Below are 230,686 nucleotides of genomic sequence, written 5' to 3' on the forward strand. Positions count from 1 at the left end.
GGCAGGCGCCGTGGTTGTGCGGCATCCGTACAACATGGGGCAGGGTGCTGCCCTAAAAACCGGGATTGACTATGCACTTCGCGACCCGCAGATGCGCTGCGTGGTGACTTTTGACGCCGACGGACAGCACCGCTTAGAAGATGCTGAGGCAATGGTGGCACGAGTGGAGAACGAGGATGTCGATGTGATTGTCGGCTCCCGCTTCTTGGACGGTAGGACCAAGCCCGGCCTGCTTAAACGCATGGTGCTCAAAGCAGCGGTTGTGTATACGAATATGACCACCGGGGTGAAGCTGACGGATGCTCACAATGGTTTGAGAGCGCTATCCCGCCATGCGTGTGAGGTAATCGTCATCGAGCAAAACCGGATGGCTCACGCCTCTGAGATCGTGGCGGAATTTGGACGACGCAAGCTTCGGGTTAAAGAGCAGCCGGTGCACATTCTGTACACCGACTACTCGCGTGCGAAGGGGCAGTCACTGCTGAACTCGGTCAACATTTTGATCGACCTGATCATTAGGTGATCTAAGGCTTTTCCTTAGCTGCCGCGGTGCCATCTCCGATTGCTGCGAAAAACTTTTTGACCTCGGCGTCATTTACCTTGATTGCTACGCCCGAGTTCTTCGTGCGGTACGCCGGGTTTTCAATCGGCATTGTCAGCACGCGGTTATTGGATGATGCGTTGCGGAAGGCGAGCCCAGCCTGACCGAGCCCAAGTAAACCGGTTCCCGGGTCCGTCGTCAGCGAGTCGGTTCCAGCGCGCACCAGTGCCAGCTGCGAGAAGGGGTTTAGCACAGTCCCAGGGCTAACTACCCGCTTCATTAAAGACCCTACGAATTGCTGCTGACGTTTTTGCCGACCGAGGTCAGCCGTCGGGTCGAAATAGCGGGCGCGGACGAATGCCAGCGCCTGTTCCCCTCCGACATCGTGGCAGCCGCTGACCCAGTTCAAACCAGATTTAGGGTCGTTGACATTGCGATCTAAACAGAGATTGACCGTTCCCACAGCGTCAACGATGTTGCGAACCCCATCGAAGCCCACCTGCACATAGTGGTCCACGGTCAGACCGGTGAGGTTCTCGACGGTTTGCACCAGCAGCTTGGGTCCCCCGAAGGCGAACGCGGCATTGAGCTTGTACATTCCCTTGCCCGGGATATTGACCAGGGTGTCGCGAGGAAGCGATACCAAATACGACTTCCCGTTCGGGGCCTTATGTAAAAGCATCATGGTGTCGGCACGTTGGCCGCGGGTTCCGTCCTGCGGGACAGCATCCTCATTGGCCCGCGAGTCAGAGCCTGCGATCAGCCAGGTGGTTCCGCCGGTGTCGGGGGCGCCCGACAGCGCCTCAACATGGTGCATCCGGCCATTTGCCCAAAGGAAGAGCCCTGCGAACCAGCCCACGGTTACAACCAGCCACAGGATAATCAGGGTCCGAGCTAGGCGTGCCCAGCGCGGGAGCCGAAATCGGCGGCCTGGACCGTGCTGACGCCGGTCGCTAGGCATCGAATTGTCGACCCCGGACGGTGAGCTATTAAAGGCATGATCGGTGGAGTGGTGAGCAGGCGGGGCATAAGTAGATTCATAGCGTCTGCGTTCGCCTGCGGGCAGCGCACGGGTTGGGGTACGGGCAGGGGCTGGACCTGGAGGGTTGGAGCGAGAGCGACGAGTCCCGGGCTGGGGGACACGTGGAACTGGGCGGGCTGCACCACCGGGGCGTGCGCGCGAGGTCGAGGAGGGCCCTGGTTTCCGCGGGTCGTAGCCTGACACATCCACCGCCTTTTCTTATCGTCTGAGGTTCAGTCGACGGGTTGATTTCTTCCTAGTCCGAGTTCGTTAAGCGTTGCAGAGGCAAATCTACCCGGAGCTGTTATCTGGAACTGTCATACAGCTCTCATCTTGAGCGAATCAACGCATCGATAATTTTAGTGTCAACCATGTTTAGGCAGGTTTGAATACGCCGCCACTGAGGATCGCGCCCTCCTGGCCGCACCGCAAAAACGCCGGCGAAACGGGGTAAGCAGGGGATAAGTCAAGGGCGTGCGGCGGGAAAGGCGTGAGGTGGCGCATGTCCGCCCTAAGGTGGGGTTAAGGGTCTCATATGCGAATGGCTGCAGTGAGATGAGGAGACTTTGGGGAGGTTTCTTCGACACCCGGTGAGATCCCATAGCTCGTGGCGCAAATGCGCAGGGATAGCCTGGTTCTGCTTTGTAGACTGACACCATCGCAAGCAGCTACCGTGCTCGCGCTTTAGTTCACATTGATGGTTCCGCCCGAAGGAGCTTTATGCCCACGCGTCTTCGTCCCTCATCCAGGGTCCTCGTTGTCGGCGGAGCGGGTTTCATTGGTTCGCACTTACCCGCTGCCCTCCATGCGCTGGGTATCACGATGGGCGTCTATGACCTGCATCCGGTGAGATACCCGGTCCCCGACGGAATTGAGATTAAAGAACACCGCGGCGACATTCGAGACGTCGAGGCCCTCACAGAGGCAATGCGCGGCTACGACGCCGTGCTGAACCTAGCTGCTGCACACCACGACTTTGGAATCACCGAGGCCACGTTCGAGTCGGTCAACGTGGGAGGCGCACGCAGCATCTGCCAGGCGATGGAGCGCAACGGCATCCAGAATCTATGTTTCTACTCGTCTGTCGCCGTCTATGGCGAACACCAGGGAGAAGAGGGTTTCCCCGAGGTTCCCGACGAGAACACCCCGCCGCGTCCGACCAATACCTATGGCCGCACCAAGCTTGCCGCCGAAGATATTTACCGCCGCTGGCAAGCAGGTGATGGCGAGCAGCGGCGCCTACTCATCGTGCGCCCGGCTGTTGTGTTCGGACCGCGTAACGTAGCCAACGTTTTCCGCCTGATTGATCAGATCGCGCGCCGCCGCTTCTATCCGGTCGGCCCCGGATCCAACATTAAATCCATGGCATACGTGGAGAACATTGTTGCCGCGATTTTGACCCTGTGGTCGCGGCCCAGCGAACTGCCGATGGATCGGGAAATCTACAACTACGCCGATAAACCCGACCTCACCAGCGCGCAGGTCATCGCAATTATCCACGAAGCCTTGGGGCGACGAGCACCGAGTCACCCGCTGCCGTTGGCACCGGTCATGGCAGCGGCTAAACCCTTCGATCTGCTTGCGGGCGTCACCGGACGAGACCTGCCCATTACCTCAGCGCGAGTGCGCAAGCTCAGCGACGCGCGAACCCAGTTCGCTGCGGACCGGGTGCATTCGGTCTTCACCGCTCCGCGCACACTCGCCGAAGGCCTCGCCGAGATGGTGCGCTGGTACCGCGACACCCCCGTGTCTGAGCGTCCCCTGCCGCACCGGCCACCCGAACATGTGGTGCGCTTTGGACAGCAGGAAGGGCTGCCCGCTCCACGGGTAGTAGCAGTGGTTGTCAGCTACAACCGAGAGCAGCTGCTGCGCGAATGCCTCGATGCGCTCGCCGCACAGACCCGACCCGTCGACGCGGTAGTGGTGGTCGATAACGCCTCCACCGATGGTTCCGGTCAGGTTGCCGACAATCACCGGGTCGTCACCGAGGTGGTGCATCTGACCCGCAACGTCGGAGGTGCAGGCGGATTCGCTGCGGGCATTGCGCGAGCCATGCTGGCCCATCGCCCGGATTGGGTTTGGATCATGGACGACGACACCATCGCACGCCCCGAAGCCTTGGAAGCCCTTCTACGGGCCGCCTCGGGTCCGCAAGAGCAACCCGCCGTGCTCTCCTCCACCGCGGTGTGGACTGACGGGCGCGAACATCCGATGAACACCTCTCGTCAACGGCTCGGAGCCAATGACGACGAACTCGCTGCTGCCCAGGATGCCGGATGCCGTGCCATTCGCACTGCCTCCTTCGTGTCCGCCATGATCGATGCTCGTCACATCGCCCACGCGGGCCTACCCGAGGCCGACTACTTCATTTGGAGTGACGATTTCGAGTACACAGGCCGTATCCTGCGCAAGGGCCGAGGCCTGCGGGTGCCGGACAGCATCGTCGAACACCGCACCCGAGCCTTTGACTCCGCCCGCTCCGACCCGGGTGATCGGTTCTACTACGAGGTGCGCAATAAGATCTGGGCACTGCTTCGATCCGGGTCGTTTAGCTGGTGGGAAGCCGTTTTATACGGCGGTCGAACGGCTCTGTCCTGGGGCGGTGTGATAGTTCGCACCCGCGGTAAACGCCTGGGTGCCGGCCTGCGGGGCCTGCGGCACGCCGTGGGCTCTAAGCCTCGTCCCTCGGCAGCTGTGCTCGCCTCGGATCCCGCCAGCGCGGCCGATATTCGAGCGATGGAAGCGGTGAGACGTCCATGACGACACCGGAGCATGCCGGCTCTGGCCGAGCCAAGGGCAGTCATCGTAGCTCCGCTCACGGAGATGTCACCGTGCTCATGGCCGTGTGGAAGGGGGACCGTCCGGAGCTTTTAGCTCAGGCGTTGCGCTCGGCAGGGCCTGAGCAGACTCTTCCGCCCCGGGAGATCCTGGTGATGGTGGACGGTCCGCTCACTGCTGAGTTGGACGCTGTGCTGGACCAGGCCTCGCGCCAGGCACAAGACCACGGCGAGGTGCCGGTGCGCATTATTCGCTGTGCTGAACACCGGGGACTGGCCGACACTCTTGCCGACGGCGTCCGACAGGCTCGCACCGAGCTCATTGCCCGGGCTGACGCCGACGACATCAACGCGCCCGACCGTCTGGCACGGCAAGTACCGTTCCTCATTGACAATGACGTGGATATCCTCGGCAGCGCCATGCGGGAAATTGGGGCGGATGGATCTCCGGTAGCTGGAGCACCGGTGCGCACCCGTCCGATAGACCAAGCCGAGATCCGCCGTTACGCACGCACCCACAACCCGTTCCAGCATCCGACGGTGCTGATGCGTCGCCGCGTGGTGCTGAACGCAGGTAACTACCACCGAATGCCCTATCTGGAAGACTGGTGGCTGTGGATCCGGATGCTCATGATTGGTGCCCGGGCTGCAAATCTCAACGAACCGTTGGTGTCCTATCGCGTAGACGCTGGCCTGTATGCCCGGCGAGGTGGTCTGGAACTTGTGAAAAGCGATATCCGATTGCACCGCCTTTTGGTAACGACCGGTTTCACCCCGTGGCCGCTAGCGCTGCGGAACTTGGCGGTGCGGATCGCCTACCGTGTGGTTCCCAATCGGCTGCGGTCGCGGATGCACCGGCTGTTGGTGAATCGAGTGTGATGTATGACCCGCCTGCAGACTTTGGCAATACGTCCTTCACAAGGCCTGCACGGTGCTTAGGTTACTGTGAAGGGCGTTCTTATGAGAACCGTTCGTAGATGGCCGGGACGGAGATGCCGGCACAGTGGAAGAGGTAGACAACGTGAGCACTCCTGACCTCCTGATTGTCGGATCGGGATTCTTCGGACTAACCATTGCCGAGCGAGCAGCGCGAGAACACGGCCTGAAGGTGACCGTGATTGACCGCCGCGACCATATCGGCGGCAACGCATATTCCGAACCGGATCCTGAAACCGGTATCGAAGTACATCGCTACGGTGCGCACCTGTTCCACACCTCCAATGAGCGGGTATGGGAGTACGTCAATCGATTCACCACGTTCACCAACTATGTACATAAGGTGTATACCGTCCATAAAGGCGTGGTGTATCCGATGCCGATCAACCTCGGCACCATCAACCAGTTCTTCCAGACCGCATACTCACCGGGCGAAGCGAAGGCGCTGATCGCTGAACAGGCTGGCGAACTTGCAGGCCAGGATCCGGAAAACCTCAACGACAAAGGTATTTCCCTGATCGGGCGTCCGCTGTATGAAGCCTTCATCAAGCATTACACGGGTAAGCAGTGGCAAACCGATCCCAAAGATCTACCCGCCTCAATCATCTCCCGGCTCCCGGTTCGCTACACCTACGACAACCGCTACTTCAACGACACCTACGAAGGGTTGCCCACCGACGGGTACACCGCGTGGATTGAGCGGATGGCAGACCACCCAAATATTGAGGTGAAACTGTCCACCGACTTCTTTGATGCTTCACAGCCGCTCAATAAAGAAGCAGTGACCGGACAGGTCCCCGTGATCTACACCGGTCCAATCGACCGCTACTTCGATTACCAAGCGGGCGATCTCAAATGGCGCACGATCGACTTTGAAACCGAACATCTTGATGTCGGTGACTTCCAGGGGACGTCGGTGATGAACTACGCCGACGAAGATACCCCCTACACCCGGATCATCGAACCGCGCCATTTCCACCCGGAACGGGATTACGTGAAGGATCGCACCGTCATCATGCGCGAGTTCTCGCGCTTCGCGGACAAGGGCGATGAACCGTACTACCCGATTGCATCGGCCAGCGACCGCGCCATGCTGGAGACATACCGGCAACTCGCTGCCGACGCACCGCTCACACTGTTCGGTGGGCGGTTGGGTACTTACAAGTACCTCGACATGCACATGGCGATCGCTTCGGCGCTCACCATGGCCGATAACGACCTGCCCGCGCTCGTGCGTGGCCGTACCACAGGGGCAAACTAATGAGTGCCAAGACCCAGAAAAACAGCAATGCTAAAGACGAGCCGCTCGCCATTGAGCACGGCGAGGATCGTCGGGTTTTGCAACGCCTCATTTTCCCGACTGAAACCGCGCCCGACATTATCCCGCTGTATATCGAACGCGGTCAGGCCCGGAACACGTCGGCTGGAGGCTCCTTTGGCCTCGGTTCCGGCAAAGAGCGCGGCACCCAGACTGATATTCGCCAGTTCGTGAACAGTCAGCCCATGCTCGATGCCTCCGAGCTCGTGGCGCGCCACAGCGTTCGGGTTCCCTCCGGTGAGATGCGTTCGTTCGGCACCTACTTCAACGCGTTCCCGGCGAGCTACTGGCGCCGCTGGACACCCGTGCGGGAAGTACGCTTGACCATCTCCACCAAGGGGACCGGCCAGATCATCGTGTACCGCTCGAACGCCCGTGGCAGCATGCAGCGGCACGATCTGCGACGGGTCAGCGGAAACACGGTCACCGTGTTCGACCTTCCGCTGGCGGCTTTCGGAGACGGCGGCTGGTACTGGTTCGATATTCACGGCGGCACCAGCGAAATTACCGTGCTCGAAGCGGACTGGAGCACCGATGCGAGCCTCGCCCGCACTCGCGGCACCATTTCAATCTCGATGACCACGATGAACAAGGTGTCGTACTGTCTCGACAATATTCGTGCGATCTCGGAAGATCCCGCGGTGCGCGAAGTGCTGGACACCATGTATGTCATCGATCAAGGCTCTGACCGCCTACGCGATCACGCTGAGGACCTGGCGCCGCTGGCCAAAGAGATGGGTGATCAGCTCACCATCATCGAACAGGGAAACATCGGTGGCTCCGGCGGGTTCTCCCGCGGCATGTATGAAACCACCAAAGCGGGCCGTTCAACGTACGTGGTCAACAGCGACGACGACATCGTCATCGAGCCCGAATCGCTTCTTCGCTTAGTAACCTTCGCGGACTACGCGACCACCCCGACCCTGGTCGGGGCACACATGTTCGACTTGAACAACCGGTCGGTTCTGCATACCTTCGGCGAAATCGTCGATCCGTGGCGCATTCAGCCCGCTCTGCCCCACGACGACATGGTGCTCGGCCACGACTTCTCCGAGTCGGGGCTGCGCTCAACGCCCTGGCTGCATCGCCGAGTCGATGTGGACTACAACGGCTGGTGGATGTGCCTCATTCCGGTCGAGGCGATTCGCAAGATCGGTTTATCGCTGCCGGTCTTCATTAAATGGGACGACGCCGAATACGGTCTGCGCGCGCGCAACGCCGGATTCCCCACGGTGAGCCTGCCCGGCGCCGGTGTTTGGCACATTAGCTGGACTGATAAGGACGACCTGGTCGGTTGGCAGGCCTACTTCCACGAGCGCAACCGGATCATCACCGCGCTGCTGCACTCGCCCTACGATCACGGCGGACGAGTGGTCAAAGAGTCGCAGTTCATGGACATCAAACACATCCTGTCCATGCAGTACTACACCCAGAAGGGTCGTTTAATGGCCCAGCGGGATGTGCTGGATGGCCCCGACGCGCTGCACGGCAACATCGGAACTAAACTGCCGGAAATCCGCGCATTGGCCGCATCATTCTCTGATGCGCACGGTGGCAAAGACGTGACGGACTTTCCGCCTACTAAGGTGGATAAGCCTCCGCACAAGGGACGACCGTTCTCCCAGCCATGGCGTCCGCTCGTTCCGCTGTGGACCCTGAAGACCCTCGCCCGCCAGTTCGCGGTGAAGCCTAAGCCAGGGAGCGACAAGAACCCGCAGGCAGTTATCGCCCACCAGGATGCTCGCTGGTGGCGGCTCGCGCACTACGACAGCGCACTGGTCTCCAATGCGGAGGGCACCCAGGTGTCCTGGTATCGCCGCGACCCCGAGACCTCCCGCGAAATGCTGGTCGATGCCGTTAAAGTCCACGCCGAACTGTTCCGCCGCTGGTCACAGCTGCGCGATGACTACCGTGAGGCAGCCGGACGGATCTGTTCACTCGAGGCCTGGGAAAAGACCTTCGAGGCGGCGACGCCGAAGAGCACGGAGGGCTCGGCCCGGTGAGTATTGCGGTCCCAAGCCGGGTTGAGCGCGCCGAAGGGTGGCGCTCACCCGGCCAGGATTCCGGATGGTTAAACCCATTCGTCAATCGGTTCCTGCTGCACCTTTTGGTGAAGAAAGAACTGCGGGTGCGCTACCGCGGCAGCATGCTCGGTATGGCGTGGAGCTACGTCAAACCCGCCGTCCAGTTCATCGTGTTCTACATAGCCCTGGGCGTGTTCTTGGAACTCAACAAGGGCGTACACAACTATGCGGTGTACCTGTTTTCCGGCATCGTGGTGATTAACCTTTTCGGTGAAACCCTCGGGAACTGCACGCGGTCCATCACGGGAAATGATTCCTTGGTCCGGAAGATCTATCTGCCGACGGAACTTTTTCCTTACTCGTCGATGATCGTGGCGCTTATCCACTTCATTCCGCAGCTTCTGGTGCTGGCGGTGGGTGCGCTGCTCGTCGGCTGGAGCCCCGGCCTCATGCAGCTCGGGGCGATTGCGCTGGGTTTAATCATCCTGATCATGCTGACGCTCGGACTCGGTATGCTCACAGCCGCTTTAAATGCGGCTTTCCGCGATATTGAAAACTTCGTGGACATGATCGTGATGGTGCTGACCTGGACGTCCCCGATCATGTACCAGATTACGAAGGTGCGCCACGCGGTGGGTGACGGAGTCCTATACCTGCTTTACTCGCTCAACCCCCTCACCATTGTGGTCGAGCTTTTCCACTACGGTTTTTGGCAGCACACCGATGGTGTGCAGCTCGATGCGGGGCAGGCAGCGGTCTACAACCAGATTCATGGATTGTGGTGGGCGGGCCTATTGATTGCGCTCGCAGTGTTCGTGATCGGCAACTTCGTGTTCGAGCGCTCGAAGCGCTCGTTCGCGCAAACGCTGTGAGAGAGGCGAGATGAGTACGCAGCAACCCGAGGTGGCCGGGGGCACGGATGCGCGGAACGCGACCAGTCACGACATGATCCGGATTGAAAACGTCACGAAGCGTTTCGTTCTAAACCATAATCATTCGCTCAAAGAACTCGCCTTTGCCGCGTTGCAGCGAAAGAAATTGTCCGACTCCTTCACGGCCCTGTCGGGAATTGATCTGAGAGTGGGGGCCGGGGAAACCGTCGGCCTGATCGGCTGGAATGGTTCGGGTAAGTCAACACTGCTGAAAACGATTTCAGGTGTTCTGTTCCCGGACGAGGGCCGAGTTTTGGTGCGAGGCCGAGTCGCCGGCCTGATCGAAGTGGGTGCTGGCTTTCACCCGGATCTTTCTGGCCGTGAGAACGTCTACCTTAACGGGGCGATTCTCGGTATGGACCGGGAAAGCATCGATGCCTGTTTCGATGACATCGTGGCATTCAGTGAAATTGAAGAGTTCATCGATAACGACGTGAAGTACTACAGCTCCGGTATGTTCTTGCGTCTCGCCTTTTCGGTCGCTGTCCACACCAACCCGGATATCTTCCTCGTCGACGAAATTCTGTCGGTCGGGGACGAGCCGTTCCAGCGCAAATGTCTTGACCGGATTCACTCGCTTCAGGAGGCAGGCCGCACCATGGTCGTGGTCTCCCACGAGCTCGACATGCTCGAAAAGCTGTGTAGCCGAATCGTGTACCTGAAGCAAGGCAAGATCGAGTACGACGGCGCTCCCGCCGAGGCGATCTCGCGCCTGCGTGCTGCCTAGCGCTAACTCGCTGAGGTACCCGTTTACCAGACGTGAGGCGTCCGATCGCTTCTAGCTGGGGGTATCCGTGAATGAACCGACTGGCCGAGAGTAACCATGGCTGCGCTGGATAGCTCAGGTCACCTGGCTTAAGAGCTGAGCTTAGGTAGCTGTTCATCCGCTCTCTGCCGCGCAGTGAGTCCTCTCGGAGAGGCCACCACGCAGGAGCCGCTGAGCCAGGTGCGAAGCGCATCGGCGATACTCGGTTGCTGGGGGGATGACTGGGATACCGCATCGAAGATGTGACCCTGCCATAAAAGCGGCTGGTTGGGTTCTGCTTGACGCAGGCCCGGCGATAATCCGTCTGACGCTGACGCTGACGCTGACGCTGACGCTGACGCTGACGCTGACGGGGCCGGTCCCACCCAATCCGATGGCGCGTCAAGAAGATCATCCGGCATAGCGCGCACCTCGCTAATCCAGTCGTGAACCAGCGGTGGGAGCGGGCCAGGCCACGCCGGGGTGAGGCCTACCGTCTGCACGGCTATTACCTCAGCGTCGGTGAGCGCTGATGCGGGCAGTGCCATGACTTCGTCCGGACGGTCGGTGGCAATAGCCCCCACAACGATGTCCTGCCACATCTCCTCAGCCGCTAGTTCACTGAGTAAACGCTGGTTATTCAGCGAATCGAGGTTGGCCTCAGCGAAGCTGCTGCCAGGAGTCTTACGGGCTGTATCAGCGAAGCCGCTGGCATGGGGCTCGCCGCAGGGGGCGTGGCGAGTCCTGTCTTCCGGTGCGGTGTGGCTGCCAAAACGGTTGCCCGGACCCGGTAGGACGGTAATGCCGCGCAGCCAGGCTGCGATGGCCAGCACGGTCGTCTTCCAATGAGCGCCCAGGTCGAGCACAAGGGCATCTCCCGGGTTGAGAAACATCTCTTGCTGGAAATGGTTAGCGGTTTTGCTGACCCAGTTCACTAGAACGTGCCCGGACAGTTCCACCCGTTCATCGCTGCCATCAGGGGTTCCGTACCATATGAGCGCGGGTCGGGAACCGCGCTCTCGCCAGGCCCGCATGAGATCGGCGCCGGTGTTAGATGCGCTGGTAAGGGGCTCATAGGTGAACATCGGCAGACTCTCTACTGGCGGTGGGCGGGTATGGCGGAGAACGTCCGCGAATATGGGTTGCGGTCGTGCTGTGGGCGAGCGTTATGAATATCGAGGTCGCCCACGCTCGATAGGGGAATCCTCATGAGTGTGGACCACGGTTACGAGTATGGGCGACGGCCAAAGTATTAAGCGTTTGAATAGCTAGTCCTGAAATAACTGGAAACAACTAGCCGCCGCGGTCACGCGCCTGGGCCGCCTCAGGACGAGGATACGGGGTCGGGCCGTTGGAGTTCGACGTGAGGTGGCAGATTCTCGGCACGCAATGCGACCCGAAGTCGTTCAGCGAGGGCGCCCATCTCCAGCAGAAGAGCCACGCCAGCAGAGGTACCGGGATCGATGCTGGACGGGGGAGTGAGTGCGATGCGTGAACCATGAAGCTCAACCTCGATACCGGTGCCGGTGACGAATCGAGTTGTCTCCGGGGGATACTCGGCTGAGCCGATGGCGATGTTGATGGCGCGCCGACGCCGTACATCGTCTGGTTCAGGATCGACACTGGCAGGTTCGACGCAGGCTAAATCGATGCCCAGCGCCACCCAGACCGATTCCAGACTTGCATACGGGAACCAGTCTGTGCCGTCCGTGCGATTAAGAAGCCGGGCAGAATGCTCCTGACCATCGACCAAATGGGCCAGTCCGCGCACAATCACCACGGGGACCCCGTTGGACTTGGTGCGGGCCAGGTCGCAGGCGGCACAGATTTCGTCGGCGACCGCTCGAACGGTCACGTTCAGTTGGCGACCCGTTCTATCAGGCGTCCCCCTCAGGTCTTCGAGGACGGTTAATCCGCTGGCGCCGAGTGCAATGTCGGCGACCCCGAACCGCCACGGTCGGGACACCGTATCGGTGAGAAGCACGCCCATGCGGACCCCAGTGGACTTTTCAAGCGCGGCTCGGATGGTGTGTGCATGAGCATCGGCGTTGTCGGGCAGGATCACAATCTGTCCTTCGGGCGCATTCGATGCATCGATTCCCGCCGCAGCCATCACTGGTCCGGCCTGAGAGCGCACGACGGTGGTGACTTTCGTTCCGCCAATCCGTCGGGCCACGATACTGTCCGTAGCGTGCGCGAGGACATCGGTATAGGAGTGCCGGCTCGCGGTCAGCCCCAATGATTTCGAGACAATTTTGGTGCTGATACACAAAATATCGCCATTCCTTATCGCTAGAGGAGAGCGATGCGGTGCGTGACCTATCGGTGGGGGTGCCAGGTGGGCGGTTAACAGGTCGGCTAGATCTGTTCCGGCTGTGATCTCCGGCAGATTCGGAATGGGGAGCGCGGTGATGCCCTGTGGGATTGCAGGTTGGTGGCCTGGCTGTCCGGGCGAGTTCAATAACGGATCATGTAACGGTGGGATGAGCGGTGGCGATGGCTGGACCTGTGACGGCGGTTTGGGTGCCGGTTTGGGTGATGACGTCGTCATAGTGTGTCCTAACCATGAGGTGGAAGGTGCGGTGCGCGGGCGAAGCTGACCGCGCAGTGCGTGGATCGTGGACTTGAGTCATTGGCCTTAAAGTGCCGATAGTCTAGGTGTCAGGGTCCGCTGATCGGTGAATATTCCATCTGCGAGCGGAATCGCTTGACGGGATCGACTTACACGGGTGTAATTAAAGGTAATCCAGCTTTGCATTATTGGGGCATGGACCTCAGGGTGCGAGAACGCTCGGGAGGCACGCTCTGCCGGGCAACCTCGTACCGAACCCGCCGAGGTTTTGTTCCATCATGTGATCCGCACTACCATCGTGGATCATCAGATCGACCTCATGATCCGTTGTCGGTATGAAACCTGCAAGACCGGTCTGGACTCCTTGACCGTCGGAAGGAAACTGCCATTATGTCCGAGAGTAGACGAGAGCACACCGTAGTCGAGCTGTCCCTGGTGGATCTCGGGTCCTTCGTCGACCTCGAAGAAGACGGTGGCGAGATGTCGTGGCAGGAACGTGCTCTGTGCGCCCAAACCGACCCCGAAGCGTTTTTCCCTGAAAAGGGCGGATCCACTCGGGAGGCGAAAAAAGTCTGTGTGTCCTGCGAAGTGCGTGCAGAATGCCTGGAATACGCCCTTGCGCATGATGAACGGTTCGGTATCTGGGGTGGCCTATCCGAACGCGAACGCCGCAAACTCAAGCGCCGGGCTGTCTGAGCCCGGCTGATCGTGACTGCTACGCATATAACTGCTCTCCTGCTTCTGACTGGTTCGGCCGAAACCGGTCCGGCCTCGCTCACCCTGCAGGCTTTGTCCAAGCAGACCCACCCCATAGATCACGTCGATGCGATTGTGTGCGGCGCACCCAGCGCTGACCTGCGGGAACTGCTCGATGCTATGCGTCAGGGTGGTTTGAACATCACAGATCGCACCGTCTCGAGCACGCTATCGCTCGGGGGCATACTCCGCAGACACATGGCAGGAACCGGGTCAGGGGGATCTGCGGATACGGACTCAGATCACCGGCTGGATGGCGCCTCAGATCGCCCGACGGACTTGGCATCGGACAGCGAAGCTGATCCACAGACCGAACAGTTCCTGTGGATCCTTGACGACCAAGCAGCTCCGGCCCCAGATTGTCTTGAGCACCTGGTTGCCGCTGTGCGCACTCACGACGACGTGGCAGTGCTGGGCTGCAAACAGCTCCTTCCTCTCGGAGATATGCGAGGACCGGAACATTCGGACGGTGTGAGCATGAATCACACCGCCGTAACTTCGCAAGACGAGCTGTCCGATAAACCGGATTATGACTCCCCAGAGTCCGACCAGAAAACACCGATTCGTGACGCATCGTCTGCCCGTCATCTCGTCGAGGTAGGTTTCACGGTGACGCCCGGTGGCCGCCGGGTGACAGGCATTGACCCCGGGGAGATCGACCAGGGGCAAGCAGACTGGCGCAGTGACGTGCTGGCCGTGAACCCCCAAGGTCTCTTACTGCGCACACCCATTGCGGCCCGACTCGGTGGAATTGACCCCGCGTTCGATGCCCAGTGGGGGGTTGCAGACCTTTGCCGCCGGGTATGGCGCGCCGGATACAGAGTCCAGGTCATCCCCAAAGCACGGGTGATCGCCGGGGGAAGTCCGCGCGAAGCATCATGGCGTGTATATCGGCGTGGCCAAGTACTCGCGCAACTCACCCGGTTCCCACTCATCGTCGCCCTGGGGATTTTGCTGCTGCTGCCGTTTGTCACCGTGGTGCGGCTAGTCTCAGCCATCGTTGTGCACACACCGGGACGACTCATCCAAGACCCAGCCGCGATAGCCGGAGTGTATCGGCGCGCACCAGGCGTTTTGCTGAGATCCCAGCGCACCCGCACCAGGCGTCCAGTTCCTCGCAAAAACCTGCGCCACCTCTACGTGTCATTCTCAAGGGCCTTGCGCGACCGTTGCGACGATGCGGTTGCGGGCATGGTGCCCACCGACGCAGCCCGACGTCCCGACATCACCGTGGGTATCGGAGGCAGCATCCACGACCGCAGCGGCGCTGGCTACGGAAGCCACGCGGTGATAGGTCTAGTACTCACAGCGGTGAGCGCACTCGGGGCGGGTTTCCTGTTGCATCCGCTATTGCGCTCAGGGCATTTCAGCGGACCAGGTCTGATCGCTTGGCCGGAAGACCCAACGGCCAGCTGGCAGGCAGGGACCTCGTCGTGGATACCGGCGGCGCTCGGTCACAGGGGCCCCGCCGATCCTCTCCTCCGGCTGATCTCGCACCTGCCCGTCTCCGGCGAGGTCGCCATGACGGTGCTATTCGTCGGGGCAATTCCTCTGTCGGCGCTCACCGCATGGTGGGCGTTCGGGTTGCTGACCAGGTCGGCACCGGTTCGACTAGTGCTGGCACTCGGCTGGGCGCTCGCCCCACCGTTACTCGGAGCTTTGCGAGACGGCAGCTGGCCCCTTCTGCTCGTGCAGATTGCACTGCCGCTGGTGTTGCTGGGAATCGGTCGCGCGATTGGAATTGGAGGGCCGACCCGTCCCCCGCTTGCGGCCGCAGCAGCCGGGGCAGGCTTGGCTTTATTGCCGGTCGCAGCGGTGTCTCCTGCCGCCGGCGTACTCGTTGTGTGCGCCCTGATACCGATCGCATGCTTCGTCCCGGGGCGCAGAATGCGCTTACTGTGGACGGCGATCCCCACGCTGGCGCTGCTCGCGCCCATCGCACCGTATGCACTGCGCGACCCGCGGATCCTGCTGGCAACCTCAGGGGTGCCGTCCCAAAATCTCCACGGCGGCGTGTGGGATCTTCTCGCGGGCTGGCCGCACGGACCGCTGAATGCGGACTCGTTAGAGCGTATTTTTGGTCCTGCGGCAGCTGTGATTTCACCGTGGCTTGTGCTGTTCATGCTCGCTCCGTGGGTGCTGCTTGCCGCAATAGCCATCTTCTTACCATCCCGGGCGGGCACACTAGCCCGACTGTGCGTGCTCGGCGCTGGCATTGCGATGGCCCTCGCGGTGTTATCGCGCCATACCGCGGTCGCAATTATCGATGGCGCCACCCGCACCGGTGATGGCGCTGTGCCCGTGGCATGCGCGGTTCTTGCTCTTCTCGCCGCCGCCGCATGCGCCCTGGACACTTTAGCGGCCCCTGGCCCCCGTCGATCGCGTGTCGTATGGCGGCGTATCGCAGCCGTGGTCATGACCGTGAACCTCGTGACCGTTATCGCCCTCACATTCATGTGTCTGCCGCCCCAGCTCGGTATCCAGCGCACCGGCGGCCTCACGGCCCAAGCCGCAGAATCAGCGACACACCCGAGCAGTGACACGGCTCAACCCGAATCTGCAGCACCGGATTATCTTCCGGCTGCGGCAGCTGATCAAGGCCTCAGTTCTCGCCAGGCACGTACCTTAGTCTTCACGTCGGGTTCCGATAATCGCTTTCACGCCCGGTTGATCCGGGGCGACGGTAAGGATTTGACGCGCAGTTCGGTCATCGCTGAAGCTCGCGGGATCATCGGCTCCCGGCTTGACGTGTCGCCAATGCCTCTCGACGCCGCTGATAACGCTCTGGGGCACGCCGCGGCGACGTTACTCTCTGACGGACACGACCCGACCCGAGCGTTGCAGACCCTCGCGGTCGCGTACGTTTACGTTCCCGGTCACGCCGACGACCAGGCCGGAGCACGCTTGCGGGCGCTGCTGGATAGCTCCGATGTCCTCGAACAGGTCACCCGCACCGAGCAGGGATCACTATGGCGAGTGCTCGCCCCGTCTTCCCGCGCCATGCTGATCGCAGGCTCGCCCGACAGCATGGACTCCCTACAAGGCCGACCGCTGTCAATCACGGCACTTCCATCGGAAATTATCCGGGTGAGGACGCATGTCGATGCTGCTGAACATCCCCGCACTCTCGTGCTGTCCGAACGCCATGACGGGCAGTGGCAAGCCTGGCTAGGCGGAGTTGAGCTCGTACCTGCGGTGGTGGACGGCTGGGCCGAAGGCTTTGCGATTCCCGCTGGTGCCTCCGGTGAACTCATCGTCGATCACAGCGGCCAAGTTCCGATGTGGATTCTGGGATGGGTGCAGGACGCAATCTGGCTGCTGGCCATTTTGGCAGCTCTGCCATGGCGCCGTCGCTCTGTGCGGTTGCGGGAACTAGCCGTGGCAGCGCGGCACAGTCAGGCTCACGGCAACACGCCCCAGCCTGACACGGAGTCGGAGACGGAAAGTCGTGAAGAACCCGACAAGCCGGTTATTCGCGACGCAGATCAATTAGGAGACGGCCCACGATCTTCGTCGGGGACCGACCAATTGGCCCAGTCAGGCGAGGTAGAACCGGCCCGCCCTGGCGCCCCCGATCAGCACCGAGCGGAGGACTCATGAGCCGACGATCCCGCGGGCGCACACCCGACCGTACACATTTCAGCCGCTCGGACCGACCATTTCTCCGGGTTCTCGCAGCACTTGGTAGCACCCTGCCTTTGATTGCCGTGGGCGCCTACGCGGTCCATGCCCCACAGGCGCCCTCGCGACCGGTTACCCAGCACATCACCAGCATCGCGGCAGGCCCGACAACCCTCAGCTGCCCCGGACCACTTGTCATGCCAGACCCCGGCGCTGCAGGCAACAACACCGACGACCAATTTGCTCTTACCCCTCCCTCGAACTCCTCAACCGTGCGCGCCGTGGCGATTGACGGCCAGTCCCCGCTGCTCTTCGGGCAAACCCTCGGGGCCACAACCACAGGGGATATCGCCCCCAAACCGCCGCAGCTGCGTCTGACCGGGGATGCAGCAGCACCCAAGGACGCTGTGAAAAGCGCGGCTCCACTCGCAATTGCACTGGGAACCCTCGCCACATCCGCTGCGCAGCCCGGAGCTGAACTGCGAGCCGGCGGAACCACCGGTATGGTCGCCGACACGGTGCAAAGCACGATCACGCCGACGGGCGATTTTCGTTCGGCCACACTTGCCCGGTGCGCCCCGGCCCGGACTGATGCGACGTTCGCCGGATTGAGCACCGCCAACGGCAAAGCCTCACTGTTAGTTTTGACGAACCCGTCGTCCCGGCCAGCAACAGTCACGATGACCGCCTGGGGGGAGCGGGGACCGGTCGTGTTGCCACAGTCATCCCACGTGGTGGTCCCCGCCCGCAGCACCCAGAACGTGTTGCTTGACGCGCTTGTGCCCAACGCACAGTCCCTCACCGTGCGGATGTCGACGAACGGCATACCGGTAAACGCCCATGTTCAGATCACTGGACGGAATGGGCTGACACCGCAGGGCGCCGTTCACATGACCGCTGACGCCGTGGCAGCTAGCGATAGCGTCCTGGCTGGAATCCAGGTGACAGCCGGGGCTCCTGCGCCGCGCCTGTCGGTCACGAACTCATCGGCGTCCCCAGCGCATGTCACCTGGCAAGTGCAAGGTAGCTCAGGTGATGTCCCCGCAGGCGCAGGGCGCATTGATGTACCCGCGGGAACGGTGTCCAATGTCGAGCTGCGGGGCCTTACACCCGGTTCCTACGCGCTGGCACTATCGTCTGAAACGCCGGTGGCGGGGGTTGTTACCGTGGACGAGGTCGGCACGTCACCAGATGGCCCCGGCCAGCAGGCACCCCAAGATTTTGCCGTGGTCACGCCCGCTGCGGGAATTACTGATGCGGCTGCGCTGGCCGTTCCGGTAGATGCGTCGGGAGATTCGATCGTGTTGACCAGTGATCAAGCCGGAGGGGTGAGTCTCATCCCAGTCGCAGCCGACGGCACCGCAGGCACCCCGTCAACCGTTGAGGTTGGACGGAATACAGCGCTCGCTGTGCCACTGAGTCAGCTCAGCGTGAAAGGCTCTGGTCCGGCTGCGGTGATTCTTCGTCCGGATGTTCCCGGGGCGGTCCATGCAGCTCTCGTGCATCGGCCCAACACGCCGCACGGCCCGTTGCTGTCCGTCTTGCCGTATGATGCCGCGACCACCGGCCAGCACGATGCGCCTCCCCAGATTGTGGTGGAACGCTAAACGTCCCAGGCCTGTGGATCAATCTCCTCAGGGGGACGCGAAAGCATCGCTCCGATTTGCTCACTGAGCACCTGTCTAATCAGCAGACTGAGCTCTGACGGGTCGGCGCACCTGGTAACAATCGGTCGACGATACATCACAATCCGCGGTGGATGGAGTCGGTCTGACGGGAAATAGCGACCGAGCGGGACCACATTGTCTTCCCAGGGTGCCGGATCCGACGGCGGAGCATCCTCGACTGTGACCTGCAGGTAACGCAATTTGTGGCCGAACCGTTGGATTGCGATATGCGCGGCTGCCGTCACGTCATCCTCAAATATCTCCCGCCGGGTGCGATGACCGGGAAGATGCATGGGCACCACGCTGCCTCTAAACCCGCGGCCGTGCCGGTCCCGGCGGCGTGGAGTTGAGCGAGGACTGGGGACGGGATGACTCGATGAACTCGCAGCGGACACACCCTCACTCTAATCTCGTCTTCTTCTAGGCACTTGCCGGGGGTTTGTCGTGGACAGGTCCAGGTTGGACCGGACAGGGCAGATCCGGAGTGAAAAGACCGGGGGCTGTAGTTGGGAACTAACCTGCTTGCGCAACGTGTTGGAGCATTGACTGTGCTAGACGTGGCGCGGTCGACATATCCCTTTCGTGGTGGCGTCGCCTCTGGTGCATCCAGCGCCGATACAGTGGACCCGTGGCTCTTCGTGAATGCTCCCGGACCGCATGCGGCAAAGCTGCGGTGAGTACCCTCACCTACGTGTACGCCGATTCGACGGCGGTTTTGGGACCTCTCTCCCGGCAAACAGAACCTCACAGTTACGATCTGTGCCGCGATCACGCTGAGCGTTTAACCGTGCCCAGGGGTTGGCGCATTATCCGGGTTCCGGTGACTGAACGGCCCGGGGATGAGATATCGGCGCTGGCCGACGTCGTGCGCGAAGATCCATCCCCCAAGCAACGGATTGCGGGAACACACGAGACTCCCGCTGGACAGACTCCTGGCTCCCGACACCTGCGTATCGTAAGGACAACCGATGACAGTTAGTGACCGCATGCGTGAGCACGGCACCGCCCACACTTCCCGCGCCGTTGATCTAAGCGCTCTGGTCAAGGCTTATGACGTGCGCGGACATGCGCAGGCTCAGTTCACAGCTGAGGTTGCTGAAGCGTTCGGCGCAGCTTGCGTCGATGAACTGCGAGCCGAGCGGTCCGAGCACGACGCTGATCAGGTGCTGAGCTTGCTGGTTGGACACGATATGAGAGTGTCCTCGCCGACGCTGTCGGATGCTTTTGCCCGAGGTGCCGCGCGGCGCGGCGCCCAGGTCATTGAGATTGGCCTGTGCTCTACCGATCAGCTGTACTGCGCCTCCGGGCGAAAGCAGCTTCCCGGTGTCATGTTTACAGCCAGCCATAATCCGGCCCCGGATAATGGCATGAAAATGTGTCGGGCGGGGGTCCGTCCTATCGGCCGAGATACCGGGTTGGCTGCGATGCGGGATCGCGCCGAGGACTATCTGCGCACCGGTGTGATCGACCAGAGGGGGGAGGGGAGCCGTCTGCGTGAGGATACCTTGAGTGACTATGTGGACACTGTCTGTGCGCTGGTACCCATTGAGGGGCGCCGTCCGGTGCGCGTGGTGGTTGATGCCGCGAACGCTATGGCGGGTCTGACCGTACCGGCGGTAGCTGAGCGTCTGCCGTTCCTGACCGTGATTCCGCTGTATTTCGATCTCGATGGCACGTTCCCCAACCATGAAGCCAATCCTCTAGATCCGAAAAACCTTGTGGATTTGCAGGCGGCAGTGCGAGAGCACGGTGCAGATCTTGGATTAGCGTTCGACGGCGATGCTGACCGCTGTTTCATCGTTGATGAACAGGGTAATGCTGTGTCGGCGTCGGCGATTACCGCATTGATTGCGACGCGTGAAATTGAACGCGCGCGTGAACAGGGCGAGGATGCTCCCGCTGTGGTTGCGAATCTGGTGTCGTCCCGTCATGTCAGTGAAGCGATCCATGCGGCAGGTGGACGGCATGTGCGCAGCCGGGTCGGGCATTCGCTGATTAAAGCTCTGATGGCGCAGAACAATGCGGTGTTCGGTGGCGAACATTCGGCGCACTACTATTTCCGGGATTTTTACTTTGCTGATTCTGGGATGCTGGCTGCGTTGCATGTGCTCGCGGCTTTGGTGGAAACAGACGGCCCGGTCTCGCAGCTACTGGCGGAGCATTCTCCGTATGTGGCGAGCGGTGAACTGAATTCGCGGGTTGCGGATGTTCATCGTGCGACCGAGGCGGTGCGCAGGGCATTTGCATCGGTTAACGGCGTTGAGTTTGACGACCTGGATGGTATGACTGTCACTCGCTGGGACGATGAGAATCCGCGCGATGACGACTGGTGGTTTTCTCTGCGTGCATCGAATACGGAACCATTGCTGCGACTAAACGTTGAGGCCCGTAATGAGCGAGTGCGCGATGAAATCCGGGATCAGGTTTTAGACATCGTCCGCGCCTGAGGAGTGTTCGCCATTCCGGTTGAACCGGTTGAACCGCTCCGTTTACGTGCGCGGGGCAGCCGGGGTGGACCTGTGATGTGGGCTAGATGGATTGATAAACGGCAGGTTTCCGAGTCGTTTATTGATCTCATCTAGGCGTTCTGAACGCTTGTGTAGCCGGAGGATGTCGCGCCGAGTGCGTTCGGCAAGGAGGGCGGTTAAAAACAGTTCCGGGTTTGTTCCGGGCGGTGGCGGCGGTGCGACATAGGGTAGGGCCTGCTGCACGAGGTCTCGCCCTAACCGCCGTCGGGATTCCGGGTGAATTTTAGCGGCCCGGGGAAGGAAACCTCGGATCTCATGAACGAGCGGATCGGGTAGATGGCCGAGATCGGCGGTCGCGGCCCACACCTGGAGCGAGGCGGGCACGGTGAGCGGATTGGCACGCCGGATCGCCATGCGTTCTTGAATCACGTAGGTGCCGGCCAGCATGTCGCCAAGACGGCGTGAGCGTCGGTCAATCATCGAGGTGACTAATGCAATGGCACCGGTGGTGATCCACAATTCGCCGACGCCTGCAATGGACCTGAGGATGCTCTGGCGCAGTTGGACCGGCCCACCATCGTCGCGCACCACGCGGGTGCCTAGGGCTAAACGGCCCAGTGAGCGGCCTGAGAACACCTGTTCGCAGATGACGGGGTACCCGACGAACGCCAAGACGCTCACGATGACCGCAAGCGCTGCTCGAGCCGCCTCGTTCAGTTGGTCCGCGGTGAAGAAACTAATGCCAAAAACGGCACCGAACAGGAAACACAAGATGACCAGTGCATCAATCAGGAAGGAGAGGATACGCACGCCGAAAGGAGCTGGTCTCAGTGACAGTGCAACGCCTTCACCGAGCACCACTCGGTCGCGATGCCCGGTGCTGTGATTGCTGTTCATGCGATATATCCTCGCGCGCGGTTCCTGCCTGAGATCACCTCCTTTCGTCTAAGGCTGAATCAGGGCTGGCGTCGTAGCCTAAACCTGTGGATCTCGACGCCTTTATCACCGTGAACGGACACACTTGGGCACGCTTAGACCGTCTAAGCCGTCGCCGCAGCCTTCGCGCCGACGAGATTGATGAATTCGTGGTCGCGTATGAGCGCACCGCAACGCATTTGTCTGTGATCCGTTCGACTGAGCCTGATACAGACCTGGTCGCGCACCTTTCAGTGATTTTGAGCCGGGCTAGGCATCGCCTGGTCGGAACCAGGACCACGACTTGGTCGGCGATTGTGCGCTTTTTCTGGGAAGACTTTCCGGCGGCTCTGTGGAGATGCCGCTGGTGGACTCTCTGGGCTGCAATTTTTACGATTGGTGTCGCACTCGCCATGGCTTTGTGGTTCGGCTTTTCTCAAGAGGTGCGGGACACGGTTTTGAGTATGGAGGACCAGCAGAAGTTGGTTCACCATGAGTTTGTTGACTATTACTTTAAATCTGATTCCGCGTCATTCAGTGCCCAGGTGTGGACGAATAATGCCTGGCTCGTGGCGCAATGCGTTGTGCTTGGCATCACCGGATTTATGCCGTTGTATTTTCTGTTCATGAACGCCCTCAATCTGGGGATGGTGGCCGGGACGATGGCTGCTTACGGCGGGCTCGGAACATTCTTCATCTACATTCTCCCCCACGGCATGCTGGAGCTTACCTGCGTGTTTGTCGGTGCTGGGGCGGGGTTTTCGCTTTTTATGGCTTGGGTGCGTCCGGGCCCGCTACCTCGTTCCTGGGCTCTAGCATCGGCCGCGCGCTCGCTGGTGACGGTCAGCATGGGCATGGTGGTGGTCCTGTTTATTTCAGGACTGGTCGAGGGGTTTGTGACACCGTCATCTCTGCCTGCTGCGGTTCGGATCGGAATTGGCGCGGTGGTGTGGATAGCTTTCCTGGTGTACGCCTACGGTCGAGGCCGTCAAGTAGCAGCCCGTGGCATTACCGGGGATCTTGACGAGGAGAAAGTGGGAGACCGGGTGGCGATCTCTAGCTAGTCTTCTATATCTGTATAGATCTATACCTATACAGATCTATACAGATGATGGCGCCTTGCCTTATGCAGATTCAGGCTGTGTAATGGCAAACAGTTTTGTTACGTTCCTTTGCTGTGCGTTCGCCTTACTACCAGGAGACTTATTACAGTTTCCCTTGAGCTTTTAACGCGATATAGAGATCGGCTACATAGCAGGGTAGATCGTCCGGGGACTTATCGGCTACCAGGCATCCACGCCGCATCAGCATTTCACCCATAACCTCGCGCGCATGCAGCCCAATCTCTGCTGAAGCCGCCCGATATACCTGATCAATATCATCTCGGTGCGTTGATAGTTCGTCGAGGACGGGATCTTTCGCGGAGGCAACGATGACAGGATGGTGGGCCACAATGCGGTCGGTTACCGCTAATACTCCATTTTCTGCGGCGGCAACGTCGAGGCCGGTGAGTAGAACGACCAAAGTTCCGGGCCGAGTGCGGCGTTCTACCTCTCGGGCAACTAAATCCCAGTTAGTTTCGACCAAGGCGGGCTGCACCGAAGCCGTGGCATGAACCATGTCAGAGAGCACTGTTGAGGGGGATGAGCCGCTCACGCTCAGATGGGTAATCCGGTCCACTCCGATTAAATCCACCCGGTCACCAGCTTGGATTGCCAGCGCGGTCAGCAGGAGGGCGGCATCGAGCAGAGCATCGAAACGCGGGACGTCTCCGATGCGCACAGCGGATGTGCGGGAGGTGTCCACCACGATCAGGATCCGACGGTCGCGTTCTGGACGCCACGTCCTGACAACCACATGCCTGCGGCGAGCAGTAGCCCGCCAGTCGATGGACCGTACGTCGTCGCCGTCCACAAAGTCTCTTAGAGAATCAAACTCCGTACCCTGACCGCGCGTATGAACGGCAGATAAGCCCTCAATTTCCCGCAGTCGCCGCAGTCGAGATGGCAGGTGTCGCCGGGAGGCAAAGGGATGAAGCGCAATGAGCGTTCCAGGGACGGTGAGCTTTCCAGTGCGCCGGGTGAGACCAAGGGGGCCGCGTATCCATACACCGATCGCATGCGATGAGTGCATTCCACGCCTCGTCGGGGTGAACTCCTGGGACACCGCACGGCGTTCACGGGCGGGAATTGTCAGTGCGGCTCGGTGAGGGTTGATTCCGGCGGTGGGGTTCCAGGCATCCCTCAGCAGCAGGTGCAGGGTTCGGCCCGTGGGGTTCGTGATGAGGAGCTGGCCGTGAATGGTGTTGCCAAGGCTCACTTGAGAGGGGAGCTGACGGGTTACGGCGAGTCGTCGTGTTCGGGGAGTGGCGAGCACATCCGCGAGCAGCAAGATGGCACACCCCACCGTGCAGATCACCAATGTGACCCAGCTCTGCCACAGCACGATGGGAATGAATCCGCAGACCGCCAGAAGGATGCCGCGCAGTGTAGGAACCATGAGATATCAGCGAGGAACGGGAACGGTGGCCAGCGTCGAGGCCAGCACCGAATCGACGCTCACACTTTCTAGTTGGGCTTCGGTGGTGAGCTTCACGCGGTGTCCTAGGGTCGCCGGGGCGAGCGCTTTGACATCGTCCGGGGTAACAAAATCGCGTCCGGTTAAGTACGCCCAGGCGCGGGACGTACGCATCAATGCGATGGCGCCGCGCGGGGATACACCCATGGACAAACTCGGTGAGGTGCGGGTCGCGCGGCAAAGATCCACGATGTATTCCAGGACAGGACGCTCGATTTTCACCGTGAGGACGTCTTCTTGGGCCTGCCGCAAGGACTCTGGGTTGGCCACCATGGTGAGACCGGCTGAGGCGAGGTCGCGCGTATCGAACCCGTCGGCGTGACGTTGGAGGACGCTCACTTCATCTTGCCGTTCGGGCAGGGGAAGCACTGCTTTGAGCAGGAAACGGTCTAGTTGTGCCTCGGGCAGGGCATAGGTGCCGTCGAACTCAATCGGGTTTTGGGTAGCGACCACCATGAAGGGGTCCGGGAGCAACCGCGCTCGACCGTCGACGGTAACCTGGCGTTCTTCCATGGCCTCCAGCAGCGCCGACTGGGTTTTCGGAGGTGTCCGGTTGATCTCATCTGCAAGAAGCAGATTGGTGAAAACAGGGCCTTCTCTAAAGACGAGATCGGACGTGGAGGCGTCGTAGACCAGTGATCCGGTGACGTCACCCGGCATCATGTCGGGGGTGAATTGAACCCGGCGCATTTCGATGTCGAGGGATGCTGCGAGCGCTCGGACCAGCAGGGTTTTGGCCACTCCTGGGACACCTTCGAGCAGGACGTGTCCGCGGCACAGCATCCCGACCACCAAGCTGGTTACGGCGGAGTCTTGGCCGACCACTGCCTTATGGATTTCGCCGCTAACGGCAGCCAATTTTTCGCGAACGCTGGTTGCCTGAGCTTCGGCTGGTGACGACTGGTTCGCCGGATGCGCGACAGGAGGGTTTTGGTCGGTCATCGAGGGATCTCCTTCTCGAGTTGTGAGAGGTCTCGTGCGAGGTTGATGAGCTCGCTGTCAGTGGTGACCGGCGAGTGTTCCAGTAACTTTTTGAGTTCGTGCTGGCTGCGATTGGTGCGCTGAGCCAGGGCAGTGGTGAGCGGACCGAGCCCGTCCGCTGGGGAGACGTTAAGGAGTCGGGCCAGGCGCCGGGAGGTTCCCGAGCGTAGGGCATCGGCTGCCCTGGTCCGTGCCCGGGCATGACGCATAAGGTTTGCCCTTCCTAGGGTCACTTCCTGGGCGCGCACCGTCACCGGTAACGGTTCAATGACCACGGGGCCAAGGCGACGACCGACCATCACCAGGGTCAGGATGAGGGGGATGAGCAGCCAGTCCAAAGCGGAGAGCAGCCAGGGCGGCAGGTGGTCTAATAGGTCGCCCTTATCCTCACTGGTCATCGGATCGGTGGGGCTTGGAAGATACCAGGTGACGTGAGATGTCTGGCTCAGGAGGTTCAGCGTGAAGGCCGCGTTATCGGACCGGGCGATGGAATCGTTGCGGAACATTGAGGTCGAGCCGACGGCTATCACACGATCCTGTTGCGCCACGATGAAGCCTTCTGAGGATTTAAAGCAGCCCTTGGCGCCCGCACCCACCTGGTAGGTCCGCTCGGGGGGCTCACCTTGGCGGCCGTCTGATCCTCTGATGAAGAGCCGACGCGCACCGTAGGAGGGACCGTCTGTGCAGTGGGCGGCAACGGTCGCCGCATGGTCGAGTCCACCCTTTTGGCGAATACTCGGAGCGAGGACATCCAGCACATTTTCGGCCGGATGGAGCAGCACGATGCGCCCAGGATGCCGGGGATCATTTGGAGCCTTCAGCGCTGAGGCAAGTGCATCGACTTGGGCTGGGTTCAAGGTTGCGGTTTGGGTGATGAGCACGGTTTCACCTCGTCGCACAGCCGAGGCGGCCTCACTGGTCGTGCGCTGGGTTGTCACCGTGATCCCTTCGCGGTCGAGGACTTTGACCACCGCGCGGGACCCATTGGGCTCAGGGGAGGACGGTTCCATCAACCCCCGGAGGTAGTCATCCCGTAACACAACAACCACCACGAGAATAGCGACAACCGCGATGATGAACGCGAGCAGACGGCGGTCGGTGCGATTCACGCCGCGACCCCGTTCCACTGCGGTGAGGTTTGGCGCACGTAGTCCGCCAGCAAAATCACATCGTCGGCAGCGCGGGAACTAACTCCCCAACGGGAGTATGCTGCGCGGTCAAAGTCGTGGGCAGCTCGCACCAGCCGGCTGCGTAAATCAGGAAAAGCGGGAGCGGCTTTGCGCGCGGCTTCCAACGCCGTCATACCATCTGTGACATCCAATATCGTGCGTTCGTCTAGGTCTTTGACGAGAGCGCGGACACCTAACAGCACGGCCTCTCGATTATGACCCTCTGCCTGGGCACTTCGGGCAGCCTGCAGAAGTTCATCTGCGCTGCGGACGGAAGCGATGCTGGCCGCAGTAGCTGAGTGGGTCGCGTGGTTGCGATGCAAAAGGCCGGTGGTGCGTATGACCATCAGGGCGCTAACCGCTAACGCTCCGATGACGAATATGAGAAGAGCGATGCCTAGGCTCCGCCCTATTCCGCTGCCGTCAGAAATAGCGTTAAACCAGGAGACAATCATTTCCCATAGCTCTCGTAGCAGGGAGCGGGAACGTGAATACTCTGGCCGAGATAGTTCGTCGAGCAAGAGCCATCGTGCGTGGTCTGGATCCACGGTGAGCTGTAGCGGGGGAGGGATCATACTTGCTGCCCCCGTGCCGCGCGAACTTCACGCAGCAGCTCAATATCATAGGCGTTTTGACGCATGCGAGCGTCGTAATAAAGCACCGTGAGAGCAGCCGCGTTGAAAGGTTGAATAAGTGTGTAAATCGCCACTGAACTCAGCGTCCCGATCACTATGGATACATTCGTCGCGGCGGCCATACCTTCACCGTGGGTTGTGAGCACAATAACCGCAGATATCAGGCCAGATAGAATGCTGGGAACGAACGAGAGAATCTCCTGCAGGAGACCCATCAGGAGAGCAATCAGAATCGAAATACCAAGAATGCGCCAAATTCGGTTGCCTGAGGTGAGAGCGAATGAACGCCGAATAGCCTGCCAGGGGCCTAGCCCTTCGGTTGCCAAGGAAGGCAACGCGAGCACGGTACGAGTGCCGAGGAATATCGAGAGTAAAATAGCTACAAGCATTCCAATGACGGCAGATAACACCCCCAAAACGCTGAATCCCGCCCCCAATAACATGGGGAGAAATCCGATCATGATGACTATGGTGAAGGGCACGCCGACAATGAGGCCAATCAAAATCCCGGTGGCGAGTGCGTGCCAAGCGTGACGCTTAAAGATCTGCCAGAACTCGCGGACACTCGGGGGTTGCTTCACTAACGTCTCTTTTACAAAACCTGAGATGGCAGCTGAGAGCATGATTGTCACGAGCCCGTAAGCCGTTGCGCTGATGAGAGTCGTGATGACGAAGATAAGGATGCCGCCGCCGTCGATATCGTTAGCGGAGGTGGGTGATCCTTCAAATGAGCCTGTGAAGATCCCGCCAAAGGCGGAGAAATACTCGTTCCCTCCGAACAGCATCAGCGGCAAAAGAACGAGCTGAGCAATACCTAGGACTAGCGCACTCATTCCAAAGAGTGCTTTGGGGCGCACCCTGACGGTGCGAAATGCGGCCCCGAGAATTTCGCCTAATGAAAGAGGCCGGATTGGGAAGAGTTCGTCCGGAGAGACGAGTTCGCGCTGCAGCGCCTGGTACTGACTGGCACTAGGGCCGTACCCGGAACCGTAGGGAGGCTGCTGGCCGCCAGGAACGGCGAAACTCGAAGGACCTGAAGCATTGGGAGGGTAAGCACCGTGAGGTGCATCGGGAGCTGGTGGAGTTGGTGGAACCGGTTCTGATCCGCTCGCGGGCTTGGCCGGGTCAGGGCTTCCGCCGGGGACATGCCAAGGAGATGGATTGGTCATGGTTAGCCCTCCAACGACGCTCGATAGTGCTGACAAGTTCCACGCTACGGGCCGAGTGCCGTCATCAGGATCCGACGAACGTCGATGCTCGAGATCGAACAGTTTGTGGGTGGATCGGCTCTTTGGGGCCGCGCAATGATCGGTTATCCGATGGGATCGGCCTGAAGACTCCCTCGTGGCGGTGGCACAATGGGCCTATGACCACCCCTGCAGGCCCCCGAATCCTTGCCGTGGATGATGACCTTGCGATTGCTGAGATGGTCGGAATTGTGCTTCGCGGTAAGGGATTTGACGTGACCACATGCTCCGACGGGGCGCAAGCTTTGGAAGTTTTCGACCAGGTGCGCCCCGATGTCGTGCTCTTGGATCTGATGCTCCCAGGTATGGATGGCATTGAAGTGTGCCGACGCCTGCGCGATGAGTCGGGGGTTCCGATTATCATGCTCACGGCCCGCTCTGACACCGCCGATATCGTGGAAGGTTTGGAGGCCGGGGCGGATGACTATCTCACGAAGCCATTTGAACCGGATGAGCTGGTGGCTCGAATCCGTGCCCGGGTGCGGCGCACAGATATCCCGAGCACGGAACGTTTGGTGATTGGCGACCTCGAGATTGATGTGGATGGTCATGTCGTGCGCCGGGGTCAAACTCAGATCGCCTTGACCCCGCTGGAATTCGATTTGCTGGTGCAGCTGGCGCGCAAACCCTGGCAGGTGTTTACGCGGGAAGTGCTGCTCCAAGAGGTGTGGGGGTATCGCCACGCCGCCGATACCCGACTGGTGAACGTGCATGTGCAGCGTTTGCGGGCCAAGATCGAACACGATCCGGAAAATCCGTCGATCGTCGTGACCGTGCGCGGGGTTGGTTATCGCGCCGGATCCGACTGACTCGCCGCGAGACTATCGCGTGTACCGTTTCGGTAGGTTCTTGCGCCGTGTGATCGCTCCGCGGTCGTGGTCCCTGACCGTGCGGGTGGTGGTAGTGACCGTGGTTCTTGCCACGGTCGGGGTTTTGACAGTGGGGTTGTATTTATCGTCGGTGATTGCGGACGGTGTTTTTGAACAGCGCAGCAGCCGGATTTTGGCAGAGGCTCAGGACACTCGCCGAGGTTTGATGGGGGCTATGGATGCCGCCCGCAACGGAACCACAATTCAGCAGCAGGACACCGCAACACGGTTTGTTCAGTCGTTACGCACATTCGATGAGGGGGCGCAGCGTCAGGCCGCCTTGGTGCCGGCGGACCCGGAGAGTTCATTGTCTATGGTGACCACTGACCGCACGATGCTGTCATCGGTTTCTCCGGAGCTTCATCGCAAGGTGGCCAGCGGTGACGGCGTGTATTGGCAGAGTGTGGCATTGGCTGACGATGGCCGCACGGTTCCCGGGATTATTGTCGGAACCCGGGTGACGGTGCCTGGTGCGGGATCCTACGACCTATATTTGCGCTATTCGCTCAGCAACGAGCAAAACACCCTGGAGTTTGTGCAGCACACCCTGATTGGGGCGGGGGCTGCGCTGCTGGTGCTCCTAGCGGGAATTGCCGTGGTTGTCGCCCGAATGGTCACTAACCCGCTGCGCAGAGCGGCGGCAGCGGCGGAGCGTTTAGCGCAGGGTGACCTCAGCTCGCGCATGGAGGTGTCGGGTGCGGACGAACTGGGGAGGGTTGGCACCTCGTTTAACCATATGGCGGCGTCGCTGCAGGAAAAGGTGGAGGGCTTAGCTGAACTGTCCAGGCTTCAGCACAGGTTTGTGTCGGATGTGTCCCATGAGCTGCGCACCCCGCTGACCACTATCCGCATGGCCGCAGCGGTGCTCGACGATGTGAAGTCCAGTTTTCCGCCCGATGTGCGGCGCACCAGCGAGTTAATGACGACCCAGGTGCGACGGTTCGATTCGTTGCTGGCTGACCTCCTGGAGATTTCGCGGTTCGACGCGGGGGCCGCCGTGCTGGATGCCCGCAGCGAAGATCTAGGCGAGGTGGTCGACCTTGCGGTTCTTGACGCTAGCCCAATCGCGCGTGAGCGAGGCACCCGCCTAGAGGTGCGGTGCCTGGCTGATGATGTCACGGCGGTTGTTGATGCCCGGAGGATTGGGAGGATCTTCCGTAACCTCATCACTAATGCGATTGAGCACGGGGCAGGTAAGCCCGTTCTCATTGAAATAGGGGCGGACGCTCAAGCGGTTGCCGTGGTGGTTCAAGATTTCGGCCAGGGGCTCACCCCGGAAGCGGCGGAACGGGTCTTTGACCGGTTTTGGCGTGCCGACCCCTCCCGGGCGAGAACGCTCGGCGGGACCGGCCTGGGTTTAGCAATTTCTCTGGAAGACGCTCACCTGCACGCTGGCTGGTTACAGGCGTGGGGCCAGGAAGGTTTGGGAGCGGTCTTTCGGCTCACGCTGCCACGGCGCCCCGGCACCACGCTCGCTTCATCACCATTGCCGCTGCATCGCGATCTCAACATGGAGACGTGGATCAGTGCTGCGACTGGGTCGTTGGGCCCTGCGCGTGCGCATTGTGACTCGTGCGCATCCTCCGGCGATAGGGCGCGTCTGCCTGGTCCTGCAGATTTGCCAGCGGACTTGGCTGGTTCTGATTCTCACCTAGCTGCTGAGGGCACCGGAGCAGCTAAACCTGCGGAATGCAACGACTACATAGATCAATCTGGGGTGATGGATAACGACCGTGCTCCCGGTCAGGTGAACCTGGGGGACCGGACCGGCACGGTGACGGATGAGGACGAGGCCTTGGGTGTCCAGCCTGAGCACGATGAGCATAGGGAAGCGGAAGGTCGCCATGAGTAGGAGGCGTAAGGGCTACGGCGATCAGAGTTTCGCATCTCGGCGCGTTCACGAGTCCAACTGGCCGGTGCTCGGGCGCCGAGCCGTGTTAGGGGCAGCTGGAATTCTCGGTCTTTCTGCCTGTGCTCGAATCCCGACCTCGTCGGGGGTGTCATCGGCGGCGGCATCGCGGACGAATATTGACGTGCCGTATGTGCGACCGCGTCCGCCAGCGCCGGATGCTGGGCCGGCCGAGATCGTCTCGGGGTTCGTCCTTGCTGGGGTTGGGGAAGAAGACGATTGGGCGGTGGCGCGCCAGTATCTCACTGCCGAAGACGCCACTCGGTGGGATCCGACCGCCGGGGTGTCGGTGTACGGCGGGGGTCAAGAAATCACGGTGAATCAGGGGAGCGGTGATACCTGGCGTGCGAGTTTCCAGCTGAAGGGAAAAACTGACGCCCAGGGCCGGTTGCGCCGGACCGCGTTTCCGATTGCGACTGATGTGACGTTTACTTTGCGCAAGGTGTCGGGGCAATGGCGTATTGCATCTCCACCGCATGGCATTTTTCTTTCTGATGTTGCATTCCAGATTTTGTATCGTCCGGTGACGTTGTATTTCTTATCGGAAGCTGATCGCTATTTGGTTCCAGATATGCGCTGGTTTACGCCGAATCAAACGGGTACGGGCATTGTTCAGGCTTTGGCTGCTGGTCCCGCACATTATCTCGCCCCGGCTGTGTATAGCGCTGTGCCCAGTTCGATCAGCATCGGCTCGGGAAGCGTGCGTATTCAAGAGGACGGCACTGTGCAGCTGAGCTTGCCGGCCAGTGTGCAGAACCTGGCCTGGGATGCGAGGCAGCTTATGATTGCGCAGGTCACCGCGTCGTATCAGAGCATGAGTGTGGTGAGCAGGGTGCGTTTAGTGTCCCAGGGGGTGGTATTGAATCCTGACGGCAGCGGAGCTTCGCTGAGCAAAGCTTTGCCCGGGCATCGGGCTATCGCCGCCGGAGCGGAGGGTGGTGTGGTGTCGCTGTCGGATACTGACCCGGGTGGTAAGGCGACGTCGCTAGTGCCGGCTTTGGCCCGGGAGCGAGTGCTCAGCCCAGTTTTAGCGCCTAAAGAATCTCTGGTGGCCGCTCTCACGCCGCAGCGCGACACCGTGATCATTGCTTCCACTGATGGCAGCACTCGCAGGCGAAATGCGGCGATTGGTGCGCAGCTGGTGGCTCCTCAGCTGGATCCGCAGGGATATGCGTGGACGACACCGGCGATGACCTCCGGTGCTTTGCTGGCACTTGGCGCCCGCGTGGGCCGTGCCGATGCGAAAGTTGATGCACCGTGGCTGGCAGGACGTACCGTGGTTCAACTGTCCATGGCCTCTGATGGGGTGCGCTTGCTGGTGGTCTCGATCGAGGAGGCCACGACGCATGTTGAGCGCACGGCGGTGGTGCGGAATGCTGCGGGCGAGCCGATTGCGCTGAGTGACCCTGACCCGGTTCCGGTGCCGCTCGCGGGTGTGAATTCGGCGTCGTGGTATTCCGAGACCGGGATCGTCATTTTTGGAACTGCGCAGACGGACGGGACTCGAACGGTGGTGGCTATTGAGGATGATGGGACCCGTCGGCAGTTTGCTAGTCCGCCGCCGCAGACCGCTACCGTGGTGGGCTCGAGCGTGGCCGATATCGTGTATGCGGGTACGTCTGACGGCGATATTTTCCGCGGTTCTAACACCGGATGGGTGAAGTTAGATGTGAAAGCGAGTGACCCGGCGTTTTGCTAATGCGAGGTCGCATTGGACGTGCCGGTTGTCCCCCGTCTTGCCCGTGCAGACTTGTCCACAGCATCTTGGAGAGCGTGGCTTTGATACCCGAAGCGCGATGTCCTTGAGAGGTGAACACTGGGGAAGCACAAATGCGAGCTGCTGGGGACGGCCGCGCGGTCGCTGGTGTAAAGGCGGTAACAGCCGCGGTGCTGCGAACAGCGGCAGCGGTCAGTGACCTCGTGATCCCGATGGAGTGTCCATGCGGGACGCCGGGCCGGGTGGTATGTGATCGGTGCCGGGATGTTATCTGGGCGGGTGCCTATCGCATCGATGGGCGTTTAGAGGCGCTGCAGATCCCACAGCGCATTGACGTTCCACGCGACGAAGTTGATTATGGTCCGTTACTACCTGTCTATGCGCTTGGAAACCATGAGCCCCCGCTACGCGATCTAGTGCTCGCGGTCAAAAATGGCGGACTCGTAGCGATCCTGCCGGAACTCACCGCGGCGCTCTATCCCGCTGTGCTCGACTTAGCAGGTTCTAGCACGCGGAGGGAGGCACAGGATGGCGGCCTAGAGCGTGAACTCGCCGTTGTCCCAATACCGTCCAGACGCTCGCGCGTTATTGCTCGAGGCGAGGACCATGTTGCGCTCATGGCGCGGCAGCTGGCAAAGGCTGTCGCTCTGCATGGCGAAGGCATGGTTCAGACCCGGATGCAGATGAAGCGACTGCTCGGGATTGGGGGCCGCGGGCAGCGCGGACTTGGGGGTGCACAACGCAGAGCGCAACGCGTGGGCATGATGGCTTACCGTCAGCCGTTCTGGGCCAAAGTCAGGTGCCGCGAGCATCCCCGGCGCACCTGTGCCCGAGCGGCTCAGGGACGTAGAGCGATTCATCGTCGCAGAAGGTCCGTAAGAGAAAGCGGGGAGGACAAACGCGCGGACATCATCCTGGTCGACGATGTTGTGACCACCGGTGCAACCCTGAAAGAAGCGCACAGAGTGCTGACCGCACACGGGCATCGGATCCTTGGCGCTGTATGCCTGAGCGCCGCTCCGGCCCCGATCACCGCCATTGACCCCCCATTGGTGCTCGAATGAACGCTATCCGCGATTAACGCCTCATCGACAGGTAAAGCACCATCGACGATTAATGATTTATCGATAACTAATGATTCATCGACGATTGATGCCTCATCGACGTGTGAGGCTCGATCGATACGTAAGGCCTCACTGAAATGTGAAGCCAGGTAACGACGCGGAAGCCAAACGCCAACGGATGAAAACTCATGGAGTCAGAACACGAATTCCACGTGCTGGGCGAGGTGTCATGAGATCCCTAGGAATCGGGGGCATACTGGATGTCCAACGATCTTCCCGCGGTGATACCGGCAGGGAGTGTCCCGACGATGTGCAAGGGGGTGATGGTTAACCCGTTCCACCCTCGGATGCCGCGCCGCGGCGTCTTCGTCAACGATCGGAGGATTCCCCCATGGAGATCACCGTAGTCGGACGCCATATGTCCGTCCCTGACCGCTTCCGTCGCCATCTCGAGGAGAAGCTGGAAAAAGTCGCCCAGCTTGCCCCGCGTGCGATCCGGGTCGATGTCGAGATATCCCATGAGAACAACCCACGGCAGAGCGGACTCGCAGACCGGGTCGAGCTCACCGTGCACGATGCAGGCTCGGTCATTCGCTCCGAAGCCCGCGCTGATGACCTATATGCCGCTCTCGATGTCGCCTATGGACGCCTTCTGGAAAGGCTGCGCCGCGCACGTGACCGCCGCAAAGACCGCAGGCGCGGGCGCGAATCGTCCCATGAGCCAGCTGAAACACTGCGGACCATGGCAGCCACGGAGGCTGGACACAGCGTTGATCACAAGGAGGTAGAGGCCGGCAAAGACGCCGAAGAACCCAGCAGCCCCGTGGTGATTCGCGAAAAGCGCCACAAAGCGGCCCCCATGACGATCGACGAAGCGCTATACGAGATGGAACTCGTGGGCCACGACTTCTACCTGTTTGTGGATGCCACGTCTCGATGCCCCAAGGTGGTCTACCGCCGCAAGGGCTGGAACTACGGTGTGATCGAACTAGAGGTCAGCGAACGCTGACCACCTCGAACACTTGAGCTGTGATCTAGGCGGCATCCCATCTACTCTGATGGGGTGCCGCCTCTAATATCATCTTCCCTCTCATCAACATCCAGCGTTGAGCGGATGAGCTGGCGGGATGCACGTCGAGTAGTGCTGCGCTCACTGGGGTTTGGACGACGCCGTCCGCTGGAACCATTAGGACCCGCAGCCTCCCGCAATGCGCTTGCCCGCACTGTGCAGAGACTGCATCTTTTGCAAATAGATTCCATCCAGGTGTTTGCGCGGGCTCACCATCTACCGGTGTATTCGCGCTACGGCGGATGGGACGTGAAAAGTCTTGACCGCGCTGCCCGGCCTGGTCCCGGTCATATCCTGACCGAAGCGATGGCTCACGAAGCCTGCTATGTCACCCACGAGGTTTACGACTTACTGGCCAGTCGCAGGGCACGAGTTGCTGACACTGATTGGTCGCAAGTGCGCCAAGCAGCTGAACAGGGTGTGCTGCTCGACGATATTCTCGCGCTGATTCGTGAACGGGGCCCCATGACGGCGCCCGCGGTCAGCAAAGCGTTCGGATCAATCCGGTCGGAATCGGGATGGGGCTGGTCCCGCACCTCGGTGCAGTGGGCGGTGGAATACCTATTCCGTTCGGGACGCCTGGGGTGCGTAGGCCGCACCGCTCAGTTCGAGCGTCTATTCGAGCCGGTCGAAAGAGCATTTCCTCAACACCTGCTGAACACGTGGAAACAACCAGATGCGGAGTACAAGGCACGAGATGCTCATCAGCTTGTGGATAAGGCGGCCCGAGCGCTCGGCGTGGCAAGCACCGCGAGTTTGGCCGATTACTTTCGGCTACCGCGCACCGAGACTGCCGAGATTGTTGAGGACCTGCGGGCATGCGGGATAGTGCGCCCGGTTGACGTGCTGACTCCTCATGGTCCACTGCGAATGTGGCGCCATGCCCAGGCACCTGGCTCCTCGCCGGTGCGGGGATCCACACTCGTCAGTCCCTTCGATCCGCTCGTGTTTCATCGACCCCGGCTGCGTGAATTATTTGATGTCGAGTATCGAATCGAAATCTACACCCCGGCTCATAAGCGACAATACGGCTACTATGCGTTGCCGTTCTTAGTCGATGACGTGATCTGTGCGCGGGTTGACCTCAAAGCAGATCGGCGCCAGGGCGTGTTGCGGGTGCTGGGAGCCCATCGGGAACCATTGCCGCAGTTATCGCGCACCCGTGGCGGGGTACCGTCATCGCAGCAGATCATCCGCGAACTGGCCGATGAGCTCCAACGCGCGGCACGGTGGCAGGGCTTAGAACGGATCGACGTGACGACCTCGGGCCCACTAGCCGGGAACCTCGCCCAGGATCTAGCGCGTGTCCTTGCATGAGGGTAGAGATGCGCCGTTAAGTCGCAGGGCCTAGTGGGTCCGCCCGGTCCGCCGGGTCAGCATTTTTCGGTGATGAATATCCAGAATGCTGCTGATGGGGGTCGCGCCGATTAGACTGAACAGGCCCGCCCTTGGGCTGACCTGAGGGACGGGCGGGTTATGACTGGATCGTACCCGAAAGACCCTTTAACACATCACCGGAAACGGGGAACAGTAGTGGCGAACCTCTTCGACAAGATCCTGCGCGCTGGCGAGGGCCGGGAACGGCGAAAGCTTGAAGCTATTGCGCAGAAGGTGGCAGCCGTTGAGGACGGTTTTGAAGCGCTCAGCAACGCCGAACTGCGCGAAGAAACCGACAAGTTCAAAGAGCGGTTGGCTCAGGGGGAAACCCTCGACGATGTGATGGTCGAGGCGTTCGCTGCTGTGCGCGAGGCGGCGCGCCGCACACTCGGCCAGCGTCACTTTGACGTCCAGATCATGGGTGGTGCGGCACTGCACCGTGGCCGGATCGCTGAAATGAAGACCGGTGAAGGTAAGACTTTGGTGGCAACCCTCGCTGCCTACCTCAACGCGCTCGCCGGTAAGGGCGTGCACGTGGTGACCGTCAATGACTACCTCGCCTCTTATCAGAGCGAGTTGATGGGCCGTGTATACCGCGCGTTGGGCATGACCACCGGCTGCATCACAGCGGGATTGACTCCCGATGAGCGGCGGGAAGAATATGCCGCTGACATCACCTATGGCACCAATAACGAGTTCGGCTTCGACTACCTGCGCGACAATATGGCGCTGTCTGCTTCGGATCGAGTCCAGCGCGGGCACTTCTTCGCCGTGGTCGACGAGGTGGACTCAATTCTGATCGACGAAGCGCGGACCCCGCTGATTATCTCGGGCCCCGCCTCGGGTGACGCCAACAAATGGTATGCCGAGTTCGCCAAGGTCGCTAAGGTGCTGCGCCGGGAACGCGACTACGAAGTGGACGAAAAGAAGCGTACCGTCGGGGTTTTGGAATCTGGTATCGACAAGGTGGAAGATTACCTGGGGATCGATAACCTGTATGAATCGTTAAATACTCCGCTGGTCGGTTTCTTAAATAACGCCATTAAAGCCAAAGAGCTGTTCAAGCGCGATAAAGACTATGTGGTGCTCAACGGTGAAGTGTTGATTGTGGACGAGCACACTGGCCGTATTCTGGCTGGTCGCCGCTACAACGAAGGCATGCACCAGGCAATTGAGGCCAAAGAGAACGTCAAGATCAAGGCCGAGAATCAGACGCTCGCGACGATCACGCTCCAGAACTACTTCAAGCTGTATGGCAAGCTCTCCGGAATGACCGGTACCGCCGAAACCGAGGCGGCTGAGTTCATGAACACCTATAAGCTCGGTGTGGTTCCGATTCCCACGAACCGCCCGATGATCCGTGAGGATAAACCGGATAAAGTTTTCCGGACGGAAAAAGCAAAGTTTGATGCGGTGGTGGAAGATATCGTGGCCCGCCACGACGTCGGCCAGCCAGTGTTGGTTGGTACCACCAGCGTGGAAAAGAGCGAGTACCTCTCGACGCTGCTGAAGGCCAAGGGGGTTCCGCATGAGGTTTTGAACGCGAAGAACCACGCCCGCGAAGCCGCGATCGTGTCGATGGCAGGCGCAAAGGGTGCCGTGACGGTGGCCACCAATATGGCCGGGCGTGGAACCGACATTATGCTCGGCGGCAACGTCGAATTCATGGCTCATAAGGCGCTCGCTGACCGCGGTCTGTCGGCCGAGGAGGACCCAGAAGCGTACGAGGCAGCTTGGTCGGATGCCCTTGAAGAAGCTAAGAATTCGGTGGCTGAGCAGTATGACGAGGTCGTCGATCTGGGCGGGCTGTATGTTTTGGGCACCGAACGTCATGAGTCGCGGCGTATCGACAACCAGCTGCGTGGACGCTCCGGACGTCAGGGTGACCCGGGTGAGTCCCGTTTCTACCTGTCGCTGCAAGATGATTTGATGCGGCTGTTCAACTCGGGTGCGGCGGAAACTTTGTTGGCGCGCGGCGGAGTCGACGAGTCGATCCCGCTCACCGGGAAGATGGTCTCCGGGGCTATCCAGCGGGCGCAGGGAGCCATCGAGTCGCGGAACTTCGAGATCCGCAAGAACGTGGTGAAGTATGACGACGTGCTCACGAAGCAACGCAAGAAGATTTACGCCGAGCGCGCCCGGGTGCTGGAAGGTGAAGACCTCAAGCACCAGGTCGACCACTTCATTGAGGAAGTGATCGGTGGCTACGTGGATGCCGCAACTGTGCGGACCTCACCGGAAGACATCGATTACGACGAGCTGTGGGGTGCGCTGCGTGCGGCGTTCCCGGTCAGCATTACTCCCGACGATGTGATCGAGGATGCCGGTGGTAATAAAGCCCAGGTTGATCCCGCGCGGTTGAAGGAAGAGGTTCTGGCGGATGCTCGCCTCGCTTATGCGCGCCGCGAGGAGGAGCTGGGTGAGGACGCTTTGCGTCAGCTAGAGCGGCGAGTTCTGCTGAGTGTGATCGACCGTCGGTGGCGCGAACACCTGTATGAAATGGACTACCTCAAAGAGGGCATCGGACTGAGGGCTATGGCCCAGCGCGATCCGCTGGTGGAGTATGAGCGTGAGGGCCACCTCATGTTCAACGAAATGGTGGCCGGAGTTAAAGAGGATGCCGTCGGCTACCTCTTTAATCTGGAAGTTCAGGTGCGACCGGCAACTTCCATGGTTCCCACTGCCGTGGCGGATTTGGTGGGCCAGGTAGGTGCCGACTCGGATGGTGGCGAACTGCCGGAGTCCTCAGATGATCAAGACGCGGACGTTACGCAGGCTAGCACCCGCGGTGAGGACGTTAACCCGGCAGGTGTGGGCGCCGCCGCAGATACCCCGGCTCCGCGTCTGATTGCTAAGGGGCTGGACGATGGACCGTCGGCGGCTCAGTTGCAGTATTCGGCACCGAGCCTTGATGGTGATGGGCAGGACGACGAGGCTGGGCTTTCTCGTGCGGAGCGTCGGCGCCGGATGCGGCAGCGTCGTAAAAAGGGAAACTGAGCGACAGATAGCTCGGCGGTAACTGCCGTGCTGTAGAGCGGTCGCGAGCAGAACGACAAATCCAGGGCTGTGCGGGATGAGGTTATATCCCATACGGCCCCGGATCTGTTTATGCCCACATCGTGTGCCCTATATATGTGATACATAATTTACATACAGCTATGGCCGATATGTAGATATACGTGATGTGTAGCCATGCCTCACCTATAGCTATGGTTTACGTGCGGCCATACCTTATGTGTTGCTACACCTCATGTGCGTGGCTGTGCTGCGCAGATGCTCAGGTGGTGGTGATGTGCTCACGGTGTAGCGGCGTGATCACGGTATGGCGATACGCTCACGGTGAGGTGATGCCTTGTCGCGCCGCCTAGCCCAGTTCGAGGACAACAACCCTCCAGTGTCCCCGGCGCTTTTCAAAGCGCATCGCGACAAAGCGAGACCGTCCGACCTCGTGAATCACCGCGCTGGCCTCGACAACGTTCGCCGTGATCATGCAGGTGCGAATTCCTGAGACGGTGATGGCTGCTGTGCGCCCGGGATGGTCATTGCCTCGCAGCCGGCGAGCTAATGCGGCTCGCATCTTGAGGCCTTCAATAATGTCTGGGAGAACATGCTGGCTGATTGCGGTGGGGGAACGGTAACCTCGTGCAATTTCGACAGCGCAGCGCGCGATAGGTCCCACCAACTGGGCGACCTGTGCTGTTTCTACTGCTGTTGCGTGGGATCCATAAGGAGATTCTCCTCGATGGTGGGAGTGACTGTGCACCCTGGATCGGGTCCGTGCATGGGTGGCGCAGGGGTCTGAGGGAAGTCTGCGAGGATGCGTTCCTGGATCGGCCGGTGGAAAGCCTATGACGGTCATGAGGAGGCTCCTTCCGTTATCTCTGTCCAGGGGTGCAGGCTCATAACGGTGGTGATGCCTGCTCTTTGCTGCACAGGTGTCGAGCTGGGCCCTCGGCTCCTCGTGCCCGGTTGACCAGGTGGTGTATACATGGCGTTCCTTCCCCCTGACTGGCTGCAATGCCGTCAAAATTTGGGCGGCCACGGTCGGTGCAATCGTGCGCGTCAACGGTGAAAGCGCCATGTGGTCGCCGTTGCCATGTGCGACATCCCCTGCTTCCTCATCTCTCCTTGAGATGTCTTTTGATGCCGCAATGGCTAACTGTGGGCGACATAGTACACAATCAAGAGAAATGCTCCCTGTGAGATGTGTCCAAGATATTGATTTGACCGCGATATTCCGCTAATAGAGGTAAAGCCTGGAAAATGAATCGGTGTCAGCGTTATCTAGTCGCCGTAAGTGTGGGAAATCGTCGGTGTCGCCATCTGTGGATGGACCGTCAGCGTGGGAGCATAGATCTGGCGCAATTTCAGGTGATGATGTACGCGCCGCGGGCACCCTGAGAGAGGCCACGCGAGCGCCCGAGGAGGAACACTGTGCGATGCTATGTAGCTTTGCCTGCCACCGATGACAATCTGCCGACCGGACAGGCTTGGGTGCTGCCCGATCACCATGACGTGTATGCGCTGACCGCCGCTAGGCGCGCAGAACAGCCTAACGCAGATCGGGACGACCTCGAATATGATGTGCAGCTTGATGCAGTGCATGCCGCTGTCACCCGGGCTGATCGGGCGAGGATCGTGCTGGTGACGGTAGACCTGAAGAGCTCCGCGATTCTCCATGAGCCGGGAAGGGGTGAGGCCGGTGCGGGCCTAGACAACGCTGTTGTTCAGTGTCGCGCCGGCACCGTTGGTCGGATTCTCAGCCTGCACGTCACAGAGCTAGGGGCACGCGCCATTGATCAGGATGACGTCGAGCCTGCGCTGCTGTGGTTTGATGCGACGGAGTTAGATGAGGCGCTTCAATACGCTCGGTCTGTGCCCGCAAGCTCAGAATGAAGTCGTGCACAATATGGCTGATATATAGAAAAAGTTGGCACTAAACGCGACTGATGTAGAGCGAAATGGCGCGATTCAAAACATGTCTGAGATGAAGAGAGTTAGCGCGAAATAGGTTTAATGAAGAACAGCCCCTATCCGCCGGCGAGCCTTTTAATGACGGACAAAATTTTATACGGGTTCGCTCTCCCGTCTACATAATTTGCATCTCTGGGTGAGGTGTGCGGCGCCATAAAAACCTATGATCAGGGTTATATGGTGGTCCTGGTCCTGGTCCTGGTCCTGCGGTGTGAATGCCTAGTTGTGCGCCCTAGTTTCTCGCACCTGGTCGTCCCCGCACACCCCACCCAGCGTCACGATGCTGGTGCTTAGCGCTCTGCTAAATAGCGAGCTGCTGCCTGCTCTTCCGCGCGCAGTAGATTAGCAATACGAGGTGCCATCGCTTTTTCCAAACGGGCGCCGAGCAGCGGGATTTTGACATTCACGTCACCGTCAATATCAATGCGCGAGGAATCGCCCTCAGGGCGGACGCTCACCCCGGCCTCAACCCGAACCGGCATCCCGCTGACCTCCAGCACCAGTGTGCCGTGGCGAGAACCGTCACCCTCCGGGGCGTTCCAGGTTTGAGTTTCCGTCGTATCCAGACCAGATCCTGCGAAGGCGCGGGCCTTTTCCGGGAGGACCGAGGCGTCGATCTTGCGGCGAGCGGTCACCGTGAAGTGGCCATCGGGGGTGCCGGTAACCGACGTGTCGGTTTCTGGAGCGTGCATCGCCTGCCCGCGCATCGTTTGATAAGCAGGGTCGGCGTACATTGCCGCAACGGTGTCCGGCCCTGCGGGCAGGATCATGCTCTCAGTGATCTTCATAGTGTGTCCTTTCGGCGGCCAATGCCGTGATGGGAGAGTTGGTCGGCGACCACTCTAGGGGACAGATCTGGGGCCTCGCGTCCGACGAGGGACTACGTTCCCATTATTGTGGGAGCATGTCGCCGACTTTCAGCAGATATCTGGTCGATCACGGGCACCGGCAGGAGGAATCAGCAGAGTGGCTGCAACTGCTCGTCGGAGACTGGCAGCTCGTAGCCGATCTTCTGCGCGCCGATTTGGTTCTGTGGGTCGAACACGAAGGGACGTTGACTGCGGCCGCGCACTGCCGTCCCGCTGATGGCAGCACCGTGTATTACGAAGATCCAGTCGGAATGGAACTTGAGGCCGAGTTCTGGCAGCCCCTCGCGGATACTCTCGCAACTGGGCGACTGGATATGACCCCGATCCCCGTTGAGCGTGAGGATCGTCACGCTGAGTGTGTTCTGGTGCCGGTTCACCGCGACGGCAGCATCGAAGCGGTGTTGGCGGTTGAACGGGTAGCAAGAGCTGCCGGGGTTGACCGGACGCTGAACGAAGAGCGGATGAGCGCTCTCGGGGAGCGGCTTTTGAAGATGATCCACGAAGGTCGTTTCCCGATTGTGGGCGCACCCATTCCGCCCCGACGGGGTGCTCCCCGGGTCGGCGACGGAGTGATCGAACTGGACGAACAAGGTGTTGTGCAGTGGGCGTCCCCGAACGCGCTCTCGGCCTTTCACCGGTTCGGGGTCGACGGGGAGATGATCGGCGAAACCCTCGCTGAGCATTCGACTCGGGTTATTCAAAGCCGGATACCGGTCGATGAGTCGTTGCCGCTGGTGCTCTCGGGGCGGGCAGCGTGGCGCAGCGATATGCAGGCGCGGGGCGGCACCTTGTCGCTGCGAGCGATTCCACTTGTGTCGGGGGGACGACGCGACGGCGCAATTGTCTTGGTGCGGGATGTTACCGAACTGCGTCGGCGAGAGCGTGAGCTGATCACTAAAGACGCGACCATCCGCGAAGTGCACCACCGGGTGAAAAACAATCTGCAAACGGTGGCGGCGCTGCTTCGTTTGCAGTCTCGGCGTATCCGCAACCCTGAGGCGCGGGAGGCTTTAGGAGAGGCGATGCGCCGGGTCTCGACAATTGCGTTGGTGCATGAGGCGCTGTTGCAGGGAACGGAAGAGACCGTGTTCTTCGACGACGTTATCGACAGGTGCATGACTCTTGCGGTCGATGTGGCCTCAGCCAGTGTGCGGCACAGCGATTCAGAGCCGTTATCGGATGGAATCGGTCAAGTGACAGTGCGTACCGAACGATTCGGTAAAGTTGGGCTAGTGCGTGCGGAGGAAGCGACTCCGCTGGCGCTGGTGGTTACCGAACTGGCGACCAATGCGGTGGAGCATGGCCTTGCCCAGACCGGAGGTACGCTGAGTGTGCGGGCCGAGCGCACAGGATCTCATTTAGTGCTTTCGATTGAGGATGACGGGACTGGAATCGGATCGCGTAAACCGGAAGGTTTAGGCACCAACATCGCCCGCACGCTTGTCTCCGGTGAATTAGGCGGCACGCTGACCTGGGCTGATAGGCCGGAAGGTGGAACGCAAGCAAAAATTGACGTCTACTTGGATCCGCTGCCGCTGTCTTAGAGAGCGCTTCGGCTGGTTTGTGAGCAGCATCACTGCGATCAGTGCCACCCCGATCAGTGTCACCGCGAGTAGCGTCAATGTGCGCAGCGTCGACGGGATGAGCGAAAGCCTCGACCGTAACCGAATTCGTATCCGGTAGAACCAGCATGCGGCAGAACGGGTATCGGCTGTGCGGCGATCCTGAGATGCAATGAGTGAATATGGCAAGGCCCCGTCCGAGTGGGCGGGGCCTTGGCCTGTGATCTGCTGGACAGTCGAGAATGTCGCGGTGTCCGGTTGCGGATACGACGTGTTAGGAAGCGCGGCGAGCGCGCGCGGTGCGGCGCTTCAAAGAGCGACGCTCGTCCTCAGAAAGACCGCCCCACACGCCTGAGTCTTGCCCCGATTCCAGAGCCCACTTCAGGCACATATTCATGACGTCGCACCGTTGGCAGACCATCTTGGCCTCCTGGATCTGCGTTATCGCAGGTCCGGTATTGCCGATCGGGAAGAACAATTCGGGATCTTCCGTCAGGCATGCAGCCCGATGCCGCCAGTCCATCGTCACTCTCACTTTCCTGGTCGTTGTGCGTGTGCCACAGGGGTACGCACAACGCTGCACCGCCATTGCGACGGTCTTGTCTCGCGTCGATTAAGGTGCGCTGATATACGCCCGTACATCAAGCTTTTCGTACATCGAACATCCGCACATCGACGCACCGTGCATATATCTTCCCGTGCAGGGGATGATCCGAACAAGACCCCTACGCCCGTCCGTGCGTGGTTCTTCCCACACGCCTGGACGCTTGCATATCGCTGCGGCGGCCTTTTGGAGAGAGTTTCGCCCACGCGGTCACGAGTGCTTAGCAGCTGTCGAGGAGGCGAGGTGTATCTCTGGGTACAGTGTAGGAATGCCTGACTCTCAGCCGGCTGCCCGTCCGTCGTCCTCCCTCGTTCGTCGTGCGCGTCTGTCTGCTCTTTTACTGTCCATCGAAACCTTGGCCCTGGTGGTCGTGGCGATCAGAGCTTTTGTTACAGCGATCAGCGCGGTGGGGGCTGATGCCGCTGTCGCTAAATTGGACGGTGCTCTGGGGGTCACCGTCGTGGTTTTCGCCGTGCTGCTCGGAGCTGCGGTTCGCTCTGTCTATGCGTTAGGGCGCTTTGGAGTCTCCTACGGTGTGACCTGGCAGATTTTTCAGATTATTGGCGGGGTGACGCTCATAGCAGGTGGTCAGGTACTGCTCGGCGGTGCTGCCGTGGTGCTCGCGGTGCTCACGGCCGCCGCACTGATGGCGACGGCCGTGGGTCGATCACAGCTGGAACTGCCTTAGGCGTAAGGAGCTAGCTGCTGAGCCTTAGGCCCCGGAACTATCCCCAGGTGGCAGAGAGTCCATGCGCGAGGTTTCCGTGTGCCCGGTACTTATTATGCTCAGTCGCCGCCGGCGAGGGCAGCGGCAGGCGCGGTGCGCGCTGCGCGGCGCCCGGGGAGCACGGACGCGAGTAACCCAGCACCCACTGCCGCGGCGATCATCAAGAGAATTCGCCACCAAGGGATCGTTATGAGCACGCCAAAGGAGCTGCTCAGCAGAATGTTGATGCCGATGATGCCGTATGCAATGCCCAAACCGACTCCTAGCAGAGCACCGCTGATGGCGAGGATGAATCCCTCCCAGGCCAGCAGGGCACGGATCTGACGGCGTGTTGTTCCCAACGCCCTGAGCAGGGCGTTCTCGCGGGTTCTCTCGATGACACCGAGGGTGAGTGTGTTGGCCACACCCACCAGTGCGACCACAACAGCCACGGCGAGTAGTGCAAGGGCGATAGTGAGGACCGTATCAATGATCTGGGAGTAACCTTCGCGCTCAATACCTGGAATGTCCACGCTGACGCCGGGGGAGGGGAAGACCTGATCGACCGTCTTATAGACATCCGAACCGATGGTGCCGGCGTCTCGATTTTGTCGAGATGGTTCCGAGATCGGTGCCAACTGTCCGAGCACGACGCGTGCAGGTTCGGTTGTGGCGATGGAACTGAGGGTCGTTGGGGTCACGAGCGAAACCGAAAGATTGCCCATGACCTGAACCGTAACGTTGAGGTTTTGCCCGGAGGGAGTAGGAACCGATAGGACCTGGCCGTCGTGAAGCTTGAACTGGGCTGCCCGATCTTTTCCGGTACGGATCACGAAATCGCTCAGATGATCGGCGACCTCCGGATTGGCGGAGACACGCTCCATGATGGCTGGGGTGACCGCCATAAGCGTCATGGTGCGTTTCTGGTCGTGCTGCGCATCTAGTTCGCCGGTGTGTATCGTCTCCGCGGCGAAGACACCCGGAATTTTCGCAATCGCCGGGGTCAAGGACTCTGGGAGGTTGGTGCCGCTGACGACGATGTCGAAGGGTTTGCGGTCGGTGAGCTCGGTGGTGACCGTACGTGATGCGGTGGCTGCCCCCACCGTCATCATGGTCATAAGAGTGGTGCCGATCAGGAGAGCCCCGACTGTTGCGGCACTGCGCCGGGGATGGCGAACAATATTTGAGACCGCGAGCCGCGCAGAAGCACCACCGAGACGAACAAAGGGAATGCTGACTACACCGATAAGCGGCCGACTTAGGAAAATTAGCCCCACCATGACGGCTGCGAAGCTCAGCATCCCGCCCATCAGACCAGCGAGCACCGAGAGGCCAGTTCCCAATGCACTGCTAGCTAGAGCTCCTGCTGCGAGCAGGAGAACTCCGATCACACCGAGCACAAGGGCCACGATGAGGCGGATACGGCCCGCTGCTCGGTCGGACGTGACCGGGACCGGACGCAACGCCACCAGCGGTTTGACCCGGGTAGATGCCCGAGCAGGGCCGAAACCGGCGGCTAGTGACAGTACCAAGCCCACAACGACCGGCGTCATCAGGGAAGCCGCCGTCCACGGCACCACGGAAGGAACCGAGGTGTAGCCCAAAGCCCGCGCTGTTGAGAGCGTCGCCTGGGCCAAAATATGTACGCCAACGGTGCCGATGAGAGCACCGATGATCCCAATCAGTGCGGACTCGCGTAAGACCAGGAGCCGTATTTGACGGCGGGTGGCGCCCAGCATCCGAAGCAGAGCAAGGCTGCGAGTACGCTGCGCGAGGGTTACCGCGAACGTATTGGCGACCACGATGGCGCTTGCCACGAAGGCAATAACCACGAAGCCGACGAAGATGCCTGTCAAAATAGCGCCGTCACGGGTCATAGACGAGATTTGCTCGGTCACATAAGCGTCAGTTGTCTGTGCCTTCAGCTGAGGATCTTTCCGCTCTAGATCAGCAATCACGGTCTGCGGATTGGTGCCCGGGCGAACTGAGATCATCCACGAGTGGTAACGGTGAGAGTCCTCGCCCAGAGCTGAGGCGATATTGGGGCCTTGCAGGTGAATGGTCGACGAGATCCCCCCGATAGACAGGCTCTGGGACGGCATCTCGGATATACCGCTGATCTGAAAGGTGTGACCCTCCGGAGATTCTGGATTTCCGGAGGAGAGGGTTACCTTGGTTCCGACCGTGAGGTTGAGGGCTTTCGCGGTCTCCGTATCGACGACTATGTCGTTCGCGTTGCGGGCTGGTCCACCGGATTGGTATGTCAGCGAGGAGACCGAATCTGGAGGGTCGATAGTGGTCCGGGCCAGCACCGATTTCCCGCCGACGTGCACTTGCACGACACTGTTGATCCACGGCCAGCTGGCGCGCACCCCGTCGACCGTGGGGAGGCCATGGGGAGCTTCATTGACCACCACATCGGAATGGGCGACAGTTGAGCGCACCGACAGGTCAAGAGAACTTTGGATCAGGGTTCCGGTAAGCACGGCGATGGATAAAAACGCTGTGCTCAGTCCAATCGTAATCAGCGCCGCAAGATGGCGACGCCAGGGTGTTAAACGAATCCCGCGTGTGCTCTTCATCGATGACCCCCGGTGACTGTCATTGAGTCCGAGATAATCTGTCCGTCGCGCAGTGTCACGATGCGATCGGTTTTTGCCGCGGCGCTGGGTTCATGAGTGACCATGACGATGGTCTGGCCAAACTGGTCCACGCTAAGACGTAAAAAGTCCAAGACTTCGGTGCTCGTGGCGGTGTCGAGATTGCCAGTAGGCTCATCTGCGAAGACAACATCCGGTGAGGTAATGAGCGCCCGTGCAATGGCGATGCGCTGCACCTGACCACCGGATAGTTGGCTTGGAAGGTGCGTGAGCCGGTCTGAGAGTTTGAATGCTTCCACCAAGGTGGTAAACCATGCTCGGTCCACTGTGGCACCGGATAGCTGAATCGGCAGCAAAATGTTCTGCTCAGCGGTGAGCATGGGCAACAGATTAAAGCTTTGGAAAACAAACCCGATGCGTTCGCGGCGCAGAACTGTTAAACGGTTATCGTCCAACTGAGTCAGCTCGGTTCCCCCGAGCTGGATGCTGCCCTGATCGACGGTGTCGAGCCCGGCAAGCACATGCATCAAGGTGGATTTTCCGGAGCCTGAGGGGCCCATGATCGACGTAAACCGCCCAGCGGCAATATCGAGATCTATCCCGGCGAGGGCATGGACATCGCCGTAAGACTTCACCACGCCGCGGGCGCGAATCACAGCGGGGTTGGAATACACCGTGGGCGCCATGGATGTGTCGGCGTTTTGCAGGGGTGTATTTGGGGCAGGGCGGGCGGGATCTGACACGGGTTACCCTCCAGGGCAGTTGACGTAGGGCGTGGATGCGGAGGCTTCGTAGCCAGCAGACATCACTGAAGTAATCGTGCATTGTGCCCAAACTCTGCACATCCATCGTGAGACCCGTGATGGTTTAGAGGGGTTCCCACCTTGGATGGATCAGAGCGTCCACCTGGGGTAGGACGTGATCAGTTTTTGATTTTGGTACCGAATCGTGCGCGTGGCAGTTGTAATCTCTCAGGTGCCAGTTTTAGAGATCGAGGCATCGGGGTTAGTGCGAGTTAGCTTCCGGGGCGAACCAGTCCCGTTTCATAGGCGGTGATGACCGCCTGAACGCGGTCGCGTGCCGACAGTTTGGCGAGAACGCGTCCGACATGAGTTTTCACGGTTGCTTCAGCCACGAATAGCTCGGCGCCGATCTCTTGGTTAGATAGCCCGCGTGCCATCAAAACCAACACTTCGCGTTCGCGTTCAGTGAGGGCCTCCAACGCCGAGTCGTCAGCCCGCTGGCTGGCTGGTGCGGCCTCCACCATATGGGCGAGCAACCGCTTCGTAGTGGACGGGGCGATCACCGCGTCTCCTCGATGCACGGTTCGGATCGCCGCGAGAAGGTCCTCGGGTTGGGCATCTTTTAGCAGAAAGCCGCTCGCGCCGGCGCGGATCGCGGCCATCACATACTCGTCTAGATCAAATGTGGTCAGCACAATGACACGGGGAGCCTGGTCACTGGGAGCCTGGTCGATAATGCGTTGCGTAGCTTCAATGCCATCCATCCGGGGCATGCGCACATCCATCAAAATGATGTCGACGCGTCGCCCTCGCAGTGCATTGACCGCGTCCTGTCCGTCTCCGGCTTCCACAATGACTTCAAGATCGGGCTGAGAGCCGATCACCATGGCAAAACCGGCGCGGACCAGAGGCTGATCGTCGACGATTGCGATCCGTATTGGCTCTTCTTGCTGAGAGCCTGGGATGGCGGTGCCGGTCATGTTTTCTCCTTTATCGGGGTGCCTTGGTGAATCTCGATGCCCTGTCGGGTCCGGGCAGGGGCCAGCCAGGATGGCAGGGGTAGACGTGGAGCTTTTTCTTTCTGCAACGGGAAATGCGCGGAGACTCGAAATCCTCGTCCGGGCAGGGGACCCGCAACGAAACTACCGTCGTAGACCGCAACTCGCTCCCGCATACCGGTCAGGCCGTGTCCTTGCCCGTCTGACTGCGGATCATGGCCCTGTCCATCGTCGATAACAGTGACGTGGAGGTCGAGGTGGGTTCGGTTTATGGTCACGCTCGCGCTGGCCTGCGGTCCGGCGTGTTTCATGACGTTGGTGAGCGCTTCTTGGACCAAGCGGAACGCCGACAGACTGAGCGCCTGGGGGAGGTCATCCAGGTCGCCGTGCACGGTGAGCTCGACCCTCGTGCCAGCGTCGGTGATCCGCGTGATGAGACAGGATAGGGCGCTGAGGTCAGGCTGTGGGCCGTAGGTGGTCTCTTCATCCTGGCGCAGAACCCCCAGCAGGCTCCTCATGTCGGCGAGTGCATGTCGTCCGGTCTGACCGATGGTCTCTAAGACGTTGGCTGCCTTCACAGGGTCTTGGTCGGCGATGAAGCGTCCTCCGTCGGCTTGGGCGATGATGACTGACAGTGAATGGGCGACCACGTCGTGCATTTCGCGGGCAATCCGGGAGCGCTCTGCTGCGACCGCTAGCGCGGCACGCTGTTCGCGGTCGCGTTCAGCGTGTTCTGCGCGTTCCTGTGCGATCAAGAGTTGGTTGAGCTTGGCTCGCTGGAATTTGCCGACCGCCCAGGTGCTCATGATGAGACTTGTCCCCATCACAAGAAACATGAGGACTACGAGTGCGACCTCGAAAATAGACGAATGACGCGAACGATCTAGGTTGATGAGGCACAGGATTTGAAGAATAAGGCCGAAAAAAGAGGCCCCTAAGGCTGTCCGTGCAATCCATGGACGAGCATACGCCGTCGCGCTAAACAGGGCGTAAAAGATCATCAGATCGCCGGGCACAACCTGTTGCCCGGCGATCATGTGGCCGACGGCGAGAATACCGACGGCGAGTGTGGCTCGTCCGGTGTGAGTGCGCATCGCCATACCCGGCAGCACCATGAAGAACGTCCATAGCATCACGGCTGCTGGTTCTTGCATCCCCCCATACGGGTCCACCGCAACCAATGTGATGATGAAAGCGACGATGGCTATGCTGCCAAACACTGTCGAGTCGATGATCCCCGGGTGCTCGACTAGCCATCGAAAGATGTCGAGGCGTCGTGTTGGGCGCGAGGGTGTGGACTGCATGCTCATGACCATAGTGCGGTTTGTCGGTGGCGTCGTCGCCCTGCGGTCTGATTCTGGTTCGCACCAGGGTGATGATGCAGCGCACATACCGCGTGTGAGCTACACGGATTGGGACGGTAGCCCGCAGGGGACGAACGCAATGCCGTAGGAATACGGGATAGGGATTGGCGATACGGGTTAGGGGGTGTCCTGGCCCGGCGCGCCCTCGCGGTCTACGCGATGCAAGTGCTCTAAACGGATATCTCGCGCTTCGTCAACCAGCTTTTCCTGCTTTTCCTGTTGCTTTTCCACCATGGTGTCGCTGCGCAGCGGCAGCCGGATGTCTTCTTCGGCGTCAAGGCCGCGAGCAAGCTGCCGCGCCCGCGTGATTTCGACGTCGATTTCGGCCCCGAACAGCATCACATTGTTCATGATCCACAGCCAGAGCAAAAGGACGATGACACCGCCCACCAGGCCGTAGGTGGCACCGAACTTCCCAAAGTTATTGACGTAAAACGCGAACCCGAAGGAAGCGACTGCCATGACGATCAGCGCGATGGCAGCGCCCGGAGACAGCCACCGGAACTTCGGTTGGCGAACATTGGGGGTTGCGTAATAGAGCAGCGCAATCATTAAAATCGCAATGATCGCAATGACCGGCCATTTCGCAATATTCCAGATCGACACCGAGGTGTCGCCAAGGCCGATCAGATTACCGATTTTCTCAGCGATACCGCCGGAAAGGATCGACATGGCGAGCACCAAGACGACGGCGATCACCATGGTGAGGGTGACCAGCAGTTGAACGGGTTTGAGGATAAATACGACGCGACCTTCGTTGACGTCATAAATGCGGTTCATCGCCCGGCCAAAAGCCCCGACATATCCCGAGGCGGACCACAGTGCACCACCAACACCAATGATTAGGGCTACGACGCCACCGCCCTTTGTTGTGAGCTGTTCAATGGCAGGCTGAACGATTTTCATGGTGTCAGCCGGCACGATCTGGTGCGCGAAGCCAATAATGGCCTGCGTCGATTCTTGTCCTTGACCAAACATTGCAAGCAAAGAGATCACGGCGAGCAGTCCGGGGAAGGCTGATAACACCGCGAAATAGGTCAGTGACGCGGCCAGGTCAGTGCATTGATCACGGTTGAACTCGGCCAAGGCCCGCCGCGCCACATAGGGCCATTTAATAGAACCTTTTCGGGGGGAGGGCTGCGATGAGTGCGGGGGGCGACCGTCGCTATCGGTTGCGCCTGAGGGCTGGGTTATCGCCTCGGGGGTGCTCTCGCTGTCTGGCATCGACGTGCCTTCCTCAGAGTGTCGGGGGTAGGGAAATGGACGCTATCCGTCTATGTCACGGCGTAGGGATGTTCCCCGCCCATCCTGCCATGAGCGGGGAGGAAAGGGGTGGAGGTGGCGCTCTCGCGTACACTGGCTGTTCGTGGCCGCCATTGATTTTTCTGAAGAAATACCTCACCTGCATCAGACGCTGACTTCCATTGAGAAAGTGACTGATCTCGATGCGCTGACAACCAAAATCGCGGACTTGGAGCGCCAAGCAACCGCACCCGACCTCTGGGACGATCCGGATGCTGCCCAAAAGGTCACCAGCGCCTTATCTCACGCCCAGGCTGAGCTGCGTCGCATCGATGAGCTGTCCTCTCGGATCTCCGACCTGGAGATCATGGTTGAGCTTGCGGCGGATGAGAGTGATGAGGACACCCTGCACGAGGCGGAAGCGGAGTTCGTTGCGATTCGCAAAACCCTCGACGAACTCGAAGTGCGCACGCTGCTATCCGGTGAGTATGATGCCCGGTCGGCAGTGGTGACGATCCGCTCGGGGGCTGGCGGTGTAGACGCGGCAGATTTTGCCGAAATGCTGCTGCGCATGTACATGCGCTGGGCGGCGCGCAAGGGTTATCCGGTCAAGGTGATGGACACCTCCTATGCGGAAGAAGCTGGGCTGAAGTCGGTCACCTTTGAAGTGGATGCTCCTTACGCGTATGGAACGCTAAGCGTCGAAGGGGGCACACACCGGCTGGTCAGGATCTCGCCGTTCGATAACCAGGGACGGCGGCAGACTTCGTTTGCCGCGGTGGAGGTTATTCCGCTGATCGAGTCGACCGACCGGATTGAGATTCCCGAAACTGACTTGAAGATCGACGTGTTTCGCTCGTCGGGTCCGGGTGGGCAGTCGGTTAACACCACGGACTCTGCCGTGCGCATGACCCATATTCCGACGGGCATTGTGGTGTCGATGCAGGATGAAAAGTCCCAGATTCAAAACCGGGCTGCTGCACTGCGAGTGTTGCAGTCCCGACTGTTACTGCTGAAGAAGCAGGAAGAGGACGCTAAACGCAAAGAACTGGCAGGCGATGTGAAGGCCTCCTGGGGCGATCAGATGCGTTCGTACGTGCTGAACCCGTATCAGATGGTTAAAGATCTGCGCACCGAACATACCGAGGGAAATCCGCAGGCTGTATTCGACGGTGAGATCGACGGTCTGATTGAGGCGGGGATCCGGTGGCGCGTTTCGGCTCAGCGCGCTCTAAATAACTGAGACTCTCGCAATGGAGACTCTTCCGGCCTAAAGCGATGAGGATCACGTAGGTTTGACCAAGGCTTGACCAAATTGACGCAGCTGGTGCGCCACGCACACAGTCAGCGGCGTTAGCCTCGAAGAGGCCAATCCCGACCTTCGGTAGGACCTCGTGATCCGATTCGAGAACGTCACTAAGACATATCCCCGTTCCGCCCATTCAGCGCTGCGCGACCTCAGCATCGAGTTCGAGCGAGGAGAGTTCGCCTTTTTGGTGGGCGCCTCGGGCGCTGGTAAATCCACCATCATGCGGCTCGTGCTGCGCGAAATCCTCGCTGACCGAGGTGTCATCTATGTGGCGGGGAAGAACCTTTCGACACTTCCATCCCGCAAGGTGCCGAGCCTTCGCCGTGAGATCGGGATGGTCTTCCAGGACTTCCGTTTGCTGCCGTCCAAAACCGCCGCACAGAATATTGAGTTCGCGCTGCAGGTCATCGGCACTCCCCGTCGGGTCGTGCGCCGCACTGTCCCCGAGATGCTGGACCTAGTCGGATTGGCAGATAAAGCCAAGCGTTATCCGCACGAGTTATCCGGTGGTGAGCAGCAGCGGGTAGCGATTGCGCGTGCCTACGTCAACCGGCCCTCGATCTTGTTAGCGGACGAACCCACAGGAAACCTCGACCCCGTCACCAGCCAAGGAATTATGACCTTACTGGAAGAAATTAACGACCAGGGGACGACCGTTTTGATGGCTACCCACGATTTCGACATTGTCAACCGGATGCGTCGCCGAGTAGTTGAGGTGGTTGATGGTGAGGTCGTACGCGATGAACAGGGTGGGATGTATCAGGGCGAAGCGCCAGCGAGTGTTATTTCCGGTCGGGCCTCGGATGGCTCCAATCCCAGGGTGCAGCAACCTACGTGGGATGGTACCGAGGAGGTCCTACCGTGAGGCTTCGCTACGTAGCGTCTGAAATTCTGACCGGCCTCTGGCGCAATATCGCCATGGTGATCTCGGTGATCATCGTGACGGCGGTATCCCTGACGTTCGTCGGCGCCGGGGTTTTAATGCAAAAGCAAATTTTTGAGATGAAGGATCACTTGGTCCAGGAATCTCAGATCACCGTCTTCCTGTGTTCAAAGCATTCAACGACCCCCACCTGCGCGGGCGGCTCTGCTACACCAGCGCAACAGTCACAGGTTGAGTCGGCCTTAAAAGGTGACGTGCTTGCGCCGTACGTACGGTCGTTTACCGTGCGCGACCAGCAACAAGCCCTGGAGATTTATCGTCAGCAATTCGCGGGGCAGTCGTTTGTTAACGACTTCACCGCAGCTGATATGCCCGTGTCCTTCCATATCACGTTGAAGAATCCCGACAAAGCTAGAGCAGTTGTCGAGTACTTCCAGGGGCGCGACGGCGTCGATGAGGTGCGCGATCTCCTCTCCGTCTATGCGCCATTTATGAACATCTTGAATCAGACAACCCTCTTGGCGATTGGTCTCGCGGTATTGATGCTGGTCGCCGCTATTTTGCTGATTGCCACCACGATCAGAATGTCCGTATCCAACCGTCGCCGCGAGATTGCGATTATGCGACTGGTGGGAGCATCCAATCTGTTTATTCGGCTGCCGTTCCTGTTGGAGGGCGCGGTTGCCGCCGCTATCGGCGCACTCATCGCGGCGGGCCTGCTCTACACGGGGCTTCGCACCGTGGTGGTGGGCTGGGTGCAACCGCATCTAGGAGGTGACCTTTTGCGGGTTGGTCTGAGCGACCTCATCTGGTTAGGTCCTATCCTGGTAGGAATTGGCGTGGTGCTCGCGGTCGCCTCGTCTGTTGTCTCACTGAACCGCTACCTGAAAGTGTGATCTCATGAGTCGCCGCTTCCCCTTGCGTTCTCACCGTCACCCCTGGCGCCGCTTCTGCGTGAGCGTGGCCATGCTCGCTCTGCTGTGCCCGATCATCATTCCGTCCGGGGCAACAGCCGACGACAAGGACGACAAAGTTCGGGAAAAGCAGCAGGTTGACCGCAGGTTGAGCCAGCTTCGGGACGAGCTTTCAGAGACCAACACAGACCTCTCCTCGGCCTACATCGCGCTTGCGGAAACAGAATTGCAGATCCCGGATGCGCAGCGGTCCTTGGACGCGGCCCGTGGAGCGTTGGATAGCGCGAGGCAGGAAGATGAGCGCGTTGGCAAGCGCCTGCGCGATGCTCAGCGCGAGGAACGCGAGCTGCAAGGCCAGGCCCAGCAGAAGGCCCAGGCCGTGGTCGGCAAAAACCAGGATATCGACCGTCTGGCGCTCGCCGCCTACAAAGGTGGCGGTGTGCCTAGCGCGGCAAGCGTGTTTGTGGGGATTGCTAATCCTCAAGAAGCGGTTGATCGCTCCAAAAACTACACCTTGACACTCCAGGCCCAGGGTGCGAGCTTGTCGGATCTACGGGTGGACCAGGCGGTGACCAGTGACCGCGGAGACCGACTCAGTGCTGTGCGCCGGGAAATTAATGAGCTGAAGAAGCAGTCAGAAGCCGCGGTGCGCACTCGACAGGAAGCTGAACAACAGGCGAGCACTGCGAAGCAGCAGCTAGACAGTCTCTATACCCAGCAGAAGACCCAGACGGATGCTCTGCAGCAGAAGAAAAAAGAGTACGAGGGCCGCCAGAGCACTCTGGAGAGTCAGTCTGCTGAACTGGATCAGCAAATTCAGACACTGATCCAGCAAGAGAAACAGCGGGAACTTGAACGTCAGCGTCAAGAAGAGGAACGACGACGCCGCGAAAACGCCGACCGACCAGCTCCGGCTCCGGGGGGCGATGATTCAGGCGGCGGCTCTGGTGGGGGAGGACAGTCTGGACGCGGATTCTTGCGGCCTGTTAACGCACCGTTGAATTCAAACTTCGGATATCGCTATCACCCGATTTTCCACACCCGTATTTTGCACGCCGGTGTTGACTTCGCGGCGGCGTGCGGCACGCCAGTGAAAGCCACCAAGGCGGGGAAGGTGCTGGCCACTGAATACCGGTCGTTGGCGGGTAACAAAGTGACTATCAGCCACGGCCTCGACAATGGTGTGCTGGTGACCAGCTCGTACCATCACTTGCAGGGCTTTGCGGTATCACCGGGTCAGCGAGTCTCCCAGGGACAGGTGGTCGGCTACGTCGGTACCACCGGATCCTCTACTGGGTGTCACCTGCATTTTGAAATTCAGCACGACGGAACGCCGGTCAATCCTGCCCCGTATCTGTGAGCTGCCGCAGTCTTTATCGGTGAGCCAGGGACTATCGGGCTGGGGTCTATCTGAGAGCTTGGTAGACCCGTATCCGAGTGGGATGCTAGCTAAATGCTTGGGGCGTGAGCGTGGGGTATAGAGTTCGCGCTGCGCCCACAGCTGATGCGGACGCAGTGGCTAATCTGTATGGAGCGGCTGATTGTCAGGCGTCAGTTGGTTATCGCGCCTAGGGTAGGAGCCAACCGACACTGAAAATTGTTGGTTATCGCTGCACAGCCCGCTTACAGTGTTGTGGTCCGCTGGATGGCGGATGCCGTGAATCTAATGAGGAGAGCTGAGATGTCGTCAAAGAAGGGCGGTGCGAAAGCGTCCAAGAACGCTGACGGACGCCGTCTGATCGCGAGCAATAAGAAGGCCCGCCATGACTATCACATTGACGACACCTGGGAAGCGGGCATAGTCCTCACGGGAACCGAAGTGAAGTCGTGCCGTGCCGGGCGGGTGTCATTGATCGACGGGTACTGCTTCATCGAGAGGGGCGAGATGTGGCTGGATGCGGCCCATATCGCCGAATACGCTCAGGGAACCTGGACTAACCACGCGCCGCGACGTAAACGTAAGCTCCTGCTGCACAAGTCTGAAATCTTGAAGCTGACAGGGAAAACCCGCGAAAAAGGTTTCACGATTGTTCCGCTGCAAATGTACTTTGTGGGCTCTCATGTGAAGGTCGAAATCGCGTTAGCGCGCGGTAAGAAAGACTGGGACAAACGTCAAAACCTTCGCGAGAAGCAGGATCTGCGTGAAGCCCAGCGCGCGATGCGGCAGCGCGAACTGCTGTCTTAGCGTGACGAAAATTATCGGGCGTTCAGGGGAGGCGGTCCGGTACACTTGTGGATGTGGACGGCAGCTTCGCTGCTGGATTGACAACTGGATATGCGACATAGGTATTTCAGTGCCACCATTCCACTCACGGGGACGATCGGTTTCGACGGTAGTTGTCCAGCGAGAGGAAGCGGGCCGAGAATCTCAGGTCATCTCGTAAACGATCCTGAGAAACCAATAAGTGCCGAACCTAAGCGCACTGACTTCGCTCTCGCTGCCTAAGTAGCGACAGCAGTCTGGAACCCCGGGGGAGCTCCTGACCCGGACCGTTCCATCATCAAAGGAGCCACTGCTACCGATTCTCGTCGTTGGGATCGGATGAACATTTAGACGACTGAGCTGGTCGGCGACGTGTCCACGGGATCGCCGCAGCTGAGAAAACGCCACGTGGACTGCGCCCGGAGAAGCTCTCGTTTTGCACTATCGGACGCGGGTTCGATTCCCGCCGTCTCCACTGATACCGCCGTAAGGCTAGTTAAAACACAGCACCCACACCCCTTTCGCGGGGGCGTGGGTGCTGTGTTTTTTGCTGGGCTCTGATCCTGTCCTGAGCTTAGTTGTGCGAGATAGTATGAGAGGCTATCGATCGCATAGACAGTCCTAGCGATCGATGCGATGGAAATGTAAAATTTGACCCACGTCTCATGGCCCTGCTGCCTTAGCCTCCGCAGTCATGAACCGTGAGGTCGATGCGCTGCGGCAACCTTTGATGCAGGTAGCTCCGTGAGTTGTCCCGAGGCGTATGGGTTAGCAGCAGCATGCATACTCGTAGCAAGGAGTGCTTTGTCGTGGTTGACGAGGATAGCGGAAAGACTGATATTAGGTATATCGAAAAGAAGAAAAAACTGGAGCGATTCTTTCAAAAATCCACCGGACGCGGTACCGAGATGATCGAGACTACGAGTGAGAAAGTTGTGGCTAAGCGGGCCCACGGTGATGGGACTGTCACTACTCTGCGCATTGACTCCGGCTCCCAAAGACGCTTCATAGAGATCGAGTTTTCTGATGAGATGAGAGCAAAAAATAACCTAGGGGAAAATTCGACCTTTAAAATTTTTAGTGGGGAGAAGTAAAAATGGGATTGTGTAGTCCTTTTTTGCGCGACGCCAAGGATGAAAGATTCTATATCGACCTGCTTATCGAATTAACGCAAACATATCTTGATGTCTGGAGAGGTGTCGTTCCTGCCGTATGTAAAATGCGGGTGGATGAAATTGAAAACCTCATGCAATCCATAGCATTCTTTCCGTTACTGGATCTGGCGATATTCGATCTAGATGATCCGCTCGGACATGAGTGGGGGAAAGATGTTCAGCGCGACCTATGGTACATCTGCTACCAATTGTTTACTGATCCCACCGCATACTCGGGGCTTTCGACTTTGTATCCGACCGATTTGGCGGGCGCTCTGCTCTCCATCTTTTATCGTGAAAAAGAAAAGCAAGAGGCTGAAGCGATATCGCAGGATATCCGAACTTTGCGGAACGACGGAGAACCTCAATTTTTCGATGATTCCTGGCTGTTTGATAAACTCCTTCTTCGGGATCGTGAGGTCGACCCTCTATTTATACCGGTTATTCCCATGCAAGAGATGTCGCGGGCAACGGTTGTGGAGTTTGATGGGGTCCAGTGTCTGAAGATTGAGAACGCTCATGGTCCACACGGTGTTATTCGACTTAACCTCGGCGACTATGTTGAGTATGTTGAAGTTGACGATATCAGGATAGGTAAGTCTAAGAATGGTGTATACGCGATTTACTATTGGCATAACTATACCGTTTCAGAGCCCTCTTCCACGCTTCGCCAGTACATCGTGAAAGACAGTGAAAAAGTGATGAGCTTTGTGACGAATTCGCTGCGTTTTGAATCATTGTAAAATGAAGCTTGGCTATTGTGAGAGTGGGACTCTGGGGTGCATGCCGCTTCTGGAAAAGGTGTACGGCGATCCGGGGTCTTTGTTATGGTGTGCGGCGGCCGGCGGTGCGCAGCAAGAAAGTCAACCTGGGACACGGCGAGGTTAAGTGGGATGGTATTGGGGTACGTCCGCGGGTAGGGGACGCCTGGATCCGCTACGATAGATACGGATAATTTAACGACAAATCCAGGTTGCTTGGCCGCAGCGTAGATGAGGGTTGAGGGGTTTCGCGTAAAGGAGCGACGAATGGACAGTTCGCGTCACCACGGCAACGCAGGGGTGAGAAGCTCTGCATACCTGCAGCTGTTTTTCGATATGTCCGTGAAACCTGTTGATGCATGACTAGGTGCCGCGTCCTGTGTGTGCAGTATGAGGACGGATGACATAGAAAAGCTGATGCACTTCATGTCCTTTTTCCTATACTCGGGGGTGAGCCGCATTGATGGTCCTCAGATACTTGGGCATGAATGGGGAGAAGACGCTGGCGACGATCTATGGGTTTTGTGCTACCAATTCTTCACCGACCCTAACTCTTACGACACCATGTCCATGCTCCGGCCTACAGAGCTTGCCGGTGTGATCCTCAAAGAGCACAGCAGCATGTTGGTTGGACGGGCCCAGAATGAGGGGTTGCCACAAGATGAGGTAACTTCGCCCCAACTTTATGGAAACCCTCATCATGGCGATGAAGCTTTGCGCCCGGGGCATGGGATCCCATGCGAGGGAAATGCTCAGCTAAAGCAGAGCTATATGGCCCCACTTACCCCCGTCGTCGATGATTCATGGCTGTTCGGGAGAGTTGCTCAGTATCGACAGAGGCCAGAGTATATTTTTGTTCCGGTGATTCCCTTGCAAGAAGTCTCCAGGGCGACACCGAATAAGTTTTCAGGGTTTCAATTTATAGATATTGAAAATGCTCATGGACCGCATAGTTTTTTTCGTATGAGATTCAGGGGTGAGGTGACATATGTGGCCCCGGACCTTTCGGGGTTTATCCTGAGGAAAAATGCTGTGTACGCTGTTTATCATTGGGATGAATATATGGTGGCAGGCCCTCGCAGATCGGTTCGCCAGTACGTCATCAAGGATAGCGAAAAGACTATAAGCTTTATGGCTCCACCATCTTATTTAACGGAACCCTGGATTGGTCAAACCGGTCGCTCTCAATATATTGTGCAGTAATGCTAATGGGGTGTAAGGGTTGACGTAGCTCCAAATACTAAATAGAATGAACGTTCAATTTCTTATCCTTTACAAGCTCTGCTATTTTCCCTTGAAGCGACCCCTCGGTGCTGTTTCGTCCGGCATGTTCGCTAGCTCTAGTGATCTGGAGCCCTCCGGCCTTCTCTTTAGAGGGTTACAGTCTTGAACGAGTTGCCGTGAAGGGAAAAACTAGTTACGTTGGCTGAACTAGTCGGTGCGACCGGTTTAATGTCATATGGGTATATATTTACTTATGCACTTAAATGCTTCAGTGAGGTGAACGCATGTTGACATGCCGAGAAATTTGTCTATGTGTAGCGCCCCTTTTGTGAGGTGCGATGTGAGTGTAACTCGTGGGTATCCCGCAGGTGTACCTATCCGGGTAGTCCTTGGCCTACCGTGGCTTTAGCCATCGATGTGCCGCACCTTAAAGACGTACAGATTATATCTATCTTAAGGGCGTGCGGGTCGGGAATGATTGCCTACTAATAATATATAAAATGCGTTCTGTATTAATTGTATGCGTGAATGCTCGAAATCGCAGATTTTCGGGAATGGCATCTGCCCCTTAGGGGAGCTGCGCTCGGGTTAGGGGCTGTCTCCTATTTAGGTGAGGCTGTGAGCCATCTTCTGTCGCCGTTCACATTGGGCAAAACATATCTTACGTCATATCTCTCCTTGCGCCCCCAATAGGTATGATCCATACTTAGATATGTGACCGATGTAAGCGTCGAATGGCCGGCGGCCTGGGTGCGGGCTGTGCTCGGCACTGCGGTCCTGGCTGCTCTTGAATGCGAAGAACTGCACGGATATGCGATAGCGGAACGGCTGGCCGAGCTCGGCCTTGGCAGACCAAAAGGAGGCTCCCTCTACCCACTGCTGGCTGCGCTGGAACAATCAGGCGCAGTGGAAACCTCTTGGATGCAAAGTGAGCGAGGCCCGGGACGGCGTACGTACCGGCTCACTGTGAACGGGCGGGCCCGGCTATCTAAAGAGCGCATCGACTGGAAACGTCTCATCGCCGTTTTGAGTACCGCATCTGAGCCACATCGAGAAGGGATAGCGCCATGACAAAACCCCATGATGACATTCCCGCTGCCATCGATCGGGTGGCCTCAATCCGAAGCGACAAAGACGATGAACACTGGGCCCGCGTCGCGGCTGGGCGGCTGGTATTAGACGGCATATCTGAGGCTCGGGTGAGCGAATTGCTCCATGATGTAGCTGAGCAGCTCGAAACACATGGACAATCAGCCGTGGAGCTCTTCGGAGATCCTCACGAATGGGTGGAGGAGCAGCTGGCGATGGTCCACGACAGGGAGGGGGATGGTGAAGCGCTCTCTGTTCTCACCCCACCAAGCCTTCGTGACATAGTGATCGAAACCTTCGTCATCGCCAGCTATTACAGTGTGCTGTTCGTTATCGTGGCGCTACTTACCTGGTCATGGGGACAGCCTTTGACACTGTCGTGGCTTGTGGCTCCCTTTGTCCTGGGGGCAGTTTCGCGGGTTCTTCTAGCGGTATTTACGTACGTGCGAGCCGCCCGATCATTCCTCAGTGCTGTCATTGCCTCCCTTGTTACGGGTGCCGTAGGGGTCGCTCTGACCGTTGGCGTTTTTATGGTCGGCAATGGGGTGAGGTTTGAGTATCCAGCTGTGATCGGAGTTTTCGGCTCGGCGTTCATGTACGGAGTGCTTGCATGGCTCATCGGTAAGCTCTGGCCGAAACGCCCTATTCACACGCCACTTCAAGTGTTTGATGATGGCGAATGGCTCCGTCAGCTCGGGGCTACGCTGCGCATACGAGGGGATATGTCTGACGCTCAGGTGAATCGGATTGTTGCGGATTCGCGCGCCTTTGCTGAAGAAGCCGGAACAAGGCTAGTTGAGGAATTCGGCACGCCGCAGTCGTATGCATTGCGATTTACCAAAAACCGCAGCCTGCTTCACCGTCGGACGGCGTGGCTCTCCACAGCGGGTGTGGGGTTGGTCCTCGTATACAACGTTGCGGTCATCATCGATGGGACCTTGAGTGTCTGGCCATTGCTGTGGCTCGTTGTTATCGGGCTCATAGCGGCTTTTGAGTGGCGCGACGTCCGACGTGAAGCAGCCCGACGCATCGGGGGATAACTGGTAATGGGGGCATGGTTAACGGTTCCTGTCTCTCCTGAAATCGTGCTCTGCCGTAATCATGCCTCGAGCTTTGAGCAGCCATCCCGCCTCGACTGTGAGGTGTGTTACAGATAGTCCCGGCTTGTTAGTACGCCTAGGTAAGGTCGGCGGCGTAAGAACCACATTCTCCGGGGTCAGTGAAAGTCTGAACCGGCGGTGATAGTCCGCGACCCGTCTCCCACCAGGGAGCCGGTTGACCTGGTGGAATTCCAGGACCGACGGTAAAAGTCCGGATGGGAGGAGAAGTGGCGTCCTTGCGCGCTGTTGGCATACCACCATCCGCGCATGAGGACGCATACTGCTGTGCCATCACCCCGGACCGTCGTCGATCCGGAGGCATGTGTGCGCGGACATCAGTCCTCACGCGACCAGCCAGGGCCGGGGCTTGTCTCCGGCGCTGAACATCGAGCCATGCAGCGGGCGCTCGAACTCGCAGCTCGTGGCCCTCAACACGATGTCAACCCCCAAGTCGGCTGCGTCATTATCGCGCCGGATGGAACTCGTTGTGGTGAGGGCTATCATCGCGGTTCAGGCACCGAACATGCCGAAATTGCTGCGATTAATGATGCTCACTCCCGCGGGAAATGTACCCGGGGAATGACCGCTGTAGTCACCCTGGAACCGTGCCGCCACCAGGGGAAAACAGGTCCGTGCACACGCGCTCTGCAACAAGCCGGGATAGCCCGCGTGGTATACGCGCTGCCAGATCCCGGCGAGCGGTCTGGAAGGGGATCTCGCAATCTGCGGGCAGCAGGAATTGAGGTCGTGGGCAGGGTCATGGAAGACCAAGCCCGCCAGCTCATTGAGCACTGGTACACCCGAGCCTGCGGCGGGCAGGTGCACACCGCTGCCTGTCACGCGCATTCCACTGTCCGTCAGGTGCACACCACTGCCCGCGACTGTGCTGACGCTGCCCGGTCACCACGCCCTGCGAACCACGGCGCCGACGGCGTGCACCTGGTCCTCAAAACCGCGACCAGTCTTGATGGCAACGTCGCAGCGGCAGACGGAAGTAGCCGATGGATTACCGGTGCAGCAGCTCGTGCACACGCGCACACGGTGCGAGCCCGTACCGGGGCGCTCATCGTCGGAACTGGCACCGTAATCGCTGATAACCCGGCATTAACAGCGAGGCCCAAAGGGATGGACTTAGTTCACCAGCCACTGCGCGTCGTCGTCGGTATGCGACCGGTGCCGCGCGAAGCAGCCGTGCGAGGCCACAACGGACGGTTCCTCCAGGTCCCCACCGATACGCCCCGCGATGTCATCCGTGTTCTTGAAGAACGAGGGATCGAGCATGCCGTTCTCGAAGGCGGGCCGCGCCTTGCCACCGCTTTTTGGCAGGCGGGACTTATCGATGAAATCCATGCCTATCTCGCACCCGTTTATCTGGGAGTGGGACGGCCCGTGCTCGGCGATCTCGGCATCACGACGCTCGAGGATGCACACCGTTGGCACATCCGTGAAACCCAAGTACTGGGTGAAGATCTCTTACTCATCCTTACACGCATGTCCACCACCGACCGCTTGCGGAAGGAACCCCATGTTCACCGGAATCGTTGAAGAAATAGGCACCGTGGAATCTCTGGTTCACCAGGACGACGGAGAAGTACGGATCGCTGTGCGAGGCGAGCTCGCAGTATCCGATGCACGGTGCGGGGACTCCATAGCCGTCGACGGAGTGTGTTTGACGGTCACCGAGCTGACCGGAGACGGGGGATTCGTGGTTGAGGCTGTGCCCGAAACGCTTCGACGCACCACCCTGGGCCGTCTGGTTCCTGGAACACGGGTCAACCTGGAGCGTTCGCTGCGCGCCGACACCCGACTCGGCGGACACCTGGTGCAAGGGCATGTGGATGGTGTCGCTATTCTCAGCGCGAAATCCGATGGAGGACGCTGGGTCGATCTCACCTTTTCTATCGACCCGCAACTATCGCCATTCATCGCCGTCAAAGGTGCGATCACAGTCTCTGGGGTGTCCTTAACCGTTACTGCAGTCAGTGACACCTCATTCAGCGTGTCATTAATCCCGGCAACGCTTCAGGCCACCACTTTGGGACGTCTCGCGTTAGGTGATCCGGTCAATATTGAGATTGATGTTCTCGCCCGGTACGTCGCCAGGTTGCTTGAGACCAGTTCATCCGGCGGATCACAATCTCAATCCTCTGTATTTCGCACGGACCAGCCGCACGACGGGGCTGCCCAGGGGAGGAATTCGCAAACTACACCGCATCCATCACGCCGTGGACTACCTCATGCGCTCCGTATGGCCGAGAGCGAGGACCTGTGAGTGCGTCGTCACTGACCCCTGGCACAGACCCTGGATACCGCGGCCTACTCGACCGGGCACTGGATGAGCTGCGGAAAGGCCGGCCGACCCTCGTGGCCGATTCGGAGGACCGCGAAAACGAGGTTGACGCGATCATGCCCGCCCAGCTCGCTAGCGCGCACTGGGTGGGATGGATGGTGCGTCATACCTCAGGGTATTTATGCGCGCCGATGCCCGCCGAACGTGCTGATGAGCTGGATCTTCCGCTCATGGTGGCGCGATCCCAGGATTCACGACGCACCGCGTACACGGTGAGCGTGGATGCTGCTCACGGTATAAGCACTGGTATTTCTGCCAGTGAGCGGGCCAGGACCTTGCGAGTGCTCGCCGACCCCGACGCTGTGGCGTCCGATCTCATCCGGCCCGGGCATGTGCTGCCTTTGCGTGCCGTGCCCGGCGGTATCGCGGAGCGACCCGGACACACGGAAGCCGCCGTCGATCTATGTCGTGCTGCTGGTCTGGCGCCCGTAGGTGCGATTGGTGAGCTCGTGCGTGACGACGGGGAGGTGATGCGTCTGGATGAAGCCCGGGCTCTGGCCGCCGAGCACGATCTGGTGCTCCTCACCATCGCCCAACTCGCCACCGAGCTTCCCACAGCGATGAGGCCGCAGCCTCATGCGGAGCACCCGTCTCGGGGGCGGAGCCAGAGCCGGGTGGACCGAACGGCCACCGCACATTTGCCGACCCAAGCCGGGGACTTCACAATGCACGGTTATCGGGATCGCCGCACGGGGGCAGAGCATGTTGCTCTTGTAGCTCATCGCATAGCCGCTTCACGTGTGAGTTCACATGAGGCGTCATATGCGCCGTCCCATGCGCCTTCTGACGCGCCGACCCTCGTACGGGTGCACTCCGAATGCCTCACCGGGGAGGCATTCGGGTCGCTTCGCTGCGAATGCGGCCCCCAATTGGACGAATCGTTGCACTTGGTTGCTCGTCGCGGGGGTGTCGTGGTGTACCTGCGCGGTCATGAAGGACGGGGGATTGGATTACTGGAGAAAGTCGCCGCCTATGCCCTTCAAGATCGGGGGTTTGACACCCTGCACGCCAACCTAGAACGGGGATGGGATGGAGATTTGCGCGAGTACGGGGCAGCCGCCGGTATCCTCACGGACCTGGGATATCACCGGGTCGAGCTGTTGACCAATAACCCCGCCAAGGCGAAGGCACTCGCGGATCACGGGATTGATGTGGTGCGCACGATCCGGTTGCTGGTTGGTCATGCCCCGCAGAACGCTCGGTATTTGCGGACCAAGGCCGAAAAAATGGGGCACCTGATTGCGTTGGACGGGGCGGGCAGTTTTAGTGGCATAAGTAGTGACGGCGAGATCTCTGATCGCACCGACATGGCTGATCGTCACGAGATGTGTCATCGCGATGAGACAACTGATGACACCGGTGAGTATCGGGCACACCCATAAAAGAAAGGACGACGCTGCCATGAGCAAAATTGGTCTGCCGACATTAGAGGTCGATGCCTCCGGGATGAGGGTCGTGATTGTCGCTGCGAGCTGGCACGAGACGATTATGAACGGCTTGATTAACGGGGCCTTACGCGCTCTTCATGATGCAAATGTTCACACGGTTGACCTGGTGCGAGTGCCCGGTTCCTGTGAGCTTCCCGTTGCCGCGCTGCATGCGACTGCTGTTGCTGACGCGGTGGTCGCATTGGGGGTGGTCATCCGTGGTGGGACGCCACACTTTGAGTATGTCTGCCAGGCGGCAACGCACGGCCTTACCGAGGTTGCGTTGCGCACTGGGGTGCCCGTCGGGTTTGGGGTGCTGACCTGCGATACCGAGCAGCAGGCCTTAGATCGGGCTGGGTTACCGGGTTCTTCCGAGGACAAAGGATTTGAGGCAGCCGAGGCAGCCGTAGCGACGGTGGGTGCGCTGCGAACCTTGCGGGCTTAAGCTGCCCGGCTCAGGGTGCCTGTGCGGACTGCCGATGTCTCGCCCCAGGGCGTCGACTGGAATCGTCAGCGGGACGAGCTTTCGGGCGGAAGGTTGCCTGTGAGCGCTAGAGAGGTGTCCAGTCCGGTCACGATGAGGCGGAGAATCGAGGTGAAATCGCCGGTGTGTGGTGAGGCGGACGTGAGTGCGCGCTCGGGGGTGATGTTGCTCGCTACCCCCAGAACGCCCAGGGTCTCGGCCTGAATGCGCTGCTGTTCGTGGAAGGTGTATCCGATGACGAAGTGTGTAATGGCTTCGGCGGCGGTCAGGGCGAGGTTGTTGGAGGTCGCGCAGTGATGGGCGGCGGCGATCAATTTGGGGTGAAGTGGCGGCGGGATCAGACCGAGCGCCAATGAGCTTGAGACTAGTTCGGCGCCGTCACGGTAGGCCAGGAGTCGATCTCGTAAGCAGATCCCGAGTCTCAATGCTTCTTCTTGGATCGTCGGGCAGGTGGAGTTGTCGTCGGTGAGGGGGGCGAGGATACGGGCACTGACCGCAGCGAGGAGCGCCTGTTTGCTGTCGAAGTGCCAGTACAGGGCGCTGGGTCTGATCCCGAGGGTGTCGCCGAGTCGGCGCATGGTGAGGTTGGGCAGGCCTTGGGTGTCCAGGATGGTGAGGGCGGCGTCTACGACGTCGTCGCGTGAGCGACGAGGTTGAGGGTCCTTTGGGTTTGCCGACCGTACCATCATGCCGTTACCCTACCTGAACATCGTTCACCTGAACGGTGTTCAGGAAAGCTATATGAGGGGACACAATGCGAGTTCGAGCGAATTGGCGACAGCTGGACGCAACGGATATGGCCCGGGTAGCCGTCTTCGCGGGAATCGTCGCCGCGCTCGGGTTACCGGGATCATTCACGGTATTCGGGGGTGTCCCCATCACAGCGCAAACCCTTGGCGTCATGCTTGCGGGCGCCATCTTGGGCCCCTGGCTCGGCGCGCTATCCCTGACCGTCTTTATGGCGCTAGTCGCCGTGGGCCTACCTCTGCTCGCTGGCGGACGCGGAGGAGCCGGAGTGTTCATCGGCCCTTCGGGCGGATACTGCCTCGGGTTCATTCTTGGGGCCCTCGTGATCGGAGCCATCGTCCACGCCGGCGGACGTAAACCCGTCTGGTGGCGCACCCTGATCGCGATGCTGGTCGGCGGTATTGCTGTGATTTACGCGTGCGGAATACCGGTGCAAAGCGCTGTAACCCAGCTGCCGCTGACCCAAACGATGCTTGCCAGCACCGCCTTCCTGCCCGGTGACCTCACCAAAGCCGTGATCGCAGTCCTCGTGGTTGGCACCCTGACGCAGGCCTACCCGCGCGCATTCCGGCGGACCTGGGCCTCCCGGGCGCCTGAACCGGCTCAGGCTGCTGAGCCTGTCTCATGACCAGAATCATTCCGCTGAACCCGCCCGCCACTGAACCCCTGACGGATCTCCTACAGAGGATTCAGGCGATTCGCAGCGCGGGCGATATCCCCCTGGTCGGCGATACACGATGGCCGAAAGCCCAGTGGGAAGCCATCCAAAAACTTGCCGAGAGCGCGGAGCTGCCTCCCAATGCAGCCTGGGCGACCCTCACCTCCGGCAGCAGCGGCTTTCCCAGAATTGTGATCCGCACCGACGCATCCTGGACCGACTCCTTCCCGCTGGTGTCCTCCCTGCTCGAGGCACGTGCTGAAGACCGGATCATCTGCCCAGCGCCGCCGTCATCATCCCTCACCCTGTTTTCACTCGCGCATGCTTTAGACGGGTCTGGGCCGCAACCCGTATCGTTCTCCAACCTCACACGAGCCGCCTGTTTCCACGGCACCCCTCAAGGGCTAAGGGCACTGCTCAAAACCCCAGAGCCCCTCAGCGTGCACACTGCATTCGTCGGCGGATCCCACCTGGATCCCGACCTGCGTGACGAAGCCTTGGCGCGAAATATCAAGGTGATCAGCTATTACGGAGCAGCTGAGCTGTCACTCGTCGCCTACGACGACGGAACGGGAATGCGTCCATGCCCGGACGTCGATCTTGAGATCCGCGATGGGCAGGTGTGGGTGCGATCCCCATACATCGCGCTCGGCTACCTCGGGGAACCCGGGCCTTTGCGCATCGACGGGGAGTGGGCGAGCGTGGGTGATATCGGCGAGCTCAACGACGGCGTGCTGACTCTGCGCGGACGATCAGACGGCGCCATTATCACTGCCTCCGCCACAGTGATTCCAGAAGAGGTTGAAACCGCGTTGCGCTCACTTCCCGGCATCGACGATGCGGTGGTCATCGGTTACCCGGTTCCACTGGTGGGGGAACTTGTGAGCGCTCTGATTGAGCCCGCAGACATTGATCTGGACCAGGTGCGCGCAGCGTCCCGCCCTATCCTCGCCCCGGCGAGCCGCCCTCGGATCTGGCAAGCCGGAACAATTCCACGCACCGCCGCAGGCAAACCCGCACGGGCGCAGGCACTGCATCAGATACGTGCGAAACAGGAGAAACGCGGTGGCCAATAGCCCGTGCACATCACAGAGCCCGGTGATCGTCGCCGCTCGGCGCACGCCCATTGCCACCCGGGGGCGTGCCCTCGCGGATCGCCACCTCGAAGACCTTGCTGCGCCGGTGATCCGGGCAGGGCTCACGGACGCAACCAGCGCACTCAATACCCATCCTGATGTAGCCGACGTCATTCTCGGAAACTGCATGGGGCCGGGTGGAAATCCGGGCCGGATAGCAGCCCTCGCCGCTGGACTAGGAAAGCAGGTTCCCGGTGCCACCATCGACCGGCAATGCGGGAGCGGACTTGCCGCCATCATTCACGCCGGTATGGCAATCACCGCAGGAGATACACGCGCGTACATCGCAGGTGGAGTGGAAAGCGCATCCACGGCTCCGATCCGATCTATGCATGGAGTGCCCTACAACCAGGCTCCATTCGTTCCCGCAGGCTGGGAGGATCCGGGCATGATCGAGGCTGCCGATGCGCTTGCTCGCGCAGACCAGATTGACCGGTCACGGCAAGAACAACACAGCCTTCGCAGCTGTCAGCGGGCCCGGACAGCGCAAAAACACCGGGTCTTTGACCAGGAGATTGTGCCAATCCACGCCGTGGATCGCGACGAGATTCCTGCTCGGCTCGATGCTGTTCTTGCGCGTCTGGCCCCAATCAACCCGGGTGGAAGTGTGACGGCCGCGACAGCGACCCGCATCAGTGACGGAGCGACTGCGGTTGTACTTGTCCCGGAGGAGTGTGCGCGAGGCGTCGCCGGGTTGCGTTTGCGCAGCTGGGCGATTGTGGGGTGCGACCCCCGCCTGCCGGGCATTGGGGCTGCTCCCGCTGTTCAGGCCGCCGTCGCGAAGGCGGGGGTATCGCTATCGCAGATCGTCGCCTTTGAAATCGTCGAAGCGTTCGCCGCGCAGTCGCTGGCGGTGTTGTCTCGATTAGGTCTTGCCGATGATGACCCTAGAGTCTGCTCTGACGGCGGCGCGCTCGCGCTCGGTCACCCCTGGGGAGCCAGCAGTGCGGTGAGCGTGGTCAGGCTTTTTAGCCGCTTGGTGCGGGCGGGCGCGCCTGCGGGCGCCTGCGGGGTCGCGGCAGCCTCTATTGCCGGAGGGATGGGAATAGCGGCGGTGATGGAGGTGGTGCGGTGATGGACGTGCGCGGTGAAAAGATGACTACACCTACTCCAGTAACACCTGTTCTAGACCTGCACAATGTGGCAGTGCGTTTGGGAGACGTCGACGTCTTGCGGGATGTGTGCCTCCGCACCTGCGCGCGCACCATTGCCGTGATCGGTGACAACGGCTCAGGCAAATCCACCCTTGCCCGCCTGATTGGTGGGTTGATTCCGGCAACCGCAGGGCAGGTACGGGTCCTCGGGTTGGATCCGATTCGTCAATCCGCAGAGCTGAGGCGTCGGGTCGCCTTTCTCTTTAGCAACCCCGACGCCCAGATCGTGATGCCCACCGTGGCCGAAGACGTCGGGTTCTCCCTGCGCGGGAGGGGCATGTCTCGAGGTGAACGTTCCGAACGAGTCCAAGCAGCATTGCACCGATTTGGACTCGCTGACCTCGCCGATCGGAGCTCACACGACCTATCCGGTGGTCAAAAACAACTCCTCGCTCTGTGCGGAGCCTTGGTGCGGGAGCCTCAGCTCGTGATTGCTGACGAACCCACTGCCTTTCTCGATGCCCGCAACGCGCGCATGACCGCAGCGCATCTGCTCAACGACCACTCCTACCGGTTGCTTGTGGTCACCCACGATCTCATGCTGGCTCGTCGATGCGAGTACGCTCTGCTGATCGCTGACGGGCGTGTGGTCCTGACCGGCGAACCTAAACAGGTTATTGCCGCCTACGAAGAGAGCCTGAATGATTGCCCTCTACCGACCCGGTCATAGCTTGTGGCATCGTTTGCCAGCAGGCCTCAAAATGCTGGTGCTCGCAGCCCTAGTCATCGCAATATCGTTGGTTCCGCTGAGCTGGTCCTGGCCGGGCGTGCTCATTCCGGCGGCTGTGTGCCTGCTCTGCTATCTCGTGCCAGGGATCGGGGTGACACACCTGATGAGCCAGATGTGGGCGGCTCGGTGGATCATCGTGGTGACCCTGCTGACTCAGCTGATCTTTTTAGGGGTTTTGCCAGCGGTCATGAATACCGTGCGGGTGGCCGCGATGATCGCCATCGCCGCATTGCTGGCGCTGACCACAGACGTGACGGAGATGCTCGATGCGATAGAACACCGGTTAGCACCTCTAGCCCGGCTTGGAATTGATCCCGGGCGGATCGCGTTGCTGCTCACCGTTACGATGACCACGCTTCCGGTTTTAGCGCGCACCGCCGCCCAAGTTCGCCAGGCACAGCGCGCTCGTGGGGCTCGTCCACGCCTGCGTTTATTTGTGGTGCCTTTCCTGGTGATGGCACTCAAATACGCCGACGAATTGGGGGAAGCACTGACTGCTCGGGGTATCCGCTGACCTCACCGCCAGCCAGCTGTGGCAAGGCTGAAAACGATCCATATTGGGTTTCTTTAGCCTTCTGTGCACAATGGAGGGATGAAAGAGCCTCAGCGTGGTGGCGAATCCGAACGCATTATGACCGTGTGGTCCATGTTGGAACTGTTTAGTCCTCAGCAGCTCCCCCAAAAGCCGTCTCGGACAAGGCGTGGTGACGAGCCGCGGGTGATTGACTGGACATCAAATAATCCCCTGCCATGGGAGGAGCTGACGTCACCGCCGCCATCTCAATACGGTCCCAGCGTGTGGCAACACACCGTATATCTCGGGGTGTACGAACTAGCTGACACCTATGACTATCTGCACCGGGTCTTTAGAGATAATCGGGATGCCTATCGTGAACGCCCTGGTCAAGAAAGTGCGTGCGCAGGTCTGCTTCTCGACGAACGCGGTTGCTACCTTTCAGGATCGGCGGTGCTCTCATCCGGACTGTGGGCGGTTGGCCGAATCGAAGACCCCGGGCCGGATGATCCGCGATGGGCAGAAGGCTTTACCGAGGCGGCACAACGTTTTGCCGAAGCCCTTGAAGAAAATGAAAACGCCCGCTGCGAGGAGCACGATGACACCGAGCTCATACCTCACGATCAGTCCTCCCTTGAGAAACTTCTCAGCATTGCCCACGCCGCCGCAGGTATCCAGGGCATCCAGAAACTCGCAACGACGTCCATCCGCATTAAATCGACTCTCGTGCGAGAAAATCGCTCTGATGATGCCAAAAGTCTCGACTTCTTAAATAGCTTTTACCTCGACGATCTCGAGATGGTGCAGCGTGCGATGTCCGGGGGAGAGCGACCGGGATCCGCTTTAGCCGCCTACCTCACGCCAGAGGGAACCGTCGATATATCAGGGCGCGTGGACGTGCTACGCAGCCCCGAGGCGGTCGATGACGGTGTTGTGCTCGATCGTCTCCCGTGGGGACGCTGGCCCGCGGAACTAAATGAACACTTGGCGCTGAGCCAACAGTTTGCCGTCAACCGCGCGGTGAACGATCTCGCCTCGACTCGCGGCATCATGGGCGTTAACGGCCCGCCCGGCACCGGAAAGACGACCATGCTGCGCGACATTCTCGCGGGGCTGGTGGTTGAGCGAGCGCGTAGGCTTTCTCGTTTGGATAAGGCTGAGTATGCATTTGTCGATGAGGGCGAAGAGGTTAAGTGGTTTTCGCCAGACGGCCCTCGCTGCACAGTGCGGCCACTCAAACCGGAGTTCACCGGCTTCGAGATGGTGCTCGCCTCATCCAATAACGGAGCGGTAGAAAACGTGTCAGCTGAAATCCCGGTGCGAAAAGCTCTTGCTGAGAGATGGCGAAAAGACGCGGACTATTTCGCTGATATCGCCACGATGGCTTTGAGCCAAAATTCTAAAAGGCATGGGAATGACGACGAGGACGCTCAGGCATGGGGTCTTATCTCTGCCGTCTTAGGAAATAAAAGAAACCGCAGCGAATTCAGATCAGCTTTCTGGTTCGGTGGCCCTAAGCCGCGATCTCACAACGGCGATACCCAAAAAATTGAAAGCCTGCAGGACCAGCTGAAAAAGTGGAAGGCTGATCCCAACTCACACATCTCCTGGGAGGAGGCCTGCGAGAGGTACCGCAAAGCGGAACAGCACGTGCAAGACCTCATCACTGAACGCTCTCATGCGGAAAAACGCCTGCGCGCTCTACCTCGCCTCATGCAACAAGCTGTTGCCCAGGATGCTGCGGTCACACTGGCGCGCGCGGATTTAGACGCGCTGACCGAGCAGCTCGATGCCCAAAAGCAGGTCGAGGCTGAGGCACGCGAGCATCTAAAACACGTGAAAAGTCGCTATGATCGACATAAGGCGACGAAACCCGGCATACTCGAGAACATCTTTAGCCTTGGGAAGGTGGGGCGCCAATGGCGCAGTGATCTCGCGGCCCGCACTGCCGAGCTGTGCCAGGCTGAAGATCACGCGGAAAAGCAGAGGCAGCAGCGCCAAGATCTTCAACGCTGCGTTCATCAGCAACACCGAATCTATGAGGCGGCGGAAGAAGAGCGTGAACGCATTGGAAAAGCCTTACACGATCTGCGCGTGCAGTGCGCGGCAGATAGAACCCGGTATCGCGGTAGCTATCCCGGAGAACTGTCCGGACCGCAGCGAGAAATACGGGCTCCGTGGTTGGATGAGGAGCTCGACGAAGCTAGATCACAGCTGTTCTTCGCCGCCCTCGATTTGCATCGGGACTTCCTGGCTAATGCCGCATCAATCATGGTGGAGGGTTTGCGAGCCGCGGCTGACGTCCTCGTGGGCAAATATCCGCAGAACCTGGAGCCGGAGAAACTGCTCGCTGCATGGCAGCTCTTTTTCCTGGCGGTCCCGCTTGTCTCCACAACGTTCGCCTCGTTTAGCCGCATGTTTGGCCGTCTCGGAAAAGAAGCAATCGGGTGGCTTCTGATTGACGAGGCAGGGCAGGCCTCACCTCAGTGCGCTGTCGGCGCAATCTGGCGCGCTCAGCGCGTTGTCGCGGTCGGTGATCCGCTTCAGCTCCAACCGGTGGTGACGATCCCAAGCAAAGTTCAGCATGACATCGCCGCGACATACGGTGTAGCCCCACTCTGGCTCCCGCCGCGAGCGTCGGTGCAAACTCTCACGGATCGGGTCTCTCCGTTCGGAGCCACTCTTGATCACGACGGGGAATCGGTATGGGTTAGCTCACCGTTGAGAGTTCATCACCGCTGCGATGAGCCCATGTTCTCTTTGTGCAACGACATGGCCTACAGCGGCATGATGATCCGGCGAGCCTCTTTCACGCCTCATCCTCATCACGAGCATGAGGTTGTAAATGAGCCAGATCAACCAGCAAAACCTGAGCAGTCTGATAAAAAGAATGATTCTGAGCTCCCACGGAGCTATTGGCTCAATGAACCGGAGAAAAGCCCGGGCTCTCACCTCCAAACTAATCAGGTGGATCGTTTAAAGGGGGCCCTTTCGTGGCTTGCAGGTGAAAAGGGTCTCGTTAAACAATCGGACATTATTGTCATCACCCCTTTCCGGGAGGTTGCCGGTAAATTGCGGGAGTGTTTAGAAGGCTATCCAAACGTGCATGCGGGAACCATCCACACTGTTCAGGGCAAAGCCGCCCTCGTCGTGATCTTGATGCTGGCGTGTGATCCGGATAAACCTGGCGCGAAAAGCTGGGCGGCCTCATCCGTCAACCTTTTGAATGTCGCGGTGAGCCGGGCAAAACAGCGCCTCTATGTGATTGGTGATCACGCGTCCTGGTCCCAGCATCGATATTTCCAACAGCTGGCGAGGGCAATTCCCCTCTGGGAGGAGTTCAGAACTCCGGAAAATCCTGAGCCGGAACCGCAGGACTAGCAGCAGAGTCGGTCACACATGTGGAGCTGTAGTCAACTATGTTCCGCCTTTACCGTTGTGCGACGACTAGCACCGCCCGGTTCTCGAACGCCAAAATCCCGGAGTTGGCGAGGTCTGCGGCGCGAGCGGTAAATCCCGCCGCGATGCGCTCACGAATATGCGGGGCCTGCGCCAGATAGGTTTGGCCCGCTGTGGCAACTCCGCCACTAATACCGGCCCATAGATCCGCTGGCGTGATGTGCCAGGTCCACGTGAGTTCGCACGCCTCGGTAACCGTGAGACCGGTATCCTTCGCGATGCCGGCTAGGCCTTTGGTGGTGCGCTCAAAATCCAGGTGGGCGGGCAGTTGTGTCGCCGGTAGTGCGCCCGCGTCCGCTGCGGAAAACACCGGTCCGATCAGGTTGGCCCAACCGCCCCCGCCGACAGGCCAAATCGTGACCGCGATTTTGCCCCGAGCTCGGGTGACACGGGCGATGTCGGCGAGGGCAGCGCGAGGATCGGGAACATGATTGATCACGAAATTGGCCGCGACCGCGTCGAATTCGGCATCCGGCAGCGGAAGTTCAGGCAGCGCGGCGTGCAATACGCGGGCGGGGGTCGCGGCCCGCGAGATCGCCACCATATCGCTATCTGCGTCCATACCCGTCGCATCCCATCCTAGCTGGAGCGCGGCTTCAAGTAGGTCACCGGTGCCGCACCCGACATCGAGCAGATGACCAGGGGGAAGCCGGTCGAGAACCTCTCCAATCGTGCCCGCGCACAGGGTTGCAAATGAGCGGCGGTAGGCCTCGCTGACTCCACTCCATTGGTTCATATGGCCATCATGTCAGGTTTGCACCCCGCCCCGAAGTATTTATGTGCCGAACGCTTATTAGGCGTCCCACGGGTATTTAGGCGCCGCACGGGTATGTACGTACTACACGGGTAAGTGCGCTCTACATGCGCCAGGAGCTGAGCCGCACACTCCAGTGCACCGGCGCTTCCGGCTGAACCAGCACATTGCCCCCGTCAAAACCAGCATGGCCGGGTACATCCACGTCATGTCCGATAGACGGTTCAATACCGAGAGACCGGTAAGGGGCGTCGGCAGGCCACGCGCCGAGGTTGCGCCACATGATCATGGCACAGGGGAGGTCGGTGCGAATCTCAATAGCGAGAACGTCCGCCCCGTCGTGAATTTCTGCCCGCGAGCACCCCAAAAGTGAGTAACACACCGCACTGGACGGGCCGTTGCCAAGCGCGCGCACAAACTGATCCATGCCCCCGAGAGCATCAATGCCGGCGTCTGAGGGATCATCCCAGAAATGAATGTGCTGGTAGTGGCCCGGGATGAGCTGGGTGGCAGGGGAGAGGTCGAGCAGAAGATGAGCGTGATGGGTGAAGTGGGAGGGTTCGGTGGCGCTCGCCGTGTACTCCACGATGAGGTCAGGTCCGTCGCGTTGAATCAGTCGCCGCAGCGTTAACGTACCGCTGGTGACCGTCGCGTCGTATGCGTCACCGTCCCAGCTGCGTCCGCACACATCGCCGTGGTCGTAGGGCAAGCGCAGACAGGGAAAGCACTCTTCGCCACCGCCAGCATCGATGAATGGTTCTCCCGGCTTTTGTCGGTGTCGCTGATGCTGAACGTACTGGTCAGGGCGGTGCCATAGCCACTCCCGATGGGAGGTGCGCAATGACGTCCAGCGACCGCCGTGTGCGAGGTCCGTATCCAGCTCTAGCCGAGATGACTCTGACATTCCACCACTGTACTTTCTGGATATCCCCCGTGGCATCGGGCCTCGAACAAGGCAGAATTGATGACATGAATCAATCATCTGTCCCTATGAACTCCTCACCGGGCACATCCGAAGCCCCCGACACCGAACGAACGTGGGCGATCCTGTGCCACCTGTCGATCATTATTGGGACCTGGATCAGCATCGGCTGGTTGAGCTTCGTGGGCCCGCTGGTGTTCTGGCTGATCTACAAAAACTCCAGCAAGCTGGTGCGGGGAGCATCGGCTGGCGCCTTCAACTTCGCCATCACCATGTGGATCGCCAATGTGGTGGCGTGGATCTTGCAGTTCACCATTATCTTTATGTGGGTGGGCTGGATCATTTGGTTGGTCGAGGCGGTTGTGACCCTGCTGTTCCCAATCCTCGGTGCGATCCGCGCCAGCAAGTCACAGATTTATCGCTACCCGATGACTATCCCGATTTTGAAGTGATCTAACCAGTTAGATTTAACGTGCTACATGTTCAATGGGGAGCAGTAGCCATGGCCCCGGTCTCGCGCTATGTGATCCCGGGGCCTTATTTTTATGCGTTGACAGGTGCAGCATTTTGCGTCCGCGCAGCTTTGACCGTCAACGATCCACGGGGACGGTGTATGACTGGCCCGAGCGTGGCTACCTGAATGCGCCGTATAAGTCAGGTCAAGCATGGCCCCGGCTTTGTTTCTATTCTTGTCGGCCCGCTTGCAGCTGCCTGAACCCGCATAGGCCAATCCGTGGGGCCCGCACCTACTGATCTACCGGTCAGTGCCCTTCCAAGCCCGCGGGTATGGAACGGAATTGTCCGCCCTCACGGCGCTCCAGCACAACCTTGGAGTCGGGGCGGATCTCACAGCATGCCAAGGCGAGATGTTGACGCACCCGCGCAAGGGCTAGGCGTGCGGCGACATCCTCTTGGGGGCGGCTTGCTGGCTGAACAGCAAAGCGCAACACAACTCGAGGGATCTGCCCGACCACTTCCAGGTCCTTTTTCTCCACGGGGTGAAGGGTTGCGAGTGCTTTGCCGGCCTCATGGATCACCTGATCTGGTCGCACCGAGGGGTGAAGCTGACCGATCGGCAGGCGCATACGGTAACTAGGCATTGTGTAGGTGTTATTCAACGATGCGGGTATCAGCTAACCGCGTAGATGGTCACCAACTGCGCAGTCGCTAACCAACTTGTGTACTCGCTTATCAACTGTGCAGCCGCTAACCGACCACACAGCGGCTAACCGACCACACAGCGGCTAACCGACCACGCAGACGCTAACCGACCATGCAGGCGCTTACCAACCGCGCTGGCCTTAGCTATTGGAGCTATTGGGCAGCGCCTTGGCGACAGCCTGGGTTGCCGAATTGAGATCGACCTCCACCTGGCCATCGACCACGCGCGAGGCGTACACGGGCAAGCGGAAATTAGACGTTGTGTAGCACTCGCCTGTTGCCAAGTCGTACACCTCTTTATAGAGGGGCGAGGCAATCGTGGGACGGCGCTCACCGTCGCGTTCATGATCGCCGACGATGCCACGGGACATGATGCCTTGCTGGGTACGAGGGTCGACGTTTGAGGTGACGTAAACGTTGCCATCCCACACTTTGAAGATTGCGATCTGCTCTGTTCCGAACAGGGCTGCTTCGCCCCATTCCTCTTCCAGTTGCGTGACCTCGCATACCCGCTGCCAGTTCTCGCTCATCTGTTCTCCCTCTTGCGCGTTGTGAGACTTCACATCTGGCCCAGATACTCTGCTCGGACCTGCTTCGCGACGATGCTACCCGGCTGGACATGAGAGGACACGGGGTCCGCTCTCCAATAGTCCCGGGAATTTCCGGTTAAAGTGCCGGAGGGTGGCGTCACCACGTGCGCAGGCCCAGTAAGTTTTAAGGCGGCACCGCGAAAACCGTCGCGTAGAAGGCGGGTTTCAAGGTCCGCAGAGTTTCGACACCCCAACAGGAGACACCCGTGACGCAGGACGACGCACCCAAACACATCGTGGTCGTCGGCGGCGGCCCCGCGGCGCACCGCTTCGCAGAGACCATGCATCGTCGCGACGAAAACCGACGCTACAAAGTCACCGTCATCTCCGAAGAAAAAGAAGCCCCATACGACCGGGTCAACCTCGCTAAACGCTGGGATCGGTCCTATGACCTCACCCTCGGTGATCCCACACTGTGGCAGGACGAACACGTCGATCTGATTCTCGGTGACAAGGTCAACTCCCTAGACACCACGGCTAAAACGGTTCGCACCTCGTCTGGAACCATCTACGGATATGACGAATTGGTGCTGGCCACCGGTTCAAACGCGTTCACGCCCCCGGTCACTGGCTGGGACACAAAGGGGGTTTTCGTCTACCGCACCGTCGAGGACGTCGACCGCATGTCCGCTTGCGTCGAAGCGATGAAGCACGACACCGACCGCACCGGCATCGCCGTGGTTCTCGGCGGCGGCCTGCTCGGCCTAGAAGCTGCGGGAGGTCTTGCCGCCGAGGGCTATAACGTGCACCTGGTGGAGCTAGCGGGATGGTTGATGCCCTCACAGCTGGACGAGGGCGGCGGTCATATGCTGAACCATCTGATTAGCCAGCGCGGAATCACCCTGCACTGCGGAGTGAGCCTGGACAAAGTGGTGTCGCGCGCTGAACGCGGTCTTGGCAACACCCCGGTTGATGATCCCACCAGCGACGTTGCCTCGGTTCTGCTCTCGGATGGCACCGAGATCGGTGCCGACATGGTGTGCCTGGCCGTCGGGATCCGGCCACGCGATGAACTTGCGCAAGTCGGCGATTTTGATATGGGGATCCGCGGCGGGGTGCTGGTGGATCAAGCATGCCGCACGTCCGTTCCGCATGTGTGGGCCATTGGCGAGGTAGCGGCGATGGAAGGCCGTTGCATCGGGTTGGTCGCCCCGGCCAACACCATGGCCGAAGTGGTAGCGGATCGGCTGCTCGGCGGTACCGCGTCCTTCGGTACGGTCGATGGATCGACCAAGCTCAAACTCTCGGGTATTGACGTGGCATCGTTTGGAGACGCCAAGAGCGGCGGCAAAGACACCTTGGATGTGGTCTACGCCGATCCCACGAAAGGCATCTACCAAAAGCTGGTGATGAGCACCGACGCCAAGACTCTGCTCGGCGGGATCTTGGTGGGAGATGCCGCGAACTATTCCACCTTGCGCGCCTATATCGGGCGTGAACTGCCAGGCGATCCGTCGGCCTATTTCGCAGCCGCCGGGGGAGAGGCCCCTGACACCGGTGACTTCCCCGATGAGGTGACGGTCTGTTCATGCAACAACGTCACGGCGGGGACGATCAAGGAAGCCATCCGGGGCCACGGGGACTTCGGCCAGCCCGCGCAGGACATCCCAACCTTGAAGGCTTGCACCAGCGCAGGTACCCAGTGTGGTTCCTGCATCCCCCTGATGTCGAAGATCCTTGCTAATGAGTTGTCGAAAGCGGGTATCGCTGTTTCGACCGCCCTGTGCGAGCACTTCGCGATGCCGCGTAGCGAGCTGTATACGCTGATTAAAGATGGTCAGCTGACCTCGTTCGATGATGTCATCGCCGCGCATGGAACCGGTCACGGCTGCGATATTTGCAAGCCCGCTGTCGCGTCGATTCTGGCGAGCCAGCGCGACCGCTACATTCTCGACCCCGGGCTGGGACATCTGCAGGATACGAACGACCGTTTCATCGGCAACATGCAAAAAGACGGTACCTACTCGGTTGTGCCTCGCATCCCCGGCGGAGAGATCACCCCGGAGAAACTAGCTGTGATCGCGGATGTTGCCCGCGATTTCAACCTGTACACCAAGCTCACCGGCGCCCAGCGCATCGGCATGTTCGGGGCACGCCTGGAACAGCTCCCGCATATCTGGAAACGCCTGGTTGACGCCGGGTTTGAGTCCGGGCAGGCGTACGGAAAGAGCCTGAGGACTGTGAAATCCTGTGTGGGTTCAACCTGGTGCCGCTACGGACAGCAAGACAGTGTGGGCATGGCAGTGCACCTGGAGAACCGGTATAAGGGTCTGCGCAGTCCGCACAAGTTTAAGCTCGGGGTATCCGGTTGCGCCCGTGAATGCGCGGAGGCCCGAGGCAAAGACATCGGTGTGATCGCCACGGATAAAGGGTGGAACCTGTACGTTGGCGGTAACGGCGGCTTCACTCCCCGCCATGGTGATCTGCTCGCTCAGGACGTCGACGACGAAACCCTGGTGCGCCTGATTGACCGCTTCATGGGGTACTACATCCGCACCGCAGAGAAACTACAGCGCACCGCGGCCTGGATCGAGTCACACGACGGTGGTTTCGAGCACGTGAAACGGGTTGTGGTCGATGACGAGCTCGGAATCTGCGATGAACTCGAAGCGGAAATGCAAGAGTTTGTCGACGGACACATTGACGAGTGGGTTGCCACGATCAATGACCCGGCGAAGCTCGCGCGGTTCCGCTCATTCATCAACGCCCCGGACGCCCGGGATCCGCTTTTCGCCTATGTGCCAGAGCGCGATCAGCACCGCCCGGCGACGCTGGAGGAGCGCGAGCAGGTTCTCGCCTCAGGGCCGATCATCCCCCTGCGGGATGCTCACGGGGCACCGGTTGATGCCTGACGACAGCCTCGACCAGCACCAGCACCGCCGTGACCTCCCGGGGCTCGATGCCCTCGCCGTTCTGGACGTTGCCGGGCGCTCGGTGCTGGTCGAGGGAGATACCCCTGCCTCCTGGCATCTGGCCCACCAGCTGCGGGTGCGCGGGGCCGAGGTGACGCGCTTGGGTCCCGGGTTGGGTAATGCTCCGATTCCTGCGGTGCTCATGAGAGCGGAACGATTAGCGGATCAGCGAGGTCTGGGCGCCAGAATTCTTCAGCGGCCCAGCGAACGTGCCCGTGAGCTGACCCAGTGTGACCCGGCAGCACTCGCGGATACCGATAAGACGGCGGATATGGTGTCGGATGAGGTCGTTGATACGGATGCGGTGGCTGATACGGCGGATGCCGCTGATCCGGCGGATGCCGCTGATCCGGCTGCGGTGCTGAGGCGGTTTCGGCAGCGGGCCGACATTGTGGCCTCTGCTGATCCGTCCGCACGGCCCCTGCTTCGGCTCGATCACGACCGGGATCCTGGAATCTTCGGTAGCGGCGTGAACTTCGATGATGCCGCACCGCACCCGGGTGAAGTGGTTCTGGTGGGAGGGGGCCCGGGCGATCCAGGGTTGCTGACCACTGCTGCTTGTCAGGCGATTGCCCGCGCGGATGTTGTGCTGTTGGATCGGCTCGGAATAGGTCGTCATGCGCTAGACCTCGCGCCGGGAGCACTAATTATCGACGTCGGTAAGCTCCCGGGGGATCATGTGATCCCTCAGCAGCGGATTGAAGCGGAGATGGTGGAGCTGGCACGCACCAGGGCTCGGGTGGTTCGCCTTAAAGGCGGTGACCCGTTCGTCTTCGGTCGCGGAAGTGAAGAATGCCGAACGCTGCTGGCACACGGCCTGATGGTGCGGGTTATTCCGGGAATTACCAGCGCAATTGCTGCCCCAGCGCGCGCTGGGATTCCAGTAACTCATCGGGAGGTGACGCACGGTTTCGTCGTGGTCTCCGGGCATCATCTTTTCAGCCCGGCCCACTGCGCCGCGTTGCGGACACTGAATCTGACCATTGTGATCTTGATGGGGGTAGGGCGCATCAGCGTGACCGTCAACGGATTACGGGATGCTGGCTTCCCGGGGAGCACTCCGGTGGCTATTGCCCAGGACGCATACGGGCCTTCTGAACAGTTAGTGATCTCCGACCTCGACCGGATCGAGCATGACGCCGAGCGCTGCGGGGTGAGCAGTCCCGCGGTTCTGGTGATCGGCGATGTGGTTTCCATGCGAATCGCCGCAGGTCAGCTGACCGATGTCCTTGCCCCCACCTCGCCAGGGGATTGTCAGCAGCAGGAGGCAGTGTGATGTCCGCACAGTCACCATCGGAGCAACAGTTGCAGAAACAGCCTGAGCAGGCCTCGCCATTGGAACCAGGTCCGCGCTCGCCAGATCCACAGTCGCGACCCCAGCCACAGATCAGTTGCGCGAACGACCCCGTGGACCGGCCAGAGAGTGTCGCCTCTAGTGATGCAGACGAGGGCAGCTCTCACGGCAGCCTCGCCGGGCTCCGAATAGCAGTCACGTCAAACCGGCGGGCGCAGGACCTTATCGATGCGTTGGCCCGGCACGGGGCTCAGACTGTTCACGCTGCCACCATGCGGATTGTGCCGGTTGAAGACGACGCCGAACTCATCGTCGACACCGAGGCACTACTGAGGACTCAGCCGAAACATTTACTGGTCAGCACCGGCCAGGGCTTCACCGACTGGTTGGGAGCCTTACCGGATCCGCTGCGGGAACGCACTGAGCAATGGATTCGTTCGGTACCCGTCTGGTGTCGCGGTCCTAAAGCCCGTGGGGCTGTGCGCGGCGCTGGTTTCACTGACCCGCCATCGGCTCCGGAGGAGACTACGCGCTCTTTAGTGGATATGGTGCTGGACGCTGGTGTCCGAGATGTGCCCGTCGCTCTCCAGCGGCACGGATATCTCGACCGCCGTCAGCTAGCTCGGCTCACCGACGCGGGCTGTTCGGTGCAGATTGTTGCCCCCTATCGCTGGGTCCCCGGACCGGACCCGTCGGCTGTGGATGCCCTGGTCGATGACCTGATCGCAGGTCGCCTGGATGCCATCACATTTACCGCTGCGCCGTCCGTTGAAGCCCTCTGGGCGGCTGCACGCAAACGCAACCTGGAGGAACGGATACAGGCGGCAATGCGGTCAACGTGCCGGGTGTTCGCGGTCGGACACGTTACCGCTCAGCCACTGCTCGATGCAGATATTCCCGTGACGTGGCCGGAGCGTGAACGGATGGGGGCCCTGGTAAAGCACATGGTGCACAGCTACCGCACCGGTTCATTGGCATCGACCACCGAGCGATAACGCTGCGCCACAATCGGGGCAAGACGTGATCCGAGCGGTGGCAGGCACCGTCCACCCGCATCCTCGGCTGTGACTTTAATGCGATCAAGAAGAGTTCCCGGAGCGGTCACTAACGGCAGCACGGTCAGAGGCTGCGATGAGGCGGAGATGACCTCGCGTGCCCGGGGTGCCTTGGTCGCAAATGCCACGCGCACCAGTAGCTCGCTCTCCGGTGCGCCATAGCCGCAGTTGATCAGACGCGTTTGAAGTCGCTGCCCTAGCGCGTAGATATCGCGATTAGCGTCCGGTCTGGACGAGCCGATCGCGAGTAGGAGCAGGGGTCCCTGTGCGCTGTGGGCAGATAGATGGTCGAGGAGAACATCCACGATGTCCTCCCCGGTGCCGAGAATCGGTGCTTGTTCGCAGGAGATGCCGCTGGACTGAGCGGCTCTGCGCAAAGTAGCGGGGGTGTCGTCAGTTGCGTGATACGCCTCGGTAAAGAGCAGTGGCACGAATACCGCTTGGCGTGCCCCGTGCGTCGCGAGCTGGCAGGCGACGTCTGCTGGGGAGGGGGTGGAGTTCTCGAGGAACGCGGCATGCCCTTCAACCCCGAGGATCGCCCCTGCCTCAATCATCATCGTTTCGATGACCTCGACGGTGTGGGGGTGGCGGGAACCGTGGGCGAGGCCAACCAGTGAGGGCAAAGGCATGGATGCAGTGTAAAGGCGGTGTTCAGCATGCATGGATATCAGGGGGCAGAGCTTACGATAGCTGACATGTCACGTGGTCATCGCGCATCCTCATCGCAGCCCCGGCGCGGTCGATCAGCCTCCAGCGCCCGATCAGCCTCCAGCGGCCGATCAGCATCTGGACGGGAGGTCTCTCAGGGGCGGGGGATAGCCAAGGGGCGGGCGACGTCCCGGGGACAGTCGGCCGCTAACTCACGCACACGGCGTACGGCGCCGACACAAAAGACTGATCGGAAGCGGACGGTCACCCAGGTAAGCGCAGGTCTAGCGCGTCCGGCGGTCCCTTTGCGAATCGGATACGTGCCAGGGGTTGAACCGGGACGCTGGATCTCGTCGTATGCGAAGAATCCGAACAGCGCAGGTATTGAAGCGGTTTTGGTCAGCCCTACCTCCCAGGAAAAAGCATTGGTCAGTGGTGAGGTTGACGCCTGTTTTATGCGCGCTCCCGTGGATTCCTCCGTGCTGAGCCCAGATCAGATTCACCGTCTGGATCTATGGGAGGAAGTCGCGGTCGCGGTGCTGCCGAAGGACCATCCGGCGAGTCTTGAAACGCAGCTGGTATCTCGCGATCTCGCCGAGGAGACGTTATTGCCGCCGAATGCCTCCCGGCGCCTGGAGGATGCGGACGAACTTGTGTCCGTGGTGGCGGCAGGCGTGGGTGTCGCGGTGTTACCGATGTCGCTGGCGCGGTTATATGACCGCAAGGATGTTGTGCACGTTCCGCTCAGTGATCTAGCGGGTACCCAGATTGCATTGGTGTGGCGACGAGACCGTGATGCCGCGGATGTTCAGCTTTTTGTCGCCGTCGTGCGTGGGCGAACCGTGCGCAGCTCACGCTAGGATCGCGTGCACGCCCATGCCATGATCGTGCGCAGCTCACACGGGAAGCCAAGGACGGCGCACGCTTAAAGGGTCCGGCGTTTTCGCCACCATCTCGCGGCTCAGCGCACAATGGGATGAGCCCCGTCTGCTTAAGGCTCGATGCTGCATCAACAGGAGACCCCGATGAGTGACCGTACAAAAACAGACCACATGAACACCGACCGCATGAATGTTGAAAGCTTCAACCTCGACCACCGGGCGGTGCGGGCGCCGTATATCCGCATCGCCGACCGCAAGACGCTGCCCCAAGGAGACGTGCTCACCAAGTTTGACGTGCGGTTTTGCCAGCCGAACCGTGAGCATCTGGAGATGGACACGGTGCACTCTCTGGAACATCTGATGGCCGAGTACATGCGTGAGCACACCGATCGGGTGGTCGATGTGTCGCCGATGGGGTGCCAGACGGGTTTTTACGTGTTGCTGGCAGGCGATCACAGTGTCGATGAGGCAATGGATTTAGTGGAAAAGACGTTGCAGGATATCGCTGATGCCCCGGAAGTCCCGGCCGCTAATGAGGTGCAGTGCGGCTGGGGCGCGCACCATACCCTTGACGGCGCTCAAGCTGCGGCGCGCGATTTTCTGGCACGCCGCGATGAATGGGCGGATGTCGGTGTTTAGTGCGGCGGAGCCTGCTCCGATACCCGACACTAAACTTTTGACCTAGGACGAAAGCGTAAGAAAGTGGGGTTCGGGCCGAGGTGTCCCAGGACGTGAGTAGACTCTCGAACATGGAGAGCACAACGCAGCAGGGGCACACCGGACCGACTCCCGAAGCGGAGAAGCTGTCCGAGGAGGCTATTTTCGAGATTCTTGGACGTCATTCTTTTGGGCGTCTTGCCGTGGCGACTTCTTACGAGCCCGATATATTCCCACTCAACTACGCCCTGGTCGGCAGGACGTTACTGTTTAAGACCGCCCCGGGCACGAAGCTGGTCGAACTGACGATCAACGCTAATGCAGCCTTTGAAGTTGATGACGTCAGCGCGCAGGGTGGCTGGTCCATTGTGGTTAAAGGCGCCACTCGGGTTCTTGAACGCGATGACGACATCGAACGTGCAGCGCAGGTCGAGTTACCCACATGGTTCCCCGGCGAGAAACACGTGTTCGTAGAACTCGATATCGAGTCGCTAAACGGGGTGCGCTTTACCGCCTGATGCCACCGCCTCAAAAGGGGTAACCCTCTCGGCGGAAGGGGCAACCTCTGAGCGGTTTATGGTGTTGAATGCTGACCCGCTTTGAGCGCGGCCGTGACGGCGTCAACTAAACGCTGCATACGGGTGTTGTCAGCAAGATCATCCAAAAGCACCACGGTGTGGGAGGCGTCCGCGAGTGGGATGCACCAGTTCGGGTATTCCTTATCTGTTCCTGGCTGGTTTTGAATGCGGGACTCTCCAACGCAATCCACCAGCGAAACCCCCAGTAGCATCGATGGCGCTGCACTGAGGTAAACGTGCAGGGCCTGCACAATATCTTCGAGATCGGGGGCATCTGCGATCAACCCACGCGCGTGCAGGTTGTCGATCACGCGCTGCCGTGCCGCCTGGTCGAGCTCCAGTTCGGTGTCCAGATCCCGCGTGAGCAGACCCAGCCGAGAGCGTAAACGCACATGATCGCCGTTGAGGTAGCCGGTGGTGGGTGGCAGATCGTGAGTGTTGACGGACGCTAGGCATAGACGGCGGAAGCGTTCGGGCGGTAGGGGGCGCTCGCCTTCGTTTTCAAACCAGAGGATTGAGGTTCCGAGGATGCCACGGTCGGACAGGTAGTCGCGTACCCAGGGCTCGAAGGTGCCGAGATCCTCGCCAATGATGATGGTGCCTGCCCGCTGGGCTTCGAGCGCAAGGATACCGATCATGGCTTCGTGGTCGTAAAAGACGTAGGCACCGTCGCTGGCGGCGTGTCCATCGGGAATCCACCACAGTCTGAACAGGCCGAGTATGTGGTCAATGCGCAACGCGCCAGCGTGACGCAGCACCGTGCGCAGCAAGTCGCGGAATGGGGCGTAGCCGTGCTGCGCAAGAGCTGTTGGATGCCAAGGGGGTTGACTCCAATTTTGGCCCTGTTGGTTGTACTGGTCTGCGGGGGCTCCGACAGATACCCCGGGGGCCAATACCTCGGCGAGGGTCCAGGCGTCGGCGCCGTAGCGGTGAACCCCCACGGCGAGATCGTGCATGATGCCGATGCGCATCCCCACATCGAGCGCGGTCTGCTGAGCGGCGGTGAGCTGCTCATGAAGGAGCCACTGCACCCAGCAATGGAAAGTGATGCGGCGAGCATACGTGTGCCGGGCAGTTTGCGCTGCGGGGCTAGTGGGGCTGGCGTATTTGCTAGACCAGACCGGGTCCTGTTCGTCGTGGATTTCCCGCAGGGCGCACCACAGGGCGAATCGTTCAAGTCCTTCGCCTTCACGCTGTCGGTATGCGTTAAAAGCGGCTTGTCTGCCAGCGCTTAGCCCAGCGCTGAAGATCATGTCCAGTGCTGCGAGCCGGGCGGTCAGGCTGCGGTTGCGGTCGAGGTGGTCGGCGTCGAGATTTAACTCGGACAGGTTGTACCGCAGCTGGTCGACGGCTCGGCGTTGATCGTCGGGCAGGCTGGCATACTCGGGCACGCTCTCAGGGCGGATGTAGAGGGCGCTGACAAAACGGCGAGTCGAGGGAAGGTAAGGCGATGCCTCAACGGGAGCGCACGGTTCAGCTGCGTGGAGCGGATTAGTGAGGACGAAGTCGGCTCCGTATTGTCCACCTGCAATGGCTGCAAGGTCCCGTAGATCGGTGAGGTCCCCTATGCCCCACGATGCGGCTGAGCGGACAGAGTAGAGCTGTGTTTGCACTCCCCAGGCCTGGGTCGAGCCGAGCTGATCTCGGTGGACTGTGATTCGGTCCGGGACGACGGCGAGGGTACAGGTGGCATGGGTCCCCTCAGAGTCGGCTTCAATCCGGTGCCACCCGTACGGCAGATCGGCGGGAAGCTGGAAGCGGGCTTGTCCGTGTAAAACTCCGTCAACTTCGTACGGCGGGGTGAAGTCATCAACTTGCTCGCACGCTCTCAGGGTGTCGTCTTCGAGAACGATGCGTACCTGCACGTCGGCGGTGTGTCGTACGTGGACGGGAAAGCTCTCTGACCGTCCGATACGCACTACCATGCATGGGGGCAGCATGCGCCTGAACAGATTGTCCGTGTGCTGTCGGCGGGCACGGTCGATATCGGCGGTGCTGGTGATGGGGTAGCCGAGTGCCGCGAGCACGGCGCATAAGGTGTGTTCGGGAACCGATCTGAGCACACCGTCCCACCCCCAATACTCGGTGCCGACGCCGAGCTCACGTGCTAAAGCTTGCAAGGCTTCGGTGTCGATTGCGGGAAGTCCGGGGGAGGAATCGGATGGCATGCGCTCATCGTAGTTGGCCTAGGGCGTGACCATTGGTATGCGAAGTATTGCGGCTGCCGCGTCGAGGGATGATTCTCATGGCGAACCGGCGTCCACGACTTTAAGGAAATACCCGCCTAACGGAATAAGCTTGCGATTTAAAGTATTTAACGTCGTGAATTGTAGTAAAATGATGTCCGGGTTGTCGGTTGTATGGCACCATGTCGTCACGCTATGTAATGACTCCTGAGCTCCGAAACAGGAAGAATGCAATGGAAATGCGCCAAATCTATTCGCGTCCGACCGAGAAGCGGGCGCGCCGGACCGTCGATGCGCTTGCGGCTGCGCTCAAACGACTCTTGATGAAGCGGACATTGGGTGAAGTGACCGTATCTGATCTATGCCGTGAAGCCGGTATCCACCGCACCACGTTTTATGGGCATTTCCGATCTGTAGATGATTGCGCTCGGTCCTTATTCACCGATGCCATGCACGTTGTGCGGGGTGCGGAATGGGTGCAGTCTGGTCCGTTGGATGCTGAAAGCTTTGGCTCATTGCTGTGCTCGCTGCAAGAACGGTTGCGATGCGATATCGCGTTTGTGCGTCGCCTCTATGGTCCCGATGGAGACCCAGGCGCTCAGCGGCTGGTGATTGATCAGCTGACGAGTTTTATCCGCGAACGCCTGTGCCAGCCGCCGACATCCGCTGAAGCGCTCGACCTCGATGCCGTCGCCGCGTTTCTGGGATCGGGTGGACATGCCCTGGTGGAAAGGTGGGTGCTGCGCGAGGAAGCTGTCCCGCATCGCACAGTGATGGAAGCAGCTCACGCCCTGTTCCCGCCAATCCTGTGCTCCCAGGCTGGACCGGATCGCGCGGTCGCGTCGTAACCATGGGCGGTGTCGCGTAGCTGGCGATTTCCGGATAGCCGTTGCTGCTTGCCCGTAACCTTTAGTGCTCGCCTCGCCACCGGTGATGGCTACCCGAATGGTGGCCGCGAAGGCGCGGACCGCGGGTGAGAGCTCGGGGATGTGCTCAGGGATTGGGATGCGGTACGCAGTCTTCACCAGCCGGGAAGCCACATATGCCATTCCCACAGCCGGTAGGGAATCATGTCCCCGCTCCATAGAGGCCAGAAGAAAGCAGAGACCAAAACCGTCAGCGTTAACAGTGCGCCGAGGAATAGACCCACCGCCAGGCGCCGTTCTTTACTGGCTCCTGGTGAGGTGGAAGAACCGAGCAGCAGGCCCGCGCTATAGACCAGGGCAAGAATCACCCAGGGTTCAAAAACCACCGCGTAAAACGTGAAAATAGTGCGATCGGCAAAGAGGAACCACGGTAGCCAGCCAGCGACAATGCCCGACAAACACGCCAAGGCCCGCCCGTCGCGCCAGATAAGGCCCGCAATAAGGCACACCACGAGAGCAATCGATCCAAGCCACCAGATCAACGGGTTGCCGACAGAGTCAACCTGCGAAACACACCGCGCCACCCGGCATCCAGCTTCGCCGTAATCGTATGTTTCCCAGTAAAAGTTCGTGGGGCGAAGTTGCAGTGTCCATCCGAAGGGACTCGACGCATACGGGTGCGGCGAGTGCAGATTCACCGAAAAGTCGTAAGCCTGGACGTGATAATGCCACAGCGATATCAGGGCATCTAGCGGTCCAAATCCTGTGGAGTGACCACTATTTTGCGCCCAGTGCCGGGCATATCCTGCCGAGGAGGCAAACCACCCAGACCAGCTGGCCAGATAGGTGATGAATGCGCCTCCCACCATGGCGAAGAACGCAGGAATCGCGTCGCGGAAGAGTCCGTTTTCAAACCAACGTTTTTCGCGCATCGCACGGCGGGCCCACCAATCCCATAGCACGGTCATCACGCCGAACACCGCGAGGAAATAGATTCCCGACCACTTCACCCCGCATGAGAGTCCAAGTAGCACCCCGGCGAGCAACCGCCACGGTCGCCATCCCGCCGCGTAGCCGAGGGAGGACAGTTTCCGTCCGCTGGCTCGGGCCTGTGCCTTATGCCGAGCTAAACCCGCGCGAAAGCGATCACGGTCGATCAGAAGCGCGCCAAACGCGGCGAGCACAAAGAACATGAGTATGAGGTCGAGAAGACTGGTGCGCGAATGCACCAGGTGCAGACCATCAATCGCTAGAAGCAGACCAGCTACCGTCCCGAGCAGAGTCGATCCGAGCAGTCGGCGAGTGATCCGCGCCAGCATCAAAACACTGATAGTCCCAAGGATCGCGACAGATATCCGCCATCCCCACGGATTATCAGCCCCGAGTAACCACTCGCCGAGCGCAATGACCCATTTGCCAATGGGTGGGTGAACCACAAAGTCTCCCTCGGGGAGAAACGTGTCCACGTGACCCGCTTCAAACTGCGGGTTAATACCGTCGGGCCACGCCATATCGACACCGCGCCGAAGAAGCGTGTACGCGCCTTTCACGTAATACGTCTCATCGAAGATTAAGGTCCGGACGCGGTCAAGATCCCACAGACGCAACAGCGCCGCTAACGCGGTGACGGCGAGCGGCCACAGCCAACCAGCAAGACGGTCATGGGGCATGCGTAGCCCGAGCCGCCGACGATACATCTCCTCAAGGTCATCGGCTTGTCTCGTCCTCACCCGGTTCATGCTAATGGTTGTGCTCGCATGATCTGTTCGCGACAAAACTAGATGGGACAATAGGGCGGTGACGTCTATCTCTCCCGATTCTCAGTCGATGCCTTCGACCGACCAGCCTTCATCTCCCTCACCACCAGAGTTAGATGCCTCTGCGGGCTCGTCAACGGTCTTCGGGACGGTCCGGGCCCTTGCCCCGGACCAGACTGCTGATGCATGTGCACCCACCGGCTCTGGTTTAACCCCGGTTCTGCACGCCGGGGAACTCACGTTGGCGGCGACTCCGATTGGGAACCCCCTGGATGCGTCCATGAGGCTGGTTCGCGCCTTGGAAGAGGCCGACTTGATTGCCGCGGAAGATACCCGCAGGTTGCATCGGCTCGCGCGGGATCTGGGGCTTACGCTCTCGGCCCGGGTGATATCGCATCACGAACACAATGAAGATGCGCGGACAATGGACCTGCTGTCTGCTCTTGAGGCTGGTCAACGGGTGGTGATCGTAACCGACGCCGGAATGCCGGTGATCTCAGACCCGGGTTATCGGGCCGTGTGTATGGCGCATGAGGCCGGGATTCGCGTCCGGGTGCTGCCGGGACCATCAGCGGTGCTGACCGCCCTGGCGATGTCGGGGCTGGCTCCGGATCGGTTTGCCTTTGAAGGTTTTCTGCCGCGTAAACCGAGTAAACGCGAAGAGGCGCTCAAGGCGTTGCGGGATGAACGGCGGACCCTTGTATTTTTCGAGTCACCCCGCCGGACCGCCGACACTGTGCAGGCGATGCGCGATATTTTCGGGCCCGAACGCCAGGCGGCGCTGACTCGTGAGCTCACCAAAACTCATGAGGAGGTTGTGCGCGGAACTCTCGCTGAGCTCGTGGAGCACACCAGTCATACCGAAGTGTTGGGGGAGGTGGTTCTGGTGGTTGCAGGCGCGGCGACGGTAGCCGTGAGCATCGAAGATCTTGTGCAGGACGTGCGCGACCTGCGCGATCAGGGAATGCGCTTGAAGGACGCCGCTAAACAGGTGGCTGCCGCTCATCGGGGAGTGGGGGCACGGGATCTCTACGATGCTGCCCGCGACTGACGGGTGATAGGGCCGCGTCCAGCGCACCTGTAACTTGGCACATCTGTGACCCTGTGCGATGAAAGTGCCGCTGAATGTAAAGCGCCCCGGCAACATGCCGGGGCGCTTTACATTCTGACGATCTGGGCTCATCCGAGATGATCGAGGAGCCCTCGCCGATGCCGCTACGGGCGGCGATAGCTTCAGTCGACGGAGATGAGTCCGCGCTGGTAGGCCTTTGCGAGCCGACGCGGCACGTTCACGGTACGACCGCGCACGGTCACCGGCACCAAGTCGGCCGGCGTGGCCTTCCAGTTAGCGCGGCGCTGACGCGTGCGGGCCCGGGACATCTTAAACTTGGGCACTGCCATGAGAACGCTCCTTGCTCGGATAAGTACGACGTATGCGCGGCGCATCGACGCCGGTTATGCATTCGGTGGACATCAGGTTGTTTTCGGTAACAAACACTGTTCACACCAACGAACCCGCGGACGGGCGCGCAACGAGAATCTATTCAACCACACGCGAGGTCCCGTCGGGGGTGCTCATTGTCTCCCCGTGGGGTGATATTGCCCACCGACAGGTGCGGGGCAACCTCACGCTGCCAACGCCCATCTCAGATGCTTACCCCTCAAAGGACTCAGATGCTGACCTCTCAAAGGAGACGGGCAAGCACTCTACGATAGAGGATATGAATGCTGACAGTGGGACAGGGGCGCCGCCGCGCAAGCGCGACGAGGTGGATACTAGACGCCGCAGCCGAGATCGTTCCTGGCCGGATCTGCCGGATGGTTTGCCCTCGCCGGTGGTGGACAACCACTGCCACCTCGACTTTTCAGACGGTGAGCACGCGCTAGACGTCGAGGAACAGATCCATCGCGCAGCCGAGGTGGGAGTAGAACGAATCATCACCATCGGATGTGAGCTGGATTCGGCGAGGTGGACGGCTGAGCTGCTCGCCCGGGAACCGAGGCTGTCGGGTGGGGTCGCTATCCACCCAAATGATGCAGTGTTGCACGTGCGGGGTACGGATCGGCACGGCCGCGAAGCGGTCAGCCTCGACGAGGCCATCGCCGAGATCGCAGGCCTGCTGCGCGGACCCGGCATGGTGGTCGTCGGCGAAACAGGTTTGGACTGGTTCCGTACGTCGCGCCGCGATGAGGCTGCGAGGGCAGCCCAATTTGAGTCGTTCCGCGCTCATATCGCGCTCGCTAAAGAGCTGGATCTGCCTATGCAGATCCACGACCGGGATGCGCATCGTGACGTGCTGGACGTGCTGGCTTCAGACGGTGCTCCTGAGCTCACGGTGTTCCACTGCTTTTCCGGAGATGCGGAAATGGCTCGCGAATGCGTCGAGCACGGCTACTACCTCTCCTTCGCAGGGACGGTGACGTTTTCCAATGCCTCAGATCTGCGAGAGGCGCTGGCACTGACACCGCTCGACCGGGTTTTAGTGGAAACAGATGCTCCGTTCCTCACCCCGGTTCCCTATCGCGGACGCCCGAATGCCTCGTATCTCGTCCCGCTCACCATGCGCATGATTGCCGACGTGAAGGGCGTGGACTTAGAGACCGCATGCCGAGTGGTACGGGCCAACACCCGGGCGGTTTACGGTGTCTAAACACGATGGGCCTGACAACATCGGGTTAGAAGAGACCTCCGGTGAGAATCCGTTGAACCAAGGCCTGACGGGCTGCGGCATGAGCTCACGCTCAATCTTGCTTGGCCCCACTGACATTCGTGACCTTGCGGCACAGGCGGGTATCTATCCGACTAAGAAACTCGGTCAAAACTTCTTACTGGATGCCAACACCGTGCGCGGTATTGTGCGGCGCGCCGACCTGGTTCCGGGCCAGAGCGTGCTAGAGGTGGGGCCGGGGCTCGGATCCCTCACGCTGGGGTTGCTTGAGGCCGGTATGCAGGTAGGAGCTGTCGAACTCGACCGTGCACTCGCAGCGTTGCTGCCGAAAACCGTCGTCAGCCGGGGAATAGATCCAGACCGGCTTACGGTGGTGCACGAGGACGCACTGGCACTAACCCAGCTGCCAACCCCGGCGGCGGGAGACCAGCCGACCGCGCTCGTGGCTAATCTCCCATACAACGTCGCGGTTCCGATCCTGCTGACGCTTCTGGGGCGCTTTTCATCCCTACGAACCGCATTAGTCATGGTTCAGCTAGAGGTTGCGGATCGGTTGGTGGCCACTCCTGGGTCCCGCGTGTATGGGGCGCCCAGCGCGAAAACAGCCTGGTTCGGACGGGCCAGCAAAGTCGGGAGTATTTCTCGTCAGGTCTTTTGGCCCGTTCCCAACGTGGACTCGGCGCTGGTCAAAATCGTTCGCCACGATAACCCCGCCCCGATGACAACAATTGACCGTCAGCAGGTATTCGCCGTAATTGACGCGGCATTCTCTCAGCGACGCAAAACACTGCGCACTGCGCTCGCCAGCTGGGCCGGCTCCCCGCAAAACGCGGAACGAGCCGTGCGTGAAGCGGGCATTGACCCTGGTCGGCGCGGTGAGTCGCTGAGCGTGGCCGACTTTGCAGCAATAGCGCAGGCGCATTCCGGGTTATCGAGATCTATGGGTCACGCCGGTGGCTGAGCTGTCGGGTTTGCACTGGCAGGGTCAAAGGATGTTCTCTTAACCCATGACCCCACGCGCAGTCCGGGCGACCGCTCCCGGCAAAATTAACCTGTCCCTGGCCGTGGGGCGCTGTGACGAACGCGGGTACCACCCCCTGGCGACCGTTTTCCACGCGGTCGGTCTGCTTGAGACCGTCACCGCGTCCCGGTCTACGGGGACTGAGCTCAGCCTGGCTATCGAAGGAGAAGGCACCTCAGACTTGCCCGCGGATTCGACGAATCTTGCGCTGAGAGCGGCGGAAGCACTGCGCTCGCACACCGGGTTCAACGGGGGCGCACACCTGCACGTGCATAAAACGGTTCCGGTGGCCGGAGGTATGGGTGGCGGATCAGCGGATGCAGCGGCGACCTTGGTCGCCTTGAATGAACTGTGGGAGCTTGGCCTCGGGCGTGACGATCTCACCGACATTGCTGCCACCCTAGGCGCCGATGTTCCTTTTTCCCTGCGTGGGCACACTGCTCTGGGTACCCGGTACGGCGATGTTCTCTCCCCGGTGATGACGCGGGGGAGCTGGCACTGGGTGCTCGCGCTGCCCGGCGGAGGTTTATCCACCCCGACTGTCTATCGCGCTTTTGACGACTTAATGGGCCGTGCGGGGGAGCAAGCTCCCGAAAGTCCAGTTACCGATGCCCGGGTGCTAACCGCGCTGCTGGCGGGGAATCCTGCCGAGCTCGGCCCCGTGCTCAGTAACGATTTACAGCCTGCCGCCTTTAGCCTTGCTCCCGACGTGGAGCGGGTGGTGGATGCGGCTAAGCGCGCCGGAGCCCTGGGGGTGGTGGTGTCGGGATCAGGTCCAACCGTGGCCGCTTTGGTGGCTGATGCTCATCACGCTCTCGATGTTGAGATTGCCCTGCTCGCCTCCGGCTATGTCCGCACCTGTCACCGAGTCGTCGGCAATGTGCCTGGGGCGCGTCTCATCTAAGACGGAGCAGACCTGAGCAGCCCTGACCAGTCCCGAGCGCACCAGAGTAGTTGGGAATCCACCAGCCCAGATTCGGGACAGAGCCGGGTTAAGGGTTACGTACGTACTCGCTGCGAAGGATGCCCATCAGGATTTCGTCCCAGTAGCGTCCGGCCCGGAAAGTCGCTGCACGGCGCCGGCCTTCGATCACAAATCCAACCTTCTCGTAGGTACGTTGCGCGCGAGTATTAAATTCCCAGACCCCGAGCTCGACTTTGTTTAGGCCGAGTTCTTCAAATGCGAACCGGAGGAACACTTTCACCGCATCGGTTCCGAAGCCGTTGCCGACGTGCGGCCCGCCAATGATGATCGATAACGTCGCTGATCGGATCACCGGGTCGATACCCCGTACAGCAATATGACCGACTAGTGTTCCGTGCTCGATATTTTCTATGCAGAGGCCGACACTGTTTGAAATCTGGTTGCTGCTCCATGCGCGGAACATCTCGGCGGCGGATGAACTTGGAGCAGGAATGGTCTTGAGAGTTTGGAACACCATCCATGCGGGGTCGTTCCACCAGGCCTCAAGCGAGGGGAGATCATCCTCGCGCAGCGGACGCAAACGCACCTTCGTACCTTGAAAGATAGTGTTCGCGTAGGTGTTGAGGTGGTTGATGTCGATGTTGTTGGTGTCGTGATTGTTGTGGCTGAGCCTGTTGGCATCGCGATAGCCGGAACCGAGGTCGTCGTTCATCCGACTGCTCCCATCATTCGATTTGAGATGAGTATAGGCTTTTCGTGAGCCTTTGACCGGATGTCGAAGGGAGATCGCGATGGGAAGGGGCTGGTCATACCAGCAGCGGAGTCATCGTGGTACTCGTCGCGTTGGATGCGCTCTGTGGAACATCTGTTCGGTGTCGGATGTGGGCCCAGCCGGTCTTTGATCTTGACGGCGACATTGCGCGGGCGACACGTCTTTGGCGCGCTTATTCTCGCGTTTGTGGTGTGGGGCTGCTGTTTCTTATCCCGCCTGCCGGTGGCGTCGCTCACTGGCTGGCCTTTGGCGAGATCGTACTGATCGCAGTTGACGGGACAGTTCGTGCGGTCTTGCGCAAACACGCCACCAAAAATAATTCGCAGGACAAATCCTCCCGCGCTAAAGTTTCTGGCGGTAGACCCTGATGTGCTGGGGGATGCAGCGGTGTGAAATGCGGAAGCCGAATCCTTTGACGGCTGAGCTTTCACCTCGCCACCTGTGCACCGTTGTCAGATGTTGGCAGACGGCTCCAATGACATCGTGCCCATGTGCGGGACCCCAGTGACATCGTGCCAGAACCGACCTAGAGCTTGAGGTAGTCCAATGAGCGATCCTGGTTCATCGGTGGCCGTTGTCTGGCGGAACCGATCTCTCGTTCCTCTCGCGATGGCCACGGTTGCTGCGGGGCTTGCGTTCTATGTTCCAGTCAGCGCGTTATTTCTTGAGAGTCGCGGGCAATCCTTAACCGACATCTTTATTTTTGAAAGCATTCTTGTCGCGAGCATTATGCTCACCGAGATCCCCTCCGGTGTCATAGCAGACCGTCTAGACCGACGCTGGATGATTATCGCCGGCTTCGTGCTCAATGCGTCCGCGGAAATTATCTTCGCCACCGGCCACTCGTTCATGGGGTTCGCGATCTCGTTCTGTGTCAGCGGCGTAGGAATCGCGATGCTGACGGGTGTCCAAGACGCCTACATCTACGATTCGCTGGGAGAAGACGCTGACAAAACATCGGTCGGTGTATGGGGCCATTTGAGTTCGCTTGGACTCGTTGCCGGCGTTCTCGGATCTATCGTCGGAAGTATCCTGGCGTCCTTTGACATCGGGCTTCCGGCGATGGCTGCCGCTGTTGCCGCGGTTGTGGCAGCGTTAATCTCCGTGTTTCTTTCGGCGCAGCGGCCCAGACTAGAACCGGGGGAGCATGAGGAGACATCTATTCATGCGGTTCGCGAAGGTGTCCGCCTCCTGGTATCCACACCGATTCTGCTGTATATCGCGGTGGCATCGTCCGCAGCGTTCGTACTGTTTAACGCGGTGTATACGCTAAATCAGCCGCTGTTTTCAGCATCCGCTCTTCCCGTGATCGCCTGGGGTTTCATTGGTGGGGGAGCGCAGTTGGTAGCTGCCCTTTACAATCACCACGCCAACCGCGTTGAGAAAAGGTTGGGTCGGAAGTATGCGCTGTTGCTAGCGATGGGCTTCGGCTTTCTGGGTTTTGTTCTCATGGCAATACCAAACCAGGTGGTTGTTGTCGCCGGATTCATCCTCGTCGTCCTCGGGATGAACGCTCGGGGACCCATCACGATGGCAGTTGCAAATAGGGTCATCCCCATGAAGCGACGAGCCACCGTGCTGAACGTCGCCAGTTCACTGGGCAGCCTCATCGGAATCCTGGTTAACCCCCTAATCGGGTTCGGCGCAGACGCAAACCCGTCTTTCACCGTCATCGCTATCGGGACGATTTTGCTGGGATTGATGCTGACGTGGATTCCCGTTGCCAATAAGTACCTCGATACTCCCCCCAAAGAGAACGACGCCGTCCAAGTTGAAACTCATTAGCCGTTATCTGCAAGAAAGCGCGACGACGCAGTAGAAGGCTTGGCGACGCAGCAGAACGCGTGACGACAGGGTAGAACGTATGACGACGCGGCGATGACTACGAAAACCAACCGGATAACCGAGTTACTGTCAGGCGGCGCAGCCCTGGCTAATCAGTTTGGAATACTCGTCGGAATACTCGAGCCGGCTCTCCTCACGCTAACCGAACTCGCGCTTGAGCCGAATTAGATCTGGGCCAGGTCGTATTTGAGGAGCTTGCATCCGGCATGCCGCGAGTGCTGTGCATGTAAATCAATGGCCCGAGCGCCCCATCTCGTGGAACGATGGCGCTCGTGGAACAGCATTTCATGGTCGCGCCGGCAGTGAGTCCTCAAGGGGATGCACGAGTTCGAGGTATAAGGCATTTGACTCTTAAGACATACTCGGGCTCGGCCGGCTGCTCCCGCGAGCAGATGATCGCAGGTCGTTTTGGCAGCGTGGTGCTGCCATGATGGATGTGGACCCTCAAAGGCGCAGGTCAACCGGGCCGCTCAGGAAGGCGATCTCCGCATCCCGTGGGCTTTTCGTTCTCTGCCTGTTCTTAGGTATCGCCAGATCGTTCCTTGAGAACTTCGGCCTGAATAGATTCCAGGTAGTACTCGACGACGTGTCGAGGGGGAAAATCAGCCTAATCTCAGTGGGAGTTTACGGCGCTCTTCTCGTGAGCGCCTGCATCGTGGCCTATGTCGATGAGATTCCAAAGACAAAACTTAGACAAAGCGTCTATTATCATTTCAAACTAGAGTCTATGAAAAAGGCGACGGTAGTCGACTTTTCCTCCACCCGTCGGCTCGGAACAGGCGCCCTACTTCAACGGATTGAAGCTGGCGCGAATGCGGGACGCGCAATGGCGTGCGATTTTTGGCTTAGATCTCTACGGGAAATTCTGCCGGACATCATGATCGGCTTCGTATTTATCATGCTGATGAATGCCAAGATCGCCTTCGCGGTTATCTGCGGGTATATTGTGCTTTTCTTGATAACCAATGTGGTTCTCCGACGTCTGTATGCACTCAAGCGCGATTCTGTTGTGGATGACGAACGCATTAACCGAGGAATTAGCCGCGTAATCATGGAGCTGATCTCTGTTCGGATTCTTGGTCTTGGACCAAAGGAGCTTGCGAACGCACGCAAGCTGAGCGTGGATAATACCCGCAGAAGCGCTAGCGTGGTCGCAACCCACGAGTTCTTTTTCTCTTTCTTCGCATTACTTATGATCGTGGTGAAGATCGGAATCATCGTTCTGTTCGCGTTGGGAAGCATCAGCCTGAGCGTTGGTGGACTGGTAGCACTTTTGCTGTATCTAGACCGCACATATAACCCAATTGCGATTTTGAACGTCATATACGTCCAATACAAGTTGGATCGGGTGTCATTATCGCGACTGGATGAGTTCTTGAGGCTGCCGGATGATCCGGGACTGGTTGGTCACGGGGTGCGCTGTGGTTCCCCCGAGGCTATCTGTCTGCGTGGGGTTGGGATGAGGATCGACGGCACTACGGTTTTAGAGCCCATAGACGTCAGGCTGATGCTCGGGAACAGCTTGGGGATTGCAGGACCAAGCGGTGCGGGCAAATCTACTCTGCTTCGGATGATCCTCGGTTTAATTCGTCCGACGAACGGCGAGGTCCACATCAACGGTATCTCTACACGCGATATCGAATTAACCGAGTTCTATCAGCACGTCTCCTACGTTTCGCAGGATCCACCGGTCTTTGATGGCACCATTCGTGAGAATCTTCTGCTTAAGGATGACACGGACGATACTCGCGTTCTTGAGATTCTAAAGGCTCTTGGGCTTGGGAATTTCATGGATGCACGAGGTGGGAACCTCGACAGCGAGGTCGGCGAACGGGGAACGCTCGTTTCTGGTGGCGAAAGACAGCGCTTGGCTGTTGCGCGAATCCTGCTGGACCCGAAGCCGCTGATTATTCTTGACGAGGCAACGTCGGCTATGGACAGCCTGACGGAGGAGGCCGTTATTTCAGCTGTGCGCGAGGCTGCGCAAGAAAGCATGCTCGTCATTGTTTCGCACAAGCTGAAAACATTGTCGTTGGCTGATGAGATCTTGGTTCTTGAGTCAGGACGTGTGACTGGGCGAGGGTGTTTCGAGGAACTAGTGAGTGCTCCCGGTGTGTTCGGCAAACTCTGGGAAAAGCAGTAGTGCGTCGTCCGAGCACATCGCGTGCGGGGTAGGGCATGTACTTGTACGGCGTTTTGGAGACGTAAACAGGGGATCCGCCCTGGCTGATCGATCTGCTCAAAGAACCCGAGCTCGTGCTCCTCACGCGGTCCGCGTTTATGTATGAGGCCGCATTTCGATCGCTCATGTTATTCACATTCTCGTACTTGCTCTGACCAGGCCGGCCATCTGCTCGTGAATGTACTCGATGTCTGTGCTGGTTGTATCGAAAGGCAACGCCTCGGAGGCTACGAAGCTTATGCGGGCAGGTTAGTCGGATTTGACCGGCGATTTGGCTGTTCCTGAGACAGGGTGGGCTGCTAGCCCTGCGCGTTACTGGTTGCCTCGTGGGGTTTGGTCCGCGCAAACGCGGCGAGCCGACGTGCGCTGAACGGTGTAGTTTATTTTTATCGTGTCACGTCCGGGAAACAGGGGGAATAAGCATGCTGCTACATGATAAAGATCGTCTCAGACGAATCAAAAGCTTAGCTGATAATAGGACGATGATCAAACCGTTTACTAGCGAATCAAAAAATCAATTTAATTGATTCTAGTTAGCATTCTGTGAATGCGTGCATTAGTCTGGCGGCTGGCAGGCCACAGTGGGGCATGCATTACGGAAAGACATGGGTGCTTACGATTATCTCTTACCGTAAAATTTACTTAGGCAGAGCAAGCCAAACCGCAAACGTAACAAAGATGAAGCCAAACAAGGATAATCCTAACCACCACTTATTCTTTTTGGCCTGCACAATACCTAACACGAGAAAAATAATCCAAGCAAACCCGAAAAAAGCATGATGAAAAATCCCATGTCACCGAACCTTTCTTTTGAGGGATATAACTCGATCATGTTGCTGAGCGAACTCGGCATCATGAGTCACGGTCACAAGAGTAGACCCGAAATTACGATTCATATCGAGAAGAAGATTAATAATTTTTGATTTATTTTCTGAGTCCAGCGAGGAGGTCGGCTCGTCCGCAAGAATAAGGTCAGGATTCATGATGACCGCGCGAGCGAAAACTGCTCGAGCCTTTTCACCACCCGAGCATTCGAGCGGTTTCTTTTTCAAAATATATCCGATGCCAATAGAATCTACGATGTCTTCGAAGCTGCGGGACTCACCGTTCGATAGCGACCGTGAGTAGAGCATAGGCAACTTGATATTATCCTCGATGGTTAAAGAGTTGATGAGAGCGGATTCTTGGAGAACGAAACCAATCTTTTGGTTCCGCCAGGTCGACATCTCCCTGCTTGACAGCTTGCGAGTACATGTACCAAACAGAGTGTAAGAACCCGAGTAAGCCGTATCAATTAAACCAAGTATGTTCAACAAGGAGCTTTTGCCGACCCCGGACTCACCGATGATCGCGACCTTCTCTCGCTCAGCGACGGTGAGACAGAAATCCTGAAGGATAGATGTTCTTGATGATCTTTTCCTGTAAACTTTTTCTTTCATGCTCAGGTCAATAATGTTCGTCATTGTAACACCCCCACAGATACGGGAATCCGCTTTAATCTCCACATTATTATCTCTACGACGACGAAAAGAAGACAAATATTAAACAGCAAGACAACCAATAATGCGAGCCAGTCCATTTTGATTAATCCAGCAAAGCCATAGGTCATAAAGAAAGCCTCCTTGTCGCGCCAATGGGTATACCTTGAATAAGCTGTCAGGGCAAAGGTTGCTAACAAGGCCAGCGCTGACAGTGTTGCATAGTACGAGTAGAATAGCCTCCGTATCTTTGTGTAACTTAGACCGACCAGCAAATTGATGGTGAAATCGCGGGACATTACTCTGACGCTAACCAACGAGCTCCAGACAGACAGGCCAATAATGAGAGCAAGAAGGACGCTGGTCATCCCGATGAGAAATTTCATCGAGGAAATAAAGTACTCATTATAAAAATCGTCGTTCTGTTGTTGATTAAAGAAATTATACTTCTCGTTGATTGATTTTTCGATGTATGTGCCTAATCGTGTAACGCTAGCTCTATCGGCGTCCATGAGTATTAGATCAGAAAGCCCATTCACCTTTAGGCCGTAATTAGACTGCTTAATAAAATTTTCTGTGACAGGTATTGCTATGGAAAAATTGTAGTATTGCTTTGAGTTGAGTAAATAAGGATTTGAATGTGATGCATTTTGGGTAATAACACCTTCGACTTTTAAGGTTACTTCACGTCCCAAAGCAGGGTCATGTATTTTGAATCTGGAACCAATCGGATAATCTTTGCTTAGCCCCTTGCCCACCAAAACTGGAATTGTTTCGTTCTTCCCCAGATCATAGTCAAACCTTAGCGTTTTCCCATCGGAAACGACAAAACCGTTGAGGTCGTTATATCTCTTGTTCATGTAGCTCACGGGCACTTCGACACCGTTGGAATTAGGCAGTTTTACCATGTAGCCGTCGGTATAAAAAGCATAATTATAATGCTCATTAAGATAATCATACACATCTTGAAAAGCCTTCGGTGGGGTGTGCCCGTAACTCATAGGGCTATCTGGGTCCAGATTGGATATGAAAGTCCCATCCCCATATAGATCGGCTATTTCTTGGCGCCCTTTAAGCGTTGAATATATGGTGCTCGCGGATGAAAATGTTAGGTAGTTAGCCATGAATATAAGAATTAGTGTACTTACGGCCAGGATAGGTTTCCGAAAGAATATCTGCCTGAAGAAGAATCTGAATATTTTCATTTTACCCTCACAAAAGCTGCGCTAGCCATGACGTAAGCGAGTAAAGCTGCCAGCAAATATAGATTGTCGGCAATATCAAAGCTTAGATATGTATTTAATGCAATAGAAAGAGTGCAGCATGTAACCAACAATATGATGCACTCGATGCCGTACCGCAATCTAAGTAGATTCAAACTGTCCCCCACTAGGATCCGGCACTTAATCTCTGTCTTAGCTTTTGCCAACAGTTGGTAGTGAAATATTAAAACTATTGTAGAAAAGGCGAGAATGAATGTAAGCTTATACTGCAATAAAAATTTGAAATAGTGTGTCAGTACATACGAATTTTCCGCTTCGTGCTCAATGTAGAAAAGGACACTTATAAGCAGGAAGCATGTAAGATATAGGCCGGCTAGCTCGAGCCGGTTGTTGTGTCTTAAAAGGGACCTGCCTAAGCATTTTCGCATGGTTTCTTTCCTTAGTGGACGCGTTTTATATTGAGGTCTCGAATTTATTTTTATGTATGACCTCCACTGTCGATAGTGTGAGTTCTGGCACTTTCCTCCACTCTAGCCTAACGCCGGTATGGTTGCCACGAATGATCTTTGGAGCGAAGCATAAGGCCTCCTCGGCGCGGCTTCCCGGCTCTGAGATACGCTGAGCTGATCGCCATCTACGTAGCGTGGACTGCGGGCTTGCTGATGCTCGGTTCTGATCAGCGGCCTTAGGTACTGATGCCTGGGTCTGCGATGATAGTACCGTTCGATTTAGCTAAGCATCTTTCTATTTAGTGGCCGGGATGCGACGGTCTTCTTACGTCCGTCATATCCCTGGACCGATTCCATATCTTCTTGCAGCGAAAAGAACTATTCAACAGCCGCATTAGTGCTAGCAGTCGTCACTCAGCCCATGGTGGAAGTCAGTGGTGCGAGTGCGTCTACCCTCCTGCCAGCCATGTCCCATCTCGGCATGGACGTCATGGGTGTTGTTATCGATGAGCCGGGAACTTTGCCGTAACTAATCGTCGGTGTGATTTACCCGAGCAGCTCGGACAGCTCCAGCCACCGTTCTTCGAGTCGCACGATCTCGCTTTCAAGCTCTCGCACGCGGTCGGTGTGTGCTTGGAGGCCCGTATAGTCGGCGTGATCATAATCGGCCATCTGGGCATGGACGTCCTTGATGCTTTTACCGAGCTTTTCCAGCCGTCGCTCAATCGCCGAGAGCTCCTTCTGTGCCACACGCTGCTGCGCCCCCGATAGCGCCGACACATCAGGGGTCTCAACCTTTGTCATCACCATGTCGCCGCTCGACGGTGTGCGGGCCTGTTCATGGCGCAGCCGCAAGTATTCATCCACCCCGCCGGGAACGTGCCTCAGCTGTCCGTCCAGGATCGCGTACTGCTGGTCGGTAACGCGTTCTAACAGGTACCGGTCGTGCGAGACCATGATCAGAGTCCCCGGCCACGAATCCAGCAGGTCTTCCAGCGCGGCGAGCATATCCGCGTCCACATCATTAGTGGGCTCGTCCAGGGCCAACACGTTCGGTTCGCTCAGCAACAGCATGAGCAGCTGAAGTCGCCGTTTCTGTCCGCCCGATAGCTCATCGACTCGGGCCGAGAGATGTTCGCGGGCAAAGCCGAGCCGTTCCAGCAGCTGTGCCGGGGTGAGGTCTTTACCGTCGATTTGGAAGGTGGTTTTGTTGCGTGCAAGAACCTCGCGGACGCGGTCGCCGCCGATGTCGGCGAGCTGAGAAAACTGTTGGTCGAGAATCCCGATGTTGACTGTTTTCCCTCGCAGCACTGTGCCGGAGCTCGGTTTAAGAGTGCCGCAGATCAGTCCGAGCAGAGTGGATTTACCGGCCCCGTTTGCGCCGAGAATTCCTGTCCGTTCACCGGGAGCGATGCGCCAGGTCACATCGCGCAGCACGTCGCGTTCTCCATAACGGATGCTCACCCCCTCCAGATCCACCACTCGTTTACCGAGGCGCGCCACCGCGACCCGTTGGAGCTCAATCGGGTTCCTGATTGGTGGCACGTCCGCGATCAACGCATTCGCGGCGTCGATGCGAAACTTCGGTTTCGAGGTGCGGGCGGGCGCGCCTCGCCGAAGCCACGCCAGTTCTTTGCGCATGAGGTTTTGGCGTTTCTGCTCGGTGGCCGCGGCCATCCGGTCGCGCTCGACCCGCTGCAGAACATAGGCCGCGTACCCGCCCTCGAACGGTTCAACTGTTCCGTCGTGTACCTCCCAGGTCTCTGTGCAGACCTCGTCGAGGAACCAGCGATCATGCGTAATTACCAGCAGACCACCGGCGTTTTTAGCCCACCGCTGCTTCATATGTGCGGCTAGCCACGCGATGCCCTCCACGTCGAGGTGGTTGGTGGGTTCGTCGAGCGCGATCAGATCCCAGTCGCCGACCAGCAGCGCCGCGAGTGCGACCCGCCGCCGTTGACCACCGCTCAGCTGTCCGATGAGGGCATCCCAGGGCACGTCGGCGACGAGTCCGCCAATCACATCGCGAATCCGCGCATCGCCAGCCCACTGGTGCTCAGGGGCATCGCCGACAATGGCATGCCCGACGGTGGACTGCGGGTCGAGATCATCGCGTTGGTCAAGAACCCCGAACCGTACTCCGTTGCGCCTGGTTACCCGGCCAGCTTGAGGTTCGATACGTCCCGATAGCATTCCGAGCAGACTCGATTTGCCATCGCCGTTGCGCCCCACGATCCCAATCCGGTCGCCTTCCTCGAGTCCAACCGAGAGGGAATCGAAGACAACACGGGTGGGATATTCGAGGTGAAGCCCTTCGGCTCCGAGAAGAGGGGTGGCCATCGGATCCTTTCGGAAAATTATGACGCGCTAGGAGCCCACCCCCAGGGTGGTTCACGTCACAGGTGTGGTTAGCGTTCAAACGACAGCAGCAGGCTGCGCAATGTGGCCGCGAGGCCTGCTTGCTTACGCGCATCGAGCGGTGCCAAAAGGTCGTGTTCGCTGTCCAGCAACCTGGCCATAGCGGTATCGACAACTTCAATTCCGGCGTCAGCCAACCGTACCCGCACTCCGCGACCATCTCCCGGATGAGGCCGCCGGGTCACTAAACCTTTCGTGACGAGTTTATCGATGCGGTTGGTCATGGTTCCGCTTGTGACCAGTGTTTGTTTCACCAATTCACCGGGGCTTAGCTCATAGGGCGCCCCTGCCCGGCGCAGCGCGGAGAGCACATCAAACTCCCAGGCTTCGATGCCGGTGGCGGTAAAAGCACCTCGTCTCGCGTTTTCCAGATGGTGCGCAAGCCTCGATAGCCGGGATAAAACCGCCAGAGGTTCAACGTCTAGATCCGGGCGTACGGCGCGCCAGGCCGCCATGATGCGGTCCACCTCATCGGGACCGGAAGCGCTCGAGGACATGCGGGTACTCTAATCGCCCAGCCGCGTTGATAGCACGTTGACCGCGAGGAAGTTGGGCTGTGTCGAGGCTGGCGTCACATCACATGCCGCGCAGGCGCGGCTCAGGTTTAAGGTTCTTCAATCCAAACCATGAGAGATTCACCATATGGGCTGCAACCTGCTCTTTGGATGGGCTGCGAGTCTCCAGCCACCACTGGCCGGTGTACGCCACCATTCCCACCAACATTTGCGCGTACATTGCAGCGTCTTCCACGGCGTGATCGCGACGCGAAAACTGGTCAATCAGAAGTGATTCCACTGTGTTTGCCACGTCGCCAAGAAGTGAGGAGAAGGTCCCGGTTGCCTGGGCGACCGGGGAGTCTCGCACCAGAATCCGAAAGCCATCTTCATGGGTTTCGATATATGTCAGCAAAGCGAGCGCAGCGCTTTCCATCAGCACTTTTGGGTGTCGGGAGGGGATGCGCAGTGCGGTGTCGAGTGCGTCGATCAGTATGCGGGTTTCGCGATCAACCACCACCGCGTACAAACCTTCTTTGCCGCCGAAGTGTTCGTACACCACCGGCTTGGACACCCCGGCGGTCGCGGCAATCTCCTCCACGCTAGTTCCGTCGAATCCTTTTGCCGCGAAAAGTGAGCCGCCGACGGTCAGCAGTTGTTCACGCCGCTGGCGTCCGGTCATCCGCGGTGCACGTGTCTTTGTCGTCACCTGATCCGCACTTGGCGTGTCGTTCATGCCGTCAGTGTTCCACACCCGGGGTAAGATTCTCTGTGCGCCCCGGAGGGGATGCTCCGCCATGGTGTAATGGGTAACACCTCAGATTTTGGTTCTGAAGTTCTAGGTTCGAGTCCTGGTGGCGGAACGGCAGCGCCCCGATGATTGGGGTGACGTACGAACGGAAGGCCCAGGCCGTGAGTCCACACCCTCCAGCAGCCGTAATCGTTCTTGCCGCTGGGGCCGGGACGCGCATGCGGTCCTCAATCCCCAAGGTATTGCACCCTATTTGCGGGCGTTCACTTCTTCTCCACGCGATTTCGGCGGCTCGCACCCTGGAACCGGCTGAGCTCGTGGCTGTTGTCCGTCATGAACGCGCTCAAGTGGTCGCGCACCTTGCCGAGCACGCCGAGGATGTTCTGATCGCTGACCAGGATGAGATTCCCGGCACCGGGCGGGCAGTCCAGTGCGGACTGGAACAGGTCAGCGCCACCAGCGGGGTCGTTGTGGTGACCTACGGTGATGTGCCTTTGCTGGATGGCCCCACGTTGGAAAGCCTGGTGGCGGCGCATGTCGATGGCGGCAATGCGGTGACGGTGTTGACTGCCCGGGTCGAGGACCCAACGGGTTACGGGCGTATCTTGCGGGCGGACTCAGCAGCGGGGGAGCCCGATGCTGATGAGGTCGTGGCGATTGTCGAGCACAAAGATGCCTCTGCTGAGCAGCGTCTGATCACCGAGGTCAACTCTGGGATTTACGCGTTTGACCTTGAGGTCCTGAAGCACGCACTCACCAAGCTCGGAACGGACAATGCCCAAGGGGAGATGTACCTCACCGATGTGCTGGCGATTGCGCGCCGCGAGGGTGGGCGCGTCCGCGCGGTCGCTACGGACGATGCGGTGCTGGTCGAAGGGGCGAATGACCGGGTTCAGCTGGCCCAGCTCGGTGCGGAAATGAATCGGCGCATTGTCGAACGGCATATGCGCGCCGGGGTGAGCATCGTTGACCCGGCCACGACCTGGATTGACTCCGATGTGTCGATCGGTCAGGACACCGTAATTCTGCCTGGCGTTCAGATTCACGGGGCCACCACGATCGGGGAGCGCTGCACGATCGGCCCGGATAGCACGTTGACGGATCTTGAGATCGGGGACGGTGCGAATGTGGTGCGTACCCACGCCATTGCCGCGCTGATTGGGCCCGGCGCAAGCGTCGGCCCCTTCACCTATCTGCGCCCGGGCACGGAGCTCGGTGCCGGTGGGAAAATCGGCGGATTCTGCGAGACGAAGAACGCTCAGATCGCCGACGGCGCGAAAGTTCCTCATCTCAGTTATGTCGGCGACGCCGAAATCGGTGAAGGTAGCAATATCGGCGCCGGCACGATTTTCGCCAACTACGACGGTGTGGCGAAGCATCGCACGACGGTCGGGCGCCAGGTTCGGATCGGTAGCGACAGCGTGCTCGTTGCTCCCGTGACCGTGGGGGATGGTGCGGCAACGGGCGCGGGAACGGTGGTGCGACGGGATATTCCGGCCGGGGCGCTCGGTGTCAGCGCGGTCACCATGCGTAATGTGCCGGGGTGGACCGAAGCGAAACGAGGGGGAACCGCGATGGCGCAGGCCGCAGCAGCGGCTCGTGAAGCGGCGGATACTGCGCCGCCCGGACCTGAGAATCAATCACCCCATCACAGCGCTAAGGGCGCGGATAACCAGGAGGATCAGGCATGAGCGGCATTATTGCGACGGGGGAGAAACGCCTCGTCCTCGCTTCCGGGCGCGCACATCCGGTGCTGGCCCAAGAAGTGGCGCAGGAACTCGGTGTTGAGGTTCTGCCGATGGATGCCTGGGACTTTGCTAACGGTGAGATTTATGTTCGATACGGTGAATCTGTGCGTGGCACGGATGCGTTCGTGTTGCAGTCCCACCCTGCGCCCATTAACACCTGGTTGATGGAAAACCTGATCATGATCGATGCGTTGAAGCGGGCGTCTGCCAAGCGCATCACTGCTATTGCCCCGTGTTTTCCGTATGCGCGCCAGGATAAGAAGCATCGGGGTCGGGAACCTATTTCTGCGCGCTTGGTCGCTGATCTTTTTCAGACGGCCGGGTTGGATCGCATGATTTCGGTGGATCTGCATGCGCCGCAGGTTCAGGGCTATTTTGACCGCCCGGTGGACCACTTGATGGCGCTGCCGATTCTTGCTGAGTATGTGGATCGCACCTATGGGCGTGAAAACCTCGTGGTGGTGTCCCCAGATGCCGGTCGTATCCGGGTGGCTGAGCTGTGGGCGAAGCGGCTCGGGAATGCAAGTCTCGCGTTTATCCATAAGTCGCGCGACACCTCCCGTCCGAACTCGACCGTAGCTAAACGAGTGATCGGTGATGTCTCCGGTAAGCGATGCATTTTGGTGGATGACATGATCGATACTGCGGGTACGATCTGTCAGGCGTCTGAGGCTCTAATGGAGCATGGGGCAACGGATGTTGTGGTGGCTACGACCCATCCGATTCTTTCTGACCCGGCGGTGGCGCGGCTGACGACAGCTCCCATTTCTGAAGTGATTTGTACGAACACGCTGCCCATCCCTGAGGAGAAACGGTTCGCGAAGCTCACCCAGCTGTCCATTGCACCGTTGATCGCGCGGGCGGTTCGGGCTGTGTTTGATGACGGTTCGGTGACGAGCCTTTTTGACGGCGAAGTGTAGTGATTCTCCAGTTCGACGTGTGTTCCTGATGCGATTCTCAGAACCTGTCGGTCGCTTATAAGAATCCGTCGTTCTCCTATAAGAATCCGTCGAGCGTGCGGTTCACAGGCGCATAAAGAGGAGGGTTCCGATACCAGAAGTGGTACCGGAACCCTCCTCTTTGTGATGGTGCTACGACCGACCGGGTTTCGGATCGATCGAGCAAGTCCGTCAGATCAGAACGGGGTTATTTTTGACGGTACGGCGCCAGATGGAACCCAGCCCGAGCCAACGGTCGGCGCCGACTGCGGCGAGCGCAAGCAGCAGGAAGACGTTGATCAGGTGCGCGTCGAGGAACGGATTCTGGCCGATGGGGAAGGAGGCTAGCCACATCAACAGCATCATCGCAGCGCCCGCGATAGCTCCTGCGCGTACGGCGAGCCCGAAGGTCAGGGTGAGACCAACTCCGAGCAGTCCCAGCATGAACAGAACGTTCGTCAGGGTTTCGGCCTGCAGCCAAAACGAGAAGAAGTCTGCGAACGGGTTGCCGGTCTTCGGATCGACGACCTTTCCGAGGAAACCTTTCACGGGTGAGCCACCCGAGATCCATGACTTGGCTGATGGGGTGGAGAAGCCGAGCCCGAAGGTCTTATCGAAGAATGCCCACAGGAATTCAAAGCCGATCAGAATACGGACGATCCCAAGCAGGTTGCGTCCGAGACCGGTTGAGAGTGACGGGGAGTTGTTTGGTGCAGGGGCCACGTGAGTCCTTTCATCATGCCGATATCCGCGTCGCCCGATCGGGGCGTGGATTCACAGTACCGACTCCTTTAATCTTAAATCCTGCATATCTGCTGGGAGGGACCAAGGTCATCTGTGAGGGGTCGATAGAGCCCGACAATGCAGGCCGCTGTTCTTCCTGGTGACGGCGCTATGGGTGCTGGTGAGGAAGCTATGATGTTGCCGGCGACGCTGCGCTCTAGCGGCCCACGCGCCATGCCGGTGTCATCGTGCGATGCCACCTGAGGTGAGCAGCCTCACCGGCAAGAGCCTGGTGGGCGAAAGGGCGTGGCGAGGTATCCTTACCTAGTTGCCCCGGCGAGGGAGAAGGCACGAATCCGCCAGCATCGAAAAACGATGCCGCGTCAGGCCGTGCACGAGCTCCGTTATCGACGAGGTGTTCCGGCCCTGGCCGGTGCGCGTCGAGCCTCGCCTCCGCCACCGACCCAAAGGAGCCATTCATGGCTGAAAAGATCAAAATCGAACAGCGCACCGAGTTCGGCAAGGGCGCGTCCCGCCGCATCCGTGCAGAGCACAAAGTGCCGGCAGTGATTTACGGTCACGGCATGGAGCCCGTGCACATCGTGATGCCGGGTCACGAAACCGCTCTGGCCGCCCGTAACCCCAACGCTCTGCTCGAGCTGGAGCTTCCGAGCGGTGAGAGCTACCTCGGCCTCATCAAAGAGGTCCAGCGCCACCCGCTCAAGCGCACCCTGACCCACCTCGACCTGGTCGTGGTGCGCCGCGGCGAAAAGGTACACGTCGACATCCCCGTGACCCTGACCGGCGAGCCGGTCTCGCCCGCGATCGCCGTGGTCGAGGTGCAGGAAATCACTGTTGAGGCCGAGGCCACCCACCTGCCCGAGAGCATCGAGGTCAGCGTGGAGGGCAAGGAAGAGGGCTTCCAACTGTTCGCCGGTGACCTGTCCCTGCCCAAGGGCACAGACCTGGTGACCGATGCCGAACTGCTTGTCGTCGCGGTGGAACTGCCCAAGGCGGGCAAGGGCGAAGACTCCGCTGAGGGTGAGGCAGAGGCTGATTCACAGGAGTGAGCCACGGCGATCACACGGCGAATTGTGTCGTGTGATCGCTCATAGCTGACCTTCTATACCTACCGGGGTGTCGCATTCAGTGCGGCGCCCCGGTAGCGTGTCGTGGGGTGTTTGCACGGGCCCATTCCGTCTCCGTGCGAACGTCGACGGCGTTAAGGCGCTGCCATCAAGAAGGAGACTGCGTGTGACCGGGACATTTCTGATTGCTGGACTAGGGAATCCAGGGCCGCGCTACGCGAACACCCGGCACAACATCGGGCACATGGTCTTAGACCATCTCGCCGGGGAACTCGGTGGCACCTTCAAACCTGCTAGACGAGCCCAAGCAGTCGTCCTCGAAGGCCGACTCGGAGCCGTGGGCACCGCCAGCAGCGCCCGCACAGTGCTGGCTAAAACCACCTGCTTCATGAACGAGTCCGGTGGGCCCATAGCTAATCTCGTGCGGTTCTACAGCATCGAACCGGAAAATGTCGTGATCGTTCACGACGATATCGACCTAGCCTTCGATGTGCTGCGGGTCAAACGCGGCGGGGGCGAAGGCGGCCACAACGGCCTGCGCGACATCACAAAGGCACTCGGCACCAAAGAGTATCTGCGGGTTCGAGCTGGGGTAGGCCGACCAACGGGAGGTGGTGACGCCGCCGACTATGTGCTCGCACCTTTTTCTGCATCCCAGCGCAAGGACTTGCCACATCTGTTGGCAGATGCCGCGGACGCTGCCGCATCGCTCGTGCTGGATGGACTGCTCGACACGCAGCAGCGCGTTCACGCCCCGAACGGGAGGACGAAATGACCAACCTGCGCCCCATTCTGACCGCGCTACAGGCCACGGACGATCTCGCGAAAATCCGTCAACTCGCCGCTGAGACCACCGAAGGTGATGTGGTTGCTGCACCCGGTTTGGTGCCGTTTGCGTTGGCCGATGTGTGTGTTGATCGAGCTGCACGCGGTGTGAGCGCACCCCTAGTGATCGTGACGGCCACCACGCGGGCCGCTGAAGATGTCGGGGCCATGCTGCGGACAATGCTGGACCCCGGGTCTGTGGCGGACTTACCCGCGTGGGAAACCCTGCCTCATGAGCGGCTTTCTCCCCGCTCCGACACCGTGGCACGCCGCATCGCAACTCTGCGCCGCCTGCAGCACCCGAGTGAGCACGGCGCCATTAGCGCCCTAGTGGTCCCGGTACGTTCACTGCTGCAACCAATGGTTAAAGGCCTCGGTGATCTGGTGCCGGTCACTGTGCGGGTGGGGGAACGCCAGGACCTCGGCGACCTTCAGCAGCAGCTGATTGATGCCGCTTATTCCCGGGTGGATATGGTCGAACGCCGCGGTGAATTCGCGGTTCGCGGAGGAATCCTCGATGTCTTCCCGCCCACCGAACCTCATCCGCTGCGTCTTGAGTTTTTCGGGGATGAGGTCGAGGAGATCCGATTCTTCTCAGTGGCCGATCAGCGGTCACTTCAGGACGCGCCGGAGGGACTGTACGCCCCGCCGTGCCGCGAAATTCTGTTGACCGACACAGTGCGAGAACGGGCTCGGGCATTGACCGATACACTTCCTGGCGCCCGCAGCATGCTCGAAAAAATTGCCAGCGGCATCGCGGTCGAAGGCATGGAATCCCTCAGCCCGGTGCTGGTCGATGGCATGCAGGCACTGACCGATGTGCTCCCGACCGGGAGCGCCATGGTGCTGCTAGATCCCGAACGGATCCGGGCACGGGCCGAAGACCTGGTGAACACCACCGAAGAGTTTCTGTCCGCGGCGTGGTCCAGCGCGGCTGCCGGTGGCGGCGTCCCGTTAAACGTTGACTCAGCTAGCTTCCTGCCCCTGACTCAGGTGCGTCAGGACGCCTTGGCGGCCGGACACAGCTGGCACACCATTCAGCCGTTTGGGATTGATGAGGAGACAGCGCCTGCCCACACGGTCCTCACCGCAGCGACGGTCCCCCCGGGCTACGGCGGTGACTTACCTCGTGTTGCCCAAGATTTCGCCACCCGTCGGGAAGCGGACTGGCGAATTGTCGTGGTCACCGAAGGTGCAGGCTCGGCGCGCCACATCACCACACAGCTATCCGATATGAATGAAAACGGTGGTGTGATTGTCGCAGCCCGGTTCGTTCCTGACCTGGGAGAAGCTGAGCCCGAGCTGCCCCCGGCCAGCGTGACGGTCACCGCGGGACCGCTGTCACACGGGCTGGTCAGCGAGCAAGCGAAGCTGTTGCTGCTGTGTCAGCGCGAGGTCACCGGCAAATCGGGGGCTAGACGAGGTGAAGATCGCCGGATTCCGGCGCGCCGCCGCAGCGTGGTGGACCCGTTGCAACTGCGGCCGGGGGATTATGTGGTCCATGACCACCATGGGGTCGGTCGTTTCGTGGAGATGACCAGCCGCAAAGTCGGAAGCGGCAGCAAAGCCGCGATGCGCGAATACTTGGTGATCGAGTACGCCCCGGCCCGCCGCGGAGCACCGGGGGACAGGCTCTACGTCCCCTCCGATCAGCTTGACCAGGTCACCAAATACGTCGGCGGGGACAACCCTTCCATGAACCGCATGGGCGGGTCCGACTGGTCGAAAACCAAGGCGAAAGCCCGAAAAGCGGTTCGGGAAATTGCCGCCGAGCTCGTGCGCCTGTATTCAGCGCGGCAAGCCTCGCCGGGGTATGCCTTTGGGCCTGACACCCCCTGGCAGCGCGAACTGGAAGACGCCTTCGCCTACGTCGAAACTCCCGATCAGCTGTCCACAATTGACGAGGTCAAACGCGATATGGAGCGTGCGGTCCCGATGGACCGTTTGATCTGCGGGGATGTCGGTTACGGAAAAACTGAAATCGCCGTGCGCGCTGCATTTAAAGCGGTTCAAGACGGCAAACAGGTTGTCGTGCTGTGCCCGACTACTCTGCTGGCCCAGCAGCACCTGGAAACATTTTCTGAGCGGTACGCCGGATTCCCGGTCACGGTCAAAGCGCTGTCCAGGTTCCAAAATGCCGCCGAGTCGGAAGCTGTGATCGATGGGCTTCGCGACGGCAGCGTCGATGTGGTGATCGGGACCCATCGCCTCATTACCGGGCAGGTGCGGTTTAAGAATCTCGGTCTGGTGGTGATCGATGAAGAGCAGCGCTTTGGGGTTGAGCACAAAGAAACCTTGAAGGCGATGCGCACCGATGTCGATATTTTGGCGATGTCCGCCACCCCTATTCCACGCACCTTGGAAATGGCTGTCACTGGTATTCGGGAGATGTCGACACTAGCCACCCCGCCCGAAGAACGTCACCCGGTGCTGACTTATGTCGGCCCGTGGGAGGAGAAGCAGGTTGCAGCGGCGATCCGTCGTGAGCTGCTGCGTGAAGGGCAGGTCTTTTACATCCATAACCGGGTGGAGGATATTGAGCGAACGGCGCAGCGTTTACGAGACTTAGTGCCAGATGCCCGAGTCGAGGTTGCTCACGGCAAGATGAATGAGCATCAGCTCGAACGCGTGATCGTCGATTTTTGGGAAAAACGGTTCGATGTGTTGGTGTGCACCACCATCGTGGAAACCGGGTTGGATATCGCCAACGCCAACACGCTAATTGTGGAAAACGCCGACCGGTTCGGACTATCGCAATTGCATCAGCTCCGCGGGCGCGTGGGCAGGGGACGGGAACGCGCGTACGCGTACTTCCTGCACCAGGCGATGAAGCCGCTGACCGAGACCGCCCATGATCGTCTGACCACCTTGGCCACCCATACTGACCTAGGTTCCGGAATGCAGGTGGCGATGAAAGACCTCGAAATTCGCGGTGCTGGAAACCTACTCGGCGGCGAACAGTCCGGACACATCGCCGGAGTCGGTTTCGACCTGTACATCCGTATGGTGGGCGAGGCTGTTTCAGCGTTCCGTGGCGATGCGAATGACGAGGTCGCTGACGTGCGGGTCGAACTCCCGCTGGATGCGCACCTCCCGCACGACTACATCCCCTCCGAGCGTCTGCGCTTGGAAGCGTACGGAAAGTTGTCGCAGGCCCGCGATGAATCCATGATTGAAGAGGTGCGGGCGGAGCTCGTCGACCGTTACGGTCCGGTCCCGGCACCCGCTGAAGTGCTGTTCGATGCCGCACGTTTCCGTTTAACCTGCCGGCAAGCGGGAATTACCGAAGTGCAAACGCAGGGCAAGATGATCCGGGTGGGGCACCTCGATGTCCCGGATTCCGTCGCGATGCGTTTAAAGCGTCTGTATCCGGGAACGCTTATTAAGCCGACGACGCGGCTGGTGTTGGTGCCGCAACCAACCACCGCCCGTATCGGGGGCGCTCAGCTTCGCGATCACGAGCTGCTGGACTGGTGTCGAACGCTGGTGGCGACACTGACCGGACAGAGCGTCGGCACTGCATAGGCACGTCCAGCGTCCGTAGCTGCATCGGCGGCACATGGGTCTGCTAGAGGTTCGGTTGAGCCTCAGTCGGTGCTAGTGGTCCCTCCTCTGTACAGTGGCCATGTGATGAGACTGAATATTCTGCCGGTGTCGACTCGCAACGCACCGGGATTGCTGACTGCACGCGGGTGGGATGAGATTCGCGCCGCCACGGTTGTGTTGCTCAGTTGCTCTCACCCGGGATGGGTTGCTCACCTGCGTGAAGCCGGGTGCAAAGCAGTCTCCCTGGCCGACCCGGTGACACCCGGGCAGGTACATGAGGCTATCGCTGGGGCCGATGGTGCGGGTGCCAGTGGGACAGTGGCCTGGTTAGTGGATGCGGAGAGTGATCTAGCCTCCCGCGTTGACACCATTGCCGCGCGAGCGGGTGTGTGCGATCTGGATTATGTTTTTGCCTCCCCGCGAGCACCCGGCAGCGAAGTGGTGGAATCGGTGCGGATCATGCATGCGCTGCGGTCTCCGGGGGGAGATGACTGGAGTGCGGCCCAAACCCATGCGTCGCTGGCTCGGTACTTGGTGGAAGAAACCTACGAAGTGTTGGAGGCGATTGAAGCACCTCAATCAGGCCACGATGGCGTCGCGGATTCACGGTGTCCGGCACCTGGGCCTGGGGATCCCGCTCTCGTTGGCGAATTAGGTGATTTGCTTTTCCAGATTGTGTTTCACTCTCGGCTCGGAATGGAAGAAGATCCGCCCTGGACCGTTGATGATGTTGCTCGCCACTTGAACGAGAAGATGCTGCGGCGAAACCCCCACGTCTTCGGTACGGCCCAGGTGGAGGGAATTGACGACATCGTGGCGCAGTGGCAGCAGGCTAAACAGCGCGAGACCCCAAGTCGGGGGCTCTTCGATGGGATTCCCCAGGAGCTTCCCGCGTTGCAGCGCGCGTGGAAAATAGCTCATCGCATGCGTCATGCGGCTGCTGAGGGAGAAGCCGACACGCTTGCGGCCCGGGTCGCATCGGTTCAGCAACGCGCGCAGGGAGATGACCACGCTGTCCTCGCTCTCGGCGCGGAACTGCTGGCCCTGGTGGAACGGGCGGAAAGACAGGATCTAGATGCTGAATCGGCACTGCGCACCCTGCTCCATCGCATAGCGGCGATATAGGGTCCGATGATAGGAACGCGTACAGGCGTACAGGCGTACAGGCGTACAGGCGTACAGGCGTACAGGCATGCAGCGTGCGGATTCGCGATGCTGACCGGTTTAGGACCGGTGGTTAGCGCCTAACAAACCCCAGACCCTCATAGAGTGCGTGTGCGGCAAGCGATGTGCCGTCTCCGATCCGGAGTGAGATCTGCTCATCACCCGCGATGGCACACGTGTTGATCGCGTGATGCAGCAAGGTTTTGCCCAAGCCCTGTCCACGGGCGGCGGGGTCGACGAACAGGTCAATGATGAACGGGCCCAGTAGGTCGGAATCCCAGATTGAACGGTGTACAACCAGTACGGCCCCGACCACGCGGTGATTGATTACCGCTATCGCGGAGGCGTCGTAGCGAAGAGCCCCGTACTCCCCGGCGAAGGTGTCGCGGATTTCCTGGACGGCGCCCGCCAAAGTGGTGCATGCGATGCCTGGTGGATAAGCCTTGAAGTACGCAGCTGCGATGGCGTCGATGTGGTTCGCGGTGAGCACTTGGAGGGCTGCCTTGGGGGGGGGGAGTCACGGGAACAGCGTCCGCAAGGTGCAATGTCAGCAGATCTGACGGCATAAAAGTTTCGTTCTCCTGAGGCAAGTAGGTGGTGGTTCTTAGTGTGCGCAACCGAATGCTTTTCTCGCGAGCAAATTTTCAGCCTCACAGTTCCTTAGTCCTTCAGAATGCAAGCCTGTATCGCTCAGGCACCCCACCCTCAATAGGGGCGCACAACAGGGGCGTAAAGGAGTAATAGGAAGGAGTGGATGTACTACCGTAGGGGATGATTTTTGTGGTTGAGAGATTGGAACCGCCATGTGGGATCGCAAGTACACAGCGTGGTTTCTTGCGGATACCACTGGGCAGGCCATGTCTGCCATTAGGTCATTCGCCTTCCCCGTGGTTGTTCTTGCGAGCACCGGATCGGTCACCACGGCGGGCCTGTCGGCATCCTTGGCGATCATGTCAGGGGCGTTCAGCATGCCGGTCGGGGGCTGGCTCCAGGACCGCTGGGATCGGAGGATGCTGCTCGCGCTATGGGGTGTATCGGGGATCCTGCTTTTCGCCTTCGCCGTCCTTGCCGTTCTTTGGCTACCGACATCGACATGGCAATGGCTCGCACTGGCGGTGTTGTTTGGCCTGCGTTCAGGGATCCTGGGTTCTGTCAGTAATGTGCTGTTGCGCTCTGTGGTGTCCGCTAAGGACTTGCCTAACGCAATGGCTATGCAGGATGGGCGAGATGCGGCGCTGAGCATGGCGGGACCGCCGATTGGAGGTGTGCTGCTCAGCATCTCGTACTGGCTTCCCTTTGCGGTGGGTGTGATTTTTAGTGCGATATCAACCGTCTGCACATTTTTTATTCCCCGGCACAACGTGTCCCCGTCAGCGCAAAACGTATCCCCGACAGTAAAAGAGGCAGAGCGCATCACCGCAGGCTTTTGGGATGGAATGATCTGGCTTAAAAATAATCAGTTTTCATTCGTTCTCGCGGTCTTTGGGACTCCGATCATCACGATCTTTAATTGCGTCATTTTGGTAGCGGGTTTAGATCTGGTGCGCAGGGGAGTGAATCCCGGCATCGTGGGTCTCGCCGATACCAGCGCTGCTGCTGGGGCGCTCATCGGGTCGGTGCTCGTTGCTCCTTTACGTAAAAGGATCCGAGGCAGCTGGCTGGTCATCGCAGCGTTCGCGGTACCCGCAATTTGTGCCATGGCCTCGGGCTTATTCACTCATCCAGGCTTGCGGATCGCATGCTTTATCCCCGCTTTTCTACTTCTGCCAGTTGGAAACGCCGTGGTTGGAGCGATTCAAATCTCGATAATCCCCGACAAACTGTTGGGACGGGTTTTCTCATCGGTTGGGCTCCTGGAGGGAGGCATCTCTGCCGTCGCCGTGTGGATCGCTTCACGTGGCCTAGATCTTTTCGGCTACCGCGTTGTCACCGTGATCGCAGGTGTTGTGATTCTGCTGCTGCTTACGGTGGTTATTCGTCGTTGCCGAATAGGTGAGATTCCTAAACCGGAGGGGATTGCTGAGTTCTCGCGCTCTGTGGCCTAAGGGCGCGCCACAGCGCTGTGCCTAGGTGAAGCTGTGGCTCTAGGCGAAACGGGAGGGTCCCCGCCAATCCCGTGCCCGGTGTCGCCCCAGCCCACTACACTGGAGTATGGACAGGTCAGTGTCGACCGGACCGACCATCGTTTCCTCAGCAGAAGGAGAAAAAGTCCATGGCAGCAATTGAAGCCGTTATCGCTCGCGAGATCCTCGATTCCCGCGGCAACCCCACCGTAGAGGTTGAGGTTGTCCTCGACGACTACACGATGGCCCGTGCGGCTGTTCCCTCCGGCGCATCGACCGGTGCCTTCGAGGCTGTTGAGAAGCGTGACGGCGACAAGTCCCGCTACCTCGGCAAGGGCGTAGAAGAAGCCGTTGACGCGGTGGGTGAAATCATCGAGCCGAAGCTGCTCGGTCTCGACATCGCCGACCAGCGCGAAATTGACCAGACCCTGATCGAGCTGGACGGTACCCCGAACAAGGCCAAGCTCGGCGCGAACGCAATCCTGGGTGTGTCCCTGGCTGTTGCGAAGGCTGCGGCGGACCAGGCTGAACTGCCGCTGTACCGCTACGTGGGTGGCCCCAACGCCCACGTTCTGCCGGTTCCGATGATGAACATCCTCAACGGTGGGTCCCACGCGGACTCCAACGTTGACATTCAGGAATTCATGATTGCCCCGATCGGTGCGCCGTCATTCAAGGAGTCGGTGCGCTGGGGCGCTGAGGTTTACCACAGCCTCAAGAAGGTTCTGCATGAGCGTGGCCTGGCCACCGGTCTGGGCGATGAGGGTGGCTTTGCGCCGAACCTCGAGTCCAACCGTGAAGCTCTTGACCTGATCGTCGAGGCCATTGAAAAGGCCGGATTCACCCCGGGCAAGGACATCGCACTGGCTCTGGACGTTGCGGCATCTGAGTTCTACGAGGATGGCTCGTACCTGTTCGAGGGCGAAAAGCGCACCTCTGACCAGATGATCGAGTACTACGGCGAGCTGGTCGATGCGTACCCGCTGGTCTCGATTGAGGATCCGCTGAACGAAGAAGACTGGGACGGCTGGGTAGCCATCGAGTCCAAGCTGGGTGAGAAGGTTCAGATCGTGGGCGACGACCTCTTCGTCACCAACCCTGAGCGTCTGGCGAAGGGCATCGAGCTCGGCGCAGCCAACGCCCTGCTGGTGAAGGTGAACCAGATTGGTTCGCTCACCGAGACTCTAGACGCGGTTGATCTCGCTCACCGCAACGGGTTCCGTTGCATGATGTCTCACCGCTCCGGGGAGACCGAGGACACCACCATCGCTGACCTCGCGGTGGCTGTGAACTGTGGACAGATTAAGTCCGGTGCTCCGGCTCGCGGTGAGCGTGTCAACAAGTACAACCAGCTCATCCGCATTGAGGAGGAGCTGGGTGATGCGGCTCGCTACGCCGGTGCGGCAGCCTTCCCGCGTTTCACGGTAGCCTGATTGCATGACTCCACGACGACCGGGCGCCCCGCAACGTGCGGGTCGCCCGGTCGCTGTTTCTGCCTCGGCGCGTTCGCCTAAGAGCGCCGGGCAAAAGTCAGCAGCCTCAAAGCCCCGGTCAGGTCGGCGCAACGAAGGTTTTCGGACGACCCCGGCAGGCAGGCGACCGGCGGCTTCGACCAGGTCGCGTGCCGGAGCTGATCCGGTGCGTCGACGCGATGATGGTGGTCGTGGCTTGGGTCTTACGAAACGGGCCCTGTTTCTGGTTGTGGTTGTGGTGATCTCACTTGCGACCTTGGTGCCCTCGTTAAACGAATATGTGGCGCAGCGTCAGCAGATCGATGCCATGCGGGTCAAGGTTGAGCAGCAGCAAAAAGAAGTGGCGCAGCTCAACACCGATCTGAAGAGGTGGGATGATCCCGCCTATATCGCAGCCCAGGCGAGGCAGCGTTTGCTGTATGCCAAGCCGGGTGAAACCCAATACCGTCTGACTGATTCCTCGGGCAAGAATGTCCCCCTGACCGAGGAACAAAAAGCAGCCAATGAGGCCTCGAAGGACGAGTGGTATTCGACACTGTGGCAATCGGTGGAGGGTGCCAGCGCGGTCCGGGCTGAGGATGATCCATTAGAGGGGACCCCAACGGGAGGAAACGGGTGAGCGAGCTTCCGCCCCTGCCTTATGAGAGTCCGGCTAGCCAGGCCGATCATGACCGGATGAAAGTTCAGCTAGGACGAGTAATGCGCGGGGTGCATTCGATTGCACGGCGGTGTGCCTGCGGTTGTCCCGCTGTCGTCAGGACGGTTCCGCGGTTGCCCGATGGAACTCCGTTCCCCACCAGTTTGTATCTGACGTTACCGAGTATGGTGCAGGCCATTTCGCGGCTTGAAGCGGGTGGGGTGATGTCGGAACTGACAGAGCGCTTGGCCCACGATGAGGATTTAGCTGCCGGATATAGACGCGCCCATGATCGGTATCTCGCGCGCCGCGGAGAGCTGGGGGAGGCTAGAGAAATCGAGGGGATCAGCGCGGGCGGTATGCCCGCTCGGGTGAAGTGCCTGCACGCGGTGGTCGGTCAGTCGCTCGCTGAAGGTGAAGGGGTCAATCCCGTCGGTGATCTGGTGCTCAGGCAACTTGCTGACGACGGCGACGCAGACATTGACCGGTGTACCTGCGATGATGCCCAGCCCCGGAGCACTGTGATGACGGTTCAGCGATGACGACGGTGGAGCCGAATATGGTTAAAAGTGAGGGTAAGCACGCGGTAGGGGCACCGGTAGCCGCTATTGATTGCGGCACGAACTCGATTCGTCTGCTTATTGCGACGGCTCGCAATACAGAGGGTTCAGACGCTGCACCCGCAGACCGCGGAACATCCCCGCGTGGTCTACAGGACCTTGCGCGACGCATGGAGATTGTGCGTCTCGGTCACGGAGTAGATCGCACGGGTCGACTCGATGAACAGGCTATTGCCCGGACTCTGGATGCCACCCGTCGATATGCCGACCTGTGCACTGAACACGGGGTGCGCAAGATTCGATTTGTCGCGACCTCCGCAACCCGAGATGCAGATAACCGGGACGATTTTGTGAGCGGGGTGCGCAATATCCTCGGCGTTGAACCCGAGGTGATCTCCGGCGCCACGGAAGCAGCTTTGTCATTTCGCGGTGCTTTAAGCGGTCTGGGTTCGCAGGTTTCGGCGCCGTACCTGGTGGTCGATATCGGTGGTGGTTCCACGGAGTTTGTTCTTGGAACCGATGAGCCGACGCATCGCATCAGTGTCGATATGGGCTGCGTACGGATGGCTGAGCGATACCTTCGCACAGACCCACCGACTCCTGAGGAAATTCAGGCAGCGGCTGCAGATATTGAAGCGGTGATCGACCAGGCGGCCGAGGCGGTGCCATTCGAGCAGACGCGGACGCTGGTAGGGCTGGCCGGCTCGGTGACAACTGTCACCGCGCATGCGCTGGGGCTTACACGGTACGAGCCTGCGCACATTGATGGGGCGGTTCTACAGATCCCGGATGCGCTTGCGGCGTGTCGCGATTTGCTGACGTCGACGCGCGAATATCGGGCGGGTCTTGGGTTCATGCATCCGGGCCGAGTCGACGTGATTGGAGCAGGTGCGCTGGTCTGGGCCAAGATTTTGGAACGCCTCAGCGCCCAGGCGGGGCTTTCGACCGTGCGCACGAGTGAGCATGACATCCTCGACGGCATTGCGCTTAGCCTGTTCGACCGCGAAAACTGAGGGTAAGGTCGCGAACAATACGTGAGGGATCCGGTGTCGGCGCAAGGGGTCGACCGTGGGTTAAGACAAGTTGTTCCGAAACCGGGGACGGTCATAGGCTTTACTCATGTCCAATTTCACCGGCACGAAGCCGCATGTCCTCATCCTTGGTGGGGGCGCCGTCGGGATGACGGCAGCCCAGTCTCTTCGTAAGGACTTTGGCTCCCAGGTCGCTATCACCGTGGTCGACCCACGCCCTTACATGACGTACCAGCCGTTCCTGCCTGAGGTAGGGGCTGGAGCAATCGACCCGCGCAACGTTCTCGCGTCTCACCGCACGGTTTTGCGCGGATGCAAGCTCATAACCGGCGCGGTTCGCGAAATTAAGCACGCGCACAAAACCGTGGTCGTCGAAACTGAGGGCGGGGACCTCGACGTCGTCTACGACTACCTCGTGGTGGGGCTCGGCTCGGTGCCGCGTACGCTGCCTATTCCCGGTTTGGCGGAGAACGCTATCGGCTTCAAATGGGTTGAAGAGGCTGTGGCGGTTCGGGACAAGATTTTGTCCAACCTGGCCGAGGCTGCGTCCACGAAAGATTCTGAGCTGCGCAAGCGGCTGCTGACCTTCACGTTCGTCGGTGGCGGGTTCGCTGGGGGTGAGGCTATCGCTGAGGCGGAGGACATGGTCCGCGGAGCGTTGAAGCTGTACCCGGACCTGCATGCATCCGACGTTCGTTTCGTGCTGATTGAAGCGATGGGCCGGATCCTGCCTGAAGTCGGTGAGGATCTTGGAAAGTACGCGCTGCGTCAGCTGCGCGAGCGCGGTATCGAGGTCAAGTTGGAGACTTTCTTGAACTCGTGTGTGGATGGCAAGGTGCAGACCAGCGATGGGGACGAGTTTGAATCGGATCTGATCGTGTGGACTGCGGGAATTAAGCCCAACCCGATTCTCGCGCAGTCGGATCTGCCCTTGAATCAGACCGGTCGGTTGGACTGTCTGCCTGACCTTCGGGTGAAGGGTGATAGCGGTCCGCTGGAGGGTGTGTTTGCCGGTGGTGACTGCACGACTGTTCCGGACCTCGCCTCGGGTGAGGGCAAGGTCTGCCCGCCTAATGCTCAGCACGCCGTGCGTCAGGCAAAGGTGATCGCAGACAATATTGCGCGCGCTGTTCAGGGTCGGCCGTTGGTGGATTACTTCCACCGGAATCTCGGTGTGATGGCCACGCTGGGGCGGTACAAGGGCGTGGGCACCTTGATGCTTGGCAAACGTAAGGTTGAGCTGAAGGGTCTGCCGATTTGGCTGATGGCGCGTGCCTACCACGTCTATGCGATGCCGACTCTGTCCAGGAAGGTCGGTGTGGTGGCTGGCTGGATTACCCAGCTGTTCTCCAACCGCGATGTGGTCGCTATTCCGCAGCAAGAACGTCCTCGCGCGGCGTTCGAGCAGGCGTCGGCGTCCTCGCCGAAGAAAGGTTGATTGGCCTGGCAGATACGCCAGTAGGTCTGGTTAGCACGCCACGTAAGGATGATGGGTGGATCCTTGGGGCTGTGTGCGCGCTAGGCTGTGAACGTTAACTGCGATGCCCCGGTTTCTTAGAGACCGGGGCATCGCTGTTTTTGCGTCGGTCCTGATGGGACACGGTGGAGTTAGCGCTGAACATGGATTCGCTCCTGCGCCGATGTTTTCCGGGGCTTTGAGTTTTTCTGGGGTTTCGAGGCCAAAGGAAACCAGGGTGAGGGCTTGTGGGGTGCCGGGTTGAAGTCGCGGCGGCGTCGCTTTCAGAGTATTCTTGAATGAAAGATTCTGACTGTTTCAACGTTAACCCAGTCATGAACGACCCTTAGTTCGGGTGGCTGATGGCGGTGGAGACGTGGGATCTGTTCTGCCGTGGATGCGATATTGAGCGCAGCTGCGCCATACGACGTTTAGGAGGTTCCACATGGAGATCATCATTCGCCCAGACGAGCAGGCTGTTGCCGCGTCGGTTGCGGATATTTTCGACGCCGCAATTCGGGCAGCGGATGGTAAAGGGCTGACTCTCGGGCTTGCGACCGGGTCCTCACCGGTCAAGACCTACGCAGAGCTGATCCGGCGCCACCGTGAGGAGGGGTTGAGCTTTGCCGGGGTGCGGGCATTTTTGCTCGACGAGTACATCGGTCTGCCGCGCACCCATGAACAGTCTTATTACCGCTTCATCCGCGACAACTTCACCAGCCACGTCGATCTTGAGGACTCGCTCGTGCAGTCGCCTCACGGCGAAGCGGAGGATCCGATCACCGAAGCTGCACGATATGACCAGTCCATTGTCGATGCAGGGGGGTCGATCTTCAGATCCTCGGCATTGGAACCGATGGACACATCGGGTTCAACGAGCCGGGTTCATCTTTGGCCTCTCGCACCCGGATTAAGACCCTCACAGAGCAGACGGTCAGGGACAACGCACGGTTCTTTGACTCTCCTGCCGAAGTCCCAATCCATGTTCTTACCCAGGGGCTTGGAACCATTATGGATGCTCGGAACATCGTGCTCGCAGCGACCGGTGAACACAAGGCGGAAGCGGTGGCCGCCATGGTGGAAGGTCCGCTCAGCGCGCGCTGCCCAGGTTCGATTTTGCAGATGCACCGGTTTGCCACCGTGGTGATCGACGAGGCTGCCGCCAGCAAGCTGGAAGCGGTGGACTACTACCGCTTTATCCAGGCGAATAAAGGCTCCTTTTAGGGGTGACAGGTTCCTTGTAGAGGTGACTGTGCGATGCGCTGAATCGTCATCGAGCAGAGCGTCAGAATAGGTTCAGAAAAGGCAACGCAGCGGTGCCCCGGCTCAATCGGCCGGGGCACCGCTGTGATGCGCCGGTACGTCGTCTACGAGGGGAGGCGGACCGGATCTGGGTGGGAGTGGTTGTCCGTCTCGTACAGGGCATTCACGACGTAGTCGATGCATTGGATGAGCGCACGGATATCTTCGGGAGGTGTCGCGGGGAAGGTGGCAACCCGCAGCTGATTCCGGCCAAGTTTTCGGTAGGGCTCAATGTCGACGATGCCGTGGGCACGCAGGGTTTTTGCCACGAGTGTGGCGTCGATCTTGTCGTTCAGGTCGATCGTGACTACGACGTGCGAGCGCGCAGATGGCTCGTTGACAAACGGGGTGGCGTAGGTGCTTGCTTCTGCCCAGTCGTACAACAAGCCGGACGTGGTTGCGGTGCGGGAGGCAGCCCAGGACAACCCTCCGTTGGATAAAAGCCAGTCAATTTGTTCGGCTAGAAGAACGAGCGTGGCTAGGGCCGGAGTGTTGAGCGTCTGATTTTTGCGGGAGTTTTCCAGCGCGGTGGTCAGCGATAGGAACTCAGGAATCCAGCGTGCGCTGCCGTGCCCCGGGCGCTCGGCCGCGATTCGCTCAGCTCGCTCGATGGCTGCGGGGGAGAGGACGGCGATCCATAAACCGCCGTCGGATGCGAAGCACTTTTGAGGGGCGAAGTAGTAGGCGTCGGTCTGGTTGAGATCCACCTGGAGTCCCCCGGCAGCTGATGTGGCATCGATCAAAACCAGCTGATCAGAACGTGCTTTTTCGACGCGCTGTACCACAGACATGACGCCGGTTGAGGTTTCGTTGTGCGGCCAGGCATAGACATCGGCATCTGCTTCGTAGGGCATGGAGGTCAGGTGCCCGGGTTTTGCACGGTGGCAGATGGGGCCCGCTAGAAAGGGGGCCTCAGCGGTGACGCGGGCGAACTTTGAGGAGAACTCGCCAAAACACAGATGCGCTGATCGCTGGGAGATGAGTGAGCACGCGGCGATATCCCAAAAGGCAGTGGATCCACCGTTGCCAAGGGCGATCTCATACCCGTTCGGTAGCGACAACAGCTCAGCCAGACCGGCCCGAACGCGCCCCACTAGGCTGCGGACCGGGTTTTGGCGGTGGGATGTGCCGAGAACAGACGGCGTGGTGAGCAGAGCCTGAAGATGTGCTGAGGGGACTCGGGATGGACCTGAGCCGAACCGTCCGTCGAGGGGGAGCAAGGACGTCGGGATCGTGGGCAGCGTGTGATCTGCTAGATCGAATGACGGGGTCATGGTCTTATCTCTCCTGCCATGGTTGCGGGGCTGCAAGCGGCGATTGTGCCCGGTTTTGATTGTGGCTCACCGGGTCGGATGCGGTATGGCCGGTCCATAACCTGGCTGCTGCCGGTGTGACGCGAAGCCCAGAAGCTGACAAGATCAGGGGCATGATGCGTGCGGACATGGATAAACGGCCTTTCGATGTTGCCCGGATGTTTGACCAGGTGGCATCCCGATACGACCTCTTGAACGACGTTTTAGCTGTCGGGCAAGTCAGGAGATGGCGTCGGAGCATGGTGCAAGCATTGGCTTTGCCTGCTGGCGCCCGGGTGTTGGATCTGGCGGCTGGGACGGGAACCTCAACGGCTGCTCTGCGTGCTGCTGGGTTTGACGCGGTGGCTGCAGATTTTTCTCCCGGAATGATTAAAGAGGGGCGGCGTCGCAACCCCGGCATCGAATTTGTTCAGGCCGACGCCACGGCTCTCCCGTTCGAGGATGCGAGTTTTGATGCGGTCACCATCAGTTTTGGCTTGCGCAATGTGGTGCGTCCGCGCGCGGCCCTCGCGGAGATGGCCCGGGTAGTCCGCCCCGGAGGTCCAGTGCTGATCTGTGAATTCTCAACTCCGACCTGGCGACCGTGGCGCACTGTCTATTTCGAGTACCTGGTTCGGGCCATGCCTAAGGTGGCCCGCTTGGTTTCGTCGAATCCGGCTGCTTACGACTACTTGGCAGAGTCGATCATGTCGTGGCCAAATCAAGCCGAACTGCGGGAGTGGATGCTTGAGGCTGGGTTGCAGCGGTGCCAATACCGGAACTTGAGCGGCGGCATTGTTGCCCTTCACCGGGGCTATGTAGGGGTTATGTAGCGAGGTCTTTTGAGAAGGAGGCTCTCTCAGCGGGTTCCAATGCCTGGCGCCAGCGAGGATGCTCTCGGAATTTCCGCAGGTCAAAGGAGGTTTCGGAGCGTTAACAGTCCCACTGGAGAGCCCCTGTGGCCCAGAACACGCTTGAAAAACCTGCTTTCGGCTTGACGGGGCCCAGGGATCCCCGTAGATTTATTCCTCGTGCCCGGCCAAACGGTGAGGGAGCGACGAGAGGAATCTCGGCGTGACCTGCTGAAAGGCGTAACGGACGCATAGGATTCCTCGAAGAGCGAGATGCGGATCACACCGGATCGAGTTGACAAGAGAGATTCGACAGCGTAAGTTATAAGGGTTGCCTCGGACGGAAGAACGGGAAACCGAACGGAAGTTTGAGTGCGCGTGTTGTTTGAGATCTCAATAGTGTGCTTGTTTGTTGATGCCGAATATTTTTGTTGGTAGTCAACATCATTTTTTAATGGACAGCTAGATGCTAGTTGTTTGTTGTCTGCCGGGATTGTTTTCATTTTTTGATGGAGAGTTTGATCCTGGCTCAGGACGAACGCTGGCGGCGTGCTTAACACATGCAAGTCGAACGATGAAGCCTAGCTTGCTGGGTGGATTAGTGGCGAACGGGTGAGTAACACGTGAGTAACCTGCCCCCTACTCTGGGATAACCTCGGGAAATCGGGGCTAATACCGGATATGACTTCATGCCGCATGGTGTGGGGTGGAAAGTTTTTCGGTGGGGGATGGACTCGCGGCCTATCAGTTTGTTGGTGAGGTAATGGCTCACCAAGGCGATGACGGGTAGCCGGCCTGAGAGGGCGACCGGCCACACTGGGACTGAGACACGGCCCAGACTCCTACGGGAGGCAGCAGTGGGGAATATTGCACAATGGGCGCAAGCCTGATGCAGCGACGCCGCGTGAGGGATGACGGCCTTCGGGTTGTAAACCTCTTTCAGTAGGGAAGAAGCGAAAGTGACGGTACCTGCAGAAGAAGCGCCGGCTAACTACGTGCCAGCAGCCGCGGTAATACGTAGGGCGCAAGCGTTGTCCGGAATTATTGGGCGTAAAGAGCTTGTAGGTGGCTTGTCGCGTCTGCCGTGAAAATCCAGGGCTTAACTCTGGACGTGCGGTGGGTACGGGCAGGCTAGAGTGTGGTAGGGGAGACTGGAATTCCTGGTGTAGCGGTGAAATGCGCAGATATCAGGAGGAACACCGATGGCGAAGGCAGGTCTCTGGGCCATTACTGACGCTGAGAAGCGAAAGCATGGGGAGCGAACAGGATTAGATACCCTGGTAGTCCATGCCGTAAACGTTGGGCACTAGGTGTGGGGACCATTCCACGGTTTCCGCGCCGTAGCTAACGCATTAAGTGCCCCGCCTGGGGAGTACGGTCGCAAGGCTAAAACTCAAAGGAATTGACGGGGGCCCGCACAAGCGGCGGAGCATGCGGATTAATTCGATGCAACGCGAAGAACCTTACCAAGGCTTGACATACACCGGATGACTGCAGAGATGTGGTGTTCTTTGGACTGGTGTACAGGTGGTGCATGGTTGTCGTCAGCTCGTGTCGTGAGATGTTGGGTTAAGTCCCGCAACGAGCGCAACCCTCGTTCCATGTTGCCAGCACTTCGGGTGGGGACTCATGGGAGACTGCCGGGGTCAACTCGGAGGAAGGTGGGGACGACGTCAAATCATCATGCCCCTTATGTCTTGGGCTTCACGCATGCTACAATGGCCGGTACAAAGGGTTGCGATACTGTGAGGTGGAGCGAATCCCAAAAAGCCGGTCTCAGTTCGGATTGGGGTCTGCAACTCGACCCCATGAAGTCGGAGTCGCTAGTAATCGCAGATCAGCAATGCTGCGGTGAATACGTTCCCGGGCCTTGTACACACCGCCCGTCAAGTCACGAAAGTCGGTAACACCCGAAGCCAGTGGCCCATCCCGTGTGGGGGGAGCTGTCGAAGGTGGGATCGGTGATTGGGACTAAGTCGTAACAAGGTAGCCGTACCGGAAGGTGCGGCTGGATCACCTCCTTTCTAAGGAGCGTCACCGTTTGGTGGCCTCGTTCCTGTCCGTCTGTGGCAGGCGGGGTTGCTCATGGGTGGAACATCAATGAATGGGCGCTTGCTGGGTGTTTTCTGGTGCTGAGTACTGCTGTGTGAATGGTGGGGAAAGGTGGTGGGGAGCGTCTGGTTCAGGTGGAAGCACACTATTGGGTTTTGAGGGAGCACGTGCCGCCCCGGTGTGGGTGGTGGGTTTCTTCTGGTAGTGCCCCCTTGCTGCTGGGCCCCGGTGTGGGTGTGGTGGTGGGTGTGGGAGTGTTGTTTGAGAACTACATAGTGGACGCGAGCATCTTTGTAAAGCAATGTTTTGCCAGTCATACAATTTTTTAGTGTTGCCATAAGTTTTCAAGGGCACACGGTGGATGCCTGGGCATGAGGAGCCGACGAAGGACGTAGGAGTCTGCGATAAGCCTCGGGGAGGTGACAACCGACCTGTGATCCGAGGATGTCCGAATGGGGAAACCCACCAGGCGTGATGGCCTGGTACCTGCCATTGAATATATAGATGGTGTGGAGGGAACGCGGGGAAGTGAAACATCTCAGTACCCGTAGGAAGAGAAAACAATAGTGATTCCGTTAGTAGTGGCGAGCGAACGCGGAAGAGGCTAAACCATGTGCGTGTGATACCCGGCAGGGGTTGCGTGTGTGGGGTTGTGGGACGTGTCGGATGGTTCTGCCGGATCGTCGACGTGTGTGCTTGTGGTAGTCGAAGTCGTGGTGAGTGCGATGGCGTAGAGGGTGGGACCCCCGTAGACGAAACTGCAAGTGGGCGTGATGCTGTTCCCAAGTAGGACCGGACTCGTGAAATCCGGTGTGAATCTGCCAGGACCACCTGGTAAGCCTAAATACTACCTCATGACCGATAGCGGACTAGTACCGTGAGGGAAAGGTGAAAAGTACCCCGGGAGGGGAGTGAAATAGTACCTGAAACCGTGTGCTTACAATCCGTCGGAGCCTTGTGGGGTGACGGCGTGCCTTTTGAAGAATGAGCCTGCGAGTTAGTGGTCGGTGGCGAGGTTAACCCGTGTGGGGTAGCCGTAGCGAAAGCGAGTCTTAAATGGGCGTTGGAGTCGCCGGCTCTAGACCCGAAGCGAAGTGATCTATCCATGGGCAGGGTGAAGCGCGGGTAAGACCGCGTGGAGGCCCGAACCCACTTCAGTTGAAAATGGAGGGGATGACCTGTGGATAGGGGTGAAAGGCCAATCAAACTTCGTGATAGCTGGTTCTCCCCGAAATGCATTTAGGTGCAGCGTTACGTGTTTCGTTCCGGAGGTAGAGCACTGGATAGGCGATGGGCCCCACCAGGTTACTGACCTTAGCCAAACTCCGAATGCCGGGACGTGAGAGCGTAGCAGTGAGACGGTGGGGGATAAGCTTCATCGTCGAGAGGGAAACAGCCCAGAACATCAGCTAAGGCCCCTAAGCGTGTGCTAAGTGGGAAAGGATGTGGAGTTGCTGAGACAACCAGGAGGTTGGCTTAGAAGCAGCCACCCTTGAAAGAGTGCGTAATAGCTCACTGGTCAAGTGATTCTGCGCCGACAATGTAGCGGGGCTCAAGCACACCGCCGAAGCTGTGTCATTCCACCGTTGTGGTGGGGTGGGTAGGGGAGCGTCGTACGGGCTGTGAAGCTGCGGGGTAACCCAGTGGTGGAGACCGTACGAGTGAGAATGCAGGCATGAGTAGCGAAAGACGGGTGAGAAACCCGTCCGCCGATTGATCAAGGGTTCCAGGGCCAGGTTAATCCGCCCTGGGTAAGTCGGGACCTAAGGCGAGGCCGACAGGCGTAGTCGATGGACAACGGGTTGATATTCCCGTACCGGTCTCATAAGGACCCATACCGAGGCGCTTGATGCTAACCATCCGAGCCCTCACTGTGCCTTTCGGGGTGTGGTGGTGGGTGAGCGTGGGAACCGATGGTGTAGTAGGTCAGCGTGTGGAGTGACGCAGAGAGGTAGCTTCCGCGGGGCGATGGTTGTCCCCGTTCAAGCGTGTAGCCCGCGCACCGGTAATGCGGTGCCGTATGGGGTCAGGCGTGATGAGGAGCCCGTAGGGGTGAAGGAGGGTGATCCTGGACTGCCGAGAAAAGCTCCGGCGTGACGAGTGGGACCGCCCGTACCCGAAACCGACTCAGGTGATCAGGTAGAGAATACCGAGGCGTTCGAGAGAATCGTGGTTAAGGAACTCGGCAAAATGCCCCCGTAACTTCGGGAGAAGGGGGGCCCGATCAGTGAGAGCTGTGAGGGCCGCAGAGACCAGGGAGAAGCGACTGTTTACTAAAAACACAGGTCCGTGCGAAGTCGTAAGACGCTGTATACGGACTGACGCCTGCCCGGTGCTGGAAGGTTAAGAGGACCGGTTAGATGCCTTTGGGTGTCGAAGCTGAGAATTTAAGCCCCAGTAAACGGCGGTGGTAACTATAACCATCCTAAGGTAGCGAAATTCCTTGTCGGGTAAGTTCCGACCTGCACGAATGGCGTAACGACTTCTCCACTGTCTCAACCGCGAACTCGGCGAAATTGCATTACGAGTAAAGATGCTCGTTACGCGCAGCAGGACGGAAAGACCCCGGGACCTTTACTATAGTTTGGTATTGGTGTTCGGTACGGCTTGTGTAGGATAGGTGGGAGACTGAGAAGCATGGACGCTAGTTTGTGTGGAGTCGTTGTTGAAATACCACTCTGGTCGTTCTGGATTCCTAACCTCGGTCCGTGATCCGGATCAGGGACAGTGCCTGATGGGTAGTTTAACTGGGGCGGTTGCCTCCTAAAGAGTAACGGAGGCGCTCAAAGGTTCCCTCAGCCTGGTTGGCAATCAGGTGTTGAGTGTAAGTGCACAAGGGAGCTTGACTGTGAGACGGACGTGTCGAGCAGGTACGAAAGTAGGAACTAGTGATCCTGCACCTCATTGTGGAATGGGTGTAGCTCAACGGATAAAAGGTACCCCGGGGATAACAGGCTGATCTTGCCCAAGAGCTCATATCGACGGCATGGTTTGGCACCTCGATGTCGGCTCGTCGCATCCTGGGGCTGGAGTAGGTCCCAAGGGTTAGGCTGTTCGCCTATTAAAGCGGTACGCGAGCTGGGTTTAGAACGTCGTGAGACAGTTCGGTCCCTATCCGCTGCGCGCGTTGGATATTTGAGAAGGCCTGTCCCTAGTACGAGAGGACCGGGATGGACTAACCTCTGGTGTGCCAGTTGTTCTGCCAAGGGCATGGCTGGTTGGCTACGTTGGGAAGGGATAACCGCTGAAAGCATCTAAGCGGGAAGCCTGCTTCGAGATGAGATATCCTTGCACTTTGTGTGGGAGGCTCCCAGTAGATGACTGGGTTGATAGGCCAGGTGTGGACGCATCGTGAGGTGTGGAGCTGACTGGTACTAATGGGCCGATGGCTTATGAGCTTTTCTTGGTGTTGTGTGGTTGTTGTGTGTTCGCGTCTGCTGTGTGGTTCTTGGATTGCACTTCCTGGTTGCTGGCCTGTGGGTTGGTGGTGGGGTGTGGTTGTGTATAGTGTTACGGCGGTCATAGCGTTGGGGAAACGCCCGGTTCCATTCCGAACCCGGTAGCTAAGCCTGATTGCGCCGATGGTACTGCACTCGGGAGGGTGTGGGAGAGTAGGTAGCCGCCGGACTTCTTTTTTGGGGAGGGGTGTGGGGTGTGGGATCCTGGAGAGGGTTTTGTGCTTCATGCTCCTTTTCTTTTTGTGTGGGGTGTGGGGGTGGAGACACCCTCACACACCGGCCTAAAAGCCACAAGTGTGCTGTTTCAACGCGAGCTCTCTGGTAATCGACCGCATCTCATGATCTGAGGTGCGGTTTTTTATTGCTTTACATCGAATAGGGGTGGGCGCTGTCGCTCCAGTAGCCCTATTTCCTGCAGACACAATACGCACGGCGCAAAGCTAGATGTGAATATCTGAAAATAGGTCTAAATAGCCGCAGAGCAACGATCTCTACACGGTTAGGCCAATTACACCTTCACATCAATCCTGCGTGATCGACCTCGCTCGGACTATACGTCGTCCTCCAGTTTTCCCGTAATCGCACAGTACGTTCTCTTCGGTCTCGATAGTGCGTCCACTTGGGTCGCGATAGTGCATCCAGGTCAGCCTCGATTGAGCCCAGGCTCCGGTGGTTCGGTACCGCGTCAAACAATGGCACCCAGCACCCAGCACCCAGCACCCAGCACCCAGTACCCAGCACCCAGGACTCAGGACATAGCGCACGGCATATAGCGATCTGCCGCACGTCGACGCACAGGCGTCAGATCGCGATGCGCAGGTAGCCGCGCTCGACTCGATCATCCATCTCTATTCGCGCTCGGTTCCCTAGGTGTTGCCTAGAACACCCCAAAGATGTCCTCGCGTGGCCCACATCGCGCCCTCAAGGTGAATGCTGTCACCAAACCGCCGCGAAGGTGCTAGGGGCATCCCCACATGGCTTAGCGTTGAACTAAAGACTCGAATAGCGAAAAGGTTGGCCAGTAGGCCACGGGGGAGGACACGTGACGTACGACCACGACGCAGCCGCGTCGAAAGGCCAAGGCGACCTTGGGTCGAGACACCCTCAACGATCAGGAAAACCCTATCGGAATAACGACCGCGACGGTTGGCGAGCGGGTGATCAAAAACGCGGCGGACGTGATGACTACCGCGGTCGTAAAGGATCGTTTGCGGGTGAAGAATCAAAGGAGCGCCGCACCTGGTCCAGCCGTGATGAACGAGGCCAAGGCAATCGGGACCGTCGATATTCCGACCCTGGAAACAGGAATGAAGGGCGTTCATCGGATCGAAATGATCGCGGTTATGGCCGGGACCAGCGGGGATCATATCGCGGAGATTCCTCATACGACCGCCGCAGTGGTTCGTACGACCGTCGAGGACGTTCGGGGGAGCGGGGAACCCAGCACAATAACCGGTTCGGGAATTCCAGGTATGGGGCAGATGATGGCCCCAAAAACGAATCCCGTAACCACAACTGGGCCAATGATCGCCGAGACTCATCATCGCGTTCAGACTCTAGCTATCGTCGCGATGACCGTCGCTACTCGGGCGAGAAACGAGACTTTGAACAGTCTCGCGGCGATCGGAACCAAAATACGTACCGGAATGATCGCGGTGAGCGCACAGAACGGTATGGACGTTCTGAACGAACCCGCGGTGAGGGGCATGGTTTCGCACGGGGTTGGAATCATGACTCGTCGCAGAGCCCCCGATCTCATCGTGATGTGAATAACGAACGAGGGGATCGACGAGGCTCCTGGCGAGACTCGGATCGACAGAACGGTCGTTCTTTCCGTGCCGGGAAAACTCGCGACTTCGCTAAAGACTCCCGAAGTGGGGAATATCGAGACCGCCAATGGGGTCGTGATGACTCGCGCCCACAGAATCGATACGGCAGCAAAAACGACCGTCGTTTTAGCGGCGAAGATCGTCCGCGGTATGGCGGACGTGAATGGGATCGCCCGTACGGTGATCGGCGCGAGCGGTCCGGCTACGGTGATCGTGGCCGCCAGGAGGATCGCTCAAAGCGACAAGATCGTGATAATCGGTATGGCCAGCGTTCTGATGATGACCGGTCGCGAGGAGGATTCCGTGACCGTGAGACAGGGCGCACCTGGACTAAAGGCTCCCAGCAGAACTCTCCCGGACCTCGTTCCTTTGATGCCCGTCAAACCCGTCCAGATGGGGCCCGGGACTGGGAAAAGCGGTCTCGTGATGATCGGGCCGCAAGGCGCGACAACCGGACGGCAACTCCGGACCGAGCAGCGCATCAAGATCACGATAAAGCGCCGTACGAGAATGATCGGTTTTCGTCGAAAGATCAGCGTTTCTCTGAGCGGCCTAATTCAGCTAGCAACTCCGACGAGGCGTATACCTCTGAAGAGTCACCTCAGGGAGCCGATAAGCCGGTTCAACGGGTCGATCAACCCGATAAAACCGCGCAGAATGAGAGCGCTGTCACCTCACCCTCGCAAAATGACGGGGCCACAAGTAGTTCCGAGGCATCCTCACCGGATGACACCCGACATGGCGATGACCGCGATGTGAAGCACTCTCAGGACGATCAGGAATCAAAATCTCGCGAGTTTAGACATGACTCACGAGAGCGCTGGTCGGATCGCTCGCGTGGAACGGCTCATCTGTCTCGAAGGCCTGATCACTCGCATGGATCTGATGGCGTCCGCGGATCGGATCGTCCATCTCGAGGGTCGGATTATTCGCATGACTCGGATCGCTCGCGTGGTTCAGGTTATTCGCGCGGTTCGGACCGCACCCAGAGATCGGACCGTCCCTGGGGATCGGGCCGCTCGCATGGCAGAGACGACCAGGACGGTCGTGATCGGTACCGAGATCGAAGCGAAGATAACCGTCGAGGCCGATTCCGCGATGACTCCTCGCAGAGCAGGCCGGGTCAGCGACGTCGGATGGCACGTCCGGATGAACCACTTGTTGATGAGGCGATTACCGGTCGGGAGCTCGACGGTGTTATCCGCGGCGAGCTGAGGGCATTGAGCAAAGAAACCTCGGAACGGGTTAGTCGGCACCTGGTGGCGACCTCCATGTACCTTGCCGACGGCAAATTCGAGGAGGCTTTCCAGCATTCACAGTTTGCGACCCGTCTGGCGGGGCGCGTGGGCGCTGTGCGAGAAATGCATGGCATTGTCTGCTATCAACTGGGTGAATACAGCGCTGCGCTGAAAGAACTGCGCACCGCGGTTCGGATCACCGGACGGCATGACCTCACCCCTATGATCGCGGACTGCGAGCGAGGTTTGGGGCGACCCGAACGCGCTTTAGACGTTGCGGCATCTGACGGCGCGGAAAAGCTGGATGCGGATGCCACGATCGAGCTGCTTGTCGTCGTGGCGGGAGCATATGCGGACATGGGTGACCTCGAAACAGCGTTGAAAACGCTTGAGGTGCCCGCGCTGCGCCATAAAGTCGATGGACAGTGGAAAGTGCGACTTTGGGTTGCCTACGCGAAATTATTGAAGGTCGCAGGTCGGCACGATGAAGCGCACAAATGGCTCACCCTCGCGGCTGATGCGGACACCGATGGGCTGACCGATGCCGCCGTCCAACTAGGCCGCCCTGCCCCCGAAATTCCGGATGTTCCGTGGCTGGACGACGAGCGGATATCGGTCCTCGACGTCTACGAGGATGAACCGACGGAGGATGACTGCGCGGAAGACGAGGGTTTGGAGGACACCTCTTCCCACGCTGAAGCCTCGGAGGTCGACGAAACCCCAGAAGACTCGGCATCGGAAGACGAGCCTTCGCAGGTTGAGGCCACGGATAAGGCATCAGAAGATGTGTCTTTAGACGGTGAGACGCTGGAAGAAGAGGACATCACCGGACGCTCTTTGTCGGACGAGGATATGTCGGATGCCGAAATCTGTGACAAAGAGAACGCCTCAGACGGCGAGGTGACGGACGCCCATACCCCCGACTACGTCGAAGCTGAAGAAAACGCTTCCGCTGATGAACCTCATCATCTCGATGAGGACGGATGCGGAGAGGCCGAGAAGGACTTGTCGGATCAAGATGCGCCCGAAGCCGAAGCCGAAGCCGAAGCCAAAGTTGAGGCTGACGCCGAGGTCGAAGCTGCTGCTGAAGCCAAGGCCGAGGTACATGCTGCCGTCGCCCGCGACGAGGTTGCCCCCGACGATATCTCTGAAGCCGCCGCTACAAAGTCCCAGGATGATGCGGCGGGTAGCTCAGATCACCATGACATCATGAACGCGGACAACGGCCCTTCAGACGGTGATCACACGACCTCGCTACACAATCGTCACGACGTAGCCGATGGTCTGGAAGCAGCCCAGGAGCCCCCTAGCCCCGGTCCTCAGGCCGTGCAACAGCGCAAGGAGATGGATGCATGAAAGCTCAGTCGCTCCCGATCCTTACGGAATACGACGCCCTGCTCCTGGACCTCGACGGATGCGTGATGCATGGATCGCGGCCCATCGACGGCGCAGCGAGCGGAGTTGCTAAAGCCCGAGAGGCTGGCCGACACATTGCATTCGTCACAAACAATGCCTCTCGCACCCCTGATCAGGTAATCGCCCACCTAGAAACGGTTGGCGTGATCGGTACCCCTGATGAAGTGACCTCCTCGCCACAGGTTGCCGTTCACATTTTGCGTGAACAGCACGGCGACGGGGCGCGAGTGCTGGTGATCGGTGGTGACTCGCTCGCTAGCGAACTGTCCGCTGCCGGACTGGTTCCCGTGCGCAGTGCCGATGAGCAGCCGGTCGCGGTAGTGCAAGGCTGGTCCGCCGACGTCGATTGGGCGCAGCTTGCCGAAGGTGCCTACGCGATTGGGGCCGGAGCGTCCTATGTCGCTACCAACACCGACCTCACTTTGCCAACCGAACGGGGAATGGCGCCCGGTAATGGTTCCCTGGTGGCTGCGCTGCGAGCAGCCACCGGTAAAGATCCGATTGTCGCGGGCAAGCCGCAACCTGAGATTTTCCGGGTGGCGGCCTCACGATGCGGCGCCCGTTCACCGCTGATCGTCGGGGACCGACTCGACACCGATATTGAGGGTGGCCAGCGGGCAGACATGGATTCTGCCCTAACGCTCACCGGGGTATCGACCATTCTCGACGCCTTATATGCCCTGCCTATTCAACGGCCTACCCACCTCATCCAAACCCTCGATGAGCTGCATACCGCGATTCCGCGCCCGGTGGTCACGGAGAATAGGGCGGTGTGCGGAGCCGCCTCAGCACTCCTCGTCGATGAGCACACCATTGAACTCAGTGGGGCCGATTTTTACCCAGCGCAGGGATCAGCTTCTGAACCGGTTCCGGGTATGTCAACTGCGCGTGCCACCCTCGCCTTAATTGCCAGCCAGTTCCCCCACCGTGCGTTTGTCGGTCGGCTCGTGGATGCCCAGGGGCGCGAGGTGACGGCTTTTCACGGAAACTAGGTGATCTTGACACCATGAGGTGGGATCGGGCATGAGACTAGATAAAGCCCTCGCGGAGCAGGGCTATGCGCGGTCGCGCAGCCATGCCCAGCAGATCCTTGCCGAAGGGCGGGTGCGGGTGGATGGAGCCGTCATCACTCGCGCAAGCACGAAGGTGGCACCTGGATCCGTGCTAGACGTGGTCGATGTTCCGGACGGAATTGAGTACGCCTCTCGCGGCGCGCACAAGCTTCTTGGAGCACTCGAGCTGTTTCACGTCGATCCGTCGGGCCGCGTGTGCGCCGATGCTGGAGCCTCCACCGGAGGTTTCACTGATGTTCTCCTGCGGCGTGGAGCCCGGCGTATTCATGCTATCGACATAGGACACGATCAGCTCGATCCTAGGGTGCGCGCCGATACTCGGGTCGTGGTGCACGACGGTATCAATATCCGGGGCCTTCACCAGGATTCGCTCGGAGAATTGGTGTCACTGGTGGTCGCCGACCTATCTTTCATCTCATTGACGCTAGTACTTAAGCCGTTGACAAATCTCTGCGCACCCGGTGCAGATCTCCTCTTGATGGTCAAACCGCAATTTGAAGTGGGGCGGGAAAGCATCGGTCGCACCGGTGTCGTCACAGATCCGCAACGGCAATGCGAAGCAGTCACCGCAGTGGTGCATGCAGCAGAGAGCGTTGGACTGCACATGCACGGCATCGGAAGCAGCCCGCTTCCCGGGCAGGACGGGAACCGAGAGTTCTTTCTTCACCTCATCGAGCCCACTATGCACAGTGAAGCGGGTTACCCTCGAATGTCGGCTCGGTATGACATGATCACCGATGTGGTCTTCGGTCGGAGACCGGTTGACATCCTGGACGACGGGTTGAGAAGGGGAGAAGTGCGGTGAGGCGTTTTCTGCTGTATGCCCACACGGGTCGGGAAGCCGCACTGCGGGCGATGGCGACGGTCGTCGCAGAAATGCAAGCCCGCCAGATCCAGCCCATTTTGATTGACACCCAGGCTGACGATATTAGAGAAGCATGCTGTGGCTTACAGCTGTCCGGTCTGCGCGAAGCTCTTGAGGACGGCACCATCGACGTGGTGACCGCTCCCCACGCCTCTGACCTCGTGGAGCTCGCGATTGTGCTCGGCGGGGACGGCACGATTTTGCGTGCGCTCGAAGTGGTGCGGCGTGCTGATATTCCCGTGCACGGCGTTAACCTCGGCCATGTCGGGTTCCTCGCCGAAAGCGAAGTGAAAGACCTCCGTGAGACTGTACGACGAATGATCGACGGAGCCTACGAAATCGAAACCCGCACCACCCTAGATGTGCAGGTGTTTGATCGTGGGGGGACTGTCAGGACGGAATGGGCGCTGAACGAGGCCGCGCTTGAAAAAGCTGACCGGCAAAAAATGGTCAGCGTCGTGCTCGAAATCGATGGCCGTCCCGTCAGCTCCTTTAACTGCGACGGTGTTTTACTGTCCACCTCTACCGGATCGACCGCGTACGCCTTCTCTGCCGGAGGGCCCGTGATCTGGCCGGATGTCGATGCGTTCGTTGTGGTTCCGTTGGCTGCACATGCGCTGTTTGCTCGACCCCTGGTGCTCGGCCGTTCCTCCCAGGCAGCCGTTGAGCTCACCGACGACAACACCACCGGTGCCATGCTCACCTTGGACGGGCGCCGAAGCATCCCCATCTGCAACGGCACCCGGGTCGAAACCAAGATTTCTGATGTGCCGGTACGCCTCGTCCGTCTAAGTCCTAAGCCATTTGCTGACCGCCTCGTGTCAAAGTTCAAACTGCCGGTAGCGGGTTGGCGAGGGCGGATCGCGGAGGGGACCTAATGCTTGCGTCCCTCAGAATCCGTGGCATCGGAGTTATAGACGATGCCACACTCGAGTTTGGTCCGGGGTTTACAGCGCTCACCGGTGAAACAGGCGCGGGAAAGACCATGATCGTCACCGGTCTTGCCATGCTGCTGGGTGCGCGTCTCGATGGCCGCCGAATGCGTGGCGGCAGCAGCGTAGAAGGCAGAATCCGCCTGGATGCAGCGGCGCTCACGCCCCAGGCCGAGCCATCGTCAACGAAAGCTGAACCATCGTCAACGCCAACTGACCCATCGGCAGCGAAGGCTGAGCAACCTACATCACAGGCCGAGAACGTCGAGGCACAGGGCGGGCAATCGTCACTGAACGGCATGGCGCTTATGCAGTGGTTGGACGAACTCGGGGCTCAGCTCGACGACGATGAACTCCTGGTATCTCGACGCGTCACGCGCGAAGGGCGATCCCGAGCCCATATTGGCGGTGCATCCGCACCAGTCGCCACGCTCGGCACCCTTCTCAACGGGTTGGTTACCCTCCATGGTCAGGCTGACCAAATGCGGCTGCGAGATGCTGACCAGCAACGAGACCTACTCGACGCCTACGCGGGGCCCAGTGCTCTTCAGCTGCGTAAAAACCATGCGGCGGCCCATCAGCGGTTGCGAGCACTCAGCTCTGAACGCGCTCGACTCGAGGACGTTATGGCACGCCGAGCCGACAGAAGCGCCATCTTGAGGTCAGCTCTCGACCGGATGGAAAAAATCGGTGCGGTGCCCGGTGAAGTGGCTGACCTCGAACGCGAAGCACGTAGGCTGACCCATGCGGTGGACCTGACTGCCGACGCCGCCCTTGTCGCTGATCTTCTGGTTGCCGATGACGGCCCATGCATTGCAAGCCATGTCGACCAGGCGGTTGACCGCGCTCGGGCAGCGGCCCAGATGGATGAGGCCTTCATCGACATCGCCGACCGTCTCGAAAGTATGCGTGTTGAGGTATCTGACCTCGCCTCGACGGTGCGGCGTTTGGGCGAGGACGTGGAGGCATCTCCGGGGCGACTGGATGACGTCAACGAACGGCTGCACGATCTATCCGTGCTCGTGCGCGACCTTGGACCACTGTTCGGCGGCAGCTCCGACCTTGACTCACTGCTCGCCGCGTCCGGCGATGCCGCTATCGAGCTCGCCACCTTGGATGACGCGGATAAAGACCTTGAACGGGTCAACGCTGATCTCGATGCCACGCGAGAAGAACTAGATCGCATTGGTGGGGAGCTGCACGATGTGCGTCGGGACGCTGCCGACCGGTTAGCAACGGCTATCCAAGATGAGTTAGCGATGCTGCTGATGCCCGACGCTAAAGTCACCATCGCCGTGGACGAAGGACCAGTGCGTGAGCATGGGCGCGATACGGTAACGCTTTTACTCGCCCCGCATCCAGGAAGCGAGGCGATGCCGGTGTCGGCAGCGGCTTCCGGTGGCGAGCTATCCCGAGTCATGCTCGCTATGGAAGTGGCGCTCGCCGGAGCAGCGCACCGAGACGGTCACCAGATGCCGGTGTTTGTATTTGACGAAATCGACGCCGGAATCGGTGGACGAGCAGGCCGCGCTGTGGGGGAAAGACTCGCCAGACTCGCTCATCACGCCCAGGTCATCGTCGTCACCCACCTTCCGCAGGTGGCGGCATTCGCTGATACCCACCTGCGCATTGTTAAGCATTCGGCTGGTGAGCACACCGCATCCACCGTCGAACCCCTAAGCACCGAGGAACGGGTCGAGGAGCTCGCCCGGATGCTCGCTGGGGATGCTGCCTCCGATGCGGCACTGACCCATGCGCGCGAGCTCTTGCAGGAGGCCACAGCATGACCGTGGCTGTGCGGGGTGTGGCCCGAGTCGGCCGTCGCACCAAAGACCTCACCTCACGGGTGGCGGCGGGTGACATTGTGGTGATCGACCACGAAGACCTCGACCGGGTTGCCGCCGAGGCACTGGTAGAACGCGCCCCCACTGCGGTATTAAACGCGTCCCGTTCGATCTCCGGCCGCTACCCCAACCTCGGCCCGAAGATTCTGGTTGATGCAGGGATCCTCCTGCTCGATCACCTCGGACCAGACGTGATGACAGCTATCCCCGATGGCGCCACCGTGGACATTAACGGACAGACTGTGCTGGTCGATGACACCCCGATTGCCAGTGGCACCGTCATGGACCTACAGGACGTTGAGCAGGCTATGGAAGATGCTCGGGCTGGCCTCAACCATCAGCTTGAGCTTTTTGCCGAGAACACCATGTCCTACATGCTCAAAGAACGGGATCTTTTACTCGACGGAGTTGGTGTCCCGGATATCCGTACCCCGCTCAAAGGGCGGCAAGTTCTTATCGTGGTGCGCGGTTACCACTACAAAGAAGATCTCCACGCGCTGCGCTCGTACATCCGGGAAAACCGCCCTGTGGTGATCGGGGTCGATGGCGGCGCCGATGCTGTGGTGGAAGCCGGTTACCGGGTCGACATGATTATCGGAGACATGGATTCGGTTTCTGATCGCACTCTTGCCTCCGGCGCAGAACTCATTGTTCACGCCTACCGGGACGGACGGGCGCCGGGACTCGAGCGCTTAGAAAGCCTCGGGGTTGCTGAGCAGGCGGTTATCTTCCCCGCGTCGGGAACCAGCGAAGACATCGCCATGTTGCTCGCTGACGAAAAAGGCGCGACCGTTATTGTCGCGGTCGGCACCCACGGCACACTCGTAGAATTCCTCGACAAGGGGCGGGCGGGAATGTCCTCGACGTTCCTGACGCGTCTGAGGGTAGGCTCCAAACTGGTGGACGCTAAAGGAGTATCCCGTCTGTATCGTCAGCGAATCTCGACGGCGCAGCTGACGATGCTCGCCCTCGCGGGGCTTTTGGCACTGCTCGTGGCGCTATGGTCCACCCCGGGAGGGCAGGCTCTGTTCCAGATTCTGGGCGCCCGGGTAGATGACATCGTCAATTTCTTTACGTCTCTGTTCGCTGCACACATCAACTCCTCATTGGAGGTCTAATAGCCCGTGATTGACTTTCGCTACCACGTGGTCTCGCTGATCTCCGTTTTTCTCGCGCTCGCTGTCGGCATCGTGCTCGGCGCTGGGCCACTGAAGGAATCGCTCGGGGCTCAGCTTGCCCAACAGGTTGAACAGTTGCGCACAGAAAAAGAGACTCTGCGGGCGACTGCCGATCAGCGCACCCGCGAAAATGATGCAATGTCCAGCTTCATCGTCAAGTCTGGGCCGCAGCTCCTCGGGGATCGGCTCAATGACCAGACCGTGGTGCTGGTGGCGGATGATCAGTCGATTCGCAAACCCGTCGACGAAATCGACACCCTCATTCAAGGAGCGGGCGGTCGGGTACCAGTCCGTCTGGTTGTCACCCAGAAACTGTGGGATCCAGCTCAGGAGTCTGCGCGCACCTCTGCTCTGGCATCCATCCATCAGAAAGTACCGAGTCTTTCCCTCCCTTCTGATTCAACCTCGAGAGCGCTCGCCACGGCCATTGGCATTGCGTTAGGCGGGGGCACAGCAATTGATCTTCCGACCCGGCAGAGCATTCTCAATACCCTCGCGGAACAGGGCATGGTTGCGATCGACGGCAACTTAACCGGGATACCTGATGGGGCGGTGTACGCGACGGCTGATCCCGCACAGTTTCAAGTGCCCGGGGATGACTCGCAGACCGCAGCGAAGCGAGCGTCCTCCCTGGGACTAGTGCAAACCTCCCTGGTTACTCGGCTATCAACGGACCGGCACCCCCTTGTGGTGGCGGGTGTGTCACCGGCATCAGACGATGTGGGTCTGTTGCGCACGTTGCGCACGGATGAAACCTACATCGGAGTCAGCACCGTCGATGGCTTAGACCGCGCTGACGGCCAGGTGGTCTCCACGATGGCGCTGGTGGAGCGGCTGCGTGGACGCGCCGGAGACTACGGCACATCCACCGGTGCCCGTGGACGGCTACCCGATCTCGCAACGCTGCCGGCACCGTCAAACCATCCTGATGCAGACAAGAGCCAACCCAATCCCCGGGGCGAGGATGGCAAAGCTCAGGACCGAACTGGCGGAGAGAACCCGCCCGGATCAGCTGAACCGTCTGGACATGGAACCGGCGCGACATCGGGGACGACGCCGTGAGCGCATCCCGCCGGAGCACCGCCACCGCGATAGTCATAGCGTCCCTCGCCACCGCGGGACTTCTCGCTGCTAGTCGTCACATGCCCCGGCGTGTGAAGAAACTGCTGACCAGACGCAACCATGCGGGGGAGTCTGTCACCCTGACTGAGGGCGTGGCCGTGGCTGCTGCCGGTCCGGTTGCGCTCGCTGCCAGTGGCCGCATGATTGAAGCGTTTACTGTCGGGGCAACCGGTGCACTCGGGCTCATCGATGACGTTGTCGAATATGAACTCGTCCAACGCGGACGCCATCGCGCTCAGAAGGGGCTGGCCGGGCACCTCGGTGCGATCCGTCGGGGATCTTTGACCACAGGTGGACTTAAAGCAATTGGTATCCCGGTGCTGTGCATGGTTGCGGCGAGTGTTCGTCCTCAGCGGCGGTGGCGCTACGTTCTGTTGGATGCGGGCGTGATGGCCGGTATGGCGAACTGCGCCAATCTTTTTGATCTGCGTCCGGGTCGTGCGCTTAAGGTCATGCTGCCGCTAGCTGCCCTCACACTCGGGGGTCGGGCCACGCCTGATAGTGACCCTCGGCGAACAGACGCAGCTGCGATTGTCCTCGGTACGGGGCTGACGGTGTGTCCGATGGATATACGCGCTCGTGGAATGCTTGGCGATGCCGGGGCGAACACTCTCGGTGCTCTCACCGGCCTCGGCGTTGTCGATCGTCTCGGTCCGCGCGGCCGGGCGGTGGTGCTGGCGGTGCTAGTCGCGATCACGATTGCGAGCGAAAAGGTGAGCTTCAGCGCGCTGATAGAGTCCACGCCGTGGCTGGCGCGCTTGGATGCCTTGGGGCGCCCCACCCCGCCGTCCTCGAACGGGTCACAGACGTGAGACAGGGGCCAGATTCCTCTGCGGCGACAACGGCTGCATCCAAGATGGAGGGTGATACCTCAGCCCCGGCCCGCATGGAGGAAACGGCGCAAAACGATCAGACCGAGCGGGCTGATAAGACGGCCCATGAGGCTGCTGTCTCTCGATCTGGTGACCGCAGGCGGGTGCTGCTCGGTTTGGTCGGAGCTGCCGGTTTAGTAGCCGCGGTAACCCTGCTTGCTCGGATCGCGGGACTCGCACGCTACCTGGTCTTTGGAACCAGCATCGGTGCTGGCCCGGTCGGTACGGCCTATTCGTCGGCAAATCTCCTCCCGAATATTCTGTTTGAAGTTGCTGCCGGGGGAGCGCTAGCGGCCACGGTCATTCCGCTGGTCGCGACGACTCTGGCGCACCCCAATCAACGCCCCGCACACGACGTTGAAACCAGCGCACCCAAGCGGACCCGGGGCGCATGGACTGCTACCGACCAAACCATGTCCGCCCTGCTGACCTGGATGCTGGCCCTGCTCATCCCACTGGCTGCCATCATGGACATGTGTGCGGGACCCCTTTCACGTCTGGTGCTCGGGACGGGAACTGACACCATCGACGATGCGTCAACTGTTGCACTTGGCGCCCGGCTGATCGCAGTGTTCTCCGTCCAGCTTCCGCTGTACGGCATATCCGTGCTCCTCGGCGCATACCTACAGGCCAGACGGAAATTTTTCTGGCCTGCGCTGGTGCCACTGCTATCGTCATTGGTGGTGATGGCGACCTACCGTTTCTACGCTGCGACGGCAGCTGCTGGAGCAAGCCCAGCCACTTTGAAACCTGCTGCGGAGTTTTGGCTCGGATGGGGTACGACCGCGGGGGTGGTGGTTCTCGCGGTGCCGTTGATTGTTCCGGCTTGGCGCAGCGGCTTGCGGGTGCGTCCGACGTTGCGGTTTCCTCAGGGGTTCGCGCGTCGTGCGGTGCGTCTTGCGACGGCGGGGCTCGGGGCGGTGGTTGCGCAGCAGGGCGCCACCATGGTGGTGTTGATGCTTGCTATGCGCGCCGGAGGGGTAGGAACCCTGCCGGTGTATCAGTACGCGCAAAGCGTGTATCTTCTGCCCTACGCCATTTTGATTGTTCCGCTGTTGACCAGTGTCTTTCCCCATTTGTCATCGCTAGCTGCGCGCAGTGACACGGTTGAGTTTGCACGCACCGGTGGCGCCAGTGTGCGCATTGCGCTTGGGCTGGGGGCGCTCGGCATGGCGGCGCTGGTCGGTGCAGCCCCGGCAGTCGAACAGTTTTTCCATCGCATCGACCGCGACGGCGCAGTCGGGGTGGGCGCGGCGCTGGCTGCACTGGCTCTCGGTCTCATCGGGTACGGGTGCGCTATGACCTGCACTCGGATTCTGGCCGCGGTGGATCGTACTAATGATGCCCTGCTGGTTGGATCTATCGGTTGGGTGATAGGCGCCGTGCTGATTTTGTTGCTCGTCTTGCCCTCACCCGGACGTCAGCCCGCAGGTGCCGCGGTGGCGTTTGGTCTGTGTTTGAGCATCGGCATGATGGTGGCAGGTCAGGTGGGTATAGCGCGGGTTAAGGATGTGCTCACTGTGCCGGGGGTTAATCCTCGGCTCGGTCGAGCGGTGTTTGCTGCATGCGCAGCTGCTGTGGTCGGTGCGGTTGCCGGCTACGCGGTGAGCAGGCCTTTGATCAGTGCGGCGACTCAGCTGCCCGCGAGTATTGCGGTTGGGATTTTGGCTGGCCTTGCCTCCTTGATCTGTGCCACCGGGGTTTTATTGCTGATTGACCGCCGCCTCGCAATGGCTGTGGTGCGGCGGGGTGTCGATGGCCCATCCCGTTCGCTTTCGCGCCGCAGAGCTACCCGGGATCGAGTCGCATCGCGATGAGAGTCGTGCAGGTGTGTCCGCCGGCCGCCGGAGGCTTGCTCGCGCATGTCCGGATGGCCTGCGTGGAACTGACTCGCGCCGGGCAGGCCGTGACCTTAGCGGCCCCAGATGCCGTCTACGGTGACCACGCCGACTACGACACCGTGGTGGTCGGTATCGCATCGAGCCCGTCTCCTCGGGCTGATCTGGCGGCTGTGCGCACTCTGCGCAGTCTCGTGCGCGGCTGCGATGTCATGCATGCTCATGGCGTGCGTGCCGGTGCTCTCAGTGTGCTGGCGCGCCGACTCGTCGCCCGCGCACAGCGGCCCGCCCTGGTGGTCACGTTGCATAACAAAACAATTGGTTCATGGCCCACGCGAGTGATCGGACGCCTCCTTTCCCAGATTGTTGCCCGGGGCGCAGACCATATTCTCGCGGTATCTCCGGACCTTGTTGAAGACCAGCATCGACGCGGTGCGCGCAGCGTAGCTATCGCCTGTATTCCGGCTGAGCGGCCCGCCGGCATCCCCACGGCTTCCGATGTCGAGACCGGTTCCGACGTTAACACCGGTTCCGACGTTAAGACCTGTTTCGATGTCGAGACCGGTTCTGACGACGTCAATACTGCGTATGACGTTAAGACCGCGTCTAACGTCAGCATCGCTTCCGACCCGATGACGGCTTCCGGCCCGATGACGACTTCCGAACCTGTGATCGCTGACGACCCTGCATCCGTTGACGTCCCCTCGACTCTTGACGATCACCCAACAGCATCCGACTCGTGCACTCGGCCCCCGAATACACCTGACACGGGTGGTGAACACCGGCCCGTCACCGTTCTCGCTCTGGCACGGCTTGCCCCTCAAAAGAATCTCCCCATGCTCATACAGGCGGCGGCTGCCCTCAAGGACGACCCTGAGCTTGCCAATACCCGGGTCCTGGTTGCCGGCGACGGCCCACTGCGCGGTGCGCTCGAGCTCATGATTAGCGAACGCTCCGCACCGGTCACCCTGCTCGGTGCGCGCTCCGATGTGCCCGCCCTACTCGCGACAGCAGACCTCGTGGTCTCCACCAGCCTCTGGGAAGGGCAGCCGGTCGGTCTCCAAGAGGCTCTGCATGCGGGACGCCCGATACTGGCCACCGATGCTGGAGGTACGCGGGTAGTCACCGGCGATGCGGCCAGGCTGGTGCCAGTCGGCGACCAGAAGGCATTTACCGAAGCGCTCATCGAACTTGTGCGCGATCATGCACAGCGCCATCGACTCGCGCAGGCTTCTTATGGGCGGGCTTCGCACCTACCTCGTCGAGAGGATCTTGCAACACATCTCATGGAGTCCTATCGCACGGCGCGTCGGACCTTGTCGGTCCGTGCCCGCCGATGATAGATTCAAAATCCGTGGTAGAGCCCAAAAATCGCATCCAGTCCCGGTCCCAAGCGACCTCCTCTAAAACCCTCGCAACGAAATCATTTCGGGTACACGGTGTAACCCGGCATATTTTCGTCACCGGTGGTGTGGTGTCATCCCTCGGCAAGGGGCTGACCGCGTCATCCCTGGGAAGACTTCTCAAAGCCCGTGGCCTGAGCGTCACGATGCAAAAGCTGGATCCCTATCTGAACGTCGATCCCGGAACGATGAACCCGTTTCAGCACGGTGAAGTCTTCGTCACCGATGACGGCGCCGAAACCGACCTCGACATCGGCCATTACGAGCGTTTTCTCGACGAAAACCTATCGGCCGACGCCAACGTGACCACGGGGCAGATCTACTCCGGAGTGATCGCTAAGGAACGCAGGGGAGAGTACCTCGGCGATACGGTTCAGGTCATCCCGCACATTACCAATGCGATTAAAGAATCGATGCGTGCCCAAGCGGGCGACGGTGTAGACGTCATCATCACCGAAATTGGTGGCACCGTCGGCGATATCGAATCGCAGCCATTCCTTGAAGCTGCCCGGCAGGTTCGTCAGGATATCGGGCGCGACAACGTGTTTTTCATCCACGTTTCGCTGGTCCCGTTTATCGGCCCGTCACAGGAATTAAAGACCAAACCCACCCAGCATTCGGTTGCTGCTCTGCGCAGCATTGGTATTCAGCCCGACGCGATTGTTCTGCGGGCTGACCGCGAGCTGCCAGCTTCGGTGAAACACAAAATCTCGTCCATGTGTGACGTCGATATTGACGCCGTGGTGACGTGCCCCGATGCGCCATCCATTTACGACATTCCTCGGGTTATTCATTCCGAAGGACTAGATGCCTACGCCATCCGGCGTCTTGACCTGCTCAGCCATGATGTGGATTGGACGGATTGGGACGCGCTATTAGAAAAGGTTCACGCCCCGGAATACGACGTGACGGTCGGACTGGTCGGAAAATACATAGACCTGCCGGACGCCTACCTGTCGGTGACAGAAGCCTTGCGCGCAGGGGGGTTCCATCACGATGCGAAAGTGCACATCAAATGGGTTGCTTCAGACCTGTGCGATACTCCCTCAGGTGCCCATGAGCAGCTGAAAGACGTCGACGCGGTGTTGGTTCCCGGAGGGTTCGGGGTGCGCGGCTTGGACGGAAAAATTGGCGCCCTCACCTATGCCCGCGAACACAAAATCCCCACCCTGGGGATATGCCTGGGCCTGCAGTGCATGGTGATCGAATATGCGCGCACCGTTCTGGGCATCGAACAGGCCAACTCCTCGGAATTTGCTCCCGACGCTGCCGATCCGGTGATCGCGACCATGGCCGAGCAGCAAGATATCGTCGCCGGCGATGGGGACCTCGGTGGCACTATGCGGCTGGGACTGTACGCTGCGCGCCTGACCCCGGGCTCCGTGGTCGCGGAAACCTACGGTGCCACGGACGTGAGCGAGCGGCACCGCCACCGTTACGAGGTGAACAATGCCTATCGCGAGCGGCTTGAACAGGCGGGCTTTATGATCTCCGGGGTGTCCCCGGACCGCAGCCTCGTCGAATTTGTTGAACTTCCGCGCGATACCCATCCGTACTATGTCGCAACCCAGGCGCACCCTGAATTCCGCTCGCGTCCCACCAAGGCGCATCCGCTCTTTGCCGGTCTGATCGGGGCCGCCATCGAAGCGCAGCGGGCAACACGGTTGCTCGAGGTCCAGCGTGAAAAACCCGCGGCCCCCGCGACGGCACAGGACTGAGACGGCAAGATGGCTAAGGACAACGTGCACGCAAATCACAACAGGCCAGAGCGTGACAGGGCAGCCGACAAAGACAGCGGGCATAGCGTACCTGGTGATGCAGAACGCAAGCACAACACTTACGATCTGCGCGACCAATTGGGCAGGCGTCCCGTTTCCTCCCATGACCTCGTATTCCGGGGTGTGATCTGGGACATTGTCCGTGATCGCGTGGACTTTGCACCGGGTGTGAGGTTCACCCGCGAATACATGCGTCACACCGGTGCGGTCAGCGTGCTCGCGCTCGACGTGCGCGAGGGCATCGATCATGTTCTGTTGATCCGCCAATACCGGCACCCGGCGGGAATGACTTTCTGGGAACTTCCCGCCGGCCTGTTAGACATCGGCGGAGAAGCTCCCCATCTAGCGGCACGTCGAGAACTGCGTGAAGAAACCGGGCATGACGCCGACACTCTGCATGTTCTGCTGGATGTGTTCCCGACTCCGGGCGGCAGCGACGAGGCGATCCGTATTTTCCTTGCCACCGGAGTCATCGAAGCATCCGAGGACGGGTTCGAGCGTCGTGACGAAGAGTCGGAAATCGAGGTTCGCTGGTTCCCACTCCAGGATGTGGTCAGTGCAGCGTTGAGGGGAGACCTCGCGAACGGGACGATGTCGTCGGCAGTGCTCGCGCTCGCCGCGGTCAGAGCTCGGGGGATGTCATTCGATGATCTGCGCCCGGCAGATGCGCCTTGGGACCAGGCTCCTCGAATTCGGGGTCTGGCCTGAGCTTAGGGTGCACTGGCCCGAACCCACCATGCTTAAAATCCACGGTGCCCACCGGCCTGAGCCGCAATGGCTGCTGGGTATCGGCTAGATCCACTGGGGACGGGCATCTGATGCGGCTTGGGCCCGGCTACCCTGGGCTGGACATAGCCCGGGACTAGCCCGGCCCAATCTGAATTTAGTCAGGCGGTGTGGATTTAGTCAGGCGGTAGCGGGATGCTCGTCGCTACGGTGCGGGCCTTTAGCCTTCCCACTGCCGGGCAGGTCTTCGTCAGTCGGTGCTGCCTGTATCGCCTGATCGATAACCGGGGCTGCAATAGCTACCTGCCATGGACGCGCCCCCAGAGCATCGAGGGTGGTAGCAATTGTGTGCTCCGCCTGCGGTAAGGAATTCAGCTCGGTGCCATGCTCCCAGATCAGCGAGCGGACGATGGCCGGCGGGATCAGGTTCTCCTGCGGAAGGTTGAGCTTTTCTGCTTCAGCAGTAATCGCAGCACGCACCCGCGTCAAAATCTGAGCGCGTTCAGGATGTTTGCGTCCCCACAGCTTCGGCGGAGGCGGCACGACCGGCTCGGCTTTACCAGGCCAATGACAGGCAGGTAAATCCAAAGCTGACCGGATAGTGCGCCACCACACGTCAGCTCGAGAAAGCCGCTTCCCGATGCCCGACCCAAATTCCTCGCGAGATGCTGGCGGACGCGACGCGATGGCGATCAGCACGCGGTCATGTAAAACCCTATGCGGCGACAAATCTTCTGCACGGGCAATATCGTCGCGGCGAAGCCACAGTTCGCGCAGGACGGCAAGCTGCTGGGGCGAGACGAGCTTAGTGATCCCCTTGACATGTCGCCAGGCATCTGGTTTTGGAGCCTGGATACGGGCCCCATGGCGGACGAGGTGATCAAACTCCTGACGTGCCCATTCGTCTTTACCGGCCTGAATGAGGCGCTCTGCGAGCACGTTGCGCACCTTGACCAGAAGTTCCACGTCGAGTGCGGCGTAAGCCAACCATGGCTGGGGAAGCGGGCGACGCGACCAGTCCGCCGCTGAATGCTCTTTGGCGAGGCTCACCCCGATCGTGTCTTCCACCACGGCTCCCAAGCCCACCCGCGGCATCCCCAGCAGCCGCGCGGCAAGCTCGGTGTCGAACAGGGACGTAGGTACCAGATCGAGTTCGGCAAGGCAGGGAAGATCTTGACTTGCCGCGTGCAGAACCCACTCGCGTCCGGAAAGAACCCGGCGCAGCGTTGACGGTATAGCAAAGGCGAGGGGGTCAATGAGAGCGGTGCCAGCGCTGTCTGTGCGCAGCTGAATGAGATAGGCGCGGTGGCTGTAACGGAAACTGGATGCGCGTTCAGCGTCAATCGCGACGGGCTCGTCTGGCACTTTCTCAGCGGCTGCGCACCACTCCAGCAGAGGCTGAATGCGGTCGATCACCGGGGGAATCCCATCAGCGGGCTGCCGTAAATGGGGAAGCTCTATGGGTGCCGATGCAGTCGGCGAGTGGATGTCGGTGCGGTCGCGTGAAGGTTCAGAGCTTAGGTTCGGTGCTGTTGCCGAGACAGAACCGGATCGGTACGGTCCTTGACGGGCAGTTCCCGTGTTACGGATTCGTGTTCGCCGCGAGGGACGCTCAACGATGTGTGCGGGCTCTGGCGATGGTGCGGGGGGAGTGGGCGCAGGCATAAATCAGCGGGCCTCCCCGTCGGTGTGGGGTGCGCGTGCGCGGTGTGTCGGAGTCAGCGGTTTAATTCCGGGTGGAAGCGGAGGCAGACCCCCTGCGGCGCACAGTAGAGCTGACCACGCCTGGAAGTGAGCGCTCAGATCCGGGGCCTCATAGGTGCGTCGCCTGGAACTGGCATGCGGAGCCGCTTCATTATGGTCAGTGGTTCTGGCTGCCAGGGACGCATCGGATCGTTGATCTGCGTCGGGAACAGGCCTGAGCTCGGGTGTCCACGAGGCCCGCAGCTCAACGTCAACGCTAGCGGGCCTAGAGGCCAGGGAACCGTAGCTTTGAGACACTACGCGGGTGACAGTGCAGCCAAGTTCGTGCGCTACCGCGTTATACAGTTCGAGCGATTCGGTGACCCAGGACCAGGCGACATCTCCCAGCATTGATTCCACGGCGAACTCCGGTTCCAACTGGGCCTGAACCAAGGCTACAAACCGGTGCGTGCCTGCCCAGGTCTCCTGACCGGCTGGGTCGTAGAGAAGGATAAGGCGTCCGCTGGCGACTTGCTCGTGGTGAAAGGTCACCTCTCCTGACACGGCATGGGTATGCGGAGCAAGTTTTGGGGGTGCGGGGATCTCCTGCCAGCTCACCTCGGGTCGAATGGGGGCTGAGGTCATGTGCACGACGCTTGCGTAGAAGCCATCGCGGATCGAGGGAAACTGGCGCACAACCACCTAGCCAGCGTATATGTGTCAGAGCATCGATGGTGGTTGCCGCGCCGTAGCCCGCAGACCTTAGTCGACAGATAGATCACGTCGGCCCAGGTGATCCCGGGTTGAGGGAGTCGTCCGAATGCACCAGACAGATCGAATTGATGCAGAATCGTTCATCGGTGGGGGTCTGATACCCCTCACCGGTGAAGACATGACCCAAGTGGGAGTCGCACCGTGCGCATCGCACTTCGGTACGGCGCATGCCGTGGGAGTTATCCTCACGCAGCACCACGGCATCGTCGCCGGCAGGTGCCCAAAATGCTGGCCAACCGCAGTGAGCCTGGAACTGTTCGTGCGCTGTAAAGAGCACCTGTCCGCACGCTTTACACGCGTAGGTTCCCGCAGCGCGGGGAGAGACATATGTGCCGGTGAACGGATGCTCGGTGCCGCCTTGGCGCAACACGGAGTAGGCCTTAGGTCCTAGTCGCTTTAACCAGCCAAGTTCCGAGGTCGGTACATCGCCGGGTTGAGATTCTGTCTCAATGCCGGGGGTGTCCTTGGCGCAGGTCATGTCAGGATGTCCCGATGCGGTCTTCACCCGGGTACAGGTGCAGCACTGTCGCCTGAAGGTGGTCTTCTACCTGGTGGGCCCAGTCCTGTTGGAAGGTTTCTTCAAGAAGCTGTGGTTCAGAAAAGACCACGACAGTCTGAGTTTCGCACCCGTCTTCGAGGAGGCGGCGCACAAGCGGCAGAGGATTGCCTGCTGCGATGTCACCACTGACCTCGCAGCCCACGCAGCGAAAAGCTTTGGTGACCGAGGCGAGGATGGTCTCGGCCGGGATGTTCGCTGGACGTGAGCGCAGCCGCTGGATCACAGCATCCCAGGCTGCCTGGAAATCGAGCAATCCAAGATCGTCGATCACTTCAGCAATTAGGGACCGACCGGTATCTGCCGGCACCACCACGCTGACGTGCGGGGTGGAATCGTCGTGATCCTCACCAGTGCCATGGCCAAGGTAGTGGAGGGCGCGCATCGCGTCCTTGGGTTCGAGGACGGTCTCGGACAGGACGACGAACGTGTTGCTCATGCGAGGATCCTACGCCTGCCCGGACCTCGGCACAGGTCCAGTGTGCACGAGTGTGATGCCTACGATTGAGGCATGGTCGAACCCCGTCGGCATCCGCATGGAAATTCGCGTCCGTCTTGGAGCTGGTACCGCTATGGCCGCGGCCTGACCCGGGTGGGGAAAGGGCTAACCACCGCAGCGATGATTGCGGGAGGTAGCGCCGTGGCCACCTCTGCTCTTTTTGCCGCAGGTGCCCGATTAATAGCGCGCGCCCCCATCGTCCCAGTGCGAAGACTGCGACCTGATACCACGGTGGTGGAGGTTAGCGCGGATCACGTGGTGCTCGCGGTAGCTGAGCACACGACGGCTCCTGGTCTTGCGGGAATTCTCCAGGGTGAAAGTGGCGGTGCGTCGGAGGTGTGTTGGAAGCTCGGTCCGCCGCTGCGACCGGCAGGCAGGCGGACTGTTGTGCGTCCCATCTTGGCTCGTGATGCGGGGCAACTGCGACTGGGCCCGGCGCGGTGGAATGGGTTTGTGTACGAGGGTGACCCCACGTCGGCACTCGGTTTGCCGTTTGAGGAGGTGGAGGTGCAATCCCCGGTTGGCGTGATGCCAGCGTGGCAGGTTCTGTCACCGGCCTGTTTATCGTCTGTGTCATCGCCCTCAACGCCCGGGTCAGCCCACGACGTACCTGACTGCACCGGAGGCCAAGCTGCCGAGGATTGGGTGATCCTGGTACACGGACACGGCTCACGGCGCCAAGAGGCTTTGCGTGCCCTTCCTCTGCTTCATGCGCTGGGCTTGCAGTGTTTGGTGGTCACCTATCGAAATGATCGGGAGGCTGCACCGTCGCGCGACCGCCTGTACCATCTTGGCGCCAAAGAATGGGAAGACATTGAGGCGGCGTGTCAGTATGCGCTGGACCAGGGCGCCCGCAGGCTCGTGATTGTCGGCTGGTCTATGGGCGGCGGAATTGCGCTCAGGCTGGCGGAAAAAAGCGCTGTTCGCGACCGTATCGCAGGGTTGGTTCTGGACGGTCCGGCGGTGGATTGGCAAGACATCCTCTCCTATCACGCTGGAGCGATGCACGCGCCCGGGCCTCTCCAGGCTGCGGCCATGTGGATGCTGACCTCGCCCATAGGTTCTCGGGCGGTGGCCTTACGTGAACCTATTGCGCTGGCGGAGATGACGCGTGACTATCATGCCGATCACCTCGTTCACCCGACTCTGCTGATCCATTCTTTGGACGATACGTATGTGCCGCCGGGGCCGAGCCGAGATCTCGCCGGTCGGCGCCCAGATTTGGTGCGCTTTGTTCCGTTTGATGGCGCCTTACATACCCGGGAATGGAATGTCGATCCGGTTCGGTGGGAACGCGAAGTCGCCGGATTTATGACCCGGGTGCTGGGCTTATCTTCGGAGGTTGAAGAGCGTGCGCTCACACGCCCGGCGGGGCCACTTGGACCACTGTGGTTTGCACACGATGTACGCCCCGGCCCATCGGCTTGAGTCCTTAAACCTGATCGGCTCCGGAGGTTTGGCGTTCATTGCTAGTGTGACCAGCTCCATCGGTGTGAGCTGAATGCCGCATGCCATGGCATCCGCCAGGATTACCTGGTGTCACCGGTTCTCATCGGCTTTGCCTGCACCGGAGCACTGGTAGCGCGCAATGCTTGCTTCGGCTCCGACGATGAGGGAAGTCAACTCCCACGATGCGGAGTGATGCTCTCCGGTCATCAACCGAGACCCGCTTCCGCTGACTGTGCGGTGTGTTGTGGTGAGGCACAGTTCATCGAGCACCTGTGCTGCCGCTAGCCGTCCGAGTAAACTCGGCCCACCCTCGCATTGAATGCCTCGGTAGCCCCGATCAATTAAGGCCCGAATGGCTTGCTGGGGAGTATCTGCGGCGAGGACCTGCTCTGCCGGTGCGCCGGTGCGGTGACGGACAGCTGAAACCTCAGCGGATGGGACGATCAGATAGGTCGGCCAATCCCAGCCCAGGGATGGAGGAAGGTCCCCGGTCCGGGTCATGATGGCCAGAGCAGGTAGCTCGCTGCCCGTTGGGCGCCAGGAGAGTTCGCGCACGGCTCGTCGACCGGTGGGGCGGCGATAGTCTTCGACGCGTACCGTATGTGCCCCGACTAGCAGAACATCGCAGAGCGCGCGTAGCACGCCGAACACGAATGAGTCTTCGGCGCAGTGAATTGATCCGCTGGTTCCGTCCTCACCCGCGACAGCTCCGTCGAGAGTCGCGTTCATCATCGCCCGCACCCGAACTTGGTCGACCGGGAACCGGTACAACTCAGCTAGTTGCCGGGCGCCGTGGTCATCGCGAGAGATAGATACCGCGGGTTCGAGGACTTGCCGGTCGCGTACGAGAAGGTGCATGCGGGTAAGGGTATCGGGTCCGTAAGACAGACGAGGCGTCCTGGATGACTCGTGGGGTTCATCGAGGTCAGGGAATGTCCGCTGAATGTCCGATGGTGACGGCGCCAGATCGTAGACTGACGCGGTGACCGATGCTTTAACCGCTCGCCATCCCGCCCCCTCGCTCGACCGTCTGGTCGCTGATTTGGTGCCGCCACCGCGATTCGCACAAGCTCGGCTCGGCACGTATCAGCCCGATCCGGCCTATCCCTCACAGGCTGAGGCAAAGGATCGTATCCAGCTATTTGCGGATGAGCTTGTGCGTCGCAGCGCCCCACGTACCGGGCTGCGAGGTCTGTTTGGTGGCCGACGTCCGGCCACTGCTCACGGTATATATCTGGACGGTGGGTTCGGGGTCGGGAAAACGCATCTGCTGACGTCTTTGTTTCACATTGCGCCGGGCCGTCCCGTCTACGGCACCTTTGTGGAATACACGAATCTGGCGGGGGCACTTGGTTTTACCAAAGCGGTGGAACTGCTGTCGGGGGCGTCAGTGGTCTGCATTGATGAATTTGAACTGGATGACCCGGGTGACACCCTGATGATGACTCGCATGATCAGGGAGTTGTCTGATCGTGGGGTCGCCATTGTCGCCACCTCTAATACCTTGCCCGATGCTCTAGGCGAGGGACGGTTCGCTGCGCAGGATTTCCTGCGTGAAATCCAAGCAATGGCGGAGAGATTCGATGTGCTGCGGATCGACGGCGAAGATTACCGGCGCCGCGAGGTCGACATGACTGTGCTCGAACTGGACGATGAGCAGGTGCGCCAGCACGCGAACCGCACACCTGGAGCAAGCCTCGATAGTTTCGACGAATTATTGGCCCACCTGGCCACGGTGCATCCATCGCGGTACGGGGCGCTGGTGGACGACATTGCGTGCGCTCACCTCACGGGGGTGCATGCGGTGTCGGATCATCACGCTGCGCTACGGCTCGTGGTGTTGGTGGACCGCCTGTATGACCGGGAAATCCCGGTGCTTGCGTCGGGTACGGAGACCGACACCCTATTTACCGATGACCTCCTGCGCAGCGGGTACCGGAAAAAGTATTTCCGGGCCCTTTCTCGGCTGACCTCATTGACCCGAGACGGGGCGGCAGTTTTGGCGCGTGAATAGCTAGTGTCGCGACGGCATGGAGGTTGAGGTCTTAGTAGCTGCAGGTCGGTTTATATCGCCGCATCGGCCTTACGACGTGGCGTATCCCCGCGGATAATCGCGACCGACGGCGCCTCTAAACGCAGGTGCTGTGCGGATAGTGTGGGCGGGGACGCCGGGGTGAAGGTTGCGAGCACCTCTAGAGCGTCGCCCGCCGCAGGCTCCATCTCAAACTCGCACGAAGAGCCAGCCGGGCCTAGCGCGCACAGCAGCGTGATCCCACCCCGGCGAACTACTAATCCGTGCTCACCCATGGTCTGCACCGATATTGACTGCAATAACGGATCGCGCAACTCAGGTTCGCGACGCCGCAACGCGATGAGGGTGCGGTACCAATCCAACATCCGGGCATGCCCCGCTTCATCCCGTTGTGACCAGTTCAATGATGAGGCGTGGAACGTCGAGGCCAGTTGGGGGTCCGGCACGGCATCGTCCCAACCCATAGCGGAAAATTCCTGCGTCCGCCCCTGGGACACTAGCGGTCCCAGGTCGGCGTCGTGATCGGAAAAGAAACAAAACGGAGAACTACAGGCCCACTCCTCGCCCATAAAAAGCATCGGGGTGAAGGGCGAACAGAGAATCAGCGCAGCTCCGATGGCATGTAGCCCGGGCGATATCCCGTGGTGGATGCGATCACCTGCGGCGCGATTGCCGACCTGGTCATGGTTTTGCAGCGAGACCACAAAACTGTGACCGTCATAGTCGCTACTCGTGGGATCGACGGGTTCACCCCAGGTGCGACCGCGGAAGGTGGAGAAATTCCCGTCATGAATAAAGACACGCGTGAGCGCCTTAGCGAGGGTCGTCAGGGAACCGAAATCGCAGTAGTACCCCTGGCGTTCGCCGGTTAAGACGGCATGAACAGCATGGTGAACATCGTCGGCCCATTGGGCGTCCATGCCCAGGCCTCCGCCGGCGGTCGGGGTGATGGTCCGAGGCTGATTCTGATCCGATTCCGCGATCAGAGTCAGGGGCCTACCGAGGTCCTGCTCCCAGGTGGCGACGGTATCGGACAGCTCAGCCAAGATATGCCGGGAGGAGTCGTCGCGCAGCTCATGTACCGCGTCCAGCCGCAGACCGTCGCAACGAAAATCGATCAGCCATTGCCGTGCATTAGCGATGAGAAATGCCCGCACTTCGTGACAGCCGTCGTCATCGAGATTGATGGCCCGACCCCATGGTGTCTCGTGTTTATCGGTGAGATACGGGCCGAACTTGCCGAGGTAATTTCCAGCAGGCCCTAAGTGGTTGTACACCACGTCCAGTACGACCGCGAGTCCATGCCTGTGGCAGGCGTCAACGAAGCGTGCGAATCCTGTGGGGCCGCCGTAGGGGGCGTAAGCGGAAAAGAGATCGACGCCGTCATAACCCCAGCCGCGCTGTCCCGGAAACGACGCGATAGGCATGACTTCCACCGCGTCAATCCCCAAATCCACCAGGTAGGGCAGCTGGTCTATGGCCGCATCAAACGTTCCCTCGGGGGTGAAGGTCCCAATATGTAGTTCGTACAGAACTGCTCCGCGCAGATCTTTGCCCATCCAATCGGCGGTCCAGGTGAACGTCCCCGGATCAACGACTTCGCTCAGGCCGTGAACGCCATCGGGCTGGGCGAGGGAGCGAGGATCTGGCAGTGGCCGGTCTGTGGAGTCGGGTGAGGAATCGAGCAGGAAACCGTACCGGTCTCCGGGACGAGCTGGCCGCTCACGCCACCGGTACCAACCGCCCTCCTCAGCTGCCATCGGGTACTTGCATCCGTTGACCTGAATGGTGCACGCGCTCGCCGACGGCGCCCACACCTCGAACAAACTGTACTGGCGCGGTGTCGCCCTCATGACGGTTCCCCATCCGCAGGGATCTCCCGACAGGCAGGTGCGTTATCGGTGGCCCGATCCGCATCGGTCAGAATTTTAGGATCACGCACCAAGAGCGCAACCGGTGATGCGTCCAGAACCCGGGAGATTGGCACACTGCCCCCGGTGATCGACCGGCCGGACAGGGCGTCAAACCAGTCTCCCTCCGGCAAGACAATCCGATGCTCGCCCCAGCCTCCGCGGTGGGCCAGTCCCATGGGCAACCGTGTGACGACACTGATGACCTGCGAGGATGGTCGTGTGCTGAGGTTCGAGCAGGTTCGGGCGAAAGCGAATGCATGTCCGCTGGTGGTGGCGATAGGGGTATACCCGGCTGCCTCGGACATGAATGCGTCAGGAAGGGCGCGGCGAACCCCCAGCGCACGATGAACCAGCCACAGTTTTTCATCCGCCAGTGACTCCGGCCCCGCTCCTTCCCGCATGCGACGCAAACGTTCGGCATGACGATTGTGGTCGACGCTGCGGCGGTTATCGGGATCCACCAGGGAGAAATCTAGCCACTCCTGTCCCTGGTAGACATCTGGAATCCCCGGAGCGGTGAGCTGCACGAGTTTCTGGCCAAGAACAACCGCTCGGGTTGCGGGAAGAGTGCGTTGTGTCCACTCCCGCAGCAGTTCATGGACTCGCGTTGATGACAACGCGGTCCGAGCCAACGTCATCACCTGGTGTTCGTAGTTTTGGTCAGGGTCGGTCCAGCAGGTATGCAGCTTGGCCTCACGCACTGCTTTTTCCACGTAGCCGATGAGCCGTTCCTCGGAAATCCGAGGAATAAGCTCATGCCCGCTGTGATCCGGATATGCCCACGTGCCTGCGAGGGTCTGCCACAGCAGGGCGCGGGTGGCTCCATCCACAGCGCTGGACTCTTCAGCTGTTGCATCGTTGAGCTCATGCACCAGAAAGGCCCATTCATGGGGCAATTCGGTCAGGGCCGCTAGCCGGGCGCGGACATCTTCGCTGCGCTTGGTGTCGTGGGTGGACAGAGTCGTCATAGTGTGCGGCCAGGTGCGGATCGTCCGCTGGAAATGCTCGTGCACATCATCGGGGTCAACCCCGACCACGGCGGGATCGGCGCCGACTTCGCACACCGGCAGGAACCGGTGATAGCGATAGAACGCGGTGTCTTCCACGGCCTTTGCCCGCACCGGACCGCAGGTCTGTGCGAAACGGACCATGAATTCTGTGCGCTGCGGCGCATCCGTGCGCCCCGCACTTCCCGCTTCATCCCCGCAGGCCAAAGCCAAAATGAGGTCCAGGGTGTCGTGTTCATCCGGGTCCAGGGTGGCGGCGGCGCGTTCAGCAGCGGCGGTGAGCACCTCCCGTTCGTGCCCGGGCACCGGTTCACCCGCGACGGTGTACGCCCGGTAGCGGTCCATTGCGCACAGTAAGGCGGTAATCGCTCGCGCAAGGTGACGCCGAGTGTGGTCGCGCAACCGGATGTCGTCTTGGCATATTTCGCATGCGATAGACGTCAGTCGATCCACCTCGGCGAATAGGCTGGTGGTGACAATTTCCTTTTTCGCCTGGGTGATGACATCCGCGATCCCTAGGCGCTGGCCTGACATGCTTTCCCACCATCGGGTCAGCGGTTCTGTTCCTCGCGGATCGTGAAACAGCCCAGTGATCCGCCATGCCGCGTCGTATCCGGTGGTGCCCGAGCACGCGAAGTCATGCGGAAGAGTTTCGGAGCCCTCTAAAATCTTTTCGATCACCACCCATGCGCCGTCGGTGGCGCGCTCAAGATCGCGCAGGTATTGGCGAGGATTTGCTAATCCGTCGGGGTGGTCAATGCGCAGGCCGTCAATGGTGCCGTCGTGCAGGAGCCGGCGCAGCGTCGCATGGGTGGCTTCAAACACCTCGGGCACTTCGACTCGAATCGCGGCCAAGGTGTCGACATCGAAAAAGCGTCGATAGTTGAGTTCGTCGTCGGCCACTTTCCAATAAGCCAGCCGGTACCACTGGCGGTCGAGAAGATCAGTCAGGGGTAGAGAGCGCGTACCGGCTGCCACGGGAAAGACGTGATCGGCATAGCGCACCACGTCTTCAACCCGCTCCCCAGATATCGGATCAGGGATGCTAATGGACTCCACTGAGATATCGCCGCGGCCTAGAACGGTCCCGATTTTGTCGCCGAGTACCGGCATGAGCAACGGTGGTCCTGATTCCACGTCGATGTCGAACCAGTTGGCGTACCTGGACGTGGGGCCATCGCGCAGCAGAGACCACAGAGCGTGGTTGTGCCACAGCGGAGATGGAATCGCCATGTGGTTGGGCACCACATCCGCGATCAGACCCATACCGTGAGCGTGGGCGATATCCGCGAGTTCACGCAGACCTTCTTCACCGCCCGCTTCCTGTGAGATCCGTTGATGATCTACGACGTCATAACCGTGGGTTGAGCCAGGGGCCGCCTGCAAAATGGGCGCCAGATATAGGTGGGTGATGCCGAGCTCGTGGAGGTATGGCACCAGGCCTGCGGCGTCGTGGAAGGTGAAGGCGCCGTGAATTTGCAGACGGTAGGTGCTAGTCGGGACGATGCTCGAGGACCGTATCACCGGAACTCACCTCATAGGTTCAGGGCTGGAAAGAGAGGTTAACTGTTAAGCCGTGGCAGCGGGGGAGGGAAGCTGAGAGGCAATAGAGCTGGTCACGGAATCCTCTTCGCCGGTGCTTCCACGGTGAGAGCGCCCCAGCCACAGCACGCTGTGGGCGGGCCGAACCAGCGTGCTGCCTGCCTGAATCTGCTCTCCAACGGTATGCGTTGCCGCGGTGCCGAGGACCACGGTCCATTCCTCCCCGAACTCGGCCGGGGGCATGGTGAACTCCACATCTCCGCCTGAGGCGTTGAATAGGAACAGTGCACAGTCATCAAAAACGCGCTCGCCGCGTTCATTGGGTTCTGGAATGCATGAACCGTTGAGGAAGACGGTGACGCACTTGGAATCGGCGTTCGTCCAGTCGGTTTCTTCCATTGCTCGTCCGTCGGTGGAGAACCAGGCGACATCGGGAAGGTCGGAGCCGGAGCCAGGGCGAACCTGTCCGAGCAAAAAGCGACGGCGGCGCAAAATGGGGTGGGTGCGCCGAAGCCGGATCATGTCTCGGGTGAAGTCGAGAATTTCGCGCGCGGTGGCGTCGAGATCCCAATTCACCCAGGAGATTTCGTTGTCTTGGCAGTACGCGTTGTTATTACCTGATTGTGAGCGAGCAATTTCGTCGCCGTGGAGCAGCATGGGAACTCCTTGCGACGCCAGGAGAGTCATCAGGAAATTCTTGTGTCGACGCAGGCGCAGTTCATTAATGGACTCATTATCCGTAGGGCCTTCTGCGCCGCTGTTCCAGGAACGGTTGTGGCTTTCGCCGTCAGCTCCGTCTTCGCCGTTCGCTTCGTTGTGCCGGTCGTTATAGGAGACCAGGTCGTGCAGGGTGAACCCGTCGTGTGCAGTCACGAAATTAATGGAAGCGACCGGGGTGCGCCCGGTGTGCTGATAAAGGTCCGACGAACCGCTGATCCGGTTGGCGAAATCTGCCAGAGCGCCGGGCTCGCTGCGATGGAAATCCCTCACGGTGTCGCGGTATTTGCCGTTCCATTCGCACCACAGAGGCGGGAATCCGCCCACTTGGTAGCCACCTTCTCCGAGATCCCAGGGTTCTGCGATCAGTTTGACCTGAGAAATAATCGGGTCTTGCTGGATAATGTCGAAAAAGGCGGAGAGGCGATCAACTTCGTGTAGCTCGCGCGCCAGCGTAGAGGCGAGGTCGAAACGGAAACCATCGACGTGCATTTCCGTCACCCAATAGCGCAGCGAATCCATGATCAGCTGCAACACGTGCGGGGTCCGCATGAGCAGGGAGTTGCCGGTGCCGGTGGTGTCGTAATAGTGGGCGCGGTCATCCTCAACCAGTCGGTAATAGGCGGCGTTGTCGATGCCACGGAAACATAGGGTTGGTCCGAGATGGTTTCCCTCGGCAGTGTGGTTGTAGACCACGTCGAGAATGACTTCGATCCCCGCCTCGTGAAGGTTCTTCACCATTTGCTTGAACTCTTGCACCTGTTGGCCTGTTTGGCCGCCGTAGGCGTATTCATTGTGCGGGGCGAAGAAACCGATGGTGTTGTATCCCCAGTAATTTCGCAGCCCCTTCTTAAGCAGGTGGCCGTCTTGAACGAACTGGTGAACGGGCATGAGTTCGACAGCGGTGATGCCCAGGTTTTTGAGGTATTCGATCATCACCGGATGACCCATGGCCACATAGGTGCCGCGGATGTCTTCTGGGATGTCGGGATGGCGCATCGTTAAGCCTTTGACGTGCGCTTCGTAGATGATGGAGTCGTGGTATTCGTGGGCCGGGGGATGATCGTTTCCCCAGTCGAAATACGGTGAGACGACAACAGACAGCATTGTGTGTGCGGCGGAGTCTTCCTCGTGGCGCTGTGTGTGGTCTTCAAAGTCGTAGGAGAACAGCGACGGGTGGTCAGATGCCATCCCTACGATTGCTTTCGCGTAAGGGTCTAGCAATAGCTTTGAGGGGTCGCAGCGGTGTCCGGCAGACGGGTCGTACGGGCCGTGCACCCGGAATCCGTAGCGCTGACCCGGTTGGACGGATGGCAGGTAGACGTGCCACACGTAGGCGTCGACTTCGGTGATTTCAATTCTCTGCTCAGAGCCGTCTTCGGCGATCAGGCACAGGTCAACGCGGTCTGCGATTTCCGAGAAGAGGGCAAAATTTGTTCCGCTCCCGTCGAAGGTTGCACCGAGGGGATAAGAGTGTCCGGGCCAGATCTGCATGGCCTCAGCGTAACGACCCTGCGCTGGAAGAGGGCGGTTCGGTGGTATCAGCGCTGGTTAGGGCGCTGTGGCGAGGTGCGCGGTGAGGCTCCAACCATCTGCCGTAGAAACAGAGCGATACCGCGAGGTGTCAATGGTGGACGCTGGATTGAGGTACATGCCAAAACAGAACTAGGCCCAAAACAGAACTAGATGCCAGATGAGAACCACGTCGTGCCGCTCTGGATAAGTCTGTGTGGTGGGCGATACTGGGATCGAACCAGTGACCTCTTCCGTGTGAAGGAAGCGCGCTACCGCTGCGCCAATCGCCCGTAGGTGCCCGACAAGGTTACAACACCTGAGAGGTGCTGCGAACCGTTCTGGGCACTTGACGGCTAATTGTGGGCTAGGTCATGGGTTGCGGCTAGGCTTTGGGTGCTGCGACCGCGTCTCGGCGGGTTGATTGTGGCCTCAATGTTTGCTGTGCCACACAGGGGTCTTTCGATTTGCAGGGCGTGCAGGGCTCGGGTAATGTCTACTGACGCAAGCCACCGAGGAAATCGGTTCGACTGAAGAAGTCGGGTGAAAATCTCGGTAAGGTAAGCAATATGCGGACGTGGCTCAGTTGGTAGAGCATCACCTTGCCAAGGTGAGGGTCGCGGGTTCGAGTCCCGTCGTCCGCTCTGAGAGGAAGCGCAAGCTTGTCTCACACGGTGGGTTGGCCGAGAGGCGAGGCAACGGCCTGCAAAGCCGTGTACACGGGTTCGAATCCCGTACCCACCTCGCAAACCTGGAAGCAAGCGTGTGACCGGGTGCAACATCCCGGGCGATTGGCGCAGCGGTAGCGCGCTTCCCTGACACGGAAGAGGTCACTGGTTCGATCCCAGTATCGCCCACCATGAAAACCCCTGCACTGTACTGGTGTGGGGGTTTGTTGTATATGCCAATGATGATCGCACCTCACGACTGAGTCGATGCCGCCACTGCAGGCAGCCTTCGCGCAATTTCGTTGATCGATGCCATCGATACCTTGATCGCTGTCAATGCCTCGATCGGCGGGTGTCTGCGTCCCCTTTTGGCATCCTTGTGCGTCCGTATACCCATAGGCGATGTACCTATATGCGATTTTAGGACCCGCGAGCGCCGCGGCGACCTAGCATGTGCATATGTCCAGTCATGACAATGAACTCAAGATCGGTAGACCGGCAAAACTCGACAAAGTGCGCTACGAGAAAGAACTCGAACGCCTCCAAGCCGAACTGGTCGCAATGCAGCAGTGGGTGATCGAAAAAGGTGAACGCATCTGCCTGATTTTCGAGGGACGTGATGCCGCAGGCAAGGGGTCCGCGATCAAGCGCATCACCCAGTATCTGAACCCACGCCACTGCCGGATCGTTGCGTTGCCCGCCCCAACCGAGCGGGAAACAACCCAGTGGTATTTCCAGCGGTACGTTCAACATTTGCCCGCAGCGGGGGAGATCGTGATCTTCGATCGCTCCTGGTATAACCGCGCCGGGGTCGAACGCGTCATGGGATTTTGCACCGATGCCCAGTACCACCGCTTCTTGCGACAGGCTCCAGACTTTGAACGGATGCTGGTCGAAGACGGTATCCGGGTTCTGAAGTACTGGTTCTCGGTGTCCGATGAGGAACAGGAAGCGCGCTTTCGCTCACGGGCGCAGGACCCTATGCGACGCTGGAAACTCTCACCCATGGACGTACAGTCCATCAGCAGATGGGAAGACTATTCGCGAGCTAAGGATGCAATGTTCGCGGCGACGGACACCCCGTGGGCCCGGTGGTATACGGTCGAGAGCGAAGACAAGAAACGCTCTCGGATCAACGTGATCCATGACATCCTCACCCGGATTCCGTGGACCTGGGTTGAGCAGCCCAGCATTGATATTCCGCCGCGCCCCGCAGAAAAGGGATATGAACGGCCTGATCGCGACGACTACATTTACGTCGACGATGTGGCATCCGCCCTCGAGAAAACTCGAGGGAAGGCTCACGGGGGTGCGAAGAAAAGCAAAGGCTAGCTGAGCGGGTGGCGGTGGGGGCGAATTCAGTGTCGGTTCCCCCGGTTACCATGGTGACCAGAACCGGCACGGTAGGTCGGTTCACCCCAACGCACAAGGAGATCACAGTGCCCGCGCTGAACATTACCCTCGATGGACGTTTGCACCAGATCGAGGAGGGCACCACCGGTACGGACCTTTTCACCGGGCGTAAAGAAATCGTGGCGCTACGGATTGATGGTGAACTTCGCGATCTCGACACGCAGCTGGCGGACGGTCAGGTCGTTGACAGCGTTGCTATCACCAGTGACGACGGTCTGAGCATTCTTCGGCATTCAGCCGCCCACGTGTTGGCCCAGGCTGTTCAGCAGATCAACCCCGATGCCAAACTCGGTATCGGCCCGCCCATCACCGATGGTTTCTATTACGACTTTGATGTTGAGAAGCCGTTTACGCCTGATGATCTCAAAGTCCTGGAAAAAGCGATGGCCAGGATCATTCGGGAGGGGCAGAGCTTTGCGCGGCGTGAGGTTACCGATGAGCAGGCGCGTGAGGAAGAACGCGATGAGCCCTACAAGCTGGAGCTAATCGGGCTGAAGTCCTCGGCGTCGGATGCCGATGGTGCCAGCGTCGAGGTCGGCGAGGGTGGCCTGACCATGTATGACAATGTGCGCCGCGGCGGCGAGGTGGTGTGGACCGATTTGTGTCGGGGACCGCACCTGCCGTCGACGAAGCTGATCGGCAACGGGTTTGCTCTGACTCGCTCTGCTGCGGCTTATTGGCGTGGCAGCGAAAAAAACCCGATGCTGCAGCGCATTTACGGCACGGCGTGGGCGAGTAAAGACGATTTGAAGGCTTATCAGCAGCGCATTGCTGAAGCTGAACGGCGTGACCATCGGCGGCTCGGCAATGAGTTGGATCTGTTCTCATTCCCCGACGAAATCGGTTCCGGTCTGTCGGTTTTCCATCCCAAGGGTGCGATGATCCGGATGGAGATGGAGAACTACTCCCGTAAACGGCATGTCGAGTCGGGCTACTCCTTCGTGTATACGCCTCATATCACCAAGGGGCAGCTGTTTGAGACCTCCGGGCATCTGGATTGGTATCGCGATGGAATGTATCCGCCCATGCAGATGGATGAAGAACGCGATGCCGACGGCAACGTCACGAAGCAGGGGCAGGATTACTACCTCAAGCCCATGAACTGCCCGATGCACAATCTGGTGTTCCGCTCGCGCAGCCGTTCTTACCGTGAGTTGCCGCTGCGGCTGTTTGAATTCGGTGCGGTTTACCGCAACGAAAAGTCTGGGGTGGTGCACGGTTTGACCAGGGCGCGCGGCTTCACCCAGGACGACGCCCATATTTATTGCACGCGCGACCAGATGCGCGATGAGCTCTCGACTCTGCTCACCTTTGTGCTCGACCTGCTTAAGGACTACGGGCTGGACGACTTCTACCTCGAATTGTCGACCAAGAATCCGGAAAAGTTCATCGGCGACGACGACGTGTGGGAGGAAGCGACCCGCACACTGGAAGAGGTCGCAACGGCTTCCGGGCTAGATCTTGTGCCCGATCCGGGCGGTGCGGCCTTCTACGGTCCGAAGATCTCCGTGCAGGCCAAAGATGCGATTGGTCGGACCTGGCAGATGTCCACCATTCAGTTGGATTTCAACCTGCCCGAACGGTTCGACTTGGAGTACACCGCAGCGGACGGGACCCGTCAGCGTCCGGTTATGATCCATCGTGCCCTGTTCGGTTCGATTGAACGGTTCTTCGGCGTGCTGGTTGAGCACTATGCTGGCGCGTTCCCGGTCTGGCTGGCGCCGGTGCAGGTGGTCGGAATTCCCGTGGCCGCTGAATATGTGCCCTACCTCGAACAGGTTGCGCAGAAGCTGCGAGCGCGAGGCGTTCGGGTTGAGGTCGATGCTTCCGATGACCGGATGCAAAAGAAGATCCGCACCCACACCAAGGACAAGGTGCCTTACCTTTTGATTGCCGGAGGGGAAGACCGCGATAAGGGAGCGGTGTCCTTCCGTATGCGCGATGGAAGCCAGGACAACGGCATCCCGGTGGACGAGGCAGTTGAACGCATCGTCCATGCGATCCAAACCAGGGCGCAAGTGTGAACACGCTGGCGCAGGACGAACAACCGGGAGACGATGCCGCAGGAGGCGAACCCCAGTGGGACGATGCGGCATCGCACCCCGGCGAACCCGACGGGTTTGAACGGCTCTGGACTCCCCACCGGATGGCTTACATCCAAGGGGAGTCCAAGCCTGCCGATGCACAACCCGGCGATCAGTGCCCGTTTTGCAGGGCACCGGGAAAGAGCGACGAGGACGCACTCATCGTGCACCGCGGAAATGTAGCGTTTGTTCTGCTCAACCTGTTTCCCTATAACTCAGGGCACCTTTTGGTGTGTCCGTATCGGCACGTGGCTGACTACACGGACTTAACCGAGGAAGAAACCGCCGAAGTTGCGGATCTGACCCGCACCTCCATGCGGGTGGTACGCGCCGTCTCCAACCCCGCTGGTTTTAACATCGGCATGAACCAAGGGGCGGTCGCGGGAGCGGGAATTGCTGCGCATCTGCACCAGCACGTGGTACCGCGCTGGCTCGGTGATGCGAACTTCCTACCCATCGTGGCGCGCACTAAAGCGCTTCCGATTCTGCTGTCTGACACACGCGACGCGTTTGCGAAGGCGTGGGGTTAATGCTCGGTGCTCGTAAGCCACGTGAGGTTATTAGCCATGCATTTGGCCCGGTTGCACGAACACTAGCCCGGCTCGGGGTGGGGCCAGATGCGATGACCTGGGTCGGTACAATTCTCACGGTGAGCGCGGCACTAGGCCTGCTGATCCCCGGTTACTTTGTGGTGGGTCCTTTGGTTGTGGCTGCGTGTGCGTTGATCGACAGCATTGATGGTCTAATCGCTCGTTTAACGGGGACGAGTAGTTCGTGGGGAGCTTTTCTCGATTCCACGCTGGATCGTATCGGAGATGCGGCGGTCTTTGGTTCTCTCTGCCTGCACTTCCTCGTGCTAGCTGAGCCTTCTGGGCTGGTTGAGGTCGCCATTGGCGTACTCGCCTTAATCGCCCTGGTGGCCGGTATGGTCACGAGCTATGCCAAAGCCCGGGCACAATCCCTCGGCTTTACCTGCGAAGGTGGGTTGATGGAACGGGCGGATCGCCTGGCCGTGGTTCTGCTCGGCACCTGGCTGACCGGACTGTTCGGCGCGTGGTGGGGGGCTTGGCCTCTTCTGGTGGCGCTGATTGTGCTGGTTGCGGCGTCGGCCTGGACGGTTGCACAGCGCATTGCGATCGTCGCGCGGCAGCGGCATTCTGCGACGGACGCTTTGTGAAGTGCAGGTTCCCGGTCGAGAGCGCGTGAGCTGGCGAGATACGATCCGGCGGCGACGGGACCGCAGCGTGAGCGGTAGCTGTGCGCTAGATAAAAACCAGCTGGCAGCTTTAGGGATGCGCGCGGCCTGGCGCATCGCGCCGCACCTGCCTGAACCCGTGGTCTATGCGCTATCCCATCGGGCCGCAGATCTCATGCCATTGCTCACGCCGGATAAAGTGCGAACTTATCGCGCTAATCTCCAGGCGGCATGGCCCAATGCTCATGAAGGAATGATTGTGCGCTGGGTTCGGGACGGCTTGCGCGCTCATATGCGGTATTACGCGGATCTTTTCCGCCTGGATGCCTGGACCCCGGCAGAGTTTCGAGACCGCGTTCGCACGCGCGGTATTGCCGTATGTCATCGTGCGCTCGCCGAGCAAAAACCGGTGATCTTTGCACTCGGACACGTGGGGAACTGGGATGTTGCCGCGGCATGGGCAGGACATTTTCTAACCCCGGTGAGTGCCGTCGCCGAACGCTTATCGCCCCCGGAGCTATTCGATGCCTTTGTCAGACACCGGGCTCGGCACGGAGTGCACATCGTCGGTCTTGATCACGGGTTTCGGATTGTCCGTTTACTTGTGGGAGAACCCGGGCGAATACGGGCCGTGTGTTTACTGTTTGACCGTGATCTCACAGGAGATGGCATAGAGACCCCGTATATGGGTGGGTACACCCGGATGGCGCCTGGGCCAGCCGCCCTTACGATTGCCGCGGGTGCGGCATTGGTGTTTGCGGGTATTTCGAGCTTCAGTGCCCCCTACGCCACAAAAACTCTGAGCGGACGCTACCGGTTACGTCGTCGCTGGTGTGCTCTGATTGAATTCGCTGAGGTCGATGAGCGCATTGACGGTGATAGCTGTGATCACAATGGAGGCAAATCTAATTCTGAGCGCCGTGATGAGTGTGGCAATGATGCCGGCTCGGAGAGTCGGGGCCGTGTACCTCGCACTCGGGTGCAGGCTCTGACCAGGGAACTTGCTCGGCGCGCGGAACGGCATGTGAGGACCCACCCCACAGATTGGCATCTTCTGGTTCCGGTCCACGATGCCCGGCTGGCAGAGCGGATGACTACACGGTGAGTCACACTGGTTCTCGTGCGCTGCGAGTTGGTCTCGTGTGCCCGTATTCCCTCGATGTCCCCGGCGGTGTGCAACGCCATGTTCTCGATCTCGCCGAGCACCTGCGTGCACGAGGCCACGTTCCCAATGTGCTCGCGCCTGCGACCAAGCCTGTCGATCAGGAGCTCGTGACCTCCGCAGGGCGGGCGGTGGGCGTGCCGTTTAATGGATCGATTGCGCGCATCAACTTCGGCCCCAGGACCCGACGGTTAGCACGACAATGGCTGGAGGCGGGCAAGTTTGACATCGTCCACGTGCACGAGCCCTCCACTCCGAGCCTGTCCTTGATCGCGCTGCAGGACAGTACGGCGCCGGTCATCGCCACGTTCCACACGGCCTTACGCGACTCCCGCCTGCTACGCGGCACGTACAGTTTGTTAGGCGGAACGTATCGTCGCCTTGCTGCGGGTATCGCTGTGTCTGCTGAGAGTCGTCGCACGGTGGTGGAGCACCTGGGAGGTGATCCAATTGTGGTGCCAAATGGTGTGTCGATTCCCCAGGTGCAGGTCAGTGTCGATGGAAAACCACGGCAACTTAGTCGTAGTCGATCCGAGTGGCAGGGTACACCCGACCGTCCAACCATTGCTGTTTTAGGCAGAATGGATGAGCCGCGTAAAGGATTGAACGTTTTGCTCACTGCGCTACCAGCTCTTCGACATCTGGTACCTGGCGTTCGGGTTTTGGTGGCTGGTGAGGGCCACGAGAAGTTCCAGCGCCGGCACCGCCGCGAGTTTGCGGGCACGGTGGAGGTGTTAGGCCGTCTGAATGAACCAGATAAATACGCCTTGCTTTCCTCGGTCGATCTGCTGGTCGCTCCGCATACCGGTGGCGAGAGTTTCGGAATTGTGATCGTAGAAGCTCTAGCGCACGGCGCCCGCGTGGTGGCGAGTGCCTTGGACGCTTTTGTCGATGTGCTGGGGGAGCACACAGACAGCGTGATGGTGCCGGTTGGGGATGCGCAGGCGCTTGCTTTAGCGGTGGCCAGTGCCCTGCGTGAAGAGCATGCCCGCTCTGCCGAGGAGAGATCTGCGGCGCGAGAGGCTAGGCGACAAGCAGCTGAGGCGTACCGGTGGGATGCAGTAACGGATTGCGTTGAGAGCGTGTACCACCTCGTTGTGGAGTCGGCGTGGTACCCGCCTGGCTTGTGGGGGCAGTTCACACAAGCTGTGGTGAAAAGGGCCGAGATTATCGGCGCATGGGCTCGGCAGATAGCGACCAAAGAGATTCTGGTTCCCACAACGCCAAGCGATGAGGACAGACTGCTGGCCGTTATACGCCGCGCCGAATTATCTGCTCGCCTGGCGTGGCCCATCCCGACGGGGATATCGCCTATAAGCTCTGTAGGAAGGGCCGAGTCGAATCTGCTGGCCGCAAGATGCCAGTCCATGCAAGCCGAGCAGTTGCGGCACCGTGAGGACCTAGAGAGTGCCTTGAGCTCGGACCTACGCTGGTTGGTAGAACACACTGACAGCGAGGAAGAAATATTTCGCCGGGCTCGGCGCGCAGCGTGGGATGTTCACGTTCTCAGGCGCATGGTCAATCACTCGCTTTTGACATGTGCGCAGGGTACGCCACGGGTTGGGGTAGGAACTGGGCGTTGTTTGAGCGGGTCTCGAGAATGGGGCGGGATGCCATTCACCGTAAACTTTGATGACTTCATCGATCGCCGCGACGGCTGGCGCGCTTACCGGTGATCATGATCGAGTGCTGACGGGCACTTTGGCATCTATAAGGAACCGTATCGGACATCGCCGGATTAGAATCCTGGAGCCCGCTATGCCGTAGATGGTTGTTACGATGCCAACGTCTCATGTCATAAACCGGGCCTCTCACTATCACGCTCAACTGCGCGAAGGACTGAGAGGAGGTGCCGCTGCGAAAGGGGTGATCGCATGGTCACACCGACGAATACTCGATACGACTATACCTACGGTCGTCCAGGCGAGACCACAGCTCGTCGGCCTGAGGTTGAGAAGAATTCTGAGGAACCCTCTAAGCGCACTGTTATTTTTCGTATAGCCCAAAAAATCTCGAAAGCGAACCCATCCTCTGTCCTTGTGCGATGGATACTTTCTCTGGGATTTTTTATATTCGCTTGGATCGTCACGGTGCTCCAGCTTGCGTCCGAGGCAGGATTAGGGGTCGCAATGGCAGCGGCTGCTGCAGCCGCGTTTCCCTTCGCCTTTGTGCTACTCGTAATATACTGGATAGATTATTTGATTCCGGTACCTAATGCCTCGAAGTTTTTCGCTCTTAGCTGGGGTCTGAGCTGTCCCATGCTGATAATCGCCTTTATGGTCGTGACGGGACTGGACGCCAAAATGAGGCCCGTGGCAGGAAGTTTAGGTCTTTCGTCATCCTATTCGGTTTTACAAGCACCGATTCAAGAGGAAATTTTCAAGGCTGCCGGATTAGTTATACCTTTACTGTTAGGGCGCAAGTTCATTAGCGGAGCCAGGGTTGGCCTTATTTGTGGAGCCTTGATAGGGGTGGGCTTTTCTTACAGCGAAGACGTTGTGTATTTCGTGAAACCCCTGGTGGCTGCGCAGGCGACAGGTGATGCTGCCGATTTTTGGGAAGTGTTTGTGGCACGTAGTCTCACCCCCTTTGGTCACTCGGTATATACGGGGATAACCGGTCTTGCATTAGGTTTGGCGGGGGCGCGGCGCTCTATTCCTTTATGTCTATGCTGGGGGCTTGGGGGATTAAGTGTGGCGGTGGCGCTCCATGCACAATGGAATGGTTCCACTTATGTACCAGTGTTGATTGCTAAAAATTTACATAGCGGGACCGGCTTTGCCTCCGTCTGGCTTATCTTAATGATAACCTCTAAAATTTTACTGATGGGTGGGATAGTCATTTGGGTCCGGTGGCGAGAGCGGACCATTATTGACCGATATCTTTCCCACTATGGGAGAGCTGGATGGTTTAGCCCCGATGAGGTTTCTATGCTTAGGTCCCATCGTGCACGATCTCGAGCGAGGCGGGTAGCTGCTGAGCGCGGGGGAATCGTAGCGAAGCTGGCAATGCGTGACTTTCAATATGCTGCCGTGGCGCTTGCCGATCACCGTAAAAGACTTGTCGAAGAGTTGCCGCTCACCCCGCAGCGAAAATCTATGAAGAAAATCGAGCGAGACCTTCTTCATCAGATCACCTGTGCCCGCCGCTTACTCAGTGCGGTGATTTTGCCTGTTGTGGACGTTTCGGAGAGAGGCCGGGGGCGGGCACATTACAATGGTGAGGCGTGTCCGCCCGCTCCCGGGCGTGACCCGGGACCCGGACGTAGGGCCGATCCCGTATCTGAGCCACCAATCGAGGAGACACATGTCGGGTCACTCCAAGTGGGCGACGACCAAGCATAAAAAAGCTGCGATCGACGCCAAACGCGGCAAGCTATTCGCCAAGCTCATTAAGAACATCGAGGTTGCGGCAAGGACGGGTGGACCGGATCCGGCAGGGAACCCCACCCTGTTTGACGCCATCCAAAAAGCCAAGAAAATGTCGGTGCCTAACGACAATATCGACCGTGCTGTCAAACGTGGCGGCGGTTTAGACGGTGGCGGCGTCGACTATCAAACCCTGATGTACGAAGGCTATGCTCCCGGTGGCGTCGCGGTCCTCGTCGAATGCCTCACCGACAACAAAAATCGTGCAGTCAGTGAAGTGCGAGTAGCGTTTTCCCGCAACGGCGGCTCCATGGCCGAATCTGGCTCGGTGTCCTACCTCTTCCACCGCAAGGGCGTGGTCACACTTCCAAAGGAAGGGCGCAGCGAAGACGACCTGCTTGAAGTCGTGCTCGATGCCGGCGCCGAAGAGATCAGCGATGAAGGCGACACCTTCGAGATTCTTTCTGAGCCGACCGACGTGGTTGCGGTTCGCACCTCGCTGACGGACGCGGGAATTGACTATGACGCAGCTGAGGTTCAGTTCGTTCCGTCGATGAAAGTCGAGGTCGATCTGGACGGTGCTCGAAAAGTCCTGCGTTTGCTGGAGGCGTTGGAAGACAGCGACGACGTGCAGAACGTGTACTCCAACCTCGACATCCCAGAGGACGTTGCTGCCCAGCTCGGCGAGGACTGACCTCGGATGCGGGTGCTCGGAATTGATCCGGGTCTTACCCGGTGCGGTTTCGGTGTCATAGACGCTGGAACCGGGCGGAGCGCCCGTCTCGTCGACGTCGGAGTTGTGCGGTCGCCATCGACCGATTCCATCGATCAGCGGTTGCTCGTGGTTTCTCGGGGACTCACCGAGATTATTGAGCGGTACGCCCCGGATGCGGTCGCGGTGGAGCGGGTGTTTTCCCGCGGCGAAGTCTCCACGATTATGGGCACGGCCCAGGTTTCTGGCATCGCCCTTTTGCTCGCGGCCGAACGCGGTATTCCGGTGGCTATGCACACCCCCAGTGAGGTGAAACTGGCCGTGACCGGTGATGGCCGCGCGGGGAAAGCCCAGGTGCAGACGGCGCTCGTGCGCCTGCTTGGGCTCCCCGCTGCGCCGAAACCTGCCGATGCGGCGGATGCATTAGCTATCGCGCTGACTCATCTGTGGCGCGGTCCGGGCCCAGTCCGCAAGGACCGGTCCGGCGCTGCCCGCACCTCGGCTCAAGCGCAGTGGGCCGAGGCGGAGCGGAAAGCTCGTCGAGCAAAAACGGCGGGCACTTCTGTGTGGTGATGCTCGTCTGCCCGGCCCTGCCCTGCGCTGGCCTGCCTTGCGCGGTGACGATGGTCTTCGGACGGGCATGAGCGGCCTATTCGTACACATGTTCTATGCTTGTGAGAGGTGCCGGGCGCGCCTGTCGCGTTTGTGATATTGCCGCATTGTTATGTCGTACTTACTGCTGGCTTACTGCCGGACGGGTCGCATTGCTGTGTGGACTCATCGCTGTAGGTGGCGTTGACACCCTTGCTCTGCCCGACTCGCTCTGACACCAAGGAGACCTTGTGATCTCAACTCTGACCGGAACGGTGACGTCAATCGGGCTCGACAATCTCGTACTCGATATCGGAGGCGTCGGTTTCTCGGTGAGAACCACCCCGGGCACACTCGCGTCGGCACGCCATGGAAATACGCTCACCCTGCACACTGAACTGGTAGTCCGGGAGGACTCGTTAACCCTTTTTGGATTTGCCACCCCGGACGAGGTCGATGTTTTTCGTACGGTGCAGTCCGTATCCGGTATTGGCCCTCGAATCGCGTTGGCAGCGCTGGCGGTGCTCGGCCCCGATGGGATACGCAGGGCTGTGGCCACGGAGGACGTCAAAGCTATTAGCCGTACGCCCGGGATCGGGCCGAAGGTAGCCAGCCGCATGATCCTGGAACTGCGCGGAAAACTTCCGGTTCTCAGTGACCCCGAGGAATCCGTAGAGGCGTCCGCCAATGTCGACGCAGCAGCCGACGCCAACCAGGGTCGGATCGATGATGTGGTTCTGGCTTTGGTGGGACTCGGATGGCCGGATGCGGCGGCATCCAAAGCAGTTGACAAGGCGAGGGCAAAGCTTCGCGACATTGATCCGTCAGCAAAGCCCAGTAATGCCACGGTGTTGCGCGAGTCCTTGCGTGAACTCGGGGGCCGGCGATGATGACCCAGCTGGACCCGGACCGTGAGGAACAGCCAGACAATCCGCGTTTGATGCAGGGCCGGGATGATGCGGCTGATATGGCAGGTTCCCCTGCGGAGCGTGTCGTAGGAGAAAATGCGGGAGCCCTAGAGCGGTCTGCCGAAGCAGCGCTGCGCCCGCGCCGGCTCACAGAATTCGTTGGCCAACAGACTGTTCGCGACCAGCTATCCCTTGTTCTCAACGCGGCTCGGGCGCGAGGGAGGGCTCCCGAGCATGTGCTGCTGTCTGGCCCGCCAGGACTGGGGAAAACAACGCTGGCCATGATCATCGCGGCTGAGCTTGGCAGTGCGCTGCGCATTACCTCGGGGCCCGCTGTTCAGCATGCAGGAGATCTCGCGGCGATCCTTTCCTCCCTGGAAGAGGGGGAAATTCTCTTCATTGACGAAATTCATCGGCTCGCCCGGCCCGTTGAAGAAATGCTGTACATGGCAATGGAGGATTTCCGCGTGGACGTAGTGGTAGGCAAAGGAGTCGGTGCCACCGCCATCCCCCTGGAATTGCCACCTTTTACCGCGGTCGGGGCGACGACGCGTGCGGGATTATTGCCGGCGCCGCTGCGTGACCGGTTTGGATTCACTGCTCACCTTGACTACTACGCGCCGCAGGAGCTGTGCCGGGTCCTGCATCGTTCTGCGCAGCAGCTCGATATTGAGATGACTGCGGACGCTGCTGTGGAAATTGCGGGGCGGTGCCGGGGAACCCCTCGTATTGCCAATCGTTTGATCCGGCGGGTACGTGACTACGCCCAGGTGCACGGCGATGGGGTCATCGACCTTCCCGCGGCGCAGGCGGCCTTAGCTCTCTACGAGGTCGATGCCAAAGGTTTGGACCGGCTGGACCGCGCGGTGTTGACGGCTCTGTGCACCCGTTTCGGGGGCGGCCCCGTGGGATTGTCGACGCTTGCGGTCGCCGTCGGTGAAGAAACAGAGACCGTGGAGACTGTTGTCGAACCATTCCTGGTGCGGGAAGGTCTGCTCGGGCGAACCCCACGGGGACGCATCGCAACCCCCTTAAGTTGGGAGCATCTGGGCCTGGAAGCGAACACAATGCCATCCGCGGGTGGACGCTTCGGATGAGCTCCCTGTAAAGAGACCATAATCGTGGGCGAGGACCTGTCAGCACCCCGTATCTCGTCACCTCGCCATCTCGATCACCATTTCAGGACATGGGCGCGGTAAGTCGTCATGATGATCTCATCGGATCACATTGTTGGCTTCCGCAGCAGCCGTCACGAGGCGAAGGCGGTAGAGTGTGCGGGTACTGTGTCGCTCCGTCCTCGCATCTGCCGCATTCACCATGTCCGGCTCTGACGATCCGGGGCCGTGCACCCCGCACCCGAAAGGATCTACTCCACGTGGACCCCATGATTTTCCTGCTGGTCATTTTCGCCGTGATGATGATTCCGATGTTTTTGATGTCGAGTCGTCAGCGCAAGGCACAGCGAGCCCACGCCGAGATGGTTGCGTCCCTCGGCATTGGAGATGAGGTACGCACGCACTCCGGTTTCTACGGGCTGATCGTCGACGAGTACGACGACGTCGTGATTCTTGAGACCGAATCCGGTGCTCAGACCAAGTGGGCGCGTCAAGCCATCGCCGGTAAGGTCGAGCCGACCACGGATGACACGGAGGCCGCCGAGGTATCGGAGTCCTCTGAGCAGATCACCGGCACCTCCGGAGACGTTCCCGGCGTGACCACGAACAACGAACGGTCCTGACGACTTTCACTATCTATGGCATCGACCAAACACCCCGGACGGTCCGCACTCGTCCTCCTACTCGTCATCCTTATTCTGCTCGGCGGTGGTATCGCCGCGGCAGTTAAATGGGGCACCTGGCAGGCGACGCCGAAGCTCGCCCTCGACCTTGAGGGCGGCACCCAGGTCATCCTGTCTGCCAGCACACCGGATGGATCCCCTGTTAAACAGGATCAGCTAAACCGCGCAATCCAGATTATGGGCCAGCGCGTCAACGGTCTCGGCGTCGCCGAAACTCAAATCACTGCCCAGGGCGGCAACAACATTGTTGTCGATATTCCGGGCAGTTTGGATCAGCAGACAGCGGACGCCCTGCGCCGAACCGCGCTCATGGAGTTCCGACCGGTTCTGCTGGTGGGGCCGCCGCAAGCCGAAGGTCAAGGTAAAGCAGACCAGGCGGGCGATAAAGCCAAGGAGCGGGATCCCAACGCAGGTGCTCCTGGGGCGGATAAGAAACTGCCTCCGACTTCAACGGAATGGCTGACTCCCGCTATCCGCCACGAGTTCAACCAGCTCAATTGCACCGATCCCAAGGTGCTTGGCACGCCTCGGGATAAAGACCCGAACAAACCGCTGGTGACCTGCGCCGAAGACGGGCACGAAAAATATGTGCTCGGACCGGCAGCAGTGAGGGGGGACGAAATCACGTCCGCCACGGTCAGTAACGAGACCACCGGCGGCGGGCAGATCACAAACTTCTACCAGGTCAACTTGAGCTTCAACCCGACCGGGGCCAAAGCCTTCGGTGATATCACCACGACCCTTTTTAACTCCCAGGGCGACAACCGGCGATTCGGGATCGTGCTGGATGGGTTTGTGGTCTCCGCGCCCGCCGTCGACCAAGGTCCGCTGACCGGCGGAACCGCATCCATCCACGGTTCCATGACGCAAAAGCAGGCGGAGCTACTAGCTAACCAGCTTCGCTTCGGCGCCTTACCATTGAAGTTCCAAGTGCAGAGCGAACAGCAGATTTCGGCCACTCTTGGCACTGATCAGCTTGAAAAAGGTCTGATCGCTGGTGCGATCGGCATGCTGCTGGTGATGGCCTACTCGGTGCTGCAATATCGTGCTCTTTCGATGGTGACCATCGCGTCGCTGGTTGCGGCATCTGCGCTGACCTACGGCGTTATCACCGTGATGTCTAATCTTCCCGACATCGGATTCAGGCTCTCCCTGGCTGGTGTGGCCGGTTTGATCGTCGCTATCGGATTCACCGCTGACTCATTCATCGTCTATTTTGAGCGCGTCAGAGATGAGCTGCGCGATGGACGCGGGCTTAGCAGCGCGGTGGAACACGGATGGAGACGCGCCCGTCGAACCATTCTTGCTTCGGATGCCGTGAACTTCATTGCCGCCGCCGTGCTGTATGTGCTGAGTGTCGGCAGCGTCCGCGGTTTCGCCTTCACTCTCGGTTTGACCACCCTTATCGACTTGGTGGTTGTCTTCCTCTTCACGCATCCGATGCTCCAAGTGTTGGCGCGTACGCGATTCTTCGGACACGGTCATCGCTTCAGCGGCCTCGACCCGCGCCAGCTAGGCCGGTCCGCTCCGATCTATGCCGGACGAGGGCGAATCCGCGGCGCCGAAGAACGAGGCGAATCCCTGGCCGAGCGCAAAGCGAGGCTCGCGCGGGAGCAAGCTAAACGCGACCAGAACTCCTCTGGAGGCTCTGATAAGCACCGCGGATCCGTTGACCACAGCGCCACCGGGGACAACACGGGGGGAGACCATTATGGCGATCGGTAAATTCGCAGCCTTCGGCAACGACCTGCACTCCGGTGCACGATCCTTCGGCATAGTCCGCACCCGTCGTTATTGGTACCTGATCAGCCTGGCCGTTCTGATTATTCTCGGGTCGATCACCGCTGTGCGCGGGGTCAACCTCGGTATCGAGTTCACCGGTGGTAGCGAGTTCCAGGTGACCGGGGCAAAAACTCTGAACCAGTCGCTCGCACGGGACGCCGTTCACCAGCTGGTGCCGGAAAACGTTCCGCACGTGACGGTTGTGGGCTCAGACACCATTAGGGTGCAGACCGAGCAACTTGGGTCAGATCGCACAGAAGCCCTGCGGACCTCCCTGGCGTCGGCATACGGCGTGGATTCCTCGCAGGTCACCAGCTCATTTATTGGTCCTAGCTGGGGTCAAGACGTCACCGGAAAAGCCATTAGAGCGGTGATTGTATTCACCGTGTTGGTGGCGATTGTGCTCGCCCTGTACTTCCGCAATTTAAAGACCTCCATTGCCGCGGTCATGGCCCTGGCTCATGACCTGCTGCTCACCGCAGGTACATACGGCGCGGTGGGTTTTGAGATCACTCCGGCGGCAGTGATCGGGTTTTTAACGATCCTCGGCTACTCGCTGTACGACACCGTGGTGGTGTTCGATAAGGTCCGTGAAAATACGGTCGGCATAGCGCATCGCGATGACATGACGTATGCAGGTGCCGTCAATCTCGCGGTGAACCAGACCCTCGTGCGGTCAATCAATACCTCCGTCGTCGCGTTGTTGCCGGTCGGCTCCATCTTGTTCATTGGTGCTTTTGTTCTGGGAGCAGGAACGCTCAAAGATATTTCGCTCGCGCTATTTGTTGGCATCTTGGTCGGCACGTACTCTTCCGTGTTCCTTGCCCCTTCCTTCTTGGTCGATCTGCGCCGCCGCGAACCTGCGTTGCGGGCTCAGGAGGCCCGGCTGAAAGAACTCAAGCAGCGTCAGGACCGTGAGGCATCTGGCAGTGAAGGAGAGACACAGCCCCATCGCTCGGGGAGCGTGGAAAGCGACGAGCTGACCGCTGATGACCGTGTCCGCGGACATCAAGGCCTGGACGAGGACGCGCAGACAGCCTCGGCACTCAGCTCCTCCCGGGCAGAGCTCGGATCGGCTGATGGTTCCCGCAATGTAGGACAGCGCCCGCAGCCTCGACGAACACCCCGTCGCCGTCGAGGCTGAGCCGTCCGGAGCTGACTCTTTTTATAAAGGAATGGCATGAGCACTGATCTTGTAACCGCCGAATCAATCCATGACCTGCTGACACAGCGTATTGCCGAATATCCGGATTTCCCGGAGCCTGGAGTCCTGTTCAGAGATATCAGCCCATTGCTCGGCGATGGCGCTGCGTTTCGTCAGGTCATTGAGTACTGGGCTGGACTCCTCCCGTCGGGGATCGACCACATCGTCGGCGCGGAAGCCCGGGGATTCGTTCTAGGAGCTCCGCTGGCGTATCACCTAGGGGTGGGTTTCGTGCCGGTGCGGAAAGTAGGCAAACTGCCCGGCACGCCCCGTTCGGTGAGCTACTCCCTGGAATATGGGACCGCGACGGTAGAAATACCGGAGAATGCGCTTGAACCGGGTGAAAAAGTTGTCGTTATTGATGATTTGCTGGCCACTGGGGGAACTGCCTGCGCAACCTGTGAATTGGTGGAGACATCCGGCGCGGAGCTTTTGGCGGTGTCATTCTTAATGGAATTGGTTGGACTCGGCGGGCGTGAAAAACTCGTGGCAGAGGTCAGCGCCCCGATTCTTCCGGTGTTTTCCGTTCAGAACTAAACTGGCTCTTTAAACCCGAGTTTCTGCTGAGGGTCGGTTTAACGTCTAGGCCTGGCCGGCTATGGATGAAAGTTGGGCCTGTGGAGAGGGATTGGTGTCAGCGCAGCCGATCTGGTCCGGAGCATGGTTCTCGCCGCGTAGACTAGGCGGATCCCCGGCTTTGCGGGTCTGCCGATGTGTATCAGATAGATACCCGCTAGGTGGTTATCGAATAGGTGCTCATCGAGTTGATCTATCTAGGTCGGGGAGCGTCAGGCATACAGCAGCGGGCGGGAGGATTCTATGGGATCGCAGCATGAGGCCCGAGATCGCCAAGCGGTAATGCCCGGACCACCGCGCGATGTGACGGCTGTCTTGGCAGAGAACTCCTCGGGCCGATCACCCGCAACAGAAGCGTCCCGGAGCGTGGGAAACACTCCTGCCCCTCCGGTTCCCCGGAACGACACAGGACCTTTACCGTGGGGACGACGGCCGCGACTAGCATTTTTCGGGGCCAAGCCGTCGGCTGTGGACCCCATACTGGAACCGCTGCTTCAAGCCGTACGGGCAGTGCGGCCTAAAGAAGATCTCTCGCTTTTAACGCGTGCGTTCCAGACAGCTGAACGCGCTCACAGGGGTCAGCAGCGGCGCAGCGGGGACCCGTACATCACCCATCCGGTATCGGTGGCCACGATTCTTGCCGAACTGGGATCGCCAATTCCGGTTCTGGCGGCCGCGTTGCTGCACGACACCGTTGAGGACACTGACTACACACTCGATCAGTTGCGAGCAGACTATGGCGAAGAAATCGCCATTCTGGTCGACGGCGTGACCAAACTCGACAAAGTCACCTACGGGGATGCAGCCCAAGCTGAAACCGTCCGCAAGATGATCGTGGCCATGAGCCGCGATATTCGGGTGCTTATGATCAAGCTCGCGGACCGTTTACACAATGCGCGAACGTGGAAGTATGTACCCACAGCTTCGGCGGAACGCAAAGCTAAAGAAACTCTTGAAATCTATGCCCCGCTGGCTCATCGCCTAGGTCTGAACACGATTAAGTGGGAGCTTGAGGATCGCTCTTTCCAGGTGCTGTATCCCAAGGTGTATGACGAGATTGTCGCCCTGGTGGCAGATCATGCTCCGGCCCGGGAAAAGTATCTTGCGTCGGTGACGAAGCAGATCAATAACGATCTGCATAATGCCCGGATTAAAGCTACCGTCACCGGACGCCCTAAGCATTACTATTCGATCTATCAGAAAATGATTGTCCGTGGCCGCGACTTTGCCGATATCTACGATTTAGTGGGTATTCGGGTTCTGGTGGATTCTGTCCGCGATTGCTACGGGGTGCTCGGTATTTTGCATTCCCGTTGGTCGCCGGTACCTGGCCGTTTCAAAGACTATATTGCGCTGCCAAAATTCAATCTTTACCAGTCGCTCCACACCACCGTGATCGGCCCCACTGGGAAACCGGTTGAGGTGCAGATCCGCACCTGGGAGATGCATCGACGGGCTGAATACGGGGTAGCGGCGCACTGGAAATATAAGGCACGCGCCGGGGAAGCTGACCGCGGTCCCGCAGGTGGGCAGGACATTTCCTGGCTCCGCCAGTTGATGGATTGGCAGCAGGAAACCGCTGACTCGGGTGAGTTCTTAGAATCTTTGCGCTTTGAGATGGGAAGCCAAGAGGTCTACGTCTTCACTCCCAAGGGTGATGTGTTGGCGTTGCCGCAGGGATCCACGCCGGTGGACTTTGCGTACTCCGTGCATACGGAGGTTGGGCACCGGACGATGGGGGCGAGGGTTAATGGCCGACTCATTTCCCTAGATACTCCGCTCAGCACAGGTGATGTGGTGGAGGTGTTTACCTCTAAAGCCGAAGGTGCTGGTCCTAGTCAGGACTGGCTCGCCTTTGTGAAGTCGCCGCGAGCTCGCACCAAAATCAGGCAGTGGTTTACTAAGGAACGTCGAGAAGAAGCACTCGACCGTGGGCGCGATGAACTCGGCAAAGCGTTAAAGAAACAGAACCTGCCGCTTCGGCGTCTGCTGACCCATGACTCGTTGACTGCGGTGGCATCCGATTTACGTTATGCCGATGTGGATGCTCTCTATACCGCTATCGGTGAGGGGCACGTCAGCGCGCAGTCTGTCTCGCAGCGGCTTGTGCAGAGCTTCGGGGGAGCGGCTGGGGCGGAAGAGGATCTGGCCGAGACAACCCTCCCCTCAAAGGTGCATCGTCCCCGCCAATCGGGTTCTGGCAATCCCGGCATCGTGGTGGATGGCGAGGGTGACCTGTGGGTGAAGCTTGCGAAGTGCTGTGCCCCGGTGCCTGGCGATCCCATCATCGGTTTTGTGACGCGAGGCAGCGGAATATCGGTGCACCGGACGGACTGTACGAATGCGGCACAGCTAAAGACAGAACCGGATCGACTAGTTGAGGTGACCTGGTCGGGCCGCAGTACGAGCGCGTTTTTGGTGCATGTGAAAGTGGAGGCGTTGGACCGTTCGCACCTGCTCAGCGACTTGGCGCAGGCGATTGCTGACCAGCATGTTCCGATCCAGGCGGCATCGTGTCACTCTCATCGTGACCGTTTAGCCACGGCGTCGTTCAGCTTTGAATTGGCGGACCCCGCTCATCTCAGCCATGTGTTGAAGCAGATCCGCCGGGTTGAAGGGGTCTACGACGCGTATCGGGTCAACGGTGATGGCCGGCCTGTTAATACCCGCACAGGTCAACTTTCCAGCTGACGTACGTTCGCGTAGGGACGCCATGACCCGCTCATCACCGCGCCGGATGGGCAGACCGTTAGACGGCGAGGTCAGTCAGAAGCGTAAGAGCGCGGGTGCCATGGGGCCGCTTCCGGATGCGCTGGATTTCCCGGCTGAGATCGGGTATAGACAGATGTCCGGAGGCAATAAAGGCGCGGACGGTCTGAATAGCCTGATATGACGGCGCCAATCGGAGCAAGTCGGTGGCCGTGCGCACCGGAATGGTCACTGGGCAGCCGCCAATTCTCTCTACGTGTTCGGGCGGCAGATCACGGGAGTGCCGGATTCTCATCCCGCGTCGAGAAGCTGGTCTGAGGGCCGTCACGAACGATCCCGATGTCGATTCCGGTGGACCCAGCACAACCCAGGCGGCGGCATCATCAGCTATGACGTAGTCCCCTCGCAGCATAGAGCCGAGCATGATTCCTAGCGCAACGGCCCTACCCGCTGGACCGATCTGATGTGTGCCAGGTAGATAAAGCTCGCCCACGACGTGCGTGATAAGCCCGTCGGTTTCCATCACCGCTGTTGCGGGCGAGGACGGCAGACGAAGAAGAACTTGTTCGAGATCTTCCGCCAGCATCCCTGCGTGGGCCGACCACACTGTGCACGGGTGAGTCGATATGGAAGGTAGGAGTGCGGTATGGCAGGAGCTGAACGCAGGCGCAGGCATTCATTTAGCCTGCGCTCACTGACCGCACACCGCCAGAGCCAGGCGGGCCTTGTGGATAACTCATATCCGCGGTTGTCGTACCGTCGGCGCAGTCCGAGAACGCTTAGCTGCATGGATCAGCCTCGGAAATGGCTCTGCTTGTCGGTCAGAGAGTAACTAGCGGGCAGTAACTAGGTGCGGAAGCCGAACCAAAACCCCAGCCTCTGAGGTCGGTAACTTTAGAGCCTGGGGTTTTGGTCTGCGCGGTTGTAACCCACGCAGTTTAGCCTTAGAGCTGCTGGCCTCAGCCCAAATCCTGTGCGGAGCGTTCGATCACGGCGAGCCACTGCTGACGGGCAGTCAGAGCAGCTTCAGCTTCGGCGATCCGGCGGGCATCACCGCTGCGTCGAGCCTTCTCCAAGGCTTCCTCATAGCTTGCGATAGCGGCCTGAAGCTGGCTCGAGGCTCCCTGAACCCTAGCCTTGGTTCGCGGATCCGTACGACGCCATTCAGCCTCTTCTGCCTCACGGACCTGACGCTCAACATCGCGCAGACCATCCTCAATCCGGCGCAGATCAGAACGCGGAACCTTCCCCGCGTCCTCCCAGCGGTCCTGAATTGAACGCAGAGAGCGTTTGGTCGCGTCGAGGTCAGAAATCGGCAGTAAGGCCCGGGCTTCGGCGAGCAGAGCCTCCTTAACGACCAAGTTTTGCTTCTGTTCAGCTTCGGACGCTTGGAGGTCAGCGTTCCTGGCGGCGAAGAAGTGATCCTGGGCAGCCTTGAAACGCGACCACTGGGCGTCGTCGGTCTTGCGCTGGCCGCGAGGGGCGGAGCGCCATTCGTCCATGAGTGAGCGATAGGCGCGAACCGTCGGGCCCCAATCGGTGGAATCCTTCATGGCCTCTGCGCGGTGGATCAGACTTTCCTTGATTTCTTTGGCTTCGGCATGGCGCTTGTCAAGATCAGCGAAATGGGCGCGACGCATCCGATCAAAGGATGACCGAGCAGCCGACAGGCGCTTCCACAGGCCGTCTTCGACGCTGCGGTCTAACGCAACATCTGCTGACTGCATTTCTTTCCATCGCTGAACCATGGTGCGCATGGTCTCAGTTGCACTCCGCCACTGGATACGGTCGGGCTCGGCAGCAACCAGTTCCTCAATGGAGCGCACAAACTCTTCCCGCCGGGCCGTTGCCTGTTCCTTCGCGGCAATGCGTTCTTGCTCAACAACGGCAAGCGCCGCTTTCGCCTGTTCACGCAGCTGAGTTCCGCGCTCGCGCAGTGCGGCGAGATCCCCGACCACTGCCGGTTCCTTTAGCTTTTTGCGTAGCTGTTCGAGGAGCCGATTGAGCTCAGCTTGGGTGAGGTGGCCAACGCTGAGCTTTTGCTCGGTGAGATCAAGGAATGCGACCAGGTCGAGGTATGCGTGTACGAATGGGCGCAGTGCAGCTTCATGGTCGGTTCCCTCGGCGGTGCCGATCTCACGGGAGCCAGAGCCATCCTTGACACTGATTGTGCCGTCCTCGGCAATGGAACCGAAGGTTAATGCTTCGCGAACCTTATCCTCGGGGTACTCGGTCACCGTGGGTGCGGCCGGAACAAGAGCGGGGCGATGCTGACGGTCGGCTAGCCGGGCAAGCTGAGCAGGCGACGGCATTGCGCGGGGCCGTGGAGTGGCGGGAGTGGACGGCGCAGTGCTGGCCGGGGCCGTTTCCGTCTGCGCATCCGGCTTGACGTCGTGCGACTCGCTCACGAGAACTCCTTCTATTCCTACCGCTGGTTTGCGGGCTTTTGTCACCGCAGTGACGAAACGATTGCAGGGGCGTGACAGCATGACCTATCACCCACCGCGCCACTTTACCGTCCCCGGGGCATAACGTGCGCATCGGATCGTGTCGTTGGAGATGAAACCGGGTGTTCGTTGTGATGAACGGTGAGGGGCAGCATCCGGAAACCTGTCGGGAAGCGTCGTGGATGCGCGCGAAATCGTGAGGATCGGCGGTAGGGTCGAGGCGTGATCCGGATTCATACGCTCGTCTCGCCGTTTCTCGGCGCCAATTGCTACATCCTGAGCGCCCACCAACGGGCCGAGGCTCAGGACATTGAAAATACAGCGCCGTCCGATGCCGGGGACAACACATCTCATACGACCTGGTCTCAGGCTAATCCGTCTCATGAGGTCACCGCCGTGGTGATCGACCCGGGATGGGACACCACGGATCGCGTCGTTGACTATGTGCAGAGCATCAGAGCGACCCGCGTGAATATCGTGGCCACGCATGGGCATCTCGACCACATTGCAGATCTCGGACTTCTGTGCGAGCGCATCTCGGCGATCTGTGGAGAGGTGTCGATTGGTTTGAATGACCAGAGCCGGCTCGATGACCCTATTGAGGATCTTCCCGAAATGTTTACGACGCAGCTGCGCCCGATCTGGCAGGTGCGCGGATGGACGCGTCCCGCAGATGCCCGGCTGCTTCGAGAAGGGGATGAGATTGAGGTTGCTGCCGGCGCTGCGCTTCGGGTGATTGACGCACCAGGCCATACGGAAGGTTCGGTGCTTTTGCAGCTAGTTAAGGGTGGATCTGACGTGGCGGGTGACACAAGTGACGCAAAAGAAAAAGAAGATGCCTCTGTTGTGCCCGCGGTACTGACCACAGAAGATTCTTCCCGCAGCCCGGGCGGTCGCCGGGAATGGCATCGTGGCGTTGTGTTTACCGGAGACGTTTTATTCGCCGGTGGGGTGGGGCGCACCGACCTTCCGGGAGGAGACATGAAAGCGATGCACCGCTCTTTGGCTCGGTTCGCCGAGCTTCCTGGAGACTTTTTGATTCTTCCCGGGCACGGTCCGTCCAGCACCATTAGGCATGAGCTGACGAACAACTGGTACCTGCGCGAGGCATGCCAGGGACACCTTGCTTAATTGGTCGCAGCAAACCGCCCCGGAATGCACTGATAATCCTTCGATACCCTAAGAACAGTTCGCTAGTTTGCGCCGCCCTGGGAAAGGGTTGGCCTTAATGAATGGAGATGCCCGCCCATGGCGAAAATCGCTCCCCTGTCCGGATTTCCTGAGTGGCTACCATCTGAGCGTGCGGTGGAGAGCCATGTCATGGATATCTTTCGGCATGTCAGCGAATTGCACGGGTTTAGCGGTATTGAAACTCGCGCGGTGGAGCCCATGTCTCAGCTGCTGCGCAAAGGGGACATAGATAAAGAGGTCTATGTTCTGCGGCGTCTGCATGCTGACCCTGACGAGGCTGAGGAGAATGCGCTCGATCGACAGCTCGGCCTGCATTTCGACCTCACCGTGCCATTAGCTCGGTATGTGCTTGAGCATCGCTCGGGTCTTTCGTTCCCGTTCCGCCGCTATCAGATTCAGAAAGTCTGGCGGGGTGAGCGGCCTCAGGATGGACGTTTCCGAGAGTTTTACCAGGCCGATCTCGACGTGGTGGGGGAGAACACTCTGCCTGCCCACGTGGAGGCCGAGGTGGCGGTGGTGATGGCAGACATCCTTGCCCGCCTGCCTCTGCCTGGATTCACCATCCACGTCAATAACCGCAAACTGTCCCAAGGGTTCTTTGAAGCCCTCGGCTTGAGCGACGTGGGAGCGGTTCTTCGCTGCCTCGATAAACTCCCCAAAATTGGTGCCGACGCGGTAGGCACCTTGCTCGCCGACGAGGCCGGAGCCAGTGAATCTCAAATCGCCCTGTTGCTTGAGTTTGCGGCTATCCGCACGCCCGGAACCGAGTTCGTCGATCGGGTGCACGCGCTGGGAGTGTCTGGTGAGCTGCTGGACGAGGGGCTGGCCGCTCTGTCTGCGACGGTATCGGCCATTGATGAGGCGGCGCCGGGGGTTTGCGTGGCAGACCTGTCTATTGCCAGGGGTCTGGATTACTACACCGGAACGGTGTACGAGACCTTTATCCATGGACATGAAGATCTCGGCTCGATCTGCTCAGGTGGACGCTATGACCAGTTAGTCAGCGACGGCAGCCGGACCTACCCGGGGGTGGGGCTATCCCTTGGCCTTTCCCGACTGGTCTCGCGGATTCTGAAGGCTGATCTTGCGGCGGCGTCCAGGCCCGTTCCAACCTGTGTTTTGGTTGCCGTCACGAGCGAGGAGGAACGACCCCGCTCTGCCCGGGTAGCCACGATGCTGCGCTCGCGTGGAATCCCGGTGGAGGTTGCCCCGACGGCGGCGAAATTCGGCAAACAAATTAAATACGCGGACCGCCGTGGTATCCCGTTCGTCTGGTTCCCGGCTGCGGTCGATGCAGAGGCCGATGCCGCCGACGAGGTTAAGGATATTCGCTCCGGCGAGCAGTTAGCGGCCGATGCCCAATCCTGGATGCCTCCCCAGGAGGACCTCCATGTTCGCATTGTGGCGAAGCAAAATCAGGAGCACTGAGGTCTACTTCACGTACGATCGGGAACAACGGAACCTTTAAAAAACGTTAGGACTTACATGAGCACCATCACTCTCACTAAAGAAAACCACGACGAGACCATCAGCTCGGGGATCGTCCTCATCGACTTCTGGGCGTCTTGGTGCGTTCCGTGTCAGCGTTTCGGACCAGTTTTTGAGAAGGTCTCCGAGGCTCACCCCGATATCACCTTCGCCAAGGTCGATACCGAGGACCAACAGGAGCTCAGTGCAAAGTACGGCATCACCTCGATTCCGATGCTGGTGGCCTATCGCGATGGTGTGCTGGTTTACGGCCGGCCCGGCGCGATGAAAGAGTCTGATCTGGAAGACCTTGTGACTCGCATTGAGTCTTTGAACATGGATGAGGTTCGTGCCGCCTACGCCAAGGCCCAGCAGGAGCAGGACGGCCAGGCTAAGTAGATCTCCCCGCGTGATGCGGTTACGCGAAAGGGCCTCCACCTCATGAGGTGGAGGCCCTTTTCATGCGCTGGTATCAGCCGTGAGCGGTAAGGAAACTAGGTTTAATACCGTTTACGGCTAAAACGGTCTCGGCCGCCATCGCGGCCTTCGCGGTCGTGCCCCTTATCTCGGCGGGGGCCGGTGTCCCGGGCGATGCGCAGCATGCGTCCACCGATTCGGGCTCGTCCGATGCGGTCAGCGACCTCAGGGGCGATTTCTCCACGCACCTCTACCAGGGAAAACGTGCTGAAAATGTCGATCTTGCCGATGTCTTTTCCGCGCAGGCCTGATTCACCGGTGATGGTACCGACGATGGCCTGAGGAGATGCGTGGTGCGAGTGCCCCACAGCAACCCGGTACGAGGTGTATCCCTTGGACGGAGTGCGCGGTCCGCGGCGACGATCCCCGTCGCTGTCCTGGCCGGAGCGTGGTCCGCGTCCGCCTCGGTCAGATCCGCGCTCGGACCCATCGCGCTCGCGTCCGCCTCTAAGGCTCGCCCCGGTGAACTCTTCATCCTCATGCTGCTGCCCCGGGCCACTGTCCTGAACCGACATTGCGCATAGGGCAGCCGCTAGATCTAAGGGATCGGTATCGCTGGAGGCAATAAATTCATCGATCAGAGTCCGGTACATCTGGAGCCGACCGCGGGCGATGCGTTCTGGTACCTCAGTGAGCAGTTTTTGGGTGCGATGGCGAGAGACATCGGCTGGGGAGGGGATCTGAACTTCGGTGAGTTGCTGGCGGGTCGCTTTCTCAATTGCTTTTAAGCGTCCTCGTTCATAAGGGGTGAGGAAGGTCAGGGCGCGACCGGTCCGGCCAGCGCGGCCTGTGCGTCCGATCCGATGGACGTAGGCTTCGGGCTCGCCGGGAACATCGAAGTTCACAACCAAACCGATGCGATCGACGTCGAGCCCGCGCGCGGCCACATCGGTGGCGACTAGGACATCGAGAGAGCCGTCGCGAAGTCGCTCCACAATGCGTTCGCGTTCTTTTTGGGCTACGTCACCGCTGATCGTAGAGGCGACGACACCCCGTCCGACCAGCGCTGTTCCCACCTCTTCAGCGGCGGTGCGGGTGCGCACGAACACGATGGCCGCGTCGGTGTCGGAGGTGGCTAGAACTCGCGCTAGCGCCCCGATTTTGTGCCTAAACGGCACCACGGCGTATTCCTGGGTGACCGAGGTGACGGTAGTGGATTGGCGGGCCACGCTCACCGATACCGCGTCATTCATATGCTCAGCCGCTACCTTTTTGATAGCGGGCGGCATCGTGGCAGAGAACAGCGCAACCTGTTTGTCTTCGGGGGCGAAGCTGAGGATCTGATCGACATCTTCCGCGAACCCCATGCGCAGCATCTCATCAGCTTCGTCGAGAACCAGATAGCGCAGCGTCGCAAGTTTTAAGTTTCCGCGGCGCAGATGGTCAATTACCCGCCCCGGGGTTCCGACAACGACGTGGCTGCCGCGGGAGAGAGCTTTCTCCTGGGGGATATATGGGGCGCCGCCGTACACGGCCGTGACGCGGATGCGGGATTCACCGGTGGCGAAGGAACTCACGGCGTCAGCGACCTGCATCGCAAGTTCGCGGGTGGGGGTCAGAATGAGTGCCTGGGTAGAGGAATCGTTTTTGTCGATTCGCGCGAGCATAGGCAAACCGAACGCGGCGGTTTTACCGGTGCCGGTCTGGGCGACCCCAACAACATCCCGGCCAGACAATAGCGCCGGAATGGCTTGTTCCTGAATGGGGGAGGGGGTCGTAAAACCGAGGGCTTCCACCGCGCGCAGCAGATGGCCGGGTAAACCCAGATCAGCAAAGGTTGTGGATGGGGTCGGGGGCGTGGTCTCGGCGCTGCGTTCAGCAGCGGTATCGTCCGAGGAAGTAGGGGGCGTTGTGGAGGCCGTAGTCATTGCAAGCGCTCTTTCATCCAGGCGCGTGGTAGTCGGTGGTCATCGGTGAACGCACCATCGCGTCGGGCATCTGTCGCGCCGATCAGGCCCTTACCTATTCTAGTCGCCCAGACCCAATCAGGGGAGAGGCCTGGACGCGAGGTCGGTCACCGTTGGCTTGTGAGAGGTCTAAGTGCTCAGAGGCTAAGATGCAAAATGGACAGCGATATTTTCTCAACAATTCTAAGGACAGACCGTTGCTGCGTACGCATCATGTCGGCCATCTCCGCCCTGAGCACACCGGGCAGGACGTCACGCTTACCGGCTGGGTCGCGCGTCGGCGCGATCATGGCGGAGTAGCTTTCCTCGATCTTCGCGACGATTCGGGAATCGCGCAGGTTGTGGTGCGTGAAGACGATGCCCACCATCTGCGCAATGAATATGTGCTTCGGATCACCGGCACGGTGCAAAAGCGTCCCGAGGGCAATGAGAATCCCTCCATCCCCACGGGGGAGATCGAGGTGATCGCGCGCGAGGTTGAGGTGCTCAACGCCGCGGCGCCGCTGCCATTCCCGCTCGATGATCACACCCAGGTAGGCGAAGAAGCGCGGCTGCGTTACCGCTATCTGGACATGCGGCGCAGCGGACCGGCCTCCGCAATTCGGCTGCGGTCGAAGGTGAACCAGATCGCCCGCGAGGTGCTGGTGAAAGAGGGCTTCATCGAAGTTGAAACCCCCACCATGACCCGGTCTACGCCGGAAGGTGCTCGTGACTTTTTGGTGCCGGCTCGTCTGGCACCCGGATCCTGGTATGCGCTGCCGCAGTCCCCTCAGCTGTTTAAGCAGCTGCTAATGGTCGGCGGAATTGAAAAATACTTCCAGCTTGCCCGCTGCTATCGTGACGAGGACTTTAGGGCGGATCGTCAGCCCGAGTTCACCCAGCTCGATATCGAGATGGCCTTCGTCGAGCAGGACGACCTGATTGAACTCACCGAGCGTCTGCTGACGGAGATCTGGCGTGCGATCGGCGTGGAGATCCTCACCCCCATTCCTCGTATCACCTATGCCGAGTCCATGCGCCGGTATGGCAGTGACAAACCCGATCTGCGCTTTGATCTTGAACTCGTCGAGATGACGGACTACTTCGCCAACACGCCGTTCCGGGTGTTCCAAGCGCCATATGTGGGCGCTGTGGTGATGGCCGGTGGTGCTTCGCAGTCCCGGCGCACCTTGGATGCTTGGCAGGAATGGGCTAAACAGCGCGGGGCTAAAGGTTTGGCGTATGTCCTTTTTGCGGACGACGGTAGCGTCGGCGGCCCGGTGGCGAAGAATCTTTCGCAGACCGAACGTGATGGGCTGATGGAGGCGACGGGGGCAAAGCCTGGCGACTGCGTGTTCTTTGCGGCGGGTGAGACGAAGGTTTCTCGTGCGTTGCTCGGCGCAGCTCGCAACGAGATTGCGAGCCGCCTCGGTCTCATCGATGAGGATGCGTACGCCTTTGTGTGGGTGGTTGATGCTCCTTTGTTTGAACCGGCGGGTGATGCGGTTGCCGCTGGGGACGTCGCTGTCGGCGACGGAGCTTGGACGGCGGTGCACCACGCTTTCACCTCTCCTCGGCCAGAGTGGATTGATCGCTTTGAAGAGTCGCCGGGAGAGGCTCTCGCGTATGCGTATGACATCGTGTGCAACGGTAATGAGCTCGGCGGCGGTTCTATCCGTATCCATCAGCGCGATGTACAAGAGCGGGTATTCCGCATGATGGGGATCGACGACGAGGCTGCGCAGGCCAAATTTGGATTCCTTCTGGATGCGTTCCAGTACGGTGCTCCGCCGCATGGTGGTATCGCGCTTGGCTGGGACCGGCTCGTTGCCCTGCTTGCCAAGGTGAGCTCGATTCGTGAGGTGATTGCCTTCCCGAAGTCAGGCGGTGGGTATGACCCGTTGACTCAGGCCCCGGCTCCGATCACTGATGCTCAGCGTAAAGAGGCGGGGATCGATGTGAAGCCGCTTACTGAGGATGCTGTAAAGCCGAAGGCTGAGAGTGCAAAAGCAGCCTCAGACACTGTGGCATCGTCTGATGTGCATGGACTAAAAGGCACGGCTTCAGCCGCGAATTCTGCAAAGTAGACGATTTTTCGCAAAGTAGATAACGTCTGTTAAGTAGACGAAATTCTGCTGGTCAGGTTAGAGCCTATATAGATGTCGTGCCCGCCACTTCGGTGGCGGGCACGACATCTATATACGGGGGATTATTGCGGGGTGGGTATGCCTGTATACCTGTGGGCCTAACGTATGTACGTATGGCGCTATCTCCCACGCCTCGACAAGGGATTGTGGCGTGAATCGATAGAGGCTAAGTAGATCGGCGGGTATTAGACGCCCCAGAGGTCAGGTAACTGTGGGGTCAGCCGCGGGTGTCGAGCGGATCGCCGTGTTTGACCTGAGCTTTCGGCATGCGCCAGCGACGAATCTGCAGAGCGCGCATGATCCCATATGACACGACCCCGCGTTCTACCTCTCCGAACCTCTCAGTCAGGGTACGGCGGATAAGACCGCGCAGGCGGATCGAGTCGATCAGAGTCAAGATGATACCGCCCCACAAGACGACCAAAAGAAGCGAATGGAGCACAAGGTAGGCAGACGGCACCAGCAAAGGCACGAGCAATATGACGACCATAGTGATGAGTGCGATGGGGAAGAAGTACTCGCCCACGTTATGGCGAATATCGACGAGGTCGCGCGTGATCCGTCGCTGCGGTCCGCGATGCTGCGGTGGCAGATGTCGTTCGTCCCCTGTCACCAGTGCGCGTTGAGCTTGGGCTCGTTCAGCGGCGCGAGCTTCCCGCGCACGACGCGCTGCTTCTTTCCGGTCGGCAGGCACGAGCGGGCGGCGTCGAGCAGCTTCTGCCTCACGTCGGCTACGCGTTGGCCGTCCCTTGGACCCGGGCCGTTGCGCCTGGAGGAAGTCTTCGGTGGCGGCCGCGGGATCGGCCGTCTTCTGTCGTCGTCTCAGCACCCGGTTATTCTAAGGGGCTAATCGGGACCCGACGACCCGCTTCCGTAACGCGGCCTTCTCGTCCACGGTACCGTGATGGGTATGACGCATGCTGATCTGCCCGGGCGCCTTTCGGCCCATATGACCCAGACCCTCAATGACCTGCAAAACCTGGTGAGAATTCCGTCGGTGGCGTTTCCCGGGTACGACCGTGAGCCCGTGGAACGTAGCGCTGAAGCCGTTGCCGAGCTCCTCCGGGGAACGGGACTACCCGATGTGCGCATTGAACGTGTGGGGGAGGGAGCTCCAGCCGTCATTGCGCGCCGTCCTGCGAAACCAGGGCGCCCTACGGTGTTGCTGTACGCCCACCATGACGTTCAGCCCGCTGGTGATCCACATGCTTGGGACTCAGCGCCGTTTGAACCGCAGCAGCGCGGTGACCGTCTATATGGGCGAGGCGCTGCCGACGATAAGGCGGGCATCATGGCGCATGTCACCGCGCTCCGGCTGGTCGGGGACGAACTTGCTGATCAAGGCCTTGGAGTCACGGTTTTCGTGGAAGGGGAAGAGGAATGTGGTTCGCCGACGTTCCGCCCGTTCATTGAAACCTTCGCCGAGGATCTTCGCGCCGATGTGATCGTGGTCGCGGACTCCGCAAACTGGGCGGTGGGCAGCCCCGCATTGACTACGTCGTTGCGTGGCATGGTTGATCTCACCGTGACGGTCTCCGTGCTCGACCATGCGGTCCACTCGGGTCTGTACGGCGGCCCCATCCTCGATGCGCTCACTCTGCTTTCGCGTTTGATCTCGACCCTGCACGATGAGCGCGGTGACGTCGCCGTCCCCGGGCTTGTCCGCGCGGACGATCCGTCGGTGGATATGCCAGAAGATGATCTACGACGGGATGCCGGAGTCCTGCCCGGTGTGCAGCTCGCCGGAGATGGTCCGCTCACCGCACGTTTGTGGACGCGGCCTGCGCTATCTGTGATCGGAATTGATGCTCCGCCGGTCGCCAGTGCGTCGAACACGATGATTCCATCGGCCCGGGCGAAGCTGTCGATGCGTCTTGCGCCTGGGCAGGATCCGCAGCTAGCCATGGCGGCGCTTCGCGATCACCTGTTGGCACATACGCCGTTCGGCGCAACAGTCGAGGTCAGTGAGGGTGAGCAGGGTAAGGCCTTTGAGGCACCGGCTCATAGCCCCGCGATGGATATCGCTCGGGAAGCGTTTAGGGCCTCCTGGGGTAAGGATCCGGTCGATATTGGCCTGGGTGGTTCGATCCCCTTTATCGCCGATCTGCTTGAGGTATTCCCCGGTGTGGAAATCCTGGTCACCGGGGTGGAAGACCCGGATTCGCGGGCGCACGGCGCTAATGAGTCGTTGCACTTGGGAGACTTTGAAAAGGTGTGTCTCGCCGAGGCGTATCTCCTTTTGGCCGCTGTGGATCTCGGCGACAAATCGTCGCAGGCTAGTGCTCAGGCTGCGGAGGGTCAGTAATGCCAGCCCCGGATCGTAAACCTGTCGAAGTCTCCCCGCTCACCGTGCCGCTGATCTTCGTCGGCCTCGTCGTCGGATTCATCCTCGGCTACGTCGTGGGAGGCTTCCTCAGCGCGATACTCGGCGTGATCTGTCTGATCGGCTTGCTGGTTCTGGCTTTTTATCGACCTTCGGTGCGCGAGGCCGCTGCCTGCGGAGCCGGGGCGTTAATCCTCGGGTACCTCGGCGGGATGGGTATTGCGCTGTTGAACCTGTATAGCTGACGCTTATCCAGCCGATACGCGACGTGGTCGATACGAGTCCGAACTGCATTGGCGAGCTGGATGCCCAGATACTGATATCCGGACTACCACCTGTGAGCCATCCCGGCGCGGAGTCAGGTCGCTGAGGGTAGGTGGCGTACCCTTGACACGTATCCAACGGCGGTTCCGGGGCTGGGAGATCTAATTCGCGCCGCATGATCGGGTCAGTGCGTCCATCATCTGCGTGATGTTCGGTGCAGGCCCAAGGAACCGTTGAACTTTCGATCAGAGGAGGCATCCCGACGATGACCACCACCGATACTGTGACTCCTGATTCCCAGGGGAACACTGCCAGCGTTGCGACGCCGGAAGCTGCGACTGCGGCACATGGTGTCACGCTGACGCCGGTAGCCGCCGAGAAAGTGAAGTCGCTGCTCGAGCAGGAAGGCCGGGACGATCTTCGGCTTCGGATCGCGGTGCAACCCGGTGGCTGCTCGGGCCTTATTTATCAGCTGTACTTCGATGAGCGTCTTCTCGACGGCGACAAGACCGTCGATTTTGACGGCGTTGAGGTTGTGGTGGACAAGATGAGCGATCCCTATCTGCTCGGTGCCACCATCGACTTCTCCGACACCATTGAGAAGCAAGGCTTCACCATCGATAATCCGAATGCCACGAGCTCATGCGCTTGCGGTGATTCGTTCGCCTGATCAGCAGCTAGGTATGCGGTGATGCTTCCGTGACGAGGCCGGAGGGCATCATCGGGGTATTGCGCTAGCAGCCAGATCGAAGGCTCTGCCTCGGATGCGGTTCACGCTCTGAGGCAGAGCCTTTTGGCTGTCCATGAGCACGTGATTGTCTACCTGGTCATTGCTACTGCAACGCTTAAATTTGGCCGCGTGATGGCCAGGCCTGTCTGTCCAGGAAACGGTGGACATCTGAGGAGGTTCCGCCGCGCCGTGTCCATCGTAAACGTGCGGCTCAACACGCTAATTCAATGGATTCTGACCTTGTGTCACCAAGAACGCCCCAAAGGGGCTATCCTGTAGAAGATCAGAAAACCGTGTGCGTACACGGGACTCCTCCAGCATCATGCGTTTCGCACCGTCCCCGCGGTCGAGACAGGCCCGGATTTGATCCCTAGGATCAGCCCCGCGGTTGGCAACGACGAGTCTCGATGTCGGCACCGACGAGCGGAAGGTTGGACAGTGCTCCCCCAGACCTCGGACCGCATGCGACGTGGCGGGCGGATCGCGCTAGCGGCAGCTCTTGTGTCACTCGCGCTGGCTGGCTGCACCGAAGAACAAAAACGTGGATTCCTCCCTGGCGATAGCGCTCACGAGATCACGAACCAGACCGGTCGTATTACCGACATGTGGGTTGGATCGTGGATCACTCTTCTCGGAGTTGGGCTTCTCGTCTGGGGCCTGACGATGTGGTGCGTGATTGCGTATCGTCGCAAGCGCACCACTAAGGGCTATCCAGTTCAGCTGCGATACCACGTGCCGATCGAGATGATCTTTACGCTGCTGCCGATCATCATGATCATGAGCCTGTTCTACTTCACCCAGCGCGATGCCACCGAGATTGAGGCACTGAAGCCCAACCCGGATGTGCGCGTGCACGTTGTAGGCAAGCAGTGGAGCTGGGACTTCAACTATGTGGACTCTGATGTCCACGAGCCCGCCGGCGTCCAGTCCTTTAAGACGGGCGAACCGGGTGCGGAAAAGTACCTTCCCACGCTCTGGCTGCCGGTCGATAAAACTGTTCAGTTCGACCTCGACTCCCGAGACGTCATCCACTCGTTCTGGGTGGTCGACTTCCTCTACAAGCGGGATATGTTCCCCGGACACACCACCTCCTTCCAGGTCACCCCGACCAAGGTAGGTACCTACAAAGGAAAATGTGCTGAGCTCTGCGGAGAGTTCCACTCCGACATGCTCTTCAACGTGAAAGTTGTTCCACAGGCGGAGTACGACCAGCACATGCAACAACTGCGCCAGCAGGGCCTTACCGGTCAGCTCGATAACGACTTGAACCGCAACAAGGAGAGTTGGAACATGCGCAACAACAAGAAGGAGGCGCAGGAGTGAGTACGACAACCGCAGCCCCAACGCAGCACTTTGCGCCTGCGCGTAAAACCAGCCTGGGCCGACAATTCGTCAAACTTCTTACCACCACCGATCACAAAACCATCGGCATGATGTACATGGCGATGTCCTTCGCCTTCTTCTGCTTCGGTGGCATCCTCGCGCTGATGATCCGCGCCGAGCTGTGGTCGCCGGGACTACAGGTTGTGGTCTCCAAGGACCAGTACAACCAGCTGTTCACCATGCACGGCACCATCATGCTGCTCATGTTCGGTACGCCGCTGTTCAATGGTTTTGCGAACTACCTGGTGCCACTCCAAATTGGCGCTGTCGACATGGCGTTCCCGCGCCTGAACATGTTCGCGTTCTGGCTCACCCTCTTTGGCGCATTCATCGCCTGCGCCGGGTTCCTCACCCCGCAAGGCGCTGCGGCCTTTGGTTGGTTTGCCTACGCTCCACTCTCGGATACGACGTTCTCACCGGGAGTAGGTGGAGATTTATGGGTCTTCGGCCTTGCTATGCAGGGCTTCGGAACCATCCTCGGCTCAGTCAACTTCATCACCACCATCATCTGCATGCGCATGCCCGGCATGACGATGTTCCGGATGCCGATCTTCACGTGGAACATCTTGGTCACCGGTGTGCTGGTGTTGATGGCGTTCCCGCCCTTGGCCTCGGCCCTGTTGGCGTTGGGTGCTGACCGTCGTTTCGACGCGCAGGTGTTCAACCCGGAAAACGGCGGCCCGGTTCTATGGCAGCACCTGTTCTGGTTCTTCGGCCACCCCGAAGTGTATGTTCTCGCCTTGCCATTCTTCGGAATTGCAACCGAGATTTTGCCGGTATTCTCCCGTAAGCCAATCTTTGGGTACAAGACACTCGTCTACGCCACCGTGACAATCGCTGCGCTGTCGGTCACCGTGTGGGCCCACCACATGTACACCACCGGCGCTATCATGCTGAACTTCTTCTCCTTCATGACCATGCTGATTGCGGTCCCGACCGGCGTGAAGTTCTTCAACTGGATAGGCACGATGTGGAGAGGGTCGTTGACCTTCGAGACACCAATGCTCTTTACGCTTGGTTTCATGACCACCTTCCTGTTCGGTGGTCTGACCGGCGTGATCCTGTCCAGCCCCGTGCTCGATTTCCATTTGTCCGACACTTACTTTGTGGTGGCGCACTTCCACTACGTGATCTTCGGAACCATCGCCTTCGAGATGTTCGCTGGATTCTATTTCTGGTGGCCGAAGATGTTTGGCTACAAGTTGAACGAGCGCCTAGGCAAAATTCATTTCTGGTTCTTGGTGGTCGGATTCCACACCACGTTCCTCATCCAGCACTGGCTGGGTGTTGAAGGCGCCCCACGGCGTTACGTGAACTACCTAGTGGAAGACGGCTTTGAGTGGATGAACCGCCTGTCCACCGTGGGCGCATTCATCTTGGCGCTGTCTACGCTGCCGTTCATTGCGAATGTCATCCTTACGCATATGAAGGGTAAGAAGGTCGAAGTGAACGACCCCTGGGGCTACGGATGCTCTCTCGAATGGGCGACCACCTGCCCGCCTCCGCGGCACAATTTCCACGAGCTACCGCGTGTGCGTTCAGAGCGGCCCGCCTTTGACCTCGCTCATCCCGAAGTTGCGGCGGTTGACCACGTGCTGCACCAAAAGCCTGACCTGGTAAAGGAGCGTTAGACGACATGAAGACGTTCTCGCGGATCTTCATGATCCTCACCCTCTTCTTCGTCGTAATGGGTGTGATCTACGGGCTGTTGTCAAAGTTTGAAGAGCCCATCGGCTTCGCCGCGATCCTCATGCTTGGCGCGATGTCGCTCATGATTGCCGCATACGTCGGTATGAAGAATCGTGACTACCCCGGTCGTCCTGAAGACAATGAAAACGCCGAAGTCTCCGACGAAGCAGGTGTTCAGGGCAGTTTCGCCCCGTACAGCTGGTGGCCGTTCTGGGGCGCAATCGCTGCATCGCTCTGCTTCACGGGTGTCGCCGCAGGCTGGTGGATCTTCATCGGCGGTCTCATCGTGGGTATCATTGCCATCGTGGGTTGGGTTATGGAGTTTTCCCGCGGCCAGTACGCCCACTAAGCGCTTCATCTCTTATGTTTGCAATTGTGTTTGTCGATTGCGAACATGAGTACCCCATCACTCCGGGCCCCGGTCGTCTAATGCGGCCGGGGCCTTTTGCTACGCGTTGATTGGTACGCCTGTTTAGCGGCATTTGAGGCTGGTGTGATCCGTTGGAGGGTTTTCGAGCGATTGCTTGCGTCGTGGTCATTGCGGCGCGTGGATGGGTTCAAGGCAATATTGCAGTTACCGCTGTCCTCAATTGTCCTGCCAGGGCAAGGGGCGTGGCCGCGGTAATCTCTAGCTCGGAGATTCGGGGTCCGAAAGCGGCCTTTACGGCTGCTGCGAATCTGCGCGCCTCTGCCGGACCCGATATGTCTGTTACACAAACGTCTACTCGCGTGGTCGGGAGATGCAGACTCCGCATAATCCCTAGAAGATGGTCGAGGATAAAATCGTCGATCGGCTCGGGCAGGTGCTGCGAACGTCCTCCTGCTCGGCGAATATTTTCGATAACCCGGGGCAGGGGAGAGGTCCCATCAATAGCGACAAAGGTAGCCGGGTTGATCGGTTCATACCTCGCGTAGAAATCATTGAGTGCATCGTCTGAGACGAAAAGTGCATTGGCGCCCGACTGGCTATTCCGTAGGCGAAGCCTATGTTTGATCGCAGCCCGGCTAACAGGAAGGTTGATGTGGACTGGAACGGCGTCGTTACCGGTTGCAAAAGAGCTCATTGCCAGACGCTCTGGCGTACTCCACAGGCCATGATCGTAGATAACGTCGTGCCCAGATCGTAGTGCGCTAGTCATGTGATGCTTCGCGTTGCGGATCGCCTCGCATTCATATGAAAAATATTCGGCTTCCGGGTAGTCAATTCCATAGGCGCCGTGAGTTTCATAGACCAATTCGTCGACGGAGATCCGCACGGCTCCCATCCGGGCCACCTGCGACGCAAACGTGGCTTTACCTGAGCCGGTGATGCCAGACAGTAGCATCAGAATCGGTTTCTGAGGTTCGGGTCTGGCGTTGCACATGCCTTATTTATAGCCTGTCTCCTCCCTAGGCTCGTCTCATTTATGGAGGCAATAGGGTGGTCAGGTTGAGGTATGGAAGTTATGCGACGGTCGAGTTGAGCTCTAGAAGTCATCGAGAGGCCAGTGGTCTTTGTGTACCGGTCGCTAAAAGTCCTATATTCCGAAGTAGACCTCAACCTATACCATGATTAATTTTATTAAGATACCGTATGGTCGATAATGTGACCGATGTTGAGTAGACTATGCGCCGCGACGCTAGCGTTTTGTTCATCGATGAGCCCGCGGCCTTGCTGGATGCGGTAAACCCGCACGCGGTCATCGATCTGTTTGCTGAGTTTGCAGAACGTGGGGCAACAGTCGTCGTGTCTACCCATGACAATGAAATGATCACAGCCTGCGCCCATCGCCATGAACTGAATCACCTGAGAGTATCCGTTCCGCATGGCCGCACTGCTTGCGGCGGCAGCCACTCGCTGAGGAGAAATAATGAATGAGTCCGGTATATCGCCATCCAAAATGCGCATAGGTTTAGTGGTTGGCGTGATTATCTTGGCCGTTGGTTCTATTACAACTGCTTCGATACTGGCCTTTGGATATATAAGCTCAGAGAACGTGAACACGCATCCACCGTGTGACCAGCTTCCCGGCGTGGCTGAGGCGCGCCGAGGGCTGGAAAGTAATCCTGATCTGCTGTCGAAATTGAACCAGGTGGGGTCAGGGGTGTCGGTCCGTGTTGAGTCACCAGGATGTAAGAACCCTGATCAGGCCCTGATCGAGGTCGTATATTCAACAGATGAGGAAGCTACGAGGATAGAGGATGTTTTGACTCACGGAAGTGGTTTTGGTGTTCCCGTATATGTCCGTGAGCGGTGATTCGATGGCTTTCGCGCTAGCATAACCTCCTGCTAGGCATGTGAACCGCCTGCTGCGTAGATGTAGAAGCGCCGCCGGATAAATCTCCGGCGGCGCTCTCTTTATGTGGTAAACGATTGGATATCGCTAATTACCGTGGGCTGGATGCCCTCATAGCATCCAGCATGTGGTTAGTGCGGCAGTTCGGTGGAACCGCCGGTAACTTTGTCGATCCGATGCTGCTCATGGTGAGAGTGCTCCAAGGCCTCACGCAGTTCCTTCGGGGTAATCGGTTCAATACGATCACGGAAGAAGAACGAGCTTGCTTTGGCACGCAGACCAGAGACACCGTGCCCGGCTTTAAGCGGACGGTAGTCGTCGTGCTGGAGGAGGACCCACCGATCGTATTCGTTGAGCGGTTCATGGATCTCCAACATTTCACCGTTGTCCATGCGGACAACCTTCGAGGTTTCCCGTCCATGAAGCGCCAAATCTCGCTTGTGCCGCTGGATGGACAGGCACAGACGCTTAGTAATGATGAACGCGAGGATCGGGAATACGAAGAAGGCGATGCGATACAACCAGGTGAGGTCGTTAATTGAGAGCGATAGGGCAACGGCCAACAAGTCGTTCGTAGCTGCCAAGCAAAGAACCAAGTAGCACGTAAGCCAGGCGACGCCAAATGCGGTCCTCACCGGGGCGTTGTAGGGGAGGTCCAGAACATGATGTTCGCGCTTGTCACCGGTCACCCACGCCTCAATGAACGGGTAGAGGGCGAGGGCCGCCAGCATGATCCCGTAGAAGGCTAGGGGGATCAGCATATTTAGCGAGATCACGTATCCGAAAATTGTGAACTCCCAGCCCGGCATGAGGCGTAGACCACCATCGGTGAAGAGCATGTACCAGTCCGGCTGTGAACCGGCGGACACCGGGGATGGATCGTATGGTCCGTAGTTCCAGATCGGGTTAATAGCGGTGGTCGCCGAGATCAGAGCAATGATGCCGAAGACGATGAAGAAGAAACCGCCAGCCTTCGCCGTGTAGATCGGGAACAGGGGGAACCCGACGACATTGCGGTCGGTGCGACCAGGGCCCGGGTACTGGGTGTGCTTATGCAAGACCACGAACACCAGGTGCAGAGCAATCAGACCGAGGATGATCGCCGGGATCAACAGAATGTGAACCGTGTACAACCGCGGAATGATGACGTGCCCGGGGAACTCACCGCCGAACATGTAGAACGAGATGTACGGACCGACTAGCGGAATGGATTTCGCTAGGCCATCTGCAATGCGCAGGCCATTACCGGAGAGCACATCGTCGGGCAGGGAGTAACCGGTGAAGCCCGCGACCATGCCGAGGATCATCAGGGTGAACCCGATGAGCCAGTTGATTTCGCGTGGCTTGCGGAATGCGCCGGTAAAGAAAACCCGGAACATGTGCACGTAGATCGCAACCATGAACACGAGCGCGGCCCAGTGGTGGATTTGCCTAAATAGCAAACCGCCGCGGACCTCAAAGGAGAGGTGCAGGGTCGACTCATAAGCCTTGGACATCGCGATGCCTTTAAGAGGCTCGTAGATGCCGTCGTAATGAACCTCATCCATTGAGGGGACAAAGAACATGGTGAGGAAGGTGCCGGAGATCAGCAGAATGACGAAGCTGTACAGCGCCACTTCACCAAGCATGAATGACCAGTGGTCCGGGAAAATCTTCCGCGCGAAGCCCTTGACAACGTACGATGCCGAGGTTCTGGAGTCGATCCAGTCGGCGCCAACGTTGCCGAGTCGTTCCATGCGGCCAGGCTTGGCCGATGACTTGGTCTGCTTCTGAGGGGTAAGGGTCGTCACAAGTGCCTCACTTCTTCTTGTGGATGTCCCAGAAGCTGGGGCCGACGGGCTCGGGGAAATCGCCCTTCGCCACGAGGTAGCCATCTTGGACCTCGATAGGCAGCTGGGGGAGCGGACGGTGTGCCGGGCCAAAGATCACTTTGGCCCCGTCGAGAACATCGAATGTGGACTGATGGCATGGGCACAGCAGATGGTGAGTTTGCTGCTCATACAGCGCCACCGGGCATCCGACGTGGGTGCAGATCTTAGAGAACGCGAGGATGCCGTCGTAACCGTGCTTGAGGCTTTCCTTATCCTCAATGCGGTCCGGGTCAACACGGACGATGATTGCCGCTGCTTTCGCGCGTTCTTCGAGGTGGTCAGGCGTATCCGGGGTCAGACCTTCCGGCATGACATGGAAGATGGAACCCACCGTCACATCGGAGGCCTTGATCGGAGTACCGATCGGGTCTCGCATAAGCCGCAGGCCCTTCTTCCAGAAGGTGTGATGGAGCTTGTCTCCCGGCAGCGGGCCAAGCGTGCCCAGCGGGAACAGCGCTGCCAGCGGGAGCACTGCGAAGGCGCCGATCATCGACCACTTAATCAGGGGCCTACGTCCAATACCCGAGTCGTCGAGGCCGTTCTTCAAAATCTCGGCGGCCCGAGCCTTAGTATCGGGATCCCCTGCAATGGCGTGACGTTCTTCGACCATCTCGTGGTCGGGCATGAGAGTCTTCGCCCAATGCACGGCCGCCGCGCCAATAAAGAAGACGGCGATGGCGAGTCCGAGGCCGATGAAGAGGTTGGACCACTTCACCGCAGCTAAAGTCTTGGACTCAGCGAGCAAGTTGAACTGGAGCGGGGTAAATAAGAAGTACGACGCGATGAAAATTGCTGTTCCCAGGATGGACAGCAGGAACATCCCGGCGACGAGGCGTTCAGCCCGCTTAGCCGCCTTCGGGTTGCGGTCGGCGTTACGCAGTTCGTGAGGGGGAAGGCCGGGATTTGGAAAACCCCCGTCTTCCTTAGGGACAAGAGCCTGTGGGGTGTGATCGTCGGTGTGTGTCATCTCGTGCTGTTTATCGTTCACTTAGCCTTCGCCCCCAGCCACACAGCGCAGCCAAGAAGCAGCGCCAGTCCGATCGTCCATGCGTACAGGCCTTCGGTCACCGGGCCCAAAGAGCCGAGTGCGAAGCCGCCGGGGGAACCGTTTTCCTTGAGCGCGTGGAGGTAGGCAATGACATCGGTCTTGTTCTGAGCAGTCAGGTTGTCATCGGAAAAGACCGGCATGTTCTGCGGGCCGGATTCCATCGCCTCGTACACGTGCTTCGGCTGCACATCCAGCAGAGGTGGTGCGTACTTACCGTGGGTCAGCGCACCGCCTGCGCCTGCGGCGTTATGGCACATAGCGCAGTTGGTTCGGAAGATTTCACCACCGCGGGCGGCATCGCCGTTAGCGGGATCGGTGTATTTGGCATCGGGAACCGACGGGCCGGGGCTGAGCGACGCAACATAGGCCGAGAGCTGACTAATCTGCTCCTCGGTGAACTGCGGCGGTTTCTTTTGTGCCTGCGGTCCGCTCATCTGAAGGGGCATGCGCCCGGTGCCGACCTGGAAGTCGACAGCCGCAGCGCCAACTCCGATCAGCGACGGTCCGACGGTCTTACCGTTTTCTGCCACCCCTTCGGCGTCACGGCCGTGACACGTAGCGCAGTTTGCCAAGAAGAGCTTGTGGCCCTCCTGAACATCCTGGGCAGATGCCACCTCTGCCTGTGCATCGCGAGGGGCAAGGGCGGCGTACAACCCGCCGGTGGCGATGAGGGCTAGGAGAAGCATCACCACATACGCCATGGGGTGATGTCGGTGAGCGGCTAGTGCCTTCACGGCGCGAACCTCAATTCGTGGGCTTGGGTCGGGGACGGGGTGGTTAGCTGGGATCAAAATGTTGCTGGCACAGCTCCGGTGACGGTGTCGAGCCAGTAGACGATGAAGTAGAGCGCGATCCACACCACATCCACGAAGTGCCAGTAGTAGGAGAGGCAAATAGCGCTCACAGCCTCATGGTTCGTGAAGCGCTTTGCGGCGAAGATGCGCCCGAGGACGAGGAGGAAGACGACAAGGCCACCCGTCACGTGCAGGGCGTGGAAGCCGGTGGTGAGGTAGAACACGGAGCCATAGGGGGAGGAGGACATCGTGATGCCCTTATGGATGAGCTCTGCGTATTCGTAAGCCTGGCCAGCCACGAAGATGGCACCCATGATGTAGGTCAGGGTGAACCACTCAATGACACCCCAGGATTTGAGGTTCAACAGTGAACCTGTGCGTCGCTTCTGGTGGCGTTCGGCGGCAAATACGCCGAACTGGCAGGTTACGGAGCTTAGAACCAGGATCGCCGTGTTGACGGAGGCGAATCCTTTCGCAAGCTTAGGAACCTCTTCAGCCCACACGTCCGGTACAACAGCGCGCAGGGTGAAGTACATGGCGAACAGTCCAGCGAAGAACATCAGCTCACTCGACAGCCAGATGATGGTGCCGATCTGAGTCGGGTTCGGCCTGCTCACGGTATGGCTTGGGGAGGCACTCGGGGCAAGGGTCGCAGCAGTCACGGTACTCATTATGTCGTGTTGTCAGGAAAATTGTGAACGAGACACGGAGAACGTCAATCCGGGGTCGTCACCATTGACCTGGAGTGGACGGGACACGTCCAGTGTAGACGTCCTGACGCCGTGTCGTCTCGTTGTTCAAGAAATCGGGGTAAATCAAGCCGTAGCCGGGGACGATTCGATACCAAATAGGTGTGGTCGGGCCGTCCGGTTAGTCATGCCTACCGGAGTGGTATGCGCTGCACAAGCACCTGAAACGCGCAAGCAACCGAGTCGGGAGGATGGCACAATCATGGGCATGTCCATGCCAAATGCTGCATCACCTGGGTCCGAGCACAGCGTGCCATCTGCAACGGAGGTCTCTGTTTCTGAGGGCGTCGATCAGTCTGAGAGCTGGCAGGAATTAATGCGTGCCCTGGCTCAGGGGAAGGACTTAAGTCCCGGTCAGGCGTCGTGGGCGATGGACTGCATGATGCGAGGCGACGTTGGCGGTTCGCAGATTGGCGACTTCTTGGTGGCACTTCAGAAAAAAGGTGTGTCCGGACCTGAGCTGCGCGCTTTGGCAGACACCATGGTCGCGCACGCACTCAGCCTGGTCGCTCCTGACGGCGCAGTCGATATCGTCGGCACCGGGGGTGACCAGGCGCATACGGTCAATATCTCAACCATGGCAGCCATCGTGGTCGCGGCCTGCGGCATCCCGGTCGTGAAACACGGCAATCGCGCATCCACGTCACGCTCGGGATCGGCAGATGTGTTGGAAGCGCTGGGGGTGCACCTAGGGCTTCCGGTGAGTGATGTTGAACGTATCGGACACGAGGTCGGTATCACGTTCTGCTTTGCGCAGGTATTTCACCCGGCGATGCGGCATGTGTCCCAGGTTCGCCGTGAGCTCGGCATTCCTACGGTGTTTAACATCCTGGGACCGATGACGAACCCTGCGCGACTGCGCTCCATTGCCGTGGGGGCAGCACATCGGCGCACCGCAGAACTCATGGCGGATGTTTTTGCGGCTCGCAGAACTTCTGCCTTGGTCTTTCGCGGCCGCGACGGTCTAGATGAGATTACCGTTTGCGATGTCACCGATATTTTTGAAGTACGCGGGGGTTCGATAACTCCCCACGTGTTCGATCCTCGAGATTTCGGTATCCCTTGGGTTTCCTCTGAGGCTCTGCACGGCGGAAGCGCACAGGATAATGCGGCCGTCGTGCGTGAGGTGTTTTCCGGCCGGGTCGGTGCAGTACGGGATGCTGTGCAGCTCAATGCAGCCGCGGGCCTGGTGGCGGCGGGAGCGGGGGGCGGTGTGTTCCAGGACCGTTTCCATGCAGCGTTTGACCGGGCTGGTCAGGCCATCGAGTCCGGCGATGCACAGCGGCTGCTGGAGCGCTGGATTCAGGCGTCATCAGCCTAAGACCGCTACGCCTCGGATACTCGGATACTCGGCACTGTTGTCTGCCGTTGCCCGCCACCCCTCACCGTCTGACCAGCTAAGCCTGTGTGGACTGAGCCTCACCTGGTCGGGGCATTCAGGTGGGATACAGCCCCTTCCCCGTCGCCTTCGGACAGGGCGCCTGCGACGAGGACTGATTCATCGAAGCGGGCCCTGGGTGCAGAGCCCCACAGTCCGTCAACCTTCACCACCCTGACACCGGGTGCCTCTAACCAGCGCAGCAGCAGCTCAGCCTCCTGGTGGTAGCCCTGACATAGCGGGCTTGCATGCTCAGCTTCACCCTGCCCCGTGGAAGCTAGAGCATGAGCCGCGGCTAATGGGTCTGCGTGGCGGGCAATAACCACGCTTCCTGACAGCCGCCCATAACGGACAGCAAGTAGCTCCCAATCGGGCAAGGATCTGCGGGCGGCGGCTCCGATACGTCCAGAGTTTTTCCGGTCCCGGACCTCGGTGCCAGCTGGACGGGCTGCGATCAAAAGCTGACACTGCGCGAGCTCACGTAGGCGGCAGGCACGCCGTGCGGCATGAAGGTACATCAGTGCCCGATCCCTTACCGCCGCTGCATCCTCATACCGAGATTGCTCGGCCAAAGCCATCATGCGAGGCCGGATCATCTCGATAACCGGGGTAGGGTCATCGACCATAATCCGTCGCAGCGCATCATGATGTTCGAGGGGGAAGCCCTGCCCCTGCGTAGAGGTGTGAGAATCACCTGGGGATTGTGGGCATTCCAAAGACGTGCCACGCCCACCGACAGCATCTAGTAATAGAGCGCGCAACGGCTCAACGTCATGTCGAGAACGCAGGGGGCCAATATGAGCCGATCCATCGGATTCATCGCGGGCGATGAGCGCTAAGCGCAGCCCCGTCTCACTCGGCTGGCGCGAAGTCAAGGAGGTGCCGGGCCGAGGCCCCAGCCGCAGCCAGGCAGAACGCTGACGCACGCTCTGGCGATTCGCACAAGGCCGGTCGGCGGCAATCGCTCGAAGTTCGCGCACCGCAGCCTCGATTTCCGTGGAGCAAGGAATCACATCGACCCGAACAGCGCGCGGCAACATGTCCAACACGGGACGCCGACGCTCCGACGGGGTGAAATAGGTCCGCACCCGGGATTTCACATCCAAGCTCTTCCCGATATACAGAGCCTTTCCCTGGGAATCCAGAAATCTATAGACGCCGGGGGAGCTGGGAAGTCCCTCGGCGAGCGCTCTTTTCGCCTCTTGAACCGGAGTGGGCCGATTATGAGCGAGGCGCAGGCCCTCCAAGGTGGTGATCCCCCGCGCAGAGAGTCGAGCGATCAGATGATGCAAAACATCCACGGTGGCGCGCGCATCGGCTAGGGCCCGGTGGTCGGGAGTCGTGGTAGCACCGACGTACGCTGCGAGGGTTGCCAGTCGGTGATTGCGTACTTCATCCCGTTGATATTCGGATCGTGCCAAACGCAGAGTGTCAATCACCGGCTGGCCCGGCCAGGGGATACCAGCGCGTTCAGCATGAGCACGTAAAAACCCGATGTCGAAACGGGCGTTGTGGGCGACTAAAACTGAGCCGCGCGCGAACTCTAAAAACATGGACACCGCCACCCGAGCAGGCGGGGCATCCTGGACCATCGCGTTGGTTATACCGGTCAGCGTAGCGATAAAGGCCGGGATGGGCTGCTCGGGGTGAACAAACGTGCGAAACTCCCCACGGACCTCCCCGCCCACCGTGCGCACCGCGCCGATTTCGGTAATCGAATCGGATTGGGCGTTAGAGCCGGTGGTCTCCAAATCGACCACCACGAAATCCACATCCTGAAGCGGATGTCCGAGATCATCGATGGTTAGCTGCTGCGAAGTGCTCACGAATGCAGGCTAGAACGGGACAGTGACATACGAGGCGCAGCAGCGTCAGCCTCGGGGCTAGTTGCCGGGCCGTGGGCGCGCATAAATGGATTCGATAACGTCGGCGAAGTCATGCACCACAACATTTCGCTTGAGCTTCAACGACGGCGTCAAATAGCCATTGTCTTCGGTGAAATCGGCGTCGATGATCTGGTAGGCGCGGATGGATTCAGCCCGCGAAACAGACGTGTTCGCAAGATCAATCGCCTCCTGCAACGCAGCGCGAACTACCTCATCCTGCGCTGCATCAGCAGCAGACATCGCCGGGCGACCATGGTTGCTCAACCAGGTCGGCAGCATTTCTTTATCCAGGGTTAGCAGACAGGCAACAAATGGCTTTTGATCGCCAACCACAATGCACTGACTGACGAGCGGATGGGAACGTACCGTGTCCTCCAACATGGCAGGAGCAATGTTTTTCCCGCCCGCAGTCACGATGATCTCCTTGGTGCGACCGGTGATCGAAATGTAGCCGTCGTGATCTATTTGCGCGATATCCCCCGTGCGGAACCAACCATCGCGCAGAGCTGCCCGCGTGGCTTCCTCGTTGCGATGGTATCCATCGAAAACCATCGAACCCTTAACCAGTAATTCACCGTCATCCGCCAGTGCGACGGCGGCGCCAGGAAGAGGCATTCCAACCGTCCCCATCTTCACGTTCCACGGCGGGTTAATGCTGACCGGTGCCGTGGTTTCGGTTAATCCGTAGCCTTCAAGAACGGTTATTCCGACGCCTCGAAAGAAATGCCCAAGCCGCGATCCGAGCGGTGCACCCCCGGAAACTGACCAGCGGACCCGTCCGCCAACGGCCTGCCGGAGCTTCCGGTACACCAGTGCATCAAAGGCCTTGTGGCTAGCCCGTAGATGCCACGGGACATGCCCTGTATCCAGTGCCTGCGAATAGCTTTCCGCGCAGTGAGCAGCGGCAGAGAATATCTTTCCTTTGCCCTCTGCATAAGCCTTTTGCTCTGCACTATTGAAAATCTTCTCGAAGACGCGGGGGACCGCGAGCAGAAACTCAGGACGGAAGGATGCAAGATCGGGTAAAAGAGTTTTCACGTCCGGCGCATGACCGACGGTGGCGCCAACGCCAACTGCAAGCACCGAAATGAGCCGGGCGAACACGTGAGCAAGCGGCAAGAACATCAAAGTCGATGATCCCGGCGGCATAACCACAGCGCCAAAAAGAGACTCGGCATTGCGACAGGTATCGATGAAGTTGGCGTGGGTTAAACGAGCACCTTTCGGTCGCCCCGTGGTCCCCGACGTGTAAATAATGGTGGCGAGATCGGCGGCCTTTCGCGATACGCGTGCGCTCTCGACTTGAGCATCCTCAATCAGTCGGCCTTCATCACTGAGCAGCTCAAGGTCGCCCCTCTCAATAATCCACACCCTCTGGACCCCGGGGATCTCCTCACGAACCTGGTCGAGATCCTTCGCGTGGTCGGTAGATTCCACGACCGCAAAGCGAGCACCGCTATCGGCCAGGACCCAGGCGAGCTGAGAAGGCGATGAGGTTTCATAAATGGGAACAGACACCCCTCCGGCGAACCAGATGGCCCAGTCCACGAGGCTCCACTCGTAGCGGGTTTTAGATATAAGTGCGACGGTATCCCCGGGTTCTAAACCCGCGGCCAGCATGCCCCGAGCGATTGCCCTTACCTCACCAAGGAAGCGATCAGATGTGACATCTTGCCAGTGCCCGGCATCGTCTTTGCGCCGGAAGATGGGGATCTGCGGCCACTGATTATGCCGGTCCAGCAGTAACGACGTGATGTTGTCCTCGGGATCGCAATGAGATACCGCCGCGACTGCGAACTGGTGACGAGTGGTCATCAAATCTGTTCTCCTTGGCTTCTATCCGGCCAGATTAAGACAATGTGCTCAGTGCTGACGTGGAGCCAACACGGCGATTGTACGGCTAACGTGCTCGCTCTCGGGGCGGATGCGCGGTCAGCAGACCTCCTCGAAAAACTCGATGCAGGATTTATGGATGAGCTCGGCGTCGTAATCCTGGGTCGCAACGTGGAAGCTATGAGCCAAGGTCAGACGGCGAAGCGGACGTGATCGCACGTGCGCCGCGATCTGGTCACTGTCGTGCACATTCACCACGTGATCGACCGTCGAGGTCATGAGCAGAAGTGGGGCGGTTACGGAACTCAGCTGGCGTTGCACATGCCGGGTCAGCTGGCGCAGCTCAGCCACGCTGCGCAGGGGAGTGCGTTCATAGGATTCCTCGCGTCCACCCGGCTTTGCGATATCGCCTCCGATCGAGGGCACACTGGGAATAACAGGAGCAATGAACCTGGCAAACCTGGCGAGCTGAGACGGCACTGTGAGCGCAGGATTAACCAGCGCCACCGCGCTGATGAGCTGTGGTTTTTCAGCTGCAAGAGCAAGCGACAGGGTTCCGCCCATGGACAGTCCGCACACCACCACGGTCTCGGATGTGCGGCTGAGATGGTCGAGCTCAGTGGCCACCGCCTGGTACCATTCGGTCCAACGAGTTCTCGACATGTCCTGCCACGAGGTGCCATGCCCGGGAAGTAACGGAATGCTGACATCCCACCCTGCAGAGTCCAGGGCTTCGCCCCAGGTGCGCATGCTCGCGGGCGAACCCGTGAAACCATGACAGAGCAGGGCTGCTCGGGACGGGTTAGAGTGAGAGCGACTTCGCCACGGCTTTGAGGCATCGGTGAAGGTCATGCCCTATAGTGGCACGCCAGCGGCACGCGTGACGTGTGGTGTGTCGATCCGTCGTCCCGAGGAACGCCCGCTGTGTTCTACGAAGCCGCCAAGGCCATCGTTGCCCCCCTGGTCCATGCGATCTATCGTCCGACTATGACGGGGCAGGAAAATATCCCGTCGCGAGGCGGAGTGCTGCTCGCAAGTAACCATGCCTCATCCGTGGCTGACACTGTCTTTCTTCCCATCATGGTGCGGCGCAAGGTTCGCTTCCTCGGTAAGAGCGACTACTTCACCGGCCGCGGTCTGCGGGGCCGAGTGGTCCGCTATTTCATGAAGGGAGTCGGGACACTTCCCGTGGACCGCACGGGAGGTCGCCATTCGGATGCTGCCATTCGTTCAGGTCTGACTGTTTTGGGGGCAGGCGGTGCGCTCGCCATTTACCCGGAGGGCACGCGCAGCCCCGATGGCAGGCTGTATCGCGGCAAAACAGGTGTGGCGCGACTGGCTCTGGAAGCTCGGGTTCCGGTGATTCCGGTAGCCATGATTGGCACCTTTGATGCTCAGCCCCCGGGACGATTGCTTCCGCGTCGGTCACCGCGCGTCAAAGTGGTGATCGGTGAACCGTTGGTGTTCGCCCAGTTTTACGGGACCGCCCACGACCGGACGGTCTTACGAGCTGTGACCGACCACATCATGATGACAATCCAGGAGCTATCGGGGCAGGAATATGTGCCCGAATATGCCTCGGTCGCTAAACGACGTTTGCAAGCTGAAGCTAAAAAATCCGCTGAGGCAGAATCCGGCATCGCAGATTCTGATGCTGACGCGGGCTCGGCGTCCTGAGCAGCAAGCCCGGGGGTGCTGAGCGCTAGCTCGTAAGCCGACTCGGTATGTTAGTCCGGATGACACCTTCCGGGGCGCGTTCTGAGGAACTGACGTAGTTGTTATCTGCGTGCGACGAGACGTTCCTTACGTCCACAGAATGAGCGATCTCAAATGTTGTCTGTGGGATGCGGCGCTCGCCCTTTAGGCTGGGGCCGTGAATCCTCTCAGACACGATGCACCGGTCCACGTCCGCGATTTCTCGCTGACGGCTAGCACCGACACCCTCAATGTGCTCTCGACGTGGCGTGAACGTCCGCGTTTGCAGCAGCCTTCGTGGCCTGATGAAGAGCATTTGAACCGTGTGACCAAGGCTTTGCGCACTGCCCCGCCGCTAGTTTTTGCCGGCGAGGTGGATGTGCTGAAATCTCGTCTGGCAGCGGCCGCACGCGGAGAAGCGTTTCTGCTCCAAGGAGGGGACTGCGCTGAGACGTTCGCGGACTCCACTGCGGATAGGATCCGCAATAAAATTCGCACGATTTTGCAGATGGCAGCGGTTTTGACGTATGCGGCATCCATGCCGGTTGTGAAAATGGGTCGGATCGCGGGCCAGTTTGCTAAACCGCGGTCCAACGATATGGAAACCCGCGATGGTGTGACATTGCCTGCCTACCGCGGAGATGCGGTCAACGGGCATAAATTCACCCCTGAATCGCGTATTCCTGACCCTGAGCGGCTTTGGCGGATGTACACCACCTCCGCGTCCACTTTGAATCTGCTGCGTGCATTTGTCGGCGGAGGGTTTGCAGATCTGCGCGAGGTGCATTCCTGGAACCAAGGTTTCATTAAAGGGCCAGGTTATGACCGATACGAAAAACTCGCCCATGACATCGACAAGGCGATTCGCTTCATGGGAGCCTGTGGAGCTGACTTTGAGGCCCTGCGATTAGTTGAGTTTTTTGCGTCTCATGAAGCGCTTTTACTCGATTACGAAGAGGCTTTATCTCGCGTCGATTCTCGCACCGGTGAGATTTACGATTGCTCCGGTCACTTCCTGTGGATTGGGGAACGGACTCGCCAACTTGACGGTGCCCATGTGCAATTCCTGGCGAAAGTGCGCAACCCGATCGGGGTGAAACTGGGACCGACCAGCACGGTGGAAGATGCTCTGCGTCTCATTGATGTTTTGGACCCTGACCGAGAGCCTGGGCGTTTAACGTTTGTGACTCGGATGGGCGCGACCGTGATCCGAGACCGGTTGCCGGAACTAATCGAAGGGGTCCGGGAAGCCGGTGCGCAGGTTGGTTGGGTGACCGATCCAATGCACGGCAACACCATCACCTCCTCCAACGGGTATAAAACCCGACGTTTTGAAGACGTCATGGACGAAGTCCGTGGTTTCTTTGAAGTGCACCGAGACCTCGGCACGGTGCCAGCTGGTTTGCACATTGAGCTCACCGGTGACGACGTCACTGAAGTGCTCGGTGGCACCGGGCATATTGACGAACTCGGCTTGGAACGCCGCTATGAGACCTTAGTGGATCCTCGTTTAAACCATCAGCAGTCGTTGGAACTGGCCTTTTTGGTCGCGGAGATGCTTAAAGACCGCTGAGCGATGTGTTTGTACCTCTTTGTGCCTCGCGGTATAGCGTGCCCCACGGTGCAAAGTGCTCGCTAAACGTCGAGGAATATGTGGCGCGGCCAGGTGTAAACCGGGGCCAGATACTTTACGCTAGATCACTTTAATGGTGATTGTGGAGCCTCGAATTGCCTGCTGCCCGCCAGCCACGGACTGGGAATACACCAAGTTGAGAATCGGTGCACCGTTCGGAGATTCCACCGCGACCTTGAAACCAGCCGCTTGCAGGGCCGCGGTCGCATCCTGCTGGGATGAACGCACCACATTAGGAACCTGCACATAGTCAGGGCCTTTAGAGATCACTAGTTTGACCTCTTGGCCTCGGTGCAAAGTACCGCCGGAGGGTGACTGGGAGACCACACTCCCCTTAGCGACCGTCGATGAGAACGCCTCGCTAGTGGTCACCTTGAAGCCTTTGTCTTCCAAGGCGGTGCGAGCATCAGCCAGACTGCGTCCTGCCTGGTTGACTACCTGGATCGGCTCTGGGCCTTTAGAGACCACAACCGAAATGGAGGTTCCGCGGGGAACCGAGGCTCCCGAGGGTGTTTGTGAGATCACAGCCCCGGCTGGAACGGTTTCTGACCATTGTTCATCGGACAGGGAGAACACTAATCCTGCTTGTTCAATTGCCGAACGGGCTTCGTCTTTGGGTTTGTTGACAATGTCAGGAATCGCAAAGAGCTGCTGGCCTTTGGAGATGTTGAGTAAAACTGTGCTGCCCTTCGGGCGATCGCTGCCGGACGCAGGGTCAGACGAAATGACATGACCCGCGGGCACTGAATCGCTGAACTGTTCGTTGGTTCGAGTCTCCAAATCGACAGCTGCTAACCGCGCTTCAGCGTCGGAGAGTGAGACCCCCACGGTATTGGGCACAATGCGCATAGCACCAGGCCCCTTTTCTTGGTACCACCACACGCCAGCCCAGGCTGCTGCCGCGAGCAGGACCAGCACGCACACAATCGTGATCGCAATCTTGACCGGACCTCGCGGACGCGTACGACTGCCCATCCGGCGGCGAACCGGAGCCAGAACAATTCCTGAAATCGCGCGTTTGCTGCCACCCTGCTTGGGCGCGGCGCTGACTGCGTCGTGATCGCCGGCCCCGCCGTCCTCGCCGCGATGATCGCCCTGGTCAACGTCGTCAAAGAGCTCAGCTAACGAAATATCTCGGGGCTGGGATGAGCCGTTGGCTGCGTCCTGGTTGGGAACGGGAACCACGGCCATGCCGTCAAAACCTGACCGATTCTGGGCGGCAACAAAATGGCCGTGCTGTGGCCTACCTACACCGAAATCATTCGCGGACGCGCCATTCCGAGGCTCATCCGGAATCTCGCTGAGCACCCCATCCAGACGTGCGGTTTGGGTGGGCATCGGGCCAGTCGAATCAGAGGTCAGTGGCACCGGCTGAGCGTTGAGTTCTTCAGCGCTTAAGCCGGCCTTGATCTCGCGGATGCTCTGCAGCAAAGTGAGTGCTGATTCCGGACGATGCCGAGGGTCGCGGGCTGTGCACCAGGCTACGAGCGAATCTAGGGCTGGTGGGACGGTTGCGACGGCGCGTGAGGGAGGTGGGACATCGTCGTGTACGTGCTGAAATGCCACCTGTACCGGAAGATCCCCGGTAAAAGGCTGACGGCCCGTCAGCATCTCATACGTCATAATGCCCAGCGCGTACAGATCACTGCGTTCATCTGCTTTGCCGTTTGTCACCACTTCGGGGGCGATGTACGCAACGGTTCCGAGCAGGGTGCCTGACGCTGAGGAGGTTGAGGTGCCGATAGCTCGGGCGAGCCCAAAGTCGGCCACTTTAGTCAGGCCACTTGCTGAGATGAGAACATTTTCCGGTTTGATGTCGCGGTGGACGATCCCCGCCTGGTGAGCGGCTGAGAGGGCATCTAGGACGTCGAGGGTGATGTCGAGGGTTTCGCGGACGGTGAGGCACTGGTAGGCGCGCAGGTGATCGCGCAGAGTCGTCCCTGTGACGTATTCCATCGCCAGGTAGGTCACGCCGTCGTCTTCACCCTGATCGTGAACTGCGACGACGTGGGGGTGGGACAGCTTGGCTGCCGCTCGCGCCTCCCGGGTGAAGCGTCCTAGAAACTCACCGTCGAGGGCGAGATGGGGGTGCATGACCTTCAAGGCGACCACGCGCTCTAGGCGCTCGTCGGTGCCGCAATAGACCGTTGCCATACCGCCGCGGGCGATCAAGCGATCAACACGGTATCGCCCGTCGAGGAGGCGACCAATCAAAGGGTCGCGAAGGCTGGTCGAAGTCACCTTCCTAGTTTAGGGAAAGGTGTATGGCTCTCGTCGGATTGACATCGGCTAGACGTGTGATCCTTGGGTGAAATAATTGTGGTGGCGTTGAGCGAAAACCGATAAGGGAATCGCGATGGCGGGTTCCGAAGCACTCAACGTCAGCAGTCGTCATCGTGGGTGCTCACGTGGCACCCTAGAGAGGTGACTCAAGATCAAAATCTCAGCACCTCGTCGAACCCGGCTCCAGCTGACGACCCAACACCCGAGGACGTTTTAGAACAGCTTGTGTCCTCCTGGCTGACTTTTCCAGATGTCGCGGAGGAGTTGGGGGTTGAAGTATCGAAAGTGCGCCGTCTAGTCGAGGACGGGCAACTTGTCGATATCCGCCGTGGTTCACCGCAGGTCCGTTCAGTACCCGCGGATTTACTGATGGATGGGGATGTTATCCCGCACCTTCCCGGAACCTTGACGGTTCTGCGCGACGCAGGATATTCCGACGCGGAACTGCTGGTGTGGCTATTTACCGATGATGAGACGTTGCCGGGACGGCCGGTGGATCACCTGCGCAAGGGACAACGAGGTGAGGTGCGACGGCGGGCCCAGGCCCTCGCGTTTTGAGCTTCGGCTAGCAGGGGTCTCGGTCCTGGCCGATACTGGTCTTGTTCGGGTCCGGCCCGGGACCGGGGCGAGCGGGCGTGAGAGGGCGTTAAGCCGTGAGGCTCGCCTCAAGTCCCGAGGTATCCGTTGCAGCCAGCAGCAGGTCGATGAGCGCTGAGGCCGCGCTCGATGTGAGCTGCTCCTGGCTGGCGCGGGTCAGCACATTGCGGGCGGTGCTGCGCAGGGTGTCGATCTCGTTGAGTACCGAAGTGGCTGCTCCCGATATGGACATGAGGTGCTGCGCCTGAGCGAGGTCGTTCGCAGAGGCCTGCGGATTCCCGATGATGCGATCGAGGTCTGCAAGGTGCTGTGGTTCATGTGCCAGTGCGGCCCGGGTACGGGATAGCAGAACCGTCCGTTTCCCTTCGGTGAGGTCGGAGGTGGAAGATTTTCCGGTGTTGGCCTGGTCGCCAAAGACCCCCAAAAGATCATCGCGCAGTTGGAACGCGGTTCCCAGGGGGATCGCGAACTGTTCGAGTGTGTGCAGCAGGTCGTGATTAGCTCCCATTGCTGCGGCTCCCAGCTGCAAAGGACGCAGCACCGTGTAGGAGACGGTTTTCCAGCGGATGACCGCGAAAGCGGCTGCTTCATCGTGGGCGCACTCGGCCAGCACGTCCTGAACAGTGGCGGTCGCGCGATCCTCGGGGCGTTGAGTGCTGCTACTACCGGGGGGACGCGTACGGAGTTGATCAGTGCCTTTGGGTATTGCACCCGCCGATGGATTGGCCTGGTGGTGATGGAATCCGTGGGCCTGGTGGAGAACATCGAGGTACTGACCAGCCATTACTTCGGTTCTCATGAGGTCGAATACAGCTCGCGCCCGGGGCAGCCCATCGAGATCTGGTGCAGCTTGCTGCTCGCTCCACGACAAGGCAAGGTCGCCGAGAATAATCGCGGTGGCCTCCCCAAAAGCCTCGGGATCGCCGTGTAAACCACGAGCCCGGTGGGCTGAGGCTGCGGCGACGTGGATGGCGGGCCGACCTCGCCGGGTGGGGGAGTGATCGATCACGTCGTCGTGGATGAGGGCAGCAGCCTGTAACAGTTCAATTGCCGTGCCGAGCCGGATCAATGCCTCATCTGAGGAGGCGGATGGCTGTGGCACCGCCATCCCGCCCCAGTAGCAGAACTGGGGCCGCAGCATTTTGCCACCGCCGAGGTAGCTTTCGAGGTCGTCGACCAGATCGCCAATCTGGTGAGAAATGGCAGTCAAATCAGTGCGTCGCCGGTTGAGGTGCTTGCTGAGCGCCTCCCGGACCCGGAAGGACACATCGTGCATGTGCGGTGTCGTGGTCATCACTGTTCCTGGTTTCGCCATCTCGAAAAGGACAATATCGCAGGTCATGGTCGCTACCGGGAGTCTGCGGTGTGGGCTGCCATCTTCTCATAAAGGCCGCTATTGCATGGCGAGACATCCCAGATCCCAGGGTTGGTCCCAGTGGGAGGCGGCGGCTTGCTCACCTATCCACAGGGTGGCTAGTGCCCGGGTATGACCGACATCAGCGGGGCTCTTTTTCTGTGGCACCTACTCCGCGAGTCTTCGACTATGGATACAGCCCCTTTTCGCACGTCGGGATCCTCCCTGGCAGCCCACGACCCGTCTGAACTCCTCGCATACGCCGTGCTCGCATGCGGATCAGTGCCCGTGAACTCCCTAATCTTGATCGGATATATAGACCGGCGTGAAGCCGTAATGGTCCTACGAGTCCACCTCGGCGACCTGCCGAACGAAGACGCCTCACTCGACTCCCTTCAGCACGCGCTCACCGACGTAGCCGATGCCTTGCGTCACCGCGGGTGCACAGGTGCCCTAATGCTCATGATCGGATCGGCCCCGTACGGCAATGCCACAGCGGTCGAACCTAACGATGAAAGCCTCGAACCTTTAGCAGAAGCGATTGCTGACCTCGCAGTGCGTGCGGTGCCGCTGATACAGGCCTTCTGGCAGGGGATGGGGGTAGACATCCCGACCTGTTGGTGCATCGAATCTGGTCGCATCCTCAGCGTCTCCAGTGACGGATCATTGAGCCTGAAACCGGCTCGCGCCCTGATTCCCTGGATGGACACTCGGTACGCCGCCGCGACCGTGGCACGCGGGATTCCGTTACCTCCGCTACGACTGACGGACCCATACATCCCCAGTGAACAACACCGTCGTATACAACACCTGGTCTATGCCGAGGAAGCCCCGGGATGCACCCTTGAACCCCGTCGAGCCTGGGAGAGATTCGTGACCGCTCGCCGAACAGTGGGCAGTCAATGGCCACCCGCGACAGACACGGAGACCACGGATTCAACTATGGATACCGAGGCTCCTATGGCCATGTGTGAACGTATACGGACGTTGATGACCAGCATTATTGAGACCTCCGCGCGAGACGATCTGATCGCATATTTCGTGCAGCTGTCGGCCATGACACCGCTGACTGAATCGGACGCGATCAAAGGTTTGGTCAGGGATCCAATGCTTCATCCCCACCCCTATCTTTGCGCAGGTGGAAGCTGGGATGACGACCTTGCAGCCCTCGTGGCAATCGGCGTCCCTTCCCCAGAAATAACCCCGCATCAAGCCGGACACACCCTGGTGGGCGGGTGGGCACAAGCGGCTGCCGTGCACGCTTTGTTGGCATGGTGGGATGCCCGGCTTGCGACCGCTTCCCAGCGAGCTCTGAAGGTGCTTACCCATGTGCCGGGCCACCCTCTGGCACGATTGGTGCTCCAGCTAACGGAGACAGGTCTTCTTCCCGCCTGGGCAGAGCATCTTATGTCCCCAACCTGTCGCCGCTCCGCGCTGCTGTGATCGAGAAAGGCTCTACCTCGCCGGGGCCAACCGCGATCGACTCTCTCCGCCCCATCTAGCCGAGACAGGAGTGACACGCCGTTGAGCGTTATCGAGAATATTCGCCGCAACGCGCCCCTCGGATCGGCCGCAGACCTGGGGCAACAACAAACTGCTTCCACGAGCCGAAGGAGCCGGCCTGCGGACCAAAGACCAACGGGAGCATGGCTCGCCGGAGATCCCATCGGCCATCGCCAGTTCGCACATGTTGGAGACTTGCCGCTCGAGAACGGTCATACTCTCCCGGACGTGCAGGTCGCATATGAGACGTGGGGAACCTACCGACCCGACGCCCCCAATGCCGTCCTCGTGCTGCACGCGCTGACCGGTGACTCCCACGTCACTGGCCCGGCAGGCCCCGGTCACCCCACTCCCGGCTGGTGGGATGACTTAGTAGGGCCGGGAAAACCGCTGGATCCCGCGCGTTGGTTCATCGTCGCCCCCAATGTGCTCGGAGGCTGCCAGGGAAGCACCGGACCATCCTCATTAGGCCCCGACGGAAACCCCTGGGGGTCGCGTTTTCCGATCCTCACGGTGCGCGATCAAGTGTCCGCGGAAAATAGGCTGCGCGAACACCTTGGAATTGCGGCCTGGTCCCTGGTGATCGGCGGATCAATGGGCGGGATGAGAGCCTTGGAATGGGCCATTACTCATCCCACTCAGGTACAGCGCTTAGCACTCATCGCGACCACGGCCTGTTCAAGCGCCGACCAAATCGCGTGGAATAGTGCCCAGATCGAAGCCATTCGATCCTCAGCAGGATTTAACGGAGGGGACTACTATCACGACCGCGGCGACGGGCCATCGGCAGGTCTCGGCATCGCCCGGAGAATCGCCCACATCACCTATCGCACGGCAGATGAGCTCGATCAACGCTTTGGACAGCGGTCCCAAACCGGCGAGGACCCCTCCGACCACGACGGTCGCCATGCAGTGACCTCATATCTCGATCACCACGCCGACAAGCTGATCCGAAGGTTCGACGCCAACAGCTATATAGCGTTGGTGCGGGCGATGAATACCCATGATGTCGGCCGCCACCGAGGAGGCGTTGAAGCGGCATTGTCACAGGTCACGGCCCGCACACTGGTCGTCGGTATCGATACAGACCGGCTATTTCCCTATCGGCAGAGTCAGCGCATAGCCGATGGAATTTCACAGGCAACGCTGCACCGCGTGCACTCTCCACGTGGACACGACGCCTTCCTCGCCTCCTCGCCGGAGATCTCCGAGTGGCTGCAAGCTTTAGTCGGGGATACCCTTTTCTCCAAAGGCGCGACCGACACCCAGGCCAGTTAAACGTAGCCAGCCGGGGGATTCGGCGTGTCGCCGAAGAAATGTCGATGTGGACGGGCTGCCCAACGGCCTGTACTGGAGGACGAGAAGAATGAGTATCGTCGCGGGGTATATGCCCTCCGAACAGGGAAGAGCAGCGCTCGCCGCCGCGGTACAGGAAGCTGTTGCGATGCGCACCCGCGTAGTCATCGCCGCCCACGGCTACACCGATGAACAGGGGCAGCTCACCTGTGCGGATGAAGCCCACGTTCGTGAGCTACTGGCGGATGTCTCATCGGAAATACCGCGGGCCGACACCCTGGACGAGCCGATTGTGGAAACCTCCGCGGACGTGGATGCCGGAGAATTCATGCTGGAGGTCGGTCGACGCCACCAGGCTCACATGATGGTGATCGGTATTAAACGCAAATCCCGATTTGGCAAGCTCAGCCTTGGCGCGGCTGCCCAGCGAGTGTTCGTGGAAGCGCCCTGTCCCGTTCTGGTGGTCAAGGATGCCACGTCCCGCGACGCCCCCATTGAATAAACGCCCCCATTGAATAAACGCGTCGGCGAACCATGCGGCTGTCGACCGTCAAACCCTCGGGCAGGGCTCGCACCAGATGTGATCTCTAAGCCGCCCCAAATATCTCAGCTCAGACAAAAGCCCAGGTCAAAGGATATCTTGACTGGTGCACGGAGAGCGCATCAGGGAATACTCAGATGGTCCGTCGCGTTGGCCTGGTTATAATGTACGAGTTATCGTCCTGCCCGCGGCACCGTGAACGACACCGACCATGATCGGCGTTGTGATCGGTGCTTACCGATTCTGCGCGTCTGCCAGTGGTAGACCAATCAGAGTTGACGGCATGGAGGACGACCCCACACTCCACGATCACCGGAAGAAGGATACCCGTGCCCACACCGGTTCCCCCGAGTATGCCCTCCGAGTTCGACACTCCTGCGGTGCGCTCCTTGGTTCGTCGCGTGTCCGGAGCAAAGTCGGTGACTCGATCCGGGCTTCGCGACGCTGCACTGTCGGCAGGTCTCCCCTCCGATCGGATTCTGCTGCTGGAAAAGGCGTTGGTTGCACGCGGCATCACCCTTGAGGACGATCTCGGCACCCGGGCGGTGGCTGCGACCCAGAAACGAAGCTCGGCCACGGCCTCTGTTGATGAGGATTCCGAGTCGGCTAAAGGCACCACCAAAAAGCTCGGAACGGCCAAAACTGCCGCAAAGAAAGCAACCTCCACGCGAGCTAAAAAGGCGACGACGGCCACGTCTTCTACAGCAAAAACAGCTGCGGCGAAGACGACTAAAACAGCCGCTAAAGCTGCCGCGTCGACGGCTGCCGTAGAAGCCGACAAAGCCGATGCGGAGTCGGTAGCGCCTGAAGAAGCCGCCGCCCCCAAGGCATCCGCGCGCACCACCGCGAGGAAAGCCACTGCGAAAAAGACTGCTGCCAGTGGCGCCACTGCAAAAAAGACGGCCGCCAAGAAAGCGTCCGGAACCATCGCAGCTAAAGATGCTCCGGATGAAGACGAGGCTGTAGACGCAGAGGACGTCGCGAAAACAGCGCAGGACGACGATGAACCCGAGAGCGGATTCGTGTTCTCGACTTCCGACGATGACGCTCCTGCCCAGCAGGTCGTGACCGCGGGTGCGACCGCCGACCCGGTGAAGGATTACCTCAAGCAGATCGGTAAGGTCGCGCTGCTGAACGCCGCGCAGGAAGTTGAGCTCGCCGAGCGCATTGAGGCAGGCCTGTACGCAGAGCACAAGCTCAAAGAAGACCCGTCGATCGTCAAAACCAAGGCCGGACGAGAACTCGGCATCATCGCTGAAGACGGACGACAAGCCAAGGACCACCTGCTCGAAGCGAACCTCCGCCTCGTGGTCTCCCTCGCTAAGCGGTACACAGGACGCGGGATGCTATTCCTGGACCTCATTCAGGAAGGCAACCTCGGCCTGATTCGCGCCGTTGAAAAGTTTGACTACACCAAGGGCTACAAGTTTTCCACGTATGCCACTTGGTGGATCCGCCAGGCCATTACTCGCGCCATGGCTGATCAGGCCCGCACCATTCGTATTCCTGTGCACATGGTGGAGGTCATTAATAAGCTGGCCCGCGTGCAGCGCCAGATGCTTCAGGACCTTGGGCGTGAACCCACGCCGGAAGAGCTGGCAGCCGAGCTCGATATGACGCCCGAAAAGGTCGTCGAAGTGCAGAAGTACGGTCGGGAACCGATCTCATTGCACACTCCGCTAGGTGAAGATGGCGACAGTGAGTTCGGCGATCTGATCGAAGATTCGGAAGCTGTGGTACCTGCGGATGCGGTGAGCTTCACCCTGCTGCAGGAACAGCTGCACTCGGTATTGGACACCCTGTCCGAGCGTGAAGCGGGAGTGGTCTCGATGCGCTTCGGGCTCGAGGACGGTCAGCCTAAGACCCTCGATGAGATCGGTAAGGTCTACGGAGTCACGCGCGAACGCATCCGTCAGATCGAGTCGAAAACCATGAGTAAACTGCGCCACCCGTCCCGCTCGCAAGTTCTGCGCGACTACCTGGACTGAGACCGCATACATAGAGCAAGCCCGCCCCCGGAGTATCCGGGAGGCGGGCTTGCTCTATGTATGCGTCAGAACGTTTAGTTCACAGCCACAGGCTGGGGCTGAAGACGGTCGGTCTCATCAATAACAGCGGAGGCCAGCGGACGCAGGGCATCTGCATGGGCGCGCGCATGGTGCGCACAGAATGCGAGATCGCCCCCTGCGGTCAGGGTCACCTTGACGTATGCCTGAGCGCCGCAACGATCACAGCGATCGTGGGCGGACAGAACAGGGGCTTCAAGAGTCGTGCTCATGGCAGCCATTCAAACAAATCTGGGCCAAGCACACACCTGGATAACGCCCCGGTTCGCTCACCGCGCAACCGGAAGTCAGTAGAATCCTTGGGTGTCCTCCAGTACCCCAGCTCAGCCGAAAACCTCGCCCTCCGAATACAATGCCCGGCACTTACAGGTGCTCGAGGGCCTGGAAGCGGTGCGCAAGCGTCCGGGTATGTATATCGGATCCACTGATTCCCGCGGGCTCATGCATTGCCTCTGGGAAATCATCGACAACGCCGTCGATGAGGCTCTGGCCGACAATGCCACAGATATTGCTATTCAGCTGCACGCCGACGGCAGTGTTGAAGTGCGCGACGATGGCCGCGGTATCCCGGTTGATATCGAACCGCGCACCGGACTGAGCGGTGTCGAGGTTGTGTTTACCAAGCTTCACGCCGGGGGCAAGTTTGGCGGAGGATCCTACGCGGCATCCGGCGGCTTACACGGTGTCGGTGCCTCGGTGGTCAACGCCTTGTCCGCGCGGCTAGATGTTGAGGTAGATCGCGGCGGCAAAACCTATGCCATGTCGTTTAGGCGAGGGGAACCCGGTGTTTTTGACGATTCACACGGCCGCGGTCCGCTCTCACCATTTGCCCCCTTCACGGACGGATCAGAACTGCGGGTCATCGGTAAGGTCAAACGCGCAGTCACCGGAACCAGGGTCCGATACTGGGCCGATCCGCAGATCTTCATCAAAGGCGCCCACTTCGTCTTAGACGAACTGATTCGCCGAGCCCGGCAGACGGCATTTTTGGTGCCAGGCCTGCGTCTATTCATCATCGATGATCGACTAGAACGCACCCCTGAACAGCCGCAAACTCATGAGTTCCGTTTCGACGGAGGCATTGCCGAGTTCGTTGAGTTTCTGGCCAGCGACCAGAAAATCTCTGATGTGAAGAGGCTCCAGGGATCGGGAACCTTCACGGAAACGGTTCCGGTGCTCGATTCCCGCGGACACATGATCTCGCGCGACGTGGAACGAACCTGCGACGTAGATATCGCCTTGCGCTGGGGGAGCGACTACGAAACTACGGTGCGTTCGTTCGTCAATATTGTGGCAACCCCCAAGGGCGGAACCCATCTTCAGGGCTTTGAGCAGGCGCTGGTGAAGGTGATCCGTAAACAGGTTGAAAACCAAGCTCGGCGCGTGAAATTCAACGCGAAGAACGAAAAGATTGATAAAGACGACTGTTTGGCGGGTCTGACCGCGGTGCTGACCGTGCGGCTGGATGAACCCCAGTTCGAGGGCCAGACCAAAGAAGTGCTGGGGACTTCTGCGGTGCGTCAGGTGGTCGCTCAAGTCGTCGAACGTGAACTCACCGAGTTCCTTAGCTCCTCGAAGAAAGGCGAGAAGGAACAGGCACAGCTGGTGATCGACAAGGTTGTGTCGGAGATGCGGGCCCGGATCGCGGCGCGTATGCATAAGGAAGTGTCTCGGCGAAAGAACGCACTGGAGAACTCCTCGATGCCGACAAAACTCGCCGATTGTCGCAGCAACGATGTCTCACGCAGCGAACTCTTTATCGTCGAGGGCGACTCCGCTCTTGGGACCGCGAAAAACGCTCGCAATTCAGAGTTTCAAGCTTTGCTTCCGATCCGAGGCAAGATTCTCAATGTGCAAAAGGCGTCGATCACCGACATGCTGAAAAATGCCGAATGTGCAGCCATTATTCAAGTCCTGGGAGCGGGTTCCGGTCGCACCTTCGACCTGGAAGCGGCTCGATACGGGCGCGTGATTATCATGTCGGATGCCGACGTCGATGGGGCGCATATTCGTACCCTGCTCCTAACCCTTTTCCACCGCTATATGAGGCCGCTGCTGGATGAGGGCAGGGTATTTGCTGCGGTTCCGCCGCTGCATCGGGTGGAGATTATTCACGGTGGGCGCAAACCAAATGAGTTTGTCTACACCTACACCGAAGACGAGTTGCACAAACTATTGAAGAACCTGGAACGTCGCGGAAAACGCTATAAGGAACCAATTCAACGATATAAAGGATTGGGGGAGATGGACGCTGACCAGCTGGCGGAAACCACCATGGATCCGCGCCACCGAACCCTACGCCGGGTGCGGATTGAGGATGCCGAAGCAGCAGAGCGGGTGTTTGAACTGCTGATGGGCTCCGAGGTCGCTCCGCGTAAACAATTCATCGTTGAAGGTGCTGATGAGCTCGACCGGGAGCGCATCGACGCCTGAAAAACTAGCTTCGACCAGCCGCATAGAAAGAAGGCCGAGACCATGCTCGCCACCCGAGTCATTCCCTGCCTAGATGTCGATGCTGGGCGCGTCGTCAAAGGTGTGAATTTCCAAAACCTTCGCGACGCGGGGGATCCGGTGGAACGTGCCCGTCGCTACGAGCAGATGGGCGCTGACGAACTCACCTTCCTCGACGTCACCGCCTCCTCCTCACAACGCGCCACCATGCTCGATGTGGTGCGGCGCACAGCGGAACAGGTGTTTATTCCGTTGACAGTCGGCGGCGGGGTGCGCGAACCCTTAGATGTTGACCGGCTCCTGCGGGCAGGCGCAGATAAGGTCGGAATTAATACCGCGGCGATAGCCCGTCCGCAGGTTGTGCGTGAGATATCCGAACGTTTTGGCAACCAGGTTCTCGTGGTGTCCATTGACGCTCGACGGGTCACTGATGAAACTCCGGATGGATCAGCTCGCAACGGCAGCGGATTTGAGGTCACCACCCACGGCGGGCGAAAAGGAACCGGGATCGACGCCATCGAATGGATTGCGGAGGTCTCCCGACTTGGAGCAGGGGAGATCCTGCTGAACTCCATGGACGCTGACGGCACCACCAAAGGCTTTGACCTCGACCTCATCCGTATGGCCCGGGCAGCAACCACAGCGCCGCTGATCGCATCCGGGGGCGCTGGAGCTGCTGAGCATTTTCCGCCGGCTATAGCAGCGGGCGCTGATGCGGTGCTGGCGGCGAGCGTGTTTCATTTCGGCACGCTGAGTATTGATCAGGTCAAAGGGGCGCTGGCACACGCCGGTTATCCCGTGCGCTGAAGGCGTGCTTGCTCTCAGCCGACAGCGTGCAGCGGTGCGGGCAACGGGGTTCCAGAACCGTCCCGTCGCCCCAGAGGCTCGGGAAGATCCAGCG

General features: G+C 59.6%; 182 protein-coding genes, 5 tRNA genes, 3 rRNA genes, 1 other RNA gene, 2 pseudogenes and 1 riboswitch (2 of these 194 only partly in view). Of the genes and pseudogenes, 132 read left to right on the top strand and 61 right to left on the bottom strand.

Annotated features, from left to right (window positions below; all coding sequences use genetic code 11):
• A protein-coding gene (locus tag BN1724_RS00265; RefSeq protein WP_058233766.1) for a glycosyltransferase family 2 protein crosses the window boundary here: on the top strand, positions 1 to 523 show its 3' portion. 161 nt of this gene lie to the left of the window's left edge; only the last 523 of its 684 coding nucleotides appear in the window; its start codon lies beyond the left edge, outside the window; the stop codon is at positions 521 to 523.
• A 1-nt stretch (position 524) separates the two neighbouring features.
• On the opposite strand, the gene BN1724_RS00270 is transcribed toward BN1724_RS00265, so the two are convergent.
• A complete protein-coding gene (locus BN1724_RS00270; protein WP_231928101.1) occupies positions 525 to 1,766 on the bottom strand; it encodes an LCP family protein in 1,242 nt (413 codons plus the stop codon).
• Positions 1,767 to 2,282: 516 nt separating this feature from the next.
• On the opposite strand from BN1724_RS00270, the gene BN1724_RS13465 reads away from it, so the two are divergent.
• The 6 genes from BN1724_RS13465 to BN1724_RS00300 all read left to right on the top strand — a co-directional run bounded on the left by BN1724_RS13465 (position 2,283) and on the right by BN1724_RS00300 (position 10,276).
• Positions 2,283 to 4,322 (top strand): NAD-dependent epimerase/dehydratase family protein, encoded by a 2,040-nt coding sequence (locus BN1724_RS13465; RefSeq protein ID WP_084252597.1) that lies wholly within the window; start codon positions 2,283 to 2,285, stop codon positions 4,320 to 4,322.
• Complete coding sequence (locus tag BN1724_RS00280) at positions 4,319 to 5,218, top strand: glycosyltransferase (protein ID WP_058233767.1); 900 nt, start codon at positions 4,319 to 4,321, stop codon at positions 5,216 to 5,218. Before BN1724_RS13465 ends, BN1724_RS00280 begins: the two co-directional genes overlap by 4 nt.
• Positions 5,219 to 5,360: 142 nt before the next feature.
• Positions 5,361 to 6,536 (top strand): UDP-galactopyranose mutase, encoded by a 1,176-nt coding sequence (glf, locus tag BN1724_RS00285; RefSeq protein WP_058235624.1) that lies wholly within the window; start codon positions 5,361 to 5,363, stop codon positions 6,534 to 6,536.
• Entirely contained in the window at positions 6,536 to 8,596 is a 2,061-nt protein-coding gene (locus BN1724_RS00290; protein ID WP_058233768.1) for a glycosyltransferase, read from the top strand. Before glf ends, BN1724_RS00290 begins: the two co-directional genes overlap by 1 nt.
• Positions 8,593 to 9,489, top strand: a complete 897-nt coding sequence (locus tag BN1724_RS00295) for an ABC transporter permease (RefSeq protein WP_058233769.1) — start codon at positions 8,593 to 8,595, stop codon at positions 9,487 to 9,489. Before BN1724_RS00290 ends, BN1724_RS00295 begins: the two co-directional genes overlap by 4 nt.
• 10 nt (positions 9,490 to 9,499) lie before the next feature.
• A complete protein-coding gene (locus BN1724_RS00300) occupies positions 9,500 to 10,276 on the top strand; it encodes an ABC transporter ATP-binding protein (RefSeq protein WP_058233770.1) in 777 nt (258 codons plus the stop codon).
• A 128-nt stretch (positions 10,277 to 10,404) separates the two neighbouring features.
• Here BN1724_RS00300 and BN1724_RS00305 read toward each other — a convergent pair whose 3' ends face one another.
• Together BN1724_RS00305 and BN1724_RS00310 are read right to left on the bottom strand one after the other, a co-directional pair.
• Positions 10,405 to 11,379, bottom strand: a complete 975-nt coding sequence (locus BN1724_RS00305; RefSeq protein ID WP_058233771.1) for a TIGR03089 family protein — start codon at positions 11,377 to 11,379, stop codon at positions 10,405 to 10,407.
• Between the two features lie 239 nt (positions 11,380 to 11,618).
• Positions 11,619 to 12,845, bottom strand: a complete 1,227-nt coding sequence (locus BN1724_RS00310) for a coenzyme F420-0:L-glutamate ligase (protein ID WP_058233772.1) — start codon at positions 12,843 to 12,845, stop codon at positions 11,619 to 11,621.
• A gap of 501 nt (positions 12,846 to 13,346) precedes the next feature.
• On the opposite strand from BN1724_RS00310, the gene BN1724_RS00315 reads away from it, so the two are divergent.
• The 3 genes from BN1724_RS00315 to BN1724_RS00325 are packed head-to-tail and all read left to right on the top strand — an operon-like array spanning position 13,347 to position 18,850.
• On the top strand, positions 13,347 to 13,562 hold the full coding sequence (locus tag BN1724_RS00315; RefSeq protein ID WP_157085896.1) for a WhiB family transcriptional regulator: 216 nt from the start codon (positions 13,347 to 13,349) through the stop codon (positions 13,560 to 13,562).
• 12 nt (positions 13,563 to 13,574) lie between these two features.
• Positions 13,575 to 17,222 (top strand): glycosyltransferase family 2 protein, encoded by a 3,648-nt coding sequence (locus BN1724_RS00320; protein ID WP_058233774.1) that lies wholly within the window; start codon positions 13,575 to 13,577, stop codon positions 17,220 to 17,222.
• Positions 17,219 to 18,850 (top strand): DUF5719 family protein, encoded by a 1,632-nt coding sequence (locus BN1724_RS00325; protein ID WP_058233775.1) that lies wholly within the window; start codon positions 17,219 to 17,221, stop codon positions 18,848 to 18,850. The genes BN1724_RS00320 and BN1724_RS00325 overlap by 4 nt, the downstream gene beginning before the upstream one ends.
• Here BN1724_RS00325 and BN1724_RS00330 read toward each other — a convergent pair.
• Positions 18,847 to 19,203 (bottom strand): metallopeptidase family protein, encoded by a 357-nt coding sequence (locus tag BN1724_RS00330; protein ID WP_084252599.1) that lies wholly within the window; start codon positions 19,201 to 19,203, stop codon positions 18,847 to 18,849. The genes BN1724_RS00325 and BN1724_RS00330 overlap by 4 nt on opposite strands.
• Before the next feature lie 335 nt (positions 19,204 to 19,538).
• Between BN1724_RS00330 and BN1724_RS12415 the strand changes: the two genes are divergently transcribed.
• Together BN1724_RS12415 and BN1724_RS00335 are read left to right on the top strand one after the other, a co-directional pair.
• Complete coding sequence (locus BN1724_RS12415) at positions 19,539 to 19,889, top strand: DUF3499 domain-containing protein (protein WP_231928102.1); 351 nt, start codon at positions 19,539 to 19,541, stop codon at positions 19,887 to 19,889.
• Entirely contained in the window at positions 19,879 to 21,357 is a 1,479-nt protein-coding gene (locus BN1724_RS00335; RefSeq protein ID WP_231928103.1) for a phosphomannomutase/phosphoglucomutase, read from the top strand. The genes BN1724_RS12415 and BN1724_RS00335 overlap by 11 nt, the downstream gene beginning before the upstream one ends.
• A 42-nt stretch (positions 21,358 to 21,399) precedes the next feature.
• Here BN1724_RS00335 and BN1724_RS00340 read toward each other — a convergent pair whose 3' ends face one another.
• Positions 21,400 to 22,275 (bottom strand): RDD family protein, encoded by an 876-nt coding sequence (locus tag BN1724_RS00340; RefSeq protein ID WP_058233777.1) that lies wholly within the window; start codon positions 22,273 to 22,275, stop codon positions 21,400 to 21,402.
• Positions 22,276 to 22,361: 86 nt separating this feature from the next.
• Between BN1724_RS00340 and BN1724_RS00345 the strand changes: the two genes are divergently transcribed.
• Positions 22,362 to 23,357 carry a stage II sporulation protein M gene (locus BN1724_RS00345; RefSeq protein ID WP_058233778.1) on the top strand — a complete coding sequence of 332 codons (996 nt, stop codon included), beginning with the start codon at positions 22,362 to 22,364 and terminating at the stop codon, positions 23,355 to 23,357.
• 142 nt (positions 23,358 to 23,499) lie between these two features.
• Here BN1724_RS00345 and BN1724_RS00350 read toward each other — a convergent pair whose 3' ends face one another.
• The 5 genes from BN1724_RS00350 to BN1724_RS00370 are packed head-to-tail and all read right to left on the bottom strand — an operon-like array spanning position 23,500 to position 28,824.
• Positions 23,500 to 24,792: a DUF58 domain-containing protein gene (locus BN1724_RS00350; protein ID WP_058233779.1), complete on the bottom strand. Its 1,293-nt coding sequence runs from the start codon at positions 24,790 to 24,792 to the stop codon at positions 23,500 to 23,502.
• 6 nt (positions 24,793 to 24,798) lie between these two features.
• Positions 24,799 to 25,812 (bottom strand): AAA family ATPase, encoded by a 1,014-nt coding sequence (locus tag BN1724_RS00355; RefSeq protein ID WP_058233780.1) that lies wholly within the window; start codon positions 25,810 to 25,812, stop codon positions 24,799 to 24,801.
• Entirely contained in the window at positions 25,809 to 26,960 is a 1,152-nt protein-coding gene (locus BN1724_RS00360) for a DUF4350 domain-containing protein (protein ID WP_157085690.1), read from the bottom strand. The genes BN1724_RS00355 and BN1724_RS00360 overlap by 4 nt, the downstream gene beginning before the upstream one ends.
• A complete protein-coding gene (locus BN1724_RS00365) occupies positions 26,957 to 27,595 on the bottom strand; it encodes a DUF4129 domain-containing protein (RefSeq protein ID WP_058233782.1) in 639 nt (212 codons plus the stop codon). Before BN1724_RS00365 ends, BN1724_RS00360 begins: the two co-directional genes overlap by 4 nt.
• A complete protein-coding gene (locus tag BN1724_RS00370; RefSeq protein ID WP_058233783.1) occupies positions 27,592 to 28,824 on the bottom strand; it encodes a hypothetical protein in 1,233 nt (410 codons plus the stop codon). Before BN1724_RS00370 ends, BN1724_RS00365 begins: the two co-directional genes overlap by 4 nt.
• 197 nt (positions 28,825 to 29,021) lie before the next feature.
• Between BN1724_RS00370 and mtrA the strand changes: the two genes are divergently transcribed.
• The 7 genes from mtrA to secA all read left to right on the top strand — a co-directional run bounded on the left by mtrA (position 29,022) and on the right by secA (position 39,904).
• A complete protein-coding gene (gene mtrA / locus BN1724_RS00375; RefSeq protein ID WP_058233784.1) occupies positions 29,022 to 29,711 on the top strand; it encodes an MtrAB system response regulator MtrA in 690 nt (229 codons plus the stop codon).
• A 49-nt stretch (positions 29,712 to 29,760) separates the two neighbouring features.
• Positions 29,761 to 31,623 carry an MtrAB system histidine kinase MtrB gene (gene mtrB, locus BN1724_RS00380; protein WP_058233785.1) on the top strand — a complete coding sequence of 621 codons (1,863 nt, stop codon included), beginning with the start codon at positions 29,761 to 29,763 and terminating at the stop codon, positions 31,621 to 31,623.
• Positions 31,616 to 33,379: a GerMN domain-containing protein gene (locus tag BN1724_RS00385; RefSeq protein ID WP_058233786.1), complete on the top strand. Its 1,764-nt coding sequence runs from the start codon at positions 31,616 to 31,618 to the stop codon at positions 33,377 to 33,379. Before mtrB ends, BN1724_RS00385 begins: the two co-directional genes overlap by 8 nt.
• 110 nt (positions 33,380 to 33,489) lie before the next feature.
• Positions 33,490 to 34,461 carry a ComF family protein gene (locus tag BN1724_RS00390; RefSeq protein WP_157085691.1) on the top strand — a complete coding sequence of 324 codons (972 nt, stop codon included), beginning with the start codon at positions 33,490 to 33,492 and terminating at the stop codon, positions 34,459 to 34,461.
• Positions 34,462 to 34,852: 391 nt separating this feature from the next.
• The gene (gene hpf, locus BN1724_RS00395; RefSeq protein WP_058233788.1) at positions 34,853 to 35,470 is read left to right on the top strand and encodes a ribosome hibernation-promoting factor, HPF/YfiA family; all 618 of its coding nucleotides are present in this window, start codon (positions 34,853 to 34,855) and stop codon (positions 35,468 to 35,470) included.
• A gap of 105 nt (positions 35,471 to 35,575) precedes the next feature.
• Positions 35,576 to 36,847, top strand: a complete 1,272-nt coding sequence (locus BN1724_RS00400; RefSeq protein WP_058233789.1) for a winged helix-turn-helix domain-containing protein — start codon at positions 35,576 to 35,578, stop codon at positions 36,845 to 36,847.
• A 216-nt stretch (positions 36,848 to 37,063) separates the two neighbouring features.
• The gene (secA, locus tag BN1724_RS00405) at positions 37,064 to 39,904 is read left to right on the top strand and encodes a preprotein translocase subunit SecA (RefSeq protein ID WP_058233790.1); all 2,841 of its coding nucleotides are present in this window, start codon (positions 37,064 to 37,066) and stop codon (positions 39,902 to 39,904) included.
• 367 nt (positions 39,905 to 40,271) lie between these two features.
• Here the strand turns inward: secA and BN1724_RS13470 are convergent, their stop codons facing one another.
• A complete protein-coding gene (locus tag BN1724_RS13470; protein WP_157085692.1) occupies positions 40,272 to 40,586 on the bottom strand; it encodes an Rv3235 family protein in 315 nt (104 codons plus the stop codon).
• Between the two features lie 755 nt (positions 40,587 to 41,341).
• Here BN1724_RS13470 and BN1724_RS00415 point away from each other — a divergent pair.
• Positions 41,342 to 41,803, top strand: coding sequence for a DUF6912 family protein (locus BN1724_RS00415; RefSeq protein ID WP_058233792.1), 462 nt, complete (start codon positions 41,342 to 41,344; stop codon positions 41,801 to 41,803).
• Positions 41,804 to 42,171: 368 nt separating this feature from the next.
• Here the strand turns inward: BN1724_RS00415 and BN1724_RS00420 are convergent, their stop codons facing one another.
• Positions 42,172 to 42,669 carry a DUF2505 domain-containing protein gene (locus BN1724_RS00420; RefSeq protein WP_058233793.1) on the bottom strand — a complete coding sequence of 166 codons (498 nt, stop codon included), beginning with the start codon at positions 42,667 to 42,669 and terminating at the stop codon, positions 42,172 to 42,174.
• Positions 42,670 to 42,785: 116 nt separating this feature from the next.
• On the opposite strand from BN1724_RS00420, the gene BN1724_RS00425 reads away from it, so the two are divergent.
• Entirely contained in the window at positions 42,786 to 44,294 is a 1,509-nt protein-coding gene (locus BN1724_RS00425) for a sensor histidine kinase (RefSeq protein ID WP_058233794.1), read from the top strand.
• A gap of 292 nt (positions 44,295 to 44,586) precedes the next feature.
• Here BN1724_RS00425 and BN1724_RS00430 read toward each other — a convergent pair whose 3' ends face one another.
• The gene (locus tag BN1724_RS00430) at positions 44,587 to 44,835 is read right to left on the bottom strand and encodes a WhiB family transcriptional regulator (protein ID WP_058235626.1); all 249 of its coding nucleotides are present in this window, start codon (positions 44,833 to 44,835) and stop codon (positions 44,587 to 44,589) included.
• 349 nt (positions 44,836 to 45,184) lie between these two features.
• Here BN1724_RS00430 and BN1724_RS00435 point away from each other — a divergent pair, with 349 nt between their 5' ends.
• Entirely contained in the window at positions 45,185 to 45,604 is a 420-nt protein-coding gene (locus BN1724_RS00435; RefSeq protein ID WP_058233795.1) for a hypothetical protein, read from the top strand.
• 98 nt (positions 45,605 to 45,702) lie between these two features.
• On the opposite strand, the gene BN1724_RS00440 is transcribed toward BN1724_RS00435, so the two are convergent.
• From BN1724_RS00440 to BN1724_RS00460, 5 genes are all read right to left on the bottom strand, one after another.
• On the bottom strand, positions 45,703 to 48,204 hold the full coding sequence (locus tag BN1724_RS00440) for an FtsX-like permease family protein (protein ID WP_058233796.1): 2,502 nt from the start codon (positions 48,202 to 48,204) through the stop codon (positions 45,703 to 45,705).
• On the bottom strand, positions 48,201 to 48,908 hold the full coding sequence (locus tag BN1724_RS00445; protein ID WP_058235627.1) for an ABC transporter ATP-binding protein: 708 nt from the start codon (positions 48,906 to 48,908) through the stop codon (positions 48,201 to 48,203). The genes BN1724_RS00440 and BN1724_RS00445 overlap by 4 nt, the downstream gene beginning before the upstream one ends.
• 329 nt (positions 48,909 to 49,237) lie before the next feature.
• Positions 49,238 to 49,945 carry a response regulator gene (locus BN1724_RS00450; RefSeq protein ID WP_058233797.1) on the bottom strand — a complete coding sequence of 236 codons (708 nt, stop codon included), beginning with the start codon at positions 49,943 to 49,945 and terminating at the stop codon, positions 49,238 to 49,240.
• Positions 49,942 to 51,267, bottom strand: coding sequence for a sensor histidine kinase (locus BN1724_RS00455; protein WP_058233798.1), 1,326 nt, complete (start codon positions 51,265 to 51,267; stop codon positions 49,942 to 49,944). The genes BN1724_RS00450 and BN1724_RS00455 overlap by 4 nt, the downstream gene beginning before the upstream one ends.
• Positions 51,268 to 51,444: 177 nt before the next feature.
• A complete protein-coding gene (locus tag BN1724_RS00460) occupies positions 51,445 to 52,551 on the bottom strand; it encodes a YihY/virulence factor BrkB family protein (RefSeq protein ID WP_058233799.1) in 1,107 nt (368 codons plus the stop codon).
• 142 nt (positions 52,552 to 52,693) lie between these two features.
• On the opposite strand from BN1724_RS00460, the gene prfB reads away from it, so the two are divergent.
• From prfB to ribH, 15 genes are all read left to right on the top strand, one after another.
• Positions 52,694 to 53,812: a peptide chain release factor 2 gene (gene prfB / locus BN1724_RS00465; protein ID WP_058233800.1), complete on the top strand. Its 1,119-nt coding sequence runs from the start codon at positions 52,694 to 52,696 to the stop codon at positions 53,810 to 53,812.
• Positions 53,813 to 53,963: 151 nt separating this feature from the next.
• Positions 53,964 to 54,743 (top strand): cell division ATP-binding protein FtsE, encoded by a 780-nt coding sequence (ftsE, locus tag BN1724_RS00470; protein WP_084252611.1) that lies wholly within the window; start codon positions 53,964 to 53,966, stop codon positions 54,741 to 54,743.
• Positions 54,740 to 55,657, top strand: a complete 918-nt coding sequence (gene ftsX / locus BN1724_RS00475; RefSeq protein WP_058233801.1) for a permease-like cell division protein FtsX — start codon at positions 54,740 to 54,742, stop codon at positions 55,655 to 55,657. The genes ftsE and ftsX overlap by 4 nt, the downstream gene beginning before the upstream one ends.
• 4 nt (positions 55,658 to 55,661) lie before the next feature.
• Positions 55,662 to 57,035, top strand: coding sequence for a M23 family metallopeptidase (locus BN1724_RS00480; protein WP_058233802.1), 1,374 nt, complete (start codon positions 55,662 to 55,664; stop codon positions 57,033 to 57,035).
• Positions 57,036 to 57,356: 321 nt separating this feature from the next.
• Positions 57,357 to 57,860 (top strand): SsrA-binding protein SmpB, encoded by a 504-nt coding sequence (gene smpB, locus BN1724_RS00485; protein ID WP_058233803.1) that lies wholly within the window; start codon positions 57,357 to 57,359, stop codon positions 57,858 to 57,860.
• A gap of 128 nt (positions 57,861 to 57,988) precedes the next feature.
• Positions 57,989 to 58,356: a transfer-messenger RNA gene (gene ssrA / locus BN1724_RS00490) on the top strand.
• Between the two features lie 331 nt (positions 58,357 to 58,687).
• The gene (locus BN1724_RS00495; protein WP_058233804.1) at positions 58,688 to 58,972 is read left to right on the top strand and encodes a hypothetical protein; all 285 of its coding nucleotides are present in this window, start codon (positions 58,688 to 58,690) and stop codon (positions 58,970 to 58,972) included.
• Between the two features lie 23 nt (positions 58,973 to 58,995).
• Entirely contained in the window at positions 58,996 to 59,775 is a 780-nt protein-coding gene (locus tag BN1724_RS00500) for a hypothetical protein (protein ID WP_157085693.1), read from the top strand.
• 468 nt (positions 59,776 to 60,243) lie between these two features.
• Positions 60,244 to 60,996 carry a hypothetical protein gene (locus tag BN1724_RS00505; RefSeq protein WP_157085694.1) on the top strand — a complete coding sequence of 251 codons (753 nt, stop codon included), beginning with the start codon at positions 60,244 to 60,246 and terminating at the stop codon, positions 60,994 to 60,996.
• 735 nt (positions 60,997 to 61,731) lie between these two features.
• Positions 61,732 to 62,088, top strand: a complete 357-nt coding sequence (locus BN1724_RS00510; RefSeq protein WP_058233807.1) for a PadR family transcriptional regulator — start codon at positions 61,732 to 61,734, stop codon at positions 62,086 to 62,088.
• Positions 62,085 to 63,146 carry a DUF1129 domain-containing protein gene (locus BN1724_RS00515; RefSeq protein WP_058233808.1) on the top strand — a complete coding sequence of 354 codons (1,062 nt, stop codon included), beginning with the start codon at positions 62,085 to 62,087 and terminating at the stop codon, positions 63,144 to 63,146. The genes BN1724_RS00510 and BN1724_RS00515 overlap by 4 nt, the downstream gene beginning before the upstream one ends.
• A 162-nt stretch (positions 63,147 to 63,308) precedes the next feature.
• Positions 63,309 to 63,437, top strand: a riboswitch (FMN riboswitch).
• Between the two features lie 36 nt (positions 63,438 to 63,473).
• Complete coding sequence (locus tag BN1724_RS00520) at positions 63,474 to 64,751, top strand: bifunctional diaminohydroxyphosphoribosylaminopyrimidine deaminase/5-amino-6-(5-phosphoribosylamino)uracil reductase RibD (RefSeq protein ID WP_084253057.1); 1,278 nt, start codon at positions 63,474 to 63,476, stop codon at positions 64,749 to 64,751.
• On the top strand, positions 64,732 to 65,478 hold the full coding sequence (locus BN1724_RS00525; RefSeq protein WP_084252619.1) for a riboflavin synthase: 747 nt from the start codon (positions 64,732 to 64,734) through the stop codon (positions 65,476 to 65,478). Before BN1724_RS00520 ends, BN1724_RS00525 begins: the two co-directional genes overlap by 20 nt.
• Entirely contained in the window at positions 65,475 to 66,938 is a 1,464-nt protein-coding gene (gene ribB, locus BN1724_RS00530; protein WP_231928104.1) for a 3,4-dihydroxy-2-butanone-4-phosphate synthase, read from the top strand. Before BN1724_RS00525 ends, ribB begins: the two co-directional genes overlap by 4 nt.
• Before the next feature lie 19 nt (positions 66,939 to 66,957).
• Complete coding sequence (gene ribH, locus BN1724_RS00535) at positions 66,958 to 67,428, top strand: 6,7-dimethyl-8-ribityllumazine synthase (protein WP_058233809.1); 471 nt, start codon at positions 66,958 to 66,960, stop codon at positions 67,426 to 67,428.
• Positions 67,429 to 67,493: 65 nt separating this feature from the next.
• Here the strand turns inward: ribH and BN1724_RS00540 are convergent, their stop codons facing one another.
• The gene (locus BN1724_RS00540; RefSeq protein ID WP_157085695.1) at positions 67,494 to 68,156 is read right to left on the bottom strand and encodes a TetR family transcriptional regulator; all 663 of its coding nucleotides are present in this window, start codon (positions 68,154 to 68,156) and stop codon (positions 67,494 to 67,496) included.
• A 65-nt stretch (positions 68,157 to 68,221) separates the two neighbouring features.
• On the opposite strand from BN1724_RS00540, the gene BN1724_RS00545 reads away from it, so the two are divergent.
• From BN1724_RS00545 to BN1724_RS00570, 6 genes are all read left to right on the top strand, one after another.
• A complete protein-coding gene (locus BN1724_RS00545; RefSeq protein WP_058233810.1) occupies positions 68,222 to 68,842 on the top strand; it encodes a biotin transporter BioY in 621 nt (206 codons plus the stop codon).
• The gene (locus BN1724_RS00550) at positions 68,839 to 69,948 is read left to right on the top strand and encodes an AMP-binding protein (RefSeq protein WP_058233811.1); all 1,110 of its coding nucleotides are present in this window, start codon (positions 68,839 to 68,841) and stop codon (positions 69,946 to 69,948) included. The genes BN1724_RS00545 and BN1724_RS00550 overlap by 4 nt, the downstream gene beginning before the upstream one ends.
• Entirely contained in the window at positions 69,938 to 71,083 is a 1,146-nt protein-coding gene (locus tag BN1724_RS00555; protein WP_231928105.1) for a thiolase family protein, read from the top strand. Before BN1724_RS00550 ends, BN1724_RS00555 begins: the two co-directional genes overlap by 11 nt.
• 20 nt (positions 71,084 to 71,103) lie before the next feature.
• On the top strand, positions 71,104 to 71,832 hold the full coding sequence (locus BN1724_RS00560) for an energy-coupling factor ABC transporter ATP-binding protein (RefSeq protein WP_058235630.1): 729 nt from the start codon (positions 71,104 to 71,106) through the stop codon (positions 71,830 to 71,832).
• Positions 71,804 to 72,406 carry an energy-coupling factor transporter transmembrane component T family protein gene (locus tag BN1724_RS00565; protein WP_058233812.1) on the top strand — a complete coding sequence of 201 codons (603 nt, stop codon included), beginning with the start codon at positions 71,804 to 71,806 and terminating at the stop codon, positions 72,404 to 72,406. The genes BN1724_RS00560 and BN1724_RS00565 overlap by 29 nt, the downstream gene beginning before the upstream one ends.
• 78 nt (positions 72,407 to 72,484) lie before the next feature.
• Positions 72,485 to 75,787 carry a DEAD/DEAH box helicase gene (locus BN1724_RS00570; RefSeq protein WP_058233813.1) on the top strand — a complete coding sequence of 1,101 codons (3,303 nt, stop codon included), beginning with the start codon at positions 72,485 to 72,487 and terminating at the stop codon, positions 75,785 to 75,787.
• A 49-nt stretch (positions 75,788 to 75,836) separates the two neighbouring features.
• Here the strand turns inward: BN1724_RS00570 and BN1724_RS00575 are convergent, their stop codons facing one another.
• On the bottom strand, positions 75,837 to 76,601 hold the full coding sequence (locus BN1724_RS00575; protein ID WP_058233814.1) for a class I SAM-dependent methyltransferase: 765 nt from the start codon (positions 76,599 to 76,601) through the stop codon (positions 75,837 to 75,839).
• Between the two features lie 121 nt (positions 76,602 to 76,722).
• A complete protein-coding gene (locus BN1724_RS00580; RefSeq protein ID WP_058233815.1) occupies positions 76,723 to 77,523 on the bottom strand; it encodes a hypothetical protein in 801 nt (266 codons plus the stop codon).
• 65 nt (positions 77,524 to 77,588) lie between these two features.
• On the opposite strand from BN1724_RS00580, the gene BN1724_RS00585 reads away from it, so the two are divergent.
• Positions 77,589 to 77,993 carry a DUF4870 domain-containing protein gene (locus tag BN1724_RS00585; RefSeq protein WP_231928106.1) on the top strand — a complete coding sequence of 135 codons (405 nt, stop codon included), beginning with the start codon at positions 77,589 to 77,591 and terminating at the stop codon, positions 77,991 to 77,993.
• 309 nt (positions 77,994 to 78,302) lie between these two features.
• Here BN1724_RS00585 and BN1724_RS00590 read toward each other — a convergent pair whose 3' ends face one another.
• Together BN1724_RS00590 and nirD are read right to left on the bottom strand one after the other, a co-directional pair.
• Complete coding sequence (locus tag BN1724_RS00590) at positions 78,303 to 78,641, bottom strand: hypothetical protein (protein ID WP_058233816.1); 339 nt, start codon at positions 78,639 to 78,641, stop codon at positions 78,303 to 78,305.
• A 201-nt stretch (positions 78,642 to 78,842) separates the two neighbouring features.
• Positions 78,843 to 79,232, bottom strand: coding sequence for a nitrite reductase small subunit NirD (gene nirD, locus BN1724_RS00595; RefSeq protein WP_058233817.1), 390 nt, complete (start codon positions 79,230 to 79,232; stop codon positions 78,843 to 78,845).
• A 266-nt stretch (positions 79,233 to 79,498) separates the two neighbouring features.
• On the opposite strand from nirD, the gene nirB reads away from it, so the two are divergent.
• Genes nirB through BN1724_RS00610 form a run of 3 tightly spaced genes read left to right on the top strand, consistent with a single transcriptional unit; the run spans position 79,499 to position 84,493 of the window.
• The gene (nirB, locus tag BN1724_RS00600) at positions 79,499 to 82,144 is read left to right on the top strand and encodes a nitrite reductase large subunit NirB (protein ID WP_058233818.1); all 2,646 of its coding nucleotides are present in this window, start codon (positions 79,499 to 79,501) and stop codon (positions 82,142 to 82,144) included.
• Entirely contained in the window at positions 82,137 to 83,480 is a 1,344-nt protein-coding gene (gene cobA / locus BN1724_RS00605; RefSeq protein ID WP_172797051.1) for a uroporphyrinogen-III C-methyltransferase, read from the top strand. Before nirB ends, cobA begins: the two co-directional genes overlap by 8 nt.
• The gene (locus BN1724_RS00610) at positions 83,480 to 84,493 is read left to right on the top strand and encodes a uroporphyrinogen-III synthase (protein ID WP_058233820.1); all 1,014 of its coding nucleotides are present in this window, start codon (positions 83,480 to 83,482) and stop codon (positions 84,491 to 84,493) included. The genes cobA and BN1724_RS00610 overlap by 1 nt, the downstream gene beginning before the upstream one ends.
• Here the strand turns inward: BN1724_RS00610 and BN1724_RS00615 are convergent.
• Positions 84,454 to 85,182 (bottom strand): sirohydrochlorin chelatase, encoded by a 729-nt coding sequence (locus BN1724_RS00615; protein WP_172797052.1) that lies wholly within the window; start codon positions 85,180 to 85,182, stop codon positions 84,454 to 84,456. The two genes, BN1724_RS00610 and BN1724_RS00615, sit on opposite strands and share 40 nt — an antisense overlap.
• A 66-nt stretch (positions 85,183 to 85,248) precedes the next feature.
• Here BN1724_RS00615 and BN1724_RS12420 point away from each other — a divergent pair, with 66 nt between their 5' ends.
• From BN1724_RS12420 to BN1724_RS00630, 3 genes are all read left to right on the top strand, one after another.
• Positions 85,249 to 86,061, top strand: coding sequence for a LysR substrate-binding domain-containing protein (locus BN1724_RS12420; protein ID WP_172797053.1), 813 nt, complete (start codon positions 85,249 to 85,251; stop codon positions 86,059 to 86,061).
• 165 nt (positions 86,062 to 86,226) lie between these two features.
• On the top strand, positions 86,227 to 86,721 hold the full coding sequence (locus tag BN1724_RS00625; protein WP_058233823.1) for an S-ribosylhomocysteine lyase: 495 nt from the start codon (positions 86,227 to 86,229) through the stop codon (positions 86,719 to 86,721).
• 110 nt (positions 86,722 to 86,831) lie between these two features.
• Entirely contained in the window at positions 86,832 to 87,257 is a 426-nt protein-coding gene (locus BN1724_RS00630) for a pyridoxamine 5'-phosphate oxidase family protein (protein ID WP_058233824.1), read from the top strand.
• A 56-nt stretch (positions 87,258 to 87,313) separates the two neighbouring features.
• Here BN1724_RS00630 and malQ read toward each other — a convergent pair whose 3' ends face one another.
• On the bottom strand, positions 87,314 to 89,485 hold the full coding sequence (gene malQ, locus BN1724_RS00635; protein ID WP_058233825.1) for a 4-alpha-glucanotransferase: 2,172 nt from the start codon (positions 89,483 to 89,485) through the stop codon (positions 87,314 to 87,316).
• A gap of 251 nt (positions 89,486 to 89,736) precedes the next feature.
• Between malQ and BN1724_RS00640 the strand changes: the two genes are divergently transcribed.
• A complete protein-coding gene (locus BN1724_RS00640; protein ID WP_058233826.1) occupies positions 89,737 to 90,351 on the top strand; it encodes a TetR/AcrR family transcriptional regulator in 615 nt (204 codons plus the stop codon).
• A gap of 173 nt (positions 90,352 to 90,524) precedes the next feature.
• Here BN1724_RS00640 and BN1724_RS00645 read toward each other — a convergent pair whose 3' ends face one another.
• Positions 90,525 to 92,108, bottom strand: coding sequence for a dolichyl-phosphate-mannose--protein mannosyltransferase (locus BN1724_RS00645; RefSeq protein ID WP_058233827.1), 1,584 nt, complete (start codon positions 92,106 to 92,108; stop codon positions 90,525 to 90,527).
• Between the two features lie 88 nt (positions 92,109 to 92,196).
• Here BN1724_RS00645 and rsmI point away from each other — a divergent pair, with 88 nt between their 5' ends.
• On the top strand, positions 92,197 to 93,177 hold the full coding sequence (rsmI, locus tag BN1724_RS00650; protein WP_084253060.1) for a 16S rRNA (cytidine(1402)-2'-O)-methyltransferase: 981 nt from the start codon (positions 92,197 to 92,199) through the stop codon (positions 93,175 to 93,177).
• Positions 93,178 to 93,359: 182 nt separating this feature from the next.
• Here the strand turns inward: rsmI and rpmF are convergent, their stop codons facing one another.
• The gene (rpmF, locus tag BN1724_RS00655; RefSeq protein WP_058233828.1) at positions 93,360 to 93,527 is read right to left on the bottom strand and encodes a 50S ribosomal protein L32; all 168 of its coding nucleotides are present in this window, start codon (positions 93,525 to 93,527) and stop codon (positions 93,360 to 93,362) included.
• 320 nt (positions 93,528 to 93,847) lie between these two features.
• Here rpmF and BN1724_RS00660 point away from each other — a divergent pair, with 320 nt between their 5' ends.
• From BN1724_RS00660 to BN1724_RS00670, 3 genes are all read left to right on the top strand, one after another.
• On the top strand, positions 93,848 to 94,777 hold the full coding sequence (locus BN1724_RS00660; RefSeq protein WP_084253061.1) for a TatD family hydrolase: 930 nt from the start codon (positions 93,848 to 93,850) through the stop codon (positions 94,775 to 94,777).
• Positions 94,778 to 94,856: 79 nt separating this feature from the next.
• The gene (rsmA, locus tag BN1724_RS00665) at positions 94,857 to 95,756 is read left to right on the top strand and encodes a 16S rRNA (adenine(1518)-N(6)/adenine(1519)-N(6))-dimethyltransferase RsmA (RefSeq protein WP_058235634.1); all 900 of its coding nucleotides are present in this window, start codon (positions 94,857 to 94,859) and stop codon (positions 95,754 to 95,756) included.
• 46 nt (positions 95,757 to 95,802) lie between these two features.
• Entirely contained in the window at positions 95,803 to 96,720 is a 918-nt protein-coding gene (locus tag BN1724_RS00670; protein WP_058233829.1) for a 4-(cytidine 5'-diphospho)-2-C-methyl-D-erythritol kinase, read from the top strand.
• An 88-nt stretch (positions 96,721 to 96,808) separates the two neighbouring features.
• Here the strand turns inward: BN1724_RS00670 and BN1724_RS00675 are convergent, their stop codons facing one another.
• Positions 96,809 to 97,453 carry a GNAT family N-acetyltransferase gene (locus BN1724_RS00675; RefSeq protein WP_084252626.1) on the bottom strand — a complete coding sequence of 215 codons (645 nt, stop codon included), beginning with the start codon at positions 97,451 to 97,453 and terminating at the stop codon, positions 96,809 to 96,811.
• A gap of 606 nt (positions 97,454 to 98,059) precedes the next feature.
• On the opposite strand from BN1724_RS00675, the gene BN1724_RS00685 reads away from it, so the two are divergent.
• Together BN1724_RS00685 and BN1724_RS13130 are read left to right on the top strand one after the other, a co-directional pair.
• Complete coding sequence (locus BN1724_RS00685; protein WP_058233831.1) at positions 98,060 to 99,298, top strand: MFS transporter; 1,239 nt, start codon at positions 98,060 to 98,062, stop codon at positions 99,296 to 99,298.
• Positions 99,299 to 99,785: 487 nt separating this feature from the next.
• Positions 99,786 to 101,501: an ABC transporter ATP-binding protein gene (locus BN1724_RS13130; RefSeq protein WP_058233832.1), complete on the top strand. Its 1,716-nt coding sequence runs from the start codon at positions 99,786 to 99,788 to the stop codon at positions 101,499 to 101,501.
• Positions 101,502 to 102,334: 833 nt separating this feature from the next.
• Here the strand turns inward: BN1724_RS13130 and BN1724_RS00695 are convergent.
• From BN1724_RS00695 to BN1724_RS00720, 5 genes are all read right to left on the bottom strand, one after another.
• Complete coding sequence (locus BN1724_RS00695; protein ID WP_058233833.1) at positions 102,335 to 103,003, bottom strand: ABC transporter ATP-binding protein; 669 nt, start codon at positions 103,001 to 103,003, stop codon at positions 102,335 to 102,337.
• Entirely contained in the window at positions 103,000 to 104,142 is a 1,143-nt protein-coding gene (locus BN1724_RS00700) for a peptide ABC transporter permease (protein ID WP_157085696.1), read from the bottom strand. Before BN1724_RS00700 ends, BN1724_RS00695 begins: the two co-directional genes overlap by 4 nt.
• 1,094 nt (positions 104,143 to 105,236) lie before the next feature.
• Positions 105,237 to 107,030 (bottom strand): ABC-F family ATP-binding cassette domain-containing protein, encoded by a 1,794-nt coding sequence (locus tag BN1724_RS00710; protein ID WP_058233835.1) that lies wholly within the window; start codon positions 107,028 to 107,030, stop codon positions 105,237 to 105,239.
• A gap of 68 nt (positions 107,031 to 107,098) precedes the next feature.
• The gene (locus tag BN1724_RS00715; protein ID WP_058233836.1) at positions 107,099 to 107,605 is read right to left on the bottom strand and encodes a MarR family winged helix-turn-helix transcriptional regulator; all 507 of its coding nucleotides are present in this window, start codon (positions 107,603 to 107,605) and stop codon (positions 107,099 to 107,101) included.
• Between the two features lie 79 nt (positions 107,606 to 107,684).
• Entirely contained in the window at positions 107,685 to 108,338 is a 654-nt protein-coding gene (locus BN1724_RS00720; RefSeq protein WP_231928108.1) for a TetR/AcrR family transcriptional regulator, read from the bottom strand.
• A gap of 55 nt (positions 108,339 to 108,393) precedes the next feature.
• Here BN1724_RS00720 and BN1724_RS00725 point away from each other — a divergent pair.
• From BN1724_RS00725 to BN1724_RS00735, 3 genes are all read left to right on the top strand, one after another.
• Positions 108,394 to 108,465: transfer RNA gene (locus BN1724_RS00725), tRNA-Gln, on the top strand.
• A 13-nt stretch (positions 108,466 to 108,478) separates the two neighbouring features.
• Positions 108,479 to 110,044 carry a bifunctional UDP-N-acetylglucosamine diphosphorylase/glucosamine-1-phosphate N-acetyltransferase GlmU gene (gene glmU, locus BN1724_RS00730; RefSeq protein WP_058235637.1) on the top strand — a complete coding sequence of 522 codons (1,566 nt, stop codon included), beginning with the start codon at positions 108,479 to 108,481 and terminating at the stop codon, positions 110,042 to 110,044.
• Entirely contained in the window at positions 110,041 to 111,021 is a 981-nt protein-coding gene (locus BN1724_RS00735; protein WP_058233838.1) for a ribose-phosphate diphosphokinase, read from the top strand. Before glmU ends, BN1724_RS00735 begins: the two co-directional genes overlap by 4 nt.
• A 210-nt stretch (positions 111,022 to 111,231) precedes the next feature.
• Here the strand turns inward: BN1724_RS00735 and BN1724_RS00740 are convergent, their stop codons facing one another.
• On the bottom strand, positions 111,232 to 111,762 hold the full coding sequence (locus BN1724_RS00740) for a DoxX family membrane protein (RefSeq protein WP_058233839.1): 531 nt from the start codon (positions 111,760 to 111,762) through the stop codon (positions 111,232 to 111,234).
• A 479-nt stretch (positions 111,763 to 112,241) separates the two neighbouring features.
• On the opposite strand from BN1724_RS00740, the gene BN1724_RS00745 reads away from it, so the two are divergent.
• The 4 genes from BN1724_RS00745 (at position 112,242) to BN1724_RS13230 (ending at position 118,346) form a co-directional block, all read left to right on the top strand.
• Positions 112,242 to 112,832, top strand: a complete 591-nt coding sequence (locus tag BN1724_RS00745; protein ID WP_058233840.1) for a 50S ribosomal protein L25/general stress protein Ctc — start codon at positions 112,242 to 112,244, stop codon at positions 112,830 to 112,832.
• Positions 112,833 to 113,016: 184 nt separating this feature from the next.
• Positions 113,017 to 113,625: an aminoacyl-tRNA hydrolase gene (pth, locus tag BN1724_RS00750; RefSeq protein ID WP_058233841.1), complete on the top strand. Its 609-nt coding sequence runs from the start codon at positions 113,017 to 113,019 to the stop codon at positions 113,623 to 113,625.
• Positions 113,622 to 117,200 carry a transcription-repair coupling factor gene (gene mfd / locus BN1724_RS00755; RefSeq protein WP_058233842.1) on the top strand — a complete coding sequence of 1,193 codons (3,579 nt, stop codon included), beginning with the start codon at positions 113,622 to 113,624 and terminating at the stop codon, positions 117,198 to 117,200. Before pth ends, mfd begins: the two co-directional genes overlap by 4 nt.
• A gap of 105 nt (positions 117,201 to 117,305) precedes the next feature.
• Positions 117,306 to 118,346, top strand: a complete 1,041-nt coding sequence (locus BN1724_RS13230) for a MazG nucleotide pyrophosphohydrolase domain-containing protein (protein WP_231928256.1) — start codon at positions 117,306 to 117,308, stop codon at positions 118,344 to 118,346.
• 112 nt (positions 118,347 to 118,458) lie between these two features.
• Here the strand turns inward: BN1724_RS13230 and BN1724_RS00765 are convergent, their stop codons facing one another.
• Positions 118,459 to 118,875 (bottom strand): GNAT family N-acetyltransferase, encoded by a 417-nt coding sequence (locus BN1724_RS00765; protein WP_058233843.1) that lies wholly within the window; start codon positions 118,873 to 118,875, stop codon positions 118,459 to 118,461.
• Between the two features lie 313 nt (positions 118,876 to 119,188).
• On the opposite strand from BN1724_RS00765, the gene BN1724_RS00770 reads away from it, so the two are divergent.
• The 7 genes and pseudogenes from BN1724_RS00770 (at position 119,189) to nagB (ending at position 126,828) form a co-directional block, all read left to right on the top strand.
• Positions 119,189 to 120,430: an MFS transporter gene (locus BN1724_RS00770; protein ID WP_058233844.1), complete on the top strand. Its 1,242-nt coding sequence runs from the start codon at positions 119,189 to 119,191 to the stop codon at positions 120,428 to 120,430.
• Between the two features lie 167 nt (positions 120,431 to 120,597).
• On the top strand, positions 120,598 to 121,881 hold the full coding sequence (gene eno / locus BN1724_RS00775; protein WP_058233845.1) for a phosphopyruvate hydratase: 1,284 nt from the start codon (positions 120,598 to 120,600) through the stop codon (positions 121,879 to 121,881).
• Between the two features lie 4 nt (positions 121,882 to 121,885).
• The gene (locus BN1724_RS12430; protein ID WP_084252631.1) at positions 121,886 to 122,539 is read left to right on the top strand and encodes an FtsB family cell division protein; all 654 of its coding nucleotides are present in this window, start codon (positions 121,886 to 121,888) and stop codon (positions 122,537 to 122,539) included.
• Between the two features lie 56 nt (positions 122,540 to 122,595).
• A complete protein-coding gene (locus BN1724_RS00785; protein ID WP_084253062.1) occupies positions 122,596 to 123,099 on the top strand; it encodes a DUF501 domain-containing protein in 504 nt (167 codons plus the stop codon).
• Positions 123,100 to 123,116: 17 nt separating this feature from the next.
• On the top strand, positions 123,117 to 124,130 hold the full coding sequence (locus BN1724_RS00790; RefSeq protein WP_058235640.1) for a Ppx/GppA phosphatase family protein: 1,014 nt from the start codon (positions 123,117 to 123,119) through the stop codon (positions 124,128 to 124,130).
• 106 nt (positions 124,131 to 124,236) lie between these two features.
• The gene (locus BN1724_RS00795) at positions 124,237 to 125,586 is read left to right on the top strand and encodes an NAD(P)/FAD-dependent oxidoreductase (protein WP_058233847.1); all 1,350 of its coding nucleotides are present in this window, start codon (positions 124,237 to 124,239) and stop codon (positions 125,584 to 125,586) included.
• 463 nt (positions 125,587 to 126,049) lie between these two features.
• A pseudogene (gene nagB / locus BN1724_RS00800) lies at positions 126,050 to 126,828 on the top strand (glucosamine-6-phosphate deaminase).
• 143 nt (positions 126,829 to 126,971) lie between these two features.
• Here nagB and serC read toward each other — a convergent pair.
• Positions 126,972 to 128,180 (bottom strand): phosphoserine transaminase, encoded by a 1,209-nt coding sequence (gene serC, locus BN1724_RS00805; protein WP_058233848.1) that lies wholly within the window; start codon positions 128,178 to 128,180, stop codon positions 126,972 to 126,974.
• 152 nt (positions 128,181 to 128,332) lie between these two features.
• Between serC and BN1724_RS00810 the strand changes: the two genes are divergently transcribed.
• The 17 genes from BN1724_RS00810 to BN1724_RS00900 all read left to right on the top strand — a co-directional run bounded on the left by BN1724_RS00810 (position 128,333) and on the right by BN1724_RS00900 (position 152,655).
• A complete protein-coding gene (locus tag BN1724_RS00810; protein ID WP_058233849.1) occupies positions 128,333 to 129,031 on the top strand; it encodes a demethylmenaquinone methyltransferase in 699 nt (232 codons plus the stop codon).
• Between the two features lie 524 nt (positions 129,032 to 129,555).
• Positions 129,556 to 131,073: ribosomal RNA gene (locus BN1724_RS00815) — 16S ribosomal RNA — on the top strand.
• Between the two features lie 362 nt (positions 131,074 to 131,435).
• A 23S ribosomal RNA gene (locus BN1724_RS00820) occupies positions 131,436 to 134,499 on the top strand.
• A 113-nt stretch (positions 134,500 to 134,612) separates the two neighbouring features.
• A 5S ribosomal RNA gene (rrf, locus tag BN1724_RS00825) occupies positions 134,613 to 134,729 on the top strand.
• Together the 16S, 23S and 5S rRNA genes form the textbook arrangement of a ribosomal RNA operon.
• Positions 134,730 to 135,647: 918 nt before the next feature.
• Complete coding sequence (locus BN1724_RS00830; protein WP_157085698.1) at positions 135,648 to 136,328, top strand: hypothetical protein; 681 nt, start codon at positions 135,648 to 135,650, stop codon at positions 136,326 to 136,328.
• Positions 136,325 to 138,982 (top strand): hypothetical protein, encoded by a 2,658-nt coding sequence (locus tag BN1724_RS12780; RefSeq protein ID WP_157085699.1) that lies wholly within the window; start codon positions 136,325 to 136,327, stop codon positions 138,980 to 138,982. The genes BN1724_RS00830 and BN1724_RS12780 overlap by 4 nt, the downstream gene beginning before the upstream one ends.
• Positions 138,979 to 140,034, top strand: coding sequence for an HAD-IIA family hydrolase (locus BN1724_RS00850; RefSeq protein WP_058233854.1), 1,056 nt, complete (start codon positions 138,979 to 138,981; stop codon positions 140,032 to 140,034). Before BN1724_RS12780 ends, BN1724_RS00850 begins: the two co-directional genes overlap by 4 nt.
• 31 nt (positions 140,035 to 140,065) lie before the next feature.
• On the top strand, positions 140,066 to 140,920 hold the full coding sequence (locus BN1724_RS00855; protein ID WP_084252632.1) for a TlyA family RNA methyltransferase: 855 nt from the start codon (positions 140,066 to 140,068) through the stop codon (positions 140,918 to 140,920).
• Complete coding sequence (locus BN1724_RS00860) at positions 140,917 to 141,858, top strand: NAD kinase (protein WP_058233855.1); 942 nt, start codon at positions 140,917 to 140,919, stop codon at positions 141,856 to 141,858. Before BN1724_RS00855 ends, BN1724_RS00860 begins: the two co-directional genes overlap by 4 nt.
• A complete protein-coding gene (locus BN1724_RS13020) occupies positions 141,858 to 143,699 on the top strand; it encodes a DNA repair protein RecN (protein ID WP_058233856.1) in 1,842 nt (613 codons plus the stop codon). The genes BN1724_RS00860 and BN1724_RS13020 overlap by 1 nt, the downstream gene beginning before the upstream one ends.
• Positions 143,696 to 144,874: a putative cytokinetic ring protein SteA gene (gene steA, locus BN1724_RS00870; RefSeq protein WP_058233857.1), complete on the top strand. Its 1,179-nt coding sequence runs from the start codon at positions 143,696 to 143,698 to the stop codon at positions 144,872 to 144,874. Before BN1724_RS13020 ends, steA begins: the two co-directional genes overlap by 4 nt.
• 6 nt (positions 144,875 to 144,880) lie before the next feature.
• On the top strand, positions 144,881 to 145,996 hold the full coding sequence (locus BN1724_RS00875; RefSeq protein ID WP_058233858.1) for a copper transporter: 1,116 nt from the start codon (positions 144,881 to 144,883) through the stop codon (positions 145,994 to 145,996).
• Entirely contained in the window at positions 145,993 to 146,868 is an 876-nt protein-coding gene (locus tag BN1724_RS00880; protein WP_058233859.1) for a hypothetical protein, read from the top strand. The genes BN1724_RS00875 and BN1724_RS00880 overlap by 4 nt, the downstream gene beginning before the upstream one ends.
• The gene (gene murJ / locus BN1724_RS00885; protein ID WP_157085700.1) at positions 146,802 to 148,745 is read left to right on the top strand and encodes a murein biosynthesis integral membrane protein MurJ; all 1,944 of its coding nucleotides are present in this window, start codon (positions 146,802 to 146,804) and stop codon (positions 148,743 to 148,745) included. Before BN1724_RS00880 ends, murJ begins: the two co-directional genes overlap by 67 nt.
• An 11-nt stretch (positions 148,746 to 148,756) precedes the next feature.
• On the top strand, positions 148,757 to 150,106 hold the full coding sequence (locus tag BN1724_RS13235; RefSeq protein WP_172797055.1) for a glycosyltransferase family 4 protein: 1,350 nt from the start codon (positions 148,757 to 148,759) through the stop codon (positions 150,104 to 150,106).
• Positions 150,103 to 151,887, top strand: coding sequence for a CTP synthase (locus tag BN1724_RS00895; RefSeq protein ID WP_084252634.1), 1,785 nt, complete (start codon positions 150,103 to 150,105; stop codon positions 151,885 to 151,887). The genes BN1724_RS13235 and BN1724_RS00895 overlap by 4 nt, the downstream gene beginning before the upstream one ends.
• A 9-nt stretch (positions 151,888 to 151,896) precedes the next feature.
• On the top strand, positions 151,897 to 152,655 hold the full coding sequence (locus BN1724_RS00900; RefSeq protein ID WP_084252635.1) for an NUDIX domain-containing protein: 759 nt from the start codon (positions 151,897 to 151,899) through the stop codon (positions 152,653 to 152,655).
• Between the two features lie 198 nt (positions 152,656 to 152,853).
• Here BN1724_RS00900 and BN1724_RS00905 read toward each other — a convergent pair whose 3' ends face one another.
• The 4 genes from BN1724_RS00905 to BN1724_RS00920 form a co-directional block, all read right to left on the bottom strand.
• On the bottom strand, positions 152,854 to 154,089 hold the full coding sequence (locus tag BN1724_RS00905) for a ribonuclease D (RefSeq protein WP_231928109.1): 1,236 nt from the start codon (positions 154,087 to 154,089) through the stop codon (positions 152,854 to 152,856).
• A gap of 252 nt (positions 154,090 to 154,341) precedes the next feature.
• Positions 154,342 to 155,058, bottom strand: a complete 717-nt coding sequence (locus BN1724_RS00910) for a DUF3000 domain-containing protein (protein WP_058233862.1) — start codon at positions 155,056 to 155,058, stop codon at positions 154,342 to 154,344.
• A 76-nt stretch (positions 155,059 to 155,134) separates the two neighbouring features.
• Positions 155,135 to 155,608, bottom strand: coding sequence for a peptide-methionine (R)-S-oxide reductase MsrB (gene msrB / locus BN1724_RS00915; protein ID WP_058233863.1), 474 nt, complete (start codon positions 155,606 to 155,608; stop codon positions 155,135 to 155,137).
• A gap of 1 nt (position 155,609) precedes the next feature.
• The gene (locus BN1724_RS00920) at positions 155,610 to 156,125 is read right to left on the bottom strand and encodes a hypothetical protein (RefSeq protein WP_058233864.1); all 516 of its coding nucleotides are present in this window, start codon (positions 156,123 to 156,125) and stop codon (positions 155,610 to 155,612) included.
• A 72-nt stretch (positions 156,126 to 156,197) separates the two neighbouring features.
• On the opposite strand from BN1724_RS00920, the gene BN1724_RS00925 reads away from it, so the two are divergent.
• Positions 156,198 to 157,613, top strand: a complete 1,416-nt coding sequence (locus BN1724_RS00925) for an alpha/beta hydrolase family protein (protein WP_058233865.1) — start codon at positions 156,198 to 156,200, stop codon at positions 157,611 to 157,613.
• Positions 157,614 to 157,724: 111 nt separating this feature from the next.
• On the opposite strand, the gene BN1724_RS00930 is transcribed toward BN1724_RS00925, so the two are convergent.
• Positions 157,725 to 158,492, bottom strand: a complete 768-nt coding sequence (locus tag BN1724_RS00930) for a dihydrofolate reductase family protein (RefSeq protein WP_058233866.1) — start codon at positions 158,490 to 158,492, stop codon at positions 157,725 to 157,727.
• Positions 158,493 to 158,616: 124 nt separating this feature from the next.
• Between BN1724_RS00930 and zapE the strand changes: the two genes are divergently transcribed.
• Positions 158,617 to 159,648: a cell division protein ZapE gene (gene zapE, locus BN1724_RS00935; RefSeq protein WP_058233867.1), complete on the top strand. Its 1,032-nt coding sequence runs from the start codon at positions 158,617 to 158,619 to the stop codon at positions 159,646 to 159,648.
• A 50-nt stretch (positions 159,649 to 159,698) separates the two neighbouring features.
• Here zapE and treZ read toward each other — a convergent pair whose 3' ends face one another.
• The 4 genes from treZ to BN1724_RS00955 all read right to left on the bottom strand — a co-directional run bounded on the left by treZ (position 159,699) and on the right by BN1724_RS00955 (position 166,650).
• Positions 159,699 to 161,519, bottom strand: a complete 1,821-nt coding sequence (treZ, locus tag BN1724_RS00940; RefSeq protein ID WP_058233868.1) for a malto-oligosyltrehalose trehalohydrolase — start codon at positions 161,517 to 161,519, stop codon at positions 159,699 to 159,701.
• On the bottom strand, positions 161,516 to 164,110 hold the full coding sequence (gene treY / locus BN1724_RS00945; RefSeq protein ID WP_197671743.1) for a malto-oligosyltrehalose synthase: 2,595 nt from the start codon (positions 164,108 to 164,110) through the stop codon (positions 161,516 to 161,518). The genes treZ and treY overlap by 4 nt, the downstream gene beginning before the upstream one ends.
• 45 nt (positions 164,111 to 164,155) lie before the next feature.
• The gene (gene glgX, locus BN1724_RS00950; RefSeq protein ID WP_058233869.1) at positions 164,156 to 166,339 is read right to left on the bottom strand and encodes a glycogen debranching protein GlgX; all 2,184 of its coding nucleotides are present in this window, start codon (positions 166,337 to 166,339) and stop codon (positions 164,156 to 164,158) included.
• A gap of 236 nt (positions 166,340 to 166,575) precedes the next feature.
• Positions 166,576 to 166,650: transfer RNA gene (locus BN1724_RS00955), tRNA-Val, on the bottom strand.
• Between the two features lie 278 nt (positions 166,651 to 166,928).
• Between BN1724_RS00955 and BN1724_RS00960 the strand changes: the two genes are divergently transcribed.
• The 19 genes from BN1724_RS00960 (at position 166,929) to BN1724_RS01050 (ending at position 186,509) form a co-directional block, all read left to right on the top strand.
• Positions 166,929 to 167,001: transfer RNA gene (locus BN1724_RS00960), tRNA-Gly, on the top strand.
• A 29-nt stretch (positions 167,002 to 167,030) separates the two neighbouring features.
• A tRNA-Cys gene (locus BN1724_RS00965) sits at positions 167,031 to 167,101 on the top strand.
• Positions 167,102 to 167,142: 41 nt separating this feature from the next.
• Positions 167,143 to 167,217 (top strand) — tRNA-Val (locus BN1724_RS00970).
• Between the two features lie 267 nt (positions 167,218 to 167,484).
• A complete protein-coding gene (gene ppk2 / locus BN1724_RS00975; protein WP_058233870.1) occupies positions 167,485 to 168,357 on the top strand; it encodes a polyphosphate kinase 2 in 873 nt (290 codons plus the stop codon).
• A 107-nt stretch (positions 168,358 to 168,464) separates the two neighbouring features.
• A complete protein-coding gene (gene thrS, locus BN1724_RS00980; RefSeq protein ID WP_058233871.1) occupies positions 168,465 to 170,462 on the top strand; it encodes a threonine--tRNA ligase in 1,998 nt (665 codons plus the stop codon).
• A 5-nt stretch (positions 170,463 to 170,467) separates the two neighbouring features.
• A complete protein-coding gene (locus tag BN1724_RS00985) occupies positions 170,468 to 171,052 on the top strand; it encodes an HIT family protein (protein ID WP_058235643.1) in 585 nt (194 codons plus the stop codon).
• Complete coding sequence (gene pgsA / locus BN1724_RS00990) at positions 171,052 to 171,699, top strand: phosphatidylinositol phosphate synthase (RefSeq protein ID WP_058233872.1); 648 nt, start codon at positions 171,052 to 171,054, stop codon at positions 171,697 to 171,699. The genes BN1724_RS00985 and pgsA overlap by 1 nt, the downstream gene beginning before the upstream one ends.
• A gap of 67 nt (positions 171,700 to 171,766) precedes the next feature.
• Entirely contained in the window at positions 171,767 to 172,822 is a 1,056-nt protein-coding gene (locus BN1724_RS00995; protein ID WP_157085702.1) for an LpxL/LpxP family acyltransferase, read from the top strand.
• Entirely contained in the window at positions 172,819 to 174,555 is a 1,737-nt protein-coding gene (locus tag BN1724_RS01000) for a glycosyltransferase family 4 protein (RefSeq protein WP_058233874.1), read from the top strand. The genes BN1724_RS00995 and BN1724_RS01000 overlap by 4 nt, the downstream gene beginning before the upstream one ends.
• A gap of 198 nt (positions 174,556 to 174,753) precedes the next feature.
• A complete protein-coding gene (locus BN1724_RS01005) occupies positions 174,754 to 176,223 on the top strand; it encodes a PrsW family intramembrane metalloprotease (RefSeq protein WP_058233875.1) in 1,470 nt (489 codons plus the stop codon).
• Entirely contained in the window at positions 176,186 to 176,941 is a 756-nt protein-coding gene (locus tag BN1724_RS01010; protein ID WP_058233876.1) for a YebC/PmpR family DNA-binding transcriptional regulator, read from the top strand. Before BN1724_RS01005 ends, BN1724_RS01010 begins: the two co-directional genes overlap by 38 nt.
• 6 nt (positions 176,942 to 176,947) lie before the next feature.
• Positions 176,948 to 177,532, top strand: coding sequence for a crossover junction endodeoxyribonuclease RuvC (gene ruvC, locus BN1724_RS01015; RefSeq protein WP_058233877.1), 585 nt, complete (start codon positions 176,948 to 176,950; stop codon positions 177,530 to 177,532).
• A 269-nt stretch (positions 177,533 to 177,801) separates the two neighbouring features.
• Entirely contained in the window at positions 177,802 to 178,440 is a 639-nt protein-coding gene (gene ruvA / locus BN1724_RS01020) for a Holliday junction branch migration protein RuvA (RefSeq protein ID WP_058233878.1), read from the top strand.
• Positions 178,441 to 178,517: 77 nt separating this feature from the next.
• A complete protein-coding gene (gene ruvB / locus BN1724_RS01025) occupies positions 178,518 to 179,555 on the top strand; it encodes a Holliday junction branch migration DNA helicase RuvB (RefSeq protein ID WP_058235644.1) in 1,038 nt (345 codons plus the stop codon).
• A 287-nt stretch (positions 179,556 to 179,842) separates the two neighbouring features.
• A complete protein-coding gene (yajC, locus tag BN1724_RS01030) occupies positions 179,843 to 180,196 on the top strand; it encodes a preprotein translocase subunit YajC (protein ID WP_058235645.1) in 354 nt (117 codons plus the stop codon).
• 15 nt (positions 180,197 to 180,211) lie between these two features.
• Complete coding sequence (gene secD, locus BN1724_RS01035) at positions 180,212 to 181,981, top strand: protein translocase subunit SecD (RefSeq protein WP_084252638.1); 1,770 nt, start codon at positions 180,212 to 180,214, stop codon at positions 181,979 to 181,981.
• A complete protein-coding gene (gene secF / locus BN1724_RS01040; RefSeq protein WP_084252639.1) occupies positions 181,968 to 183,182 on the top strand; it encodes a protein translocase subunit SecF in 1,215 nt (404 codons plus the stop codon). The genes secD and secF overlap by 14 nt, the downstream gene beginning before the upstream one ends.
• A gap of 36 nt (positions 183,183 to 183,218) precedes the next feature.
• Positions 183,219 to 183,779, top strand: a complete 561-nt coding sequence (locus tag BN1724_RS01045; protein ID WP_058233879.1) for an adenine phosphoribosyltransferase — start codon at positions 183,219 to 183,221, stop codon at positions 183,777 to 183,779.
• A 321-nt stretch (positions 183,780 to 184,100) separates the two neighbouring features.
• Positions 184,101 to 186,509, top strand: a complete 2,409-nt coding sequence (locus tag BN1724_RS01050; RefSeq protein ID WP_058235646.1) for a RelA/SpoT family protein — start codon at positions 184,101 to 184,103, stop codon at positions 186,507 to 186,509.
• A gap of 58 nt (positions 186,510 to 186,567) precedes the next feature.
• On the opposite strand, the gene BN1724_RS01055 is transcribed toward BN1724_RS01050, so the two are convergent.
• On the bottom strand, positions 186,568 to 187,203 hold the full coding sequence (locus BN1724_RS01055; RefSeq protein ID WP_157085703.1) for a hypothetical protein: 636 nt from the start codon (positions 187,201 to 187,203) through the stop codon (positions 186,568 to 186,570).
• Positions 187,204 to 187,486: 283 nt separating this feature from the next.
• Positions 187,487 to 188,935 carry a DUF349 domain-containing protein gene (locus BN1724_RS01060; RefSeq protein WP_058233881.1) on the bottom strand — a complete coding sequence of 483 codons (1,449 nt, stop codon included), beginning with the start codon at positions 188,933 to 188,935 and terminating at the stop codon, positions 187,487 to 187,489.
• A gap of 261 nt (positions 188,936 to 189,196) precedes the next feature.
• Between BN1724_RS01060 and BN1724_RS01065 the strand changes: the two genes are divergently transcribed.
• The 3 genes and pseudogenes from BN1724_RS01065 to BN1724_RS01075 all read left to right on the top strand — a co-directional run.
• On the top strand, positions 189,197 to 190,105 hold the full coding sequence (locus BN1724_RS01065) for an MBL fold metallo-hydrolase (RefSeq protein WP_058233882.1): 909 nt from the start codon (positions 189,197 to 189,199) through the stop codon (positions 190,103 to 190,105).
• Positions 190,106 to 190,222: 117 nt separating this feature from the next.
• Positions 190,223 to 191,593, top strand: a complete 1,371-nt coding sequence (gene hisS / locus BN1724_RS01070; protein ID WP_058233883.1) for a histidine--tRNA ligase — start codon at positions 190,223 to 190,225, stop codon at positions 191,591 to 191,593.
• Positions 191,594 to 191,644: 51 nt separating this feature from the next.
• Positions 191,645 to 192,031 (top strand): annotated as a pseudogene (locus BN1724_RS01075) (thioredoxin family protein); the annotation flags it as partial.
• Between the two features lie 101 nt (positions 192,032 to 192,132).
• Here the strand turns inward: BN1724_RS01075 and BN1724_RS01080 are convergent.
• Positions 192,133 to 193,977, bottom strand: a complete 1,845-nt coding sequence (locus tag BN1724_RS01080; RefSeq protein WP_084252642.1) for a DEAD/DEAH box helicase — start codon at positions 193,975 to 193,977, stop codon at positions 192,133 to 192,135.
• 236 nt (positions 193,978 to 194,213) lie between these two features.
• Here BN1724_RS01080 and aspS point away from each other — a divergent pair, with 236 nt between their 5' ends.
• Positions 194,214 to 196,082 (top strand): aspartate--tRNA ligase, encoded by a 1,869-nt coding sequence (aspS, locus tag BN1724_RS01085; RefSeq protein WP_084252643.1) that lies wholly within the window; start codon positions 194,214 to 194,216, stop codon positions 196,080 to 196,082.
• Positions 196,083 to 196,359: 277 nt separating this feature from the next.
• Here aspS and BN1724_RS01090 read toward each other — a convergent pair whose 3' ends face one another.
• On the bottom strand, positions 196,360 to 196,971 hold the full coding sequence (locus BN1724_RS01090) for a DUF3043 domain-containing protein (RefSeq protein WP_231928110.1): 612 nt from the start codon (positions 196,969 to 196,971) through the stop codon (positions 196,360 to 196,362).
• A gap of 81 nt (positions 196,972 to 197,052) precedes the next feature.
• Between BN1724_RS01090 and BN1724_RS01095 the strand changes: the two genes are divergently transcribed.
• The 6 genes from BN1724_RS01095 (at position 197,053) to BN1724_RS01120 (ending at position 202,880) form a co-directional block, all read left to right on the top strand.
• A complete protein-coding gene (locus BN1724_RS01095; RefSeq protein WP_231928111.1) occupies positions 197,053 to 198,447 on the top strand; it encodes a dipeptidase in 1,395 nt (464 codons plus the stop codon).
• The gene (locus BN1724_RS01100; RefSeq protein WP_058233887.1) at positions 198,447 to 198,710 is read left to right on the top strand and encodes a hypothetical protein; all 264 of its coding nucleotides are present in this window, start codon (positions 198,447 to 198,449) and stop codon (positions 198,708 to 198,710) included. The genes BN1724_RS01095 and BN1724_RS01100 overlap by 1 nt, the downstream gene beginning before the upstream one ends.
• A 284-nt stretch (positions 198,711 to 198,994) precedes the next feature.
• Positions 198,995 to 199,399 carry an iron-sulfur cluster insertion protein ErpA gene (gene erpA, locus BN1724_RS01105; protein WP_084252644.1) on the top strand — a complete coding sequence of 135 codons (405 nt, stop codon included), beginning with the start codon at positions 198,995 to 198,997 and terminating at the stop codon, positions 199,397 to 199,399.
• Between the two features lie 498 nt (positions 199,400 to 199,897).
• Positions 199,898 to 200,782, top strand: a complete 885-nt coding sequence (gene ctaC / locus BN1724_RS01110) for an aa3-type cytochrome oxidase subunit II (protein ID WP_157085704.1) — start codon at positions 199,898 to 199,900, stop codon at positions 200,780 to 200,782.
• Entirely contained in the window at positions 200,779 to 202,473 is a 1,695-nt protein-coding gene (gene ctaD, locus BN1724_RS01115) for an aa3-type cytochrome oxidase subunit I (protein ID WP_058233888.1), read from the top strand. The genes ctaC and ctaD overlap by 4 nt, the downstream gene beginning before the upstream one ends.
• Positions 202,474 to 202,478: 5 nt before the next feature.
• Complete coding sequence (locus BN1724_RS01120) at positions 202,479 to 202,880, top strand: cytochrome c oxidase subunit 4 (protein ID WP_058233889.1); 402 nt, start codon at positions 202,479 to 202,481, stop codon at positions 202,878 to 202,880.
• Positions 202,881 to 203,088: 208 nt separating this feature from the next.
• Here the strand turns inward: BN1724_RS01120 and BN1724_RS01125 are convergent, their stop codons facing one another.
• Positions 203,089 to 203,895 carry an AAA family ATPase gene (locus BN1724_RS01125; RefSeq protein ID WP_058233890.1) on the bottom strand — a complete coding sequence of 269 codons (807 nt, stop codon included), beginning with the start codon at positions 203,893 to 203,895 and terminating at the stop codon, positions 203,089 to 203,091.
• A gap of 263 nt (positions 203,896 to 204,158) precedes the next feature.
• Here BN1724_RS01125 and BN1724_RS13025 point away from each other — a divergent pair, with 263 nt between their 5' ends.
• Together BN1724_RS13025 and BN1724_RS13030 are read left to right on the top strand one after the other, a co-directional pair.
• Complete coding sequence (locus tag BN1724_RS13025; protein ID WP_172797056.1) at positions 204,159 to 204,389, top strand: ATP-binding cassette domain-containing protein; 231 nt, start codon at positions 204,159 to 204,161, stop codon at positions 204,387 to 204,389.
• Positions 204,382 to 204,768 carry a hypothetical protein gene (locus BN1724_RS13030; protein WP_172797057.1) on the top strand — a complete coding sequence of 129 codons (387 nt, stop codon included), beginning with the start codon at positions 204,382 to 204,384 and terminating at the stop codon, positions 204,766 to 204,768. Before BN1724_RS13025 ends, BN1724_RS13030 begins: the two co-directional genes overlap by 8 nt.
• Positions 204,769 to 204,938: 170 nt before the next feature.
• On the opposite strand, the gene qcrB is transcribed toward BN1724_RS13030, so the two are convergent.
• Genes qcrB through ctaE form a run of 4 tightly spaced genes read right to left on the bottom strand, consistent with a single transcriptional unit; the run spans position 204,939 to position 209,191 of the window.
• Positions 204,939 to 206,597 carry a cytochrome bc1 complex cytochrome b subunit gene (qcrB, locus tag BN1724_RS01135; protein ID WP_058233892.1) on the bottom strand — a complete coding sequence of 553 codons (1,659 nt, stop codon included), beginning with the start codon at positions 206,595 to 206,597 and terminating at the stop codon, positions 204,939 to 204,941.
• A gap of 7 nt (positions 206,598 to 206,604) precedes the next feature.
• Positions 206,605 to 207,645, bottom strand: coding sequence for a cytochrome bc1 complex Rieske iron-sulfur subunit (gene qcrA / locus BN1724_RS01140; RefSeq protein ID WP_058235650.1), 1,041 nt, complete (start codon positions 207,643 to 207,645; stop codon positions 206,605 to 206,607).
• Positions 207,646 to 207,662: 17 nt separating this feature from the next.
• Positions 207,663 to 208,460: a cytochrome bc1 complex diheme cytochrome c subunit gene (gene qcrC, locus BN1724_RS01145; RefSeq protein ID WP_058233893.1), complete on the bottom strand. Its 798-nt coding sequence runs from the start codon at positions 208,458 to 208,460 to the stop codon at positions 207,663 to 207,665.
• A gap of 53 nt (positions 208,461 to 208,513) precedes the next feature.
• Positions 208,514 to 209,191 carry an aa3-type cytochrome oxidase subunit III gene (ctaE, locus tag BN1724_RS01150; protein WP_084252646.1) on the bottom strand — a complete coding sequence of 226 codons (678 nt, stop codon included), beginning with the start codon at positions 209,189 to 209,191 and terminating at the stop codon, positions 208,514 to 208,516.
• 286 nt (positions 209,192 to 209,477) lie between these two features.
• Between ctaE and trpD the strand changes: the two genes are divergently transcribed.
• Positions 209,478 to 210,590, top strand: coding sequence for an anthranilate phosphoribosyltransferase (gene trpD, locus BN1724_RS01155; RefSeq protein ID WP_231928112.1), 1,113 nt, complete (start codon positions 209,478 to 209,480; stop codon positions 210,588 to 210,590).
• 98 nt (positions 210,591 to 210,688) lie between these two features.
• On the opposite strand, the gene BN1724_RS01160 is transcribed toward trpD, so the two are convergent.
• The 3 genes from BN1724_RS01160 to BN1724_RS01170 all read right to left on the bottom strand — a co-directional run bounded on the left by BN1724_RS01160 (position 210,689) and on the right by BN1724_RS01170 (position 215,218).
• Positions 210,689 to 212,473 carry a DEDD exonuclease domain-containing protein gene (locus tag BN1724_RS01160; protein WP_084252647.1) on the bottom strand — a complete coding sequence of 595 codons (1,785 nt, stop codon included), beginning with the start codon at positions 212,471 to 212,473 and terminating at the stop codon, positions 210,689 to 210,691.
• A 57-nt stretch (positions 212,474 to 212,530) separates the two neighbouring features.
• Positions 212,531 to 214,348 carry an AMP-dependent synthetase/ligase gene (locus BN1724_RS01165; protein ID WP_058233895.1) on the bottom strand — a complete coding sequence of 606 codons (1,818 nt, stop codon included), beginning with the start codon at positions 214,346 to 214,348 and terminating at the stop codon, positions 212,531 to 212,533.
• Positions 214,349 to 214,465: 117 nt separating this feature from the next.
• Positions 214,466 to 215,218, bottom strand: coding sequence for an alpha/beta hydrolase (locus tag BN1724_RS01170; protein ID WP_058233896.1), 753 nt, complete (start codon positions 215,216 to 215,218; stop codon positions 214,466 to 214,468).
• Between the two features lie 72 nt (positions 215,219 to 215,290).
• On the opposite strand from BN1724_RS01170, the gene BN1724_RS01175 reads away from it, so the two are divergent.
• Both BN1724_RS01175 and BN1724_RS01180 read left to right on the top strand, forming a co-directional pair.
• On the top strand, positions 215,291 to 216,043 hold the full coding sequence (locus BN1724_RS01175; RefSeq protein WP_067635243.1) for a lysophospholipid acyltransferase family protein: 753 nt from the start codon (positions 215,291 to 215,293) through the stop codon (positions 216,041 to 216,043).
• A 244-nt stretch (positions 216,044 to 216,287) separates the two neighbouring features.
• The gene (locus BN1724_RS01180) at positions 216,288 to 217,634 is read left to right on the top strand and encodes a class II 3-deoxy-7-phosphoheptulonate synthase (RefSeq protein WP_058235653.1); all 1,347 of its coding nucleotides are present in this window, start codon (positions 216,288 to 216,290) and stop codon (positions 217,632 to 217,634) included.
• Positions 217,635 to 217,754: 120 nt separating this feature from the next.
• On the opposite strand, the gene BN1724_RS01185 is transcribed toward BN1724_RS01180, so the two are convergent.
• Entirely contained in the window at positions 217,755 to 219,935 is a 2,181-nt protein-coding gene (locus tag BN1724_RS01185; protein WP_058233897.1) for a Stk1 family PASTA domain-containing Ser/Thr kinase, read from the bottom strand.
• 183 nt (positions 219,936 to 220,118) lie between these two features.
• On the opposite strand from BN1724_RS01185, the gene BN1724_RS01190 reads away from it, so the two are divergent.
• Positions 220,119 to 220,535 carry a helix-turn-helix domain-containing protein gene (locus BN1724_RS01190; RefSeq protein WP_172797058.1) on the top strand — a complete coding sequence of 139 codons (417 nt, stop codon included), beginning with the start codon at positions 220,119 to 220,121 and terminating at the stop codon, positions 220,533 to 220,535.
• Positions 220,536 to 220,623: 88 nt separating this feature from the next.
• Here the strand turns inward: BN1724_RS01190 and BN1724_RS01195 are convergent, their stop codons facing one another.
• Positions 220,624 to 221,868, bottom strand: coding sequence for a polyprenyl synthetase family protein (locus BN1724_RS01195; protein ID WP_172797059.1), 1,245 nt, complete (start codon positions 221,866 to 221,868; stop codon positions 220,624 to 220,626).
• Positions 221,869 to 222,117: 249 nt separating this feature from the next.
• Between BN1724_RS01195 and BN1724_RS01200 the strand changes: the two genes are divergently transcribed.
• The 4 genes from BN1724_RS01200 to BN1724_RS01215 all read left to right on the top strand — a co-directional run bounded on the left by BN1724_RS01200 (position 222,118) and on the right by BN1724_RS01215 (position 227,256).
• On the top strand, positions 222,118 to 223,371 hold the full coding sequence (locus BN1724_RS01200; RefSeq protein ID WP_172797060.1) for a DUF4192 family protein: 1,254 nt from the start codon (positions 222,118 to 222,120) through the stop codon (positions 223,369 to 223,371).
• 81 nt (positions 223,372 to 223,452) lie between these two features.
• Positions 223,453 to 224,709 carry a homoserine O-acetyltransferase MetX gene (gene metX / locus BN1724_RS01205; RefSeq protein ID WP_407919293.1) on the top strand — a complete coding sequence of 419 codons (1,257 nt, stop codon included), beginning with the start codon at positions 223,453 to 223,455 and terminating at the stop codon, positions 224,707 to 224,709.
• An 88-nt stretch (positions 224,710 to 224,797) separates the two neighbouring features.
• Positions 224,798 to 225,229 carry a universal stress protein gene (locus tag BN1724_RS01210; RefSeq protein ID WP_058233900.1) on the top strand — a complete coding sequence of 144 codons (432 nt, stop codon included), beginning with the start codon at positions 224,798 to 224,800 and terminating at the stop codon, positions 225,227 to 225,229.
• A 392-nt stretch (positions 225,230 to 225,621) separates the two neighbouring features.
• Positions 225,622 to 227,256, top strand: coding sequence for an RNA polymerase sigma factor (locus BN1724_RS01215; protein ID WP_058233901.1), 1,635 nt, complete (start codon positions 225,622 to 225,624; stop codon positions 227,254 to 227,256).
• 74 nt (positions 227,257 to 227,330) lie between these two features.
• On the opposite strand, the gene BN1724_RS01220 is transcribed toward BN1724_RS01215, so the two are convergent.
• Positions 227,331 to 227,546: a DUF7455 domain-containing protein gene (locus BN1724_RS01220; RefSeq protein WP_058235656.1), complete on the bottom strand. Its 216-nt coding sequence runs from the start codon at positions 227,544 to 227,546 to the stop codon at positions 227,331 to 227,333.
• Between the two features lie 91 nt (positions 227,547 to 227,637).
• Here BN1724_RS01220 and BN1724_RS01225 point away from each other — a divergent pair, with 91 nt between their 5' ends.
• Positions 227,638 to 229,767: a DNA gyrase/topoisomerase IV subunit B gene (locus tag BN1724_RS01225; RefSeq protein ID WP_058233902.1), complete on the top strand. Its 2,130-nt coding sequence runs from the start codon at positions 227,638 to 227,640 to the stop codon at positions 229,765 to 229,767.
• A 42-nt stretch (positions 229,768 to 229,809) separates the two neighbouring features.
• Complete coding sequence (gene hisF, locus BN1724_RS01230) at positions 229,810 to 230,592, top strand: imidazole glycerol phosphate synthase subunit HisF (RefSeq protein ID WP_058233903.1); 783 nt, start codon at positions 229,810 to 229,812, stop codon at positions 230,590 to 230,592.
• A gap of 14 nt (positions 230,593 to 230,606) precedes the next feature.
• Here the strand turns inward: hisF and BN1724_RS01235 are convergent, their stop codons facing one another.
• On the bottom strand, positions 230,607 to 230,686 hold the final stretch of the coding sequence (locus BN1724_RS01235) for a DNA gyrase/topoisomerase IV subunit A (RefSeq protein ID WP_058233904.1). Its footprint extends 2,377 nt past the window's final position; the window shows 80 of its 2,457 coding nt (coding positions 2,378–2,457); its start codon lies off the right edge, out of view; it ends in the stop codon at positions 230,607 to 230,609.

The sequence above is a fragment of the Devriesea agamarum genome (assembly GCF_900070355.1).
Taxonomy (GTDB): Bacteria; Actinomycetota; Actinomycetes; order Actinomycetales; family Dermabacteraceae; genus Devriesea; species Devriesea agamarum.

What these genes read in the sequence shown, in the direction of transcription:
- BN1724_RS13465 (WP_084252597.1), top strand. Translation starts at nt 2,283, where the DNA reads ATGCCCACGCGTCTTCGTCCCTCATCCAGGGTCCTCGTTGTCGGCGGA.
- BN1724_RS00280 (WP_058233767.1), top strand. Translation starts at nt 4,319, where the DNA reads ATGACGACACCGGAGCATGCCGGCTCTGGCCGAGCCAAGGGCAGTCAT.
- BN1724_RS00290 (WP_058233768.1), top strand. Translation starts at nt 6,536, where the DNA reads ATGAGTGCCAAGACCCAGAAAAACAGCAATGCTAAAGACGAGCCGCTC.
- BN1724_RS00300 (WP_058233770.1), top strand. Translation starts at nt 9,500, where the DNA reads ATGAGTACGCAGCAACCCGAGGTGGCCGGGGGCACGGATGCGCGGAAC.
- BN1724_RS00305 (WP_058233771.1), bottom strand. Translation starts at nt 11,379, where the DNA reads ATGTTCACCTATGAGCCCCTTACCAGCGCATCTAACACCGGCGCCGAT.
- BN1724_RS00310 (WP_058233772.1), bottom strand. Translation starts at nt 12,845, where the DNA reads ATGACGACGTCATCACCCAAACCGGCACCCAAACCGCCGTCACAGGTC.
- BN1724_RS00315 (WP_157085896.1), top strand. Translation starts at nt 13,347, where the DNA reads ATGTCGTGGCAGGAACGTGCTCTGTGCGCCCAAACCGACCCCGAAGCG.
- BN1724_RS00325 (WP_058233775.1), top strand. Translation starts at nt 17,219, where the DNA reads ATGAGCCGACGATCCCGCGGGCGCACACCCGACCGTACACATTTCAGC.
- BN1724_RS00330 (WP_084252599.1), bottom strand. Translation starts at nt 19,203, where the DNA reads ATGCATCTTCCCGGTCATCGCACCCGGCGGGAGATATTTGAGGATGAC.
- BN1724_RS00335 (WP_231928103.1), top strand. Translation starts at nt 19,879, where the DNA reads ATGACAGTTAGTGACCGCATGCGTGAGCACGGCACCGCCCACACTTCC.
- BN1724_RS00340 (WP_058233777.1), bottom strand. Translation starts at nt 22,275, where the DNA reads ATGAACAGCAATCACAGCACCGGGCATCGCGACCGAGTGGTGCTCGGT.
- BN1724_RS00350 (WP_058233779.1), bottom strand. Translation starts at nt 24,792, where the DNA reads ATGGTTCCTACACTGCGCGGCATCCTTCTGGCGGTCTGCGGATTCATT.
- BN1724_RS00355 (WP_058233780.1), bottom strand. Translation starts at nt 25,812, where the DNA reads ATGACCGACCAAAACCCTCCTGTCGCGCATCCGGCGAACCAGTCGTCA.
- BN1724_RS00365 (WP_058233782.1), bottom strand. Translation starts at nt 27,595, where the DNA reads ATGATCCCTCCCCCGCTACAGCTCACCGTGGATCCAGACCACGCACGA.
- BN1724_RS00370 (WP_058233783.1), bottom strand. Translation starts at nt 28,824, where the DNA reads ATGACCAATCCATCTCCTTGGCATGTCCCCGGCGGAAGCCCTGACCCG.
- mtrA (WP_058233784.1), top strand. Translation starts at nt 29,022, where the DNA reads ATGACCACCCCTGCAGGCCCCCGAATCCTTGCCGTGGATGATGACCTT.
- BN1724_RS00385 (WP_058233786.1), top strand. Translation starts at nt 31,616, where the DNA reads ATGAGTAGGAGGCGTAAGGGCTACGGCGATCAGAGTTTCGCATCTCGG.
- hpf (WP_058233788.1), top strand. Translation starts at nt 34,853, where the DNA reads ATGGAGATCACCGTAGTCGGACGCCATATGTCCGTCCCTGACCGCTTC.
- BN1724_RS00400 (WP_058233789.1), top strand. Translation starts at nt 35,576, where the DNA reads ATGAGCTGGCGGGATGCACGTCGAGTAGTGCTGCGCTCACTGGGGTTT.
- BN1724_RS00420 (WP_058233793.1), bottom strand. Translation starts at nt 42,669, where the DNA reads ATGAAGATCACTGAGAGCATGATCCTGCCCGCAGGGCCGGACACCGTT.
- BN1724_RS00425 (WP_058233794.1), top strand. Translation starts at nt 42,786, where the DNA reads ATGTCGCCGACTTTCAGCAGATATCTGGTCGATCACGGGCACCGGCAG.
- BN1724_RS00430 (WP_058235626.1), bottom strand. Translation starts at nt 44,835, where the DNA reads ATGGACTGGCGGCATCGGGCTGCATGCCTGACGGAAGATCCCGAATTG.
- BN1724_RS00435 (WP_058233795.1), top strand. Translation starts at nt 45,185, where the DNA reads ATGCCTGACTCTCAGCCGGCTGCCCGTCCGTCGTCCTCCCTCGTTCGT.
- BN1724_RS00440 (WP_058233796.1), bottom strand. Translation starts at nt 48,204, where the DNA reads ATGAAGAGCACACGCGGGATTCGTTTAACACCCTGGCGTCGCCATCTT.
- BN1724_RS00445 (WP_058235627.1), bottom strand. Translation starts at nt 48,908, where the DNA reads ATGGCGCCCACGGTGTATTCCAACCCCGCTGTGATTCGCGCCCGCGGC.
- BN1724_RS00450 (WP_058233797.1), bottom strand. Translation starts at nt 49,945, where the DNA reads ATGACCGGCACCGCCATCCCAGGCTCTCAGCAAGAAGAGCCAATACGG.
- BN1724_RS00455 (WP_058233798.1), bottom strand. Translation starts at nt 51,267, where the DNA reads ATGCAGTCCACACCCTCGCGCCCAACACGACGCCTCGACATCTTTCGA.
- BN1724_RS00460 (WP_058233799.1), bottom strand. Translation starts at nt 52,551, where the DNA reads ATGCCAGACAGCGAGAGCACCCCCGAGGCGATAACCCAGCCCTCAGGC.
- BN1724_RS00480 (WP_058233802.1), top strand. Translation starts at nt 55,662, where the DNA reads ATGAGTCGCCGCTTCCCCTTGCGTTCTCACCGTCACCCCTGGCGCCGC.
- smpB (WP_058233803.1), top strand. Translation starts at nt 57,357, where the DNA reads ATGTCGTCAAAGAAGGGCGGTGCGAAAGCGTCCAAGAACGCTGACGGA.
- BN1724_RS00515 (WP_058233808.1), top strand. Translation starts at nt 62,085, where the DNA reads ATGACAAAACCCCATGATGACATTCCCGCTGCCATCGATCGGGTGGCC.
- BN1724_RS00520 (WP_084253057.1), top strand. Translation starts at nt 63,474, where the DNA reads ATGAGGACGCATACTGCTGTGCCATCACCCCGGACCGTCGTCGATCCG.
- BN1724_RS00525 (WP_084252619.1), top strand. Translation starts at nt 64,732, where the DNA reads ATGTTCACCGGAATCGTTGAAGAAATAGGCACCGTGGAATCTCTGGTT.
- ribH (WP_058233809.1), top strand. Translation starts at nt 66,958, where the DNA reads ATGAGCAAAATTGGTCTGCCGACATTAGAGGTCGATGCCTCCGGGATG.
- BN1724_RS00540 (WP_157085695.1), bottom strand. Translation starts at nt 68,156, where the DNA reads ATGATGGTACGGTCGGCAAACCCAAAGGACCCTCAACCTCGTCGCTCA.
- BN1724_RS00545 (WP_058233810.1), top strand. Translation starts at nt 68,222, where the DNA reads ATGCGAGTTCGAGCGAATTGGCGACAGCTGGACGCAACGGATATGGCC.
- BN1724_RS00550 (WP_058233811.1), top strand. Translation starts at nt 68,839, where the DNA reads ATGACCAGAATCATTCCGCTGAACCCGCCCGCCACTGAACCCCTGACG.
- BN1724_RS00560 (WP_058235630.1), top strand. Translation starts at nt 71,104, where the DNA reads ATGACTACACCTACTCCAGTAACACCTGTTCTAGACCTGCACAATGTG.
- BN1724_RS00565 (WP_058233812.1), top strand. Translation starts at nt 71,804, where the DNA reads ATGATTGCCCTCTACCGACCCGGTCATAGCTTGTGGCATCGTTTGCCA.
- BN1724_RS00570 (WP_058233813.1), top strand. Translation starts at nt 72,485, where the DNA reads ATGAAAGAGCCTCAGCGTGGTGGCGAATCCGAACGCATTATGACCGTG.
- BN1724_RS00575 (WP_058233814.1), bottom strand. Translation starts at nt 76,601, where the DNA reads ATGAACCAATGGAGTGGAGTCAGCGAGGCCTACCGCCGCTCATTTGCA.
- BN1724_RS00580 (WP_058233815.1), bottom strand. Translation starts at nt 77,523, where the DNA reads ATGTCAGAGTCATCTCGGCTAGAGCTGGATACGGACCTCGCACACGGC.
- BN1724_RS00585 (WP_231928106.1), top strand. Translation starts at nt 77,589, where the DNA reads ATGAATCAATCATCTGTCCCTATGAACTCCTCACCGGGCACATCCGAA.
- BN1724_RS00590 (WP_058233816.1), bottom strand. Translation starts at nt 78,641, where the DNA reads ATGCCTAGTTACCGTATGCGCCTGCCGATCGGTCAGCTTCACCCCTCG.
- nirD (WP_058233817.1), bottom strand. Translation starts at nt 79,232, where the DNA reads ATGAGCGAGAACTGGCAGCGGGTATGCGAGGTCACGCAACTGGAAGAG.
- cobA (WP_172797051.1), top strand. Translation starts at nt 82,137, where the DNA reads ATGCCTGACGACAGCCTCGACCAGCACCAGCACCGCCGTGACCTCCCG.
- BN1724_RS00610 (WP_058233820.1), top strand. Translation starts at nt 83,480, where the DNA reads ATGTCCGCACAGTCACCATCGGAGCAACAGTTGCAGAAACAGCCTGAG.
- BN1724_RS00615 (WP_172797052.1), bottom strand. Translation starts at nt 85,182, where the DNA reads ATGCCTTTGCCCTCACTGGTTGGCCTCGCCCACGGTTCCCGCCACCCC.
- BN1724_RS12420 (WP_172797053.1), top strand. Translation starts at nt 85,249, where the DNA reads ATGTCACGTGGTCATCGCGCATCCTCATCGCAGCCCCGGCGCGGTCGA.
- BN1724_RS00625 (WP_058233823.1), top strand. Translation starts at nt 86,227, where the DNA reads ATGAGTGACCGTACAAAAACAGACCACATGAACACCGACCGCATGAAT.
- BN1724_RS00630 (WP_058233824.1), top strand. Translation starts at nt 86,832, where the DNA reads ATGGAGAGCACAACGCAGCAGGGGCACACCGGACCGACTCCCGAAGCG.
- malQ (WP_058233825.1), bottom strand. Translation starts at nt 89,485, where the DNA reads ATGCCATCCGATTCCTCCCCCGGACTTCCCGCAATCGACACCGAAGCC.
- BN1724_RS00640 (WP_058233826.1), top strand. Translation starts at nt 89,737, where the DNA reads ATGGAAATGCGCCAAATCTATTCGCGTCCGACCGAGAAGCGGGCGCGC.
- BN1724_RS00645 (WP_058233827.1), bottom strand. Translation starts at nt 92,108, where the DNA reads ATGAACCGGGTGAGGACGAGACAAGCCGATGACCTTGAGGAGATGTAT.
- rsmI (WP_084253060.1), top strand. Translation starts at nt 92,197, where the DNA reads ATGCCTTCGACCGACCAGCCTTCATCTCCCTCACCACCAGAGTTAGAT.
- rpmF (WP_058233828.1), bottom strand. Translation starts at nt 93,527, where the DNA reads ATGGCAGTGCCCAAGTTTAAGATGTCCCGGGCCCGCACGCGTCAGCGC.
- BN1724_RS00660 (WP_084253061.1), top strand. Translation starts at nt 93,848, where the DNA reads ATGAATGCTGACAGTGGGACAGGGGCGCCGCCGCGCAAGCGCGACGAG.
- rsmA (WP_058235634.1), top strand. Translation starts at nt 94,857, where the DNA reads ATGAGCTCACGCTCAATCTTGCTTGGCCCCACTGACATTCGTGACCTT.
- BN1724_RS00670 (WP_058233829.1), top strand. Translation starts at nt 95,803, where the DNA reads ATGACCCCACGCGCAGTCCGGGCGACCGCTCCCGGCAAAATTAACCTG.
- BN1724_RS00675 (WP_084252626.1), bottom strand. Translation starts at nt 97,453, where the DNA reads ATGAACGACGACCTCGGTTCCGGCTATCGCGATGCCAACAGGCTCAGC.
- BN1724_RS00685 (WP_058233831.1), top strand. Translation starts at nt 98,060, where the DNA reads ATGAGCGATCCTGGTTCATCGGTGGCCGTTGTCTGGCGGAACCGATCT.
- BN1724_RS13130 (WP_058233832.1), top strand. Translation starts at nt 99,786, where the DNA reads ATGATGGATGTGGACCCTCAAAGGCGCAGGTCAACCGGGCCGCTCAGG.
- BN1724_RS00695 (WP_058233833.1), bottom strand. Translation starts at nt 103,003, where the DNA reads ATGACGAACATTATTGACCTGAGCATGAAAGAAAAAGTTTACAGGAAA.
- BN1724_RS00700 (WP_157085696.1), bottom strand. Translation starts at nt 104,142, where the DNA reads ATGGCTAACTACCTAACATTTTCATCCGCGAGCACCATATATTCAACG.
- BN1724_RS00710 (WP_058233835.1), bottom strand. Translation starts at nt 107,030, where the DNA reads ATGGCCACCCCTCTTCTCGGAGCCGAAGGGCTTCACCTCGAATATCCC.
- BN1724_RS00715 (WP_058233836.1), bottom strand. Translation starts at nt 107,605, where the DNA reads ATGTCCTCGAGCGCTTCCGGTCCCGATGAGGTGGACCGCATCATGGCG.
- BN1724_RS00720 (WP_231928108.1), bottom strand. Translation starts at nt 108,338, where the DNA reads ATGAACGACACGCCAAGTGCGGATCAGGTGACGACAAAGACACGTGCA.
- glmU (WP_058235637.1), top strand. Translation starts at nt 108,479, where the DNA reads ATGATTGGGGTGACGTACGAACGGAAGGCCCAGGCCGTGAGTCCACAC.
- BN1724_RS00735 (WP_058233838.1), top strand. Translation starts at nt 110,041, where the DNA reads ATGAGCGGCATTATTGCGACGGGGGAGAAACGCCTCGTCCTCGCTTCC.
- BN1724_RS00745 (WP_058233840.1), top strand. Translation starts at nt 112,242, where the DNA reads ATGGCTGAAAAGATCAAAATCGAACAGCGCACCGAGTTCGGCAAGGGC.
- mfd (WP_058233842.1), top strand. Translation starts at nt 113,622, where the DNA reads ATGACCAACCTGCGCCCCATTCTGACCGCGCTACAGGCCACGGACGAT.
- BN1724_RS13230 (WP_231928256.1), top strand. Translation starts at nt 117,306, where the DNA reads ATGAGACTGAATATTCTGCCGGTGTCGACTCGCAACGCACCGGGATTG.
- BN1724_RS00770 (WP_058233844.1), top strand. Translation starts at nt 119,189, where the DNA reads ATGTGGGATCGCAAGTACACAGCGTGGTTTCTTGCGGATACCACTGGG.
- eno (WP_058233845.1), top strand. Translation starts at nt 120,598, where the DNA reads ATGGCAGCAATTGAAGCCGTTATCGCTCGCGAGATCCTCGATTCCCGC.
- BN1724_RS12430 (WP_084252631.1), top strand. Translation starts at nt 121,886, where the DNA reads ATGACTCCACGACGACCGGGCGCCCCGCAACGTGCGGGTCGCCCGGTC.
- BN1724_RS00785 (WP_084253062.1), top strand. Translation starts at nt 122,596, where the DNA reads ATGAAAGTTCAGCTAGGACGAGTAATGCGCGGGGTGCATTCGATTGCA.
- BN1724_RS00790 (WP_058235640.1), top strand. Translation starts at nt 123,117, where the DNA reads ATGGTTAAAAGTGAGGGTAAGCACGCGGTAGGGGCACCGGTAGCCGCT.
- BN1724_RS00795 (WP_058233847.1), top strand. Translation starts at nt 124,237, where the DNA reads ATGTCCAATTTCACCGGCACGAAGCCGCATGTCCTCATCCTTGGTGGG.
- serC (WP_058233848.1), bottom strand. Translation starts at nt 128,180, where the DNA reads ATGACCCCGTCATTCGATCTAGCAGATCACACGCTGCCCACGATCCCG.
- BN1724_RS00810 (WP_058233849.1), top strand. Translation starts at nt 128,333, where the DNA reads ATGATGCGTGCGGACATGGATAAACGGCCTTTCGATGTTGCCCGGATG.
- BN1724_RS00850 (WP_058233854.1), top strand. Translation starts at nt 138,979, where the DNA reads ATGAAAGCTCAGTCGCTCCCGATCCTTACGGAATACGACGCCCTGCTC.
- BN1724_RS00855 (WP_084252632.1), top strand. Translation starts at nt 140,066, where the DNA reads ATGAGACTAGATAAAGCCCTCGCGGAGCAGGGCTATGCGCGGTCGCGC.
- BN1724_RS13020 (WP_058233856.1), top strand. Translation starts at nt 141,858, where the DNA reads ATGCTTGCGTCCCTCAGAATCCGTGGCATCGGAGTTATAGACGATGCC.
- steA (WP_058233857.1), top strand. Translation starts at nt 143,696, where the DNA reads ATGACCGTGGCTGTGCGGGGTGTGGCCCGAGTCGGCCGTCGCACCAAA.
- BN1724_RS00895 (WP_084252634.1), top strand. Translation starts at nt 150,103, where the DNA reads ATGATAGATTCAAAATCCGTGGTAGAGCCCAAAAATCGCATCCAGTCC.
- BN1724_RS00900 (WP_084252635.1), top strand. Translation starts at nt 151,897, where the DNA reads ATGGCTAAGGACAACGTGCACGCAAATCACAACAGGCCAGAGCGTGAC.
- msrB (WP_058233863.1), bottom strand. Translation starts at nt 155,608, where the DNA reads ATGACCTGCGCCAAGGACACCCCCGGCATTGAGACAGAATCTCAACCC.
- BN1724_RS00920 (WP_058233864.1), bottom strand. Translation starts at nt 156,125, where the DNA reads ATGAGCAACACGTTCGTCGTCCTGTCCGAGACCGTCCTCGAACCCAAG.
- BN1724_RS00925 (WP_058233865.1), top strand. Translation starts at nt 156,198, where the DNA reads ATGGTCGAACCCCGTCGGCATCCGCATGGAAATTCGCGTCCGTCTTGG.
- BN1724_RS00930 (WP_058233866.1), bottom strand. Translation starts at nt 158,492, where the DNA reads ATGCACCTTCTCGTACGCGACCGGCAAGTCCTCGAACCCGCGGTATCT.
- treZ (WP_058233868.1), bottom strand. Translation starts at nt 161,519, where the DNA reads ATGAGGGCGACACCGCGCCAGTACAGTTTGTTCGAGGTGTGGGCGCCG.
- glgX (WP_058233869.1), bottom strand. Translation starts at nt 166,339, where the DNA reads ATGCAGATCTGGCCCGGACACTCTTATCCCCTCGGTGCAACCTTCGAC.
- ppk2 (WP_058233870.1), top strand. Translation starts at nt 167,485, where the DNA reads ATGTCCAGTCATGACAATGAACTCAAGATCGGTAGACCGGCAAAACTC.
- pgsA (WP_058233872.1), top strand. Translation starts at nt 171,052, where the DNA reads ATGCTCGGTGCTCGTAAGCCACGTGAGGTTATTAGCCATGCATTTGGC.
- BN1724_RS01005 (WP_058233875.1), top strand. Translation starts at nt 174,754, where the DNA reads ATGGTCACACCGACGAATACTCGATACGACTATACCTACGGTCGTCCA.
- BN1724_RS01010 (WP_058233876.1), top strand. Translation starts at nt 176,186, where the DNA reads ATGTCGGGTCACTCCAAGTGGGCGACGACCAAGCATAAAAAAGCTGCG.
- ruvC (WP_058233877.1), top strand. Translation starts at nt 176,948, where the DNA reads ATGCGGGTGCTCGGAATTGATCCGGGTCTTACCCGGTGCGGTTTCGGT.
- ruvB (WP_058235644.1), top strand. Translation starts at nt 178,518, where the DNA reads ATGGCAGGTTCCCCTGCGGAGCGTGTCGTAGGAGAAAATGCGGGAGCC.
- yajC (WP_058235645.1), top strand. Translation starts at nt 179,843, where the DNA reads ATGATTTTCCTGCTGGTCATTTTCGCCGTGATGATGATTCCGATGTTT.
- secD (WP_084252638.1), top strand. Translation starts at nt 180,212, where the DNA reads ATGGCATCGACCAAACACCCCGGACGGTCCGCACTCGTCCTCCTACTC.
- secF (WP_084252639.1), top strand. Translation starts at nt 181,968, where the DNA reads ATGGCGATCGGTAAATTCGCAGCCTTCGGCAACGACCTGCACTCCGGT.
- BN1724_RS01045 (WP_058233879.1), top strand. Translation starts at nt 183,219, where the DNA reads ATGAGCACTGATCTTGTAACCGCCGAATCAATCCATGACCTGCTGACA.
- BN1724_RS01050 (WP_058235646.1), top strand. Translation starts at nt 184,101, where the DNA reads ATGCCCGGACCACCGCGCGATGTGACGGCTGTCTTGGCAGAGAACTCC.
- BN1724_RS01055 (WP_157085703.1), bottom strand. Translation starts at nt 187,203, where the DNA reads ATGCCTGCGCCTGCGTTCAGCTCCTGCCATACCGCACTCCTACCTTCC.
- hisS (WP_058233883.1), top strand. Translation starts at nt 190,223, where the DNA reads ATGGCGAAAATCGCTCCCCTGTCCGGATTTCCTGAGTGGCTACCATCT.
- BN1724_RS01080 (WP_084252642.1), bottom strand. Translation starts at nt 193,977, where the DNA reads ATGACTACGGCCTCCACAACGCCCCCTACTTCCTCGGACGATACCGCT.
- BN1724_RS01095 (WP_231928111.1), top strand. Translation starts at nt 197,053, where the DNA reads ATGACGCATGCTGATCTGCCCGGGCGCCTTTCGGCCCATATGACCCAG.
- BN1724_RS01100 (WP_058233887.1), top strand. Translation starts at nt 198,447, where the DNA reads ATGCCAGCCCCGGATCGTAAACCTGTCGAAGTCTCCCCGCTCACCGTG.
- erpA (WP_084252644.1), top strand. Translation starts at nt 198,995, where the DNA reads ATGACCACCACCGATACTGTGACTCCTGATTCCCAGGGGAACACTGCC.
- BN1724_RS01120 (WP_058233889.1), top strand. Translation starts at nt 202,479, where the DNA reads ATGAAGACGTTCTCGCGGATCTTCATGATCCTCACCCTCTTCTTCGTC.
- BN1724_RS01125 (WP_058233890.1), bottom strand. Translation starts at nt 203,895, where the DNA reads ATGTGCAACGCCAGACCCGAACCTCAGAAACCGATTCTGATGCTACTG.
- BN1724_RS13030 (WP_172797057.1), top strand. Translation starts at nt 204,382, where the DNA reads ATGAATGAGTCCGGTATATCGCCATCCAAAATGCGCATAGGTTTAGTG.
- qcrA (WP_058235650.1), bottom strand. Translation starts at nt 207,645, where the DNA reads ATGACACACACCGACGATCACACCCCACAGGCTCTTGTCCCTAAGGAA.
- ctaE (WP_084252646.1), bottom strand. Translation starts at nt 209,191, where the DNA reads ATGAGTACCGTGACTGCTGCGACCCTTGCCCCGAGTGCCTCCCCAAGC.
- trpD (WP_231928112.1), top strand. Translation starts at nt 209,478, where the DNA reads ATGTCCATGCCAAATGCTGCATCACCTGGGTCCGAGCACAGCGTGCCA.
- BN1724_RS01165 (WP_058233895.1), bottom strand. Translation starts at nt 214,348, where the DNA reads ATGACCACTCGTCACCAGTTCGCAGTCGCGGCGGTATCTCATTGCGAT.
- BN1724_RS01170 (WP_058233896.1), bottom strand. Translation starts at nt 215,218, where the DNA reads ATGACCTTCACCGATGCCTCAAAGCCGTGGCGAAGTCGCTCTCACTCT.
- BN1724_RS01195 (WP_172797059.1), bottom strand. Translation starts at nt 221,868, where the DNA reads ATGACCACGACACCGCACATGCACGATGTGTCCTTCCGGGTCCGGGAG.
- BN1724_RS01200 (WP_172797060.1), top strand. Translation starts at nt 222,118, where the DNA reads ATGGATACAGCCCCTTTTCGCACGTCGGGATCCTCCCTGGCAGCCCAC.
- BN1724_RS01210 (WP_058233900.1), top strand. Translation starts at nt 224,798, where the DNA reads ATGAGTATCGTCGCGGGGTATATGCCCTCCGAACAGGGAAGAGCAGCG.
- BN1724_RS01215 (WP_058233901.1), top strand. Translation starts at nt 225,622, where the DNA reads ATGCCCTCCGAGTTCGACACTCCTGCGGTGCGCTCCTTGGTTCGTCGC.
- BN1724_RS01220 (WP_058235656.1), bottom strand. Translation starts at nt 227,546, where the DNA reads ATGAGCACGACTCTTGAAGCCCCTGTTCTGTCCGCCCACGATCGCTGT.
- hisF (WP_058233903.1), top strand. Translation starts at nt 229,810, where the DNA reads ATGCTCGCCACCCGAGTCATTCCCTGCCTAGATGTCGATGCTGGGCGC.